This is a genomic window from Roseibium salinum (assembly GCF_026240905.1).
Classification (GTDB): Bacteria; Pseudomonadota; Alphaproteobacteria; order Rhizobiales; family Stappiaceae; genus Roseibium; species Roseibium salinum.
This window is the reverse complement of record NZ_JAPEVI010000003.1, coordinates 2,861,204-3,090,222: the sequence shown is the minus strand read 5'-3', so window position 1 is coordinate 3,090,222 and position 229,019 is coordinate 2,861,204. Positions and strand designations below refer to the sequence as shown.

General features: G+C 62.3%; 206 protein-coding genes, 4 tRNA genes and 7 pseudogenes (2 of these 217 running past the window's edge). 128 read left to right on the top strand and 89 right to left on the bottom strand.

The window, feature by feature from the left end; genetic code table 11:
• The 6 genes from ON753_RS18875 to lpdA all read left to right on the top strand — a co-directional run.
• Nucleotides 1–2,131 carry the 3' portion of a 2-oxoglutarate dehydrogenase E1 component gene (locus ON753_RS18875; protein WP_265964383.1) on the top strand. 857 nt of this gene lie to the left of the window's left edge, so the window shows 2,131 of its 2,988 coding nt (coding positions 858–2,988); its start codon lies beyond the left edge, outside the window; the stop codon is at nucleotides 2,129–2,131.
• A gap of 67 nt (nucleotides 2,132–2,198) precedes the next feature.
• A complete protein-coding gene (odhB, locus tag ON753_RS18870) occupies nucleotides 2,199–3,743 on the top strand; it encodes a 2-oxoglutarate dehydrogenase complex dihydrolipoyllysine-residue succinyltransferase (RefSeq protein WP_265964381.1) in 1,545 nt (514 codons plus the stop codon).
• A 42-nt stretch (nucleotides 3,744–3,785) separates the two neighbouring features.
• Nucleotides 3,786–4,400, top strand: a complete 615-nt coding sequence (locus ON753_RS18865) for a LysE family translocator (protein ID WP_265964379.1) — start codon at nucleotides 3,786–3,788, stop codon at nucleotides 4,398–4,400.
• Between the two features lie 45 nt (nucleotides 4,401–4,445).
• A complete protein-coding gene (locus ON753_RS18860; RefSeq protein ID WP_265964377.1) occupies nucleotides 4,446–5,867 on the top strand; it encodes a caspase family protein in 1,422 nt (473 codons plus the stop codon).
• Nucleotides 5,868–5,881: 14 nt separating this feature from the next.
• Nucleotides 5,882–6,646, top strand: a complete 765-nt coding sequence (locus ON753_RS18855) for an SDR family oxidoreductase (RefSeq protein WP_265964375.1) — start codon at nucleotides 5,882–5,884, stop codon at nucleotides 6,644–6,646.
• Nucleotides 6,647–6,691: 45 nt separating this feature from the next.
• Nucleotides 6,692–8,095, top strand: coding sequence for a dihydrolipoyl dehydrogenase (gene lpdA, locus ON753_RS18850; RefSeq protein WP_265964373.1), 1,404 nt, complete (start codon nucleotides 6,692–6,694; stop codon nucleotides 8,093–8,095).
• Nucleotides 8,096–8,170: 75 nt separating this feature from the next.
• Here lpdA and ON753_RS18845 read toward each other — a convergent pair whose 3' ends face one another.
• The gene (locus ON753_RS18845) at nucleotides 8,171–8,590 is read right to left on the bottom strand and encodes a MerR family transcriptional regulator (RefSeq protein WP_265964371.1); all 420 of its coding nucleotides are present in this window, start codon (nucleotides 8,588–8,590) and stop codon (nucleotides 8,171–8,173) included.
• 87 nt (nucleotides 8,591–8,677) lie between these two features.
• Between ON753_RS18845 and ON753_RS18840 the strand changes: the two genes are divergently transcribed.
• Entirely contained in the window at nucleotides 8,678–9,316 is a 639-nt protein-coding gene (locus ON753_RS18840; protein ID WP_265964369.1) for a cation efflux transmembrane domain-containing protein, read from the top strand.
• 13 nt (nucleotides 9,317–9,329) lie between these two features.
• Here the strand turns inward: ON753_RS18840 and ON753_RS18835 are convergent, their stop codons facing one another.
• From ON753_RS18835 to fsa, 5 genes are all read right to left on the bottom strand, one after another.
• Nucleotides 9,330–10,292: a metallophosphoesterase gene (locus ON753_RS18835; protein ID WP_265964367.1), complete on the bottom strand. Its 963-nt coding sequence runs from the start codon at nucleotides 10,290–10,292 to the stop codon at nucleotides 9,330–9,332.
• Nucleotides 10,293–10,485: 193 nt separating this feature from the next.
• The gene (locus tag ON753_RS18830) at nucleotides 10,486–10,722 is read right to left on the bottom strand and encodes a hypothetical protein (RefSeq protein ID WP_265964365.1); all 237 of its coding nucleotides are present in this window, start codon (nucleotides 10,720–10,722) and stop codon (nucleotides 10,486–10,488) included.
• 118 nt (nucleotides 10,723–10,840) lie between these two features.
• Nucleotides 10,841–11,245, bottom strand: a complete 405-nt coding sequence (locus ON753_RS18825) for a serine/threonine protein kinase (protein WP_265964363.1) — start codon at nucleotides 11,243–11,245, stop codon at nucleotides 10,841–10,843.
• A 123-nt stretch (nucleotides 11,246–11,368) separates the two neighbouring features.
• Complete coding sequence (locus ON753_RS18820) at nucleotides 11,369–12,328, bottom strand: tyrosine recombinase XerC (RefSeq protein WP_265964362.1); 960 nt, start codon at nucleotides 12,326–12,328, stop codon at nucleotides 11,369–11,371.
• Nucleotides 12,329–12,459: 131 nt separating this feature from the next.
• Entirely contained in the window at nucleotides 12,460–13,113 is a 654-nt protein-coding gene (fsa, locus tag ON753_RS18815; protein WP_265964359.1) for a fructose-6-phosphate aldolase, read from the bottom strand.
• A 283-nt stretch (nucleotides 13,114–13,396) separates the two neighbouring features.
• On the opposite strand from fsa, the gene ON753_RS18810 reads away from it, so the two are divergent.
• From ON753_RS18810 to ON753_RS18785, 6 genes and pseudogenes are all read left to right on the top strand, one after another.
• Entirely contained in the window at nucleotides 13,397–15,595 is a 2,199-nt protein-coding gene (locus ON753_RS18810; RefSeq protein WP_265964357.1) for a primosomal protein N', read from the top strand.
• Nucleotides 15,596–15,871: 276 nt separating this feature from the next.
• Nucleotides 15,872–16,458: pseudogene (locus tag ON753_RS18805) on the top strand (F0F1 ATP synthase subunit delta).
• Nucleotides 16,458–17,987: a F0F1 ATP synthase subunit alpha gene (gene atpA, locus ON753_RS18800; protein WP_265964356.1), complete on the top strand. Its 1,530-nt coding sequence runs from the start codon at nucleotides 16,458–16,460 to the stop codon at nucleotides 17,985–17,987. The pseudogene ON753_RS18805 and the gene atpA overlap by 1 nt, the downstream one beginning before the upstream one ends.
• A 33-nt stretch (nucleotides 17,988–18,020) precedes the next feature.
• Nucleotides 18,021–18,905 (top strand): F0F1 ATP synthase subunit gamma, encoded by an 885-nt coding sequence (locus ON753_RS18795; protein WP_265964354.1) that lies wholly within the window; start codon nucleotides 18,021–18,023, stop codon nucleotides 18,903–18,905.
• A gap of 25 nt (nucleotides 18,906–18,930) precedes the next feature.
• Nucleotides 18,931–20,355, top strand: coding sequence for a F0F1 ATP synthase subunit beta (gene atpD / locus ON753_RS18790; protein WP_377047145.1), 1,425 nt, complete (start codon nucleotides 18,931–18,933; stop codon nucleotides 20,353–20,355).
• 96 nt (nucleotides 20,356–20,451) lie between these two features.
• Nucleotides 20,452–20,859 carry a F0F1 ATP synthase subunit epsilon gene (locus ON753_RS18785; RefSeq protein WP_265964351.1) on the top strand — a complete coding sequence of 136 codons (408 nt, stop codon included), beginning with the start codon at nucleotides 20,452–20,454 and terminating at the stop codon, nucleotides 20,857–20,859.
• A 170-nt stretch (nucleotides 20,860–21,029) separates the two neighbouring features.
• Here the strand turns inward: ON753_RS18785 and ON753_RS18780 are convergent, their stop codons facing one another.
• The 7 genes from ON753_RS18780 to ON753_RS18750 all read right to left on the bottom strand — a co-directional run bounded on the left by ON753_RS18780 (nucleotide 21,030) and on the right by ON753_RS18750 (nucleotide 29,554).
• Complete coding sequence (locus ON753_RS18780) at nucleotides 21,030–23,633, bottom strand: sensor domain-containing diguanylate cyclase (RefSeq protein ID WP_265964349.1); 2,604 nt, start codon at nucleotides 23,631–23,633, stop codon at nucleotides 21,030–21,032.
• Between the two features lie 398 nt (nucleotides 23,634–24,031).
• Nucleotides 24,032–24,238, bottom strand: coding sequence for a hypothetical protein (locus ON753_RS18775; RefSeq protein ID WP_265964347.1), 207 nt, complete (start codon nucleotides 24,236–24,238; stop codon nucleotides 24,032–24,034).
• Nucleotides 24,239–24,520: 282 nt separating this feature from the next.
• Entirely contained in the window at nucleotides 24,521–26,137 is a 1,617-nt protein-coding gene (locus ON753_RS18770) for a molybdopterin-binding/glycosyltransferase family 2 protein (protein WP_265964345.1), read from the bottom strand.
• Nucleotides 26,134–26,829 (bottom strand): XdhC family protein, encoded by a 696-nt coding sequence (locus ON753_RS18765; protein WP_265964343.1) that lies wholly within the window; start codon nucleotides 26,827–26,829, stop codon nucleotides 26,134–26,136. Before ON753_RS18765 ends, ON753_RS18770 begins: the two co-directional genes overlap by 4 nt.
• A gap of 3 nt (nucleotides 26,830–26,832) precedes the next feature.
• A complete protein-coding gene (locus tag ON753_RS18760) occupies nucleotides 26,833–27,459 on the bottom strand; it encodes a LysE family translocator (RefSeq protein WP_265964341.1) in 627 nt (208 codons plus the stop codon).
• A gap of 18 nt (nucleotides 27,460–27,477) precedes the next feature.
• A complete protein-coding gene (locus ON753_RS18755; protein WP_265964339.1) occupies nucleotides 27,478–27,813 on the bottom strand; it encodes an XdhC family protein in 336 nt (111 codons plus the stop codon).
• A gap of 130 nt (nucleotides 27,814–27,943) precedes the next feature.
• Complete coding sequence (locus ON753_RS18750; RefSeq protein ID WP_265964337.1) at nucleotides 27,944–29,554, bottom strand: phosphoenolpyruvate carboxykinase; 1,611 nt, start codon at nucleotides 29,552–29,554, stop codon at nucleotides 27,944–27,946.
• Nucleotides 29,555–30,096: 542 nt separating this feature from the next.
• Between ON753_RS18750 and ON753_RS18745 the strand changes: the two genes are divergently transcribed.
• The 17 genes from ON753_RS18745 to ON753_RS18665 all read left to right on the top strand — a co-directional run bounded on the left by ON753_RS18745 (nucleotide 30,097) and on the right by ON753_RS18665 (nucleotide 51,621).
• The gene (locus ON753_RS18745) at nucleotides 30,097–30,795 is read left to right on the top strand and encodes a response regulator transcription factor (RefSeq protein ID WP_265964335.1); all 699 of its coding nucleotides are present in this window, start codon (nucleotides 30,097–30,099) and stop codon (nucleotides 30,793–30,795) included.
• Nucleotides 30,796–30,940: 145 nt separating this feature from the next.
• Nucleotides 30,941–32,749: a sensor histidine kinase gene (locus tag ON753_RS18740; protein ID WP_265964333.1), complete on the top strand. Its 1,809-nt coding sequence runs from the start codon at nucleotides 30,941–30,943 to the stop codon at nucleotides 32,747–32,749.
• On the top strand, nucleotides 32,746–33,213 hold the full coding sequence (locus ON753_RS18735; protein ID WP_265964331.1) for an HPr kinase/phosphorylase: 468 nt from the start codon (nucleotides 32,746–32,748) through the stop codon (nucleotides 33,211–33,213). Before ON753_RS18740 ends, ON753_RS18735 begins: the two co-directional genes overlap by 4 nt.
• Before the next feature lie 135 nt (nucleotides 33,214–33,348).
• Nucleotides 33,349–33,753: a PTS sugar transporter subunit IIA gene (locus ON753_RS18730; RefSeq protein WP_265964329.1), complete on the top strand. Its 405-nt coding sequence runs from the start codon at nucleotides 33,349–33,351 to the stop codon at nucleotides 33,751–33,753.
• A 9-nt stretch (nucleotides 33,754–33,762) separates the two neighbouring features.
• Nucleotides 33,763–34,047: an HPr family phosphocarrier protein gene (locus tag ON753_RS18725; RefSeq protein ID WP_265964327.1), complete on the top strand. Its 285-nt coding sequence runs from the start codon at nucleotides 33,763–33,765 to the stop codon at nucleotides 34,045–34,047.
• Nucleotides 34,048–34,167: 120 nt separating this feature from the next.
• The gene (locus ON753_RS18720) at nucleotides 34,168–35,475 is read left to right on the top strand and encodes an SAM-dependent methyltransferase (protein ID WP_265964325.1); all 1,308 of its coding nucleotides are present in this window, start codon (nucleotides 34,168–34,170) and stop codon (nucleotides 35,473–35,475) included.
• Nucleotides 35,476–35,809: 334 nt separating this feature from the next.
• Nucleotides 35,810–37,198 carry an adenosylhomocysteinase gene (gene ahcY / locus ON753_RS18715; protein WP_265964323.1) on the top strand — a complete coding sequence of 463 codons (1,389 nt, stop codon included), beginning with the start codon at nucleotides 35,810–35,812 and terminating at the stop codon, nucleotides 37,196–37,198.
• A 246-nt stretch (nucleotides 37,199–37,444) separates the two neighbouring features.
• Entirely contained in the window at nucleotides 37,445–39,955 is a 2,511-nt protein-coding gene (locus tag ON753_RS18710) for a PAS domain-containing sensor histidine kinase (RefSeq protein WP_265964321.1), read from the top strand.
• Between the two features lie 11 nt (nucleotides 39,956–39,966).
• The gene (gene tsaE, locus ON753_RS18705) at nucleotides 39,967–41,493 is read left to right on the top strand and encodes a tRNA (adenosine(37)-N6)-threonylcarbamoyltransferase complex ATPase subunit type 1 TsaE (RefSeq protein WP_265964318.1); all 1,527 of its coding nucleotides are present in this window, start codon (nucleotides 39,967–39,969) and stop codon (nucleotides 41,491–41,493) included.
• Nucleotides 41,494–41,538: 45 nt separating this feature from the next.
• Nucleotides 41,539–42,273 carry a nucleotidyltransferase family protein gene (locus ON753_RS18700; protein ID WP_265964317.1) on the top strand — a complete coding sequence of 245 codons (735 nt, stop codon included), beginning with the start codon at nucleotides 41,539–41,541 and terminating at the stop codon, nucleotides 42,271–42,273.
• A gap of 2 nt (nucleotides 42,274–42,275) precedes the next feature.
• Complete coding sequence (gene addB, locus ON753_RS18695; RefSeq protein ID WP_265964316.1) at nucleotides 42,276–45,419, top strand: double-strand break repair protein AddB; 3,144 nt, start codon at nucleotides 42,276–42,278, stop codon at nucleotides 45,417–45,419.
• On the top strand, nucleotides 45,416–48,487 hold the full coding sequence (gene addA, locus ON753_RS18690) for a double-strand break repair helicase AddA (protein ID WP_265964314.1): 3,072 nt from the start codon (nucleotides 45,416–45,418) through the stop codon (nucleotides 48,485–48,487). The genes addB and addA overlap by 4 nt, the downstream gene beginning before the upstream one ends.
• Complete coding sequence (locus ON753_RS18685) at nucleotides 48,385–48,915, top strand: PD-(D/E)XK nuclease family protein (protein WP_265967201.1); 531 nt, start codon at nucleotides 48,385–48,387, stop codon at nucleotides 48,913–48,915. The genes addA and ON753_RS18685 overlap by 103 nt, the downstream gene beginning before the upstream one ends.
• 85 nt (nucleotides 48,916–49,000) lie before the next feature.
• On the top strand, nucleotides 49,001–49,321 hold the full coding sequence (trxA, locus tag ON753_RS18680) for a thioredoxin (protein ID WP_265964312.1): 321 nt from the start codon (nucleotides 49,001–49,003) through the stop codon (nucleotides 49,319–49,321).
• A 145-nt stretch (nucleotides 49,322–49,466) separates the two neighbouring features.
• Nucleotides 49,467–50,096, top strand: a complete 630-nt coding sequence (grpE, locus tag ON753_RS18675; protein WP_265964310.1) for a nucleotide exchange factor GrpE — start codon at nucleotides 49,467–49,469, stop codon at nucleotides 50,094–50,096.
• A gap of 454 nt (nucleotides 50,097–50,550) precedes the next feature.
• Nucleotides 50,551–51,162: a trimeric intracellular cation channel family protein gene (locus tag ON753_RS18670; protein ID WP_265964308.1), complete on the top strand. Its 612-nt coding sequence runs from the start codon at nucleotides 50,551–50,553 to the stop codon at nucleotides 51,160–51,162.
• Between the two features lie 63 nt (nucleotides 51,163–51,225).
• Nucleotides 51,226–51,621: a VOC family protein gene (locus ON753_RS18665; RefSeq protein WP_265964306.1), complete on the top strand. Its 396-nt coding sequence runs from the start codon at nucleotides 51,226–51,228 to the stop codon at nucleotides 51,619–51,621.
• 376 nt (nucleotides 51,622–51,997) lie between these two features.
• On the opposite strand, the gene ON753_RS18660 is transcribed toward ON753_RS18665, so the two are convergent.
• The 5 genes from ON753_RS18660 to ON753_RS18640 all read right to left on the bottom strand — a co-directional run bounded on the left by ON753_RS18660 (nucleotide 51,998) and on the right by ON753_RS18640 (nucleotide 55,752).
• Nucleotides 51,998–52,906, bottom strand: a complete 909-nt coding sequence (locus ON753_RS18660; protein ID WP_265964304.1) for an ornithine cyclodeaminase — start codon at nucleotides 52,904–52,906, stop codon at nucleotides 51,998–52,000.
• Nucleotides 52,907–52,917: 11 nt separating this feature from the next.
• The gene (locus ON753_RS18655) at nucleotides 52,918–53,274 is read right to left on the bottom strand and encodes a lipopolysaccharide assembly protein LapA domain-containing protein (RefSeq protein WP_265964303.1); all 357 of its coding nucleotides are present in this window, start codon (nucleotides 53,272–53,274) and stop codon (nucleotides 52,918–52,920) included.
• A 66-nt stretch (nucleotides 53,275–53,340) separates the two neighbouring features.
• A complete protein-coding gene (gene ihfB / locus ON753_RS18650) occupies nucleotides 53,341–53,640 on the bottom strand; it encodes an integration host factor subunit beta (protein ID WP_265964302.1) in 300 nt (99 codons plus the stop codon).
• A gap of 15 nt (nucleotides 53,641–53,655) precedes the next feature.
• The gene (sppA, locus tag ON753_RS18645) at nucleotides 53,656–54,393 is read right to left on the bottom strand and encodes a signal peptide peptidase SppA (RefSeq protein WP_265964300.1); all 738 of its coding nucleotides are present in this window, start codon (nucleotides 54,391–54,393) and stop codon (nucleotides 53,656–53,658) included.
• A 435-nt stretch (nucleotides 54,394–54,828) separates the two neighbouring features.
• Nucleotides 54,829–55,752: a MurR/RpiR family transcriptional regulator gene (locus tag ON753_RS18640; RefSeq protein WP_265964299.1), complete on the bottom strand. Its 924-nt coding sequence runs from the start codon at nucleotides 55,750–55,752 to the stop codon at nucleotides 54,829–54,831.
• A gap of 175 nt (nucleotides 55,753–55,927) precedes the next feature.
• On the opposite strand from ON753_RS18640, the gene ON753_RS18635 reads away from it, so the two are divergent.
• The 3 genes from ON753_RS18635 to ON753_RS18625 are packed head-to-tail and all read left to right on the top strand — an operon-like array spanning nucleotide 55,928 to nucleotide 58,800.
• Complete coding sequence (locus tag ON753_RS18635; protein WP_265964298.1) at nucleotides 55,928–56,437, top strand: TRAP transporter small permease; 510 nt, start codon at nucleotides 55,928–55,930, stop codon at nucleotides 56,435–56,437.
• On the top strand, nucleotides 56,434–57,717 hold the full coding sequence (locus tag ON753_RS18630; RefSeq protein ID WP_265964296.1) for a TRAP transporter large permease: 1,284 nt from the start codon (nucleotides 56,434–56,436) through the stop codon (nucleotides 57,715–57,717). The genes ON753_RS18635 and ON753_RS18630 overlap by 4 nt, the downstream gene beginning before the upstream one ends.
• 36 nt (nucleotides 57,718–57,753) lie before the next feature.
• Entirely contained in the window at nucleotides 57,754–58,800 is a 1,047-nt protein-coding gene (locus tag ON753_RS18625) for a TRAP transporter substrate-binding protein (RefSeq protein ID WP_265964294.1), read from the top strand.
• Nucleotides 58,801–59,017: 217 nt separating this feature from the next.
• Here the strand turns inward: ON753_RS18625 and ON753_RS18620 are convergent, their stop codons facing one another.
• Entirely contained in the window at nucleotides 59,018–59,446 is a 429-nt protein-coding gene (locus ON753_RS18620; RefSeq protein ID WP_265964292.1) for an FKBP-type peptidyl-prolyl cis-trans isomerase, read from the bottom strand.
• A 267-nt stretch (nucleotides 59,447–59,713) separates the two neighbouring features.
• Between ON753_RS18620 and ON753_RS18615 the strand changes: the two genes are divergently transcribed.
• The 7 genes from ON753_RS18615 (at nucleotide 59,714) to ON753_RS18585 (ending at nucleotide 65,865) form a co-directional block, all read left to right on the top strand.
• On the top strand, nucleotides 59,714–60,475 hold the full coding sequence (locus ON753_RS18615; RefSeq protein ID WP_265964290.1) for a Stf0 family sulfotransferase: 762 nt from the start codon (nucleotides 59,714–59,716) through the stop codon (nucleotides 60,473–60,475).
• A gap of 106 nt (nucleotides 60,476–60,581) precedes the next feature.
• Entirely contained in the window at nucleotides 60,582–60,935 is a 354-nt protein-coding gene (locus ON753_RS18610; RefSeq protein WP_265964289.1) for a nuclear transport factor 2 family protein, read from the top strand.
• Between the two features lie 380 nt (nucleotides 60,936–61,315).
• Entirely contained in the window at nucleotides 61,316–62,143 is an 828-nt protein-coding gene (gene coxB / locus ON753_RS18605; RefSeq protein ID WP_265964286.1) for a cytochrome c oxidase subunit II, read from the top strand.
• A gap of 112 nt (nucleotides 62,144–62,255) precedes the next feature.
• Nucleotides 62,256–64,028, top strand: coding sequence for a cytochrome c oxidase subunit I (locus tag ON753_RS18600; protein ID WP_265964284.1), 1,773 nt, complete (start codon nucleotides 62,256–62,258; stop codon nucleotides 64,026–64,028).
• Nucleotides 64,028–64,738, top strand: coding sequence for a cytochrome c oxidase subunit 3 (locus tag ON753_RS18595; protein ID WP_265964283.1), 711 nt, complete (start codon nucleotides 64,028–64,030; stop codon nucleotides 64,736–64,738). The genes ON753_RS18600 and ON753_RS18595 overlap by 1 nt, the downstream gene beginning before the upstream one ends.
• An 11-nt stretch (nucleotides 64,739–64,749) precedes the next feature.
• Nucleotides 64,750–65,472, top strand: a complete 723-nt coding sequence (locus ON753_RS18590; RefSeq protein WP_265964281.1) for a heme-copper oxidase subunit III family protein — start codon at nucleotides 64,750–64,752, stop codon at nucleotides 65,470–65,472.
• A 9-nt stretch (nucleotides 65,473–65,481) separates the two neighbouring features.
• On the top strand, nucleotides 65,482–65,865 hold the full coding sequence (locus ON753_RS18585; protein ID WP_265964279.1) for a cytochrome C oxidase subunit IV family protein: 384 nt from the start codon (nucleotides 65,482–65,484) through the stop codon (nucleotides 65,863–65,865).
• Nucleotides 65,866–66,332: 467 nt separating this feature from the next.
• Here the strand turns inward: ON753_RS18585 and ON753_RS18580 are convergent, their stop codons facing one another.
• The 4 genes from ON753_RS18580 to aroA form a co-directional block, all read right to left on the bottom strand.
• A complete protein-coding gene (locus ON753_RS18580; protein WP_265964277.1) occupies nucleotides 66,333–67,136 on the bottom strand; it encodes a DUF2189 domain-containing protein in 804 nt (267 codons plus the stop codon).
• A gap of 421 nt (nucleotides 67,137–67,557) precedes the next feature.
• The gene (rpsA, locus tag ON753_RS18575; protein WP_265964275.1) at nucleotides 67,558–69,258 is read right to left on the bottom strand and encodes a 30S ribosomal protein S1; all 1,701 of its coding nucleotides are present in this window, start codon (nucleotides 69,256–69,258) and stop codon (nucleotides 67,558–67,560) included.
• A 274-nt stretch (nucleotides 69,259–69,532) separates the two neighbouring features.
• A complete protein-coding gene (gene cmk / locus ON753_RS18570; protein WP_265964273.1) occupies nucleotides 69,533–70,159 on the bottom strand; it encodes a (d)CMP kinase in 627 nt (208 codons plus the stop codon).
• A complete protein-coding gene (gene aroA / locus ON753_RS18565) occupies nucleotides 70,156–71,511 on the bottom strand; it encodes a 3-phosphoshikimate 1-carboxyvinyltransferase (RefSeq protein ID WP_265964271.1) in 1,356 nt (451 codons plus the stop codon). Before aroA ends, cmk begins: the two co-directional genes overlap by 4 nt.
• A 315-nt stretch (nucleotides 71,512–71,826) precedes the next feature.
• Between aroA and ON753_RS18560 the strand changes: the two genes are divergently transcribed.
• Nucleotides 71,827–72,219, top strand: coding sequence for a TIGR02300 family protein (locus tag ON753_RS18560; RefSeq protein WP_265964269.1), 393 nt, complete (start codon nucleotides 71,827–71,829; stop codon nucleotides 72,217–72,219).
• A 150-nt stretch (nucleotides 72,220–72,369) separates the two neighbouring features.
• Nucleotides 72,370–72,445 (top strand) — tRNA-Ala (locus ON753_RS18555).
• Nucleotides 72,446–72,573: 128 nt separating this feature from the next.
• Here the strand turns inward: ON753_RS18555 and ON753_RS18550 are convergent.
• The 6 genes from ON753_RS18550 to ON753_RS18525 all read right to left on the bottom strand — a co-directional run bounded on the left by ON753_RS18550 (nucleotide 72,574) and on the right by ON753_RS18525 (nucleotide 77,915).
• The gene (locus tag ON753_RS18550; RefSeq protein WP_265964267.1) at nucleotides 72,574–73,992 is read right to left on the bottom strand and encodes a carnitine 3-dehydrogenase; all 1,419 of its coding nucleotides are present in this window, start codon (nucleotides 73,990–73,992) and stop codon (nucleotides 72,574–72,576) included.
• A complete protein-coding gene (gene bcoG, locus ON753_RS18545; protein ID WP_265967200.1) occupies nucleotides 73,989–74,900 on the bottom strand; it encodes a 3-dehydrocarnitine:acetyl-CoA trimethylamine transferase BcoG in 912 nt (303 codons plus the stop codon). The genes ON753_RS18550 and bcoG overlap by 4 nt, the downstream gene beginning before the upstream one ends.
• A gap of 458 nt (nucleotides 74,901–75,358) precedes the next feature.
• Nucleotides 75,359–75,712 (bottom strand): hypothetical protein, encoded by a 354-nt coding sequence (locus tag ON753_RS18540; RefSeq protein WP_265964266.1) that lies wholly within the window; start codon nucleotides 75,710–75,712, stop codon nucleotides 75,359–75,361.
• Nucleotides 75,713–75,756: 44 nt separating this feature from the next.
• The gene (locus ON753_RS18535) at nucleotides 75,757–76,113 is read right to left on the bottom strand and encodes a TadE/TadG family type IV pilus assembly protein (protein WP_265964264.1); all 357 of its coding nucleotides are present in this window, start codon (nucleotides 76,111–76,113) and stop codon (nucleotides 75,757–75,759) included.
• Nucleotides 76,114–76,206: 93 nt separating this feature from the next.
• Nucleotides 76,207–76,614 carry a TadE/TadG family type IV pilus assembly protein gene (locus tag ON753_RS18530; RefSeq protein ID WP_265964263.1) on the bottom strand — a complete coding sequence of 136 codons (408 nt, stop codon included), beginning with the start codon at nucleotides 76,612–76,614 and terminating at the stop codon, nucleotides 76,207–76,209.
• Nucleotides 76,615–76,670: 56 nt separating this feature from the next.
• A complete protein-coding gene (locus ON753_RS18525; protein WP_265964262.1) occupies nucleotides 76,671–77,915 on the bottom strand; it encodes a TadE/TadG family type IV pilus assembly protein in 1,245 nt (414 codons plus the stop codon).
• Between the two features lie 897 nt (nucleotides 77,916–78,812).
• Between ON753_RS18525 and ON753_RS18520 the strand changes: the two genes are divergently transcribed.
• On the top strand, nucleotides 78,813–79,724 hold the full coding sequence (locus ON753_RS18520; protein WP_265964261.1) for a TolB family protein: 912 nt from the start codon (nucleotides 78,813–78,815) through the stop codon (nucleotides 79,722–79,724).
• Between the two features lie 1,021 nt (nucleotides 79,725–80,745).
• On the opposite strand, the gene ON753_RS18515 is transcribed toward ON753_RS18520, so the two are convergent.
• From ON753_RS18515 to ON753_RS18490, 6 genes are all read right to left on the bottom strand, one after another.
• Nucleotides 80,746–81,630, bottom strand: coding sequence for a hypothetical protein (locus ON753_RS18515; protein ID WP_265964259.1), 885 nt, complete (start codon nucleotides 81,628–81,630; stop codon nucleotides 80,746–80,748).
• 169 nt (nucleotides 81,631–81,799) lie between these two features.
• A complete protein-coding gene (locus ON753_RS18510; RefSeq protein ID WP_265964258.1) occupies nucleotides 81,800–82,132 on the bottom strand; it encodes a hypothetical protein in 333 nt (110 codons plus the stop codon).
• Between the two features lie 629 nt (nucleotides 82,133–82,761).
• Nucleotides 82,762–83,124: a hypothetical protein gene (locus tag ON753_RS18505; protein WP_265964257.1), complete on the bottom strand. Its 363-nt coding sequence runs from the start codon at nucleotides 83,122–83,124 to the stop codon at nucleotides 82,762–82,764.
• A 137-nt stretch (nucleotides 83,125–83,261) separates the two neighbouring features.
• Complete coding sequence (locus tag ON753_RS18500; protein ID WP_265964255.1) at nucleotides 83,262–83,921, bottom strand: hypothetical protein; 660 nt, start codon at nucleotides 83,919–83,921, stop codon at nucleotides 83,262–83,264.
• A 2-nt stretch (nucleotides 83,922–83,923) separates the two neighbouring features.
• Nucleotides 83,924–85,324, bottom strand: a complete 1,401-nt coding sequence (locus ON753_RS18495; protein WP_265964253.1) for a selenium-binding protein SBP56-related protein — start codon at nucleotides 85,322–85,324, stop codon at nucleotides 83,924–83,926.
• Nucleotides 85,325–85,497: 173 nt separating this feature from the next.
• Nucleotides 85,498–85,848, bottom strand: coding sequence for a carboxymuconolactone decarboxylase family protein (locus ON753_RS18490; protein WP_265964252.1), 351 nt, complete (start codon nucleotides 85,846–85,848; stop codon nucleotides 85,498–85,500).
• 361 nt (nucleotides 85,849–86,209) lie between these two features.
• On the opposite strand from ON753_RS18490, the gene ON753_RS18485 reads away from it, so the two are divergent.
• The gene (locus ON753_RS18485) at nucleotides 86,210–87,289 is read left to right on the top strand and encodes a sensor histidine kinase (protein WP_265964250.1); all 1,080 of its coding nucleotides are present in this window, start codon (nucleotides 86,210–86,212) and stop codon (nucleotides 87,287–87,289) included.
• 26 nt (nucleotides 87,290–87,315) lie between these two features.
• Here the strand turns inward: ON753_RS18485 and ON753_RS18480 are convergent, their stop codons facing one another.
• From ON753_RS18480 to ON753_RS18470, 3 genes are all read right to left on the bottom strand, one after another.
• Nucleotides 87,316–90,693, bottom strand: a complete 3,378-nt coding sequence (locus ON753_RS18480) for an error-prone DNA polymerase (protein WP_265964248.1) — start codon at nucleotides 90,691–90,693, stop codon at nucleotides 87,316–87,318.
• Nucleotides 90,694–91,551: 858 nt separating this feature from the next.
• Nucleotides 91,552–93,042, bottom strand: coding sequence for a Y-family DNA polymerase (locus ON753_RS18475; RefSeq protein WP_265964247.1), 1,491 nt, complete (start codon nucleotides 93,040–93,042; stop codon nucleotides 91,552–91,554).
• Nucleotides 93,011–93,604: an ImuA family protein gene (locus tag ON753_RS18470; protein ID WP_265964246.1), complete on the bottom strand. Its 594-nt coding sequence runs from the start codon at nucleotides 93,602–93,604 to the stop codon at nucleotides 93,011–93,013. Before ON753_RS18470 ends, ON753_RS18475 begins: the two co-directional genes overlap by 32 nt.
• Before the next feature lie 214 nt (nucleotides 93,605–93,818).
• On the opposite strand from ON753_RS18470, the gene ON753_RS18465 reads away from it, so the two are divergent.
• The 6 genes from ON753_RS18465 to ON753_RS18440 all read left to right on the top strand — a co-directional run bounded on the left by ON753_RS18465 (nucleotide 93,819) and on the right by ON753_RS18440 (nucleotide 101,099).
• Complete coding sequence (locus ON753_RS18465) at nucleotides 93,819–94,505, top strand: hypothetical protein (protein ID WP_265964245.1); 687 nt, start codon at nucleotides 93,819–93,821, stop codon at nucleotides 94,503–94,505.
• A 769-nt stretch (nucleotides 94,506–95,274) separates the two neighbouring features.
• Nucleotides 95,275–96,585, top strand: a complete 1,311-nt coding sequence (locus tag ON753_RS18460; protein WP_265964244.1) for an extracellular solute-binding protein — start codon at nucleotides 95,275–95,277, stop codon at nucleotides 96,583–96,585.
• A gap of 101 nt (nucleotides 96,586–96,686) precedes the next feature.
• Complete coding sequence (locus tag ON753_RS18455; protein ID WP_265964243.1) at nucleotides 96,687–97,568, top strand: ABC transporter permease subunit; 882 nt, start codon at nucleotides 96,687–96,689, stop codon at nucleotides 97,566–97,568.
• A gap of 10 nt (nucleotides 97,569–97,578) precedes the next feature.
• The gene (gene ugpE, locus ON753_RS18450; protein WP_265964241.1) at nucleotides 97,579–98,421 is read left to right on the top strand and encodes a sn-glycerol-3-phosphate ABC transporter permease UgpE; all 843 of its coding nucleotides are present in this window, start codon (nucleotides 97,579–97,581) and stop codon (nucleotides 98,419–98,421) included.
• Between the two features lie 9 nt (nucleotides 98,422–98,430).
• Entirely contained in the window at nucleotides 98,431–99,507 is a 1,077-nt protein-coding gene (locus tag ON753_RS18445) for a sn-glycerol-3-phosphate import ATP-binding protein UgpC (protein ID WP_265964239.1), read from the top strand.
• Between the two features lie 461 nt (nucleotides 99,508–99,968).
• Nucleotides 99,969–101,099 carry a DNA alkylation repair protein gene (locus tag ON753_RS18440; RefSeq protein WP_265964237.1) on the top strand — a complete coding sequence of 377 codons (1,131 nt, stop codon included), beginning with the start codon at nucleotides 99,969–99,971 and terminating at the stop codon, nucleotides 101,097–101,099.
• A 79-nt stretch (nucleotides 101,100–101,178) separates the two neighbouring features.
• Here the strand turns inward: ON753_RS18440 and ON753_RS18435 are convergent, their stop codons facing one another.
• From ON753_RS18435 to ON753_RS18425, 3 genes are all read right to left on the bottom strand, one after another.
• The gene (locus tag ON753_RS18435; protein ID WP_265964236.1) at nucleotides 101,179–102,378 is read right to left on the bottom strand and encodes an MFS transporter; all 1,200 of its coding nucleotides are present in this window, start codon (nucleotides 102,376–102,378) and stop codon (nucleotides 101,179–101,181) included.
• On the bottom strand, nucleotides 102,368–102,727 hold the full coding sequence (locus ON753_RS18430) for an MmcQ/YjbR family DNA-binding protein (RefSeq protein WP_265964234.1): 360 nt from the start codon (nucleotides 102,725–102,727) through the stop codon (nucleotides 102,368–102,370). The genes ON753_RS18435 and ON753_RS18430 overlap by 11 nt, the downstream gene beginning before the upstream one ends.
• Before the next feature lie 168 nt (nucleotides 102,728–102,895).
• A complete protein-coding gene (locus ON753_RS18425; protein WP_265964231.1) occupies nucleotides 102,896–103,321 on the bottom strand; it encodes a hypothetical protein in 426 nt (141 codons plus the stop codon).
• 2 nt (nucleotides 103,322–103,323) lie between these two features.
• Here ON753_RS18425 and ON753_RS18420 point away from each other — a divergent pair, with 2 nt between their 5' ends.
• From ON753_RS18420 to ON753_RS18410, 3 genes are all read left to right on the top strand, one after another.
• Nucleotides 103,324–104,184 carry a LysR family transcriptional regulator gene (locus ON753_RS18420; protein ID WP_265964229.1) on the top strand — a complete coding sequence of 287 codons (861 nt, stop codon included), beginning with the start codon at nucleotides 103,324–103,326 and terminating at the stop codon, nucleotides 104,182–104,184.
• Between the two features lie 184 nt (nucleotides 104,185–104,368).
• A complete protein-coding gene (locus ON753_RS18415; protein ID WP_265964227.1) occupies nucleotides 104,369–104,797 on the top strand; it encodes an Hsp20 family protein in 429 nt (142 codons plus the stop codon).
• Nucleotides 104,798–104,829: 32 nt separating this feature from the next.
• Entirely contained in the window at nucleotides 104,830–105,114 is a 285-nt protein-coding gene (locus ON753_RS18410; RefSeq protein ID WP_265964225.1) for a BQ00720 family protein, read from the top strand.
• Nucleotides 105,115–105,255: 141 nt separating this feature from the next.
• On the opposite strand, the gene ON753_RS18405 is transcribed toward ON753_RS18410, so the two are convergent.
• Nucleotides 105,256–105,798, bottom strand: a complete 543-nt coding sequence (locus tag ON753_RS18405; protein WP_377047175.1) for a TetR/AcrR family transcriptional regulator — start codon at nucleotides 105,796–105,798, stop codon at nucleotides 105,256–105,258.
• Nucleotides 105,799–105,932: 134 nt separating this feature from the next.
• On the opposite strand from ON753_RS18405, the gene ON753_RS18400 reads away from it, so the two are divergent.
• Together ON753_RS18400 and ON753_RS18395 are read left to right on the top strand one after the other, a co-directional pair.
• Nucleotides 105,933–106,481 carry a peroxiredoxin-like family protein gene (locus ON753_RS18400; protein WP_265964222.1) on the top strand — a complete coding sequence of 183 codons (549 nt, stop codon included), beginning with the start codon at nucleotides 105,933–105,935 and terminating at the stop codon, nucleotides 106,479–106,481.
• A gap of 1 nt (nucleotide 106,482) precedes the next feature.
• A complete protein-coding gene (locus ON753_RS18395; RefSeq protein WP_265964221.1) occupies nucleotides 106,483–106,881 on the top strand; it encodes a nuclear transport factor 2 family protein in 399 nt (132 codons plus the stop codon).
• 170 nt (nucleotides 106,882–107,051) lie between these two features.
• On the opposite strand, the gene ON753_RS18390 is transcribed toward ON753_RS18395, so the two are convergent.
• The gene (locus ON753_RS18390; RefSeq protein ID WP_265964220.1) at nucleotides 107,052–107,282 is read right to left on the bottom strand and encodes a hypothetical protein; all 231 of its coding nucleotides are present in this window, start codon (nucleotides 107,280–107,282) and stop codon (nucleotides 107,052–107,054) included.
• A 485-nt stretch (nucleotides 107,283–107,767) separates the two neighbouring features.
• Here ON753_RS18390 and ON753_RS18385 point away from each other — a divergent pair, with 485 nt between their 5' ends.
• Complete coding sequence (locus ON753_RS18385; RefSeq protein ID WP_265964218.1) at nucleotides 107,768–108,127, top strand: hypothetical protein; 360 nt, start codon at nucleotides 107,768–107,770, stop codon at nucleotides 108,125–108,127.
• Between the two features lie 483 nt (nucleotides 108,128–108,610).
• On the opposite strand, the gene ON753_RS18380 is transcribed toward ON753_RS18385, so the two are convergent.
• From ON753_RS18380 to ON753_RS18370, 3 genes are all read right to left on the bottom strand, one after another.
• Nucleotides 108,611–109,099 carry a hypothetical protein gene (locus ON753_RS18380; RefSeq protein ID WP_265964216.1) on the bottom strand — a complete coding sequence of 163 codons (489 nt, stop codon included), beginning with the start codon at nucleotides 109,097–109,099 and terminating at the stop codon, nucleotides 108,611–108,613.
• Between the two features lie 416 nt (nucleotides 109,100–109,515).
• A complete protein-coding gene (locus tag ON753_RS18375; RefSeq protein ID WP_377047176.1) occupies nucleotides 109,516–110,721 on the bottom strand; it encodes an OpgC family protein in 1,206 nt (401 codons plus the stop codon).
• A gap of 97 nt (nucleotides 110,722–110,818) precedes the next feature.
• Nucleotides 110,819–112,204: a tetratricopeptide repeat protein gene (locus tag ON753_RS18370; RefSeq protein WP_265964212.1), complete on the bottom strand. Its 1,386-nt coding sequence runs from the start codon at nucleotides 112,202–112,204 to the stop codon at nucleotides 110,819–110,821.
• Between the two features lie 249 nt (nucleotides 112,205–112,453).
• Here ON753_RS18370 and ON753_RS18365 point away from each other — a divergent pair, with 249 nt between their 5' ends.
• Nucleotides 112,454–113,623, top strand: coding sequence for a YeeE/YedE family protein (locus ON753_RS18365; protein WP_265964210.1), 1,170 nt, complete (start codon nucleotides 112,454–112,456; stop codon nucleotides 113,621–113,623).
• 71 nt (nucleotides 113,624–113,694) lie between these two features.
• Nucleotides 113,695–114,177 (top strand): DUF302 domain-containing protein, encoded by a 483-nt coding sequence (locus ON753_RS18360; protein WP_265964208.1) that lies wholly within the window; start codon nucleotides 113,695–113,697, stop codon nucleotides 114,175–114,177.
• A gap of 310 nt (nucleotides 114,178–114,487) precedes the next feature.
• Here ON753_RS18360 and ON753_RS18355 read toward each other — a convergent pair whose 3' ends face one another.
• Nucleotides 114,488–115,249 carry an SDR family oxidoreductase gene (locus ON753_RS18355; RefSeq protein ID WP_265964207.1) on the bottom strand — a complete coding sequence of 254 codons (762 nt, stop codon included), beginning with the start codon at nucleotides 115,247–115,249 and terminating at the stop codon, nucleotides 114,488–114,490.
• A gap of 253 nt (nucleotides 115,250–115,502) precedes the next feature.
• Between ON753_RS18355 and ON753_RS18350 the strand changes: the two genes are divergently transcribed.
• The 7 genes from ON753_RS18350 to ON753_RS18320 all read left to right on the top strand — a co-directional run bounded on the left by ON753_RS18350 (nucleotide 115,503) and on the right by ON753_RS18320 (nucleotide 123,349).
• Nucleotides 115,503–116,288, top strand: a complete 786-nt coding sequence (locus ON753_RS18350; protein WP_265964205.1) for an ion channel — start codon at nucleotides 115,503–115,505, stop codon at nucleotides 116,286–116,288.
• Between the two features lie 98 nt (nucleotides 116,289–116,386).
• On the top strand, nucleotides 116,387–117,235 hold the full coding sequence (locus ON753_RS18345; RefSeq protein ID WP_265964204.1) for a CE1 family esterase: 849 nt from the start codon (nucleotides 116,387–116,389) through the stop codon (nucleotides 117,233–117,235).
• Nucleotides 117,236–117,361: 126 nt separating this feature from the next.
• On the top strand, nucleotides 117,362–118,642 hold the full coding sequence (locus ON753_RS18340; RefSeq protein ID WP_265964203.1) for a CaiB/BaiF CoA transferase family protein: 1,281 nt from the start codon (nucleotides 117,362–117,364) through the stop codon (nucleotides 118,640–118,642).
• Nucleotides 118,639–120,255, top strand: coding sequence for a thiamine pyrophosphate-binding protein (locus ON753_RS18335; RefSeq protein ID WP_265964201.1), 1,617 nt, complete (start codon nucleotides 118,639–118,641; stop codon nucleotides 120,253–120,255). The genes ON753_RS18340 and ON753_RS18335 overlap by 4 nt, the downstream gene beginning before the upstream one ends.
• Before the next feature lie 87 nt (nucleotides 120,256–120,342).
• The gene (panC, locus tag ON753_RS18330; RefSeq protein ID WP_265964199.1) at nucleotides 120,343–121,191 is read left to right on the top strand and encodes a pantoate--beta-alanine ligase; all 849 of its coding nucleotides are present in this window, start codon (nucleotides 120,343–120,345) and stop codon (nucleotides 121,189–121,191) included.
• Nucleotides 121,192–121,202: 11 nt separating this feature from the next.
• On the top strand, nucleotides 121,203–122,012 hold the full coding sequence (gene panB, locus ON753_RS18325) for a 3-methyl-2-oxobutanoate hydroxymethyltransferase (RefSeq protein WP_265964197.1): 810 nt from the start codon (nucleotides 121,203–121,205) through the stop codon (nucleotides 122,010–122,012).
• 278 nt (nucleotides 122,013–122,290) lie between these two features.
• The gene (locus ON753_RS18320; RefSeq protein ID WP_265964196.1) at nucleotides 122,291–123,349 is read left to right on the top strand and encodes a bifunctional transcriptional activator/DNA repair enzyme AdaA; all 1,059 of its coding nucleotides are present in this window, start codon (nucleotides 122,291–122,293) and stop codon (nucleotides 123,347–123,349) included.
• 150 nt (nucleotides 123,350–123,499) lie between these two features.
• On the opposite strand, the gene ON753_RS18315 is transcribed toward ON753_RS18320, so the two are convergent.
• The 6 genes from ON753_RS18315 to ON753_RS18290 all read right to left on the bottom strand — a co-directional run bounded on the left by ON753_RS18315 (nucleotide 123,500) and on the right by ON753_RS18290 (nucleotide 130,384).
• Complete coding sequence (locus ON753_RS18315; RefSeq protein WP_265964194.1) at nucleotides 123,500–124,354, bottom strand: fumarylacetoacetate hydrolase family protein; 855 nt, start codon at nucleotides 124,352–124,354, stop codon at nucleotides 123,500–123,502.
• Between the two features lie 129 nt (nucleotides 124,355–124,483).
• A complete protein-coding gene (locus tag ON753_RS18310) occupies nucleotides 124,484–125,428 on the bottom strand; it encodes an ABC transporter substrate-binding protein (RefSeq protein WP_265964193.1) in 945 nt (314 codons plus the stop codon).
• A 79-nt stretch (nucleotides 125,429–125,507) separates the two neighbouring features.
• Nucleotides 125,508–126,512, bottom strand: coding sequence for an ABC transporter permease (locus tag ON753_RS18305; protein ID WP_265964192.1), 1,005 nt, complete (start codon nucleotides 126,510–126,512; stop codon nucleotides 125,508–125,510).
• Nucleotides 126,509–128,035 (bottom strand): sugar ABC transporter ATP-binding protein, encoded by a 1,527-nt coding sequence (locus ON753_RS18300; RefSeq protein ID WP_265964190.1) that lies wholly within the window; start codon nucleotides 128,033–128,035, stop codon nucleotides 126,509–126,511. Before ON753_RS18300 ends, ON753_RS18305 begins: the two co-directional genes overlap by 4 nt.
• A 23-nt stretch (nucleotides 128,036–128,058) precedes the next feature.
• Nucleotides 128,059–128,808 (bottom strand): SDR family oxidoreductase, encoded by a 750-nt coding sequence (locus ON753_RS18295; RefSeq protein WP_265964188.1) that lies wholly within the window; start codon nucleotides 128,806–128,808, stop codon nucleotides 128,059–128,061.
• Nucleotides 128,809–128,857: 49 nt separating this feature from the next.
• Complete coding sequence (locus ON753_RS18290) at nucleotides 128,858–130,384, bottom strand: UxaA family hydrolase (protein ID WP_265964186.1); 1,527 nt, start codon at nucleotides 130,382–130,384, stop codon at nucleotides 128,858–128,860.
• A gap of 104 nt (nucleotides 130,385–130,488) precedes the next feature.
• On the opposite strand from ON753_RS18290, the gene ON753_RS18285 reads away from it, so the two are divergent.
• The 4 genes and pseudogenes from ON753_RS18285 (at nucleotide 130,489) to ON753_RS18270 (ending at nucleotide 133,586) form a co-directional block, all read left to right on the top strand.
• On the top strand, nucleotides 130,489–131,202 hold the full coding sequence (locus tag ON753_RS18285) for a GntR family transcriptional regulator (RefSeq protein WP_377047151.1): 714 nt from the start codon (nucleotides 130,489–130,491) through the stop codon (nucleotides 131,200–131,202).
• Nucleotides 131,203–131,264: 62 nt separating this feature from the next.
• Nucleotides 131,265–132,321, top strand: a pseudogene (locus ON753_RS18280) (aldo/keto reductase).
• Nucleotides 132,306–132,737: an RbsD/FucU family protein gene (locus ON753_RS18275; protein WP_265964182.1), complete on the top strand. Its 432-nt coding sequence runs from the start codon at nucleotides 132,306–132,308 to the stop codon at nucleotides 132,735–132,737. The pseudogene ON753_RS18280 and the gene ON753_RS18275 overlap by 16 nt, the downstream one beginning before the upstream one ends.
• A pseudogene (locus tag ON753_RS18270) lies at nucleotides 132,734–133,586 on the top strand (amidohydrolase family protein). The gene ON753_RS18275 and the pseudogene ON753_RS18270 overlap by 4 nt, the downstream one beginning before the upstream one ends.
• A gap of 6 nt (nucleotides 133,587–133,592) precedes the next feature.
• On the opposite strand, the gene ON753_RS18260 reads toward ON753_RS18270, so the two are convergent.
• The 4 genes and pseudogenes from ON753_RS18260 to ON753_RS18245 all read right to left on the bottom strand — a co-directional run bounded on the left by ON753_RS18260 (nucleotide 133,593) and on the right by ON753_RS18245 (nucleotide 136,406).
• Nucleotides 133,593–134,318 (bottom strand): adenylate/guanylate cyclase domain-containing protein, encoded by a 726-nt coding sequence (locus tag ON753_RS18260; RefSeq protein WP_265964178.1) that lies wholly within the window; start codon nucleotides 134,316–134,318, stop codon nucleotides 133,593–133,595.
• A gap of 166 nt (nucleotides 134,319–134,484) precedes the next feature.
• Nucleotides 134,485–135,387, bottom strand: a pseudogene (locus tag ON753_RS26835) (PAS domain S-box protein); the annotation flags it as partial.
• Between the two features lie 321 nt (nucleotides 135,388–135,708).
• The gene (locus ON753_RS18250) at nucleotides 135,709–136,101 is read right to left on the bottom strand and encodes a VOC family protein (RefSeq protein WP_265964176.1); all 393 of its coding nucleotides are present in this window, start codon (nucleotides 136,099–136,101) and stop codon (nucleotides 135,709–135,711) included.
• Nucleotides 136,098–136,406 carry an ArsR/SmtB family transcription factor gene (locus tag ON753_RS18245; RefSeq protein WP_265964174.1) on the bottom strand — a complete coding sequence of 103 codons (309 nt, stop codon included), beginning with the start codon at nucleotides 136,404–136,406 and terminating at the stop codon, nucleotides 136,098–136,100. The genes ON753_RS18250 and ON753_RS18245 overlap by 4 nt, the downstream gene beginning before the upstream one ends.
• Nucleotides 136,407–136,593: 187 nt before the next feature.
• Here ON753_RS18245 and ON753_RS18240 point away from each other — a divergent pair, with 187 nt between their 5' ends.
• Complete coding sequence (locus tag ON753_RS18240) at nucleotides 136,594–138,069, top strand: SLC13 family permease (RefSeq protein ID WP_265967198.1); 1,476 nt, start codon at nucleotides 136,594–136,596, stop codon at nucleotides 138,067–138,069.
• Nucleotides 138,070–138,166: 97 nt separating this feature from the next.
• Here the strand turns inward: ON753_RS18240 and ON753_RS18235 are convergent, their stop codons facing one another.
• Entirely contained in the window at nucleotides 138,167–139,486 is a 1,320-nt protein-coding gene (locus ON753_RS18235; RefSeq protein ID WP_265964172.1) for a reverse transcriptase domain-containing protein, read from the bottom strand.
• An 810-nt stretch (nucleotides 139,487–140,296) separates the two neighbouring features.
• Nucleotides 140,297–140,386, bottom strand: a tRNA-Ser gene (locus ON753_RS18230).
• 439 nt (nucleotides 140,387–140,825) lie between these two features.
• Between ON753_RS18230 and ON753_RS18225 the strand changes: the two genes are divergently transcribed.
• The 19 genes and pseudogenes from ON753_RS18225 to fdhF all read left to right on the top strand — a co-directional run bounded on the left by ON753_RS18225 (nucleotide 140,826) and on the right by fdhF (nucleotide 159,555).
• Entirely contained in the window at nucleotides 140,826–141,434 is a 609-nt protein-coding gene (locus ON753_RS18225; RefSeq protein WP_265967197.1) for a 50S ribosomal protein L21, read from the top strand.
• 52 nt (nucleotides 141,435–141,486) lie between these two features.
• Nucleotides 141,487–141,756: a 50S ribosomal protein L27 gene (gene rpmA, locus ON753_RS18220; RefSeq protein ID WP_265964171.1), complete on the top strand. Its 270-nt coding sequence runs from the start codon at nucleotides 141,487–141,489 to the stop codon at nucleotides 141,754–141,756.
• 138 nt (nucleotides 141,757–141,894) lie between these two features.
• On the top strand, nucleotides 141,895–142,500 hold the full coding sequence (locus ON753_RS18215; protein ID WP_265964170.1) for a GNAT family N-acetyltransferase: 606 nt from the start codon (nucleotides 141,895–141,897) through the stop codon (nucleotides 142,498–142,500).
• On the top strand, nucleotides 142,497–143,066 hold the full coding sequence (locus ON753_RS18210) for a GNAT family N-acetyltransferase (RefSeq protein WP_265964168.1): 570 nt from the start codon (nucleotides 142,497–142,499) through the stop codon (nucleotides 143,064–143,066). Before ON753_RS18215 ends, ON753_RS18210 begins: the two co-directional genes overlap by 4 nt.
• Entirely contained in the window at nucleotides 143,066–143,605 is a 540-nt protein-coding gene (locus ON753_RS18205; RefSeq protein ID WP_265964167.1) for a GNAT family N-acetyltransferase, read from the top strand. The genes ON753_RS18210 and ON753_RS18205 overlap by 1 nt, the downstream gene beginning before the upstream one ends.
• On the top strand, nucleotides 143,605–144,180 hold the full coding sequence (locus ON753_RS18200; RefSeq protein ID WP_265964166.1) for a GNAT family N-acetyltransferase: 576 nt from the start codon (nucleotides 143,605–143,607) through the stop codon (nucleotides 144,178–144,180). Before ON753_RS18205 ends, ON753_RS18200 begins: the two co-directional genes overlap by 1 nt.
• A gap of 10 nt (nucleotides 144,181–144,190) precedes the next feature.
• Nucleotides 144,191–145,237 carry a GTPase ObgE gene (gene obgE / locus ON753_RS18195; protein WP_265964164.1) on the top strand — a complete coding sequence of 349 codons (1,047 nt, stop codon included), beginning with the start codon at nucleotides 144,191–144,193 and terminating at the stop codon, nucleotides 145,235–145,237.
• Nucleotides 145,225–146,385, top strand: coding sequence for a glutamate 5-kinase (gene proB, locus ON753_RS18190; RefSeq protein WP_265964162.1), 1,161 nt, complete (start codon nucleotides 145,225–145,227; stop codon nucleotides 146,383–146,385). Before obgE ends, proB begins: the two co-directional genes overlap by 13 nt.
• Before the next feature lie 50 nt (nucleotides 146,386–146,435).
• On the top strand, nucleotides 146,436–147,716 hold the full coding sequence (locus tag ON753_RS18185; protein ID WP_265964160.1) for a glutamate-5-semialdehyde dehydrogenase: 1,281 nt from the start codon (nucleotides 146,436–146,438) through the stop codon (nucleotides 147,714–147,716).
• Nucleotides 147,713–148,349, top strand: a pseudogene (locus ON753_RS18180) (nicotinate-nucleotide adenylyltransferase). The gene ON753_RS18185 and the pseudogene ON753_RS18180 overlap by 4 nt, the downstream one beginning before the upstream one ends.
• 242 nt (nucleotides 148,350–148,591) lie before the next feature.
• Complete coding sequence (gene rsfS / locus ON753_RS18175; RefSeq protein WP_265964158.1) at nucleotides 148,592–148,975, top strand: ribosome silencing factor; 384 nt, start codon at nucleotides 148,592–148,594, stop codon at nucleotides 148,973–148,975.
• A gap of 74 nt (nucleotides 148,976–149,049) precedes the next feature.
• The gene (rlmH, locus tag ON753_RS18170) at nucleotides 149,050–149,532 is read left to right on the top strand and encodes a 23S rRNA (pseudouridine(1915)-N(3))-methyltransferase RlmH (RefSeq protein ID WP_265964156.1); all 483 of its coding nucleotides are present in this window, start codon (nucleotides 149,050–149,052) and stop codon (nucleotides 149,530–149,532) included.
• A 35-nt stretch (nucleotides 149,533–149,567) separates the two neighbouring features.
• Complete coding sequence (locus ON753_RS18165) at nucleotides 149,568–150,080, top strand: GNAT family N-acetyltransferase (RefSeq protein ID WP_265964154.1); 513 nt, start codon at nucleotides 149,568–149,570, stop codon at nucleotides 150,078–150,080.
• 349 nt (nucleotides 150,081–150,429) lie between these two features.
• Nucleotides 150,430–151,755 (top strand): murein hydrolase activator EnvC family protein, encoded by a 1,326-nt coding sequence (locus ON753_RS18160; protein ID WP_265964152.1) that lies wholly within the window; start codon nucleotides 150,430–150,432, stop codon nucleotides 151,753–151,755.
• Nucleotides 151,752–153,080: a S41 family peptidase gene (locus ON753_RS18155; protein WP_265964150.1), complete on the top strand. Its 1,329-nt coding sequence runs from the start codon at nucleotides 151,752–151,754 to the stop codon at nucleotides 153,078–153,080. The genes ON753_RS18160 and ON753_RS18155 overlap by 4 nt, the downstream gene beginning before the upstream one ends.
• A gap of 109 nt (nucleotides 153,081–153,189) precedes the next feature.
• A complete protein-coding gene (locus tag ON753_RS18150; RefSeq protein WP_265964148.1) occupies nucleotides 153,190–154,335 on the top strand; it encodes a divergent polysaccharide deacetylase family protein in 1,146 nt (381 codons plus the stop codon).
• A 26-nt stretch (nucleotides 154,336–154,361) separates the two neighbouring features.
• Complete coding sequence (locus ON753_RS18145) at nucleotides 154,362–155,021, top strand: RNA pyrophosphohydrolase (protein ID WP_323054751.1); 660 nt, start codon at nucleotides 154,362–154,364, stop codon at nucleotides 155,019–155,021.
• A 92-nt stretch (nucleotides 155,022–155,113) separates the two neighbouring features.
• Nucleotides 155,114–156,790 (top strand): NAD(P)H-dependent oxidoreductase subunit E, encoded by a 1,677-nt coding sequence (locus ON753_RS18140; protein WP_265964146.1) that lies wholly within the window; start codon nucleotides 155,114–155,116, stop codon nucleotides 156,788–156,790.
• Nucleotides 156,787–159,555, top strand: a complete 2,769-nt coding sequence (gene fdhF / locus ON753_RS18135) for a formate dehydrogenase subunit alpha (RefSeq protein WP_265964145.1) — start codon at nucleotides 156,787–156,789, stop codon at nucleotides 159,553–159,555. Before ON753_RS18140 ends, fdhF begins: the two co-directional genes overlap by 4 nt.
• Before the next feature lie 290 nt (nucleotides 159,556–159,845).
• Here the strand turns inward: fdhF and ON753_RS18130 are convergent, their stop codons facing one another.
• The 3 genes and pseudogenes from ON753_RS18130 to ON753_RS18120 all read right to left on the bottom strand — a co-directional run bounded on the left by ON753_RS18130 (nucleotide 159,846) and on the right by ON753_RS18120 (nucleotide 164,109).
• A complete protein-coding gene (locus ON753_RS18130; RefSeq protein WP_265964143.1) occupies nucleotides 159,846–161,954 on the bottom strand; it encodes a hypothetical protein in 2,109 nt (702 codons plus the stop codon).
• A gap of 257 nt (nucleotides 161,955–162,211) precedes the next feature.
• Nucleotides 162,212–163,386, bottom strand: a pseudogene (queG, locus tag ON753_RS18125) (tRNA epoxyqueuosine(34) reductase QueG).
• A gap of 30 nt (nucleotides 163,387–163,416) precedes the next feature.
• On the bottom strand, nucleotides 163,417–164,109 hold the full coding sequence (locus tag ON753_RS18120) for a glutathione S-transferase family protein (protein ID WP_265964141.1): 693 nt from the start codon (nucleotides 164,107–164,109) through the stop codon (nucleotides 163,417–163,419).
• A 218-nt stretch (nucleotides 164,110–164,327) separates the two neighbouring features.
• Between ON753_RS18120 and ON753_RS18115 the strand changes: the two genes are divergently transcribed.
• Entirely contained in the window at nucleotides 164,328–165,131 is an 804-nt protein-coding gene (locus ON753_RS18115) for an undecaprenyl-diphosphate phosphatase (RefSeq protein ID WP_265964140.1), read from the top strand.
• A 273-nt stretch (nucleotides 165,132–165,404) separates the two neighbouring features.
• On the opposite strand, the gene ON753_RS18110 is transcribed toward ON753_RS18115, so the two are convergent.
• Nucleotides 165,405–166,433: a helix-turn-helix transcriptional regulator gene (locus ON753_RS18110; RefSeq protein WP_265964138.1), complete on the bottom strand. Its 1,029-nt coding sequence runs from the start codon at nucleotides 166,431–166,433 to the stop codon at nucleotides 165,405–165,407.
• A gap of 245 nt (nucleotides 166,434–166,678) precedes the next feature.
• Here ON753_RS18110 and ON753_RS18105 point away from each other — a divergent pair, with 245 nt between their 5' ends.
• Complete coding sequence (locus ON753_RS18105) at nucleotides 166,679–166,909, top strand: YjiS-like domain-containing protein (RefSeq protein WP_265964136.1); 231 nt, start codon at nucleotides 166,679–166,681, stop codon at nucleotides 166,907–166,909.
• 32 nt (nucleotides 166,910–166,941) lie between these two features.
• Here the strand turns inward: ON753_RS18105 and ON753_RS18100 are convergent, their stop codons facing one another.
• Together ON753_RS18100 and ON753_RS18095 are read right to left on the bottom strand one after the other, a co-directional pair.
• Nucleotides 166,942–168,204: an MFS transporter gene (locus ON753_RS18100; protein WP_265964135.1), complete on the bottom strand. Its 1,263-nt coding sequence runs from the start codon at nucleotides 168,202–168,204 to the stop codon at nucleotides 166,942–166,944.
• A gap of 162 nt (nucleotides 168,205–168,366) precedes the next feature.
• Nucleotides 168,367–169,341 (bottom strand): complex I NDUFA9 subunit family protein, encoded by a 975-nt coding sequence (locus ON753_RS18095; protein WP_265964133.1) that lies wholly within the window; start codon nucleotides 169,339–169,341, stop codon nucleotides 168,367–168,369.
• 177 nt (nucleotides 169,342–169,518) lie between these two features.
• On the opposite strand from ON753_RS18095, the gene ON753_RS18090 reads away from it, so the two are divergent.
• The 11 genes and pseudogenes from ON753_RS18090 to ptsN all read left to right on the top strand — a co-directional run bounded on the left by ON753_RS18090 (nucleotide 169,519) and on the right by ptsN (nucleotide 178,028).
• Nucleotides 169,519–169,605 (top strand) — tRNA-Leu (locus ON753_RS18090).
• Between the two features lie 111 nt (nucleotides 169,606–169,716).
• The gene (locus ON753_RS18085; protein ID WP_265964131.1) at nucleotides 169,717–170,550 is read left to right on the top strand and encodes an ABC transporter ATP-binding protein; all 834 of its coding nucleotides are present in this window, start codon (nucleotides 169,717–169,719) and stop codon (nucleotides 170,548–170,550) included.
• Nucleotides 170,551–170,673: 123 nt separating this feature from the next.
• Complete coding sequence (locus ON753_RS18080) at nucleotides 170,674–171,270, top strand: NAD(P)H-dependent oxidoreductase (protein ID WP_265964129.1); 597 nt, start codon at nucleotides 170,674–170,676, stop codon at nucleotides 171,268–171,270.
• A gap of 138 nt (nucleotides 171,271–171,408) precedes the next feature.
• Nucleotides 171,409–171,837 (top strand): cytochrome c, encoded by a 429-nt coding sequence (locus ON753_RS18075; RefSeq protein WP_265964128.1) that lies wholly within the window; start codon nucleotides 171,409–171,411, stop codon nucleotides 171,835–171,837.
• A gap of 211 nt (nucleotides 171,838–172,048) precedes the next feature.
• The gene (locus ON753_RS18070; protein WP_265964126.1) at nucleotides 172,049–172,669 is read left to right on the top strand and encodes a ribonuclease D; all 621 of its coding nucleotides are present in this window, start codon (nucleotides 172,049–172,051) and stop codon (nucleotides 172,667–172,669) included.
• Between the two features lie 93 nt (nucleotides 172,670–172,762).
• Complete coding sequence (lptC, locus tag ON753_RS18065; RefSeq protein WP_265964125.1) at nucleotides 172,763–173,422, top strand: LPS export ABC transporter periplasmic protein LptC; 660 nt, start codon at nucleotides 172,763–172,765, stop codon at nucleotides 173,420–173,422.
• The gene (locus tag ON753_RS18060) at nucleotides 173,419–174,000 is read left to right on the top strand and encodes an LptA/OstA family protein (RefSeq protein ID WP_265964124.1); all 582 of its coding nucleotides are present in this window, start codon (nucleotides 173,419–173,421) and stop codon (nucleotides 173,998–174,000) included. Before lptC ends, ON753_RS18060 begins: the two co-directional genes overlap by 4 nt.
• 158 nt (nucleotides 174,001–174,158) lie before the next feature.
• Nucleotides 174,159–174,915, top strand: a pseudogene (gene lptB, locus ON753_RS18055) (LPS export ABC transporter ATP-binding protein).
• 179 nt (nucleotides 174,916–175,094) lie between these two features.
• Entirely contained in the window at nucleotides 175,095–176,615 is a 1,521-nt protein-coding gene (gene rpoN, locus ON753_RS18050) for an RNA polymerase factor sigma-54 (protein ID WP_265964122.1), read from the top strand.
• A 291-nt stretch (nucleotides 176,616–176,906) separates the two neighbouring features.
• Nucleotides 176,907–177,500 carry a ribosome hibernation-promoting factor, HPF/YfiA family gene (gene hpf, locus ON753_RS18045; RefSeq protein ID WP_265964120.1) on the top strand — a complete coding sequence of 198 codons (594 nt, stop codon included), beginning with the start codon at nucleotides 176,907–176,909 and terminating at the stop codon, nucleotides 177,498–177,500.
• 60 nt (nucleotides 177,501–177,560) lie between these two features.
• Entirely contained in the window at nucleotides 177,561–178,028 is a 468-nt protein-coding gene (gene ptsN, locus ON753_RS18040) for a PTS IIA-like nitrogen regulatory protein PtsN (RefSeq protein ID WP_265964118.1), read from the top strand.
• Between the two features lie 247 nt (nucleotides 178,029–178,275).
• Here the strand turns inward: ptsN and mdoH are convergent, their stop codons facing one another.
• Nucleotides 178,276–180,096, bottom strand: a complete 1,821-nt coding sequence (gene mdoH, locus ON753_RS18035) for a glucans biosynthesis glucosyltransferase MdoH (protein WP_265964117.1) — start codon at nucleotides 180,094–180,096, stop codon at nucleotides 178,276–178,278.
• Between the two features lie 116 nt (nucleotides 180,097–180,212).
• On the opposite strand from mdoH, the gene ON753_RS18030 reads away from it, so the two are divergent.
• From ON753_RS18030 to ON753_RS17980, 11 genes are all read left to right on the top strand, one after another.
• The gene (locus tag ON753_RS18030) at nucleotides 180,213–180,917 is read left to right on the top strand and encodes an MDR/zinc-dependent alcohol dehydrogenase-like family protein (RefSeq protein ID WP_265964115.1); all 705 of its coding nucleotides are present in this window, start codon (nucleotides 180,213–180,215) and stop codon (nucleotides 180,915–180,917) included.
• On the top strand, nucleotides 180,914–181,207 hold the full coding sequence (locus ON753_RS18025; protein ID WP_265964113.1) for an MDR/zinc-dependent alcohol dehydrogenase-like family protein: 294 nt from the start codon (nucleotides 180,914–180,916) through the stop codon (nucleotides 181,205–181,207). Before ON753_RS18030 ends, ON753_RS18025 begins: the two co-directional genes overlap by 4 nt.
• Before the next feature lie 42 nt (nucleotides 181,208–181,249).
• Entirely contained in the window at nucleotides 181,250–181,648 is a 399-nt protein-coding gene (locus ON753_RS18020) for a 6-pyruvoyl trahydropterin synthase family protein (protein WP_265964111.1), read from the top strand.
• Between the two features lie 7 nt (nucleotides 181,649–181,655).
• Entirely contained in the window at nucleotides 181,656–182,708 is a 1,053-nt protein-coding gene (locus ON753_RS18015; protein ID WP_265964110.1) for a glycosyltransferase family 4 protein, read from the top strand.
• Entirely contained in the window at nucleotides 182,705–183,499 is a 795-nt protein-coding gene (locus tag ON753_RS18010) for a methyltransferase domain-containing protein (protein ID WP_265964108.1), read from the top strand. The genes ON753_RS18015 and ON753_RS18010 overlap by 4 nt, the downstream gene beginning before the upstream one ends.
• An 89-nt stretch (nucleotides 183,500–183,588) precedes the next feature.
• A complete protein-coding gene (locus ON753_RS18005; RefSeq protein ID WP_265964106.1) occupies nucleotides 183,589–184,119 on the top strand; it encodes a cytochrome b in 531 nt (176 codons plus the stop codon).
• A gap of 245 nt (nucleotides 184,120–184,364) precedes the next feature.
• Nucleotides 184,365–184,613 carry an acyl carrier protein gene (locus ON753_RS18000; protein WP_265964104.1) on the top strand — a complete coding sequence of 83 codons (249 nt, stop codon included), beginning with the start codon at nucleotides 184,365–184,367 and terminating at the stop codon, nucleotides 184,611–184,613.
• A gap of 3 nt (nucleotides 184,614–184,616) precedes the next feature.
• Nucleotides 184,617–185,798, top strand: a complete 1,182-nt coding sequence (locus ON753_RS17995) for an acyl-CoA dehydrogenase family protein (protein WP_265964103.1) — start codon at nucleotides 184,617–184,619, stop codon at nucleotides 185,796–185,798.
• Nucleotides 185,799–185,801: 3 nt separating this feature from the next.
• Complete coding sequence (locus ON753_RS17990; RefSeq protein ID WP_265964102.1) at nucleotides 185,802–186,710, top strand: amino acid--[acyl-carrier-protein] ligase; 909 nt, start codon at nucleotides 185,802–185,804, stop codon at nucleotides 186,708–186,710.
• A 14-nt stretch (nucleotides 186,711–186,724) separates the two neighbouring features.
• On the top strand, nucleotides 186,725–187,747 hold the full coding sequence (locus tag ON753_RS17985) for a DUF1839 family protein (protein WP_265964100.1): 1,023 nt from the start codon (nucleotides 186,725–186,727) through the stop codon (nucleotides 187,745–187,747).
• Nucleotides 187,748–190,207 carry a glycoside hydrolase family 2 protein gene (locus ON753_RS17980; protein ID WP_265964098.1) on the top strand — a complete coding sequence of 820 codons (2,460 nt, stop codon included), beginning with the start codon at nucleotides 187,748–187,750 and terminating at the stop codon, nucleotides 190,205–190,207.
• 13 nt (nucleotides 190,208–190,220) lie between these two features.
• On the opposite strand, the gene ON753_RS17975 is transcribed toward ON753_RS17980, so the two are convergent.
• The 3 genes from ON753_RS17975 to ON753_RS17965 are packed head-to-tail and all read right to left on the bottom strand — an operon-like array spanning nucleotide 190,221 to nucleotide 193,529.
• Nucleotides 190,221–191,987: an alpha/beta hydrolase gene (locus ON753_RS17975; protein WP_265964095.1), complete on the bottom strand. Its 1,767-nt coding sequence runs from the start codon at nucleotides 191,985–191,987 to the stop codon at nucleotides 190,221–190,223.
• Nucleotides 191,988–192,030: 43 nt separating this feature from the next.
• Complete coding sequence (locus tag ON753_RS17970; protein WP_265964093.1) at nucleotides 192,031–192,816, bottom strand: lipid II flippase MurJ; 786 nt, start codon at nucleotides 192,814–192,816, stop codon at nucleotides 192,031–192,033.
• Nucleotides 192,813–193,529, bottom strand: coding sequence for a lipopolysaccharide biosynthesis protein (locus ON753_RS17965; protein WP_265964091.1), 717 nt, complete (start codon nucleotides 193,527–193,529; stop codon nucleotides 192,813–192,815). Before ON753_RS17965 ends, ON753_RS17970 begins: the two co-directional genes overlap by 4 nt.
• Before the next feature lie 246 nt (nucleotides 193,530–193,775).
• On the opposite strand from ON753_RS17965, the gene ON753_RS17960 reads away from it, so the two are divergent.
• Complete coding sequence (locus ON753_RS17960) at nucleotides 193,776–194,687, top strand: ATP-grasp fold amidoligase family protein (RefSeq protein ID WP_265964090.1); 912 nt, start codon at nucleotides 193,776–193,778, stop codon at nucleotides 194,685–194,687.
• Between the two features lie 16 nt (nucleotides 194,688–194,703).
• Nucleotides 194,704–195,858, top strand: a complete 1,155-nt coding sequence (locus ON753_RS17955; protein WP_265964088.1) for a GumK N-terminal domain-containing glycosyltransferase — start codon at nucleotides 194,704–194,706, stop codon at nucleotides 195,856–195,858.
• Here ON753_RS17955 and ON753_RS17950 read toward each other — a convergent pair.
• Nucleotides 195,841–196,839, bottom strand: coding sequence for a glycoside hydrolase family 5 protein (locus tag ON753_RS17950; RefSeq protein ID WP_265967196.1), 999 nt, complete (start codon nucleotides 196,837–196,839; stop codon nucleotides 195,841–195,843). The genes ON753_RS17955 and ON753_RS17950 overlap by 18 nt on opposite strands.
• A 201-nt stretch (nucleotides 196,840–197,040) precedes the next feature.
• Between ON753_RS17950 and ON753_RS17945 the strand changes: the two genes are divergently transcribed.
• Nucleotides 197,041–198,207, top strand: a complete 1,167-nt coding sequence (locus ON753_RS17945) for a glycosyltransferase family 4 protein (protein WP_265964085.1) — start codon at nucleotides 197,041–197,043, stop codon at nucleotides 198,205–198,207.
• Here ON753_RS17945 and ON753_RS17940 read toward each other — a convergent pair.
• Entirely contained in the window at nucleotides 198,183–199,463 is a 1,281-nt protein-coding gene (locus ON753_RS17940; RefSeq protein ID WP_265964083.1) for a UDP-phosphate alpha N-acetylglucosaminyltransferase, read from the bottom strand. The two genes, ON753_RS17945 and ON753_RS17940, sit on opposite strands and share 25 nt — an antisense overlap.
• Complete coding sequence (locus ON753_RS17935) at nucleotides 199,447–201,498, bottom strand: GumC family protein (protein ID WP_265964082.1); 2,052 nt, start codon at nucleotides 201,496–201,498, stop codon at nucleotides 199,447–199,449. Before ON753_RS17935 ends, ON753_RS17940 begins: the two co-directional genes overlap by 17 nt.
• A gap of 290 nt (nucleotides 201,499–201,788) precedes the next feature.
• Between ON753_RS17935 and ON753_RS17930 the strand changes: the two genes are divergently transcribed.
• A complete protein-coding gene (locus ON753_RS17930; RefSeq protein ID WP_265964080.1) occupies nucleotides 201,789–202,577 on the top strand; it encodes a WecB/TagA/CpsF family glycosyltransferase in 789 nt (262 codons plus the stop codon).
• A 13-nt stretch (nucleotides 202,578–202,590) separates the two neighbouring features.
• Here ON753_RS17930 and ON753_RS17925 read toward each other — a convergent pair whose 3' ends face one another.
• Both ON753_RS17925 and ON753_RS17920 read right to left on the bottom strand, forming a co-directional pair.
• The gene (locus ON753_RS17925) at nucleotides 202,591–203,340 is read right to left on the bottom strand and encodes a cobalt-precorrin-6A reductase (protein ID WP_265964078.1); all 750 of its coding nucleotides are present in this window, start codon (nucleotides 203,338–203,340) and stop codon (nucleotides 202,591–202,593) included.
• Nucleotides 203,330–204,424 carry a cobalt-precorrin-5B (C(1))-methyltransferase gene (locus ON753_RS17920; protein WP_265964077.1) on the bottom strand — a complete coding sequence of 365 codons (1,095 nt, stop codon included), beginning with the start codon at nucleotides 204,422–204,424 and terminating at the stop codon, nucleotides 203,330–203,332. Before ON753_RS17920 ends, ON753_RS17925 begins: the two co-directional genes overlap by 11 nt.
• A 110-nt stretch (nucleotides 204,425–204,534) precedes the next feature.
• Between ON753_RS17920 and cobA the strand changes: the two genes are divergently transcribed.
• Complete coding sequence (gene cobA / locus ON753_RS17915; protein ID WP_265964076.1) at nucleotides 204,535–205,401, top strand: uroporphyrinogen-III C-methyltransferase; 867 nt, start codon at nucleotides 204,535–204,537, stop codon at nucleotides 205,399–205,401.
• Nucleotides 205,391–206,713: a cobyrinate a,c-diamide synthase gene (locus tag ON753_RS17910; protein WP_265964075.1), complete on the top strand. Its 1,323-nt coding sequence runs from the start codon at nucleotides 205,391–205,393 to the stop codon at nucleotides 206,711–206,713. Before cobA ends, ON753_RS17910 begins: the two co-directional genes overlap by 11 nt.
• A 36-nt stretch (nucleotides 206,714–206,749) precedes the next feature.
• Here the strand turns inward: ON753_RS17910 and ON753_RS17905 are convergent, their stop codons facing one another.
• From ON753_RS17905 to ON753_RS17865, 9 genes are all read right to left on the bottom strand, one after another.
• Complete coding sequence (locus ON753_RS17905; RefSeq protein ID WP_265964074.1) at nucleotides 206,750–207,379, bottom strand: class I SAM-dependent DNA methyltransferase; 630 nt, start codon at nucleotides 207,377–207,379, stop codon at nucleotides 206,750–206,752.
• Between the two features lie 125 nt (nucleotides 207,380–207,504).
• Nucleotides 207,505–208,281 carry a precorrin-4 C(11)-methyltransferase gene (gene cobM, locus ON753_RS17900; protein ID WP_265964072.1) on the bottom strand — a complete coding sequence of 259 codons (777 nt, stop codon included), beginning with the start codon at nucleotides 208,279–208,281 and terminating at the stop codon, nucleotides 207,505–207,507.
• Nucleotides 208,278–210,206 (bottom strand): precorrin-3B C(17)-methyltransferase, encoded by a 1,929-nt coding sequence (gene cobJ / locus ON753_RS17895; RefSeq protein WP_265964070.1) that lies wholly within the window; start codon nucleotides 210,204–210,206, stop codon nucleotides 208,278–208,280. The genes cobM and cobJ overlap by 4 nt, the downstream gene beginning before the upstream one ends.
• The gene (gene cobI, locus ON753_RS17890) at nucleotides 210,176–210,901 is read right to left on the bottom strand and encodes a precorrin-2 C(20)-methyltransferase (protein WP_265964068.1); all 726 of its coding nucleotides are present in this window, start codon (nucleotides 210,899–210,901) and stop codon (nucleotides 210,176–210,178) included. The genes cobJ and cobI overlap by 31 nt, the downstream gene beginning before the upstream one ends.
• Nucleotides 210,898–212,097, bottom strand: coding sequence for a precorrin-6y C5,15-methyltransferase (decarboxylating) subunit CbiE (gene cbiE, locus ON753_RS17885; RefSeq protein ID WP_265964067.1), 1,200 nt, complete (start codon nucleotides 212,095–212,097; stop codon nucleotides 210,898–210,900). The genes cobI and cbiE overlap by 4 nt, the downstream gene beginning before the upstream one ends.
• A complete protein-coding gene (locus tag ON753_RS17880) occupies nucleotides 212,094–212,342 on the bottom strand; it encodes a hypothetical protein (protein WP_265964065.1) in 249 nt (82 codons plus the stop codon). The genes cbiE and ON753_RS17880 overlap by 4 nt, the downstream gene beginning before the upstream one ends.
• Nucleotides 212,342–212,986 carry a precorrin-8X methylmutase gene (locus ON753_RS17875; protein WP_265967195.1) on the bottom strand — a complete coding sequence of 215 codons (645 nt, stop codon included), beginning with the start codon at nucleotides 212,984–212,986 and terminating at the stop codon, nucleotides 212,342–212,344. Before ON753_RS17875 ends, ON753_RS17880 begins: the two co-directional genes overlap by 1 nt.
• A gap of 21 nt (nucleotides 212,987–213,007) precedes the next feature.
• Nucleotides 213,008–214,126, bottom strand: a complete 1,119-nt coding sequence (locus ON753_RS17870) for a sirohydrochlorin chelatase (RefSeq protein WP_265964063.1) — start codon at nucleotides 214,124–214,126, stop codon at nucleotides 213,008–213,010.
• Nucleotides 214,123–214,365: a DUF6732 family protein gene (locus tag ON753_RS17865; protein ID WP_265964061.1), complete on the bottom strand. Its 243-nt coding sequence runs from the start codon at nucleotides 214,363–214,365 to the stop codon at nucleotides 214,123–214,125. Before ON753_RS17865 ends, ON753_RS17870 begins: the two co-directional genes overlap by 4 nt.
• Before the next feature lie 402 nt (nucleotides 214,366–214,767).
• Between ON753_RS17865 and ON753_RS17860 the strand changes: the two genes are divergently transcribed.
• The gene (locus ON753_RS17860; protein ID WP_265964060.1) at nucleotides 214,768–215,226 is read left to right on the top strand and encodes a glycine cleavage system transcriptional repressor; all 459 of its coding nucleotides are present in this window, start codon (nucleotides 214,768–214,770) and stop codon (nucleotides 215,224–215,226) included.
• Between the two features lie 130 nt (nucleotides 215,227–215,356).
• The gene (locus ON753_RS17855; protein WP_265964058.1) at nucleotides 215,357–215,671 is read left to right on the top strand and encodes a DUF1905 domain-containing protein; all 315 of its coding nucleotides are present in this window, start codon (nucleotides 215,357–215,359) and stop codon (nucleotides 215,669–215,671) included.
• A gap of 3 nt (nucleotides 215,672–215,674) precedes the next feature.
• On the opposite strand, the gene ON753_RS17850 is transcribed toward ON753_RS17855, so the two are convergent.
• On the bottom strand, nucleotides 215,675–216,967 hold the full coding sequence (locus tag ON753_RS17850) for an Hsp70 family protein (RefSeq protein ID WP_265964056.1): 1,293 nt from the start codon (nucleotides 216,965–216,967) through the stop codon (nucleotides 215,675–215,677).
• Nucleotides 216,968–217,305: 338 nt separating this feature from the next.
• On the opposite strand from ON753_RS17850, the gene ON753_RS17845 reads away from it, so the two are divergent.
• A complete protein-coding gene (locus ON753_RS17845) occupies nucleotides 217,306–217,788 on the top strand; it encodes an SMI1/KNR4 family protein (RefSeq protein ID WP_265964054.1) in 483 nt (160 codons plus the stop codon).
• 26 nt (nucleotides 217,789–217,814) lie between these two features.
• Complete coding sequence (locus ON753_RS17840; protein WP_265964052.1) at nucleotides 217,815–218,231, top strand: hypothetical protein; 417 nt, start codon at nucleotides 217,815–217,817, stop codon at nucleotides 218,229–218,231.
• A gap of 42 nt (nucleotides 218,232–218,273) precedes the next feature.
• Here ON753_RS17840 and ON753_RS17835 read toward each other — a convergent pair.
• A tRNA-Ser gene (locus tag ON753_RS17835) sits at nucleotides 218,274–218,363 on the bottom strand.
• A gap of 375 nt (nucleotides 218,364–218,738) precedes the next feature.
• On the opposite strand from ON753_RS17835, the gene ON753_RS17830 reads away from it, so the two are divergent.
• From ON753_RS17830 to pabB, 3 genes are all read left to right on the top strand, one after another.
• Nucleotides 218,739–219,011, top strand: coding sequence for a hypothetical protein (locus tag ON753_RS17830; RefSeq protein WP_265964050.1), 273 nt, complete (start codon nucleotides 218,739–218,741; stop codon nucleotides 219,009–219,011).
• A gap of 145 nt (nucleotides 219,012–219,156) precedes the next feature.
• On the top strand, nucleotides 219,157–219,822 hold the full coding sequence (msrA, locus tag ON753_RS17825; protein WP_265964048.1) for a peptide-methionine (S)-S-oxide reductase MsrA: 666 nt from the start codon (nucleotides 219,157–219,159) through the stop codon (nucleotides 219,820–219,822).
• Between the two features lie 356 nt (nucleotides 219,823–220,178).
• A complete protein-coding gene (gene pabB / locus ON753_RS17820; protein ID WP_265964047.1) occupies nucleotides 220,179–222,032 on the top strand; it encodes an aminodeoxychorismate synthase component I in 1,854 nt (617 codons plus the stop codon).
• 195 nt (nucleotides 222,033–222,227) lie between these two features.
• Here the strand turns inward: pabB and ON753_RS17815 are convergent, their stop codons facing one another.
• Nucleotides 222,228–222,890, bottom strand: a complete 663-nt coding sequence (locus tag ON753_RS17815) for a nucleotidyltransferase family protein (protein WP_265964045.1) — start codon at nucleotides 222,888–222,890, stop codon at nucleotides 222,228–222,230.
• A 194-nt stretch (nucleotides 222,891–223,084) separates the two neighbouring features.
• On the opposite strand from ON753_RS17815, the gene ON753_RS17810 reads away from it, so the two are divergent.
• Nucleotides 223,085–223,417 carry a hypothetical protein gene (locus tag ON753_RS17810; protein WP_265964043.1) on the top strand — a complete coding sequence of 111 codons (333 nt, stop codon included), beginning with the start codon at nucleotides 223,085–223,087 and terminating at the stop codon, nucleotides 223,415–223,417.
• Between the two features lie 139 nt (nucleotides 223,418–223,556).
• Here the strand turns inward: ON753_RS17810 and pheT are convergent, their stop codons facing one another.
• The 3 genes from pheT to pheS are packed head-to-tail and all read right to left on the bottom strand — an operon-like array spanning nucleotide 223,557 to nucleotide 227,796.
• Nucleotides 223,557–225,974 (bottom strand): phenylalanine--tRNA ligase subunit beta, encoded by a 2,418-nt coding sequence (pheT, locus tag ON753_RS17805; protein ID WP_265964041.1) that lies wholly within the window; start codon nucleotides 225,972–225,974, stop codon nucleotides 223,557–223,559.
• A gap of 59 nt (nucleotides 225,975–226,033) precedes the next feature.
• A complete protein-coding gene (locus ON753_RS17800) occupies nucleotides 226,034–226,687 on the bottom strand; it encodes a phenylalanyl-tRNA synthetase subunit alpha (protein ID WP_265964039.1) in 654 nt (217 codons plus the stop codon).
• A 26-nt stretch (nucleotides 226,688–226,713) separates the two neighbouring features.
• Entirely contained in the window at nucleotides 226,714–227,796 is a 1,083-nt protein-coding gene (pheS, locus tag ON753_RS17795; RefSeq protein WP_265964037.1) for a phenylalanine--tRNA ligase subunit alpha, read from the bottom strand.
• A 569-nt stretch (nucleotides 227,797–228,365) separates the two neighbouring features.
• On the opposite strand from pheS, the gene ON753_RS17790 reads away from it, so the two are divergent.
• A protein-coding gene (locus ON753_RS17790) for a YihY/virulence factor BrkB family protein (protein WP_265964035.1) crosses the window boundary here: on the top strand, nucleotides 228,366–229,019 show its 5' portion. 300 nt of this gene lie beyond the right edge of the window; 654 of the gene's 954 nt are visible here — the first part of the coding sequence; it begins with the start codon at nucleotides 228,366–228,368; its stop codon lies off the right edge, out of view.

The window sequence follows — 229,019 nt, the reverse complement described above, 5'->3', positions numbered from 1 at the left end:
CGTTCTCGGCATGGCCCACCGTGGCCGCCTGAACGTCCTGTCCCAGGTCATGGGCAAGCCGCACCGCGCGATATTCCACGAGTTCAAGGGCGGGTCCTACGCGCCGGACGACGTGGAAGGCTCCGGCGACGTGAAATATCACCTGGGCGCCTCTTCCGACCGCGTGTTCGACGGCAACAACGTGCACCTGTCGCTGACCGCAAACCCGTCGCACCTGGAAATCGTCAATCCGGTGGTGCTCGGCAAGGCTCGCGCGAAACAGGATCAGCTCGCGTCCGACGAGAATGGCCGCTTTGTCGAAACCACCGAAATCGACCGCGGCACCGTTCTGCCGCTCCTGCTGCACGGCGATGCGGCCTTTGCCGGCCAGGGCGTCGTTGCCGAGTGTTTCGGTCTTTCGGCGCTGCGCGGCCACCGCACCGGCGGTTCGGTTCATGTCATCATCAACAACCAGATCGGCTTCACGACGAACCCGCGCTTCTCGCGCTCTTCCCCCTATCCGTCCGACATGGCCAAGGTGATCGAAGCGCCGATCTTCCACGTCAACGCGGACGATCCGGAAGCCGTGGTCTTCGCCGCCAAGATCGCGATCGAATACCGTCAGACATTCCACCGCCCGGTGGTCATCGACATTATCTGCTACCGCCGCTTCGGCCATAACGAAGGTGACGAACCGGCGTTCACCCAGCCGATCATGTACCGCAAGATCCGCAAGCATGCGACGACCCTGCAGCTCTACTCCGAGCGGCTGGTCAACGAAGGCGTGGTGAGCCAGGAGGAAGTCGACCAGATGAAGGCCGACTGGCGCAAGCATCTGGACGGAGAGTTCGACACGGGCCAGGCCTTCAAGCCGAACAAGGCGGACTGGCTCGACGGCAAATGGGCCGGCATGAAACGGGCTGCCGACGAAGACGATCCGCGCCGCGGCCAGACCGGTCTTCCGATGGATGAACTCAAACAGCTCGGCCGCGCGCTGACCCATGTGCCGGACGGCTTCAACATTCACCGCACCGTCGCGCGTTTCATGAACCAGCGCGAGCGGATGATTGAAACCGGCGAGGGCGTCGACTGGGCGACGGCGGAAGCCCTCGCCTTCGGCTCCCTGCTTAAAGAGGGGCATCCCGTCCGCCTGTCCGGTCAGGACTGCGAGCGCGGCACGTTCTCCCAGCGCCATTCGGTGCTTTACGATCAGGAGGATGAGAGCCGCTACATCCCGCTGAACAACGTCGATCCGGATCAGCAACGCTTCGAGGTCATCAACTCTATGCTGTCGGAGGAAGCGGTCCTTGGTTTCGAATACGGCTATTCGCTTGCCGAGCCTCGGGCGCTGACCCTGTGGGAGGCCCAGTTCGGCGACTTCGCCAACGGCGCGCAGGTGATCTTCGACCAGTTCATCTCCTCCGGAGAGCGCAAGTGGCTGCGCATGTCGGGTCTCGTCTGCCTTCTGCCGCACGGCTATGAAGGACAGGGGCCGGAACACTCCTCCGCGCGTCTGGAGCGCTTCCTGCAGCTGTGCGCGGAAGACAACATGCAGGTGGCGAACTGCTCCACGCCGGCCAACTACTTCCACATTCTGCGCCGTCAGCTGCGCCGCGACATCCGCAAGCCGCTGATCCTGATGACGCCGAAGTCTCTCCTGCGCCACAAGAGGGCGATTTCGACCCTCAGCGAGCTCGGCCCGGAGTCCAGCTTCCACCGCCTGTTGTGGGACGACTGGGGACCGAACCTGAGCTCGGACGGCAAACTGGTTGCCGACGACAAGATCCGCCGGGTCGTCATGTGTTCGGGCAAGGTCTATTACGATCTCTTCGAGGAGCGCGAGAAGCGCGGCATCGACGACGTCTACATCCTGCGCGTCGAACAGCTCTATCCGTTCCCGAAAAAGGCGCTGATGATGGAGCTCGCCCGCTTCCCGCAGGCCGAAATGGTCTGGTGCCAGGAAGAGCCGAAAAACATGGGCAGCTGGTTCTTCGTCGAGTCCTATATCGAGTGGGTACTGGAGCAGATCGATGCCAAGTGCCGCCGCCCGCGCTACGCCGGGCGTGTCGCCACCGCTTCGACCGCGACGGGCCTGATGTCCGCGCATCTGGCGCAGATGCAGGCCTTTCTCGAAGAGGCTCTGGGAAACTAGTCACAAGGGGGCCTTCGGCCCTCTTTTCAAAAAAACAGGCCGGGCAATTTTTTAAGAGAAGGTGACCATGGCAACCGAAATTCGCGTGCCCACCCTGGGTGAATCCGTTTCTGAAGCAACTATTGCACAGTGGTTCAAAAAACCGGGCGATACCGTCAGTCAGGACGAACCCCTGGTGGAGCTGGAGACCGACAAGGTAACGGTCGAAGTCCCCGCCCCGGTAGCCGGTACGCTGGAGAACATCGTCGTGAAGGAAGGCGACACGGTTGAGGTCGGCGCGCTGCTCGGTCAGATCGCCGAAGGCTCGGGCGCATCCGACGCACCGGCATCCTCCGCCAAGGCCGAAGCCAAGTCCGAAACCAAGGCGGAAACCAAATCGGGGGCGAAAGCCGGCAAAGCCGAACTGGTCGATGTCGTCACGCCGAGCGCCGGTGAATCCGTCACCGAAGCGGAAGTCGGCGAATGGAGCGTCAAGGTCGGCGACATGGTCAAGGCCGACGACACGCTTGTCGAACTGGAAACCGACAAGGCTGCCCAGGAAATCCCGGCGCCGGTCGCCGGCAAGGTCGTCAAGATCGTGGCGGAGACCGGGACCACCGTGGAACCCGGCGTGCTGCTCTGCCAGATCGACCCGTCCGGCGAAGGAGCCGCTGCGGCTTCGGCCGGGAAAGCCGCTCCGGCCGAGAAGGCTGCACCGGCCGCAGCTTCGGGCTCATCCATGCCGCCGGCTCCCTCCGCTGCAAAGATGATGGCGGAGAACAAGCTTTCCGGCGATCAGGTTGCAGGTACCGGCAAACGCGGCCAGGTGCTCAAGGGCGACGTCCTCGACGCGCTTGCCTCCGGTGCGACCGCCGCCGCCTCCGCTCCGACGCCGTCCCAGATCTCACGCGGTCCGGTGGCCGCCGATGACGAGGCCCGCGAAGAGCGCGTGCGCATGACCAAGCTGCGCCAGACGATTGCGCGCCGCCTGAAGGACGCCCAGAACACGGCCGCCATGCTGACCACCTACAACGAGGTGGACATGGGCCCGGTCATGGAGCTGCGCAAGCAGTACAAGGACCTGTTCGAGAAGAAGCATGGCGTCAAGCTCGGCTTCATGGGCTTCTTCACCAAGGCGGTGACCCATGCCCTGAAGGAGATCCCGGCCGTCAACGCCGAGATCGACGGCACCGACATCATCTACAAGAACTTCTGCCACATCGGCGTTGCCGTGGGTACCGACAAGGGCCTCGTGGTCCCGGTGGTCCGCGATGCCGACCAGATGTCCATTGCCGAAATCGAACAGGAAATCGGCAATCTGGGCCGGAAGGCCCGGGACGGCAAACTGGGCATGGCTGATATGTCCGGCGGCACCTTCACCATCTCCAACGGCGGGGTGTATGGTTCGCTCATGTCGTCGCCGATCCTCAACGCACCGCAATCCGGCATCCTGGGCATGCACAAGATCCAGGAGCGCCCGATGGCCGTGAACGGCCAGGTGGTGATCCGTCCGATGATGTATCTGGCGCTGTCTTATGACCACCGGGTCGTCGACGGCAAGGAAGCGGTGACCTTCCTGGTCCGTGTCAAGGAAAGCCTGGAAGACCCGCAGCGTCTGGTCCTGGATCTCTGATCCGGCAGCCGTCACGCCTGTAACGCACGAAGGAGCCGGAGAATGAGCCTGGAATTTCTGATCACCGCGCTGATCGTGGTGCTCGTTCCCGGAACCGGCGTCGTCTACACCGTGGCGGTCGGGCTCGGCAAGGGGCGGCAGGCATCGCTTGCCGCCGCCTGCGGCTGCACGCTCGGGATCATACCGGCCATTCTGGCGTCCGTGATCGGCCTGGCGGCCCTGATGCATACCAGCGCCCTGGTGTTCCAGGCGGTGAAATATGCCGGCGTCGCCTACCTGCTTTACCTGGCCTGGCAGACGCTCAGGGCCAGCGGGCCGATGGACCTGAAGGCCGACAGGAGCGCGCGCAAGAGCTTCGCGGCGATTGCCCGCACCGCCTTCCTGATCAATATCCTCAACCCGAAACTGACCGTGTTCTTCCTCGCCTTCCTGCCGCAATTCGTCAGCCCCGCGGCGGCCAGCCCGACGCTGGACATGCTGATGCTGGGAGGCGTCTTCATGGCGATGACCCTGGCGGTTTTCGTGGTCTACGGCCTGTTCGCCTCGCTGGTGGGCGAAAAGGTCCTGCGCAGTGACCGGGTGATGGTCTGGATGCGCCGGACGGTGGCGGCGGCCTTTGCCGGCTTCGGCTTGAGGCTGGCTCTGGCCGAGCAATAGAGGCCGCGGAGCGGCCGGGTGGAACAGGCAGGAAAGGGAGGAAAAATGAGCAGATTGCTTCGCCGGGTTCTGGCGGTATTTTTCCTCACCTTTTCCGTTTTCTGGCTGACGGCGGCAACCCTTGCGGAGCAGCCGCGCACCGCGCTGGTCATCGGCAACGCCGATTACGATCTCAGCCCGCTTGCCAATTCGGTCAATGACGCGCGTGCGATCGCGCGCGCACTCGAAAAGGCCGGGTTCAACGTCATCCTTCAGACGGATGCAAGCCGCGAGGGCATGGCGGACGGTATCCGCACCTTCGGCGAAAGCCTGAAGGCGAGCGGCGGCGGCGTCGGGCTGTTCTACTATGCCGGCCATGGCGTGCAGATCCACGGCGAGAACTACCTGCTGCCGATCGGCGGCGAGGTGTCGGACGAAGAGACGCTCAAGCGCCAGTCGCTGGCCGTCAGCGAAGCGGTCGATGCTATGACCGCGGCCCACAACGGGCTCAACATCATCGTCCTGGACGCCTGCCGCAACAATCCGATCAGCGGTGCCACCAAGGGCCTTTCCCGCATCGACAGCAATGCCAGCCTGTTCGTGTCCTATTCCACGTCACCGGGCGCGGTGGCGCTGGACGGCGAGGGCTCCAACAGTCCTTACACAAAGCACCTGGCCAGCGCGATCGAGACCCCGTCGCTCAGCCTGGAAGAGACCTTCAAGCGCACGCTGAAGGGGGTATATCAGGAAACGGCGGGCCTGCAGACGCCGTGGATGTCGTCGACCTTTTTCGGCGATTTCACCTTTGTCGAGCGTGGCAGCGGGTTTGCGGAGATGCCGAACAACGAGACGGCCGTAACGGCTCCGATAGGTCAGGCGCTCGCGCAAAGCGTCGACCGGGCCGGCCCCGCGCGCCAGATCTCCGGCATCTATCAGGCAGATGGCCGCAATCCGGATGGCAGCACCTATTCGGGCGTCCTGACGATCACGCCGGAGAACGGCAAGGTGCGCTTCAATTGGTGGATCGGCAAGGATGTCTTCACCGGGGTCGGCGAGTTCGCCGGCCGCATGCTGGTGGTCAACTGGGGTGACAAGAACCCGGTCGTCTATACCTTCGGCGTTGACGGGACTCTCGAGGGCGAATGGGCCGACGGGACGGCAACGGAGACCCTGACGCCCTATGCAAAGGCGGCGCCCCGTGAGCTTGAGCTATCGGAAGGCGATTACCGCGTCGAAGGGTTCAATCCAAACGGCACGACCTACAAGGGCACCGTGAACATTTCCCGCCAGGGCCGGAAATACACGCTTGCCTGGAAAGTCGGCGCCGACAGCTATCGCGGCGTCGGCGAGTTTGCCGGCAACGTGCTGACCGTCGACTGGGGCGATACCACACCGGTCGTCTATGCGTTGACGGAAGACGGCAGCCTGATAGGCCTTTGGGCAGGCGGCCGCGGAGCCGAGCACCTTCACCCCACGAGCAACCGATAGGCACCGAACCGGTCATGGCGAAATCGGACAAGGTCATTTTGGTGACAGGGGGAAGCCGCGGCATCGGCGCTGCGGTGAGCCGCAAGGCGGCGGCGCTCGGCCATGTGGTCGTCGTCAACTATGCCGGCAATGCCGAAGCGGCCGAAGCCGTGGTCAGCGATATCAGATCCGCGGGAGGCAACGCTCTGGCCGTTCAGGCCGATGTTCAGAACGAAGCCGATGTCCTGAACCTGTTCGCGGCGGCGGACGGGCTTGGAACCCTCGCCGGCCTGGTCAACAATGCCGGCGTGGTCGATCACCCGCAGCGGGTGGACGAAATGTCGGCCGCGCGCCTGGCCCGCATGTTCTCCGTCAACGTCATCGGCTCGTTCCTGTGCGCCCGCGAAGCGGTGCGCAGGATGTCGACGCGGCACGGCGGCAAGGGCGGCGCCATCGTCAATCTGGGCTCGGCCGCGTCCAAGCTGGGCGCGCCGAACCAGTATGTCGACTATGCGGCCGCAAAGGGCGCGATCGACTCCATGACGGTCGGCCTCGCCCTGGAAGTCGCCGAGGAGGGTGTCCGCGTCAACGCGGTCCGCCCCGGCATCATCGATACCGAGATCCACGCATCGGGAGGGCTGCCCGACCGGGTGGCCCGGATCCGATCCAAACTGCCGATGAAGCGCGCCGGCACCGCCGACGAGGTGGCCGACGCAATTCTCTGGCTCCTGTCCGACAAGTCCAGCTATACAACCGGAGCGATCCTCGATGTCTCCGGAGGCCGGGCGATCCTACCATGATCCAGTTCGCTGGATGACAATTGAAAGAGGCAAAGGCGACCCAAAATGTCCCAATATGATCTAGTCGTCATCGGAACCGGCCCCGGGGGCTATGTGTGCGCGATCAAGGCCGCACAGCTGGGGTTGAAAACCGCGGTGGTGGAAAAACGCGCGACCCTTGGCGGCACCTGCCTCAATATCGGCTGCATACCCTCCAAGGCCTTGCTGCACGCATCCGAGGTGTTCGAGGAAGCCGGTCACGGCTTAGAAAAACTCGGCATCAAGGTCTCCAAGCCCAAGCTCGATCTGCCGGGCATGATGAAACACAAGAGCGACGTGGTCGACGCCAATGTGAACGGCATCTCCTTCCTGATGAAGAAGAACAAGATCGACGTCCACACCGGCACGGGCAAGATCCTGGAAAAGGGCAAGGTGGAAGTCTCCGATGCCGACGGCAAGAGCTCCATCCTGGAAACGAAGAACATCGTGATTGCCACCGGCTCCGACGTCATGCCGCTGCCGGGCGTCGAGATCGACGAGAAGCAGGTGGTCTCGTCCACCGGCGCGCTGGAGTTGGAAAAGGTACCGGGCAAGCTCGTCGTGGTCGGCGGCGGCGTGATCGGCCTGGAACTCGGCTCGGTCTGGAAACGCCTCGGCTCCGAGGTCACCGTGGTCGAGTTCATGGACAAGATCCTGGGCCCCATGGACGGCGACCTCTCCAAGAACTTCCAGCGCATGCTGAAAAAGCAGGGCGTGGAGATCAAGCTCTCCTCGAAGGTCACCAAGGTCGAGAAGAAGGGCAAGGGTCTTGCCGTCACCGTGGAGCCTGCCAAGGGCGGTGATGCGGACGTGATCGAGGCGGACATCGTCCTGGTCGCCATCGGCCGGCGCCCCTATACCGAAGGTCTCGGCCTCGACGCTGCCGGTATCGCGCTCGATGACCGCGGCCGGGTTCAGATCGATGCCCATTTCAAGACCAATGTCGACGGCGTCTATGCGATCGGCGATGTGGTCGCCGGTCCGATGCTGGCGCACAAGGCCGAGGACGAGGGCGTTGCGGTTGCCGAAATCCTGGCCGGACAGGCCGGCCACGTGAACTACGACGTCATTCCGGGCGTCGTCTACACCCAGCCGGAAGTTGCCTCCGTCGGCAAGACCGAGGAAGAGCTGAAAGACGCCGGGATCGACTACAAGACCGGCAAGTTCGTCTTCGCCGCCAATGGCCGCGCCCGTGCCATGAACCGCCCCGACGGCTTTGCCAAGGTTCTGGCCGATGCCAAGACAGATCAGGTTCTGGGCGTTCACATCGTCGGCTTCGGAGCCGGCGAAATGATCCATGAGGCGGCCGTCCTGATGGAGTTCGGCGGCTCGGCCGAAGACCTCGCCCGCACCTGCCATGCCCACCCGACCATGTCGGAGGCCGTCAAGGAAGCCGCCCTCGGAGCGTTTGCCAAGACGATCCACTCGTAAGACCCGGTCTTGCAAAGCTGAGTGTGCTGATACGCCTGCCCTCTCCTCACATGGGGAGAGGGCAGGCGCCTTTCCCTAATGTTCCTCCCGGCACAGCCGGTGATCCCCGAACGCCTTGAGCACGTTGCACTCGGTCACCGTATGCGGGCCCTTGCAGCTTGCCGCGATCCGCTTCAATTCCGCTTCCAGCTTCTTCAAATGGGCGATGCGCTGGCGCACCGCCTCCAGTTGCTGCACGGCGATCCGGTCGGCCGCTTCGCAGGGCTTGTCCGGATGCTGGCTGAGCTCGATCAGGTCGCGGATGGCTTCCATCGGCAGGCCCAGATCGCGGCAGTGCCTGATGAAGCCGAGCCGGTCCAGGTCGGACTGTCGGTAGCGCCGCTGGTTGCCCTCGGTGCGCAGCGGTGCCTCCAGAAGGCCCTCCTTTTCGTAGTAGCGGATGGTCGGCACCTTCACGCCGGTATGCCGTGACAATTCGCCGATGGAAAAATCCATGAAACGCCTCTTGAAGCTCTAGTCGCTATAGGGATTACATAGGCACTGAAACCGGAATTCAACAGGTCGAGTGACAGGAAACGGAACATGGGTGCGTGCTGCGGACAGTCTGCTGGAAGCTTTGAGGGCGTGTCGAAGGACTATCGCCGCCGTCTGTGGCTGGTCATCGCGCTGAATGCCGGCATGTTCGCCTTTGAAATGGTGGCCGGACACGCTGCCGGCTCGAAGGCCCTTCAGGCGGATGCCCTGGATTTCTTCGGTGACGCCGTCACCTACGGCATCTCCCTCGCGGTAATTGGCTCCGCCTTGAAGACCCGCTCGATTGCCGCCCTGGCAAAGGGCGTCAGCCTGCTGCTGATGGGCATGTGGGTGGCGACCTCGACGCTGTACCAGGTGTTCGTACTCGGCGTGCCGCAGGCGGTGGTGATGGGGTCCGTGGGGTTCCTGGCGCTGGCCGTCAATCTCACCAGCGTTCTGCTGCTGGTGCGCTACAAGGACGGCGACGCCAATGTGCGGTCGGTGTGGCTGTGTTCGCGCAACGACGCCATCGGCAATATCGCAGTGATGCTCGCCGCCCTGGGCGTGTGGGGCACCGCGACGGCCTGGCCGGACCTGATCGTCGCCGGCCTGATGGCGGGACTTTTCGTCAGCTCCGCGGTCCAGATCCTGACCCAGGCGATCCGGGAATACCGGCTGCCCCCGGCCCAGTCCGCGCCCGGAACCTGAGCAATCCGGCGGGTCACGCCGAGGCTGCTTCCGTTCCGCCCAGATGCACCACGGTGATTTCGGGCGGCACGCCGAACCTGACGGGTAGTAGCGAGCACCCGAGGCCGCCCGACACGATCAGGTGCCTCGGTTCCATGGACAGGCCCAGATGCCGGGTGAGCGTCGTTCCCCCGGTGTCGATGATATGTCCATAGGCATTGTACTGGCCGTGCTTGGCCTTGTAGCCCGGCGTGTAGCCGAAGCAGTTGATCTGCCCGCCATGGGTATGGCCGCTCAAGGTCAGGCTGACGCGGGAGGGCACTTGCCCGATGATGTCAGGTTCATGGGCCATCAGCAGGATCGGAGCGTCGTCGCTCACCTGGGCAAGCGTGCCGGGGATATCGTCGAGGCCGCGCCATCCGCGGCGGTTCAACTGTTTGTTGGGGGCCAGCGCCATCTGGTCGTCGAGGCCCGCCAGCCAGAAGGCCTCGCCGTCCTTGTGAATGCGTTTCGCCCGGTTCTGATAGAGCTCGATACCTGCATTGAGGAGTGCCTGGCCGTATTCGGTCGGCCCCGTTCCGGTCAGTTGCGCCTGCCTGTCGTCCCACCAGTCATGGTTTCCAAGGATCGCATGGGTTCCGAGAGGTGCCGACAGCTCCCCGAACAGATCCGCCCAGGCCTGCGGCGGAATGGGGTCGTATTGCCATTTGTGGCTGGCGACGTAATCGCCGAGCATCAGAATGATATCCGGCTTCAGGGCGTTGGTGCGCTCCACGATGAACCGCACCCGGTCGAGACTCATCCACGGATCGCAGACATGCGGATCGGCGATCAGCGCCGCGGTCAGCTTGAGGTCCCGCGGCCAGCGCGGCGGCGTGAGGTGATAGCGCTGAATGCGCAGGCGGAACGGCTCGATGCCGATCGCATAGGCAGGGGCGGAGACGGCAGCCAAAACGGTTGTGCCAAGGCCCTGCAGAAGGCGGCGTCTGGACATCATTCGAAACTGAAACCCGATTCTCGACCGTCAAACAGAGGCAAGAAACTTGCAGCCCCGCTGCGGCCTAAAAAAGGCGCGTTTCAGCATTTTTCGTGCAAGGCGGTCGGGTCGGCAGCCCAGGGAAAGGCTTCCACCGGCAGCCACCCCCACTGCAGGGCAGCGGGTTCAGCTGAAGTGCATGAGAGACACCGGACTATTCGGCAGGTTTTTCGCCCGGTGCCGGCAGAATGATCGTTCCCTTGACCACATCGTCAGTCAAGTCGTTGGTTGCGGTCGATACATCCGTATCGACGTCCGGGACGACGATCGTTTCCGCAACCGACATCTTTTCCTTGGCCTTTGCGCTCTTGTGCAAGGAGCAGGCGTTTGCCGGCAGAATGGCGAATGCCGTGAGGGCGAGAGCGGCAATGGCGGTTTTCAGTAGACGCATGAGAAGCCTCCGTCCGTATCGCTGCGTAGATTTGACACAGCAGGAAATAGGATAGGGCATCGGGGCGGCCCGGCAAGAAAAAAGCCGGTATCCCTGCCGTTCGGAGAACTCCGCGCCGCTATTTCCGCCGCAGGTTATAGGTCTCTTGCGTGCGTGGCTCGGACAAGTCGTTGACGATGTTGATGACCTGCGTGTCGAGCAGTTCGCCGAAGGCTTTCAGGGTGATCTGCTTGCTGCTCAGGAAACCGATCAGAAGCACCTGAACCGCACCGTCGGGTCGCAGCTCGGCCTCCGTCCAGCCCCACTTGCAGTCGCGCGGCACACAGGACGTGAAGGCGCGCACGCGCACGAACACCTGATCGTTCTCGCACCGGCTTTCCACTTCAACGCGGCTGATCTCCTTCGCCTCCGCATCCGGATTGACCCAGACACCGTCCTGCGGGATCGGGCAGTAGATGCGCTCGGCGAGCGAGGGCGCTGCTGAGAGCAGGAAAAGTCCGGCGGCGATGACAAACAGGCGCATTCGCACTCTCCAGATGGATAAAGGACACACACAAGCTGTCCCTGCAGGAAGGCCAGTGCATTCAATTTCATGGGTCCGGACCCTGGCTCATCGGATCCGGTCCCTTCCGGACCGCACGCTATCCTACCTGCGCGGGTGGGCCTTGTCATAGGCGCTCAGCAGGTGCGCGCTGTCGATCTCCGTATAGATTTGCGTGGAGGCGAGGCTCGCGTGGCCGAGCAATTCCTGAATGGTCCTGAGATCGCCGCCACCTGCCAGAAGGTGTGTCGCAAAGGAGTGGCGCAGAGCGTGCGGCGTCGCCGTGTCGGGCAGGCCGAGCGCACCGCGCAGCTTCTCCATGGCCAGCTGGATCATGCGCGGGTTCAGCGGACCGCCGCGCGCGCCCAGGAACAGCGGGCCGCTGGCGCTGATCGCATAGGGGCAGAGTTTGAGATAGGCCTCCACCGCCTCGCAGACGGCGGGCAGGATGGGCACGATACGCTCTTTCCGCCCCTTGCCGATGATGCGCATGGTCCTGGTGCCCTGTTTGGGGGCCATGTTGCCGGTGAGCGACAGCGCCTCCGAAATGCGCAGGCCGCAGCCGTAAAGCAGGGTCAGCACCGCCGCGTTGCGCGCCTCGATCCAGGCCTCGCCCTCCATGCAAAGATCGCCGCTGGTCAGGACGATCGCGTCTTTCGAGGAGACAGGTTTGGGCAGCGAGCGAGCCTGTCGGGGCGGGCGCACCGCGCCGGAGGCGGCGGCATTGACCTCGCCGCGGCGTTCGAGAAAACGCAGGAACGACCGGATGCCGGCGAGCCCGCGGGCCAGGGACCGGCTTTGCACTCCCTGCCGTCGCCGGGTTGCCAGAAAGCCGCGAAAGTCCGCGGGCCGCAGCTCCGCGATATCCTTCACGGACGGCGCGCCGCCAAGGTGGTTGGTCAGAAAACGCAGGAACTGCCTGAGGTCCCGCTCATAGGCAAGCAGTGTCTTGTCCGACAGCCGGCGCTCGTCGGACAGATGGTCGAGCCACTGATCGACGCGCTGATTGAGGTCAGGCCGCGCGATGACGAGAAGGGAATCGTTGTCTGCCGGTTGTGCGCACATGACGCCATTGTGGCCGACAGGTTGTACGGATCGGTTAACGCCCGCGAATTTTCACACGATGAAACTCATGCCCGCCCCGTCCGACTGCAAGCACCGGGCCGTGGAGCCCGGTGCCTTGCCGGATATCAGGCTCAGAGAATGGACTGTCCGGTCCTTGACCAGTCGGCAAGGAAGGCATCGAGGCCCTTGTCCGTCAGCGGGTGCTTGATGAGCCCCTTCAGCGTGGACGGCGGAACCGTCGCGACATCGGCGCCGATGATTGCGCATTCCTTGACATGGTTGGGCGTGCGGATGGATGCGGCAAGGATTTGCGTGTCGAAGCCGTAATTGTCGTAGATCACGCGGATTTCGCGGATCAGATCGAGCCCGTCGAAGTGAATGTCGTCGAGGCGTCCGATGAACGGGGAAATGTAGGTCGCGCCGACCTTCGCGGCCAGAAGGGCCTGATTGGCGGAGAAGCACAGGGTGACGTTGGTCTTGGTGCCTTCCTCCGTCAGCTTCTTGCACGCTTTCAGCCCGTCGAACGTCAGCGGCAGCTTGATAACCACGTTGTTCGCGATCTCGCGCAGCGTATGGGCTTCCTTGATGATGGTGCCGAAATCGGTCGCCGCGACTTCCGCCGAAACGTCGCCTTCCGTGATCGAGCAGATTTCCGCAATCACTTCCTTGAAGTCACGGCCGGACTTGGCGATCAGCGACGGGTTGGTGGTCACACCGTCCAGAAGGCCGGTTGCCTCCAGTTCCTTGATCTCGGCTGTGTCGGCTGTGTCGACGAAGAATTTCATAGGTCTCTAGCTCCGTGTGAGGCGGCCATCGGGCGGCGGACAGTCTGTCCCGCATCCTGGGCAAAACGATTGCATCATGAATTGGTGCCGGGCTCTCTTTACCCTAGGATCATGGCAAGAAGAACCCCTGATTCTCCGGTGGAAGAAAATTTTGTGGTACGTACCTCAAGAACGGCAGGCCTTGAATGCAGGTGCTCGACAGGCAATGACATGCTGCGCGCCGGAAGGCCGTCGATGCGGCGGCGCGGGCCGGCATTCGCGATGGGCGAGGACCTGACGAACAGTGCTGTTTGACGATCCAAATCTCCAGGAAACGATTGCCAGCGTTCTGGTGCCGGTCGCCGTGCCGGGCGCCTATACCTACAAGGTGCCTGCCGGCCAGTCGGTCGTGCCGGGCACGATCGTCAAGGTGCCCCTGGGCCCGCGCGAGGTGATCGGAGCCGTCTGGGACATCGAGCCGGACGCCGCCATCAATCCGAAAAAACTCAAGACCATCTCCCGGGTCTACGACACGACGCCGCCGCTCGATCGGGACCTGCGGCGGTTCGTCGACTGGGTGGCGAACTGGACGCTCGGTGCGCCGGGCATGGTCGTGCGCATGGTGCTGCGCTCCGAAGAGGCCCTGGAGCCCGAGGCCCCGATCGCCGGCGTGCGCCGGATCGAGGGAGCGGCGCCCGACCGGTCGACGCCGGCGCGCCAGCGGGTTCTTGCCACCATGGAGGACGGCTTTGCCTGGACCAGGAGCGGCCTCGCCCATGCGGCCGGTGTGTCGGCCTCGGTGATTGACGGCCTGATTCATCAGAACGTCCTGGAGGTAGTCTCCATGCCGGCGGCGCCGCCTCCGCCGAAACCTCAGATCGACTATGCGACGAAAGCCCTGACGCCGGCCCAGCAGGCGGCCGTCGACGGCCTGATCGAAACCTTCGACAAGACCGGCGGCAGCGTCTGCCTGATTGACGGCGTGACCGGCTCCGGCAAGACGGAAGTCTATTTCGAGGCGATCGCCGAAGCCTTGCGGCGGGAGAAACAGGTTCTGGTCCTGCTGCCGGAAATTGCGCTGACCGAACAGTTCCTGCGCCGCTTTGAACAGCGCTTCGGCGTCTATCCTGCCGAATGGCATTCCGAGATCACGCCGAAGAACCGCGCCCGCGTGTGGCGCGGCGTTGCGTCCGGTGATGTCCGCGTGGTGATCGGCGCCCGCTCCTCGCTGTTCCTGCCGTTCAAGGAACTCGGCCTGATCGTCGTCGACGAGGAGCATGACGCGGCCTTCAAGCAGGACGACCGCGTGCCCTACAGCGCAAGGGACATGGCGGTGGTGCGCGGCCATCTGTCGAAGTTTCCCGTCATTCTGGCTTCCGCAACGCCGTCCGTCGAAAGCCGGGTGAATGCGGAGCTTGGCCGCTATGAGCTGTTCGAACTGCCGGAACGTGCCACCGGTGCCGCCATGCCGGACCTTCACGTCGTCGACATGCGCCTGTCCGGACCGGAGCGGGGACGCTGGCTGGCGCCCCGGCTTGTCCATGCCATCAAGGATACGTTTGCCGCGGGCGATCAGTCGCTGCTGTTCCTGAACAGGCGCGGCTATGCGCCGCTGACGCTCTGCCGGACCTGCGGCCACCGGTTCCAGTGCGCCCATTGCAGCGCCTGGCTGGTGGAGCACCGGTTCCAGAAGAAGCTGGTCTGCCACCACTGCGGCCATTTCGAGAAGATCCCCGATGCCTGCCCCGCCTGCCAGAGCGCCGACAGCCTGGTGGCCTGCGGACCGGGTGTGGAGAGAATCGCCGAGGAGGTCTCCGATCTCTTTCCCCAGGCCCGCACGCTCGTCCTGTCCTCGGACCTGCCCGGCGGCCCGGAACGGCTGAAGCGGGAGATGAAGATCGTCGAGGAGGGCGGCGCCGACATCATCATCGGCACGCAACTGGTGGCCAAGGGCCATAACTTTCCCAAGCTGAAACTGGTCGGCGTCATCGATGCCGACCTGGGCCTGGCCCACGGCGATCCGAGGGCGGCGGAAAAGACCTTTCAACTCCTTGCCCAGGTCACCGGCCGCGCCGGCCGTGTCTCCGGCGGCGGCCAGGGCTTGCTGCAGACCTACAATGCCGACCACCCGGTGATCAGGGCGCTCATGTCCGGTGACAAGCATGCCTTCTACAAGGCGGAGGTCGACGCACGGCGCGTGGCCGGCCTGCCACCCTTCGGCCGACTTGCGGCGGTCATCGTCTCCGGTCCGGACAGGGCTTTTGCCGAAGGTTACGCCCGGGCCCTGGCGCGGGCAGCGCCGAACGATGCCGCGGTGACCCTTCTGGGCCCGGCCGAAGCCGCCCTCGCCATGGTACGGGGCCGCTTCCGCTTCCGCCTGCTGGCCATGGCGCCGCGACAATTCGACCTCCAGTCCTATCTGCGCACCTGGCTCGGCCGGGGGCCGAAGCCGACGAAAGGGCTGCGGGTGCAGGTCGATATCGATCCGCAGCAGTTCCTTTAGGCGGAAAACCCGCCGGGCCGGCCCGGACGGCTAAATTTCCGGCCCTGGTCCGAAGGTTTATGCGTTCCGCGAGGCGTTGATCTTCCACGCTTTTTGACCCGCCCTTCGAAAAAACACCTAGGAATCGTCAAGAACAGTCTTTAGGCGAAGTTGCACACTGGGAAACCCTGTGCTAATTGAGGCGCGGCTTTGGGGGTGCGGTTTAACCGTCATACCTTCTAACCTTGAAATCATTCATCTTTTCAATGCCTTGCGGATGCTGGCCGTTTTGCGGGCATGAAAAAGCCAGAGAGCACGGACCTGGTGACTGACAACGTATCTCTCGTTTCCGGCGTGGCACAGCGTTATGCGTCCGCCCTTCTGGACCTCGCAGAGGGTGAAGGCGTAACAGCCGACGTGGAGCGGGATCTGAAGGCTTTCGACGGCATGCTTGCCGAAAGCGAAGATCTCGTCCGTCTTGTGAAGAGCCCGGCATTCAGTGTTGAAGAGCAGCTCGCAGCGCTCTCGGCACTGCTCGAAAAGGCAGGCATTTCCGGTCTGGCTGCAAATTTTGTGAAGCTGGCAGCCCGCAACCGGCGCCTCTTCGTTCTTCCCGACATGATCAGGGGTTCCACGCGCTGCTTGCGGACAAGCGGGGCGAGGCAACGGCTGAGGTGGTTTCCGCCACCGCGCTGTCCGACGATCATGTCAAGGCCCTGAAGGAGGCGCTTTCCGCTTCCACGGGCAAATCCGTAAACATCGCAGCGAAGGTTGATCCTGCCCTGATCGGTGGCCTGGTGGTCAAGGTCGGCTCCCGCATGATCGACACGTCCCTGCGTACCAAACTCAATTCACTCAAGTTCGCGATGAAAGAGGTCGGCTGATGGATATTCGGGCCGCGGAAATTTCCGCAATCCTCAAGGACCAGATCAAGAGCTTTGGCCAGGAAGCCGAAGTTTCTGAAGTCGGTCAGGTGCTCTCCGTCGGTGACGGTATCGCCCGTGTTTATGGTCTGGACAAGGTCCAGGCCGGTGAAATGGTCGAGTTCCCGGGTGGTATCAAGGGCATGGCCCTGAACCTGGAATCCGACAACGTCGGCGTCGTTATCTTCGGGTCCGACCGCGACATCAAGGAAGGCGACACCGTCAAGCGGACCGGCGCCATCGTGGAAGTTCCGGTCGGCAAGGGCCTGCTCGGCCGCGTCGTCGACCCGCTCGGCAACCCGCTCGACGGCAAGGGCCCGATCGAGGCGACTGAAAAGCGCCGCGTCGACGTGAAGGCGCCGGGCATCCTGCCGCGCAAATCCGTGCACGAGCCGATGTCCACCGGCCTGAAGGCCATCGATGCCCTGATCCCGATCGGCCGCGGCCAGCGCGAGCTCGTCATCGGCGACCGTCAGACGGGCAAGACCGCGATCCTTCTCGACACCTTCCTCAATCAGAAGTCCCTGCACACTTCTGACGACGAAGACATCAAGCTCTACTGCATCTATGTCGCGATCGGTCAGAAGCGTTCCACCGTCGCCCAGTTCGTGAAGACCCTGGAAGACGCCGGCGCCATGGAATATTCCATCGTCGTCGCCGCGACCGCTTCCGACCCGGCTCCGCTGCAGTTCCTGGCACCGTTCGCCGGTTGCGCCATGGGCGAGTACTTCCGCGACAACTCCATGCACGCCGTGATCGGCTATGACGATCTGACCAAGCAGGCCGTTGCCTACCGTCAGATGTCCCTGCTTCTGCGCCGTCCGCCGGGACGTGAAGCTTTCCCGGGTGACGTTTTCTACCTGCACTCCCGCCTGCTGGAACGCGCGGCGAAGCTGAACGAGGATCACGGCAAGGGCTCCCTGACCGCGCTCCCGGTCATCGAGACCCAGGGCAACGACGTGTCGGCCTTCATTCCGACCAACGTGATTTCGATCACCGACGGTCAGATCTTCCTGGAAACCGACCTGTTCTACCAGGGCATCCGCCCGGCGGTGAACGTCGGCCTGTCGGTGTCCCGCGTCGGCTCTTCCGCCCAGATCAAGGCGATGAAGCAGGTTGCCGGCCCGATTAAGGGTGAACTGGCACAGTACCGCGAAATGGCGGCCTTCGCACAGTTCGGCTCCGATCTCGACGCCACCACGCAGCGCCTGCTGAACCGCGGTGCCCGCCTGACCGAACTTCTGAAGCAGCCGCAGTTCTCGCCGCTGAAGACAGAAGAACAGGTCGCGGTCATCTATGCCGGCGTGAACGGCTACCTCGATGCCTTCCCGGTCAACCGCGTGAGGGATTTCGAAGACGGCCTGCTTCTGTTCCTGCGCGGCGAGCACAAGGAACTGCTTGACGCCATTTGGGAGAAGAAGGCACTTGACGACGAGCTGACCGGCAAGCTGAAAGCTGCCATCGATGCATTCGCCAAGAACTTCGCCTGAGACCACACGCCGGGATAAGGAGCAGGGGCGGCCATGCCGAGCCTGAAGGACTTAAGAAACCGCATCGCTTCCGTGAAGGCGACGCAGAAGATCACCAAGGCCATGCAGATGGTGGCCGCGGCGAAGCTGCGTCGTGCCCAGGAAGCTGCGGAGGCCGCACGGCCCTATGCGGAACGCATGGATGCGGTGCTGGCCAACCTCGCGGTGGCCTTCGAGGGGCGCGACGACGCTCCGAAGCTGATGTCCGGCACGGGCAGCGACCAGGTTCATCTCCTGGTCGTCGCAACGGCCGAACGCGGGCTGTGCGGAGGTTTCAACGCCAACATCGCCAAGCTGGCGCGCGAGAAGGCACGCAGCCTGCTCGCGCAAGGCAAGACGGTCAAGATCATCTGCGTCGGCAAGAAGGGCTTCGACGTCCTCAAGCGCGAGCTCGGCCAGTATGTGATCAAGACCATCGATCTGCGCAACGTGAAGACCCTCAGGTTTTCCGATGCGGATGAAATCGGCCGCGAAGTGCTCTCCATGTTCGAAGATGGCGAGTTCGACGTCTGCACGCTGTTTTATTCGACCTTCAAGTCGGTAATCGCGCAGGAGCCGACCACGCAGCAGCTGATCCCGGCTCATTTCGAGACGGATGAGGCGGATGCGGCGGCCGGTACGAGCGCGGTTTACGAATATGAACCGGACGAGGCCGAGATCCTTGCGGATCTGCTGCCGCGTAATGTCTCCGTTCAGATTTTCCGGGCGCTTCTGGAAAACGCCGCGTCCGAGCAGGGTGCCCGTATGTCCGCAATGGACAATGCGACCCGCAACGCCGGCGATATGATCGACAAGCTGACGATCAACTACAACCGCCAGCGCCAGGCTCAGATTACGACGGAACTGATTGAAATTATCTCGGGCGCGGAAGCGCTCTAACGGGATCGATACGAGGATTAGGGATATGGCTGACAAACTGGTCGGACGGGTCACCCAGGTCATCGGCGCCGTTGTCGACGTCAAGTTCGATGACCACCTGCCGTTGATCCTGAACGCTCTTGAACTTGACAACCACGGCACCCGACTGGTGCTCGAGGTCGCACAGCATCTTGGCGAACACACGGTTCGCACCATCGCGATGGACTCCACCGAGGGTCTGGTTCGCGGACAGGAAGTTGTCGACACCGGTTCGCCGATTTCGGTGCCGGTCGGCGATGGAACTCTGGGCCGCATCATGAACGTGATCGGCGAGCCGGTGGATGAAGCCGGTGACATTCCGCACGAAGACCGCCGCGCGATTCACCAGGAAGCTCCGGCTTTCATCGAACAGTCCACCGAAGCTCAGATCCTTGTCACGGGCATCAAGGTCGTCGACCTTCTCGCCCCGTATGCAAAGGGTGGCAAGATCGGCCTGTTCGGCGGCGCCGGCGTGGGCAAGACCGTTCTGATCATGGAACTCATCAACAACGTCGCCAAGGCGCACGGCGGTTACTCCGTGTTCGCAGGCGTCGGCGAGCGCACCCGTGAAGGCAACGACCTTTACTGGGAAATGATCGAATCGGGCGTGAACAAGGAAGGCGGCGGCGAAGGCTCCAAGGCCGCTCTGGTTTACGGCCAGATGAACGAGCCTCCCGGAGCCCGCGCACGTGTTGCCCTGACTGGTCTGACCGTTGCGGAACATTTCCGTGACAAGGGCCAGGACGTTCTGTTCTTCGTCGACAACATCTTCCGCTTCACCCAGGCTGGTTCCGAGGTGTCCGCGCTTCTCGGCCGTATTCCTTCCGCCGTGGGCTACCAGCCGACGCTTGCCACCGACATGGGCGGCATGCAGGAACGCATCACCACCACCAACAAGGGCTCGATCACGTCCGTGCAGGCCGTCTACGTTCCGGCCGACGACTTGACCGACCCGGCACCGGCATCGACCTTCGCCCACCTGGATGCGACCACGGTTCTGAACCGTGCGATCGCCGAAAAGGGCATCTACCCGGCCGTGGACCCGCTGGACTCCACATCCCGCATGCTGGATGCTCGCATCATCGGTGAGGAACACTACGAGACGGCCCGTGCCGTTCAGGTGACGCTGCAGCGCTACAAGGCCCTGCAGGACATCATCGCCATCCTGGGCATGGACGAGCTGTCCGAAGAAGACAAGCTCAGCGTGGCCCGCGCCCGCAAGATCGAGCGCTTCCTCTCCCAGCCGTTCTTCGTGGCCGAGGTCTTCACCGGTTCCCCGGGCAAGCTGGTCCCGCTGGAAGACACCATCAAGGGCTTCAAGGGCCTGGTGGAAGGCGAATATGACCACCTGCCTGAAGCTGCTTTCTACATGGTCGGCTCCATCGAGGAGGCCGTCGAGAAGGCACAGCGTCTGGCCGCGGAAGCCGCTTGAGTCTGAAATGAAACGGACGCCCGCTGCGGGCGTCCGGTTTTCTTCATGTTCGATGGCCCCGCCATCTTGAAAGTAGACTGACAAGGAAGACGCCAAATGGCTGAACTTTTCCAGTTCGAGTTGGTCTCGCCGGAGCGCCAGCTCCTGTCCGCACAGGTTGCCGAAGTCGTTGTACCGGGCACCGACGGCGATTTTGGCGTTCTGAAGAACCACAGCCCGTTCATGTCCACCATCAGGCCGGGCATCCTGAAGGTCCGCGGCGAAAACGGCGCATGGGACGATTATTTCGTCCGCGGCGGCTTTGCCGACGTGGGCTCCGGCGGTCTCTCCGTTCTGGCCGAGCAGGCCATTTCGGTCAAGGAGATCAGCAGGGAGCAGCTTGATCAGGCGATCAAGGACGCGGAAGAAGATGTCGCTGACGCCAAGGACGACGACACGAAGCAGAAGGCGGAAATGACCCTGTCTCAGCTGAAGGAAGTCGCCGACGCATTGAAGGCTGCTTAAGAAGCGGCAACGGCCGAACGGCCCTTTTCCAGGCGCGGTCTGCAAACAGGCCGCGCTTTTTGTTTGGGCGGACAGCCGGCCGGCGGTTCGTCTCGGGCGGCTCCGGCAACAGGATCCGAACGGTTGGGTCCAGCCGGGTCCCGTCACATTTCCAGAATCACTCCCGACGGCTAGCCGTGCACCAGCTTCCTCTTCCTCGCACGGAAGAAACGGTAGTCGTTGCGGCCGCTGTTCTTGACGTCGTAGAGCGCGATGTCCGCCTTCTTGATGACCTCGTTGATCTCCTTGTCATCTTCGCCGATCGAGGCGATGCCGATGCTGGTGCTGATGTGGAGCCGATGGCCAAGGACGTCGAAGGGAGCCCGCAACTTCTGAACGATGCGTTCGGCGACTTCTGCCGCGGAATCGGGACCGGTGTCGCGCAGGACGATGGCGAATTCGTCGCCGCCGAGCCGGGCCACCAGGTCCGACGCCCGCACGCAGTCCCTGAGGCGCTGCGCGACCTGCTTGAGAAGCTCGTCGCCGGCATCGTGGCCGTATGTGTCGTTGACGGGCTTGAAGCGGTCCAGGTCGAGCAGGACAAGATTGCCGCGGCGGCGGTGAACCCGGACGTAGTTCAGGGCTTCGGCGAGTGTGGTGTTGAAGAGCGCGCGATTGGCAAGACCGGTCAGGGCATCGTGATGGGCGGCGTAGCTGATCCTCGCCGCCGCCAATTCGCGTGACGTGATATCCTCGTGGGTTGCGATCCAGCCGCCGCCGGGCATGGGGGCATGGACCGCCAGGATGATCCGCCCATTGGGGTGCGCGAATTTCGAGCTGACGACCTCGCCGGAGGAAAGCCGGATCAGCAGATCCGTCACGTATTCCCTTACGTCACCGGTGAACTCGCCCCGGGACTTTTCCGCCTCCGTGAGTTCGATAAGGCTCACGCCGGTCCGCAGCTCGCCATCGGGCTTGCCGCAGAGATCAACATATTGCTGGTTCCACAGGATCAGCCGGCCGTTCTGGTCGAAGACGCTGACGCCCTGGCGCATATTGGCGAGAACGGCTTCCAGCTCTTCGGAGCGCAGGCGGGCAACACGCTCTTCTTCCGCAAGCTGTTCTTCCATGCGCTTGCGTTCGGTGATGTCGTAGAAGCTGGTGACGATGCCTCCACGAGGGAGAGACGTGCCGCGGATCTCCAGCACCGTTCCTGCCGGGGTCAGACGCTCGTCGACATGCGGGTCCGGCCTGTCGAACAGCGCAATCCTGGATTTGATGATCTCGGCAGGGTCGCCGGGACCGTAGTCGCCGCGATGGGCGAGATAGCTCATGACCTCGACCAGATGGGCTTTCTCGTCGATGAAATGCTGCGGCAGCTGCAGCAGCCGTTGATAGTCGCCGTTGCAGATGGCAAGGCGGCGGTCATCGTCGAAATAGACAAGCCCGCCGGGCAGGTTGTCGAAGATGACCTGAAGCCTGTCCGCCTGAGACTTTGTCGAGGTGATGTCCGTCAGCGAGACCACGACACCGTCGAGCCCGAAATCGGCATTGGTGCCGAAGGCCTTGGCTGTGATGCGCAACCAGACCTGCTGATCGTCTCCCGAACGGGTGAGCTTCGCGACGAGATTGCCGACCTCTTCGGGGGCGGCCGCGGCAAGGGCCAGCGGGCTGCAGGTCGTGAAACATCCTTTCAACTGGCACTGCAATCCGAACTCAAGATCGTCGACCATCCTTCCCTTGAGGTCCTTCGGGGCGCAGCCGAGCAGCGACGCGGCGGCGGGATTGCAGGCTTCGACGCGGCCGGAGCGGTTCAACAGCAGAATACCCTCGCTCACCGCTTCCAGCGTTGCCCGATGCACCGCCTCGGAGTGGCGCACGGCCTGTTCTGATTGCTTGCGGTCCGTTATGTCCTGAATTGCGCCGACGAGGCGAACCGTCCGCCCCTCCTCGCGAACCGGGCGGCCCGCCGACCGGACCCACTTTTCGCACCCTGTTGCGGAAACGAACGGCAGTTCCATGTCCCAGTCCTCTCCGCTCTCGATGGCGCGCCGCACGGCATCGCGAAGGGCCTTGCCTGCATCGTCGGGATAGAACGTGAGGATCAGGTCCGGATCGGGCACGAAATCCGGGCCGACTTCATGGATTTCCCGGGTCTTGCCGGTCCAGGTAACGGTATTCGCCGCGAGGTCGGCATCCCAGCCGCCAACGCCGGACACGATCGCGATTTCCTCCAGCAGATCGCTTTCGCAGGCCGCCTGCCGGTGGTCCTCTTTCGCCCGGACGAGTGCGGATCGTGTTTCCATTTGCGCGCGATGGGACTTGGCCAAGCCTTCCACCACGGTTCCAAGACGCCTGAGCTGCTTCAACTGGTCTTTGCTGGGGGTCAGCGGCGTCGTGCCCATGACGCAAAGGGTTCCAAGCCTGTTCCTGCCGTCGAGCGACAGCGGGCAGCCGGCATAGAAGCGGATATGAGGTGCTCCGGTGACCTGCGGATTGGTCCGGAAGCGCGGGTCCGCGAGCGTGTCCGGAACGACCATCAGGTCGTTGGACATGATGGCATGATGACAAAAGGAAATGTCCCGGGGGGTGCTTTCAAGGTCGAGGCCGTAACGGGCCTTGAACCATTGCTCGTCTTCGCCGACCAGCGAGATCAGGGCGATCGGGCAGTTGAAGAGCGCTGCGACGACCTCGACGACCGCATCATATTCGGGCAGGCGTTCGGACCGCAGGATCTGAAGGGCGTTCAGTGCGTCGAGGCGTTCGATTTCCGCTGGTTCCTGAGCGATCTGCATAGCGCCTGTCTCTCGAAGAGAGCGACCCCCGTAAGTTTGCGAGCACTGCGGCAATTTCGCATGAACATTGGCAAAGAAGAATTAATTCGGAAGAAAATAATTGATCTAGGCGGCAAAATAGGGGAAGTGCCGTTCTGAACTAAGTAATTATAATTATATAGGAAATGTCGAACGGCGATAGCTATCAAAATTACATAGCGTGAGCCGAAGGGGTGCAGATCGAAGGTTGTATTCACCCGGTTTTTGTTTTTCGGCGGGAATATTCAAACTGACCTGCTTAAAGGCAGTGCTCCGGCAAGGTGGCGGTCGGCAATAAAAAACCCGGTCCTGGGGACCGGGTTCAAGTCTCGCGGGAAACCCGCGAAATATCTGCTCTTATGCAAAGCAGTTGTGTTGCTTCAGGCCGCGCGGCGGAACGAAAGGCTCATGTCGCCACTGGATCGGCTGCGGCGGCGCTCTTCCGGCGGGATGTAGACGATTGCGCTGTGTTCCGCGCAATAGGACACTCCGGCTTCAACACGGGTCGAGCACGGGAAGACGTAGTTCCCGGTGTCACCTTCCGCCCATTTGCAGCAGCCCGGACGCGGGAGAGAGAAGTCAGCCATTTGTTCTTTCCTTTATTCTTCTTACAAGCGACAAAAGCGCTCGACCATCCTCGGGAGGGGAGGATCCGAACAGCTTTCGACATAAATCGGATGTAATCGGCGCTCGGGACCATTGTCCAACCCATATGGGTGCCCTTCAGCAAGCGCAGGCATTACATAAGCGCCATGTCACAGAAATGCAATAGATTAGCTGGCAGGCCGGGTCTGCATTTCACGCATATCGGGTTAATGCGATATTATCATGGGACTTTGTTGCCGGAATTTACTTAAAGGATCAATTTGTTAGCTGGAATCTTCCGGCAACGCCGCTCCGGCCGCCAGTAGAGCTTCCGGCGTATCAAGATCCAGTCTTGCGGCCGGACCCATTTCTACTTCCGCTACGAGATCGGGATTTTCCGCAATGATATTCCGGGCACCGACATCACCGCTCAAGGATTTCAGCGCGTCGAAGAATCGGCGGTCCCAAAGTACCGGATTGCCCCGTTTGCCCTGCGCCGTGGCCGTAACGATCAGGCCGGTTTCGCTTTTCCGGTAAGCCTCGATCAGCTGTTTGAGCATCTCGGCATCAATGCGCGGCATGTCGCCGAGCAGGATGATCGCCGCGTCGGTATCCGGTGCCAGCGCATTCATGCCGGTGCGGATCGAACCCGCCATTCCGTTGGCGAAATCCGGGTTGTGAACGCATGCCAGATCGAGCCCGGAAACCGCGGCCCCGACCTTGTCCGCCTGGCTGCCGGTGACCACGACCACCTGGTCGAGCCCCGCTCCGGCCGCCGCTTCTGCGGCATGGCGAACGAGCGGCTTGCCGTCCAGCTGTGTCAGCAGTTTGTTCGGGCCGCCCATGCGCGAGGATGTGCCTGCCGCCAGGATGATCGCCGCGATCTTCGCCTTCTTGCTCTGGCTGCGGCCTTCTCGCGGCTGCGGCCGGGTCTCGATTTCCATCAGCAGACCTCCGACGCCCATGGCGGTGATGTCATCGGGAGTGACATCGAGTCCGGCCAGCAGTCGGTCGAGCACCCAGTCGAAGCCGTTTTCCTTCGGGCTGCGCGCACAGCCCGGAGCGCCGAGCACCGGCAACCCGTTCAGGTCTCCAAGCATCAGGAGATTGCCCGGATCGACCGGCATTCCCAGATGCCGCACCTTCCCTCCCGCAAGATCGAGCGCAGCGGGCAGGACATCGTGCCGGTCAACCACGGCGGAGGCACCGAACAGGATCAGGAAGTCGGCTCCCTCGCGAACCAGCTGTTTCATGGCATCGGCAACGGCGGGTGCCGTGTGCGCGGTCCGGACTTCGCCGATGATGGTGCCGTTGCTCGGGCGCAGCCGCTCCTGAAGAATCCTGTGTGTCTTGTCCATGGTCGCCGGCTTGAGGTGCGGAAGCTCGGTGGCGATGAGGCCGATCCAGTGCGGTTTGAACTCCGCCACACGCACGGCGCCTTGAAGCGCCTGTGCGGCCCGGTCAGCCAGATCGCCGGCGACGGCAAAGGAAATGATCTTGGCAGTGGCGACCATGCGCCCGGCTGCCACCTTGCTGTGGTTGGGCAGCGTCGCAAACGTAATGGACGGATCGACGCGATTGGCCGCCGTCACCGCCGCAGTGTCGACCACCAGCACGCCATTGACATCGGCATGAAGGTTCATCCGGCCCGTAAAGGCCTTGTCGGCGACGAGGCCCGGTCCCTTTGCCGCAAGGGCAAGACGTTCCGCGGCCGCGTCTTCGCCGATGTCGCCGGGCTGAAGACGTGCCACCACGACGTCTTGCACGCCCTCGGCAGCCAGGTTCGCGCAGTCCTCCGCAGAAAGCAGGTGTCCCTTTTTCAACGTCCGGTTCGCCAGCCTGGTTTTATGCGCCAGGATGCAGCCGACGGCTTGCTCGGGCGGACACGGTCCAAACCTCATGCCGCCGGCTCCGGCGGTTTGCGCAGTGCCTTGATGACGGCGCCGAGAACCGCGACGGCAATTTCCTCCGGCGAAGCGGCGCCGATGTCGAGCCCGATCGGAGCGTCGAGCCGTTCGAACAGGGCCGGGTCCAGGCCCGCTTCCCTGAAACGTTCCAGGCGCTTGCCATGGGTCTTGCGGCTGCCGAGGGCGCCGACATAGAAACAGCCGGTGTTCAGCGCCTCCATCAGCGGAAAGTCGTCGATCTTCGGATCGTGCGTTACGGCGGCAACGGCCGTATAGGGATCGAGAGGGGCTTCCTTCAGGACGTCCTCCGGCCATTCCGCCCGCAAGCTGCTGCCCGGAAACCGCTCTTCGCTGGCAAAGGCGGTGCGCGGATCGATCACGGTGACGTCGAGCCCGGCGATTTCCGCCATCGGCACCAGCGCCTGGCTGATATGGACGGCGCCGATGATCACCAGACGGGGGGCCGGCAGGAAGACGGTCAGAAAGGCGTCGCCCTGTTCCGTTTCAACCGTTCCGGACTTTCCGGACCGGAACCGCCTGGCGAATTCTTCCGCCAGCGGGTCGGACGCATGGTCGTCGTCCACGCGGACCAGCCTCTGGCTGCCGTCCGACAGATGGGTCACCAGGATCGCCGCGCGGCGGCGGGCGCGGTCTTCGTTCAGCTCCTTAAGGAGTGGCAGATCCATGGGTCAGGCCTTGTCCGTTGCCAGTTTCAGTCCGAGCGCCGCCAGGAGCGATCCACCCAGCCAGCGGCTCAGGTCCTGGAATCTCGAGCTTCCGGTCAGGCGCCTCTTCACCTCGCTTGCGAAGAGAACCGTAACCACGTCGGCCGAGGTGAACGCGCAATTGACGATCGTCCCAAGGATCAGAAACTGCGCCCAGATCGGCAGGCCGGCTTCGGGACTGACGAATTGCGGCAGGAACGCAATGAAGAAGATCGCGACCTTCGGATTGAGGACTTCGACCAGAACGCTGTCGGCAAAGGCCCGCCGCGCGGATTTCTGCGGCAGATCCGGCACGGGGCCGGCGGCAACCCGTGTGCGGATCATCTGGACGCCGAGATAGATCAGATAGAGACCGCCAACCAGCTTGAGGGCAAAATAGAGCGTCGGCACCACCGTGAAGATCGCCGACAGGCCGAAGGCGGCGGCAAGCACGTGGACGTAACAGCCCAGATGAATGCCCGCGGCGGCCATGAAGCCGGCCTTTCTGCCGCGGGCGATCGTCTGGGCGGCGGTATAAAGCAGCGCGGGGCCGGGCATGTAGGCGAACAGCACCGTTGCGGCAAGAAAGGCGAGAAAGGTTTCACTTGTCATTTCGGCAGTATCCCGGAGTCAGGCGACGGGTTCGACATAAACGCGGATGCGGCCACCGCAGGAAAGGCCCACCCGCCAGGCGGTCTCATCGGCCACGCCGAATTCCAGCGTCGTGGGTTTGCCGGTTTCGATCACCTCGATGGCTTCCGAAACCACGGCCCCTTCGACGCAGCCGCCGGACACCGATCCTTCGAAATTGCCGTCTGAATCGATCACCAGGTGAGAGCCGGTCGGCCGCGGTGCGGAGCCCCAGGTTTCGATGACGGTGGCAAGCGCGACGGAACGGCCTGCGTCGCGCCAGGCCTCCGCCGTTTTCAGAACATCGGGAATGGATGGAGTATCAATAGCCGGCATGAGATCGTCCCTTCAAGGTCGAGCCTTCAATATAGATCTTTCCGGAACCGTGGAAAGGCTTGCCACAAAGAAACGGCACCTGCTTGCGCAGGCGCCGCCGAGGTCAGTGGGACTTCTTGTTCGCGGGCTTTTATTCTGCGGCCAGCCGCAGGGTCGGGGCAGCGCTCAGGACGGCGCTGTCCACGTGAGCTTCGAAGGCTTCGAAATTGCGGGCGAACATCTTCACCAGTTTGGCGGCCTGAACGTCATAGGCGTCCTTGTCGTCCCAGGTTTCCCGCGGGTTCAATATCCTGTCGTCGACGCCTTCGACGCGAAGCGGCACGTCAAAGCCGAAATTCGCATCGGTGCGGAATTCCGCGTCCCTGAGGCTGCCGGAGAGGGCCGCCTGCAGCAGCGTGCGGGTCGCCTTGATCGGCATGCGGTGGCCGGTGCCGTAGGCGCCGCCGGTCCAGCCGGTATTCACCAGCCAGCAGTCCACGTCATGCTTGGCGATCAACTCTTTCAGCAGATTGCCGTATTCGGACGGATGCCGCGGCAGGAAGGGGGCGCCGAAGCAGGTCGAGAAGGTGGCCTGCGGCTCGGTGACACCTTTTTCCGTACCGGCCACCTTCGCGGTGTAGCCGGACAGGAAGTGATACATGGCCTGGGCCGGAGTGAGGCGGGCGATCGGCGGCATGACGCCGAAGGCATCCGCCGTCAGCATGATCACGGTCTTCGGGATCGGCGCGCAACCGGTCGGGCTGGCATTGGAAATGAAATGGATGGGATAGGCGGCGCGGGTGTTTTCGGTCTTCGAGCCGTCGTCGAAGTCCGGGACGCGGTCCTGGTCGAGCACCACATTTTCCAGCACGGTGCCGAAACGCTGCGTGGTGGAGAAAATCTCCGGCTCGGCTTCCGCGGACAGCTTGATGGTCTTTGCATAGCAGCCGCCTTCGAAATTGAAGACGCCGTCTTCGCTCCAGCCATGCTCGTCATCGCCGATCAGCGTGCGGGACGGGTCGGCGGAAAGGGTGGTCTTGCCCGTGCCGGAAAGGCCGAAGAACACCGCCGTGTCCCCCTCCTTGCCGACATTTGCGGAGCAATGCATGGACATCACGCCCTTGGCCGGCAGCAGGTGGTTCAGCATGGTGAAAACGGACTTTTTCATTTCTCCCGCATAGGACGTCCCGCCGATCAGGACGATCTTGCGCGTCAGGTCGCAGGCGATGACCGTTTCCGTGCGGCAGCCGTGGCGCTGCGGATCGGCCCTGAAGCTCGGCAGGTCGATAATGGTCATGTCGGGCGCAAAACCCGCCAGTTCGCGTCGCTCCGGCCGCAGCAGGAGGTTGCGGATGAACAGCGAGTGCCAGGCATATTCCGTATAGACGCGGACCGGCAGACGGTGCGTGGTGTCGGCGCCGCCGTAAAGATCCTGCGCAAACAGGTCCATGCCCTCGGCATGGGCAAGGAAATCCGCAAGCAGCCGGTCGAAATCTGCTTTCGACATCTGCGCATTGTTGTCCCACCAGACCGTGTCCCTGGTCTCGTCGTCAAGGACGACGAATTTGTCCTTCGGCGAGCGGCCGGTGTGAACGCCGGTTTCGGCGACCAGCGCCCCGCCGGCGGCCAGCCGGGCTTCTCCCCGGGAAAGCGCGTATTCGTAAAGGGCAGGTTCGTTCTGGTTCCAATAGAGCGCCTTCAGACCTTTGAAGCCGAAGGTTTCGCAGCCTATGGATGAATTCCTGACACCTACTTCTTGCATCTTCCCGCAGTCCTTGTGGTGGGGCATTGTGATTTCGCGGCCGGAAAAACTTAAGAAAGACTGAATCCGGCCCTGAGGGCTGCGAAGGTAGTGGATTGACCGGAGGGCAGCAAGACTGCCGAAGGTGCTATGTCTTTGTTTAATCGATTAAAACATGCTATTGGACGATGGGCGATTAATTCGGGGGTCGAACTAAAAAACGAAACTTTCGATATGTTCGGCTTGTTGAATGAACCGAAAGAAAGCGCGCCCATTCCGCGTCCGCAAGTGATGGGAGACGGCGATTAAATTCACCTGGACACAAAGCCGCCATAGGGGACACAATGCCGCCATGTGAGGCACAAAGTCGCCATATTGAGCCGGCTACTTGAAATTTGCTCAACCGATTCCCAACATTGCAGCGCGTCGCCTTACGTTCGTTGCCGCGAAGGGCCGTAAATACCGGTTTGCCTTAATTTATGCGCATTTAGCAGGCCAAAGGCTCTATGTTACAATAATGCCGATGCACACCACCGGTGCATTGCCGGAGATGGAAACGAAACATGCCGACAATTGCTCTGGTCGATGACGACCGCAATATTCTGACTTCGGTCTCTATCGCCCTGGAAGCGGAAGGGTATCGCGTCCAGACGTATACGGACGGAACCTCGGCGCTTGACGGGTTGCAGACCGATCCGCCGGAACTGGCGATCTTCGATATCAAGATGCCCCGCATGGACGGCATGGAACTGCTGCGCCGTCTGCGTCAGAACTCCGACATGCCGGTGATCTTCCTCACCTCGAAAGACGATGAGATCGACGAATTGTTCGGACTGAAGATGGGCGCCGACGATTTCATCCGCAAACCCTTCTCCCAGCGTCTTCTGGTCGAGCGCGTCCGGGCGGTTCTCCGGCGGGCGCAGCCCCGCGACGCGTCCACGGCGCGCGAGGATGCGGACAAGCTGCTGGAGCGCGGCCAGCTGGTCATGGATCAGGAGCGTCACACCTGCACCTGGAACAACAAGCCGGTCACGCTGACGGTCACCGAGTTTCTGATCCTGTCCGCCCTGGCGCAGCGCCCCGGCGTGGTCAAGAGCCGTAACGCGCTCATGGACGCGGCCTATGACGATCAGGTCTATGTGGACGACCGGACCATCGACAGCCACATCAAACGCCTCCGGAAAAAGTTCAAGGTCGTTGACGACGACTTCGATATGATCGAAACCCTTTATGGTGTCGGCTACCGGTTCCGCGAGGTCTGAGGAGCCGCAAGGGGTATCGACCACGTTGAGACATCGGAGGAATGCATCCTTGCGAAGGAGCCGGCCACTGAACGCGGCGTTGAGCGGGCCGGGCGATCCTTCTCGCGGCCGCTGCTGGACCCGTTGTCGGCCCGTTGGTGCATGAATGGCAGCTGAAAGCGAGAGTGCGGAACGCGTTGGCGTCTCCGATCCGGAAAGCGGTTCGGAACGCTCCCGGCTGCGCAGGCTTGGCAACAAGCGTCTCCGCCGCCGTCTTCTCAACCAGTTCGGCCGGATTTTCGGCACCTATGTTCTATCGTCCCTGACGCGCCGGATCATCGCGATCAATCTTGTCGGCCTGCTGGCCCTCGTGATCGGCATTCTCTATCTCAATCAGTTCCGGGCCGGCCTGATCGATGCGCGGGTGCAAAGCCTCCTCACCCAGGGCGAGATCATCGCCGGGGCGATTGCCGCCTCCGCGACCGTCGATACCGGAACGATCACCGTGGATCCGGAACGGCTGCTGGAATTGCAGGCCGGCGAGAGCCTGACACCGACCGGGGGAGATCTGGACAGTCTCGACTTCCCGATCAACCCCGAGCGCGTCGGCCCCGTCCTGCGCAGGCTGATTTCGCCGACCAAGACGCGGGCGCGGATCTATGATCCGGAAGGCATTCTAATCCTCGATTCCCGGCACCTTTATTCCAGCGCGCAGATCCTGCGTTTCGACCTGCCGCCTCCCACGGATGTGGAAGAAAGCTTCTGGGAAGTCGTCTGGCAATGGGCCAAGCGCTGGCTTCAGCAGGGCGACCTGCCGCTCTACCAGGAAGTCGGCGGCGGCGACGGCCGGGCCTATCCGGAAGTCGAGGCGGCTCTTGCGGGCTCGCCGGCGAGCGTCACCCGCATTTCGCAGCGGGGCGAACTGATCGTCTCGGTGGCGGTGCCGATCCAGCGGTTTCGGGCCGTGCTCGGGTCGCTGCTCCTGTCGACCCAGGGCGGGGACATTGACGCCATCGTGCGGGCGGAGCGGATCGCCATCATGCGGGTGTTCCTGTTCGCCGCGACGGTCACGATCCTGTTGTCCATCTTCCTGGCCGGCACGATCGCCGGCCCCGTGCGGCGCCTGGCGGCCGCCGCGGACCGGGTCCGCAGGGGATCGAACTCGCGCGAGGAAATCCCGGACTTCTCCGACCGACAGGACGAAATCGGCCACCTGGCAAGGTCATTCCGAGAGATGACCCATGCGCTCTATAACAAGATCGACGCCATCGAACAGTTCGCCGCCGATGTCGCCCATGAGCTGAAGAACCCGCTCACCTCGCTACGCAGCGCGGTCGAAACCCTGCCGCTGGCGAAATCGAAGGAGTCCATGGACCGGCTGATGGAGGTCATCCAGCATGATGTGCGCCGTCTGGACCGCTTGATCAGCGACATTTCCGACGCCTCCCGTCTGGATGCGGAGCTGGCAAGGATCCAGGCCGAGACCATCGATCTGGCCGAGCTGCTGCGCAACATGGCGGGCGCCGCCAACCAGCGGGCCGCCACGGACGAGGCGAGCGTCAAGCTGACCGTTGCCGATGCGCCGGGAACCAAGCCCTATGTGATGCAGGGGCACGATATCCGCCTTGGCCAGGTGATCAGCAACCTGCTCGACAATGCCCGTTCCTTCTCGCCCGCGGGGGGAACGGTGCGGGTCTCCCTGTCCCGCGAGGACCGGATGATCAAGGTGACGGTTGACGACGACGGGCCGGGGATCCGCGCGGAGAACACCGAGCGCATCTTCGAACGCTTCTATACGGACCGTCCCGAGGGCGAGGGCTTCGGCAACAATTCGGGTCTCGGCCTGTCGATTTCAAGACAGATCATCGAGGCCCACGGCGGCTCGATCAAGGCCACCAACCGGCTGAAACCGGACGGCAAGACGGCCGCCGGCGCGCGGTTCACCATCTATCTGCCCGCGGGCAAGGGCAAATGACACGGCAGTCCGTCCACGCCACCTGCGTGGTTGTCGGTACGCACGGCGTGCTGATCCGCGGCGATGCTGGCAGCGGCAAATCCTCACTGGCCGAAACCTTGCTCGAGGCTGCCCGCGCAAAGGGCAATTTTGCGGCCCTCGTTGCCGATGACCGCGTTCTTCTGGATGCGGAGCGGGACCGGGTTCTGGCCCGCGTGCCGGAGACGATCCAGGGGATGATCGAAGTCCGCGGCGTCGGGCTGGAGGAGATCGCATTCGAGCCGGTCGCGTGTGTCGATCTGATCGTGGATCTGAAACCGCCCGAAGCGATCGACCGCTTGCCGGACCCGGCCCTTGCAAGCGATCTTCTGGAAGGAATATCCCTGCCGCTGCTGTCCTGTCCGTCGAACGATCCCGGCACAAGTTTGCGGCAGATCCGCTGGGCTTTCAGGGAACTCTTTCCCGAAACGGCGGATTATATATAAAGGGAAAGCGGATCTTTTTTGCTTGCAACTGAGGAAACGGTTGAAGAGAGTGCATCTGACTGATAAACGCCCGGCTCTTTCCAGGCTCCGACGGGGCCGCGAGCTACTTGCACTCGATCAGCAGGCCGTAGACGTATGATTGGACTTGTACTTGTCACCCACGGACGCCTCGCCGAGGAATTCAAGGCGGCGCTGGAACATGTTGTCGGTCCTCAGGAACAGGTCGAAACGATTTCCATTGGCCCGGACGACGACATGGAGCAGCGGCGCCAGGATATTCTGGCCGCGGTCGAGGCCGCCAATACCGGCCAGGGAGTGGTGCTGTTGACCGACATGTTCGGCGGCACGCCGTCCAACCTGGCGATTTCCGTCATGGACGGCAAGTCGGTGGAAGTGGTGGCCGGCGTCAATCTGCCCATGCTGATCAAGCTGGCGAGTGTCCGCCACGACCGCGATCTGGCGACCGCCGTCGACGAGGCGCGTCAGGCCGGCCAGAAATATATCTCCGTCGCAAGCCAGGTGCTGTCGGGGCAAAATTAAAAAGAAGAGATGAAAACGGACAATCTGCTCGAAAGAGACCTGACAATCGTCAACCGGCGCGGGCTCCATGCCCGGGCATCCGCAAAACTGGTCAAGCTGGTCGAGCGTTTTCGGGCCGATGTTCAAGTGTCCAGGGACGGACAAACCGTCGGCGGCACGTCCATTATGGGGCTGATGATGCTTGCCGCCAGCCCCGGCTGCTGCATCACGGTTCGTGTCAGTGGCGAAGACGCCGAAGAGGCGCTGGCGGCGATTTCCGAACTTGTTGAAACCGGATTCGGTGAAAAGGACTGAGCTTGACGGGGCTTGCCCCGTTTTGACCAATGCTGCAAACAGTCATTCCCCATGACGTCATGATGCTTCAGCTCCCTGCCGGAAATCCGCCCGCATTGTTTATGAATTGCAGGAGAGACCATGGCGCAGATGTCAGCCGACGCCGTTTCCGGGGCGACCAGACAGCTTCTTCAGCACGTTCATGAGGCGCTCGGGCCGGAATTCGCCTTTGAACTTGCCGACGGCACGGTGATCCCTTCCGCCGCTTCGCCGGACGGAATGCGCCTGTTCATCTCCGATGCCGCCCTGCCGCGGCTCCTGCGTGCACCGGGCCTCAGGACCGTCATCGAGCTTTATGCCGCAGGCGACATCGACCCGCGCGGCGGCACGATTTTCGATTTCGCCGACAAGCGACCCAAGGTGAAGGGCAAGGCACTCCTGCGAAAACTGAACAAGCGCCTGCTGCTCGGTTCCGCCTGGAAGCTGCTGCGCGCGCCCCGCGGCTTGGCGCCAGCCGGTGAAGCGCCGGACGCGGCGGCGCCCAATGCCGCTTCGGGCAGTGCCAAGGCGGATATCGCCTTTCACTATGACGTCTCCAACGACTTCTACCGGCACTTTCTCGATCCGGAAATGCTCTACACCTGCGGCTATTTCCGCGACTGGGACAACGACCTGGCAACGGCGCAGCGCGACAAGCTGGAGATGATCTGCCGCAAACTGCGGCTGAAGCCCGGCGACCGGCTGCTTGACATCGGCTGCGGCTGGGGCGGGCTCATCTGTTACGCCGCGCAGCATTACGGCGTGACGGCCGTCGGCGTGACGCTCGCCGAAGAACAGGCCAGGCTCGCCCGCGATCGGATCCGGGAGCGCGGCCTGGAAGGCAAGGTGCAGGTGGAGCTGAAGGACTACCGCGAGCTGGATGGCCAGTTCGACAAGATTTCCTCGATCGGCATGTTCGAGCATGTCGGCATCGACAATCACGACGACTACTACCGGCATGTGCACCGTCTGCTCAAGCCGCGCGGGCTTTACCTGCATCACGCGATCACGCGGAGGGGGAAAAAGGACCTCAGGAAGTTCCGCCGCAAGAAGGCTGAATATCAGACGCTGGTCCGCTACATCTTCCCGGGCGGCGAAGTGGATCACATCGGCTGGACCCTGACCAATCTCGAAGCGCACGGCTTCGAGGTCCACGATGTCGAAGCCTGGCGGGAGCATTATGCCCGCACCACCCGCCTTTGGGCCGAAAACCTCATGGCGGCGAAAGAAGCTGCCATTGCCGAAGTCGGCGAGCGCAAATACAGGCTGTGGCTCGCCTATCTGTGCGGCGTCTCGCTCGGCTTTGATCGCGGCACGATCGGGATCTTCCAGACGGTAACCTCCCGCCGCACCAAAGGCCCCTCCGGAATGCCGCCGTCCCGCGAGGATTTGTACCGTGGAGCGATCTGACTTCGTTTTCGAGAATTGAAGTACTCTTAAATCACATGTTGAGACTGGCCGGCAAGCGCCGGGTGAGGGGACGCATGTCTCGAGGACACCAAGCGCGTGCCCGTCGGTTCCGGGGCTTCGGCTGCTTTCGTCGTTGATATAAAGAATTCTTTATATCTTTATTGCGCCATGTCGCTGGTGGCGTTATAACCCGTCCCAAGGATTTTCGGATGTCGTCCGGAAATCTACAGGCGGCCGCGCACATGCCTTGACAGGCATTGGCTCTTCAAAGAGCGGCGGCCGCGACTTCGAGGCCCGGCACTGGAGCCGGGGCTAAAAAAATCAGGACACTTTCATGACCGACTACATTGTCAAAGACATAGGGCTCGCAGATTGGGGCCGCACCGAGATCGAGATCGCTGAACACGAAATGCCGGGCCTGATGGCCTGCCGCGAGGAATTCGGCGACGCAAAGCCGCTGAAAGGTGCCCGGATCGCCGGGTCGCTGCACATGACCATTCAGACCGCGGTTCTGATCGAGACTCTGGTTGCGCTGGGTGCGGAAGTCCGCTGGGCGTCCTGCAACATCTACTCCACGCAGGACCAGGCCGCTGCGGCGATCGCCGCCGCCGGCATTCCGGTTTTCGCCACCAAGGGTGAAACCCTGGAAGAATACTGGGACTACGCCGACAAGATCTTCGACTTCCCCGAGGGAGCGAACATGATCCTGGATGACGGCGGCGATGCCACGCTCTACATCCTGCTCGGCGCGCGGGTCGAGGCCGGTGAAACCGAACTCATCGCCAACCCGACGTCGGAAGAAGAGGAATGCCTCTTTGCCCAGATCAAGAAGCGCATCGCATCCAGCAAGGGCTGGTTCACCAAGCAGCGCGATCTGATCCAGGGTGTTTCGGAAGAAACCACCACCGGCGTCCTGCGTCTTTACGAGATGCAGAAGAAGGGCCAGCTGCCGTTCCCGGCGATCAACGTCAACGACAGCGTCACCAAGTCCAAGTTCGACAACCGTTACGGCTGCCGTGAATCCCTCGTCGACGGCATCCGCCGCGGCACGGACGTGATGATGTCCGGCAAGGTCGCCGTCGTGTGCGGCTACGGCGATGTCGGCAAGGGCTCTGCCCAGTCGCTGGCCGGTGCCGGCGCCCGCGTGATCGTCACCGAAATCGACCCGATCTGCGCCCTGCAGGCTTCCATGGACGGTTTCGAGGTCAAGACCATCGAACAGACCCTGCCGGAAGGCGACATCTATGTCACCGCGACCGGCAACAAGGACATCATCACCTTCGACCACATGCGTGGCATGAAGGACATGGCGATCGTCTGCAACATCGGCCACTTCGATAACGAGATCCAGGTTGCTGCCCTGAAGAACACAAAGTGCCGCCCGGTCAAGGACCAGGTCGACCTTTACGAGTTCCCGGACGGCAAGCGCATGATCCTGCTCTCGCAGGGCCGTCTCGTGAACCTCGGCAACGCGACCGGTCACCCGAGCTTCGTCATGTCCGCCAGCTTCACCAACCAGGTGCTGGCGCAGATCGAACTCTATTCCAAGGGCGACCAGTACAAGAACGAAGTCTACGTGCTGCCGAAGCACCTGGATGAGAAGGTTGCACGTCTCCATCTGGAGAAACTTGGAGTTACGTTAACCGAGTTGACGGACGGACAATCTCAATATCTGGGGATTAACAAGACCGGTCCGTTCAAGCCGGAACACTACAAATACTGATTCTTCGAAGGCGACACACTATATGTGGTAATCGCCTCGATTCGGTACTGTGAACAAAAAAATGCAGGACCCTTCAATTTGAAGGGTCCTGTTAACTTTTCAGCAACGGACTCTTCTGCGTGATTCTCAAAAAGGTTATGGTTTAAGCGAATCAAAGGCCAGGAGGCGGATGTCTTTGATTTGCTCCCGAAATCTGGGAGCGGCGCCTGCGCAAAGCGGGACGACGCGGCACAAGGGGATCATGACATGCCGAAAGGCAGCAGGGACGGCGCGCGGATACGCGCGACGTGGCGAGAGTGGAGTCTGAGTAAGGTCAAGCTTGGCGGCGCTGCGGCGGCGGGCCTTGGACTGTCTTCCGGTCCGGCTGCTGCCGGCATCGTGTCCGGCACGCTGGCGGCCATCAACCCCGGCACCATGATCCTGTTCGGCGCGCTTGGCGGCATGTGTCTTTTCTCCGTCACCGCCGCGATCGCTCTGGTGCGCCATCGCAGACTCGCCGCCCAGATCACCGGTTCCCTGGAAAAGGAAAAGAGCGACCTGAAATTCCGGGTCGACCGCCTGGAAGCCATGCTCAACACCGACGAGCAGCGCGTGATCGTTTGGACCGGCAACGGCGCCATGCCGCAGATCTGGGGCATCCTTCCGGAAAAGTCGGGCGTACCGCGCCCGCCGGCACAGCTCCTGGCATTCGGCAGCTGGCTGACTGCAAAAGGCGCCGGGGATCTGGAACGGCACCTGGACATGCTGTTTCGCACCGGCGAAGCCTTCACCACCACATTGAAGACCCGCACCGGCACCTATGTCGAGGCGCTCGGCCGCACCACCGGCGGTGCCGTCGTGCTGCGCCTGCGCGACCTGACCGGCGAGAGGCAGATGCAGGCGGAACTTGCCGCGCGCAACGCCAGGATCTCCGGCGAACTCCACATGCTGCACGCACTGCTGAACGCCATGCCCGCGCCGGCCTGGCAGCGGGATGCGGAAGGCAATCTCATCTGGGCGAATGCGGCCTATGCCGAAGCGGTCGACATGCCGGACGCCGCAAGCGCGGTCAAGGACGGTGCGACCTTCCTGGACGCTGCCGCACGCACCGCCATGGCGGTGCAACGCACGGAAGACGGCTGTTTCACCGCCCGCATCCCGATCGTCGCCTCCGGCGAGCGCCGGGTTTTCGAAGTGACGGACGTCAACGCGAATGTCGGCGGAGCCGGCATCGCCGTGGATATCAGCGAACTGGAACGGGCCCAGAAGGAAATGAACCGCGCGGAGGAGTTCCACGGCCGCACGCTCGACCAGCTCGCCGCCGCCGTCGCCATCTTCAGCAGCGACCGCAAGCTGCAGTTCTACAATGCCGCCTTCCGCCAGCTTTGGGATCTCGACCCGGCCTTCCTGGAAGGCCGCCCCGAAGACGGCGCCGTGCTCGATGCCCTGCGCGCCGCGCGCAAGCTGCCCGAGCAGGCCGACTATCGAGTCTGGCGCAACAAGATGCTGGAGAACTACCAGTCCCTGGAGGCGAAGGAAAACTGGTGGCACCTGCCCGATGGCCGCACCTTGCGCGTCATCGCCAACCCGCATCCCCAGGGCGGCGTCACCTATATCTACGAGAACGTCACCGAGCAGCTCGATCTGGAAAGCCGCTACAACGCGCTCACCCGGGTCCAGGGCGAAACCCTCGACAATCTTTCCGAGGCTGTTGCCGTGTTCGGTTCCGATGGCCGCCTGCGGCTCTGGAACCCGGCATTCGGGCGCATCTGGAGCCTGGAGGAAGACCGCCTCTCCGAACTGCCGCACGTGAAGGAAGTGGTCTCCGCCTGTACCCTGAGCGAGGTCGAGAAGCAGGCCTGGGAACAGCTTGCGGGCAGCGTGACCGGCCTTGTCGACAACCGCACGCAAAAGATCAGCCGCCTGGAGCGCCACAATGGCGACGTGCTGGACTATGCCACCGTGCCGCTGCCGGACGGCGGCACGCTGGTCACCTTCGTGGATGTGACCGACAGCGTGAATGTCGAGCGCGCCCTGCTTGAGAAGAACGAGGCGCTTCAGCAGGCCGACCTGATCAAGAACGCCTTCATTCAGCACGTCTCCTACGAGCTGCGCTCACCGCTGACCAACATCATCGGCTTCGCCCAGCTTCTGTCCGACCCGAAATTCGGCGAGCTTTCCGAAAAGCAGGGCGAATACGCCGAATACATCCAGTCGTCCTCCTCGGCTCTTCTGGCCATCATCAACGACATTCTGGACCTTGCGACCCTCGATGCGGGCATCATGGAACTGGATATCGGCGAGGTCGATGTCGCAACCACGGTTTCCGCTGCCGTCGAGGGCCTGAAGGACCGGATCGCCGAAGCCCGGATCAACCTGCGCACCCACGTGCCGGAGAATATCGGCATGATCGTCGCGGACGAAAAGCGTCTGCGCCAGGTTCTGTTCAACCTGATTTCCAACGCGGTCCGCTATTCCGAGGCCGATGGTGTCGTCGATGTGAGCTGCAGCCGCGAGGACGATAGCGTGACCTTCGTCGTGAAGGATCACGGCCACGGCATCCCGGCTGAAATCCTGACCCAGGTCTTCAACCGCTTTGTCGGCCACGACACCGGCTCCCGGCGCCAGGGCGCGGGCCTTGGCCTTGCCATCGTCAAGAGCTTCGTCGAACTGCATGGCGGCACGGTCGACATCCAGTCCGCCGAAGGCAATGGCACCACGGTTACCTGCGTTTTCCCGGCACGGCCCGAACTGGCGGATCAGGCCGCGGCCGAATAGGATGCCGGCTGATGGCAGACCATGACCTGAGGCATTTGCCGTCGCCGTTCCTGACCCTGGACATTCCGGACGAAGCCGGAACGCGTCGGCTCGCCAACGAGCTGGCGGTGGTGCTGAGAGCAGGCGACACCGTCTGCCTGTCCGGCGACCTCGGCGCCGGCAAGTCGACCTTCGCAAGAGCGCTCCTGCGCACCTTTGCCGGCGACCCCGAGCTCGAAGTCCCAAGCCCGACCTTCACCCTTGTCCAGACTTATGCGTTTAGCCGCTTCGACCTCTCCCATTTCGACCTCTACCGTCTGGAAGAGCCTGAAGAGCTCGAGGAACTGGGCCTGGACGACCTTTTGGAAACCGGGGCGGCGCTGATCGAGTGGCCGGAAAAGGCGCAAGACCTGCTGCCGGAAACGGCGCTGTGGATCCAGATCACGCAGCGGTCGGAGGAAACCGGGGAGCGTATCTTCAGCTTCCACTCCGACGCCCCTGGCTGGCAGGGGCGGGTTGCGCAGTCGTTCGAAATCCGGGCCTTCCTGCAAAAGACCGACTTCCGGGACGCCGAACGCCGCTTTCTGGCGGGCGATGCTTCCCTGCGCACATTCGAGACCGTGATTTCCGGCGGCAGGTCTGCCGTGCTGATGCGCTGGCCGTTTCACGACGACGCGGTGCCGCAGGCGGTCCGCGCCTATATGGACAAGGTGCATCTCGCCCGCGACTGCCGGTCGGTGGTTGCCATCGGAACCGAGCTGCGCAAGCGCGGCTTCGGGGCTCCGGAAATCCTCGCCTCCGATCTGGAGAAGGGCCTGATCCTTGCCACCGATCTCGGCAGCGAGACGATCGTCAGGGACGGCAAGCCCGTCCCCGAACGCTACCATGCCGCGATCGGTGTTCTGGCAGCAATGCACGGGCAGACCTGGCCCAAAACCGTCTTGCTGGACAGCGGCGGAAGCTATGAGGTTCCCGACTATTCCACCGAAGCCCTGATTGCGGAAGCCTCGCTGTTTGTGGAGTGGTACGTGCCTCACGTCAGCGGCCGGGCATTGGACGAGGACGCGCGCGCGGGCTTCGAAGCGCTCTGGCGGCAAGTACTGGACGCCATTTCGGGCGCTCAACGGGGTTGGGTGCTGCGTGATTTTCATTCGCCCAACCTGCTGTGGCAGGAAGGGGCGCGCGGGACGGACCGTATCGGCCTGATCGATTTCCAGGATACGGTTTTCGGACCCGTCGCCTACGATGTCGCATCCCTGACACTGGACGCCCGCACGGACATGAGCGAAGATCTGGAAATGGAGCTTCTGGGTGCTTACGTTTCTGCAAGGGAAAGTCAGGCATCGAACTTCGATCGGGCAGAGTTTTCAAAGGCCTATGCCGTCATGGCCGCGCAGCGGATTTCGAAGATCCTCGGGATCTTCGTGCGGCTGGCCAAGCGCGATGGTAAGCCGGCTTACCTTGCCCATCTGCCGCGTCTGGCAGGCTATCTCGAACGGGTGCTTGACAGACCTTCCGTGCCGGATTTGAAAGACTGGTACGCACGCTTTCTGCCCTGAGTTCCGTCGGACCTTCAGGGCCGTAGCCATCATTTGAGAAACAGTATGACAAACACGCGGTTTCGCCCCACCAAAGCCATGATCCTGGCCGCAGGCCTCGGCAAGCGCATGCGCCCGCTAACCGCGACGACGCCCAAGCCGCTGATCGAGGTCAACGGCCAGGCGCTGATCGATCACGGCATGGACCGGCTCGCCGCGGCGGGCGTGAAAACCTGCATTGTCAACGTGCATTACCTGGCCGACCTGGTGGAAGTGCACGTTGGCCGCCGCAAGGACATGGAGATCGTCATCTCCGACGAGCGCGCTCAGCTCCTGGAAACCGGCGGCGGCATCAAGAAGGCGCTGCCGCTCCTGGGGGACGAGCCGTTCTTTCAGCTGAATGCCGATACGTGCTACTGGATCGAGGGCGTGAAGCCGAACCTGGAACACATGATCGAGGCCTGGGACGAAACCCGCATGGATGCGCTGCTGCTGGTGGCCGAAACCGTCAAGTCCGTCGGTTATTCCGGGCGCGGCGATTTTGTCCTCGCCAGGGATGGCTCCCTGACGCGCAGGCCGGAGAAGGGCGTCACGCCCTTCGCCTATGCCGGAGCCGCGATCCTGCATCCGCGCCTGTTCGAAGACGCGCCGGACGGGCCGTTCTCCATGAATATCCTGTTTGACAAGGCGATCGAGGCCGGCCGGCTTTTCGGTGTCCAGATGGAAGGTCTCTGGCTCCATATCGGAACGCCGGATGCCATCAGCGCGGCGGAATATGCCGTGCGTGAGAGTGCTGCCTGAGGATGGATGAGCGAACGCGCCTCTATTCCGTTTCCCCGTCCGTTCCGTTTCTGAAGACGCTCGTCGACACGTTGGTGGACGGCACGCTGATACCCGGGTTCCGTCCCCTGGACGATCCGCTGCAACTCGCCGCCGCCACGCTCTATCTGCCGACCCGCCGGGCGGCGCGCCTGCTGCCGGAGCTCTTCCAGCAGAAGTTCGGCGGCACGCCGGTGCTGCTGCCCGCCATTCGGCCCGTCGGCGACGCGGACGAGGATGCTCAGGGCCTGACCAGCGAAGCCGACATGGAAGCGCTGCCGCCCGCCATGCCGCTGCTTGAACGCCATCTGGCCATGACCCGTCTGGTGAAGGCCTGGAAGGGCATGTTGCGGCGCGAGGCGCTGAGCCTGCGCTCGGACGAGCCCCTCGGCGTGCCCGCGTCGACGGCCGATGCCGCCTGGCTTGCGGGCGACCTGCTCACCCTGATGGACGAGGTCCAGACCGAAGAAGCCGACTGGTCCGAACTTGCCGGCCTCGTTCCGGAAGACCATGCCCGCTACTGGCAGATCACGCTCGACTTCCTGAAGATCGTGCAGGAGGCCTGGCCCGCGCATCTGGCCGAGCTTCGCCAGATGGATCCGAAGGCGCGGCGATCCGCCCTGATCCGCCGGGAAGCACAGCGCCTCGCGCAAGCCCGGGAGACTGGCCCGGTTATCGTCGCCGGGGTGACCGGATCCGTGCCGGCAACGGCGGAACTTCTGAAGGTCGTTGCGGGACTGGAGCAGGGCGTCATCGTGCTGCCGGGCCTCGACCACCACCTGGACGACCGTTCCTGGGCGGCGCTCGGCCAGCGCGGCGCGCACACGGCCGGGCCGCTGTTCCAGCCGCGCGGTGAGGCGACGCTGCCGTCCCATCCCCAGTATTCGCTCAAGCAGCTTCTGGACCGGCTTGGTGTCAGGCGGACGGATGTGCGGGCGCTCGGACCTGCGCCGGAACCTGAACGCGCCTTGCGCGAGGAACTGGTGTCCGAAGCCCTGAGGCCCGCCGACACGTCGGACGGCTGGACCCAATATCTCGCCGCGCGATCCCAGGAGCAGCGAGCCGAAGCTCTGAACAACGTTTCGATCATGACCGCGCGCAACGAGGCGGACGAGGCCCTGGGCGTTGCGATTGCCCTGCGCGAAACGATCGAGCGGGGAGAAACCTCCGCGCTGATATCGCCGGACCGCATGCTGACGCGCCGGGTGGCGGCCGAACTGGCGCGCTGGAACATCCAGGTCGACGACAGTGCCGGCCGGCCGCTGGACCAGACCGCGCCCGCGATCCTTGCCCTGCTGGCCGCGAAACTGGCCCTTGGCGGCTGCGAGCCGATCGACCTGCTGGCGCTCCTGAAACACCCGCTCACCCGGCTGGGCCTGCCGGTCAAGGATATTCGCTCCGCGGCGCGGGCGCTGGAGCGCGGTGTGTTGCGCGGCCCGCGTGCGCGGCCCGGCACCGAGGGCCTGCGGGCGGCCGTGACAGCCAGCCGGGACGATGCCGGCAAGGCCCACACCCCGCGCTGGAAGAAGATCCACGACGGCGACTGGGACGTCATCGCGAATCTCGTCGAGCGCCTTGGCCGCGCACTGGCGCCGCTCGAGGAACTGTCGGCCACCTTCGAGCCCGTCTCCGTCACTGAACTAGCAAGACGCCATGCCGATGTGCTGCAGGCGGTTGCCGTCGATGAGGCCGGCTCCGTCGACGAACTCTTTGCCGGCGAAGCCGGCGATGCGCTGGCGCAGTTCCTGACCGGTCTCCTGGAGGCCGAAGCGAGCGGGCTGGAAATCCCGCCCGGCGAATGGCCTTCGGTTCTCCCGGCTCTCATGTCGGCCCAGGCGGTCCGCCGCCGCCTGCCGGGTGACAAGAGGGTGCAGATCCTCGGTCCCATGGAAGCGCGGCTGCAGTCCTTCGACTTCGTCATCCTGGGCGGGCTGAACGAAGGCGTCTGGCCGCAGCGCACGCGCAACGATCCCTGGCTCAACCGGCCGATGAAGCGCGGTATCGGGCTGGAGCCGCCGGAGCGCCGCCTCGGCGCGTCGGCACATGATTTCGTCCAGGGCATGGGCGCAAGGCGCGTGCTTCTGACCCGCTCGGCCCGCGCCGACGGCGCGCCCACCGTCGCCTCGCGCTGGCTGCAGCGGCTCACCACGCTTGCGGGTCCGGCGATCACCGGCGCGATGGAAGAACGGGGCAAGGCCTATACCGGGCTCGCGGCGCGTCTGGACCGGTCGGACCACCCGGTGCGGCCGGCTGCCCGTCCCAATCCCAGGCCGGCGCTCGCGGCACGGCCGAAATCCCTGTCGATCACCGAAATCGAGCGCCTCATCCGCGATCCTTACGCGATCTTCGCCCGCCATGTCCTGGAATTGCAGCCGGTCGATCCGATCGGCGGCGAACCGGGCGCGGCGGACAAGGGCAACCTCGTTCACGACGCGCTCGCCAGGTTCCTGACCGTCTGGTCCGGCCCGTTCGACGACAGCGCCGTCGCGGCGTTGACGGAGATCGGCGAGGAGCTTTTCGAACCACTGGACGCCTTCCCGGCCATCCGGGCGCTCTGGTGGCCGCGCTTTCAAAGGATTGCCGCGGGCTTTGTGGCCTATGAGGCGGCGCGCGCGAAACGTGTCCGGCAGCGCTTTCTGGAGATCGGCGGCGGGGTTGACCTGAAACTGCCAGGTTTCGACTTCCGCCTGCGCGGCCGTGCCGACCGGATCGATCTTCTGGTCGACGGCGGCCTGTCCGTCATCGACTACAAGACCGGGCAGGTGCCCTCGCACAAGCAGGTGGAAGCCTTGCTGTCACCGCAGCTGCCGCTGGAAGCGGCGATGATCAGGCGCTTCGGCTTCAGGGACGTGCCGGCGGATGCCGGGATTTCCGAGCTGCTCTACCTGCAGCTCAAAGGCGGCACGGACGCGGTGCTGGAAGCAATGCGCAACCCGAAGGAAACGCAGCTGGAGGATCTGGTTGAAGATGCCTGGACACGGCTGGAGCAACTGATCGCCCATTACGGCAAGGAGGAGACCGGTTATCTCTCCCGCGCCCGGGTGATGCGCGAGCGGCAGATGGGTGGCGACTACGATCATCTGGCCCGCACCCAGGAATGGAGCCTTGGCAGCGAGGAGCCGGCATGAGCGGTTTTCAGATCCCGCAGCTGACCCGGGAACGCCAGGACCTCGCCTCCCGCCCGCGCGCCTCCGCCTGGGTGAGCGCCAATGCGGGCTCCGGCAAGACCTTCGTGCTCTCCCGCCGCGTCGTGCGGCTGCTGCTCGACGGAACCGACCCGTCGCGCGTCCTGGCGCTGACCTTCACCAAGGCTGCCGCCGCCGAAATGGCGACCCGCGTCTTCAAGATCCTCGGCACCTGGGTGACCATGGAAGACACGGCGCTGGCGCAGGAGCTTGAGGATATCGAGGGCCGCAGGCCGAACGCCGCGCGCCTGGCCATGGCCCGGCGCCTCTTTGCCCGCGCGCTGGAGACGCCGGGCGGGCTGAAGATCCAGACCATCCACGGCTTCTGCGAGGCGCTGCTGCACCAGTTTCCGCTGGAAGCCAACGTGGCGGGACATTTTTCGGTGCTGGACGACCGCGTCGCCGCCGAGCTGATGGCCGAGGCCCGTGCCGGCGTCCTGCACAGGGCCGAGACGGAACCGGCGAGCGCCTTCGGGAAGGCTCTTGCCTCCGTGATCGACCTGATGAGCGACGGCGGAGCCCAGAAGGCGCTCGACGAACTCATCCAGAACCGCGATGCCTTCCGCCGCTGGACCGTCGATGCAGGCGACCTGGAAACCGCCCTTGCCGAACTGGCCGGACTGCTGGAGGTGGACCCTTCTGCCCGGCTCGCGGACTTCGATGCCCGCTTCAAGGCGGAATGCCCCTTCGACCGGAACACCTGCCTCAGCTATGCGGAAGCGCTGAACACGGGCACCAAGACCGATCAGGCCCGGGCGCAGGACCTGCTCGCGGCGCATGCCCTGCAGGACCCGGCGGCCTTCCGGGAGGCCTGGCAGCAGATTTTTCTCACCTCGAAGCTGGAACCGCGCAAATCGCTGGCGACCAAAAAACTGGCGGAGATGTTCCCGCAGATGGTCGACGCGCTCACGGGCGAACAGGCGCGCTTGCTGGCGCTGCTGGAAGAACGCTGCAAGGTCGCGACCTTTGAGGGCTCCGTGTCCCTTCTGCGGCTCGCCGAGGCGGTCATCCGCCACTACGAGCAGGCAAAGACGGCCAGGGGCTTCCTCGATTTCGAGGACCTTGTGGTCAAGACCGCCACGCTCCTGCAGAAATCCGATGCCGCCCAGTGGGTGCAATACAAGCTCGATCAGGGGCTGGATCACATTCTCGTCGACGAGGCCCAGGACACCAGTCCGCGCCAGTGGGAAGTGGTCCAGGCCCTGGCCTCGGAGTTCTTCGTCGGCGCCGGATCCCACGAGAGGACCCGCACGCTGTTCGCCGTGGGCGACGAGAAGCAGTCGATCTATTCCTTTCAGGGAGCGGTTCCCGCCTATTTCGATGCGATGCGCCGGGCGTTCTCGACGCAGGCGGGCGCGGCAGAGCAGGAGTTCCATTCGGTCAACCTGCAGCTGTCCTTCCGTTCGACGCCGGATGTTCTGGGCGCGGTCGACAAGGTGTTTCACGACGCGAGCGCGCACAAGGGCCTCTCCCAGGAAGTGACGCCACCCGTCCATGAGGCGCTCCGCAAGGATCCGGGGATCGTCGATCTCTGGCCCCTGGAAGCGGAGGCGGACATCGAGGAGCCGGACGACTGGCGCTTGCCCGTCGACCACGTCGGCTCCGGCAGTCCGATGCTGAAACTCGCAAGGCGCATCGCTGCGGAAATCGCCGGCTGGATGCGCGAGGGAACGGCGGAGCCGGGCGATGTGATGGTTCTCGTGCGCAAGCGCGGTCCCTTCGTCGAAGCGCTCAACCGGGAACTCAAGCAGTTCGATATTCCGGCCGCCGGCAGCGACCGGCTTGTGCTCACCGACCACATCGCCGTCCAGGATCTGGCGGCGCTCGGGCACTTTCTGCTGTTGCCGGAAGACGATCTGTCGCTGGCATGCGTGCTCAAGAGCCCGCTCTTTGACCTTACCGATGACGATCTTCTGGAAATCGCGCGCGAAACGCCTGAAAAGGGCCGGCCCGGTACGCTCTGGCAGATGCTGGTCAAGCGTTCCGACGGCTCCGGCAAGTGGCGGGCCGTCCGGGCGAAACTGGAAGACTGGCGCGGCCGTGCCGATTTCGTTCCGCCGTACGAGTTCTATGCCCGGCTGCTCGGTGCCGACGGCGGCCGCCAGGCTTTCCGGGCCCGGCTCGGCGTGGAGGTCGACGACGTCCTCGACGAGTTCCTGGCGCTGACGATCGCCCACGAGCAGGCGGGTACGCCGGGCCTGGAAGGCTTTCTCGCCTGGATGGCGGCCGCCCCGACGGAAATCAAGCGCGAACTCACCAACACCAAGGGCATGGTCAGGATCATGACCGTGCATGGCTCCAAGGGCCTCGAAGCCCGGATCGTCATTCTGGTCGATCCGGGGGCACCGCCGGTCAGCGCGATCCACGACCCGTGTTTCCTGCCGCGCAGGCGCCTGGACAACGATCTTCTGCCGCCCGCCCTTGTCTGGCTGCCGTCAAAGGCCAACCGCATGCCCTGGCACGACGACGCCGTCGAGGCCCTGCGCGAGGCCCAGGAGGAGGAATACCGCCGCCTGCTTTACGTGGCGCTCACCCGGGCCGAGGACCGGCTGATCGTCTGCGGCTGGGAGCCGAAGCGCGGCGCTCACGAGAATTGCTGGTATTCGATGGTCGAACGCGCCCTGAAGCCGGAAGCCCGGGAACTCACCGGCGCGAACGGCGAGGTCGTCGCCTGGCGCTGGCGGCAGAGCCCCGGGCAGGCGATGAGCGGTACCACCGGCAAGGCGGCAGCACCGGAGACGGACGAGGCGCCGCTGCCGTCATGGATCATGGAGCCCGTCAGGCCTTTGCCGAGGAAAAACGCCTGCAGCCCTCGCGGGCCTTCGAGGCGATGGAGGAAAAGGAAGGGGTGGAACCGGTCCCGGCGCTGTCCCGCCTCCGGGCCCGCAAGGAGCCCGCATCCTGGCCTCTGGAACGCGGCCGGCTTATACACCGCCTGCTGGAGCTGCTGCCTGACATTCCGGAAGAGGATCGCCTTGCCGCGGCGGGAAACTATCTGCGTCAGGCGCTGAAACCGGAATTCGAACGCTTCCGCGAGCCGCTGCTGGCCGAAGTCGGCGACATTCTCGGAAACGAGACGTTCAAGCCGCTGTTTTCCGCGCACGCCCGGGCGGAAGTGCCGCTGGTCGGCACGATTCGATCCCATGGCGGCGCCGAGATCGAGATTTCCGGACAGATCGACCGCTTGCTGGTCGAGGAAAACCGGGTCTTGATCGTCGACTACAAGACCAATCTCAACCCGCCCCGAACCGTTGCCGACGTTCCGCTGGAATATCGTGCACAGCTTTGTGTCTACCGGGAAATGCTGAAGCGGATTTATCCGGACAGGGAGATTTCCGCCTGTCTGCTCTGGACGGCGGCGCCCGACCTGATGGAGATCCCCGCCCCGATCCTCAATGAAACCTTCGCCGGCCTGCGACCTGACGGCACAGCAACTTGACGGCGGGCCGATGGCTACCTACGTTCGTGCCAACCGATACGCTTACATCGGGTAGGCGTGATCCACAGAACCACGAGATCTTGCTATGGCTACCACACAAGTCACCGATGCTTCGTTCGAAACCGAAGTCCTGAATTCCGACAGCCCGGTCGTTGTCGACTTCTGGGCGGAATGGTGCGGTCCCTGTAAGATGATCGCCCCGGCGCTGGAAGAAATCTCAGAAGAGCTGAACGGCCAGGTGAAGATCACCAAGCTCAACATCGACGAGAACCAGGACATGGCCATGAAATACGGCGTCCGGTCCATCCCGATGCTCATCTTGTTCAAGAATGGTGAGCCGATGGCAACCCAGGTTGGCGCCGCACCGAAAGGCAAATTGTCCGACTGGATCAAGAGCGCCCTGTAATCGCAGCTTTCTTGCGGCTGTCCCGCCGCTGGCCATATGAGCGCATCCGGCGGACAGGCTTTGGCTTGCCCGCCGATCCTCTTTGAAAAACGGCCTGACCAGTCTTATAAGCATCCGCAAACAGTCTGAGCCGAACGGAACATTCATGAGCGACGAAAACAAAACCACGGAAGAACAGCCGGCAGAAGTAAGCCCGGAAACCGAAGCTGCGGCTGCGCAGTCTGACGCTGCCGAAGACTCTGGAGACGATCCGATCGAAGTTTTGAGAGCCGAAAATGCCGAGTTGCGGGATCGCGCCCTGCGGGCGATGGCCGAGATGGAAAATCTCCGCCGCCGCACCGAAAAGGAAGTCAAGGACGCGCGCCAGTATGCCGTCTCCGGCTTCGCGCGTGACGTCCTGACCGTCTCCGACAACCTGCACCGCGCGCTGGAAGCGCTGCCGGAAGAGGACCGTAGAAATGCCGATGCCGGTGTCGCCGCCTTGATCGAAGGCGTCGAGATGATCGAGCGGGACCTGCTCAATCAGCTTGAAAAGAACGGCGTGCGGAAGCTGAATCCGGAAGGCCAGAAATTCGATCCGAATTTCCACCAGGCCATGTTTGAGGTCCCGAACACGGAAGTGCCGAACAACACGGTCGTCCAGGTGGTCCAGGCCGGTTACGTCATCGGTGACCGCGTCCTGCGCCCCGCCATGGTCGGCGTCTCCAAGGGCGGGCCGAAAGAAGCCGCTCAGCCTCAGTCCGAAGCCGGACAGACGGTCGACAAGAGCGCCTGACCGTTAATCCGCTGACCCTTTTGAAAAGCCGTTCCGGCCAGGCCGGGGCGGCTTTTTGCTGTGTGGCGGAGCCTTGTCCCATGGGGCAAGCTCCCGGCTCTGCGGTCCGGGGCCAGTGGCTACCGGCAATGCGTCACCTCCTGGAGTCTTCCCCGACTTGATCGGGGATCCAATCATTTCCAGAGAAACTGACTTTGAAAGCAGGGGGGTGCTGCACATCCTGTGAACCATGCCAGTCTTCTTGCAAAACCAGACAAGCCAATGGATCCCCGATCGAGCCGGGGATGACCGCCGAGAGGAGGAGCTTGGGGTCAATTCGCTGAAAAGAGTTGAGGACAAGCCGGAGAGAGTCGTGCCCCTCATGCTGATCCCCCGCTTGATGCCATTTCCTTGCGGCAGGCACCGGCGTCGGATAGCTTTCGGGCTCCCGCCCGCAAGACGCCCAGGAGAAACAATGCTGCTTCAGATGCTGGATTATCTGGGGGTTGCGGTCTTTGCCGTTACCGGCGGCATTATCGCCTCCCGCAAGCAGCTGGACTTCATCGCCTTTCTCTTTTTCGCGACCCTGACGGGGATCGGCGGGGGAACCTTGCGGGACCTGCTGCTCGGCGTGCCGGTCTTCTGGGTGGAAAACGAGGCCTATCTGCTGGTCTGCCTGATCGTCAGCATCTTCCTGTGGTTCTTCGCCTATCGGATCGAGCAGTTCAGCAAGCCGCTGCGTTGGGCCGACGCGATCGGGATTTCGGCCTATTCCGTGATGGGCGCCGCAAAGGCCTTGACGGTAGGCGATACGGTGCTCGTCGCGGTTCTCATGGGCGTCTCGACGGCGACCTTCGGCGGTATCCTGAGGGATACGATCGCCCGCGAACCGCCTTCCATCGTCAAGCCGGAGATATACGTCAGCGCCGCCTTCGCCGGGGCCGGCAGTTTTGTGGTGCTGATGCAGCTGGGAGCTCCGCAAACCGTGTCGGCCGCGCTTGCGGCCGCCTTGGCGCTTCTCCTGCGGGGCGGCGCGATCCTGCGCGGCTGGTCCCTGCCCGGCTACCGCGCCAAGGGCAGGCGGTAGCGCATTGTCATGGTTTTGCCGGCCGGGGGTGCTAGGGTGCGCTAAGGACAAGGAGGGCCAGGCATGGTCGAACACGGAATATTCCATTGGAATGAACTGATGACCCGGGACGTGGAGAAAGCCAGAACCTTCTACGGCCAGTCCCTGGGCTGGACCTTCACGGAGATGCCGATGGAGACCGGCACCTACGTCCTCGCAAACCTCGGCGACAAGCCGGTCGGTGGATTGTTTCCGATGACCGGACCCGAATTTGAAGGCGTGCCTGAACACTGGATGTCCTATATCGCCGTTGACGATGTGGACAAGCGCCTGAAACTGGCAAGGGCCCATGGCGGCGAGATCGTGCGCGAGCCCTTCGACGTGCCGGGCATCGGCCGGATTGCAATTCTGAAGGATGCCGGCGGCGCCGTTCAGGGATGGATGACACCGGTGGAAATGACCGATGCATCGGGCCAATAGGCAAGACGCGGGATCGAAACGCCACAGGTTTCAGGCCGCACAAAAAAGCCGGTTCGTGTGAACCGGCTTTCCTTCGCCGAGAACGCGCAAGAAACATAGCTTGGCGCGTTACCGGATCGCGTCCGAATTGAGTAAGAACCCCTGGGAGCTCAGATCTAGTAGACGAGCCCGCACGCGACTGAAACATACACGATCAGTCCGAGCGCGATCGCCGGGAGGCTTGCCGAATAGGCAAGGGTCGTCAGCATATCCTGTTCCTTTGCATACCTGCAGGTGGCTCACAGGACGTCATCACGCGCATGGCTTGCGTGGAATCGCCTCTAAGTTGTCCACTGCTGAGCAGCTATGTAGGTTTCCTTACGCAGAATTCCAGAGTCTACGTTCTCAAAAAAACGTGTGCCGCGAGGGCATAGTCGGCGAGTGCCGACTGGGCGGCGGGCAGAAACAATGTCCGCTGCCCGTAGTAGCGCCGGCCGGCCCTGTTCCCCTGAGCAAGGTCCTTCAGGTCGGCGGCCCACTCCAGCTCCGCCCTGGGGGGAACGGACAGATCGGTTGAAAACAGCCGCGCTTCCTCCAGAAGATCGGTCGGCAGCGTCGCCGCAGGGTCCAGAACGTCAATATGACAGCCGGCCGGCGGATCCAGATAGGTCAGCGCATGATAGGTCCCGCTGCCGCTTTCAGGGCCTGCAATGCAGATGATGTCGGCCCCTTCCTGGGCCTCGTGGATTGCCGCCGTCGTGCCGACATGAACGTTTTTCAGCGACGGCAGGCCGGCGATCCGTTTCTGCGTTTCCGCCGAGGTTCCGGCGAGCAATATGGACGTCAGCTTGCGCACGGCGGTATAGGCAGAAACGAGCCGGGGCAGGCGGGGATCGTCGCCGATCACCAGGAGCCGGGCGGTGTCCTCGCGCGAGAGATAGTTCGCGGCAAGGGCATGCACCCCCGCGGACCGCCAGACATTGAGGCGCATGCCGTCCAGAAGGGCGATCGGCTGGCCGGCCGAACCGGAAAACAGGAGATAGAGACTTGAGGACGGGCCGGGCTGACCGGGAAGGTCGAGGCTGATCGCACAGCCGATATAGCCGCGTGTCACGTCTCTCTGGGCGGCGAAATCCGTCCAGGCCGGCTGAAAGGAAAGCAGACCGGAGAGCTGATCCGGCCTGCCGATTTCAAGATCCGTAAGACGCAGCGTGACGGTGTTGGACCGGAACGCCTTGCGCAACGTTTCAAGCACGTCCCTGTCCTGGAGACAGGCGTCGATCTCATCGCTGGATATGATGCGCATCGATCAGCAGGTCACGCGGCGGAGCGGTTGCCCGGTCCCGTCAGGCCCTTCACGCCGGAATCCGCGCTCGTCATATCCCGCAGCTGGTCGGCCTCCTTGTGCCACTTCGCGGCTTCGCGGCGTTTGACGCGCGCTTCCTTGCGCCAGCGGCCCTGCTTGGCCCAGGCGCCGAGCCCGCCGACGATAATGCCGATGCCAAGGCTGGCAAAGATCACCCAGAACAAGGGAATGTCGGTAATGGTCAGGCGGGGATCCTGAGGGTCGAACGGATTGAGAGACAGCGAGACCCCATGGCGGTTGGCCACCGACAGTGGAACAAGAACCACCGCGATTGCGAGCAAGATCAGATTCCTGATGAAACGGGTCACTGCAGTCTCCCTGGGTCAGAATTCGAGTTTAGACGGGGCCCCGGGGCGAGTGCAAGACGGCTGCGATCAGTCGTCGCCGTGGTCCACACCATCGTTCAGCCGCATCCGCATTTCCTTGCCGGTCTTGAAGAAGGGAACGAACTTCTCGTCCACTTCCACCTTCTGGCCGGTTCGTGGATTGCGGCCGATACGGGCGGGGCGGTTCTTGACCGAGAACGCTCCGAACCCGCGCAGCTCGACACGATCTCCGCGCATGAGAGCCTGGGTGACTTCATCCAGAATGGCGTTGACGATGTTCTCAACGTCCCGCTGGTAAAGATGCGGATTTTGTTCGGCGATATGCTGAACAAGCTCAGATTTGATCATGAAGAGCCCCCTCGCTTACTGATTATTGGCTGCCGCGTCGGAAGCCTGCCAAACAGACACGAGCCCGTCAAGCGTAAGACCTCGTGGAATCAGCCCCTTAGCCTCATCAATAGGATCTAGGATAGCCAATCCGATCCCTTTTCCGAACTCTCGCGAGATGCGCGAGGAGAACGGAAGCTCGTCAAGGCCCTCCGAAATGCGCCACGTCACGACAGGCAGGTCCTTCGCAACGCCCTTCTCGCTTTCCAGCCAGGCAATCGCCTCGTCCTCTCCGCCGATCGCGTCGACCAGCTTCGCGTCAAGCGCCCGTTGGCCGATGAGAATGCGGCCGTCCGAGAGCTCGCGCGCCCTGGCGGGCTCGAGCGCCCGGCGCTCGACGACGAGGCTGACAAACCATTCGTAGGAATCGTTCACCAGCGTCTCCAGCATGGCCCGGACTTCAGGAGTCGTTTCGGAATAGAAATCGGGTTCGGCTTTCAGGGGGGCGCTCTTGACGGCGTTCATTTCGACGCCGACCGTTTCCAGGAGCTTCTGCACATTGCCGAATTGAAACAGGACGCCGATCGAGCCGGTAATCGTGTTGTACCGGGCAACGATATGGTCGGATGCGAGCGCGACCATATAGCCTGCGGACGTGCCGAGCGTGCGGATTTCCGCGACGACCGGCTTCTTTTCCGACAGTTCCCGCAGCGCCCCGTAAAGGGCTTCGCCCCCGGTCGTGCTGCCGCCCGGGGAGTTGATCGAAACCACCACGCCCTTGACCGCATCGGACTCGGCGATCTCTTTCGATCATCTTCAGCGTTTTGCGATCCTCGAAGATAACCCCTTCGATCGGGATCCTGGCGATGTGGGCTGAGCGTTTGGACAGACCGCCGGCATTGGACAGGTAGACGAAGCCGCCGATCAGGGTGGCGGCAAGCACCACGAATGTCGCGACCCGCCAGAAGGTAACCTTGCGCCGAAGGCGTCTGCGATCAACCAAAGCGTCAATATCCACGGACATGGAAGCGGGGCTCCTGAAAAAAGTGATTGAACCACAGACTTGATAGGAGGTCTGCCCGAAATTGCAAACGTCTATGTTAATCTCATTGAAAAAAATGGCGTTTCTGCGGTCGGGCCGCGTGGCGCGCCACGGTGCGCCCGCCCGCGGGGGGCGTCTCCCGGTTGCGATCACAACTTCGTGATAACTCAGTCACCGAGTGGCTGGGGACCGGTTCTGCCGTGAAAGGCGGTGAGCGAGGCCCGGATGCGGCGAAGATTTTCATTGGTCTTTGCCGCCCTTGCCTGGGCGACCGTCATGGCGATCGCGTCCACGATGACGAGATGGGCATAGCGGGACGCGGTCGGCTTGTAGATGTCCGGGTCCTCCGGCAGATCGACCATGATGGCGATTTTCGAGATCTGCGCCAGACGGGAGGCCTTCGGGGCTACGGCAATCGTCGTGGCGCCGTAGCCTCCGGCGATTTCGGCCGCACTGACCACTTCATCGGCCTCGCCGCTGGCCGAAATGCAGAAGAGCACGTCCTCGGGCCCGAGCGTCGCCGCCCTCATCTGCAGGAGATAGCTGTCATTGAGCGCGAGCGAGGGGATGCCGAGGCGGAAAAACCGGTTGGCGGCCTCCTGGGCGACCATGGAGGAGCCGCCGCCGATGCCTGCGGCCAGAAGCTGACGGCTGCCGGAAATTACTTTCACGGCCTGATCTATGGCTTGCGGGTCCACCTGGCTGCGCATCACGTTGGCGCTCGCATAGAGCGCGCCGAGAACCCGGTCGATGGCCGTGTCGCTGGTCACCTGGTCGCTGGCCGCCGGTGCGGAGATGTATTGCAGGCTGACGGCAAGGTTCTGAGCAAGGCGCAGCTTGAACTCCCGGAACCCGTCACATCCCAGCGTCCGGCAGAAGCGGACCACGGTCGGCGTGCTCACGTCGCAGGCCCTCGCCAGTTGCGCGATCGTCATGTCCGAAATCTCCGACAGGTGCTGCTGAACATAGTCGGCGACCTTCTGTTCGCGGGAGGGAAACCGTCCTGTGTGTTCCCGAAGGGCCGAGATCAGGTCGATGGCGGCGTGGCCGCTCGCGCCCTCGCCGGAAGGGGTCTTTATCTTGGCCTGCACATGGTTCTCCCCGGATCACCGCCGTCTTGTAATTGGATTACAGAAAACCATCAATCCAGACGCAAATCCAGCCCATTCGGTCGCAAGAATGTAACTAAAAGACAAAATTGGCTTGACGAAACCGCATATCCCGTCAAAAAATGTAATTAAGGTACATATTGGGACGGGGGAGCAAATGCGGGAACGGGCTGCAAAAGCCAGCGCGGCGCTGAATTTCGGCGTCGAGGCGATCATAGCCATCCTGATGGCGCTGCTGGTGCTGGATGTCTGGCTGGGCGTCGTCGACCGCTATTTCTTTCACTGGCAGTTGCCGTGGCCGGAAATCCTCGCCCGCTACCTGATGATCTGGGCGGCGATGCTCGCGGTGTCCTCCGGCATCGCCCGGCGGGACCACATCGGCCTGACCGCCGCCATCATGCGCATTCCCGCGCCGCTGCGCCGGGCCGTGCTGGTCGTTATCGATCTCTGCACGCTGGCGCTGTTCCTGTATGTCTTCTGGTACGGGCTCGGTTTTGCCGAAAGCGGCGCCACCCGCCAGGCGATGATCTTCGGCGTCAGCCTGCAGCCCTTCCATGCCGCCATTCCCGCTGCCTCTGCACTGGCCTGCGTGCAGACGGTTCTGGTGATGATCCGGGACAGCGGCACGCATCTGGACCTGCCGCCCTTCGCGGAGGCTTCGGTATGATCGTCGCGGCCGTCTTCATCGGGCTTATCCTTCTCGGCATGCCGATCGGCTTTGCGATCGGCGCGGCCGGCGTCGTCGGTCTGATCGACATGGGCGGGGCGCAGTTCCTCGCCGTCGGGCCGAGCCGCATTTTCAACGGCCTCAACATATTCCCGTTCCTAGCGATGCCGTTTTTCATCCTGGCCGGCGAGATCATGAACCACACCGGCATCACCGACCGTCTGGTGAAACTCGCCCAGGTTCTTGTCGGCCATTTGCGGGGCGGCCTGGCGCATACCAACATGCTGGCCTCGGTGTTCTTTGCCGGCCTCACCGGCTCTGCGACGGCCGATGCGGCCGCCTTCGGGCGCACGCTGGTGCCGGCCATGGTCAAGGAAGGCTACCGGCGCGACTATGCCTGCGCGGTCACCGCCGCCGGGTCGATCATCGGCCCGACCATCCCGCCCTCCGGCCTGATGGTGGTCTACGGATCCCTGATGGGCGTGTCCATCGGCGGGCTCTTTGCGGCGGGCATCCTGCCGGGCCTGGTCATCTGTGCCGTGTGCATGGCGGTGATTGCGTTCGGAGCGGCCAGAAACGACCTGCCCAAGGCGGTGCGCCGCGCCAACCTGAAGGAGATCCGGCAGGTCTTCCTTTCCTCGATCACGGCGCTCCTGATGCCGGTCATCATCCTGGGCGGCATTCTCGGGGGCATTGTCACGCCGACGGAAGCGGCCTCGATCGCGGTTGCCTATGCGCTTTTCATCGGCGCCTTCGTCTACCGGACGCTGACACTTTCCGCGCTCTATCGGATGCTCGTGCGCACGGCCCGGATCACCGGCGTGATCTTCGTGATTATTGCCTTTGCCGGCATCCTCGGCTGGTGGATGAGCTTCGAGCGCGTGCCGCAATTGCTCGCCGAAACCATTCTCGGGCTCGCCGACAGCCGCGCCGTGGTGATCGCGATCATCATCTGCCTTCTGCTCGTGGTCGGCATGGTCATGGACATCACCGCCATCCTGATCATCCTCGCGCCGGTCCTCGTGCCGCTCACTGCGCAGGTGGGGCTGGAGCCGATCCATGCCGGGATCGTCTTCGTCCTGGCTCTCAACATCTCGCTGATGACGCCGCCCGTCGGCGCGTGCCTGTTCGTTCTCTCATCGGTGACGGGCGAGAAGCTGGAACGGATTGCGGTGAAGCTGGCGCCGTTCCTGATTGCGGAAGTGGGCGTCCTGTTCGTGTTCGCCTTCTGGGAAGGCGCAGCAATGCTTCTGCCGCGCGCCTTCGGATTTGCTCAATAACAACCAAGCAACCTGACAGAGGAAGAGGAGATAATCATGAAAGCTATCGTAAAGGGACTGGCAGCGGGTCTTGCCGTCGCGCTTATGACGGGCAGCGCGCTGGGCGAGGGCAAGGTCCTGAAATTCGGGCATGACAACAAGACCGACCCGTTCGAAAACCCCGCCCACGCCTGCACGGCGGTGTTCTCGAGCATCGTGGAAGCCGACACCAACGGCGCCGTGGAGGTGGAGGTCTTCGGCTCCAACCAGCTCGGGTCTGCGGCCGAACACGTTCAGCACGTCCGCGACGGCGTCCTGCAGGCGACGCTCACTTCCACTGGCGCCCTGGCCAGCTACTATCCGCGCGTCGACGTCCTGAACCTGCCCTTCGCCTTTGCCGACAATGCGGCGACCTACTCAGTGTTCGACGGAGATTTCGGCAAGGCGCTTGCAGCGGATATCGAAGCGAGCCTTGGCGATGTTGTGGTGCTGGGGTTCCCGGACACGGGCGGGTTCTTCGCAGTGACCAACTCCAAGCACCCGATCGCCTCGCTGGAGGACTTCGACGGCATCCGCATCCGCACGATGACACTGCCCTCCCACCAGACCATCGTCCAGTCGCTCGGCGCGCAGGCCTATCCGCTTTCCTGGGGCGAGGTCTATTCCGGTCTGCAGACCGGCGTGATCGACGGCCAGATGAACCCGGTGCCGATCATCTCCTTCGCGAACTTCGCTGAAGTGCAGAAATACATGACGCTCACCAATCACCTGTTCTCGCCTTACACCTTCATGGTCAACCGCGACTTCTTCGAAGGCCTCACGGAGGCACAGCAGAACACGTTGCGCTATGCGGCTGAATCCTGCGTGGCCGCAAGCCGGGGCCTGTCCCGCATCATCGAAGCGTCCGACCGTGGCCTTCCCGGCCTGGTCGACAAGATGGAGGTCACCGCGCTGACCGGGGAGCAGCGCGCCGCCATGGCGGCCGCGGCCCAGCCGGCCTTCGAGACCCATGTCGCCGAAAATCTCGACGCCAAGGCGAACGAGTTGCTGGCCGCCTTCAAGGCGGAAGTCAGCAAGGCGAATGACAGCGTCTATATGAAGTGACGCCGGACAAGGACGGTGAGGGAGAGCCCCGCAGGCGCTGCGGGGCCGCAAACGAACGTCTGGCCCTAGAAGAAACACCTCATCCTGAACAAGCGCGCAGCGCTCTTCAGGATGAGGGCAAGTATCCGGTTTTCGCCAGGATGCGGCGATCCGGTCAAATAACCTTCTGACGGCTCACAACTACGGGAGGCTCCGCGGAAAACCGGGAGCCTCGCCCTCATTTGATATCGGCGAGCTGGATATCGAAAGTCAGGTCCTTGCCGGCCAGCGGGTGGTTGGCATCCAAAACGACTTCTTCTTCGGAGAAGTCGATGACCCTGACGTTCATCACCTGGCCGTTTTCGGTCTGGGCCTGAAGCTGCAGGCCGACCTCCAGCGGAATGGTCTCGGGAATATGCGTGCGGGGAACGGCCTGCTTGGCTGCCGGATTATGGGGCCCGTAGGCTTCTTCCGCCTCGACAGTGACGGTTTTTTCCTCGCCGACTTTCATTCCCGGAATGGCCTTGTCGAGACCCTCGATGATCTGGCCGGCGCCGACCGTGAATTCCAGCGGTTCGCGCCCTTCCGAACTGTCAAAGACAGACCCGTCGTTCAGGGTACCCTTGTAGTGAAGGCGAACCGTGTCGCCAGTCTTGGCTTCGCTCATGGTGAATATCGCAATTCTGTCTTGTGGTGAGTTTTGAGGCCGCGTGTTTCCGCGGGTGCTCGTCGTGAGACCAAGCCTAAGGATCAGGGGTAAAAAGTAAAGGGTTGGGCGGGAAACTGTGTGAGACCGTTGGAGAGCGGTCCACGACTTTTCTGCCATAGAAGACCCGTGTCCCGTTGACATGATTTCTACAGCCAGTGCGTTCCATTTTATGGGGCCATACGCTAAGTGATGCGACGCCCGCCTCTCGTCTCGAAATACAAGACAATGCCCGCATTCGATTCCTACGTGATCTGCACTTCGCCGCGCAGCGGCAGCACGCTGCTGTGCAAGCTTCTGGCGGCGACCGGCATTGCCGGAAAACCGGGATCCCACTTCCACGAGCCATCCCTGCAAAGCTGGCTGGATCACTTTGATCTGAGTTTCGAGCCGTCTCGCCGAGAACCTGAAATCCTGGCGGATGTCTTTCGGGCGGCAATCGCCAAAGGCAGCGGCAGTACCGGGATCTTCGGGCTGAGACTGCAAAGGCACAGCTTCGAATTCTTCATTCGCAAGCTTGCGGTTCTGCACCCGCACCAGACAAGCGACCGGCAACGGTTCGAAACCGCCTTCGGACGCACCCTGTTCATCCATCTGACCCGGCAGGACAAGGTCGGCCAGGCGGTTTCCTGCGTGAAGGCCGAGCAGACCGGTTTGTGGCACCTGGCGCCCGACGGAACCGAACTGGAACGCCTGGCGCCCCCGCAGGAGCCCGTCTACGATCGCGAAGAACTCAGGGTCTGCTACGACAGGTTCACGGCCTTTGATCAGGAGTGGAGAAGCTGGTTCGAAACCCAGGCAATTGAACCGCTCCGGATCACCTACGAAGCGCTTGCCTCTGATTCTTCGGGCGCGCTGCGCGAAATTCTCGCCCGCCTGGGCGTCAATCCCGCAGCCGCGGACGGCGTTTCACCGGGCGTCGCCAAACTCGCCGACGAGACAAATCGGGACTGGGCGGCGCGCTTCCGTTCGGGCGAGGGCATTGCCTGACGGCTTAAGGAACGCTTCCGTAATGCATTCGAACGCGATCCTTAACAGCGCCTGCCGGGTATCCTAATCTCTCGGGCGGATCGTCACCGTGCAACAAGGATCAGAAATGACGCCGAAGCAAGTCGTGGAAACCTGGGTAGAACGCTTTAATGCGGGCGATGCGGCGGCACTTGCCGAGCTTTACCATGAGGATGCGATCAACCATCAGGTGACGCAGGAGCCCGTTGAGGGCCGCAACGCGATCCAGACGATGTTTGAGCGGGAGTTCGCGAATGCCGAGATGGTCTGCCTCATAGAGGCCGTCCATGAAGCCGGTGATGTTGCGGCTCTTGAATGGCGCGACCCGCTTGGCCTGCGCGGATGCGGTTTCTTCACGGTTCGCGACGGGCACATCAAGTTCCAGCGCGGCTACTGGGACAAGCTCTCGTTCCTTAAGATGCACAATCTGCCGCTGGAGTAACGGCCCGGCTGTATCTGCCATGGCGGCAAAGCGAACAAGCAGGCGTCCTGCACCGCCCGGATTTGCGTGTGTTCCGGGCGGGCTGAGCGCGTGAAAGAGCGGCGGCCGCCGGAGACCATGCAGCCCATGCCTTGTCGGGCGGGTCCCTTCGAATCCCGCGCCGACACACGCTTATCGGGCCCTTGTGTGCAATGCAACCGGAGACCGTTTTTCCCGGCCGGTTGATAATCGGATTATGTAATCATCAGCGTCACTTACAGCGCGGCCGGAGAAAGTTATCAGCTGGTCAGGTGTAAATTCTGACAGGTCTTTGAGCGACTTCCTTGAAATTCGGAAAAGATTCTGCGCTACTATCGATTATTCCCTTGGGGGAGGAGAAAGTGGTTTTCGCTGTTATACTTATCGTGGTTGTCGTGGGCTCGGTGCTGTTCCACCTGCTCAGCCCGTGGTGGATGACGCCCATTGCCTCCAACTGGGGCTTTATCGACGCGACCCTCGGGATCACGTTCTGGATTACCGGGGCGGTCTTTGTCGCGATCTGCCTGTTCATGGCCTATTGCCTCATCCGGTACCGGCACAAGGAAGGCTCGAAGGCGGTGTATGAGCCGGAAAGCAAGCGGCTCGAAATCTGGCTGACAATCGTCACGACGATCGGCGTGGTGGCCTTGCTTACTCCGGGGCTTTATGTCTGGGCCCAGTTCGTCACCGTTCCCGACGACGCGACCGAGGTCGAGGTCGTCGGCCAGCAGTGGCAATGGAGCTATCGCCTTCCGGGCGAGGATGGCCAGCTGGGCAGCGCGGACAACAGCTTGGTAACCTTCGAAAACCCCTTGGGCGTCAATCCGGATGATCCCGCCGGCGCCGACGATGTGGTCGTCGAGGCCGCCGATCTGCACCTCCCGATCGACAGGCCGGTCAAGGTTCTGATGCGGTCGGTCGACGTTCTGCACGATTTCTACGTTCCGGAATTCCGGGCGAAAATGGACCTCATTCCCGGGAGCGTGACCTATTTCTGGATGACACCGACGCGTACGGGCACGTTCGAGGTTCTGTGCGCCGAGCTCTGCGGCACGGGCCACGGGTTCATGCGCGGCATCGTGATGGTCGATACCCAGGAGGATTACGACGCCTGGCTCCAGGAACAGTCGACATTTGCCGAACTGGCGGGCGGCAAGCCGGCCCGGAAGGTTGCCAGTACGCGGCCATGATGATGCGGGTAATGGAATACGGGGAAACGGCGTTGAGGGAGTGAGGCGGCAAGGTCGCCACCTGCCGGCCGGCCTCATGATCTGAAACGGGCGAAGGGAGGAGTTCAAGCAGATGGTCGACTTCACCACTCAGACGGCAGGCAGCGTTCCGCCCGCGGAAGTTGAGGACGTTGAACTGTACCATCCCAAGAGCTGGTGGACGCACTACGTCTTCTCGCAGGATGCGAAGATCATCGCCATTCAGTATTCCGGCACCGCGCTGGCGATCGGCATGGTTGCCCTGGTGCTCTCCTGGCTGATGCGGCTCCAACTCGGTTTCCCGGACACATTCTCCTTCATCACGCCCGAAGCCTATTACCAGTTCATCACCATGCACGGCATGATCATGGTGATCTATCTGCTGACCGCGCTGTTTCTGGGCGGATTCGGCAACTACCTGATCCCGCTGATGATCGGCGCGCGGGACATGGCCTTTCCCTATGTCAACATGCTCAGCTACTGGATCTACCTGCTGGCCGTCATCGTGCTGGCGGCAAGCTTTTTCGTTCCGGGCGGCCCGACCGGTGCCGGCTGGACGCTCTATCCGCCGCAGGCGATCCTCTCCGGCACGCCGGGCGGGCAGGACTGGGGCATCATCATCATGCTGGTGTCGCTGCTCCTGTTCATCGTCGGCTTCACCATGGGCGGGCTCAACTATGCGGTGACCGTGCTGCAATGCCGCGCGCGCGGCATGACGCTGATGCGCATGCCGCTGACGATCTGGGGCATCTTCACCGCCACGGTGATGGCGCTCTTTGCCTTTCCCGCCCTGTTCGTCGCCGGCGTCATGATGCTGTTCGACCGGGTTCTGGGCACCAGCTTCTTCATGCCGACGCTCGTTGAACTGGGAGAGCAGCTCGAATACGGCGGCGGCAGCCCGATCCTGTTCCAGCACCTGTTCTGGTTCTTCGGCCATCCGGAAGTCTATATCGTCGCCCTGCCGGCGTTCGGCATCGTCTCCGATCTCATCAGCACCCATGCGCGCAAGAACATCTTCGGCTACCGCATGATGGTCTGGGCGATCGTCGGCATCGGTGCGCTCAGCTTTGTCGTGTGGGCACACCACATGTATGTGAGCGGCATGAACCCGTGGTTCGGCTTCTTCTTTGCCACCACCACGCTTATCATCGCCGTTCCGACCGCGATCAAGGTCTATAACTGGGTGCTTACTCTCTGGCGCGGAGACATCCACTTCACCGTGCCGATGCTGTTCGCGCTGGCCTTCATCGTCACCTTCCTCAATGGCGGGCTGAGCGGGCTGTTCCTCGGCAACGTGGTTGTCGACGTGCCGCTGTCGGACACGATGTTCGTCGTCGCCCATTTCCACATGGTCATGGGGGTGGCGCCGATCATGGTGATCTTCGGGGCGATCTATCACTGGTATCCGAAGGCGTCGGGCAGGATGCTCAACGAAACGCTGGGGCAGATCCATTTCTGGGTCACCTTCATCGGCGCCTACGCGATCTTCTTCCCGATGCATTATGTCGGCCTCGTGGGCGTGCCGCGGCGCTATCCGGAAATCGGCGACCCCGCCTTCATCACCGCGCCTGTCGACACGCTCAACGCCTTCATCACCGTGGCGGCGCTGATCGTCGGCGCGGCACAGATCCTCTTCCTGTTCAACCTGCTGTGGAGCTGGCGCTTCGGGCGCGATGCCGGCGGCAATCCGTGGCGTGCCACGTCCCTGGAGTGGCATACGCCCACCACGCCGCCGCCGCACGGCAACTGGGGCGACGAACTGCCGGTGGTCTATCGCTGGGCCTATGACTACAGCGTACCGGGCGCCAAGGAGGATTTCATCGCCCAGAACGATCCGTGGCCCGAGCGGCCCGTGGGAGCCGGGTGATGAGTGTCATTCTCGGTTTCCTGCTGATCGTGCTTTGCATCTCCGGTTGGTGGCTGTCGCGCCAGGGCATCATGTCCAAGCCCTGGCTGGAACAGGGCGCCCCGGCCGCAATGGCCGATCCGCAGGGCCAGGGCAGGCGGACCGCCAGGATCGGTCTCGGCGTTTTCCTTGCGGTTATCGGCGCGCTGTTTGCCATGTTCGCCAGCGCCTATTTCGAACGCATGGGGCTGCCGGACTGGCGCTCCTTCCCGCTGCCCCGGCTGCTATGGGTCAACACCGGAATGCTGATCGCCGGCAGCGTGGCCCTGCAATGCGCCCTGGTGGACGCCCGCGGCGGAGCGATGGCACAGGCCCGCCGGGGTCTCGTGGTCGCGGCGCTTTCCGGCCTTGCCTTCCTGGCCGGTCAGCTGTGGGTCTGGCTGCAACTGGTAAGCGGCGGACTGGTCGTTGCCTCCGGTCCCGCCATCACCTTCTTCTATCTGCTGACGGGCCTGCACGGCCTGCACATTCTAGGCGGCCTGGTCGCGCTTGCGAGCAGCATGCCCGGCGCCTGGAGACAGGGTGAAAGCGGCCGCAGCCGGTTCCTGCTGCGGCTGGAACTGTGCACCACGTACTGGCATTTTCTTCTGGGTCTCTGGCTCGTCATCGTCCTTGTGCTGACGGGCTGGGCGGACGAGATCATCGCCACATGCAGCCAACTCCTGAGCTGAAGGAGCGAGACATGAGTGAAGCATCGCATACGGCCATGGGAACGGTTCAGCCCGCAGCGCCGGGTCTGCGCGGCGTTGCGGCCGACTGGTCGTCCGACCAGCGCGCGTTCAAGAACGTCTCGTGGGGAAAGGCCATGATGTGGATCTTTCTCGTCAGCGACACGTTCGTCTTCGGCTGCTTCCTGGTCGCCTATATGACGGCGAGAATGTCGACGGCGGTTCCCTGGCCCAATGCCAGTGAAGTCTTCGCGCTTCATATCGGCGAGACGAACTTTCCGCTTCTGCTGATCGCGATCATGACCTTCGTGCTGATCTCCAGCAGCGGCACCATGGCCATGGCCGTGAATTACGGCTATCGACGCAACCGCAAGATGACCGCGATCCTCCTGCTGGCCACCGCCGTGCTGGGCGCGGCTTTCGTCGGCATGCAGGTCTTCGAATGGTCGAAACTGATCTCCGAAGGCGTGCGGCCATGGGGCAATCCCTGGGGCGCGGCGCAATTCGGCTCGACTTTCTTCATGATCACGGGATTTCACGGCACCCACGTCACGATCGGCGTGATCTTCCTCTTGATCGTGGCGCGCAAGGTCATACGCGGCGACTATGACAACGGCCGCCGGGGCTTTTTCACCAGCCGGCAGGGGCGCTGGGAATGCGTCGAGATCATGGGTCTCTACTGGCACTTCGTCGACCTGGTATGGGTCTTCATCTTTGCATTCTTCTATCTCTGGTAGGGAGGATACATGACACAGGCTGAAATCGAGGCACACCAAGGCCCGAGCCACGGGACGCAGAAGGCTGCCGGAAAGGCCGAGGCCCATCAGCAGCATCCGCTCAAGGTCTACTTCGTCGTATGGGGCTGGCTGTTCGTCCTGAGCGCGGCGTCCTACATGGTCGACTACGCGGGCCTGGAGGGCTATCTCCGCTGGACGCTGATCCTGCTGTTCATGTTTCTGAAAGCCGGCCTGATCGTGGCCGTCTTCATGCATATGGTCTGGGAACGTCTTGCGCTCGCCTACGCCATTCTGCTCCCGCCGCTCGCGGTCGTGGTCTTCATGGTGCTCATGGCGCTCGAATCCGACTACACGTTCCTGACCCGCGTCATGTTTCTGAATTCGGGCGGCTGAATGGGGAGGGGAGGCATCGATGCTCGCCAGAAGAGCGAGCCCGTACCTGTCGGAATATAACCGTGTCATCCCTATCTATGAGAGCGCCGTGCTTGCCAAAGCATATGACAGGTAGTTCTCCGCTCCGCTCACAAGCGTTCTGGAAACGAGTAGGCCCGGGCCTCACTGCGTTCGCCCAGCAGCCGTGCCATCGCCCCGGGCGTCACCCGGACAAGCGCCAGCGCAGATCCGGGGCCTACTCGCTGGTCTGCTCGGAAAAGCGCATGACGGACATGCTGCCGGGCAGTCTTTTCATACTACCGGCACTCTGGAAACGAGTGGGTCCCGGGTCTCACTCCGTTCGCCCGGGATGACCCTGCGCTCCGATAGACAGGGATGACAGTTGCGGCAATGCCGCCGCGCATCTGCTGGAGAAATCGCCGGATGACGCAGCGACCGGGTCGGTAATCACCCGATCGCTGTCGCCTTCACACCGCGGGGGCATCCACTACCTTGCGATAGAGATGCCAGGTCGCGTGCGCCAGTATGGGCAGCACAAGGGCGAGCCCGACCAGGAACGGCAGACTGCCGAGGACCAGCCCCGCGGCGACGATGAACCCCCACAGGAGGATCGGCCCCGGGTTGCGCACGAAGGCCGCGATCGAAGTCTTGATGGCCGGAACGGCGCCGACGTCGCGGTCAAGCAGCAGCGGCAGGGAAATCGCCGAGACCACCAGGGCCGCCAGGGCGAAGAAGAAGCCGACCAGGTTGCCGACGATGATGAGTGTCCAGCCTTTCGTCGTGGTCAGGACGTCCACGAGGAAGGGCAGCAGGGCGTCCGGTGGTGTCGGGCTGTAGATCGTGGCGTAAAGCATCTGCGCCGTGAAGACCCAGGCCAGGAACAGGGCGACCAGTATGCCGCCGACCACGGCGATCGCCGGAACGGCGGGTGAACGCCAGACCTTCAGCGCATGGATCCAGGACGTGTCGAGCCCGGACTCGCGTCTGCGGCTGATTTCGTAAAGGCCCAACGCGGCGAACGGGCCAACCAGCGCAAAGCCGGTTATCAGCGGATAGATCAGTTGCAGGTAGTTCTGGCCGAAAGCCCATTTGAACAGAATGAAGCCGGCAATCGGATAAATCAGACAGAGAAACACGATGTGAGACGGCTTTTCCCAGAAATCGGCAAAGCCGAGCCGCAAGGCATCGAGTACATCCTGGACGTTCACATGCCGGATCCTGAGACCCTCGGCAGTATCGTGAACGTCGGTAAACACATGAAAATGAGCCATAACTGTCCCTCCAACACCAGTCGGACGGGTCGCGGCTCGGGCGCTGCCGCTTGGATCGGCCCGTTTTCATGCGGTCTCGCATGCAAAACGGAAATTTGAATGATCATAAGACGTTAGAGCAGCTTGTCTGCGCTTGCACGAACACAAGCTGCCCGGACGCAAATGTCTCAACGCGAGGCCACGACCTGCAACTTCAGATGATACACCGAAATACCTGATTTGTCGCCTGTTGCGGCAAGCACCGGCTGCAGCGGCTGCGGGCGCCTTTTCTGGGGCCGGGGAGGGACCGATATGTGCATCAGGCGGCTCGTCCTTGAGGCCCGCCGCCCGGGTCATTCCCACGCGCGGGACCTGACGAAAAAAGCCCGGCATCGCTGCCGGGCTTTCTCGTTTTCGGGTCTTCGCAAAGAGCCGGAAAATCCTAGTCGTCGTCGGTCGCCTGCTTCAGGGCCGCACCCAGGATGTCCCCGAGCGATGCGCCGCTGTCGGAAGAACCGTACTGAGCGACGGCTTCCTTCTCTTCGGCGATTTCGAGGGCCTTGATCGACGCGGAGACCTTGCGGGTCTTCTTGTCGAACTGGGTGATGCGGGCATCGAACTTGTCGCCGACGGAGAATCTCTCCGGCTTCTGTTCGTCGCGGTCGCGGGACAGATCCGCACGGCGGACGAAGGCGGTCAGGTCGCTGTCGGCGATCTTCACTTCCAGGCCGCTGTCCTTCACCTCGATGACTTCACAAGTCACGATGGAGTTCTTGCGGATCTCGCCGGCAGCGCCGGATTCCATCGGGTCGCCGCTGAGCTGCTTGATGCCGAGGGAGATACGCTCTTTCTCCACGTCGACGTCCAGAACGACGGCCTTGACCGTGTCGCCCTTCTTGAACTCCTCGATGACCTGCTCGCCCGGACGGTTCCAGTCGAGGTCGGAGAGGTGGACCATGCCGTCCACGTCGCCTTCCAGACCGATGAACAGACCGAACTCGGTCTTGTTCTTGACCTCGCCCTCGACGACGGTGCCGACCGGGAACTGCTCGGCAAACGCATCCCACGGGTTCTGCAGGGTCTGCTTGAGGCCCAGGGAGATGCGGCGCTTGACCGGGTCGACTTCCAGGATCATCACTTCCACTTCCTGAGAGGTGGAAACGATCTTGCCCGGATGGACGTTCTTCTTCGTCCAGGACATTTCGGAAACGTGGATCAGGCCTTCGATGCCCGGCTCCAGTTCCACGAATGCGCCGTAGTCGGTGATGTTGGTCACGCGGCCGGTGAACTTGGCGTCGATCGGGTATTTGGCTTCGATGCCGTCCCACGGATCGGTTTCAAGCTGCTTCATGCCCAGGGAGATGCGGTGCGTCTCCTGGTTGACGCGGATGATCTGCACCTTGACGGTCTGGCCGATGGTGAGAACTTCCGACGGATGGTTGATGCGGCGCCACGCGATGTCGGTGACGTGCAGCAGGCCATCGATGCCGCCGAGGTCGACGAACGCACCGTAGTCGGTGATGTTCTTGACCACACCTTCCACGGTATGACCTTCTTCCAGGCTCTGGACCAGTTCGGAACGCTGCTCCGCGCGGGTTTCTTCCAGAACGACACGGCGGGACACGACGATGTTGCCGCGGCGCTTGTCCATCTTCAGGATCTGGAACGGCTGCGGGGTGTGCATCAGCGGGGTCACGTCGCGAACCGGACGGATGTCGACCTGGGAACGCGGCAGGAAGGCAACGGCGCCGTCCAGATCGACGGTGAAGCCGCCCTTGACCTGGTTGAAGATCTGGCCGGTGACCTTTTCGCCGGCTTCGAACGCGACTTCCAGGCGGACCCAGCTTTCTTCGCGGCGGGCTTTTTCGCGCGACAGAACAGCTTCCCCGAGAGCGTTCTCGACACGCTCCAGGTAAACTTCAACTTCGTCGCCGACCTTCATTTCGCCGTCACGGCCTTTGGCGCCGAATTCCTTCAGCGGCACGCGGCCTTCGACCTTCAGGCCGACGTCGATGACGGCGAGGTCCTTTTCGATGGCGATAACGGTGCCTTTGACAACGGCACCTTCATACAGGTCGTGATCGACGAAAGACTCTTCGAGAAGAGTCGCAAAATCCTCGGTGGAGGGATTGAAATCAGTCATTTATTCTCCTGGCGCCATTTGGCGCGCCGCCGGCGGGTTTGTGTTGCACTCCGGACTGTCCGTTTCCCGGGATCGCGGTTTCCGCAAGATCCTGCCACTCAATGAGCGGGCCGGCGGGGGCGGGAGACGGAAAATCCGGTCTCGTCACAGGCCGCTGAAAATTCAGGCGCCCTGCCGAATATCATTGTCGTTCCAAAGGAACATGCAGCCTGTCGGCCGCCAGAGTTCCGGATGCGCAAACAGGGGCACACCCAGGGTGAGCCCCACGTCCATCTCAAGCATCCCTGGCGCGGGAAACGATTTCCACGGCCGCCTGGAACGCGGTCTCTATATCCATTTCTGTCGTATCAAGCAAGACCGCATCGTCGGCTTGTTTCATCGGAGCCACGGTTCTCTGGCTGTCGCGCTCGTCCCGGCGCATCAGATCCGCCAGTACGGAGGCGTAATTCGCCTCCTGGCCCTTGGACAGCAACTCCTCCGTCCGGCGCCGGGCGCGGGCCTCGGGAGAGGCGGTCACGAACAGTTTCACGCTCGCGTCCGGGCATACGACGGTGCCGATGTCGCGTCCGTCCAGCACGGCGCCGGGAGGCGTTTGGGCGAACCGGCGCTGCAGATTGACCAGCTCTTCCCTGAGGCCGCCGAGAACGGCAACCCTCGACGCCGCTTCGCCGATCTCATGAGCGGCCAGCACGGTCTTGTCCATCTGCGCCAGGTCGAGGTGGCGGGCAACCTCGATGGCGACGGCCTCGTCCCCCAGAGGCAGGCCGTTGGCCAGCAGCGACGCGGCCACCGCGCGATAGGTCAGGCCCGTATCCAGGTGGCGCAGGCCGAAATGATCCGCCAGCCGCCGCGCGAGAGTGCCCTTGCCGGACGCCGCCGGACCGTCGATGGCGATGATCATGCCGCCTCGCTGGCATTTGCCGACAGCTTCGCCCCGAGCCCCTCGAACAGCGCGGTGAAGGAGGGGAAGCTCGTGGCGATCACGGCCCCGTCGTCGACAGTCACCGGCTTGTGGGCGGCCATGCCCAGGACCAGGAAGGACATGGCGATGCGGTGGTCCAGATGCGTGGTCACGGTGCCGCCGCCGATATTGTTGGCGCCGCCCGTAACCGTCAGCGTGTCCTCGGTCTCCACGCAGGGAATGCCGTTGGCCTCCAGGCCGCGGGCAACCGCGGCCAGGCGGTCGGATTCCTTGACGCGCAGTTCTTCAAGACCGGGCATGAACGTGTCGCCTTCGGCAAAGGCCGCGGCAACCGACAGCACCGGGTATTCGTCGATCATCGAAGGCGCGCGCTCCGCCGGCACGGTAATGCCCTTCAGCCGGCTGGCCCTGACGCGCAGGTCGCCGACTTCTTCACCGCCGGCCTGGCGGCGGTTGAGGATCTCGATGTCGCCGCCCATTTCGATCAGCGTCGTGATCAGGCCGGTGCGGTGCTCGTTGAGCAGAACGTTCTCGATGACGACATCGGAGCCGGGCACGATCAGCGCCGCGACGATCGGGAAGCCGGCCGATGACGGATCGCCCGGCACGTCGATGTCCTGGGGCTTCAGCTCCGGCTGGCCGGTCAGCCTGATAACCCGTTCGCCCGCCTCGTTCGCGCTCACGGAAATCTCCGCGCCGAAACCGGCCAGCATCTTTTCCGTATGGTCACGGGTCGGGATCGGTTCGATCACCGTGGTCACGCCCGGCGCATTGAGGCCGGCCAGAAGCACGGCGGATTTGACCTGTGCGGAGGGCATCGGCACGCGGTAGGTGAGCGGCAGGGCCTGTTCCGGGCCGCGGGTGGATGCGGGCAGCCGGTCGCCCTCGCGCGCGATCACATTGGTGCCCATCTCGCGCAGCGGGTTCAGCACCCGGCCCATGGGCCGCTTGGACAGCGACGCATCGCCCACGAAAGTGGCGGAGATATTGTGGCTGCCGAAGATGCCCATGGTCAGGCGCACGCCGGTGCCCGCATTGCCGAAATCGATGACGTGTTCCGGCTCCAGCAGGCTGCCCAGCCCGATGCCGTCAACGGTGTAGGAACCGTCGGCCTGCTTCTCGATGGTGGCGCCGACGGCGCGCATGGCGTCCGCGGTTGCCAGAACGTCTTCCGATTCCAGCAGGCCCTTGACCGTGGTTCGCCCGACGGCCAGCGTGCCGAACATCAGCGACCTGTGGGAAATGGATTTGTCGCCGGGCACGCGGATCGTGCCGGTCAGCGGGCCTGCCTTGTTCGAGGTCAAGGGAGTAGGCGCAGAATCGTGTGACATCTCAATGTCCGCAATTTGGATCAACCTGCTTTTCCACTTGAAAGCGGAAAGCCGATCGAATCAAGAGTTCCAGGCGATCTTTCTGCGTTCCGGGGAACGCGGGATGCTCCGGATCGGTTGTCAAAAGGTGCCACGTCCTATCATGTGGATGCGGCGGCGTCATCCATCCGCGTGCTTGAAATTTAACCTGCAACATGCAGAACAATGGGGTGAACGGAAAATTCGACTGATTTAGCTTTGACAGCCGTCCCGCTTGACGCTATGGGCGGCTGCAGATTCAGTCAGTCAGTGACTTAACGAAGAAGGGTGAGCACAGTGGCAAAACCTGAACTAGGCACAAAGCGGCTGTGCCCGAGCTGCGGCGCCAAATATTACGATCTGAACCGCACTCCGATCACGTGCCCCAAATGCGGCACCGTTTTCGAAGCTGTGATGACCTCGCGCGCGGCCAAGGCGGCCAAGGTCCAGCAGGCACCGGAAGACGACGAAGAAGAAGAGGACACGGCGGCTCCGGAGCTGGTGACCCTGGAAGAGGCGGACGCGGAAGCCGAGGGCGGCGACGACGACGTGCCGGACCTGGCCGAGGCGGAAGTCGATCTCGCCGATGACGACAGCGGCGACGACGACGTTTTCATCGACGATGAAGACGAGGACGAGGATTCCGTTCCGGGCATCCGCGTCGAAATCGACGAAGATCCGGACCGGTAAACCCATGACCGGGCAGGGCTTTTCCCTGCCCGGGCTTATCCACACCTGGCGGAAAAATTCCTTCCACTTTCTGCTTGATCTTGCGAGGCGGTGTGACTATGTTCCGCCTCCATCAGCGCCGGAGACCCAGACCGGCCACATATGGAATTAGGGGCCATAGCTCAGTTGGGAGAGCGCTACAATGGCATTGTAGAGGTCAGGGGTTCGATTCCCCTTGGCTCCACCATCCTCCAAGTTCCTCGAAAAATCTGCGTCCGCCTGCAACCCGCAGGCATGCCGTTCCGCGGCTGACTGTTCGTCAGCGGCGAAGGCAAGCTTCGGGCGCAATGCAGTTGCGGCCCGGTGCCATACCACTCAACCGCGCTGGCCCACATGCCGTCCCGCGCCTTCCGGCACCGGCAGTGCGGCATGTGCTTCGGCGAGGGCGGTCAGTCTTGCGGCGATGGCCGGGGCCGGCGGGCAGCTTCTGCGGGTGGTGAGGTCGACGTGGAAGAGCAGGGTCTCGGCGGTTGCCGCCAGGCTGCCGTCGCCGCCCTTGAGGAAATGGAAGAGGTGCATCTTGCGGCCTTCCGCCTTCAGCACCTGCGTGGTGATGGTCAGGCGCTCACCGGCGTGGAGCTCCTTCAGGTAGCGCAGGTGGTTTTCCACCGTGAAATAGCTCTTGCCGCCGGCGATGTAATCCGCGTCGGCGCCGATCATTTCCATGAACCGGTCGCTCGCCGCCGCGGAGGCCTCCAGGTAGCAGGCCTCGTTCATGTGGCCGTTGTAGTCCGTCCAGCCCTGGGGGATCTGCCGGTCGGCGGTGACGGGCAGGCCGTCCGTTTCCGGCCGGCGCAGCAGCGCTTCGTGCCGGTTGAGGACGCCGCCCGCGCCGCTGCCGCTTTTTTTCAGCGCCCGCAGCATGCCGACGAGATTGTCGTCCCGCAGCCGCTCCAGCACACGCACGGACAGCTGGCCGGATTGCGCGTCCGACTGCCCGGCAACGAGCTCCACCAGCGCGTCGTCGAATTCCGGCACGTTGGTGAGCTTCGTCCAGGGCCATTTCAGCGCCGGTCCGAACTGGGACAGGAAGTGCTTCATGCCGGCTTCGCCGCCGGCGATGCGGTAGGTCTCGAACAGGCCCATCTGCGCCCATCTGAGGCCGAAGCCCATGCGGATGGCCTCGTCGATCTCCTCCGTCGTCGCGATGCCGTCCCTGACCAGCCACAGGCTTTCCCGCCAGACTGCCTCCAGCAGGCGGTCGGCGATATGGGCGTCGATTTCCTTGCGCACGATGAGCGGGAACATGCCGAGCGAGCGCAGGATCCCGGCGGCCCGCTCCGTCTCTTCGCGCGCGCCCACGAGTTCCACCAGCGGCAGCAGATAGACCGGGTTGAACGGATGGGCGACGATCGCGCGTGCCCCGCCCGCATTGAGGTCGGAGGGCTTGAAGCCGGAGGTGGAGGAACCGATGACCGCCTTTTCCGGCGCGAGAGAGGAAAGGCTTGCCAGCACATCGTGTTTCAGCTCCAGCCGCTCCGGCGTGCTTTCCTGGACCCAGCCGGCACCGCGGACGGCCTCCGCAAGGTCGGCGTGAAAGGTCAGGCGGCCTTCGTCCGGCAGCGCCCGGTCGTAGAGCGCGGGCAGGCTGCGCCTGGCATTGGCGATCACTTCGCCGATCCTGCGCTGCGCTTCCGGGTCCGGATCGAAAACCGAGACATCCCAGCCGTTGAGCAGAAACCGTGCGGCCCACCCGCCGCCGATCACGCCGCCGCCGACAATCGCCGCCTTCATTTCGGTGCCCTCTTCGATAGCCCGAGCCGGGCGCGTACATCCTGCGGCCCGATGATCCGGGCGCCCATGCCCTCGATCACCCGCACGGCCTTTTCCACCAGCTGGGCATTGGTCGCCAGAACGCCCTTTTCCAGGAACAGGTTGTCCTCCAGCCCGACACGCACATTGCCGCCCGCCAGCACGGCGGCGGCCGCATAGGGCATCTGGTCCCGGCCGAGGCTGAAGGCGGACCATGTCCAGTCGCGCGGGACGGCGTTGACCATGGCCATGAAGGTGTTGAGGTCGTTCGGCGCGCCCCAGGGCACGCCCATGCACAGCTGCACCAGCGCGGGAGACGCCAGAACGCCCTCGGCGACCAGTTGCTTCGCGAACCACAGGTGGCCGGTGTCGAAGGCCTCGATCTCCGGCCGCACGCCGAGCTCCGTCATCATCGCGCCCATGGCGCGCAGCATGCCGGGCGTGTTGGTCATCACGTAGTCGGCCTCGGCAAAGTTCATCGTGCCACAGTCGAGCGTGCAGATTTCCGGCAGGCACTGGGCGATATGGGCGATACGCTCGCGGGCGCCGATCATGTCGGTGCCGGTTTGATTGACCGGCAGCGGCGCCTCGGTGGAGCCGAAGACGATGTCGCCGCCCATTCCCGCCGTCAGGTTCAGCACCACATCCACATCCGCCGCGCGGATGCGCTCGGTCACCTCTCGGTAGAGGTCGAGCCGGCGGGACGGGGCGCCCGTCTCCGGGTCGCGGACATGGCAATGCACGACGGCCGCCCCCGCCTTGGCCGCGTCGATGGCGCTGCGGGCGATCTCTTCCGGGCTGCGCGGCACATGGGGCGAACGCTCCTGCGTGCCGCCCGCGCCGGTGACGGCGCAGGTGATGAAAACGTCGCGGTTCATGGCAAGCGGCATGGCGGCTGTCCTTCCGGTCACTGGCTTCTTTCGGGAAAGAATGGCGGAAAGCGCAGGGTGGATCTATGCGGTTTTGGAAGAAAATCGTGCAGGATTGGAGAAAAAGGAGTTTAGCGCGGTTGCAGGCTGCTTCTCGTTCCTGAATCTCAGCCGCGGCGTCCCGAACAACGACGGAAAGGGCACGGCACGCCTCCCGCTCCGTGAGTCATCCCGGACCTGATCCGGGATCTATTGGCTTGTCCAGTCTGCAGGACGTCTGGACAGGTCGCCGCACGTGCGGCAAGTGACTGTTTCAAAAGAAAATTCTCTGGAAATGATTGGATCCCCGGTCAAGCCGGGGATGACCCCAGGGGAGGGGTGTCGCTGGGGCCGTCCGGCAAAGCGAGCAGGCCGGACAGGTTTCCCTGCCCGGCCCGGCCGCGCCCCCTGCCTCATGGGGGCCTTCCGAAACAGTGTGCTCAGAGCACGGCCTTCAGCAGCAGCTCGAGAGCGCGTGGCAGAAGGGAGTAGAGCGTGTAGATGAGCGAGCCCCAAAGGACCAGGATCAGCACCAGGTTATTGAAGGTCAGCACCGGTTTTTTGCGCCGCTCATCCTTCAGCCGGTCGCGGTTCCTGCGTTCCTTGCCGAACAGGATGACGAGGAAGTATCCGAACGCACTCAGCCTGACATCGGCCTTGTGCTGGTCGCTGCCCCGCTGCTTGACCACCTCGAAGATCGCCTCCCTTTGGAAGTCGCTCAGACCCTCGGTCGCAGCCGGGTCGATGTCCTTCCAAAAGGCGACGGCTTCTTCTGTTTCTACTCGTTTCAGCATGCTTCCCGCCTCCGTGAGATCGGTTCCATATCAGTAAATTCCTGCTATTTCGTTGCACTGAGTATCGGTGCGATCCTGTCGACATTGATGTTCACTGTCGAAATACTGGAAAACGGCAGGATGAGTTCGAAGGGGAAACCGACGGAGATCTTGATATAGTCGGTCCCGGAGATGTTGGTCGGCGTCGCGACGACGGATAGACTTTCGGTGTTGATGTCGTCGAGATAGGCCTCCATCGCCGTCACGATCTGCTGGGGCGTCGTCTTGGCGTCCAGGTTGATCAGCCTGACGGCCCGGCCGAGCGCGTGGTCCACCTCGTTCCAGGTCTTCAGCGCGCGCCCGAATTCGACGATGCCGAAAATGATCATCAGGAAGACAGGAAGCACCAGCGCCATTTCCACGGCCGCAAGGCCGCTCCTGTCGCGGAAAAAGCCGGGCCGGGCGGGCCTGCGCGCCCGGGCCGCGGGGGATGTGCCGTTCCGGCGCTGCCGGGATCAGCGGATTTGAACATGGGTCTCAGACTCCAGGGTGAAGACCGGCAGCAGGAAGCCTGCATGCGGCTTGCTCGCGCTGATATCGAGGAAAACCGAGGGGGGAACCTTTGCCGAGCACCATGAGGTGCACTGCACCGCCACGCTGCCGCAGGAACAGGTCTTCACCACCGAGACGGTGACCCCCGGCGCGCCGTTGGTGGAAGCGGTGACGAGGTCGGCGATCTGCTGTGCCTCGTTGACGTTGGCCATGGCCGCCTGGGCCCCGCTGCGGGTGCTGTGGTCCAGGTCCATCCGCTCCTTAACGGCAATGCCGACATCCAGCATCAGCAGCAGCCCCAGGATGAGGAACGGTGCCACCAGCGCCATTTCGACTGCGGCCACGCCGCGGTCGTCACGGAAAAATCTCATGTGTTTACCCCAGCCAGCCGGCTTTGCGCCGGATTGCTTCTTGAAACGTCCAGCACTCATTCGACGAGCTGCACCAGTTGCTCGTTCTTGATGTCGTTGAAACCCATTGTCGTGCAGTCGCTGCCGATCCCGGCCGTGCCGGTGATCTCGATCGTGTTGGCGACGATCTGCGTGCAGCCGCCGCCGATCGAGCTCGTTCCGGCAAATTCCACATGGCCGGTGGGCGAGTAGATCGCCCCGTGCAGGTAGGAGGACGAACTGCCGTTCAGGATATGCGTGGCGTTCGCCGCATTCCGGTCGACGAAGATCAGCACGCCCTTGTAGTCGCCGGCTGTCGGCGCGCTCAGGGTGACGTTCGCCGTGCCGGCGACGCTCACCGAGGCGCCGTTGGTCAGGTAGAGCGTCACGCCGCTTCCGGCGACGGTGGCGCTCGATTCGATCGTGAGCGTGCCGCCGTCGACCACATAGACGCCCTCGTTCATGGTCACGGTGCGCTTGATCGACAAGCCGCCGCAATAGCGGCCGGGCGAAATCGTGTAGGTGGCGGACTGCGGCCCGGCGAACACGTTCGTCGGCTCGCACGCGCCGGTCGTCGAGGGCGCCGGTACGCCGGCAAAGGGATCCTCGATCGGGTCGGCATATTCGATCGGCGCCGAGCATTCCGACATGGCGAGCCCGGCGGTCGCCGAAACCTGGCCCACGGAGGAAACGCAGGGCGTGCGCGCCTTGCCGCTGCCCGAAACGGTCACCGCGTCGCCCGCCAGCGAGTTTGCGTGAACGTTGCAGCCCTCCAGCGTCGCGTCGGCCGAGCCGGTGAAGGTGACCGCCCCGGCGGCATTCGGGTCGAGCGACAGGATGCAGGTCGGGAAGCCCTGTTTCAGCCGGGCCACCGCGCGGCCGGAAATCGGCACCGTGCCGTTCAGAAAGATCGATGTCAGCATCCGCGGCAGGTCTTCCTGGACGGTGATCTCCACCGCCTTGGCATCGCCCGCATAGGTGCCGTTCACCGCAGGCCAGCTGGCGGTGATCGTGCCGATCGACGCCCGGTAGCCGGTTTTCACCGCCGCGGCCGTCGCCGCGTCGGCAATCGCCTGCTGGGTCTTGTTGAGCCGCAGTTGCGAGGCACCGGCATAGGCGGCCACGTCGGCCGAGTTCTGCAGCTTGCGCTGCGTGAAATACCAGTAGGTCGCCTCGGCCCCCAGTCCGAAACCGCCGATCACGACCGGCATGACGATCGCCGTCATCGTGGCGATCGTTCCTTTCCGGTCCGCAGCGAAAGCGCGCGAGAGTAGCCGTATCATCGTGTTTCTTGCCTCAAGGTGACTGATTGGTTACGGACCCTAGCAACAAAGTGTTACGACAGATAAAACCGGATATTTAGATTTTTGATTAAAATTAGTTCTGTTTTAGACTTGCATAAGCACCCATATATACAACCTTACCTAGCGGGAGTCTTGGCGGAAATACCGAGTGCGAGCCCTTGGAAATACTAGCCATGATTGCAATTGCGGGTTCTGACGAGCGATTTTCGCGTGTGGGCGCGACTTGCAACTGCGTCAGGTTGAGCCGGAAAACCCTGCTTTCGGCCGGTTTCGGGCCGGATAACCCGGATTTTTATAACCACCGGCCGGTTAACGATTTGCGCCCGCCGGCCCCGTTTGCCGGCAAACCTTCCCACCACCGCCCGCGACACGGGCCGCGCCGTCCTCCCGAACCCTCGCGCCCGCACCATGGCCTCCGCTCATGCCACTGCCTCGCCTCCCCACCGGAGTCATCCCCAACTTGATCGGGGACCCAATCGTTTCCAGAGCGGCGGCGCCCGAAAACCGGTGTCCGCCGCCCGCGACACACCTCGCGACACACTCGTCCTCCCGAACCCCCATGCCTGCGCCACGGCCGACGCCCACGGCCCCCGCTCATGGCACCGCCTCTCCTCCCCACCGGTGTCATCCCCGACTTGATCGGGGACCCACTCATTTCCAGAGCGCCCGCGCCCGAAAACCGGCGTGCGCCACACTCCCGTGTTCAGGGACATGGTTGACGGCCATGCCAGTGCGCCCCGGCGGTGGACGCGAACGCATCACTGCGGGATGCACCGAGCGCGCGCAACTCCACCATGAGACTGTGCAACCGGTCTACGCTCGTGCATCCTGACCCGGAACATCTGGCCCGCAGGCAGCAATCGGGAGACGTCTTTCATGAAGAGCATTGTCGCGGCATTCGATATCGAGACCGGCGAGGAGACCGTCCTTTTCGAAACGGATCGCCACCTGGAAGCGCCGAACTGGACGCCCGACGGGGCGGCGCTGATCGTCAATGGCGGCGGCCGCCTCTACCGGCTGCCGCTGGCAGAACCGGCCCTTGAGGAGATCGACACCGGCTTTGCCGACAGCTGCAACAACGACCACGGCATTTCCCCGGACGGGACGATGCTGGTCATCAGCGATGCGTCGGTGACGCGGGAAAGCTGCATCTATACGCTGCCGCTCGGTGGCGGCACGCCGGAGCGGATCACGCAGGCCATCCCGTCCTACTGGCACGGCTGGTCGCCGGACGGGCAAACGCTGGCCTATGTGGGCCGGAGAACCGGCGCGTTCCAGGTGTTCACTTGCCCGGCCGAAGGCGGCGCGGAAATTCAGCTCACCGAGGACTTCGACCATTGCGACGGCCCGGACTATACGCCGGACGGAAAGTGGATCTGGTTCAACGGCGAGCGCGCCGGCTCCGTCCAGCTCTGGCGCATACGCCCCGACGGCAGCGACCTGCAGCAGATGACGGCGGACGAGCGCGTCAACTGGTTCCCGCACCCGTCGCCCGGATCAACCCGCCTTGAGGCGGAACCGCCTGAAGGCGGAAAAGTTGATCGATCTGAAAGTGACGGAACATCCTGCGTGAACGCAGGATGCTCCGATGGCCGCCACATCGTCTATCTCGCCTATGAAGCCGGCACCAAGGGCCACCCGGCGGAAAAAACCGTCCAGCTCCGCCTTCTCCCCTCCGAAGGCGGCTCCCCGCGCGTGCTCACGAAACTGTTCGGCGGCCAGGGCACCCTCAACGTGCCGTCCTGGGCGCCGGACGGGAAACGGTTTGCGTTTGTGCGGTATGGGTGAGGGGAGAACTTCTGGCGATTCTCGGGCCTCCAGCTACGGCGTCCTAGATTCAAACATTCACAATCCAGATGCCAGATACACTTGTGTTATCAAGGCAGAAGTGCTGCAATTCGAGAGCTATTGTAGCGCGCGATGGGAGGTCATCGATTATGTCTAGATACCCAGAGCAGAGTTGCCGAAATTGTGAATATGCAACCTGGCAATGGTCCGAACGGCGCTATCCCGACGGGTACCATAGAATAATAGTGCAACAAAAAGCTCATTGTACGGCGAGTGCCGCGTTGGCTCCGATGGCCGATAGGTTGACCAGAATTGACGCTCGTAAACCGTATATTGACTGTCCAGCTTGGTCATTTCATGATCATCCAAGTCGAGCGCGACGTTAACAGCTTACTAGCCCGTGAGAAGATCAGTGAATGTACGCGCCCGAATTTCAGAACGCTTAAATTCAATGTTTGGCGGATATCCATCGCAGCCGACGACGCTCACTGGTCCTGGTAGCTGACTATGCATACACACCAGTGTTGCGGTTGTGAATTCTTCGGAAACCACGGCTTCATGATACATGTGACGTTTGACCCGATACATTTCTCCCTTTTGCAACGTCCTTTGCGAGCGGATGTGCGCTACAGCGCGTGTCGCGGTTCTATATAGAACGTTTGCTGTCGATGAAATGTAGCGGTCACCTTCATATCTTACGCTATAAAGCGGCCTTCCTGCCGTCTCAGACGTTATTATATCGTAGTCAATGTTGGTCAGTTCCCCCATTAGAATGCGGCTCTCAACGTGACGGTCGTGTGTGTGAATAAAGGCGGGCATGCCCGTAATTGTCTTGGGTCCTGCCGGCCACAGATGAAATCTCCAATCTTCTGTTTCAGTTTGATGTAATCGGACCACGTAGAATCCGTGAGGGTGAAGTAAGCATTTTGGATTCTGGTCAATAAGCCAACTCTTGATTTGACCAAGGAGAGAAACCACTGGGGTTGTGTGAACATATTCAATCGAAAGGGGTAAAGTAAATTTAGCGGGCATAGGGAGACGGGGACTCGAGTGCTTTAACTGCGTCGTCTTTTAGTTCGGCAATGATAGGGGTAGGGGTATCCTTAAACAAGTCCTCCAGGGTGGCGGGTAAGGAATGTCTGCGTCCCATGTTGGTCGATAAAGCAGCATCTCGGATCCACGTGAATTCAGTCACAAAAGCTGCATGGTTGCGGTGTGACGAGAGATAGCGCGCAGCAATATCTTTAGGGTCTTCGCGAGTAACGAGAATTTCTTGTGAGGAGCCTTCAATTCGGAACGTAGAAAGGCGCGAACTGAGATATAATTCGATGTTGATGAAAGTAGTGTTTTCGTTTGCGGTTTGGATAAGCGCAATAATTGTGGATAAGACTTCTTTCTGAACATATTTTCTGCTCCAAAGTTTGGAGTCAAATGAAGCTGATCGTCGATAGTTAGCATATTTTTCGCAAATCGCGTTGTCTCGGAAATCTAAAAGTATAACTTCAATGTTCACAGGTCGACGCTCTCTTCTTGCTGCTTTTGCTATAAGTGGAAGTATTTCGGATCGGAAATGCCGACCCGTTCGCACATAGATTTTGTAATCGTGAGCGTTATTCGCCATATTTTGCAGCGTCGGGCCAATATCTTGAGGTAGTAGTACCGCCTTCGATTCAGCCGCAGTCGGATCTTCAAAGAAGTAAGAAATAAATAGTGCGGACACAAGTGCAAATACGGCGCTCGCAACTACTGAGATAAGTAGGCTGATGATTAGATTCCATGCGCGGATGTCAGGTAAAAAGTAGTAAATCGCCCAGAGCGTAGCTAACGCAAAGGCAATAATTAGGATCGACAGTAGCAAGAAAGTGCGTCGCTGGTAGCGGGATGCAAAAATAGCTGACAGGGACATGAATCTAATAATCCGTAGAGGTAGGTTTCAGTTGATCGATGAGCATATGCGTAACGCCTGCGTAGATCGAACGTGGTGAAATTTCGCAACAGCCAATTACCGTTTACTTTGCAATGAAATTTCAGGCGTTGTAGAGATTATTCTTAATAGTTCTAAAATGATAGTGGGTTTAGATCTTCTTTATCAAATCCCCAATGCTATTTACATCAGATAACAGGATTAAATTAGTATTGTTGTTTATTTGTTTTTCAGAGTAGGTCTTATTGTTAACCAAATCAAAGAAGTAAAATTTGCGATTACCAAGTGCGGAATTCGCATATGCTGTTCTCATCAAGTGACATGCTACAGCCCCATATTTTTGTGTTAACTGGGGTTTTTGAGTAGGCCATAAAGAGAAAGTGCTTTGATTCCCTGCTTTCAAGTATTCGAATAGAGGGTCTGTTACTACAGAAATTCCTGCTTCTTTGAATTGAATGGCCTTCGGACTATCTACCACTGCCAAGGAAGCTATTGTCCCAAATTTAGCGCGAAATCCGTCATAAGCTTGCCGGTTGTATTTTCGTTCGGCTTCGTTGGTTGGTCTCTTCAGAACCTCAAGCGCTAAATCGCTCTTGCCGTTGCAGTGAAGGCGAACAGCATTCTGGAGGGGTTTTTAGTAGTCGTAGCCGCCACTTCCTGAAAGTCTCTTCTGAAGTTCAGCGATTCTCCCTCCCGTGTCGAGAAGACAGATTTTTATGAAGGTGGTCAGAGAAAACTTAATCATGGTTCACCCAAGAAATAAGCTGCTTATTGTAATTCCGTCAGATCTAAATAAATGATTCTCTCGTCATGATATACTGTCACAAAAGCCTAGTGTTGCAAGTGATTTCTACATTTCTATAGCTGATATGGAGTGCTTCAAAGCTGTCGGAGTGCTTCTGATGCTTCTTGCTCATTTCTCCGTTGTTTTGGAGATACATTTTGATCCTGCGTGTACCAGTCGGTACTCACACCAGATACCCCCTCAGCGTCTCATCTTTGTCATCCAAACCGTTTCCATATTAAACCAACTCTTGGAAATGAACCGCAGGCTGGCCATTCGTGCACGGCAAGGGCGGCGGCCGCCGCTGGCGATCGTGGTCACGGAGTGGGTCAGTGAGGGCGGTGTTGAACCGGTATCATCGCCGTTCCCCGGTGGACGTCCGACGGGCTCAGCGGCGGGTTCTGTACGATTGCCAGGTCACTGACGCGCGGATTGATGTCGTCTTCCTGAGCTTTTACGTCACACGGCCATTCCTGAAGCCCCATGAGCTGCTTTACTTCGTTGAATACGTGGAGCGCGCGTTCATGCCCCGTTGGCGGCGGACGTGAGAAAAAATGCTCGGTCGGGGTGATCAGCGGGACTGGCTTGTTCGGAAAACCGATATGCTCATCCAGCCATGCGGACTGTTGAAGGATCCAGTCCTCCTGATCGTCATCGACGATATTCTTTTTTCGTGAAAATAGCCCGAACACGCTTTCCCCCTCTTGAAGTGCGTCTCGACACGGGCGCACAACGCCAAGCACCTCTTTCTTACATCTGCAATTTCTCAATGAAAATCCCCGTGAGGAATACACCTTCTTCACCTCGATGAGGCATGTTCCGCCACCCCCTACCCAACCACCACCGACCCCACACTCACCACCCCGACCAGCACCAAACTCCCCGCCCACACCACATCCAGATTAAACCAGCTCCTGGAAATGAACCGCAGGCCGAGCCATTCGTGCACGGCGAGGGCGGCGAGGCCGCCGCTGGCGATCATGGCCAGGGTGTGGGCGGCGGAGACGGTGAGGGCGGTGGTGAAGCCGGTTGCCATCAGGATCGACGCGGCCTGGTGGCCGGTGTCCTGCGTGCTGCACAGGCCCAGATAGATGGGCACCAGCATCAGCCCGGCGCCATGGGCGACGGCGACGGCGAAGGACCAGAAGACCAGCCGTGTGGGCGGGATCCGGGCGATGAAACGCGGGTGCCGCCGCCGGACGAGGAGGACGAGGCCGGCGACGGTCACCAGCACTCCGGCGCCGAGGCGGATCGGGCGTTCCCAGTCGACCAGCAGGGTCAGCACGGCAAAGGGCATCAGCACGCCCGCCATGGCCAGGAAATGGCCGATGGCGAGCGGGCCGAGGGCGAGGGCGAGATCCCGGCGCCCCCTGCCCATCAACCCGGCGGAAACGGCCAGCGGCCATCCCATGCCCGGGTTGATGCCATGATAGATGCCGCTTGCAAGGACGGCGGTCCAAAGGCCCGCCGTCGTCCAGCCGGGTTCCAAGGTCAGACGGACGGATAGCAGAAGGAATCCGTCGAGCAGTCACCGCCCTCCAGCCGGATCTGGTGCGAGCGGTAGCCGTCCGGAAATTCCACGAAGAAATCCTTGTCCAGCGCGAAGGACCCGTCCTCGCCGACATCGGCCTTCACCATGGCCGCCGGCACGCCGTCCGGATAGAACTGGTCGTCCCAGGTCGAATAGAGCGAGTTGGTCCAGTAGACGCGCTTGCCGTCGCGGCTGATCTCCACCATCTGCGGGCCGCCCCTGTAGGTGCCGCCGCCCGGATGGCCGGTCCTGCGCGTGATGCCGCCGATATGGATCGAGCCGGCCAGCACCGGGTTCATCGGGTCGCTCACGTCATACTGGCGCATTTCGCCGGTGCCCCAGCAGGAGACGTAGAGGAACCGGTCGTCGAGCGACAGGTCGATATCGGTGATCAGCGGCGGAACCGCCTCGAAGCCCTGCAGCAGGGGCGGCAGGTCGTCCTTGGCGGCGGCCTCCGGCGGGATCGTCGCCGTCTTCTTGCAGTGGAACTTGCCGTCCTCGCGCCACCAGGTCCAGATCGAGCCTTCCAGGTTTGTGGTGTCCACCACGACGCCGACGAAGCCGTATTCCTTCACCGGGTCATGGGCCGGCCGGACCTCGAGGGCCATCTGGTGGTTTTCGCCCAGATCGATCGTCTGGACGTTGCGGCGCTCGCGCAGGTTCCAGAAATGCAGGCGGTGCCCGTATTTGTTCGACAACAGGTCTTCCGGCACGAGGCCGTTCTCGAATTGCGGCGGCAGCGCCCATTCGCTGGACACCATGTAGTCGCGCGGCAGGTTCCACCAGAAATCGTATTGCTTGTCCTGGGAGCCGCGGTCGATTTCATAGCGTCCGATGACCTCGAACGTCTCGCAATCCATGATGAAGATGCCGGGCGCGCCCTCCGTGCCGTCCTTGCCGCCGCCGCCGAGCGTGGAGACGTAGATCCCCTCCGGGCCGCAATGGATGGTGTGCGGCCGGGAATAGCCGGTCTTGGCGAAGACTTCTTCCGGCTCGATGATCTTGTGGATCTTGGCCTCGCTCGGGTGCGGCTTGGTGTCGATTATGTAGATGCGCGACGAGCGTATTCCCGGAACGATGAGATAGCGCCGCTCGAGAAAGGCGTGGCCCGTGAGGGGCGAGAGCGCCGACGAACAGGCATTCCATCCGAAATGATGAAATTCATCGCCCTTGTTCGGCATCATCACCTTGTGCACGATCTTGCCGTAGTCCGCCGACGTGGGATTGACGTCGACGACGCCGACACCGTCGGGCTGCGAGAAATCGGGACTGAGCAGCAACACGTAGGCGAAGGTCTCGACCGGCGCCTGCATGGCCAGTTTCGGTGAGGCATGGAATGTCGGGTCAGGTCTTACAGTCATGGTCTTCCTCCCGTTTTCGCAACGCATCCTGGGTGAGACCGTTGATGAGAGAATTCCTGGGTGCCATCCTGCAGGAAGCGTAACGCCGGCACCATAACACGCAATGGATCCGAACTCATTGCCTGACCTGCATTCCCGTGGCTGCCGGCGTCGCCATCGCCGGAAGCCCCTTCTCAATCGCCTTGCGACAGCCCGTCAAACGCCGCCAGCGCCTCTGCCCCGTAGATCATCGACGGGCCGCCGCCCATGTAGATGGCGACGCCGATCACCTCGAGGACTTCCTCGCGGGTGGCGCCGTATTTGGCAGCGGCGCGGGCATGGTAAGCCAGGCAGCCATCGCAGCGCGCGGTGATGCCGATGGCCAGGGCGATCAGTTCCTTGGTCCTGGAATCCAGCGCGCCCGGCTTGATGGCCGCGCCCGCCAGGGCGCCGAAGGCCTTGGCGACATCCGGCGCGTCCTTGCGCAGGGCGGCCATGCGCTCGTCTGTCTGCCCTACGAATGAATTCCAGTCGGTTATGGCCATTCTGTCTCTCCTGGTTCGCGAATGAGTGTCGCGAGATTATTCAGGCGGCCGGTTCCGGGCGTTGATGTAGCGCAAGGTCGGGACAGGTGCATCTTTCTTTTGGTGTGGTAAATTTGAATTACACGTCAGGTGGACGGCAGGTATCGGCGCGTTTTTCAGGTTCGAAAACCGCAACGAAAACATCAGCGTGCCGGTTACCTGCTCGAATTCGGAGGTCATTTCAGGGCAGGCCCGGAAACGGGATGGGCTTCGGATTGGGGTGACGGGCGCTTCGGATGGGGGTATTGAAAGACAAGGGTCCGGGTCTTCGTCCGGGGGCAGCGATGGCCGGGAATGACTTGAGGACACAACGGGACGGCAGATGGAAACACTGGAAGATTGTCCGGACGCCCGGGCGATAATCAACGATCTCGAAACGCGCGAGGAACTTTGCCGCGCGGTTGCCGAGGAGTCCCCCGCCATGCTGTGGATGGGGGACGAGAACGGCAAATGCGTCTTCCTCAACCAGGCGCTGCGGGATTTCTGGGGCGTCGATCCGGAGGACCTGTCGACATTCGACTGGGGCTCGACCGTCCATCCGGACGATCTGGAAAAGCTTCGCGGCCCCTTCGCAAAGGCGATGGCGGAACAGGTTCCCTTCACCGTCGAGGCGCGCTACCGGCGCGCCGACGGTGTGTACCGGACGCTGCTCACGCAGGCGAGGCCCCGCTTCGATCGCCGGCAAAGGTTCCTGGGCATGTCCGGGGTCAATATCGACATCACCGAAAAGCTGTTCGCCGAGGAGCGCATGCGCATCCTGATGGGCGAGCTCAACCACCGCACCAAGAACATTCTGTCGATCGTCCAGGCGGTGGCGCGCCAGACGGCCCGCCATGTCACGCCCGAGGAGTTCTCGCGCGCTTTCGACGACCGGCTGCGCGGCCTGGCGGCCAACAACGATATCCTGGTTCGCAACGACTGGAAGGGGGTTGCGTTCGACGACCTCGTGCGGGCGCAGCTGGCCTATATCAGGGACCTGATCGGCGTGCGCATCATCCTGGAGGGACCCAGGCTCTGGATACCGGCGTCGGCGGCGCAAACCCTGGGCATGGCGCTGCACGAACTGTCGACGAACAGCCTGAAATACGGCGCCCTGGCCGTCGAGACGGGCCGGGTGGATCTCACCTGGCAGCGCCATCCGGCATCTTCGGCTCCCGGGTTCACGCTCAGTTGGGTGGAAAGCGGGCTGTCCGGCGTCTCGCCGCCGAGCCGGAAGGGCTTCGGACATGTCGTCATCGTCGACATGGTGGCGGCGGCGCTCGATGCGGATGTGGACGTGAAGTTCGATGCCGACGGGTTCAAATGGCTGGTGGCCGCCCGCTCCGACGGCAGCATCGCGCCGCCGGACGGTTTCGGCAGCCAGGCGGACCCGTCCGCCGATCCCTGGCCGTTCCCGGATTAACCCTGTCGGGGCTCCCTGCCTGGGCCTCAATGGAAATCCCGGCTCGGAAACAGCTTCTTCGCCTGCTCGCGGGGATGATGGACGCGCGGGCCCGGTGATTTCGGCCTGAGGTGTTGCGGCATGTCGTCCGCCTTGGGCGCCATCTGGCCGAGGGCGCTGTCGTCCGGATGACCGAGGAGGGTGAGGGTGTGGGAGCAGTCCTCGATATCTTCGGCGATCAGGTGCACGACGATGCCCTCCCGCTCCAGCCGGCCGGTGACCTTTAAAAGCCGCCCGCCGATGACGGCGCCGCGGTGTTTTTCGTACATTTTCCGCCACACGACCACGTTGCTGACGCCGGTCTCGTCCTCCAGCGTCAGGAAGATGACGCCGGAGGCCGTGCCCGGGCGCTGGCGGGTGATGACCAGGCCGCAGACGGTGACGCGCCGGGTCTGCCGGTCCGGCAGGCGGGGGAGCTGGTCATGCGGGGTGAGGCCGGGAATATGCGGGCGCAGCAGTTCCATCGGATGGGCGCGCAGGGTCAGGCGCGTCGAGATATAATCCTCCACCACCTCCTGGCCCAGATGCATTGCCGGCAGGTGAACCTCAGGCTCGAAGACCGCCTCGCCGTCGATCGGATCGTTGAAGAGCGGCAGCGGCTTGGGGCTGCGGATGGTCTTCACCTGCCACAGCGCGGCGCGCCGGCTGAGGCCCATGCCGGCAAAGGCATCGGCTTCGGCCAGCCGCACCAGCGTCGCCGGCGGCACGCCGGTTCTCAGCCACAGGCTTTCCGGGTCCGGATAGCCGTTGCCGCGCGCCGCGCTGATCCAGTCCGCATCCTCCTGGCGCATGCCCTTGACCTGGCGGAAGCCGAGCCTGAGGGCCAGCGCCCCGTCGCTGCGCCGCTCCAGCGTGTTGTCCCAGGAGCTGGCATTGACGCAGATGGGGCGCACCTCCACCCGGTGCTCGCGCACGTCGCGGACGATCTGCGCCGGGGCGTAAAAGCCCATCGGCTGGGAGTTCAGAAGCGCGCAGGCGAACTCGGCCGGGAAGTGGCATTTGAGATAGGCCGAGACATAGGCAAGCATGGCAAAGGCCGCCGCGTGGCTTTCCGGAAAGCCGTATTCGCCGAAGCCCTCGATCTGGCCGAAACAGCTTTCGGCAAACTCCCGCTCATAGCCGCGCTCCAGCATGCCGGCGAGGAACTTGTCCTTGAGCTGGCTGATCGTGCCCATGCGCCGGAAGGTCGCCATGGAGCGGCGCAGCTTGTCGGCCTCCGAGGGGGTGAAGCCGGCGGCGACCACGGCGATCTGCATCGCCTGTTCCTGGAACAGCGGCACGCCGAGGGTCTTGCCCAGCACCTCTTCCAGTTCCCGTGAAGGATAGGTGACCGGTTCCTTGCCCTGCCGGCGGTTGATGTAAGGGTGCACCATGCCGCCCTGGATCGGCCCGGGGCGCACGATCGCCACCTCGATGACCAGGTCGTAGAATTTTCTTGGGCGCATGCGCGGCAGAAAGTTCATCTGCGCGCGGCTTTCCACCTGGAAGACGCCGACCGCATCCGCCTTGCACAGCATGTCATAGGTGGGCTTGTCCTCCTGGGGCACGCTCGGCAGGGTCAGCGCCCTGCCGTGGTGGCTGTCGATCAGCTGGAAGCACTTGCGGATGCAGGTCAGCATGCCGAGGCTGAGAAGATCCACCTTCAGGATGCCGAGCGCGTCGATATCGTCCTTGTCCCATTCGATCACCGTGCGGTTTTCCATCGCCGCATTCTCGATCGGGCAGAGCGCGTCGAGCCGCCCCTGGGTGATCACGAAACCGCCGACATGCTGGCTGAGATGCCTCGGAAAGCCGATGATCTCGCGGATCAGGGCGACGGTCTGGGCCACCCGCGGGCTGGAAAGATCCAACCCCAGCTCCTTCACCCGGGCATCCTCCGGCCCCTTGCCGGAGCTGCCCCAGATCTGCCCGGACAGCGCGGCGGTGACATCCGCATTCAGCCCCATCACCTTGCCCACTTCGCGGATGGCGGCGCGGGTGCGGAAATGGATGACGGTGGCGCACAGCCCGGCCCGCTCGCGGCCGTATTTCTCATAGATATGCTGGATCACCTCTTCCCGGCGTTCATGCTCGAAATCGACATCGATATCGGGCGGTTCGCCCCGGTGCTCGGAGATGAAGCGCTCGGACACCATGGTGATGACATCCGGCCCGACATCAGTGATCCTGAGCGCATAGCAGATGATTGAATTGGCGGCCGAGCCGCGCCCCTGGCACAGGATGCCTTCGCCCCGGGCAAACGTGATGATGTCGTGAACGGTGAGGAAATAGGCGGCGAAGTTGAGCTTGGCGATCAGGGCCAGTTCCTTCTCCGCCATTTTCTGCACCTTCTCCGGCACCCCGTGCGGATAGCGGCTGTCGAGCCCCTCCCGGGTCAGCCGCTCCAGCCGCTCCTGCGGGCCGATGCCGTCCGAGATCTCGTCCGGATATTCGTAAGAGAGTTCGGAGAGATCGAAGCTGCAGCGGGTGGCGATGTCCAGGCTGCGCCTGAGGGCCGCCGGATGGTGGCGGTAGAGCCTTGCCATGTCGTTCGCCGATTTCAGCCGCCGCTCGCCATTGGGAAGCGCGCGGGTGCCGATCGCATCGATGGTGCAGCCTTCGCGGATGCAGGTCAGCACGTCCGCCAGCCGCCGCCGGTCCGCGCGGTGCATCAGAACATCGCCCACCGCCACCATGGGCGCGGCCAGACTGTGGGCGGCCTGCGCGCAGGTGCGGAACCAGGCCTGGTCGGAGCCGTCATAGCGCGGCGCGGCGCCCAGGAACACATGGCCCGGCGCTTCCTGGCGCAGGCGCCGGATATGATCCTTAGCCGCCTCACAAATCCCGTCCCGCGCGCTCAGGACCTGCGGCAGGGCAATCAGGACCAGGCCCTTGCACGCCTCCAGGAGGTCGGCGAATTCCAGCCGGCACGCGCCCTTTTCCGCCCTTCGTTTGCCTTTGGTCAGAAGCCGGCTCAGCCGTTCATAGGCGGCGCGGTCGGTCGGCAGGGCCACCCAGTGGGCGGGACTGTCCGTCAGGCACAGCCGCGCGCCGACGATCAGCCGCGGCAGCTTCAGCCCCTGCGGCCGGGCCAGCGGCGGGCCGCAGGTTGTCTCCCGGGAGGAGGGGTCGGTCTGCGACTGCGAGCGCACGGCAATTCCCTCCTCGGCCGCCATCCGCTTCATCTCCTTCAGCGCCGAATAGGCCCGCACCACGCCGGCCAGCGAATTGCGGTCGGTAATCGCCACCGCCTCCAGCCCCAGCGAGGCCGCCCGCGTCATCAGCTCCTCCGGATGCGAGGCGCCGCGCAGGAACGAGAAATTCGAGGTCACGCACAGCTCCGCATAGCGGGGCGGCTCCTCGTCCGGGCAAAGCGCGGGCGTCATTGCGGACCCCCGCTTGCGCTTGGCAGGGGGGACGCAGGTAGGTGTGCTTTGTTCTTTGATCCTTTTCTTCCTCTTACCTCATCCTGAGGAGGACCTTCAGGTCCGTCTCGAAGGATAGGCGGCATACTCAAGAGCGAGCGGCCCATCCTTCGAGACAGCGCTATGCGCTTCCTCAGGATGAGGTCTTTGGTTCGCTCACCATGCCTGAAAGCCGTTCTCCCGAACGCTGCGGGACCCGGGACCGGTGAGCCGATACCTGTCCGCCCGGCACGCCCTCTCCCCCCTTGCGGGGGAGATGTCTCCGTCAGGAGACAGAGGGGGGTACCGGCCCCTCGGCAAAGACGGCGCTTCCGCAGTCGCGGCGCCGCTTCACCCCCTCTGTCGGCTCTCGCCGACATCTCCCCCGCAAGGGGGAGAGGGAGCCTGCCGGAAGGCTTTTCCCAGAGTGATTTGTCCTGTGACCAGTTGAAACTGAAGGGATCTTCCAATCTCCAGTTCCACGAAATACTGGATCTCGGCCTTGCCGCTGCCGCGTCAAACCGGGATGACAAGCCGGATGGTGCCTGTGCGCTGCCCGTGTTCCCCCGGACGAGTGAAGCAGGACCCGGGATCGGTGAGCCGAAACCTGGCCGCTCGGCACTCCCTCTCCCCCTTGCGGGGGAGATGTCTCCGTCAGGAGACAGAGGGGGGTATCGGCCCCTCGGCAAAGGCGGCGTCTCCGCAGTCGCGGTGCCGCTTCACCCCCTCTGTCAGCTTGCGCTGCCATCTCCCCCGCAAGGGGGAGAGGGGTGTTTGCCGGAAGATTCTCTGATCTTCGAAAACCGCGGGGGAGAGAGGCCGGTTCTCCAGGAAAACCCATCATCCGAACTCTCCTTGCACGAACCAGCGCGGGTTCTGCGGCGTGTGGAACAGCCACAGGCGCTGGCCCTGGCCCGTGCCGACGCGCCAGTAGTCCCTGAGGCCCGTGCCCCAGTTGTCGTCGTTCTCCCACCAGGCCGGGGTGATCCGCTCCGGCCCCTCGGCCTCCACGGTGGTCAGCGAGCGGCCCCGCCAGCGGAACCGGGAAGGGGGCTCGAAGCCGGCGCTGCCGGAAATGTCGATCGGCTCGGGCGGGAACAGCCGGATGGGGCGCGGGCGCTGGTGGGGCCAGGAGGAAACCGGATTGCTGTAGGCGGCCGGCACCAGGCGGAAGCTGCGCTCGGGAATATGGCTGTCGACCGGCTGGAAGCGCAGGATGTTCTCCAGCCCCACCCGGTTGCCGAGCTGGGTGATCAGGTCGTCGATACCGTCCTTTTCCACCCCGCCTTTTTCCCAGCCGTTCCGTTCCCACCCGCTTGCCGGGCTGAGCTGGCGCATGCCGAGGTCTTCGGTCCGGGTGGCTTCCAGGCGCATCATGTCGATGCCGTAGCCGGCATCAACCGAAGCGGCGCCGCGCTCGAACAGGGCCAGGATGCGCTCCGCATCGCGCATCGGTCGGGCAAGCTTCAGCTCCACCGCCTGGCTTTCCTGGTCCACCCGGCGGAAGGTCAGCCGCAGCATGCACGCGCCTTTTTGCGCGGCGTCCAGCTCGGCGCACAGATGCTCGATCAGGCGCCGGGCGCCCGCCATCACATCGTCCAGAAGCCCGATCGGATCCGGCAGGGTCAGGCGCACGGCAAAGCTCGGCGTGTCCTTGAGCGGCGAGATCTGTTCCGGAAGGCTGCCGAGCGCCTGGTCGAGCCGGCGCAGCACGTCCGGCTCGTAGCGCCGGGCGACGGTCGCCCGGGGCAGGTTGTAAAGATCGCAAACGGTAACGATGCCGAGCCGCTCCAGGCTGGTGCAGGTCTGGTCGGGCAGGCGCAGGGCGGCAAGCGGCAGGGGGGTGATCCGGGCCAGGTTCTCGCCCGGGCCGGCGATGCCTTCGGCAAAATGGGAGAGTGCCCAGGCCGTGCCCGGCGTGCCTGCAAGGCCGAGACGGGCGGAAAGTCCCGCCCGGGCAAGCCGCGCGCGCATATCCTCCAGAAGCGGTTCCTCGCCGCCCAGAAGATGGGCCGAGCCGGTAATGTCGAGATAAAGGCCGTCCCGCCCGTCCAGTCCCACCCAGGGGCAATAGCGCGTCGCCCATCTGGCCAGCAGGCGCAGGAACTGCTGGTCGGCTTCCGGGTTCGCCGGCCGGGTCAGCAGCCCGGGGCAGAAGCTGCGGGCATGAACCAGCGACATGCCGCGCTGCAGGCCGAAGCTTTCCGCGTGCGGGCACAGGTCGTGGATCCGCTCCGAATTCCGGTCGAACAGGGTCAGCGCAAAGGGCGCGTCCACGGGATTGGCGCGCAGGGACCGCTCAGCCGCCAGCCTCGGAAACCACAATGACACGATGCGCCGCTGCATCCCAATGCACCACCCATTCCGACAATGTTCCTATTTTGTTCTTTATAAGAGACCACCGCCAGCGAGTCGAGTCGTGGTCATTTTGAGGAGGGCGGTTTTGACGAGGGGGGCCATCGCCGTCCGGGCCGGACGCAACGCCCGTGCAGCGCCAGCGGGTTTCCGCCGCATTGCTTCCCGTTCCTTCCGGAATGATGATCAGGGCCCTCGTGTGCCCGGCTTCCGCCGCCAGCTGCAGGCGCCGGCCCTCCGTCAGGCCGATGGAACCGGTCAGTTCGCCCACCACCATGCCTGCGGCCCTGGAGCGCAGGGCCGTCTCCATGCTGGCCAGCACGTCCAGCTGGCTGTCCGCCCGGGTCACCAGCAGCTTGCCCGGATCGCAATAGGGGGTCAGCCCTTCCGGGTTGATCACCGGCCGCCAGCGCTCCGACACCCACACGACCATCCCCTCCGCCTGCCCGGCAGCAATCGCGGCAAACACCAGCGCCCCTTCGCCGCAGACTTCATGGGCGCGGTTTTGCCTGAGCGGATAGACGGATGAAAACTTCACGGACATGAGGCGCAAGAGTGAGACGGAACACCAGCTACGCTCCGACCCTAACCGATGGTTCCTGAGAGAGGAACCGGCTTTTGCCTGCTCGTGTCCGCAAGGAGAAAAGGAACGGGCAGAAGAGGCCGCGTGTTCCTGCAACCTCCGGCAAAGAGCGATTGCGGGAGCAAGTCCGGATTGCTATACGGCCCGGCGGGGCAATCGGGGGCAATTGATGACAAGCAGCATTCTGGAAAACCGGCGGATCAGGACGATTTCCATCGTTGGCAACGGGCCTGTCTCGCAGGCCGATGCGGCGCATATCGACAAGGCTGATCTCGTGCTGCGTTTCAACGGAGCATCTTCCTGCGGAGCCGCCGGCCAGAGGATCGATGTTCTGATGCTCAACCGGGCACGGGTCTATATGAGCAAGAGGATCAATCCCGTGGCCCTGCACCGTGCGTCCGAGGTCTGGGTGAACGACATCCGGGAAAACGGTCAGGTGGACTGGCTGTTCGAAAGGGAATGCAAGCCGTACTATCTGGGCTTCGGTCCTGTCACCAAAGCGCGCGAGCACCTCAAGAAGTTCGATGCATTCGCTACCAGCAAACCGACGTCGGGCGCTTCCATCATCGCCGAGTTTCTGGACAGGTTTCCATGCGCGGAGATCCATTTGTTCGGCTTCACCCATCAGGGCGCCCAGTCCACCCATGACTGGGATGCGGAACGGCATTGGATCGAACAGCTTTGCGGCGAAGGGCGGATTGCAAAACACCTGACCCCGGGGCCCCGTGCGAAAAGGAGCCTGAAGGGCAAGCTGGAATACGCGCTCCGTTTTCTGGAAAAACGAACCAAACACTATCTGTTCAACAAGATCCTGCATTCCTCCGGAAGCACGAAACGCAGGATCTACGGCAAGTGATCACACGAGCCAGCGCCTAGAGCATTTCTCGACGATCATTTGACCGCGGCGATTTTGCCCTCTGGCTAGGCGATTTGCCCGCCGTGGTGTGCCCCACCACAACGGCGAACCAACGACGCCAGAGGGCAAAATTGCCCGGCCCATTTCACCTTTGTTTTTCAATGCCTCGTGCCTTTCCAGGGTGAGGCAATCCGGTCCATCGGCGTCGTTCCGCCGCTTGCCCGATGCACCGCATCGCGCTGCGCGACGCGCCTAGCCGAGCGAGCCGCATTGTCTCATGAAATGATCCAATATTGTCGAGAAATGCTCTAGATCATTCTTCCGGACGCAGAATGCTGTGAATCTGCGCAAGGTCCGGCCCTCGGGCCATACCCCCCGCTGTTCGGTGACTGGCCAGTTTTGAGTTTCATATGAGCCGGCTAATCCGTGATACGCCGGCTCATCTCCCGGCCGGGCGGAAAACCGGCGGACCTTCTCATTTTTCCGGCAAGCCCGTGCAAATGATTTGTCCGGATAATTCAACATGCTATGCTGCAAAAACACCCGGCGTCGTCTGCGGGGAGGGGGTAATTGCATATTTTCGTGCCTTTCCTCTTGCAGAGCGGGTGGGGCGTCTTTTAATGTTCATATGAACGTCATACAACGTTCATATGAAAACAATACGAAACGCAGGCGTTATCCTTCCGGTGCTGGCAAAGCCATTTCGGCATCGTGAAAATGACCAACTGCTGACCGGGGCGCAAAAGCCCTGCTAGATGGGAGCACGACTATGGCTTATCGTAAGACTGTTGCCAGCCTTGTGGCTGCAACTGCCCTTTTGGGCACATCCTCCGCATCCTATGCGGCGACCGAAATCACCTGGTGGCATGCCATGGGAGGCAAGCTGGGCGAAGTCGTCATCGAAATTTCGAACGGCTATAACGAACATCAGGACGCTTGCCAGATTACGCCTGTGTTCAAGGGCACTTACGAAGAGGCCCTGACCGCCGGCATCGCGGCTTTCCGCGCCGGTGAACAGCCCAACATCCTTCAGGTATTCGACGCGGGCGCAGCGACCATCATCGGTGCCACGGGCGCCGTGATCCCGGCGCAGGATATCCTGGAAGGTGCCGGCGTTGAGTTCAATATCGAAGACTATATCGACGGGGTGCGCTACTTCTACGCCGATTCCGACGGCAAGATGATCGGCATGCCGTTCAACTCCTCCACCCCGATCCTCTACACCAACGAGGAAGCCCTGCAGAAGGCCGGTGTCGAAGCTCCCAAGACCTGGGAAGAGTTCGAGGAAATCGCACCGAAACTGAAGGAAGCCGGCTACGTGCCGCTTGCTCAGTCTCACCTGCCGTGGATCTTCACCGAGAACTTCAAGTCCCGTCATAACCTGCAGTTCGCCACCAACAACAACGGTTACGACGGCGCGGAAGGCACTCAGCTGGTATTCGGCGACCCGATCAAGGACCATTTCAAGGCCGTCAAGGGCTGGCTGGATGAGGGACTGTTCGGCTACTACGGCACCGGCTGGGGCGACAACCAGACCCCGTTCAACGAAGGCAAGATTGCCATGTGGCTCGGGTCTTCCGGCTCCTTCGGCGGCATCGCCGACACTGTCGAATTCCCGTTCTCGGCAACTTACCTGCCTTACTGGGAATCCATTGACGGCGCCGGCACGGCCACGTTCATCGGCGGCGCCGCACTGTTCGCAATGTCCGGCCAGCCGGATGAGGAAAACAAGTGCGTCGGTTCCTTCTTTGAATATCTGACCTCTCCGGAAGTCCAGTACATGTGGCACAAGGAGACCGGTTACGTGCCGATCACCAATGCCGCCTATGAACTGGCCAAGAAGGACGGTCACTACGACCGTACGCCGGCCGCCGAAATCGGCATCAAGCAGCTTACCCTGCCGGGCGGCGAGTGGACCAAGGGCTACCGGATGGGTTTCTACGTCCAGATCCGCGACATCATGAACCGCGAATTCGGGAAGATCTTTTCCGGCGAGACCTCGGTTGACGATGCTTTCGCGACCATCGAGGCAGATGGCAACCAGCTTCTGGAGCGTTTCGCGAAAACCACCGGCAACTGAGCTGGCTTATCCTCATGGGGGCGCACTGCGCCCCCATTCCTTAAGACGCGAGCGGGTTGGACGGTGACCAAGGCGGCCTGCTCTCCCGGTCCGGTGGCGTAATGAAAAAAGTGCAGTTTCAGTCCCGGTGGATGCCGTATCTGCTGCTTCTACCGCAGCTTTCCATCGTGACGATTTTCTTCCTGTGGCCTGCGGCGGAAGCGGTCCGGTCGTCTTTCTATCTGGAAGACCCCTTCGGCTTCAGCTCGACTTTCGTCGGCTTCGACAATTTCATCGATACGCTGACATCCACCGACTATGGCCGGGTGGCGCGGTTCACCGCCCTCTTCACCTTCTTCGTCACCTTTCTGTCGCTCGGCATCGCGCTGCTGCTGGCGGTGAAGGCCGACAAGGTGCTCAGGGGCGCGTCGACCTACAAGACCCTGCTCATGTGGGTCTACGCCGTGGCGCCGCCCGTTGCCGGCCTGATCGGTGTTCTGCTCTTCGATCAGCATGTCGGTCCGATGGTCGACTTCTTCGCCATGTTCGGCTGGCCAATGCAGATCGGCGTGGACGCATTCGACACCAGTTTCGCCATGATCGTGACCGCCGTCTGGAAGCAGATACCGGTCAATTTCATCTTCTTCCTCTCTGGGCTTCAGGGCATTTCCAAGTCGGTTCAGGAAGCCGCCAGCATCGACTGCCGCTCGGGCTTCCGCCGGTTCTGGACGGTCACCTTCCCGCTGCTGGCGCCGACCGGCTTCTTCCTGCTGATCATCAACATCACCTACGCCTTCTTCGACACGTTCGGCATCATCGACGTGATCGTGAAGAACGAGCCGGGGAACAACCCGGTGACACTCGTCTACAAGGTCTATCTGGACGGCTTCCGCGGTAACGACCTCGGCGGTTCCTCCGCCCAGTCCGTTATTCTGATGGCGATGGTGTTCGTCCTGACAATTATCCAGTTCCGCCTGATCGAGCGGCGCGTGCACTACACGTAAGGGGACGGCGATGAAGAAAGTCCATATAACCGACCATGTGATCCTGCTTCTCGGGGTCTTCTTCATGGTAACGCCCGTCGTGCTTGCCTTCCTGACCAGCACGCATGACGCGATCACCATCTACAAGAACGGCATCCAGTTCGTGCCGGGCGACAAGTTCCTGGAGAACTACGAAACCGTCCTGTTCCAGGCAGGCGGTTTCACCAAGAAGGTCAATGGCCTGGTGATGCTGAAGAACTCGATGATCCTTGGCCTGGGCTTTGCGATCGGCAAGATCGTCATTTCCATGCTGGCGGCCTATGCGATCGTCTATTTCCGCTTTCCGATGGCCTCCTTGTGTTTCTGGCTGATTTTCTCCACGCTTTTGCTGCCGCTCGAGGTGCAGATCCTGCCGTCCTACGAAATCGTCCAGTCGCTCGGCATGGTGAACACCTATTCCGGGCTCATCGTCCCGCTGATCGCCTCGGCCACCGGCACGTTCTTCTTCCGGCAGTTCTTCATGTCCGTGCCGGACGAACTTCTGGAGGCGGCGCGGATCGACGGGGCCGGCCCCTGGAAATTCTTCAAGGATATCCTGCTGCCGCTGTCGAAGACGATGATCGCGGCGATCTTCATCATCATGTTCGTCTACGGTTGGAACCAGTATCTCTGGCCGACCCTGATCACCACCGACGAATCCCTGTTCACCCTGGTGCGCGGCATCAAGCAGATCCTGCAGGTCTGGGTCGGTGCGCAGATTCCGGCTTTCAACCAGGCAATGGCGCTGACAATCCTGGCGATCATTCCGCCGGTGCTCGTCGTGGTGATCTTCCAAAGCTGGTTTGTCAAAGGGCTCGTCGAGAGCGACAAGTGAGGACTTTAAATGGCAACGATTAGTCTCGACACGGTCCGGAAGGTCTATGCGGGAAATGTGGAAGCGGTCAAAGGCGTTTCCATCGATATTGCGGACGGTGAGCTCATCGTGCTTGTGGGGCCGTCCGGCTGCGGCAAGTCGACATTGCTGCGGATGATTGCTGGCCTTGAAGACATCACCACCGGCGAGATCAGGATCCGCGACCGTGTGGTCAACAGGATCGACCCCGCGGACCGGGACATCGCCATGGTGTTCCAGAACTATGCGCTCTATCCGCATATGACGGTCTACAACAACCTGGCATACGGGCTCAAAAACCGGGGCATGGACAAGCAGGAGATCGACCGCCGCGTGAAGGAAGCCGCGCGCATCCTGGAAATCGGCGATTACCTCGACCGCAGGCCCCGCGCGCTTTCCGGCGGCCAGCGCCAGCGCGTCGCCATGGGCCGCGCCATTGTGCGCGAGCCGGCCGCCTTCCTGTTCGACGAACCGCTGTCAAATCTCGACGCCAAGCTGCGCGTCCAGATGCGCGTTGAAATCAAGCGCCTGCAGCGCGCCTTGGGCACCACCAGCGTCTACGTCACCCACGACCAGCTGGAGGCCATGACCCTGGCCGACCGGCTCGTTGTTCTGAACGGCGGAAACATCGAGCAGATCGGCGCGCCGATCGACGTCTATGACAACCCATCCTCCACCTTCGTGGCAAGCTTCATCGGCTCTCCGGCCATGAACCTCCTGGACGTCAAGTCGAACGGCAGAGGCCTGGCCCTGGCGAGCGGCAACGGTCTTTCCGGCGCCAACGCCAAGGGCAAGGACAGCTACGTCCTCGGCGTTCGCCCGGAGCACCTGGAAGTGGTCGATGGCCCGGCATCGGGCGACGGCGTCGCCCTGGAGGTCACCGTCGACGTTCTGGAGCCGGTCGGGGCGGAAACCTACATCTATGCGAGTTTTGATGAGGGCGGACCGGAAATCGTCGTGCGGGTCTCCAGCCACGCCGTCCACCATGTCGGCGAAAGACTCCACCTGAGAGCCGCCCCGGACTATGTCCATTTCTTCGACCCCGACACGGGAAAACGGGTCGACTGATATCCGGGCAGGGCCGGCGCCAGACGAGCCGGCCCCATCCGGATGCTCTGCCTCCAACAAGGCAAGCTGCTCCCCCTGCCGCCTAGGGTATGGCCCCATAAAATTGAATGCACTGGTCTCTCTGGAGCGGACCGTATCCAAGGCGCGAAGGCGCAGGAAACCCGGCCGGTTTTCAAGTCTTTGCAACGGAGGAGACGGTCCGCTCCAGAGTGATCCGACGGACGCCAAAACGGCTTCGAGCAGCAGCGTCAAAGCCCTTGGCCGATGCACAAGCATCGACCTGCGGTCTCTTCCTCCCTGCTCATTGCCGTTTTGACGCCAGTGCGTTCAATTTTATGGGGCCATACCCTAGATGACATCTCCTGACACGCTGTGTCAGGAGCGACGACCGCTGGGGCTAGGATGTTCCCGGTCCCTCTGGCACATCAGCCGCAGAACAATTTGCGGATAGAGATTTGCCGATGGAGCCTTTCAAGAACAATTTGTCGCCGGACCTGGTGATCTGTCTTGCGGATCATCTTTCCAGGCATGTCGAGCCCTTCGACAAGGCCTCCTACAAGACTGAGATCCTGGCGCAGCTGGACCATCTGGAACTCAAGGAGCGCGCGAGGCTGATTGCGGATGTGACGGCAAGGCATCTGCCGGGGGACCTTGGCGAGCGCTTTGCCGTCCTGGAAGCCATTCTCCATCCGATGACGGAGGTCGGCTTCGACCGTGGGAGCGACGGCAAGGGCATTCGCGGCTGGGGCATGATGCCGCTCGGCATGATCGTTGCCGATTGCGGTCTGGACGACTTCGAAAGCTCCTTCGCGCTCCTGAAGGAAATGACCAAGCGGGCGACGGCGGAATTCGATGTCCGCCCGTTCCTGGCCCGGGATCAAGAGCGTGCCCTTGCGATCATGGCGCCATGGGTAAACGACCCAAGCGTCCATGTCCGCCGCCTGGTTTCGGAGGGTACGCGGCCGCGCCTGCCCTGGGGCATGCGGCTGAAGCGGTTGATCGAGGACCCGGCGCCCACGCTGCCGCTTCTGGAAGCGCTGAAGGACGATCCGGAAGACTATGTGCGGCGGTCCGTCGCCAATCACCTCAATGATATTGCCAAGGACCATCCGGACCTTGTGGCGGAGATCGCCGCCCGCTGGCTGAAGGGTGCCGACGCCAATCGCGAAAAGCTCGTCCGCCATGCCTGCCGGTCTCTCGTCAAGCATGGCCATGAAGGCACGCTGAAGGCTCTCGGTCTCAATCCTCCGAAGATCGCCGTTCTGGGGCCGGCGGTCGATGTGACGGAGATCCGCTATGGGGATGCCGTCGCCTTCAAGGTGGATCTCACCTCGACCTGCGTGGCGCCGCAGGACCTCGTGCTCGACTACCTCATTCATTTCAGGAAGGCCAACGGCTCCATGGCGCCGAAGGTTTTCAAATGGAAAAAGCTGCGGCTTGCCCCCGGCGAAACGATCTCGCTTTCCCGCGAGCATACCATCCGCCCGATCACGACACGCGTCTACTACGGCGGCACGCAGGCGGTCAGCCTGCGCATCAACGGTCAGGACTACGGCTATTCGGAGTTCCAACTGCGCATGCCGATGGGGTAGTTGTGCGCTGAAGTGTCTGACAACAGGTTTGGCTGGCCCCGGTTGGGCCATCGCACCCGAAATGGTTTGCGGCCGCGGCCTATTGCGGACCGAGCTGATATCGCTTCAACCGCAACATGCCGGCGATTCCGAGGGCCGGGCCGATCGCCATGATCGTGAAGACGCCCGGCCAGCCGACGAAATCGGCCGCGAGAGGCGTCAGTTGCACCGTGAAGAAGGTAAGGGCGAAGCCGAGCGCGGTCTGAAGGCTCATCAGGCTGCCCGCCTGGTCGGGCGGTGCGAAATCGGCGACAAGCGCGGAAAACTGTGCGGAATCCGGCAGGATCGCGGCGCCCCAGATCAGCACGCACAAGATGGTCAGCCAGACGGGGCCGCCGAAGGTCAGCGCCGAGGCGACAGCCGCGCTGGCGCTGACTGCCATGGCCGCAATGGCGATGTTCGCCTTGCCCACCCTGTCGGCCAGAACGCCGGCCGCGATGCACGCGGCACCCCCTGCCGCTATGGCCAGAAACGCTATGAGCCGGGACAGCGATATGGCGGCATCGGACGGCATCTGCGCGGAAAACGAGGCGGCCAGCGCGATGCCGATCCAGGCCCACATGGCGTAGAGTTCCCACATATGACCGAGATAGCCGGCATAGGCATAGCGGATCTTCGGGTTGGTCCAGGCGGTCAGGATCGCGCCGATCCGCATCCGCGGGGCCTTGGCGTGAAACGGTCCGAGAGTGGTGAAAAGGCACAGGACGCCGCCCGCGGCGGCCGCGAGCGAAGCAACGCTCAGGCTCCAGCGCCAGTCCGAACCGCCCAGCAGGGCGAGGAGATGGGGCGCGGCGGAACCGAATGTCAACGCGCCGACAAGCGTCCCGACAAGGAAGCCGCGGTCTTTCTGCCCCCAGCCGACGACGATTTTCATGCCGACCGGATAGACGCCGGCCAGAAGGGCGCCGGTGGCAAAGCGCGCGATGATCGACAGGGCGCCTCCCGGCTCGACGACCAGCAGGCCGGCATTGAAAAGCGCGGCGACGATCGCGCAAGCGGCAAACAGCCGCCGCGGATCGATCCGGTCCGCCAGCCCCAGGATCGCGGAGAGAACGGCCCCGGCGACGAAGCCGATCTGGACGGCGCTGGAAAGAGCGGCCTGGCTGAACGGCGAAATCTCGAACTCGCGCGTAAGATCCGGCAGGATCGCCGCGGACATGAACCAGAGGCTCATCCCGGCGATTTCGGCGAGGACCAGCAGGCACAGCGCGCGCCATTTTCCGGAAAAGTCAGACGGCAAGGCCAAGCTCCGTCCGGACCTTTTTCGGAAGCTTGCCGGCAATGATCCTGTGGGCGGCTTCGATATAGGCCTTCAGGTCGTCGCCTGAAAGCGCGTCCTGGTCTTCAACCTGCACCCATTTGGCGCGTGCGAGATAAGGCGCCGGGATCAGACCCTCCTGCTGGGTCAGCAGCGAATAGGAAATGTCAGAGCATTTGAAGCTGATCTTGGGGCCGTCGCCTTCACCCCACCCCGAACAGATCGCGAAGATCTTGCCGCCCACCTTCCACACGGATGCATTGCCCCACTGAATCACATGTGTCGTGGCAGGCAACTGCTTGCAGAAGGCGTCGAATTCGTCGCGGGTCATGTGAAAACTCTTGGCTCAAAAAGGATTGCGAAGGTGGGACCAGGAGAGTGGCGCGTCGGGCCGGATCGCGCAAGCGCCATCGCACGGGCAAGATCCGGCCCCGCTCTTTTTTGATGCGTGGCCGGATCTTGTCTTCGGAATGTGCGGTTGTGTAATGAAAGCCGGCAATCAGGCGGCGCGATCATGCCGGGTCGCAAGCTGAGCGTCTTCGGCCTGGCATACCTCTTGTTGGCACACCTCTTGGCAGTCCTTTTCGCCCGGCTTTTCACGGCCGCGCAGATTGAAGACCAGCCTCAAAAGCTTCCTGAGCCGGCGCCTGCGCAGCCGGCGGGCAAGCTCGCGGCTCTTTTGCTGCAGCAAGACGTGCTCGGGAACAGGCTCGGGCCAGAATTCCTCGTGATTCGGATAAAGCATCCTGACGGGATCGTCCCAGGCGGGCCGCCCGTCTTTCAAAAGCTTTCTTCGCAAGGGCAACGGATAAGGAACGAGCATACGGAGCTCCTCTTCAAATCTGGTTGTTTCTGGAGGGTGTATGCGGATAATCTCACGGATGAGATCTATCGGCATGTATTCTAACTGAAATCGAGATTTCAAAAATGAAACGAAACCTGGATTGGGAGGATTTGCGGCTGTTCCTTGCCGTCGCCGAGGCAGAGGGGCTGGCCGGCGCGGCCGACAAGACGGGGGTCAGCGCGGCAACGCTCGGGCGGCGCGTCTCCTCCCTGGAAAGAAGCCTCAACGTGCGTCTGGTGGAACGCGAGGCCCGCGGCTACCGCCTGACGGCGGCCGGACGGGACCTGGTCCGGCATCTGGAGGGCATGGACCAGGCCGCAAAGGCCATCGCGGACTGGCGGGAGGGCCGCCCGGTGCGCCGCCGGATCCGCATTTCAGCCGGGGAATGGACAACGCGGCTCCTGATCGACAACATCAGCGGCTTCTGGACCCCGGATTCCGACTGGGAGCCGGAGTTTCTTGCCGATCTGCGCCACCGGGACGTCGCCAGGCGCCAGATCGACATCGGTGTGCGCAACAGCCGGCCCAAACAGGCCTGGCTGGCCGGCCAGAAGGTCGGGACGGTCCAGTATGCCGCCTACCAGGCAAGAGATGTTCCGGCCGGCACGGAACTCGGCTGGATCGGCCTGGTCGAAGACGACGCCCATTCGCTGACCGGCCTCTGGCTGAAGGAAAACCACGGCGACGAGGCGGTGATCACCTTGAACAAGACTTCCCTGTCCCTTTCCCTGGTACGCCAGGGGCAGGTTCGCATGCTGCTGCCGCTTTTTGTCGGCGATGCCTGTCAGGACCTGGTGCGCATAACCGCGCCCATCGACAGCCTGCAAACCGAGAGGTGGCTGGTCATGCATCAGGACGAGCGACACGAGCCGGCGGTCCGCCACGCGGTTTCGGCACTCGCCAAGATGTTGAAACAAAATCCGCTTCTATCTTCTGGTGTGTGAAGAGTTCGCGCTGGCGATGATTTTGACAGGCAGAATAAAGCGTGCGGAAAAGGAAAAAACTCTTGTCCTTGAATCAATTTTAACGAAGCGCCATATTTAATCATGAAAGGGGCCGTAGGTCCCAGTCCGGATGCCTAAGGAGAAAGGGTCCGGGCGCAAGGTCGCTTCAACAAGGACTTTGAGGATGTCACGCATGTCAGCGTTTTCCAGCCCGTTTATGCTCGGGTTCGACGATATCGAACGTGTGCTTGATCGCGTTTCCAAGGCTGCCAATGACGGGTATCCGCCCTATAACATAGAAAGGCTGCCGAGAACGGAAGGCCAGGGCGATATTATCCGGATCACATTGGCTGTCGCCGGGTTTACCAGGGATCAGCTCGATGTCTCCGTGGAGGAGAGCCAGTTGGTGATCCGCGGTCGGCAGGTGGATGACAAATCCCGGCAGTATCTGCATCGGGGCATTGCGGCCCGGCAGTTCCAGCGGGCCTTTGTCTTGGCCGAGGGGATCGAAATCCTCGGAGCCGACCTCAAGGATGGATTGCTGTCCATCGACCTGGCACGTCCTGAACCGGAACGTGTCATAAGAAAAATAGAAATCTCCAGCGGCGAATAGACCCTCGTTGGCTAGCATGTGGAGAAAGACTGATGCACGATACCAAGACCCCGGAATGGACGGACCGCACACGTTTGTCCGAATTCATGTCCGTTGACGAGCTGAGCGAGCTCGGCACGGGCGATATTGCCTACATCAAACAGATCAAGGCGCGCGACCTGAAGGAAATGTTCCCGGATGTGCCGCCCTTGCATGACAACATGACGCTTTACGCGCTGCTGAACGCGGACGGTACGCCGATCCTGCTGGCAGACAGCCGTGAAGCTGCAATTGCCAATGCCTTCGAGGCAGACCTGGAAATGGCATCGCTGCACTGATCAGTAACGCATGCCGGCCTCCAGGCCCTGATAGATCGTGGCCCGCCGAGCTCTGCTCCGCGGGCCACATCTGTTTTTAACGTCAGCAGGGCGCTACCGCGCGGCGAGACGGCGTCGGTGCCGACCTTCCTTCGAACCGGATCAGTGCGCCAGCAGCATGGCGACCCGCTCGGGGATCTGCTCCCGCATGCGATCGCTGGACCAGCCCGCACGGCCGCGAAACATGTAGCCCTGCCGGAGATCGAAGAGCAGGGCGGCCCGTTCCCGCGAGGGGAACGTCGGCGGCAAGGTGCCCTTTTCGATTTCGCGGTCGAAACGAGCGGCCAGTCTCTTCTCCGCCTCGGCGATGACAGCTTCCACGCGTTCCGCGACCCCTTCGACCTGGCCAACGGACGCCACGACGCTTGATGCGATGAAGCAGCCCTTTGCGCCGCTTTCGTGCTCTGTCGCGGAGCGAATAACCTCCGACAGGAAGGCGTGAAGCGCCTTTTCGATGTCTTCTTCGCTTTCCAGGGCGACCAGCGGCGCGCAGGCATCCGCCTCGCAATAATGGTCGATCGTTTTCAGATAGAGGTCGTGCTTGTCGCCGAAGGCGGCATAGAGACTTGGGCCAGTGATCCCCATGGCGCTGGTCAGGTCGCGCATGGATGCGCCGTCATACCCCTTCACCCAGAAGACCGACATCGCCTGCAACAGAGCCTCGTCGTAATCGAAATTCCGGGGCCGGCCTAATTTTTTTGTAACGCTCAATATATATCTCTTGACGCTCTTGGGTTTTTCTCTTTATGTAACGATTATTATATAAGGAATCGCACCAGATGACTAGCAAAAAACTCGCCGCCGGATCGGTGTTTCCGGCGATCAGTCTTCCTGTGCTTGGCGGAGGCCGGCGCGACATATCCCGGCCCCGTGACGGGCTCGACTGGATGCTCGTGGTTGTCTATCGCGGCAAGCACTGTCCGCTCTGCACGACATACCTGCGCGAGCTCAATGCGGCCCTGGCGGATCTGAACGCTCTCGGCGTCGATGTGATCGCCGTATCCGCCGACAGCGAAGCCCGCGCCGCCGCCCAGATGGAAGAGGTATCGCCGAGGTTCGACGTGGCCTGCGGCCTGACGATCCCGCAGATGCAGGAACTGGGCCTCTACATTTCCGACCCGCGCAACGGCATGGACGTTGACGCCCCCTTCGCGGAACCGGGCCTGTTTGTCATCGATGAAACCGGCGCGCTGCAAATCGTCGACATCTCGAACGTCCCGTTTTCACGGCCCAGCCTGGAGTGGATTGCCAAGGGCATCGGCTTCCGGCGCGGGCCGATGAAAGACGCCCCGATCAACGGCACCTATGCCAGAACCCAGAGGAGATAACATGAGCGAAAGAACAGAAGCCGCGCTGCGCGACAGGATCGGCGAATTGATGAAAGCCGGCGTCAGCGCCGACATGGAGAAGCTGGACAGCATCTACCACGACGACATCGTGGTGATGGACCTGAGCATCGACGGACGGTTGATGACTTTGAAAAAGAAGGACTTCATGGCCATGCTGGAGCAAACCTTCCAGGGCAAAAATCCGGACGATCACATGTGGGCCAAGATCCACAGTGTCACCGTTTCCGGCGACCGTGGGCATGTTCTGATTTCGCGGAAGATCCCGGTTGGCGGTCCGAACATGATGATCGACCTGAGCATCGACTTCGTTTTCGAGGACGGGCGCTGGCAGGTCACCCGCGAAGTGAACTTCAGCCGCCCGGACGCGCAAGCCGCTTGACCGGCCGAACGGGGCGGCGCGCTTTTGTTCCGCCCTCGCATTTGATGCCGCGGCCGCCTTTAGGTCACGACGCAGCATCGGTCCGTTCGGGCTCCGAGATGAGCCCGACCGCAGAACCCACAACGTGGATCCGCGGCAAGACGCTCAAACACAGTGGGTGGGGCCATACCTTACGTCGAGAACTTCACGCGCACGCCGCGCTGCCGAAAATAGGCCTGCATCATCTTGCGTCCGGACCGGTTGTTCTGGGCCAGCCTGGCCGGATCGAAAACCGCTTCTTTGGCACCCTCCCGGGCCATTGCCTGCTTGAGGGTCGCGATATGTTCATCGATGTCGGTATTGTCCGATTGGAGCGATGCATAAATGTTGTCGATTGCTTCGGTCACGGTCGGCACGCTCACGCTTTGTACTCCTTCGCCTGTCAGACGAACCGGATACCACAAATCGGCGGATGGACCTATATCAGGGCCGCAAGGTCCCGATCGTCGTCGCTCTGCCTTCAGTCGCGCATGGCCGCCTTCGTTCGCTGGTTTCTGTCTAATCGGCAAAGCAGCCATACGATGCAATCAGATTGAAGAGCTGGAACGGGCGGAGAGCGGTCTTCCGCTGCGGGCACGAATTGAACGGTTGATTTTCCGGAGGCCGACGTACTGATCCTACGAGTCAACCGGAACTTTATGCCATTTCCGGCTAATAGGGCGGCCAGCATTCGGCTGTGATTGCGCAGGCAATTGCACCTCGGTTCCTATCAGGTCCTTTCGGCACCCAAAATAAAATTAAAAATTACTATCAATTATTGCCAATTTAACGTAACGTTATCCAGTCAAAAAATGTAAGTCGTAAATAGATTTACATTCCTCTCATAGAGATATCGGACTATTCAGTGATGGATAATCCTATCTTTATTTACATCATTCGAAAGAATCAGAAGCCAATTGGAGTTAACTCCATGAAACCCTTATTATTAATCACCGGCGTGCTAATACTTGGTGGAGTCACAATAGGCGCCGCGGAAGACAACAGCGAACTCCTGCAGCCATCCTATGTCGGTGGAACTACCGGAGAAGAAGAATACGACACATTCGCATTCAGATCGGGGATTGCATCAGATCTTGATATAAGGTTCGAAAGCGACTGCCCGGGAAAAACCTGCGAGGACATCGTCACAAACGCTGTAAGGCAGGGAGAATACATAGGGGAGGTGTCGGAGAACGACGAGAAGGACACATTCGGCTTTTTAAACTAGGCCCAGTTCCAAATACCGACTCTTGTGTGAAACAATACACGTACGTTGACGCGCAAAACGTTGACCCGTGGTGTTGCACATGAAGAGGGCGTCGCGGGGTGGGACCACACACCCACGACGTTTGGCGACAGGCGGGCTGTCCGTTTAACAGCCTTTTCGGATGGCTCGTCTGACGTTATCTGTTAGCATAGTCCCAGATCCCAAGAGCTGGTTCACCCTCACGGCTACCCCTCTCGACTTTGAAAGCCGCGAACGCCCGGGTTTGCGTCTTGGTCGGACCAAATTGCACCTGCCACCAATCGTCCGCTTTTCACTGCGCATCGCAGCAATTTGACCTTCGGTCGAATGACCAGTTGGGGCCGAGAAGCGACGTCAGCGAAGTCGATCGGATACGGGAGGTCTGCCGCGCCGCCGCATGGCTACTCCGAGCCCGAAGTTGACATTTGTATTGGTGTTGCGATAGGCCGAAAACTACAGAGGAGCCTAGTTTGTTGTTACGCCCAGCACGTCTTCAATCATTTTGGTGGGGCACCGCCAATTGACCATGGTCTGCGCGGCCTTCTGAACTGGCATCGTCCGTAAGGTATCCACTGAGACGACGTTCTGCTCAAACCGAACGAGTCCGGCGACATTGGATGCTGGCAGTTCCCACAACATGTAGCCACAAATCAAGTTGTCCGGTACCTCAGCCCGCCCTGAGAAATCGACCGCAGCCAGTAGGTGTTCTTCTTGGTAATACGTCAGGCCATGTGCGGAATATCGTTGTGTTTTTCCAGCGATGTCAATTATTTCTTGGCGGGCCTGTCGCCAGGAAGTCACCGATGAAATGTTTGCCATTCTATCCGACATAAAGGCCCGTTCCGTCTCAAAATCCTCTTTTACAAGTTGATCAAAAAAAGCCTCGGAAACACGTGCGACCAATTGCGTTGTCTGGTCGCTCGGCTGAATTTGTGCGAGTGCAGTCGTAGCCAACGAGAGTAACCATAGTATGACGAAGAGTATTCTAAGCACGTCTTGAGCTCCATTTGAGGGCAACGAATTTCGACACCCTAAACGGTCAAGTTGTAACTTGGAAGAGTTGCGCATGTTTCAAATCGCGGGCGTCTAATAAACGGCGGCAAGGTCTGCATTGCCGGCATCTGGCGGCCAACCGTCTTCGCAGATGCAATGAATGACGGCTTCGGCGTACTGCGCCGCAGCAGCGTATCAGCGAGTGAATGACCGGTTAGGGCCGAAATCCACGTCGAACCCGATCAATGTAAATGTCGGCTTCGGTAGCTGCGCAGGCCCTCCCGGCCCAAACACGTCATTAGCCAATCGCCCGCGCGCTCAGCCCGTAAAGCTACCCCTGTCGCCGCCATCCCCCGGCGACCTTCTCCGAAAACCCTCTAACCCGCCCGAACCGGTTCCCGCGCCTGCGAAGACGTCCTTGCGTGTGTCTCCGTGCCCCCGCGCGAAGCGGAGCCGGGATGATCGGGCGATCCCCCCGAAGACGTCCTGGGCGGTTTGCGCCAGGGCTGGCTCTTGTACCAGCCGGCTATGTAGGCGACCGCGATCAGTGCCAGGAAACCGCCGAGGTTGGACAGGATTTGCGGGATCCATTCGCCGCGCCCCCACACCATGTCGCGCAGCAGGCCGGCCGCCTGGGCGATCACGAGGCTGGCCATGAAGACGGGAAGCGACTGCTGGCCGACCTTCTGCACCACCCGCACGAACCGGCCCCACAGGGCGCCGTGCCCCAGAAGGTGCTTGCCGTGTTCGCCCGCCGCGATCCAGGCAAGATAGGCGAGCGCGAGGAAGTGGATGTGGCGGAAGAGGCCGAATTCCGTCTTGATCCAGAGCGGCCGGATCGCGTCACGGATGGCCTGGACCCACTCGACATTCGTGTGGACGCGGAAATAGGCGAAGGGCACCGTGACCAGCACGATGAAGGCGCACAGCGCCACCAGCTTCCTGTTGACCGGGGGCGCGGGGATCCAGCCGCGCATGAAGGCAAAGCCGGTGAAGAACAGCATTTGCCAGGCAAAGGGATTGAAGAACCATTCCCGGTCCGACCAGGGCTCGGCCGGCAGGCTGAGCAGATCGAACTGGGCAGCAAACCAAAGGCCGACGGACAGGGCGAGCGCCGACATGACCGAGTACCGGGCAACCAGCATCATCAGCGGGATCAGCGACAGGATCACCACATACATCGGCAGGATGTCGAAATAGTTGGGCACCCATGTCAATGTCAGGATGCCCGGCAGGGCGACTGCGGTATTGTCGTAAAGGTGCAGCAGGTTCAGCGATCCGACATAGTCCTCGGTGAGATTGCAGCACCGGTTCAGGAAGCCGCTTTCCTGCACGATGGCCAGGCCGACGGCAATCACCAGAAACTGGCCGATATGGGCCCAGTAGACCTGCCACATCCGGTGCAGGATCCGCGCCGCGCCCATGGCCCAGCCGTGAACGTCGAAGATCTTGCCGAAGGCGATCGCCGAGGCCATGCCGGAGCAGAAGACGAAGATTTCGGTGGCGTCGGAAAACCCGAACCGGGCAGGGATCCAGAGGGTCCACCAGTTCCAGGGCACATGGGCAACGTAAATGATGAACATGCCGAGGCCGCGGAAGAAGTCGAGCCGCGGATCGCGGGGACGTTTCGCTTGAGAAAGAGCGTTCACTTTAAACTCTGGTCCTGTCCGGGCAGGGGTCTCACACGCGGCCCGCAGCCCTCAGTTTATTGTTTTCCATCACCCGTTGCGCCCGAAGCATTTTATCGCAGATTTCGAGACGCTGTTCGGCAAACCGGTCAAGCGCACCACGCTTGTGCGCGCGGCTTTTAATCAGTTTCTCCGCTTCTGTCGAGAAACCTGCACGCAGGGCCGCATCGATGGTGATCCGCTCGAAGACATCGCGCTGGGCGTGCGAGCCGCCGACCAGGTGAAGATTGTCCCTGCCCGATGTCAGCAGCGAAAAGGCGGAAGCGTAGTTTCCCTTCCGGTACTGTTCCAGGCCAAGGCCGGTCGGCAGCCCGGCCTCCGTGGCAATGCGCCCGTTATCGGTCTCGCTCCGGGCGCGCGTCTTCAGGCCGTCCAGCAGCCTGTCGGCCCCCATGCGGCGGCCGCCGTTCAGGAGCGCCAGCAGATAGTGCAGGTCCGCAAAGACGTTGCAGCCGTCCTCGGCGCGCTTGTCGGAAAGAAGGGCCAGTTCGTCCCAGCGGGGGCCGACATCGACCCCCTCCAGTTCCAGGCGGACCAGCAGCGAGGCGGCATTGGAAATGTCCCGGTAGTCGTCCGTCTTGTCCTTGCGGATATCCGCGTCATAGAGCGCAAGCGCCTTGTCCGCCCGGCCCTGGTCGAGATGCATGAGCGCCAGATGCCACCAGACGTGATAGCCGAAATTGTTGCAGTGGGCCCAGCCGCCCGGATGGTTCTCCAGCCAGCGCGTGCCTTCTTCGGACCGGCCGGTCATGTCGTGGACATGGGCCACCGCATGAAGACCCCAGGCATCGTCGCCGGCAAATTCCAGGCCCCTGCGGCCCGTTGCCTCCGCCAGCCGGTAGTCTCCGGTCTCTTCCAGGGAAAACGCCCGGCAGCCGAGCAGATAGCCATAGGCGGGATGGCTTTCGCCATAAGCGGAGAACACGCGCTCGATCGACTGCCGCATGCCGATGGAATCGCCCAGGACGAAGCGGATGGCATGCACCAGCTTCATCATGAGGGCGTCCTCGGGAACCTTCACCAGCGCCGCGTCCAGAATGTCGGCGGAGCGGGTGGGAAATCCGTCCAGCCAGGCCGCCAAGGCGTTGACGACCGCGGTTTCCCGCTCCGTCAGTGGCGTGTGCCGGGCCGAAGCGCGGGCAAGCCCCAGCGCTTCACGGGCGGCGGCGCACATTTCCGCGCGGCCGAGCAGCAGGCAGAACAATCCGCGCGCCGCGTGGGCGAGCGCGAAATCCGGCGCCAGGCTCAGGCAGGTTTCCAGATGCGCCGGCGTCGATTTCCCGTGCGCGAGAAAGGCCTGCACGCTCGCGTTCCAGGCAGCAAGGGCATCCTTGTCGGAAAGGGTGAGCTCATAGCCAAATTGATCGGTGAGACGCATGACGGGCCTTTATCGTTTCTCGTGCCGGCTCCTCCGAAACGGGGGCCACGGACTATGGCGGCGGCGCGCCGGGCAGGGCGCAGCCTCCGCTAAAAATCGACAGGCGCGCCATGAACTGCAAAACACAAAAAGGTGTTGGCGATGTGTAGACGGGACAAAGCCGGTCTTGTTGTGAAATAGCGGCTGTCGATGCAAGCATGACACCGTCCGCCGTCATCGCGGCGGACCGCAGGCACGGGAGCTCGTTTCATGGCTTTGACCGTCCCCAGGTCACAAGGGGGAATCGCGGCCCTTGCAGGCAGCGCGCTGGTGCTGGTTGCGCTGGCGGCCTATGGCGCGGCCGGACCGCGGCAGGCCGCTGCGGTGCTGATCGGCGGCCTGGCGGGATTGTCGCTCTATCATGCCGCTTTCGGCTTCACGTCGGCCTGGCGGTACATCGTCACGCAAAGGCGCGGTGCCGGGCTGCGCGCTCAGTTCGTTCTCATTCTGCTGACCAGTGCCGTGTCGTTTCCGCTGATCGCCTGGGGACATGTCCTCGGCTGGCCGGCAATAGGCTACGTGTTTCCTTTCGGCATTGCCGCGGCCCTTGGCGCGTTCCTGTTCGGGGTCGGCATGCAGCTCGGCGGCGGCTGCGGCTCCGGCACGCTCTATACCGCCGGGGGCGGTTCCACCCGGATGATGATCACCCTGGCGGCCTTCATTCTCGGGTCCGTGGCGGCAACCGCGCATCTGCACCTGTGGAACCGCCTGCCGAAGCTGCCGCCGGTGTCGCTGATCGGGGAATTCGGCCCGCATGGCGCCTTCCTGCTAACCGCGCTGGTGCTTGGCGCCCTGGCCCTGGCAACGATCCGCATCGAAAGGCGGGCGCATGGCAATGTTGCCCCGCCCGCCCGCACGGTGTCGTTCATGACCGGCCCCTGGTCGCCAATGGCGGGCGCGGTGATGCTGGCGGTGGTGGGGATTGCCACCTTCGTTGTCGTCGGCAGGCCGTGGGGCATCACGTCGGCCTTTGCCCTGTGGGGCGCCAAGGTCTTTCACGTCCTCGGTGTCCCCGTCGATACCTGGCCCTACTGGACCTGGCAGCGCGGAGCCCTGGAAGGCTCCGTGTTCCGGGACACGACGTCGGTGATGGATTTCGGCATCATGCTCGGCGCGATGGGCGCGGCCGCCCTGGCGGGCCGGTTCGTTCCCATCTGGCACCTGGGCTTGCGGGACATTCTCACCGCCGTGGCCGGCGGCCTGCTGATGGGCTATGGCGCGCGCCTTGCCTACGGCTGCAACATCGGCGCCTATCTCGGCGGACTGGTGTCGGGATCCCTGCACGGCTGGCTGTGGCTCGTCTTCGGCTTTCTGGGAAGCCTTGCCGGAACGCGCCTGCGCCTCACGCTTGGGATGGACGGGCGGAACACCGGATCGTGAGCTGATTTCGGCCGCTCAGTCCGTACCCTGGACTGCCGCCGACCTTGAAACCAAACACGGGAGTTTGACCGATGCGCCTGATCGTCTCCGTCTTCTATGTGCTGACACTCTTTTCCTCCGCCTCGCTTGCCGCCGGCAGCCTGTCCGAACGGGAAGGCTGGCAGGTCATGCACACGTCTCTTGCCTACGACAGGCTGGTCGAAGAGCTGCAGGCTGCGGTCAAGGAGGAAGGCATGCTGCTGGTGTCCCAGGCGAGTGCGTCCGCGGGCGCCCGCAGCAGGGGACTGACAATTCCCGGAAACCGCATCATCGGCGTCTACCGGAACGACTATGCGGTGCGCATGCTGGAGGCTTCGGTCGCCGCCGGCATCGAGGCGCCGATCCGCTTCTATGTGACGGAAAATACCGACGGCACCGCGACGCTTTCCTGGAAGACCCCGAGCTTCGTCTTCGAACCCTACATGGAAGAAGGTGGCGTCGCCCTTGTCGAACTTGCCGAGGAGCTGGACCTCGTTTTCCGGTCGATAGCGGAAAAAGCCGTGTCCTCTGAGTAACAGCATGCAGGCATGAGCACCGCCCAAGCACTACCCGGGCAGGCAGCGCGGATTTTGGGGGTTGTTAAATCGCCTTGCCGCCCTCACATTATTTGTGTCGTCAACAACAGAAAGGAGGTGTGCTCATGTCTAGTGAGTATCGGTACGTGGTCCAGGTGTCTGGGCGAAATGGAACGGTGCTGGAGCAGCCTCTTGCGCTGAACGGTTTCGCCGGGATCTGATCCGGGCCTTGGATCACGTCGATCTCATGGGAGGGCCGCAAGTTGCGGCCCTCTTTTGATTCCCGGGGCAGGAACGCACCGGTTATCCGTCAAACGAGGCCGACCGCCTTGCGCACGTCTTCGTCCCTCAGGGAACAATCGACGCCGCGATAGGCATCGCCCGCATCGGTGCACAGCCAGCAGATGGCTTCGCCGACCCATTCCGGCGGGATGTGGACGGACGGGTCCAGCTGGCTCACCGGGTTGATGCCGGAGGACTTGATGTCGACCTGCATCTGCGTTGCGACCGTTCCCGGGCTGAGGCCCACGACGCGCAGGCCCTTGTCGCCGAATTCCTTGTCCGCGCAGCGGGTCAGCGAGAGCGCCGCCGCCTTGGACGCGCAGTAGTGGCTCCATCCTTCCAGCGCGCCGGACGCGGCGCCGGAGCTGATATTGACGATCGTGCCGGATCCCTTTTCCAGCATATGCGGGGCGGCCGCCCGGATGCCGTAGTAGACGCCCTTGGTGTTGATATCGATCACCCTGCTCCAGGCGTCGGGATCGGACACCTCGATGCGGCTGATCGGTTCGATGACACCGGCATTGTTCACCAGGATATCGAGGTCGCCGAACGTGTCGATGGCGGTCTGAACGGCCCGGGTGACGTCGTCGTAGCTGGAGACGTCACAGGGAACGGCCAGGGCCTCGCCGCCTGCCGCCCTGATCTCACCGGCAATCCGCTCGATATCGCCGCCGGACCGGGCGGTCAGGACCACCTTGGCGCCGTACCTGGAAAGGCTCTTGGCGGCCGCTTCGCCAATACCGCGGCTCGCGCCGGTGACCAAGGCGACCTGTTTCGACAAATCAAACATGTAACGTCCCTGTTGTTTTCGGCCCCGGCCATTGTTGATCGGCCGTGAGTTGTTGAATCGTGCCGCATTCATGTGAACGCCGGATGCTCATAACGCGGCGCCGCCCCGGAATAAACCGCTTGTTTGCATCAAACTCATGCGTCATTCGCACGAATGGAGCCGGGAACCCGTTCGCTGCGCGGATTGACTTTCCGGTACTGCTCATGTCGGTTGAATGTCCGCAAGACGCAGATGGAGTGAAGAGGCAGTGTTGATGGCGGCGAAACTACCGGTTCTGCAGCGCTTTTTGCGCAATCTCTATTTCGGCGATTCCATGAACGCGCGCAGGTTCCGGTACGGATTGCTGGCGTTCGACCTTCTGACCATCGCCTATTTCATCGTCTCCTCCGTGTTCCACCCGAAGGAGCCTTACTACTGGCTGGAATATTCGATCGCGGCGGTTCTGGTGCTTGATTACGCAGCCCGGCTGATCGCCGCTATCCGCCCCGTCAGGTACATCTTCAGCTTCACGTCCGCCACCGATCTGATCGTGATCGGCTCCCTGGTCGCACCGGCCTTCGTCGACAACCTGGCCTTCCTGCGCGTCGTGAGGATGCTACGGCTGTTGCGCTCCTATCATCTCCTGAAGGAACTGCGCGAGACATCCGGATGGTTCCGGAAGAATGAGGATGTCCTTCACTCCCTCATCAACCTGATGGTCTTCATCTTCGTGATTACCGCCCTCGTCTTCGTGCTGGAAAACGATCGCAATCCGAACATCAACAACTACCTGGATTCCCTCTACTTCACGGTCACCACGCTGACCACCACCGGTTTCGGTGACATCACCATGACCGACAGCCTCGGCCGCCTGCTCACCGTTGTCATCATGGTCTTCGGCGTCGGGCTGTTCCTGCGTCTGATACAGACGATCTTCCGGCCGACCAAGGTGAACTACACATGTCCGGATTGCGGCCTGAGCCGCCATGATCCGGATGCGGTCCATTGCAAGCATTGCGGCCGGGTGCTGAACATCCCGACGGAAGGCTCGTGGGACTAGCCCATATCCTCGCCGACTTGTGAAGTCTCGCCGGTAGACAATCGCCTGCGAAAAATCATTCATGGCACAACGAAGCCCCTGATCCGGGAGACCGTCCGTTGTCGAAACGCCATCATGCCTTCGCCCGCCTCGCCGCCGTCGCCGGCCTGCTTTTCTCGTCCGCCGGCCTTGCAGCCGAGGACGCGTCCTGCGGCGAGGAGACGCCGTGCGAACTTAAGGACGGCGAATATTTCATCCACCTGCCCGAGACCCGGCAAGGTGAGGAACCGCTTGGCGCGATCCTCTTTCTGCACGGCCATCGCGGCAGGGCCCTGAACGAGATCCGTAACGCAAGCTTCCAGAAGATGGCCGATGAGCTTGGCGTCGCCTTCGTGGCCGTGCAGGGTGTCGACGGCACGTGGTCCTTTCCCACAGCCCCGCGCAACCTCAGGGACGAGCCGGCGTTTTTCGACGAGGTCCTGAGCGACCTGTCCGACCGCTTCGGCATCGACAGGAAGCGGACCATGCTGTCGGGTTTTTCTTCCGGCGGTTTCATGACCTGGTACCTGGCCTGCGAGGATTCGGACCGCTTCGCGGGCTATGCGCCGATCGCCGGGGCGTTCTGGCAACCCTTGCCGGAGGAATGCCCGACCGGGGCGCCTTACCTGTTCCATGTCCACGGAACCTCCGACACCGTCGTGCCGCTTGCCGGCCGCGCCCTTGGCGGCGGCAGATGGCACCAGGGTGATGTGTTCAAGAGCTTCGATGTCTGGCTGCGGCAGTACGGGCTTGGCGAGACGCGACCGCAGAAACTGACCGACGGCGGCCTGGAATGCGAGCGCTGGCGTCCCAAGACCGGCCTTCTGGAACTGTGCCTTCACGACGGCGGCCACGGCGTCCAGGCGAGCTGGATCAAGCGGGCCTGGCAGGAGCTGAGCGAGATGAAGGGCTGGAACGGGAAGACCTGAGAGCCGCCCCGCGCGCACCTGACGCGAATGTGAGACAAGGTGTGTGCTCGCACGTGACCGCCGCAGTTGACGGAGACAGGCACTCTGTGGCCTCTTGCCTCTAAAACATCAGCTTGAAGGTGATGCTTGTCCCAGTCCTCTGCCGCCCCCGGCGCTCTCTCCGGTCTTCTTGTCCTTGACTTGTCGCGTATTCTCGCGGGGCCGACCTGCACGCAGATTCTCGGGGACCTGGGTGCCGAAGTGATCAAGATCGAGCGGCCGGGCCGGGGCGACGACACGCGCGGCTGGGGTCCGCCCTTCCTGAAGGACAGGGCAGGCGAGGAGACCGGCGAAAGCGCCTATTACCTTTCCTCCAACCGCAACAAGGCCTCCGTTGCCGTCGACATGGCAACGCCGGAAGGCCGCAAGCTGATATCGGAGCTTGCGGAAAAGGCCGATATCCTGGTGGAGAACTTCAAGGTCGGCGACCTGAAGCGCCGCGGCCTCGACTACGAGACGCTGAAGGCGTCCAATCCGCGGCTGATCTACTGCTCCATCTCCGGTTTCGGCCAGACGGGGCCCTACGCCCACCGCGCCGGCTATGATTTCGTGATCCAGGGCATGGGCGGCATCATGTCCCTGACCGGCTTTCCGGACGAGGAGGGCGGCACGGAGACCAAATGCGGGACCGGGATCGCCGACGTGATGTGCGGCATGTACGCCACCGTGTCGATCCTGGCGGCGCTCAATCACCGCAACAACACCGGCGAGGGGCAGCATATCGACATCTCGCTGCTCGATGCCCAGGTTTCCTGGCTGATCAACCAGGGCGTCGGCTATCTGACATCCCGCGTAGTCCCGGGCCGGATCGGTAACGGCCATCCGGCCATCGTGCCCTACGAGACCTTCCCGGCCGCCGACAAGTCCTTCACCCTGGCCGTCGGCAACGACGAGCAGTTCCGCAGGTTTTGCGAGATTGCCGGCGCGCCCGAGCTCGCCGCCGATCCGCTCTATGCCAGCAATGCCGACCGGGTGCGCAACCGCAGGAAACTGATACCGCTGCTGCGCCGGCTGACCATCGAGAAAACCGCGGCGGAGTGGCTCGCCCGTCTGGAACAGGCGGGTGTCCCCTCCGGGCCGGTTAACGATCTGGCTGAGGTTTTTGCCGATCCGCAAGTCCTCGAACGCGGCATGCACATCACCCTGCCGCATCCGCTCAGCGGCGAGGTGGACCTGATCGGCTCGCCGATCAACCTGGAAAAATCGCCCGTCGCCTATAAGAACGCGCCGCCACTATTGGGTGCGGACACGCAGGATGTTCTCAGCCGCCATCTCGGCCTGACCGCGGCCGAGCTTGCCGCCCTTGCGGACAAAGGCATTGTGGGGTTTGGGGCCTCGGTTCAGCAGAAGGGGCGGGCGGCCGAATGACCACCGGCGCGGATATCATTGCGGGCAAGCTCCACGCGGCCGGCTGCCGCCACGCCTTCGGCATACCGGGCGGCGAGGTTCTCGCCCTGATGCAGGCTCTCGACCAGGCGGGCATGACCTTCGTGCTGGTCAAACACGAAAACGCCGGCGGCTTCATGGCCGAAGGCGGCTGGCATGCGGACGGGGCGCCCGGCGTGCTGCTGGCAACGCTCGGCCCCGGCGCGGCCAATGCCGTCAACGTCGTCGCCAATGCCTGGCAGGACCGCGTGCCGCTGATCTTCCTGACCGGCTGCGTCGACCAGGCCGAGGCGGAAAGCTACACTCATCAGGTGTTCGATCACCAGCAGCTGCTGCGGCCGATCGTGAAGGCAAGCCTTTCCGCGCGGCTCGGCGCGCTGGACGTGATGATGGACAAGGCGCTTGCCATCGCGCTCGACGGCCAGCCCGGCCCGGTGCATATCGACGTGCCGATCAAGGTGGCCGAGACCGAAACCGGCGAAGCCTGGTCGCGCAACTTCCAGTCCGCCCCCGTCGAAACGGCGCCCATGGCCGGGCAGGATCTTGAGACGGCACTGGATCTGTTTGCCAGGGCCGAGCGCCCGATTGCCATTGCCGGCGTCGATGCGGTCAATCAAAGCGCTTCGGCGGCGATCAGCGATTTCTGCCTGAAATTCCAGGTCCCCCTCATCACCAGCTACAAGGGCAAGGGTCTCCTGGACGAGAACCATGCCCTGGCCCTCGGCGGCGCGGGCCTGTCGCCCAAGGCCGATAACCTGCTCCTGCCCCTGATCAACGAAAGCGACTGCATTCTCCTTCTCGGCTACGACCCCATCGAAATGCGCATCAACTGGCGCAATCCCTGGCCGCAGGACGCGCCGGTCATCGACATCGCCCCGGTTCTGCGCACCCACGGCATGCATAGCGTCGCCTCGGCCTTGCGCAGCGCCGTAGGGCCCGCCCTGGAAATCCTGGGCGACGTCCGCGAGGCGGGAAAACCATCCTGGGCGGAAGGTGAGCCGGCTAAGGTCAAGGCCGAGCTGAAGCGATCCTTTGCGGCCGAGCCGTCCGGCTGGGGGCCGGGAACGATCTTCCATACGCTGCGAAACATCATGCCGGCGGACACGGTGGCGACCGCCGACAGCGGCGCGCACCGGATCCTGGCCAGCCAGATCTGGCGCTGCTCCATGCCCCGCCAGATGCTGCAATCCTCGGCCCTTTGCACCATGGGCTGCGCAGTGCCGCTTGCCATGGGCCACCGGTTGGTCGACGGCCAGTCCCCGGTGATTGCCTTTGTCGGCGATGCGGGCCTGGAAATGTGCCTCGGCGAACTTTCCACGCTGCGCGACCTCAACATCCCGGTCATCATCTGCGTGCTGGTCGACACCAGCCTGGCGCTGATCGAGCTCAAGCAGCGCGGCAGCCAGCGGCCCAACGTCGGCGTGGATTTCGGCGAGACGGATTTTCCCGCCGTCGCCAAAGCCTATGGCGGCCATGGCGTGTGGATCGAGGGTGCGGACAGGTTGACCGCGGAGGCGGAGGACGCGCTGAAACGCGACGGCTTCACCCTGCTTGCCTGCCGGATACCCCGGCGCGCCTATGACGGCGCCTTTTAGCCGACTGGACCTTCCTCTTTCATCTGCTTATGTTGCACCCGCGAAAAGCATGGCCTGGGCAATGAAGAGGCCGCGGGAGGAACACGAATGAAGATCTGCCGGACCAGGGCGGAGATGCGGGAAACCGTACGGGAGTGGAAGCGCGACGGCGTAAGCGTCGGCCTTGTTCCGACAATGGGATACCTTCACGAAGGGCACCTTGGTCTCGTGCGCCTGGTGCGCGAAAAGGCGGAGCGGGTCGTCACCAGCATCTTCGTGAACCCGACCCAGTTCGGCCCCAATGAGGACCTTGCGACCTACCCGCGTGATGAGGCGCGCGACCTGGCGCTGCTCGAAGCCGAGGGCGTCGATGCGGTGTTCGTTCCCAGCGTCGAGGAAATGTACGGTGCGGGCGGCGACACCTATGTCGAGGTTCCCGGCCTCTCCGGTATCCTGCAGGGCGCCCTGCGTCCGGGCCATTTTCGCGGCGTCGCGACCGTCGTCACCAAGCTCTTCAACATCGTCACGCCGGATTTCGCCGTTTTCGGCGAAAAGGACTACCAGCAGATCACGCTGATCCGGCAGATGGTGCGCGACCTGAACATGCCGGTGGAGATCGTGGCGCACCCCACGGTGCGCGAGCCCGACGGCCTGGCCATGTCGTCCCGCAATGTGCGCCTTTCCACCGAACACCGGGCGGAAGCGATCATGCTCAGCCGCTCCCTTGCCAGGGCGGAAGAACTGGCGGCCACCGGTCCGGACATCGCCGATCTGGAAGCCGCGATCCGTGACGTGCTCGCAAAAGGCCCGTCCGCTGAGGTCAAGAGCGTCGATATCCGCGACGCGGAGACGCTGGCCGAACTCTCCGGCCCGCTGGACCGCCCGGCCGTCGTCCTCCTTGCCGTCGGCTTCGGTCCCGTTCTCCTCATCGACCAGCGGGTCATCACTCCCCATTGAAAGGATGCCGCATGAGCACTCAGAAACCCGTCCGCCGCATCACCGCCCCGCAGATCACCCGGCGCAAGGGCGGCGATCCGATTGTCTCGCTCACTTCCTATCATGCCCACACGGCGGCGATCGTCGACAAATACGCCGATTTCATTCTGGTCGGCGACAGTCTCGGCATGGTCATGCACGGCATGGAATCGACCGTCGGCGTGTCGCTCGAACTGATGATCATGCATGGCCGGGCCGTGGTGCGCGGCACGAGCCGGGCGCTTGTCGTCGTCGACATGCCCTTCGGCACCTATGAGGAAAGCCCGTCGGTCGCCTTCCGCAATGCCGCCCGGGTGATGAAGGAAACCCAGTGCGGTGCGGTCAAGCTGGAAGGCGGCGCGCGCATGGCCGAAACCATCCGTTTCCTCTCTGAACGCGGCATCCCGGTGATGGCCCATATCGGCCTGACGCCGCAGTCGGTGAATGTCATGGGCGGCTTCAAGACGCAAGGGCGCGACGAGGAAAGCTGGGCGATCCACGAGGAAGACGCCCGCGCGGTGGCCGAAGCCGGTGCCTTTGCGCTGGTCCTGGAAGGCATGGTCGAACCGCTGGCGGCAAAGATCACCAGACAGATCCCGATCCCGACCATCGGCATCGGTGCCTCCGCGGAGTGCGACGGCCAGATCCTGGTCCTGGAAGACATGCTCGGCCTCAACCCGGCCCCGCCGAAATTCGTCAAGGTCTACGGTAACCTCGGTGGCCAGATCGAGGCGGCGGTGAAGTCCTACGCGGACGAGGTCAAGGGGCGCAGTTTTCCGGGCGAGGAGCAGGTGTATCGGTAGAAAACGGAGCTCGCTGACGCTCGCGCTGATGTCTGGTTCCCGGATCTGCGTTCGGCGTGCGCCTCACTTGTCCAGGATGACGCGCTAACGCGCGGCGTTGCTACACCCTCCTGTCATCCTGGACAAGTGCAGCAAAGCTGCGCGCAGATCCGGGAACCAGACATACTTCGCGTCGAAGACGCGGCAATTTTTCGATCCGGCCGCCGAGCACCAGACGAACCGGAATAAACGCCCGATTTCCGGCTGCATGACGCGCAAAAGCAGCCTAATCTCGGGCCATGCTTATGATCCGTCCGAGTTTCGATACGCTCTATGAAGCGCTTCTGACGCGCGATCCCTCCTATGAGGGCCGCGCCTTTGTCTGTGTTTCGTCAACCGGCATCTTCTGCCGGTTGACCTGTCCGGCCCGCAAGCCCAAGCCGGAAAACTGCACCTTTCACGAGACCGTCGCCGAGTGCATGGCGGCGGGCTTTCGGCCCTGCAAGCGCTGTCGGCCGACAATGCCGGAGGCCAGTGCCGACCCCGTGGTGAAACCCCTGGTCGAGGCATTGGAAAAGCGGCCCGGCCACCGCTGGGGCGAGCCGGATCTCGTCCGCATGGGGCTGGATCCCTCCACCGTCCGGCGCGCCTTCAAGCGTCACTTCGGCATGACCTTTCTGGAAATGGCCCGCCAGAGACGCCTTCAGGAAGGCTTCTCGGCCCTGGCCGACGGCGGCAAGGTCATCGACGCGCAGATCACCGCCGGGTTCGAATCGCCAAGCGCCTTCCGCGAGGCCTTTGCGAAGATCCTCGGCCAGGCACCGGGCGCCTTTTCCTCAAAGCCTCTGCTCTTCGCCGACTGGGTCGCAACGCCGCTCGGACCGATGATCGCGGTCACCGACAGGACACAGCTGCACCTTCTGGAGTTCCTGGACCGCAAGGCGTTCCCGGCCGAGTTCAGGAAACTCCAGACCTATGCCAGGGGCGAGATCGGTTTCGGCCGGACGGATGTGAGCGACCAGATCCAGGCGGAGCTCGACCGGTTTTTCAGCGGCACGGGGGCAAGCTTCGAGACAAAAATCGCCCTGCACGGCACGGCCTTCACCCGCGACGTCTGGCGGGAACTGATTGGAATTCCGGCAGGCGAAATCCGCAGCTATTCGGAGATTGCGCGTTCGCTCGGGCGTCCGCAGGCCGTCCGGGCCGTTGCCCGGGCCAACGGGGCCAACCAGATCGCCCTCGTCATTCCCTGCCACCGGGTGATCGGCGCCGACGGCTCGCTCACCGGCTATGGCGGCGGCCTGTGGCGCAAGCAGCGGCTGATCGAACTGGAACAGGGCTATCGGGCCAAAGGGTAGGTTTTCCGGGCGTCCGGATTTCAGCATATGTCCCGGAAAACGCCCTTCTCGCCCCTTGCGGGGGCGAGGGGCGCCGTGTGAAGGGGGCGAGGTTGCGTCGAACGTTTCGCCCCCAATCATCACCGGACACGGCGAGGGAAATCCGAAGGATTAAGCCCTCACGACCTTCTGCGTCTGACTGCCCAGCCTTTCAATCCCGAGGGCCATGACTTCACCGCCCTTGAGATAGACCGGCGGCTTCTGGCCCATGCCGACGCCCGGGGGCGTGCCGGTGGAGATCACGTCGCCCGGCTGCAGGCTCATGAAGCGGCTGAGATAGGAAATCAGGAACGGCACCCGGTAGACCATCGTTGCGGTCGTACCGTTCTGGTAGCGCTTGCCGTCGACCTCCAGCCACATGGCCAGGTTGTCGAAATCACCGACTTCGTCGGGCGTCACCAGCCACGGACCGAGCGGGCCGAACGTGTCGCAGCCCTTGCCCTTGTCCCAGGTCCCGGACCGCTCGATCTGATATTCGCGCTCGGAGACGTCGTTGACCACGCAAAAGCCGGCCACGTGATCCATGGCGTCGGCTTCCTCGATATAGGCGCCGCCCTTGCCGATCACCACGCCGAGCTCGACCTCCCAGTCGGTCTTGACCGAGCCGCGCGGGATCTTGACATCATCATCGGGACCGACAATCGCCGAGGTCCACTTGTTGAAGATGACAGGCTCGGGCGGAACGTCCAGACCGGATTCGGCCGCGTGGTCCGCGTAGTTGAGGCCGATGCAGATGAATTTGCCGACGGAGCCGACGCAGGGGCCGACGCGCAGGTCCTTTTGCGGCGTGCCATCGACGAGCGGCAGGTCGGAAATGTCGACGGACTTGAGACGCTCGATGCTCTCGGGCAGCAGGGCCTCGCCGGAAATATCCGGGACCACGGAGGAAAGATCCCGCACACGGTTGTCGGCATCCAGGATGCCGGGCTTTTCCTGTCCCGGCGCGCCAAATCTCAGCAATTTCATGAAGGACTGTCCTTGATATGTTCGAGCCCGGTCACGCCAGCAACCGGGCCCTGGTGTTGGGTCTGACCATTGGAACGGCCGACGTCTGCCTTCCCGCGGCGGTGCGCGAAGGCAGGTCGGTCCGGACGATCAGTCGTACAATACAGCGGCGATCTCCGGATCGTCGATGTTCGATTTGTCGTAGTAGTAGAAACCGGTGTCGATGTTGGCCGGGACTTCCTTGCCCTGAGACGCTTCGAGGGCGGCCTTCACGGTTTCGTAGCCGATACCGACGGGGTTCTGGGTGATCGCACCGGCCATCACACCGCTGCGGATCGCGTCTTTCTGGGCCTTGCCGGAATCGTAGCCGATGATGACGATGTCGGACTTGCCCATTTCGGTGACGCCGTTGACGACGCCGAGGGCAGAGCCTTCATTGGCGCCGAAGATGCCCTTGAGGTCCGGATTTGCGGTCACGATCGCCTTGGTCAGCTCGGTCGACTTCAGGTGATCGCCGCCGCCATACTGGACCGTCACCACTTCGATATCCGGATACTTGTCCTTGATCTGGTTGGTGAAGCCCTCGACGCGGTCGATTCCCGTGCGGCTGGTCTGGTCGTGGGCCACTACGGCCACCTGTCCGGAACCGCCGATCAGCTCGGCCATCTTGTCGGCTGCGAGCGCGGCCGCGGCCACGTTGTCGGTGGAAGCAGTGGCGACCGGAATGTCGCTGTCGACGCCGCTGTCGAACGCGATGACCGGAATGCCCTTCTCCTGAGCTTCGCGCAGCAGCGGGATGGCTGCCTGGCTGTCCAGCGCGGCAAAGCCGATGGCGGTCGGGTTCTTGGCAAGGGCGGCAGCCAGCATGTCGATCTGACGGTCGACCATGGTCTCGTTGTCCGGGCCTTCGAAGGTGATCGTGACGCCGAATTCCTCGGCGGCCTTATCTGCGCCGGCCTTCACTGCCTGCCAGAACTGGTGCTGAAAGCCTTTCGATATCAGCGGAATGTAGGTTTCCTGCGCGATGGCAAGATTGCCCGAGAGCATGAGCGCAACGGCGCCGGCAGCTCCGATAAGATGACGTCTGTTCAACATGATTCCTCTCCTTGGGTTATACGTCCGGATGTTTTGGTCCGGTTGGACGGGGTTTGGACTCCTCTTGTTGTTGATGGTGTCAGGCCTTCTTCCTGCGGGCCATGTCCGCATAGACGGCCAGGATGATGATCGCGCCGGTGACCACCGTCTGCCATTCCTGGGCAACGGAGAGCACCCTGAGGCCGTTGGTGAGCACGGCCATGATGAGCGCGCCGATCAAGGTGCCGAGCACGGTGCCCCGGCCGCCGGAAAGCGACGTTCCGCCGATCACCACCGCGGCGATCGCTTCCAGCTCGTAGCCGAGGCCGAGGGCCGGCTGGGCGGAGTTGAGGCGCGAGGCGATCAGGATGCCGGCGATGCCGCAGATGGCACCGGCCAGCGAATAGACGGACATCTTCCAGAAGTCGGTGTTGACGCCGGACAGGCGGACGGCTTCCTCGTTGGAGCCGAGCGCGAAGGTGTACCGGCCGAGAACCGTGCGGCCGAGAATATAGGCAGCGGCCGCGGCGACGAGGAACAGGATCAAGACCCCGTTGGGGATCGGCAGGGCGGGGATCACGTCGCCGATCAGCGAGCCGCGCGAAATCTGGTCGAAGCCCGGCGTGTCGTTGAAATAGATCGGCCGGGTGCCGGAAATCACCAGCGACAGACCTTTGAGGATCAGCATCATGCCGAGCGTGGCGATGAAGGGCGGGATCTTCATCTTGGCGACGAAGGTTCCCGAACACAGGCCGCAGAAGGCGCCGGTCGCGATCGCGGCGAGCACGCCGAGCGGCAGCGGCATGCCGAGATTGGTCAGCACCACGCCGGCGATCACCGCGCAGAATGTCATCAGCGTTCCGACGGAAAGATCGATGCCGCCGGTGATGATCACCAGCGTCGCCGCAACCGCCAGCACCCCGTTGACCGAGGTCGCCTGTAGGATGGCGATCATGTTGGATGTCTGCATGAAATTGGGCGAGGCGATCGAAAAGCCGATCAGCAGCAGCACCAGGCTGGCGAAGGCCAGCAGCTTCTGGTGCGCGCCCGCTTCGATCATCCGGCCGATGAGCGACGGGGTGGACGTGGGATTGACGGCTGTCATTGCTGATATCCTTCCGGCTGCATGACTGGCGCCCGCAGCGTTGCCAGATGCATGATGTCTTCCTGTGTGGTTGCCTCGCCGCCCGGCAGGATGCCCGTCAGCCGGCCCTCGCACATGACGGCGATCCGGTGGCTGAGCCGCATGACCTCCGGAAGTTCGGAGGAAATCACGATCACGGCCCGGCCTTCCTTCGCCAGGTTCTTCAGGAGCTTGTAGATTTCCGCTTTCGCGCCGACATCGATGCCGCGCGTCGGCTCATCAAAGATCAGGATGTCGCAGTCCCGGTAGAGCCACTTGGCGATGACGACCTTCTGCTGGTTGCCGCCGGACAGAAACCGGACCTCCTGCTTGTCGGACGGGGTGCGGATTTCCAGCTTGCCGATATAATCCTGCGCCGTGCGGCGCATGCCGTCTTCGCGCAGGACGCCGAAGCGGCTGGAAAAGCGGTCGAGGCTGGCAAGGGCGATGTTGGTGCGCACGTCCATGCCGGTGGCGAGGCCGAAGTGCTTGCGGTCCTCGGAAAGGTATCCGATGCCCGCCTTTACCGCATCGGACGGCTGGGAGATCGAGCAGGGCTTGCCGTGGACGCGGATCTCGCCGGTATCGCGCGGATCGGCGCCGAAGATCGCACGGGCGACTTCCGTGCGCCCCGCCCCCATCAGGCCGGCGAAGCCGAGGATTTCACCCTTCCTGACGGAAAAGCTGACGTCCCGGATGTCCCGGCCGCGGGACAGGCCGCGCACTTCCAGCACGGTTTCGGCATCTTTGAGGTCCGGGATGGTCACCGGCTCGTTGGTGACCTCCCGGCCGACCATCATGGAAATGATCTTGGAGACCGGCGTTTCCGCCGCGCCGACGGTCCCCACATAGGCGCCGTCGCGCATCACCGTCACCCGGTCGGCGATCTGCTTCAGTTCGTCCATCTTGTGGCTGATGTAGATGACGCCCACGCCGTCGGCCTTCAGCCGGCGGATGATGGTGAACAGTTCGGCGATCTCCGCATCGTTCAGCGCCGCGGTCGGCTCGTCCATGATGAGGATGCGCGAGCGGTAGGACAGCGCCTTGGCGATTTCCACCATCTGCTGCTTGGCGATTGTCAATTCGCCGACGACCGTCTTCGGGTTCAGCGCCAGGTTCATGGAGCGGAAGATTTCGGCCGCCTGGGCGTTCAGCGCGGCTTCGTCCAGCCGGCCGAAGCGCAGGCGCGGCTCGCGGCCGATGAAGATGTTCTGCGCCACCGTCAGGTCGTTCATCAGGCTGAGTTCCTGGTGAATGATGCCGATGCCGAGATCCTGCGCCGCTCTCGGACCGTCAATCTCCACCACCTCGCCGTTGACGACCAGTTCGCCGTCATCCTTGGGATAGATGCCGGAGAGGATCTTCATCAGCGTCGACTTGCCGGCGCCGTTCTCGCCCATGAGCGCATGGACTTCGCCGCCATTCAGCTCGAAGCTGACATTCTTGAGGGCGTGTACGCCGGGGAAGCGCTTTTCGATCCCCGTCATCCGAACCAGATTCTGCATCGCTCAGTCCTCCCAAACCGCGCCTAGATGGTGACGCCGCCGTCAACCAGAAGCGCCTGGCCGGACACGAACCGGCTCTCGTCCGACAGCAGGTAGACGACCATGGGCGTCATGTCGTCGACGGTGGCGAGCCGGCCCATGGGCTGACGGGCGATGAAGTTCTTTTCCGCTTCCACCGGATCCGGGGCCGCCGCGATGCGGCCGCGCAGGGACGGGGTGTCGACGGTTCCCGGGCAGAGCGCGTTGCAGCGGATGCCTTCCTTGACGAAATCCGCGGCAATGCCCTTGGTGAGACCGATGACGGCGGCCTTGGTGGTGCCGTAGAGCGTGCGCATCGGGAAGCCCTTGAGGGAGGATGCCATGGACGACATGTTGAGGATGGACGCCGTCCCGTTCGCCTTCGCCCGCTCGCGCATGCCGGGCAGGAAGGCCTTGCTCATGCGAAACATGGAGGTGATGTTCAGGTCGAAGCTGAACGCCCAGTCGTCTTCGCTGATATCCAGGACGGTGCCATTATGGACGTAGCCCGCGCAGTTGAAGAGCCCGTCGAGAGCCGGCAGCCTGCCGGCAAGCGCTTCGATCTGGGCGCCGTCGCACACATCCAGCTTGTGGATTTCGATGCCCGGACATTCTTCGGGCAGGGTGGCAAGGGTGGCCTCGTTGATATCGACCGCAATGACCCTCGCGCCTTCTCTGGCGCAGGCGATCGCGCTTGCGCGGCCGATGCCCTGACCTGCCGCCGAAATCAATATGGTCTTGTCCTTCAAGCGCACTGAACCCTCCCGAAAACCCGCACGTCTTTTTTGAATACCGTCCGGCGTCTCACATCACCGCGCCGATCTGCCAGGGAACGAATTCGACGCCCCCGAAACCCAGTTCCTCGCTTTTCGACGCCTCGCCCGATGCCACGGCGATGATCTTCTCGAAGATCTCGCGGCCCTTGTCCTCGAGGCTGACATTCTCGGAGATGATGTCGCCGCAGTTGATGTCCATGTCCTCCGACATGCGGCCATACATCTCGCTGTTGGTGGCAAGCTTGATGCAGGGCGTCGGCATGTAGCCGGAGACGGAGCCGCGGCCCGTGGTGAAGACGATGATGTTGGCGCCCGAGGCGATCTGCCCGGTCACCGAGCACGGGTCGAAGCCGGGGCTGTCCATGAAGACGAACCCCTTCTTGTCGATCTGCTCGCCGAACTTGTAGACATCCACCAGCGGCGCCGAACCGCCCTTGGCGGCGGCGCCGAGGGATTTTTCCAGGATGGTGGTGAGGCCGCCCCGTTTGTTGCCGGGGGAGGGGTTGTTGTCCATCTCGCCGCCGTTGCGCGCCGTATAGTCCTCCCACCAGCGGACCCGCTCGATCAGCTTCTCGCCGACATCCACCGAAACCGCCCTGCGGGTCAGAAGATGCTCGGCGCCGTAGATTTCGGACGTTTCCGACAGGATGGTCGTGCCGCCGTGGCGGACCAGCAGGTCGGAGGCGATGCCGAGAGCCGGATTGGCGGTGATGCCCGAATAGCCGTCGGAGCCGCCGCACTGCATGCCGACCATGATTTCGGAAATCGGCACCGGCGTGCGTTCGGCCTTGTTGGCGAGTTCCGCCAGGTCCCTCAGTTCCTTCAGGCCGGCTTCGATGGTCTTGCGGGTGCCGCCGGTCTGCTGGATGGTCATGTAGCGCAGGTCGCCGCCAGGGCGCATCTTGCGATCGCCGACCAGGTCGGCAACCTGCATCACCTCGCAGCCGAGGCCGATCAGCAGGATGGCGGCGAAATTCGGATGCTGGGCATAGCCGGACAGGGTGCGGAACAAGGTGGCATAGCCTTCGTCCTTGCCGGACATGCCGCAGCCCGTGCCATGCACGATCGGCACGATGCCGTCGACATTCGGATAGGCGTCGAGCAGGCCGGATTTCTCCGCCGCCTCGGCGATGAATTTGGCGACCGAGCCCGAACAGTTTACCGATGTCAGGATGCCGATGTAGTTGCGCGTGCCTGCCTTGCCCGTCGGGCGCCGGTAACCGAGAAAGGTCCGCTCCTGCGTGATCTGCTCAAGGGGAATGGAGGCTTGCGCATGCTGGTAGTCGTGGCTGTGATCGCCCATGCCGAGGTTATGGACATGCACGTGCTCGCCGGGACCAATATCGCATTTGGCCTGGCCGATGATCTGGCCGTAGCGGATGACGTTCTCGCCGGCGGCAATGGGCTTGCGCGCAATCTTGTGGCCGCGCTGGACGTTGCCGGGAAGAGGCGCATCCACGAAAGACGCATCGGCGCCGGCTTCAATATCCTCAAGGGCGACGACGACATTGTCGTCTTCGTTGAGAAGGATCGAATTGGCGTGGGTTTTCAGCACGAAGTTTCTCCTCTTCCGGCCAGTGACGGCCCGCCCTCACTTCACGATTAGCTTGACAGGGCAACTGTGTCAACTAACATGTTAGCATTCGAAGCGAGATAATGATGTCCGTGACCGACGAACAAGACATTCACGAATTTGCGCTTCCGGACATCGGCAGGCTGTCCGGTTCCCTGGCGCAGCGCGTCTATGAGGCGCTCAGGATCGCCATTCTCGCCATGGATCTGCCGCCCGGTACCCCGCTCCGCAAACAGGTCATCTGTGAACAGCTCGGTGTTTCCCGCTCGCCTGTGACCGAGGCGATCACCAAGCTCGCCGGGGAGGGGCTGGTGGAGGTGATTCCCCAGTCCGGCTCGCGCGTGACGAAGTTTTCCATGTCCGAAATCCGGGAGGGCGCCTTCCTGCGGGAGGCGATCGAACTGGCGGCGGTGAGCAAGGTGGCCGCGGAGCGCACCGAGGAGCAGCTCGCCGAACTCACCCGAAATCTCCGCCTCCAGGCGCTTTACCTGGAGGATCATGACGAAGTCGGCTTCTACCGGGAAGACGAGCGCATGCACGAGCTCATATTTTCCTTCACCGGCTATCCCAGGCTGAACGCGCTCGCCGCCACCGCCTGGGTGCAGGTCAACCGGGCCCGGCAGTTGCTGCTGCCGATGCGCGGGCGCGCCAATGAGGCCTATGAGGAACACAAGCAGATCGTCGAGGCCATCCGCAACCACGAGCCGGAAAGCGCGCGGCGGGCCATGCAGCAGCACTTGAGCGAACTGGTCACCCGCCTGGAGCCCCTTGCCAGGGACCGCCCCGACCTGTTCGACTGAGCCCCGCCGGCGCAACCACAAGCCCGCAACAAATGCGGCGTCCGCAACCTGAGGAAAGCACCATGAACTCGCTCCAGACGCGCCTGCTGAACGGCAGGACAGCCAGACCGATAGACCTTACGGAGATGGGCTTTGGCGGTGCGCCGCTCGGCAATCTCTACCGCAAGGTGTCCGAGGAGGATGCCCAGGCCGCCCTCCAGGCTGCCTATGACAACGGCATCCGTTATTTCGATACGGCACCGCAATACGGCCTCGGCCGCTCCGAGGAGCGTTTCGCCGCCGCCATCAAGCGCTTCGGCCGCGACACGATCCATCTTTCCACCAAGATCGGCCGCCTGCTTGTCGATTGCGAACCGGACGAGGTGACGCCGGAGGCCTTTGTCGACGTGCCGCAGAAACGGATCGTCTTCGACTACAGCTACGACGGCGTCATGCGCAGCTACGAGGCCAGCCGGCAGCGGCTTCAGGTAGCCAATGCCGATATCCTCTTCGTCCACGACGTCTGCGCCTTCTCGCAAGGGTCTCAGGAAGCCAGCGATGCGCGGGTGCGGGAACTGTTCGACCTTGGCGGCTACCGGGCCCTGACCGAGCTGAAGGAGGCCGGCGAAGTCGCGGCGATCGGCGCGGGCGTCAACGAATGGCAGGTCTGCCAGAAGCTGCTGGGCCTCGCCGATTTCGACTGTTTCCTGCTGGCCGGCCGCTACACGTTGCTGGAGCAGGATCTCGCTGGAGACCTTCCTGCCGCTGTGCGCGGCCCGCGACGTCGGCATCATTCTGGGCGGCCCCTACAATTCCGGCATCCTGGCAACCGGCGCCGTTCCCGGCGCCAAGTACAACTATGCCGATGCGCCGCCGGAAATCCTGGAAAAGGTCCGCAGGATCGAGGAGATCTGCGCGGCCCATTCCGTGCCGCTGATCGCCGCCGCGCTGCAATTCGTGCTCGGCCACCCTTGCGTGAAGACCGTCATCCCGGGCGCAGTGAATGCACGGGAGGTCGAGGCCAATCTCGCCGTTCTGAACACCCCGGTCCCGGCCGCCTTCTGGTCCGATCTCAGCGCCAGCGGCCTTGTCCGCGAAGACGCACCCATGCCGGAGGAACGCTCATGCTCCGCGGCATAAACCCGCTTCTGTCCCCGGACCTGCTGCACGCCCTGCGTGCCATGGGCCATGGCGACGACATCGTCATCGCGGATGCCAACTTCCCCGCCCAAAGCAACGGCCGGCGGGTGCTGCGCCTCGACGGCATCACGGCGACCGCCGCCCTGGAGGCCGTGCTGCAGGTGATGCCGCTCGACACGTTCGTACCCGATCCGGTCCTGACCATGCAGGTGGTCGGCAATCCCTCGGACATCCCGCCGGTGGTCGCCGAATTCCAGAAGATCGTCGACGACGTGGCGGACAATCCGGTGAAAATCGCCAGTCTCGAACGGCACGCCTTCTATGAGCGCGCCCGGGGCGCCTTCCTTGTCGTCCAGACCGGAGAAACGCGGCTTTACGGGAACATTCTCCTCAAGAAAGGGGTTATCGGGTCATGAACGCCCCCTTGCCGCGAATAGATGCGCATCAGCATTTCTGGAAGCTCGAGCGCGGCGACTACGGCTGGCTCACCGAGGATATGGGTCCCCTCTACCGGGACTATCTGCCGGAGGATTTTGCGCCCATTCGCAAGGCCCATGGAATAGCCGGAACGGTGCTCGTCCAGGCCGCGCCGACCGTCGCCGAAACTGAGTTCATGCTCTCGCTCGCCGACCGTCACGACTTCATCAAGGGCGTCGTCGGCTGGGTCGATCTGGAGAAGCAGGACGCCATTGACCAGCTCGCTCGCCTTTCGAAGCACCCCAAGCTTGTCGGGATAAGGCCGATGATCCAGGACATTCCGGACGATGTCTGGATGCTGGCGCCGCGGCTGGTGCCGGCCCTGACGGAACTCGAGAGCTATCCGCTGACCTTCGATGCCCTGACACTGCCGCGCCACCTGAGCCATCTGCTGACGCTGCTGGAACGCCACCCGGGCCTCAAGGTGGTGATCGACCACGCCTCCAAGCCAGAGATTCTGCGCCGGGGAGTTCATCCAATGGGCCCAGGACATCAGCGCCCTGGCACAGCGGACTTCCGCCTGGTGCAAGCTCTCCGGCCTCGTCACCGAAGCGCCTGAGAACTGGACGGCGGACGACCTGAAACCCTATGTCGACCACCTCCTCACCGTCTTCGGCCCCGCCCGGCTCATCTGGGGCAGCGACTGGCCCGTCTGCACCCTGGCCGCCACGTACGAAAAATGGGTCGCCACCACCGAACACCTGCTCGCGGGCCTGAGCGAGGAAGACGCAAGACGCGTGTGGTTCGACAATGCGGTGGAGGCTTACGGGCTGGACGTGGAGGCGTAGGGCCTTCTACGGGGATAGCGTTTTCAGAGCCGCCCTGAGCAGATTCACGGCAGCGGCGCGCTCTTCTTCCGACATTTTGTCCAGGTCGAAATGCAGCGTGAAATTCGAGGAGGCATCTTCTTCTGGAGACACGACCGCTCCGTCGGCCGTTCGCTCGCCGATCATTGCGTAGGTCGCAACGGGATAAGCGATCCCCCGAACCTCTATCTGTCCCCGTTCCTCGCAGTGGAACGCGTCCTTTATCAGAGCGTAGGTCTCGTACGAGATGAGGATTTCGTCGGGCCGGGCCGCGCGTTCAAGCCGCGACGCCAGGTTTACCCCGCCACCGATGATCGTATAATCCATTCGGTTTTCGCTGCCGAAGTTGCCGACAGTGCAGAAACCGGTATTGATGCCCATCCGGCATCTCAAAGGCTGGCCGATGCCTGCATCGCGCCATGTCCACTGCAGTTCGGCCATGCGCCGCTGCATGGCGAGCGCCATGCGCGCGCATTGCAAGGCATCCTGCTTCACGCCCTGGGTGTCCGGATCGCCGAAGAAGATGACCAGTCCGTCGCCGATATACTTGTCGATTGTAGCGCCGTGTTCGAGTGCAATATCGGACATTTCCGACAGATAATGGTTCAGCAACTGTGTCAGTTCTTCGGATTCCAGCCGGTCTGCCGTCTCCGTGAAGCCGACAATATCGGAGAAGAAGATGGTGAGCTTTTTCCGGCGGCTGTTGAGCTTCACTTCCTGCCGGCCGGAAAATATCGATCTCGTAGATCTGCGGGGAGAGGTACTTTGCCAGCTGATTGGAGAGCCGCTCCATGGCTTGCGACTTCTCCGCCAGTTCCAGCTCGCGGTGTTTTATGTCTGTAATGTCCGAATAGATCGCCACCGTGCCGCCGTCGCTGGTGCGGTGTTCACTGACCAGGATCCAGCGCCCGGCGCCACGTTGCTGGATGTGCGGCTCGCTGAGGTCGCGATGGCGCGCGAGCCGCTCGTTTATCCATTCGTCGATCCTGCCGAGTGCTTCCGGTATCCGCCCTCTTGCGGCACCTTCGCGAATGATCGTCTCGAATGTCATACCAGGCGTAATTTCTACACCGACATCCTCATAAAGCAGCGCATGGTACTTGCTGTTGAAGACGATGAGCCGGTCATCACTGTCGAACAGCGAGAAAGCTTCGGGGATTGTTTCAATCGAGTCCGACAGCAGCTGGTGCGCCCGCCTGAGGGCGCGTTCCATCTCGATCTGCTCGGTGACGTCGCGTGCGGTGCCGCGATAACCGGCGAAGGACCCGTTCGCGTCGTAGACCGGCTTGCCATGGATCCTGAGGTGACGGAGTTCTCCAAGGCCTGTCCTTCCCGTATAGGCGAAGTCGCGAAACGGGAGCCGCGCCGAAAGCTTGGTCAAATGGTCTTTCCAGGCCTGGCTATCCACGTCGGTTCCCGCCCACTCGGTTCTGGTCTTGCCGATGACCGCTGCCGGCGGCGTGTGGAAAGTTTCGTAGAATCGCGGCGACAGATAGCTGAACCGCAAATCCGAATCCATTTCCCAGATCCAGTCGCTGGCGCTTTCTGCCACGTCCCGAAAGCGGGCTTCGCTGGACTGAAGCGCACGCTCACGCAGAAGAGCAACGACCCAGTGCTGGACGAGCCGGCAGTATGTGCGAGCAATGTTCAGCGGTGCGGAGACACTGACACAAAACAGTCGGCTGCCATCGAATTCGATCGGCAGCGCCGCGCCCTCCAGAACGCCGGCGGTCTTTGCAGCATCTTCGATCGTCGCCTCATACCGGTTTATTTCCCCGGCCATCATCCTGGCGACGCCGGCGTGAAACATGCCGATCTCGATTTCGCTGCGAAGAGCATATGATTTCGCCGTTCTCGGCGAATATCGAAACGATCGCGTCGATTTCCTCCGAAACCTGATCGCAGATCTGCTGCAACTGGTTCCTGTCCAACAACCCGCACCGCCCCCCTGATGAAGTCCATGTCCTGGACCTGTTGAGACGCACAACGGTCTAATCCGCAACTATACCACCGGTCATTCCCTCATGGCGACAGAACGTTTGGTGGCGCTGCGGGCAGGATGCTCGGACACTGCAAGCCGAAAGACGGCATCCGATCGCGCCTTTTACTCCCCCTTCATCTCGATAATCTGGATCAGGTTCCCGCAGGTGTCATCGAAGACCGCCATGCGGACGGGGCCGGCGTCGACCGGATCCAGGGTGAACCGGACGCCGAGGCCGGACAGCCTTTTATGCTCGGCGTCGAGATCGTCGACCTGGAACGAAGTGGCGGGAATACCGTCTGCGGCGAGGGCGTCCTTGTAGGGTTTCACGGCCGGGTGGCCGCCGGGTTCGAGCAGCAGTTCGGTGCCATTCGGGTCTTCCGACGACACGACGGTCAGCCATCGGGCCTCGCCCGCCGGCACGTCGTGTTTCAGCGTGAAGCCGAGGGTATTCGTATAGAAATCCAGGGCCTTTTGCTGATCGTCCACGAAAACGCTGGTGACGTAAATTCTCATGGTCGTTTTCCTTGCGAAACGTGATTGCCAAGCCAGATGTCCATTGCTTCGTGCAACGGAGCGAGGTCGAGCGAATGGAGTTTCGTCCGGCCGGACCAGGACACATGAACCAGCCCGGCTTTTTCGAGCATGTAGAGATGCTGCGTGATCGCCTGGCGGGACAGGGCCTTGCCGTCCTCGGAAGCCGAGAGCACGCAGATCTGGAACAGCGATTGATCGGGCCGCTCGCGCAGCCGGTCTATGATCCTGCGGCGGGTCGGATCGGCCAGTGCCTTGAAAACCCGGTCGAGCTGTTCATCGTCCATGCTTCAATTATGCAATAGTTTTATTGCATGTCAATCGCACGGACATCTCGCAACGGCCCGTCGCTCCTGGCCATGCCGACCGGTTTGAAACCTCCTAATTGCGGATGATCAAGGCGGCGGCCGGCATATGCCGTCACAATCGCCGCCGATGAGACGCGGGAGAGCGGGAAGGGACGGCTTGAACAGGATGGTGCAGCAGACTTCCGAATCGGCAGCGGGTGCGCGCGCCCGGCGCTTCGGCCTTGTCGGCGGGGCGCTTCTGGCGGTAGCGATGTTGGCGCTGCCGGCGCCCGAAGGCCTGTCGCAGGCCGGGTGGGCAACGGCTGCCGTCGGCATCCTCATGGCCATCTGGTGGATGAGCGAAGCGGTGCCCCTGGCGGCGACCGCGCTCGTGCCGCTGGTGCTGTTTCCGCTGCTCGGCATCGAAAGTTTCGAGGACACTGCCGGCTCCTATGCCAACCCGCTGATCTTCCTGTTTCTCGGCGGCTTCATTCTCGCCAGGGGGCTGGAGCGCTGGCAACTGCACCGCCGCCTGGCCGTGAAAGTGCTCAAGAGAGCCGGCGGCAATCCGCTGGCGATTCTTGCCGGAATAATGGCGATCACCGCTTTCCTGAGCATGTGGGTGAGCAACACCGCGACCGCCATGGTGATGCTGCCCATCGCCCAGTCGGTGGTCGCGTCCCTGATCCAGGCCGACCGGGACGACCGGTACGGCATCGCGCGGAATTTCGCGCCGGCCCTGATGCTGGCCGTTGCCTATTCGGCGACGATCGGCGGCATGGGAACGCTGATCGGAACGCCGCCCAATGCGCTCTTTGCCGGGTTCCTTCAGGAAAGCTACGGCATCACCATCGGCTTTGCTGCCTGGATGCTGGTAGGTGTTCCGGCGGTGCTCGTGCTGCTCCCGGTTACCTTTCTGATCCTAAGCCGGGTTGCCTTCAAGGTACCGTCGACCCTGCCCCCGGTAAGCGAGGCTCCGCAAGGCTCCGACCTTGGCGCGTTGCCGCCCATGATCCGGCAGGAATGGACGGTGGCCGGCGTCATGACCGTCGTCGCCCTTCTCTGGCTGACGCGTCCGCTTCTTGGAGATCTGTTCCCCGGCCTGCCGCTCAGCGATGCCGGCATCGCCATGACCGGCGCTCTTGCCCTGTTCGTGCTGCCGGACGACTGGTCCAGGGGCACGCATCTTCTGGGCTGGGACGACCTGAAGACCCTCAGATGGGATGTGCTGATCCTCTTCGGCGGCGGCCTGGCGCTGGCCGGCGCCATCGGTTCCTCGGGCCTTTCGGACTGGATCGGCACCGCGCTCTCCGTCCTCGCGGTCCTGCCGGCAAGCCTCCTGGTACTCACCGTCATGGTGGTGATCGTCTATCTCGGGGAACTGGCCTCCAACACCGCCATGGCGGCGGTCTTCCTGCCGGTCGCCGCATCGGCCGCCATCGGCATGGGCGCCGGTCCGCTCGAACTGGCCCTGCCGGTCGTGCTCGCCGCCTCGCTGGGGTTCATGCTGCCGGTGGCAACACCGCCCAACGCCATCGTCTACGGCTCCGGCGCGGTGACCTCAAAGGACATGCTGCGGGCGGGCGCCATCCTGGACGTCGTCGCGATCCTGATCACGTTCGCCGTCGCGGCGACGATTGGGCGGTGGGTGTTTCTGGCGTGATGTTGGGGGGGCGGGGCGGGATTGTGTTCCGCCGAAACGCTGCGCTCGCTCAGGATCGGCGGTACCGCCTGCTGCACCATGATCGTACTTTTCTGGATTAAAAGTTAGATGAGGACTGGTTCTGCTCGTCCGGACTTGGGTATTGCTTGGGCCAAGAGAAGGGATTCCAGTCGATATCATTCAATGAGGTAATGCCAAGAAAATCTCGCTTGGCTTCCGGGTTCTTCCTCACGGAAGCAGCGTAGGATTGAAGATACTTGGTAACTTTGGATTCCACGTCCTGATCGAGCGACTGAAACAACTTTTGATCATTGCAGAAGCGATAGTGTTTGGCCCACCCATTCAGGGTGCCCGATACACGGCTCAGAGTAGGGATCATCGCAAATTTGCTGCGGAAGGGTTTGGACGCATCGCGTGAAAACTCATTTTTGGATGCGTCGAGAATATCGAAGATCTTTTGTTTGAGTTTTCCCACCGCCTTTCCGTTGGGTCGGATTAGGCCGTTTACAATTTCGATGCCTAGAAATTCGAATCCAGACTCGAAAGTTTGAACTCCTCCACAAGATTTTTGCGCCGAAAACTCTAGCTGCAAATCGGAAAGCAAGCCTTCGGCTTTTCGGAAGCGCGCATTCGCTGCTCTCTCTGAAGGAGCCAGAATTATTATGTCGTCGATGTAACGGAAGCAGGCGCAGTCACCTTCATTCATAGCCTGATCGAATCCGTGAAGGAGAATGTTTCCTAAGAGCGGTGATAGTGCACTTCCTTGTGCGACACCTAGGTCCTCTCTCGGAAATCGGATAGCATCTGCGCCCAATTGTGCGGAATTTTCCAACTCAACAGCCACGCAGTTATCAAAAAGATTCATGAAATCCAAGGCTTGTATCTCGTTGGAAATAATTCCTCGGACGGTCGATTTGCGAATTTTCGTAAAGAATGCCGAAATGTCAGCGCATCGGACGTAGTTCAAACCGTTCTTCTTGGCGTCGAGAATTTTGGAAATAGCTAAAGGAACAGCAGCGATTCCGTCGTCAGTCTGCTTGGTGATCCCACCGAAACTATAGGGCGTGACGATATAGGGCTTTAACGAGGCCTGCTTCAGAAGTTGATCGAGTACCGCACGCTGAAGAATTCTAGTTTCGATAGGCGCGACGACGATAGGACGGAAATCTCCGCTGGACCCTTTAGGGACCTTCTTTCCGACCGACTTCTCGAATACAAACGAGCCATTCCGAATCTCACGCTGGATTTTGCGGATGGCTTTATCGGCAGTCTTTTGGAATTCAACGATCTCAGTTTTTGTTGTCTCCGACCGAGATTCAATTCCGTTCGCATGGACTTTGTTCCATGCGCGTCGCAGCGCAGGTTGCCGGGTAGTGTCTTCAAAAGCCTTTGAGTAAATGCGCTTTGACGGTGGCATGTGATCTTGTGGGTCCTGTTGGTCGCTATACCCGTCCGACCGCTGCGCTGAACTCTGCCGAGGTACCCTTCGGTCCTATCGGCGCATCACTCGCCAGCACGATTGTACGGACGTCGATGCTGCATCGGAATTCGAGTGCCCAGGACAAGCCTGCCAACACGATCCCTACCGCCAGAGAAATTCTGACGCGATCCCGAAATTCAAGACCCCGCCCGAGGCGTGCCGAGTTGGCACGTTTTTGCATGTCTCAAACATTCTTGCCTTCCTTCCTATCGGTACCCTTTTCGAGGGCGAAGGCAAGGCCGCCCGGCCACGCACCCTGGCCCCGCCCGAAGAATTAAAGCGACCAGCCGCCCAACAGGCCCCACGAAAGGAGAAAGCATCGGCTATAACGGTCATTCTGGACGGATCCTCGCTGAACTCTGCCGAGGTACCCTTCGGTCCTATCGGCGCATCACTCGCCAGCACGATTGTACGGACGTCGATGCTGCATCGGAATTCGAGTGCCCAGGACAAGCCTGCCAACACGATCCCTACCCCAGATTCCAGTCTTTCAAAGGTACTGTTGCTATTCCTACTTGCAACCCCTGCATGGGAGTAAACAACAGGAAAATCCATCAATTTAGGCGAAAATTGTCCAATGACGTCAGTCAGCGAATTCGCTTTGACAGAGCAGCAGATTTGATGGCGCCCGGACAAAGGTGCACTTCAGTCTGGAACTGGATTCTCGTGAGAGTTGGGTCATCCAGCGTTGCGTCTGCGGAAGGCAATAAATCGCAAGTACGTCGCGGCAGGCAGATTTTGGGAAAATGGCGGAGAGAGAGGGATTCGAACCCTCGGAACGCTTGCGCGCTCAACGGTTTTCGAGACCGCCCCGTTCGACCACTCCGGCACCTCTCCGCGGTACTTGCGATAAACGGGTCTCAAGTGGCGCGGAACATAGACAAGCTCCGCGCGCCTCGCAAGCCCGGAAATGAATTCTTCACCACGGGATTTTTCCGGGCGGGCCGATCGCCTTTCCACCCGGGCGGGGAGCGGGAGAAACAGCGCGCGCATGGCAGGAAATGAATCGCAGATCCGCGCGACTTTCCGTTTGACATCGGGGGCAAGCCGACTATATTGCGCGGGCTTGAAAAGGTTCGCTTTTTCGAGAATTGTTTGTCGTTCAAGGCCTGCCGGGCTTTTTAAGCTTCCTGAGCAACCCGACATAAAGACTTGTCAACCGGGCATTAAAGCCTGGAGGGACGGGCGCCTCGGTTCGATCCAAAGCTGCCGGAAGAGAGTGCAAGATAGCACCGCGCCGGTAAGTTCAAAAAACGAAAAGAAGGACGTGCGCGACATGTTCGCAGTGATCAAGACCGGTGGCAAGCAGTATACTGTTGCCGCTGACGACCTCCTGAAGGTCGAAAAACTCGACGCCGAAGCCGGCAGCTCCGTGACTTTCGATGAAGTGCTCATGGTCGGCAACGGTACGGACACCACGGTTGGCGCCCCGCTCGTGGAAGGTGCCAGTGTTGTTGCGGAAGTGGTCGAACAGGGCCGTAACCGCAAGATCATCATTTTCAAGAAGCGCCGGCGTCAGAATTCCCGCCGCCGCAACGGCCATCGTCAGTCCTTCACCCTCCTCAAGGTGACCGATATCCTGACCGGTGGCGCAAAACCGGCCAAGAAGGCTGCGCCGAAAAAGGCAGCGCCGAAGGCCGACGAAGTGAAGGAAGCGGCTCCGGCCGCCGCAGAAGCTTCAGAGGGCGGAGACGACCTGAAGAAGCTGAACGGCCTGGGCCCGGCGATTGCCAAGAAGCTGAATGAAGCCGGCATCACCACCTTTGCGCAGATTGCAGCGATGACTGCAGAAGACGTCGACCGCGTTGAGGAAGAGCTCTCCCTGAAGGGCCGTTTCGAGCGCGACAACTGGGTTGAACAGGCCAAGGAACTGGCCGGCAAGTAAGCCGCCGCTCCAGGACTGTTAGAGAGAATTCGAAGAACGAGGAGTTCTAACGATGGCACATAAAAAGGCAGGCGGCTCATCCCGCAACGGCCGCGACTCAGCCGGCCGCCGTCTCGGCATCAAGAAATACGGTGGCGAAGCCGTGATTCCGGGCAACATCATTGCACGTCAGCGTGGCACACAGTGGCACCCGGGCACAGGCGTGGGCATGGGCAAGGACCATACCATTTTTGCGACCGTGGAAGGCAAGGTAGTGTTCCAGGCGAAAGCCAACAAGCGAACCTACATTAACGTGCTCCCGGTAGCGGAAGCAGCGGAGTAAAGCCGACGTGAAGTTTCGAAACGCCGGCGTCCCGTCAGACCCCGGCAATTCGAGACAGGTCAGCAATCCGGCCAGTCAAAGAAACGAGGGGGAGATGGGGCGCCATCTCCCCCTTGATTTGTTTTGCTGGAGGAAAAGATGGTTGTTGAAAGCGATGGTTTATTAGACGAAAGCAGTTTGGCCGCGGCCCCATTGCCGCAGGAAGCGGTTCGCGTGCGGCTCGACAGGCCGCGAGCGGACGATCTCACCGATCTGGTGTTTCTGGCCAACAACAAGACCGTGGCGGCAAACCTCGCCACCATGCCCTATCCCTTTACCGTGCAGGATGGCCGCGCGCTGATCACCAAGGCCGGGGTCCCGCGTCCCAACTTCGCCCTGTTCGCGATCCGGATGAAAAGCACCGGACGGCTCATCGGCATAGCTCGCTATGCAAATGTGGAACCGGGCGGCCCCGTCCATGTCGGCTACTGGCTGGGCGAACCCTTCTGGGGCCAGGGTCTTGCGACGGAGGCAGTGCATTCGCTGGTCGATCATGCCTTCACCTACAACGATATCCAGGAGCTTCAGGGCTCGTGCAGGGTGACCAATCCCGCCTCGCGCCGGGTTCTGATCAAGTCCGGCTTCCAGTACCGGGATCAGGGAATGATCCGGTCCGTCGGCGCCGGCGGGTCGGTGCCGATCGAGCGCTACACGCTGGAGCGCGCCGTCTGGAAGTCGCTGAAAGGCTGGGGGCAGGGACGATGATGACATTACCGGAGCTGAAGACGCGGCGCCTGATCCTGCGGCCGCTGGAAGCAAACGACGCTGCGGCGATCGCCGATCTCGGCGGCCGTGATTTCCAGATCGTACGCTGGCTTACCGGCGCATCCTGGCCCTATGTGGAGGGGGAGGCGGAAGACTATGTCGACCATCTCATCGCGGCGGATCCCATGAAAACCGAGGCGGTGTATGCGGTGACGCTCGGCGGCGTCTTCATCGGCGTCGTGGCCGTGGAAGCGCCGGGCGACCTCAAGGACCTGCCCGACCTGCCGACGATCGGCTACTGGATCGGCCGGGCCTTCCAGGGCCACGGCTATGCCAGCGAGGCCGTGGACGCGGTGCTGGAGTGGGCGTTCGAGGCCTACGGCACCGGCGCGATCGCCGCCCGCGCCTTTGAGGAAAACACCCGCTCGCGCGCGCTGCTTCGCAAGAAGGGCTTCAAGCCCTACGCCATGACGGAACGCTTCGCCAAGGCGCTCGACCGCAGGGTGACCAACGTGGTGGTCCGGCTCGATCGGTCCGATTTCGAGGCACGCAGGGAGGTGGCGTGATGCTTCCTGAAATCCCGACCGGACGCCTTGTCTTGCGCCCGGTCGTGCCCGACGACCTGCCGGTGGTGACCCGGCTCATCGGGGAATACGACGTTGCAAAAATGCTGTCCCTGGTGCCTCATCCCTATTCCCTGAGCGATGCGAAGGCGTGGTATGGCCTTAATGCCGCCAAGGTCGAAAACGGCGAGCGGGCTTTTGCCATCGACAATGGCGACGGGCTGATCGGCGTCATGTCCGTCGGGCGTCCCGTCGACGAACCGGAATTCGGGTATTGGCTCGGCAAGGACTACTGGGGGCGGGGCTTTGCAACGGAGGCCGGGCGCGCGGCGCTCGGCTGGCTGTTCGAAACCACGCCGGCAACCACCATCATGAGCGGGGCGCTCAATGAGAACCCGGCTTCTCTGAAGGTTTTGAAAAAACTCGGGTTTGGCGACGAAAAACCTTACCTGCTTCCGATCAGGGCGCATGGCGAAAAGCTTCCCGGCACCCGGGTCAGATTGCACCGGGACAGGTTTCTGTCAGCAAGCGGAGCATGGTGATGAGCGATGTTGAAATCAGAACGCAGCGCCTGGCGCTTCGCCGGCCCCGCCCGCAGGACCTGGAGCGCTGCGCTGAATTGCTGGGCGACTACGAAGTTGCCAGGATGCTGTCGCGCGTGCCTTATCCCTATGACATTGAGCTTGGCAGGCGATTTATCACCAGCGCCATGGCAAACTGGTCCGATCCGGTCGGGGCCGAAGAGCTGAGCTTCCATGTCGACCGTGACGGCGAAATGGTTGGCGGCCTCAGCTTCAAAGAGTTGCAGGAGACCCCGAAGATCGGCTATTGGCTGGGGCGGCCCTATTGGGGCAAGGGGTTTATCAGCGAAGCGGCTGGTGCAGCGGTCGCCTGGCTGTTCGGCAACACGGGCCACGAACGGATCGTGTGTGAAGCGATGACGGAAAATCCCGCTTCCCTCAAAGTGGCGGAAAAGCTCGGGTTTCGTGTGATCGGCGAAGTGGGTTGCGCAAGCGTGTCGCGTGGCGGCACGGTGCCCGCCATTCGAACGGAACTGACACGTACGGATTTTCTGAACGGCCTTTCACCTCAAAAAGGCCTGACAGCAGGACAATAAGAGAAGAACAATGAAATTCCTCGATCAGGCCAAGATTTACGTGCGCTCCGGCAACGGCGGGGCGGGCAGTGTGTCGTTCCGGCGGGAAAAATACATCGAATACGGCGGGCCGGACGGCGGCGACGGCGGCCGGGGCGGTGACGTGATCGTCGAATGTGTCGACGGTCTCAACACACTGATCGACTACCGCTACAAGCAGCATTTCAAGGCCGGAACCGGTATTCACGGCATGGGCCGCAACCGGACCGGTGCCCATGGCGATAACGTGGTGCTGAAGGTGCCCGTCGGAACCCAGATCTTCGAGGAAGACAACGAGACGCTGATTGCCGACTTCACCGAGATCGGCCAGCGCGTCGTGCTCCTGAAGGGCGGCAATGGCGGCTTCGGCAACGCGCATTTCAAGTCCTCGGTCAACCAGGCGCCGCGCCGGGCGAACCCGGGCCTTGAAGGCGAGGAGAAATGGATCTGGCTGCGGCTGAAGCTGATCGCCGATGCCGGCCTGGTCGGCCTGCCCAATGCGGGCAAGTCCACCTTCCTGGCAACGGTGTCGGCGGCCAAGCCCAAGATCGCGGACTATCCGTTCACCACCCTTCATCCCAACCTCGGCATTGTCGAGATCGACGGCCGCAGCTTTGCCATCGCCGATATTCCGGGGCTGATCGAAGGTGCGCATGAAGGTACCGGCCTCGGCGACCGGTTCCTCGGCCATGTGGAGCGCACCCGCGTTCTCCTGCATCTGGTCGACGGCTCCGGCCTGGAAGATCCGGGCGAGTCCTACAATGTCGTGCGCAGGGAACTGGAAGCCTATGGCGCCGGCCTCATCGACAAGCCGGAAATCGTGGCGCTGTCCAAATGCGATGCGCTGACGGACGAGCTGATTGCGGAAAAATCGGCCAGTCTGGAAGCAGCCTGCCGCCACAAGCCGTTGATCCTGTCGTCCGCCAGCGGGCTCAATGTCGACCGGGCGCTGCGCATGATCATGCGCGCCATCGACAGGGACAAGGAAGATGCGGCCAACCAGGTGCCTTCGCCCGGTGAGGAGGGATGGCACCCCTGATGTCCGCCTCGTCCTCGTCCCGAAGCCTGAAGGGCTTCAGCCGGATCGTCGTCAAGATCGGGTCGGCCCTGCTGGTGGAGCAGGGAGAGTTGAAACGCGCCTGGCTGGATGCCGTGATCGCCGATATCGTCACGCTGTCGCAGGCCGGGGCCGAGGTGCTGATCGTCTCCTCCGGTTCGATTGCCCTCGGCCGCGGCATTCTCGGCCTGCACAGGGGACCGCTGAAACTGGAGGAGAGCCAGGCGGCCGCGGCCGCCGGGCAGATTGCCCTGGCGCAGGCCTATGCCGATGCCCTGAGCGCCCATGGCAGGAAAGCCGGCCAGATCCTGCTGACCCTGGGCGATACGGAGGAGCGCCGCCGTTATCTCAACGCGCGGGCGACCATCGGCACCCTGTTGAAGCTGGGCGCCGTGCCGATCATCAACGAGAACGATTCCGTTGCCACGTCCGAGATCCGTTATGGCGACAATGACCGCCTGGCCGCAAGGGTGGCGACGATGGCGAGCGCCGACTGCCTTGTGCTGCTCTCCGACATCGACGGCCTCTATACGGCGCCCCCGCAAACCAATCCGGATGCGGTGTTCCTGCCGGAGGTTCCGAGGATCACGCCCGAAATCGAGGCGATGGCCGGAAGCGCCGGCTCGGAGCTTTCCCGTGGCGGCATGAAGACCAAGATCGATGCCGGCAAGATCGCGATGGCCGCCGGCACCTCCATGGTCATCACCTCGGGCAAGGAGCTCAATCCGCTGAAGCGGCTCGACGAAGGGGCAAGGGGCACGTGGTTCCCGGCCCTGGCGACGCCGGCAAGCGCCCGCAAGGCCTGGATCGGCGGCCATCTGGAGCCGCGCGGCGAAATCACGCTGGACGACGGAGCGGTCAAGGCGATGCAGTCCGGCAAGAGCCTGCTGCCCGCCGGGGTGACCTCCATCCGCGGCACGTTTACCCGCGGCGATGCGGTCATCCTGCTCAGCCCGGCAGGACGCATCATCGGCCGTGGCCTGATCGCCTATGACGCCGACGAGGCACAGTTGATCGCCGGGCGCAACAGCCGCGAGATCGAGGCGATCGTCGGCTATCCGGGCCGCGCGGAAATGATCCACCGGGACGATCTGGTCCTGGAGGATGGCTTTTTGAACGGAACGCGCTAAAACGCTGCGGGAACGGCGGCCGACCGGCCGTGAAACGGGAGTTTGTGAGTATGCTGGACGTTGTGGAGGCAAAGACCACCGAGGAGTTGATGGCAGGGATCGGGCAGCGCGCCCGGGCTGCCGGACGGATCCTTGCCACCGCCCCAGCGGAGCAGAAGAACGCGGCGCTCAGCGAGATGGCCCTGGCCGTGCGGGCGGCAACGCCCGAGATCCTGGCCGGAAACAGGCTCGATATCGAGGCCATGAAGGCGGGCGGCCAGACGGCCGCTTTCCTCGACCGCGGCACGCTCGATGAACAGCGGATCGAGGCTATTGCGAAGGCGCTGGAAGACATCAAGGCTCTGGACGATCCGGTCGGCAGCGTCATCGCCGCCTGGAAGCGGCCGAACGGGCTGAAGATCGAACGCGTGCGCACGCCGCTCGGGGTGATCGGCGTCATCTATGAAAGCCGCCCGAACGTGACGGCGGATGCGGGCGCGCTGTGCCTGAAGGCGGGCAATGCGGTGATCCTGCGCGGCGGTTCCGATACGATTCATTCCAACAAGGCGATCCACGCGGCCCTGCAACAGGGGCTCGCCGCCGCGGGCCTGCCGGAAGATGCCATCCAGATCGTGCCGGTCACCGACCGGGCGGCGGTCGGCGCCATGCTGCGCGGCCTTGACGGCAACCTGGATGTGATCGTCCCGCGCGGCGGCCGCAGCCTGGTGGAACGGGTCCAGAGCGAGGCGCGCGTGCCGGTCTTCGCCCACCTGGAAGGCATCGTGCATATCTTCGTCGACAAGGCGGCCGAGCTGGAAAACGCGGTGGATGTGATCGTCAATTCCAAGCTTCGCCGCACGGGCATCTGCGGGGCGCTGGAAACGTTGCTGGTGCATGAAGACGTCGCCCACAGCCATTTGCCGGTCATCGTGAAGGCGTTGCAGGACCGGGGCTGCGAGATCCGCGGCGACGACCGAGTGCGCGACATCTGCGAAAACATCGTGCCGGCCAGCGAGGACGACTGGTCGAGCGAGTATCTCGACAAGATCCTTTCGGTGAAGGTGGTCGAGGACCTGGACGCGGCGATGGACCACATCGCCACCTACGGCTCCAACCACACGGACTGTATCCTGACCGAAGATCAGGCCGCCGCGGACCGTTTCCAGCGGGAAGTCGATTCGGCCATCGTCCTGCACAATGCCTCCACGCAGTTTGCCGATGGCGGCGAATTCGGCATGGGCGCGGAAATCGGCATCGCCACCGGACGCATGCATGCCCGCGGCCCGGTCGGTGTCGAGCAGCTGACCAGCTTCAAGTACAAGGTTCACGGGACGGGCCAGACGCGGCCATGAACCGGCTTGATTCCGGATCAGGGCTTCATGACGACTGGCTGAAACTGCCGCATGCCGAGCCGGGCAACCGTATCGGCATCTTCGGCGGATCCTTCAACCCGCCGCATTCCGGGCACCGGCTCGTCGCCTCCACCGTCCTGAAACGGGCGGGGCTCGATCAGGTGTGGTGGTTCGTCACGCCCGGCAATCCGCTGAAGAGCCATTCGGACCTGGCGCCGCTGGAAACGCGGCTGCGCATGACCGCCAGCATGGCCGATCATCCGCGCATGAAGGTGACCGCCTATGAAGCGGTCCTGGGCACGCCCTATACCGCCAGGACGGTCATGGCGCTGCGCGCCATGCGGCCGCAGCTGCGATCTCGTCTGGGTCATGGGGGCAGATAATCTGGGCAGCTTTCACCGCTGGCAGGACTGGCGCGCAATCGTGCAATCGGTGCCGATCGCCATCGTCGACCGGCCCGGAGCCTCTCTGTCCGTCCTCTCCGCTCCCATGGCAAAAGCCTATGAAAAATACAGGCTTGACGAGCAGGATGCGGCGCTGCTGGCCGACATGGAAGCGCCCGTATGGACCTTCCTTCATACCCCGCTCGACCGGACGTCCTCGACCGAGTTGCGGCAAGGCTCGGGGAAGTAAAACGGCGGTTTCCTTCAGGAACCGGGGGGCAGACCCGAGGCTTGTCTTGAAAATGCCAAGAGGGACGCGATATTATACCTGAGGCCGCGATGTGCGCGGCCTGGGTACGGTCAACGGACCTGTTCCAAAACGGGTGACGTACGAAGTCGAACGTTTCCGTTCGTTATTATGTTGGCGCAGGCCGGTACAAACGGCGAAAGGCACTACACCTGACCATGACCTTTGAAAGTGGGCGGACAAACATGTCCACTCCCCTGCAGGCTTCCGTAAGCGCTGATCTTGCGGCTGACCTTCTCGATACGGTTCTCACCAGTCTCGAAGATTCCAAAGCTGAGGACCTTGTTACTCTCGACATCTCAGGCAAAAGTTCGCTGGCCGATCACATGGTGATCGTCTCCGGCCGCTCGCACCGCCATGTGGGTGCGATCGCGGATCATTTGCTCAAGGATCTGAAATCGGCCGGTGCCGTCAAGGCAACGGTTGAGGGTCTGAGCCTCTGCGACTGGGTGCTGATCGATGCGGGCGATGTGATCGTTCACATTTTCCGTCCGGAAGTGCGCGGCTTCTACAATCTTGAAAAGATGTGGGCGCCCGAAACGGACGAAACACCGCACTATATCGGCTGAGACGGCTGAGGGGACCTGATTGCGGTCCGCCGGCTGTAGGGTAACTCACCGGATCGGGATCCGGCGGAGACTTCATGCGCTTTACGCTATCCTGCATTGGCCGGATCAAGGCCGGTGCGGACAAAGACCTTTTCGACCGTTATCTGGACAGGGCCCGCAAGACCGGCCGTGGCCTCGGCATTACCGCGGTCGCGGTCAATGAAGTGCCGGAAAGCCGCGCCCAGAGGGCACAGGACCGGAAGGACGAAGAGGCGAAGACCCTGCTTCATGCGCTCCAGGCCGGAGCCCGCCTCGTGGTTCTCGACGAGAACGGCAGCAACCTGACCAGCGAGGCCTTCAGCCGGAAGCTTGAAGGCTGGAAGAACGAGGGGGTGCCCGAAGTGGTTTTTGCCATCGGCGGCGCTGATGGTCATGGCCGCAACGTTCTGGAGCGGGCCGACCTGAAGCTGGCCCTCGGCGCGATGACCTGGCCGCATCAGATCGCCCGGATCCTGCTGGCCGAGCAGATCTACCGTGCCCTGACGATCCAGTCCGGCCATCCCTACCATCGCGCCTGAAGAGGCGGAGGCGGAATGAAGAGGAAGGACATCCGGTGATTCCAACCCTGGAAACGGAGCGCCTGGTCCTGCGCCCGATGACGTTTGAGGATTGGCCCGACTACGCCAATGTCATGCAATCCGGGCATGCAAGGTTCATGGGCGGGCCTGTTTCTGTGGAAAAGGCGTGGGGGATGTTCTGCCACGACCTGGCGCTCTGGAGGCTTTTCAACCACGGCGCGCTGATGATCGAGGAGCGCGGCGGCGGGCAGTGTCTCGGCCAGGTCGGCATCAATTACGGGCCGCTCTTTCCCGAACATGAAATCGGCTGGTTCCTTTATCCACAAGCGCAAGGAAAAGGCATTGCCTTTGAAGCGGCAAAGGCGTTTCGTGACTGGGGCTTCAGGGAACGGCGTCTGCCGACGCTGGTCAGCTACGTGGATCCGGACAACCTGCGCTCGCGAAAACTCGCCGAACGGCTCGGCGCAACGCTGGATGCCGCCGCGCCGCGCAACGACCCGCGCGACCTGGTTTACCGGCACGCCGCGCCGCGGATGGACGATCTTTAATGTTCATTCGGGTGAAAAACACGAGTTTGCCCGTATCTCGCCGCATTCGGCGCGTAACGGACGGTACAGAAGAAAACACGGGGTCAGGCGATCACGCGCAGGAGCCGGAAGTTAATCAACCGGTCATCAGGGTAAACGGTTCCTTAACACAGACTGTGTATCGCAGACAGGACAACCCTTGGAGCATTCCGCGTTGATATGCGCGCGCTCCGACATTTTTGAGGCGATCGACTTTGCTGCTTTCACGTGATCTCACGTGAAACCGGGTTGATCTGGGAGCTTGGGCAGGTTGCTAGCGGACCGCATCACACCTGTGGGTTCTGGACTTGAGAAGCGGACGGTTTCGCTCTTGAGCTGCCTTGTTGCTGGCCTGCTTGTGCTGCCGGTGCCGGCCCCGGCCAGCGAAAGCGTGGATGAAATCGCCCGGCAACAGGCCGCCGTCTCGCCTGAGGTGGACGCGGCGCTGGAGCGAAAGAAGCAGCGCGAGTCGGAACTCGCTGCGCTTTCCCGGGACATCGAGGTTTCCACGGACCGCCAGGCGGCGATCGCCCGCGAGATACGGGCGCTGGACCGGGACCGTGAAACGCTGAACGCGAAGATCATCGGCACGTCCGACACGATCAAGGGGCTTGAAACCGAGCTGAATAACACCGAGCGGCGGCTGAGAAGCCTTGGCGAGAATGAAGATGCCGTGCGCCTGTCGCTGCTTGCGCGCCGCGACATACTGGCCGAAGTGCTGGCGGCCCTGCAGAGAATAGGCAAACGTCCGCCGCCGGCTCTGGCCGTACGCCCGAGCGATGCGCTCTCCGCGGTCCGCAGCGCGATTCTCCTAAACGCGGTGATGCCCGAGCTGAAGGTCGAGACCGAAGCTCTGGCGGCCGATCTGGAGGAGCTGGCCCGGCTGAAAACCGTGATTGCGGCGGAAAAAAACCGCCTGCGCGGCGATGCGATGCGATTGGCTGAGGAAAAGTCGCGACTTGAGCTTCTGTTGAGCGCCAAAAGGCAGGAACATCAGAAGTCGGTGAAGGTGCTCGAAGAGGAAAAGCAGCGGTCGGCCCAACTGGCGGAGCAGGCAGGGTCTCTCCAGGAGCTGATCTCCACCCTGGAAGCGGAGATCGAGAGTGCCCGCGAGGCGGCGGAAAAGTCCCGGCAGGCGGCGCTGGACGCGAAACGGAACGCCTCGCGCAGGTTTGATCCGTTTTCCGACCCCGGCAGGCTGGCTCCGGTGATACCATTCCAGGAAGCCAAGGGCCAACTGCCGCTGCCGGTCGCGGGAACCTTGCTGAAGGATTTCGGTGAGGAAGACGATTTCGGCGGCGTGACCGAAGGACAATCTATCGCCACACGGCCGGGGTCTAATGTAGCCTCTCCGGCGGACGGCTGGGTGGTCTACTCGGGGCCGTTCCGTTCGTTCGGACAGCTCTTGATCCTGAATACCGGTGATGGCTACCATGTACTTCTGGCCGGAATGGACAGGATAGATGTAGAGTTGGGGCAATTCGTTCTTACCGGGGAACCGGTTGGTGTCATGGGCGCAACCCAATGGGCGAGCGCTTCGACCTTCGGCCTGGGTTCGACCCAGCCGATACTATATGTTGAATTTCGGAAAGACGGCAGTGCGATCGATCCCACTCCGTGGTGGGTACGCACCGAAGAAGAAAAGGCTCGCGGATGATACGGAAAGCTTCCTTGCTACTGGTCGGCGCCCTGATGGGGGCTGCAGTAGTCACGACAATGTCACAGGTGCCGATCAACGTCTCCGTGGCAGCCAACGCGGCGGCGACGGATACATACCGGCAGCTCAATCTGTTCGGTGACGTTTTCGAACGGGTCCGCTCCGACTATGTTGAAGTCCCCGACGATGCCCAGCTCATCGAAAGTGCCATCAACGGCATGCTGACGTCGCTGGACCCGCATTCAAGCTATATGTCGCCGAAGAGTTTCCGCGACATGCAGGTGCAGACCCGCGGAGAATTCGGCGGCCTCGGGATCGAAGTCACCATGGAGGAAGGCCTGGTAAAGGTCGTCACTCCGATCGACGACACGCCGGCGGCCAAGGCCGGTATCCGTGCGGGTGACTACATCACCGCCATCGATGGCGAACAGGTCCAGGGTCTCACCCTGAACGAGGCCGTCGAAAAGATGCGCGGCCCGGTCAATACCGATATCGTGGTCACCATCCGCCGGGAAGGCACGGTCGATCCGTTCGATGTCACCATCACCCGCGACGTGATCCGCATCCGTGCGGTGCGCTGGCGGGAAGAGGACGATGTCGGCTACATCCGGCTGACCCAGTTCAACGAACAGACCTTCGACGGCCTTCAGGAAGGCATCGAGGAGATGACCGCGAATATCGGCGCGGACAAGCTGAAAGGCTTCGTGATCGATCTGCGGAACAATCCCGGTGGTCTTCTCGACCAGGCGATTGCGGTTTCCGATGCGTTCCTCGATCGCGGGGAGATCGTTTCGACCCGTGGCCGCGAGGCGGATGAAACCCAGCGTTACAATGCCCGTGCAGGCGACCTGACGGCAGGCAAGCCGGTCATCGTGCTTGTGAACGGCGGCTCCGCTTCCGCTTCGGAAATCGTTGCCGGCGCCCTGCAGGATCATCGCCGCGCGACCGTTCTCGGCACGCGGTCCTTCGGCAAGGGTTCGGTGCAGACGATCATTCCGCTCGGCGCCAATGGGGCAATCCGGCTGACGACCGCCCGCTACTACACGCCGTCCGGCACGTCCATTCAGGCAAAGGGTATCCTGCCGGATATCGAGTCCCTGCAGACGCTGCCCGAGGATCTGGTCGGCCGCGCCGAAACCAAGGGTGAGGCCGGCCTGCGCGGTCACCTTGAAGCTGACGGCGAGGAAGAAGGCTCCGGCAGCCAGGCCTACGTGCTGCCGGATCCCAAGGACGACGCCCAGTTGAACCTGGCCCTGGACCTGCTCCGCGGCACTCAGGTGAACAGCGCCTTCCCGCCGGTGCCGGACACGGCCGCCAAAAACTGACACTGACAATGTGCGCTGGTCCGCCAGCGCACATTTTCCGCTTTCGTTCTGCGTATCCCAACAACTGCGAATGTGCCGGTCGCTCACCGGTCTAAAGGGCTCAGGACGTATGTCGAGCAACGATCTCACAGCTCCTCTGGGAATGGGAAAGCGGCGGCTGGTCAAGCTGCCGTTCGGCCTTATCGGTGCCGGTATCTTAAGCGTGATCGCGACCACGACGCTCGTCTGGGTGGCCGTCGTCGATGATCCCCATGGCGGCGAACCCGTTGCGCTGCTGCCGCTGGAAGCAGTGGTCGAAGGCGTGACGTCCCAGGACATCGAGGTTGTGGAAATCCGGCCCGGCCTTGGCGGCGATCTCGGCCCCAGCCTGCGCCCCCAAACGAGCGAAGATCTGCTCGGCCCCCGATATCACATGGTGATGCGCCCGGACGGCCTGGGACCGGATGCGCCCGTGACCAGCCTTTCCGTCAATCCCGACCCGCGGGTGAGCGAACGCGCGGATCTCGGCTTCCTGCCGAAGATAAGCGATGCCGGTGTCCGGCCGCTCGACGCCTATTCCCGGCCGATCCTGCGCGAGTTCACATCCATTCCCAAGGTGGCCGTCATCGTCAGCGGCCTTGGCCTGAGTTCGGCCGGAACCCAGAACGCCATCTCCAACCTGCCGGCCGATGTGACCTTCGCACTGGCTCCCTACGGGGAGGAACTGGACGACTGGATGCGGCAGGCGCGCACCAAGGGCCACGAGCTTCTCTTGCAGCTGCCTCTGGAGCCCTATGATTTCCCGGACAACGACCCGGGGCCGCACACGCTTCTGGTCAGCCTCCGGCCCGACGAAATGGTGAACCGGCTGGCTTTCCTGCTGACCCGCGCCACCAACTATGTCGGCACGATCAACGAGACCGGAGCACGCTTCACCGCGACAAAACCCTCCGTGCAGTTCCTGTTGGAAAAGCTCAAGGAACGGGGGCTGATGTTCGTCGACAACGGCAGCTCCTCGCGCAGCATCGCCGCGGAAGTCGCCGGCGAAATCCGCACGCCCTTCAGCGGCGTGGATGTGGTGCTGGACGAAACGCCCCGGGCGGACAATATTGACGCAAAGCTGTTGCAGCTTGAGAGTATTGCCCGGGCGCGCGGGGTTGCCGTCGCTTCCGGTTCAGCCCTTCCGGTCACTGTACGTCAGCTGGAAAAATGGGTACAAGACCTGGAAGACCGCGGGCTGCAATTGGTGCCGATCAGCGCGACCATCGACAGATAATCGTTGAATTTAAAACAGGTGTGTGCGTGACCAAGCTTGAACTCGGACCGGATTTTCCGGAGCCAGACGAGGGGCTCGCATACCGCCCGTGCGTCGGCGTCATGCTGATCAACATGGAGGGCCGGGTCTGGATCGGCTGCCGGGATGATGGCGCGGGGGTCTCGACTTACGAATATGCCTGGCAAATGCCGCAAGGCGGCATCGATGCCGGCGAAACGCCGGAACACGCCGCCCGGCGAGAGCTTTACGAGGAAACCTCCATCAGGTCGGTGACGCTTCTGGAAGAGGCGCCCGAGTGGTTCGCCTACGATTACCCGGAGGATGTTGTCCGCACGACGCGGAAAGGCAGGTACCGCGGCCAGGCACAGCGTTGGATCGCCTACCGGTTCGACGGTCCGGATGAAGAGATAAATGTCCTGAACCCGCCTCACGGCCACTCGGTCGAATTCTGCGACTGGCGCTGGGAGGATGCGGCCCGGCTTCCGGACCTGATCGTTCCTGTTCAAGCGGCCGGTCTACGAGCGCGTCGTTGCGGCTTTTTCGCACCTGACGGCATAGTCCTCGTCGGTCGCATTCGGCATGTGGTCTCATGTGGCGCGGTCAAAGCGTCAGCATTTGAAGATCCGCTGTCGTTTTTCAACCAGACACGGCCGAACGGCGCCAATAACATCGGCGAAACACAATGATGCTTTTCCGATACGAAAGCACGAATTGACATACGCTGGTGCGCGTTGCCTGACTACGGTAACGCGTATCGGACTATTTGGGAGGAACGCCAATGACTTTCGGCAAGGGGCTTTCACGAAAGCCGTCCCAGCCAAAAGGGCGTCAATTGGAAGATGCGGCCCTGGGCGAAGTCCAGGGGCTCTTGGGCGATGAACCGCGGCGCCGCGATTTGCTGATCGAACATCTGCACAAGATTCAGGACGCGTTCGGATGCCTGGAGGCCCGGCACTTGCGGGCGCTCGCCCACGAGATGCGCCTGTCGCAGGCCGAAGTCTATGAAGTCGCCAGCTTCTACCATCATTTTGACGTCGTGCGCGAAGGCGAGGCAGGGCCGGCGCCCGTGACCGTGCGCGTGTGCGACAGCATCGCCTGTTCCCTGAAAGGCGCCGACGCCCTGGCAGCCGCTCTGCAAAGCGGGGTCGATCCGTCGAAAGTGCGCATTCAGAAAGTCCCCTGCATCGGCCGCTGTGACGGCGCGCCCGCCGTTCAGGTCGGCAAGCATGCGATCGACAATGCAAGCGAAGTGACGGTCCGCTCCGCGCTCTTCGAAGGCGTCGGGGCTGCCGTCATTCCGGACTACACGGGGCTGGACGCCTATCGGAACGGCGGCGGTTACCAGGTGCTGGAGCGTGTGCGCTCCGGAGAACTGGATGCCGCGGCCATTGCGGACAAGGCCCTGGAAGCCGGTCTGCGCGGCCTTGGCGGTGCGGGCTTTCCTACCGGTACCAAGTGGAAGATCGTCAACGATCTGCCGGGACCGAAATACCTGACCATCAACGGCGACGAAGGCGAACCGGGGACGTTCAAGGACCGCTATCATCTGGAGCGCGACCCGCACCGGCTTCTGGAGGGCGCGCTTGTCGCCGCCCATGCGATCTCCGCCGTTCGCATCTATCTCTATATGCGCGATGAATATCCGGCGGTTCTGGAAATCCTGAAAACGGAAATCGAAGCGCTGCGCGCGGCCGGCATTATCACCACGATCGACATCGAGCTGCGCCGGGGCGCCGGCGCCTATATCTGCGGCGAAGAAAGCGCGATGATCGAATCGATCGAGGGCAAACGCGGCCTGCCGCGCCACCGTCCGCCCTTTATCGCCCAGGTCGGCCTCTTCGGACGGCCGACACTGAACCACAATGTCGAGACCCTGTTCTGGATCCGCGACATCGTCGAAAAGGGGCCGGAGTGGTTCGCCGCCAAGGGGCGGCGCGGCCACAAGGGGTTTCGTTCCTTCTCCGTATCCGGCAGGGTAAGGGAACCGGGGGTGAAACTGGCTCCGGCCGGGATCACCATGAATGAGCTTCTGAACGAGTTCTGCGGCGGCATGGAAGAGGGACACAGCTTCAAGGGCTATCTGCCGGGCGGAGCCTCCGGCGGCATCCTGCCGGCCGCCCTTGCGGACGAGCCGCTCGATTTCGGCACGCTCGACAAGCACGGCTGTTTTATCGGCAGCCACGCTATTGTCGTTTTCTCGGACAAGGATGACATTCGCGATGTCGCACTCAACCTGATGCGCTTCTTCAAGCATGAGAGCTGCGGCCAGTGCACGCCTTGCCGGTCCGGCACGGAGAAGATGGAGCATCTTCTGGCACGCGGCGACTGGGATGCGGCGAAGATCGCCGACCTTGATGGCGTCATGCGGACCGCATCGATTTGCGGGCTCGGCCAGGCGGCAAGCAATCCGGTCGCATCGGTCCTGAAATTTTTCCCGGAGGAGTTTGGCAAATGAGCGAGATCAGTTTCTCCCTCGACGGCAAAACCGTAACCGCCCGGGAAGGCGAGACCATCTGGCAGGTGGCAAAGCGCGAAGGCGTCGCCATTCCCCATCTCTGCCACAAGGATGCCCCCGGCTACCGCGCGGACGGCAATTGCCGTGCCTGCATGGTCGACATTGAAGGCGAACGCACACTTGCGGCCTCCTGCATCCGCAAACCCTCCGAAGGCCTCGTGGTGAAGACGGCGAGCGAGCGGGCCGCCAAGGCCCGCGAAATGGTGTTCGAACTGCTGGCCGCCGATCAGCCGAGCCGGGACGCCCATCCGGATCCGGACAGCGATTTCTGGAAATGGTCCGATGCGCTTGGCGTGACCACGAGCCGTTTTGCGCCCGGTGAAAGAACCGCACCGGACATTTCCCATCCGGCAATGGCGGTCAATCTGGACGCCTGCATCGCCTGTAACCTGTGTGAGCGCGCCTGCCGGGAAGTGCAGGTCAATGACGTGATCGGCATGGCCGGCCGCGGTTCGCACACGATCCCGGTGTTCGACATTGCCGATCCGATGGGAGTTTCCACCTGCGTTGCCTGCGGCGAATGCGTTTCCGCCTGCCCGACCGGCGCGTTGATGGAAAAGAGCCTCATGGATGAGGCCGGCCGGACGCGGGAAGTCTTTGCCGAGGAGACGATCGACAGCGTCTGCCCGTTCTGCGGTGTCGGCTGTCTGACCTCGGTTTCCGTGAAGGACGGCAGGATCGTCAAGGTCGACGGCCGCGACGGCCCTGCCAACGAAAACCGTCTCTGCGTCAAGGGCCGCTTCGGCTTCGACTATGTCTCCAGCCCCCAGCGCCTGACCAGACCGCTGATCCGCCGGGACGATGCGCCCAAGCGCGGCGATATCTCCATGGACCTTGGCAATTATCTCGACTACTTCCGGGAAGCGACCTGGGACGAGGCGCTGGACAGGGCCGCGAGCGGGCTGAAGGCGGCCTGCGAGGCCAAGGGCGGTGCGGGTGTCGCCGGTTTCGGCTCGGCGAAAGGGTCCAACGAGGAGGCCTATCTCTTCCAGAAGCTGATCCGCCAGGGATTCCGGAGCAACAATGTCGATCACTGCACGCGGCTCTGCCACGCCTCCTCCGTGGCGGCGCTCATGGAAGGCATCGGTTCCGGTGCGGTGACGGCACCATTCAGTGCGGCGGGCGATGCGGACTGCATGATCGTTATCGGTGCCCGTCCGGCACAAAACCACCCGGTGGCCGCGACCTATTTTAAACAGGCGGCCAAGAAGGGCACCAAGCTGATCGTCATGGACCCGCGCGGCCAGGACCTGATGCGCTATGCGGAACACGGTTTGAAGTTCAAACCGGGCACCGACGTCGCCATGCTCAATGCCATCCTCAACGTGATCATCACCGAAGGGCTCTACGACAGCCAGTATATCGCCGCCCATGTCGACGGCTTCGAGGCGCTCAAGGAGAAGATCCGCGATTTCACGCCGGAGGCCATGGCGCCGGTTTGCGGGATCGACGCCGGAACCCTGCGCGAAGTCGCCCGCCTTTACGCGACCAGCGCAAAATCGATCATCTTCTGGGGCATGGGCGTTTCGCAGCATGTCCACGGCACGGACAATGTCCGCTGCCTGATCGCCCTGGCGCTGGTGACCGGCCATATCGGCCGCCCGGGAACGGGTCTCCATCCCCTGCGCGGCCAGAACAACGTGCAAGGAGCTTCCGACGCCGGTCTCATCCCGATGGTCTTCCCGGACTACCGGTCCGTCGAAAGTCCTGATATCCGCGCCGAATACGAGGACGCCTGGGGCCGGACGCTGGATCCCGTGCGCGGCCTCACGGTCGTCGAGATCATGAACGACATCCTGGCCGGCGGCATCGAGGCCATGTATATCCAGGGCGAAAACCCGGCCATGTCCGACCCGGATCAGGCCCATGCGCGCAAGGCGCTGGCAAGCCTGAAGCATCTGGTCGTTCAGGATATCTTCCTGACCGAAACCGCATGGCACGCGGATGTCATCCTGCCGGCATCCGCGCACGCGGAAAAGCTCGGCACCTACACCAATACCAACCGTCAGGTCCAGATCGGCCGTCCCTGCGTGCCCATGCCGGGCGAAGCCAGGGCTGACTGGGAACTGATGATCGAAATTGCCAACCGGCTGGGGCTGGACTGGTCCTATGACGGCGTTCCGGCGATCTACGAGGAAATGCGCTCGCACATGCCCTCGCTGAACAACATCTCGTGGGAGCGCCTGGAGCGCGAGGGAACGGTTACCTATCCCGCTGATGGCCCCGACGAGCCGGGCAACGAAATCCTGTTCGGCCAGTCCTTCCCGACGGCGGACGGCCGGGCCCGCATCGTCACAACCGATCTGGTCCCGCCGGACGAGTTGCCGGACGAGGACTTTCCGCTGGTGCTCACCACCGGCCGCATGCTGGAACACTGGCACACCGGCGCCATGACCCGCAGGGCCGCGGTTCTCGACGCGATCGAACCGGAACCCGTGGTTTCCATGAACCCGCGCGACATCAAGCTGGCGGGTCTGGAAATCGGCCAGGAGGTGAGGGTCGAAACGAGACGCGGTGCCATCACGCTCACCCTGCGTGCGGACCGGGATGTCTCGACCGGCATGATCTTCATTCCGTTCTGCTTCTTCGAAGCCCCGGCCAACTTCCTCACCAACCCGCAGCTGGATCCGTTCGGCAAAATCCCGGAATTCAAGTTCTGCGCGGCGCGGATCATGCCGTCCGCCCAGAGAGAGGCGGCGCAGTAGGGTCCAACCCCGCCGCTTGGCACTCCTTCTCCCCCTGGGGAGATGTCTCCAAAGGAGACAGAGGGGGTATCAGCCTCTCGGCAAACAAGGCGTCTCCGAATTTGGGCACCGCTTCTCCCCTCTGTCGGCTTTGCCGACATCTCCCCCGCAAGGGGGAGAGGGGAGATTGCCGAAATTCACGCGGCGTGAGACTGGGCAACTTGGCGACTGCGGAAGCTGTGTTGCGACGGCCGAAACACAAAGGGCGGCCCAAGGCCACCCTTTGCTTGTTCTGCTGAAAACAGCCGTCCTCAGTTCGCCTCGATCCTCACGTTGAGAAGATCCGGAAGCGTTTGCGGGGCGGCCATGCTGCCCAGGATCTGGGCCACTGGCACCGGATTGGCCGGTTTCAGGGTCACTCTGAACTCCTTCGGGTCCGCCAGGAATTTCGACGCCGCTTCGCTCACCATCTGCGTGAAGGCCGGGTTGCGGATCGGTGCCGTCGCTTCGGCGGCCTGGGCGACCAGGGCTTCGCGGAACAGGTTTTCCTGAATGCCCTGTTGCTCGGCCACGTGGGCGAGGCCCTTGGATGTCAGGCCGCTGTCCTTGTAGGTGAGAGATGCTTCGACGAACTGGGCGGCGATCGCCGCCATCTGAGCCTGGCCCTCGGGATCTTCGAACAGAGCCTTCGGGATGTTGGCGAAGCGAGCGGAGGCCTCGGCCATGCCAAGCCCCTCGATTTTCACCATCAGACGATCCAGGCGCAGCTCAAGGGTTGCCTCGTCCCAGTAGAGCCTGGTCTCGTCCGACCAGACGACCGTTTCAAGACCGAGCGCATCCAGCAGGGCTTTGATTTCCGCGTCCTCGACGCTGCTCACCGGAACCTCTATGCCGTCGCTCCTGGTGTAGAGGCTGGTCGGTATCGGCGGAACAGTCGTCGAAACGGCGAGTTCGGTCTTGCCGATCCGGGTACGCCCCACCTCCGGCACGTTCACATCCAGGCCCTCGATCTCATAGGCGAAGGACCGCGGCATGAAGGCCCGGGCGATCTCAAGACTATGGTTCTCGGCATAGGTCGGATCGGCCGTCACCGTGCTGATCATTTCGCGCATGGGCGAATACTCGGCAAACTCGATATCGCCGATGGCAGCCCAATCAAGCTTGACCGATCCGCCCTGCGGAAGCTCCGGCGCATCGAGACCGACAATCAGCATCTCGCCGATTCCGTTGGAGCTCAGGCCGGTCAACGCCATTTCCTTGATGGTCAGGCCGATGTTCCCGTCCGGAGTGGGGGTGGGAATATCGACAGAAATTCCGCTGATTCGAGCGTCGCCCACGCCGAAGGAGCGATAGAACTGGAACACGTTGGTGATCAGTTCTTCCGGTGCGGGCACCGTCTGGTTCAACAGCTTGTCGAACATTTCCAGGAAATTGTTGTCGCGCTTGATCACCGTGATGTCGGCGATCGAGGCTTTCTCGACGGCCATGGCGACGGACAGCCCCTCCGCGATATCCTGCGTGGTCTCATAGTCGATCGTGGATCCGGAGCCGACCAGCGTCACTTCCTCGCCGGTTTCCGCAACGTCCGGATCGAACAGGTTGAGTATCGCGGCCGCATTGACGTCGGTGTAGACGGTCTTGCCCTGCCGGGTCGTCTGGCCGAGCATCTGGCCCGACTTCACATCAAGCGTTCGCAGGGTCTGGGAGACGCTGTCGATCGTATATTCCCCGATCAGCCCGTCCACGGCGTTCGCCATCCGATAGCCGTCCATCTGCAGCGTGCCGGACAGCACCAGGGTCTCCTGACCGTCCGCCTCCGCATAGGCTTCCATGGTTGCGCCCGTGCTGTCCACCTTGATTTCGGCAAAGGACATCAGCAGCGACGTCGTGGCGAAGGGCAGCCAGCGGCTGACGGGATGTTCCGGATCCTCGGGTGGGATTTCCGGCATGGTGAAGCTGTAATTCGTCGCCAGGGTGCCGGTCAGCCGGCCTTCCATCTTCAGTCGGCCATCCCCTTCCACAGCGCCGGCGACATCAAACTCCGTATCGTCGGAATAACTCCAGCTGGCGGCCGTGAACTTGCCATTGTCATGCTTGAGGCCGGTGATGGTGATGGCGCCGGCGGAAAGAGACATGGAATAGGTCAGGTCGCGAAGCTTCGAAGGCTCGACCTTGGTCTCCCCGTCGTTGCCGGTCACGTCGGTTTCCTTGGCCGGGAGATCCTCGATCTTGCCGCCGAAGGATAGCGTGCTGTCGCTGATCGTCAGCGTATCGCTGCCCGCGTCATACTCCACCGCGCCGTTTTCAACCTCGAGGCCGAGGTTCTTCAAACCTGCCACATAGGCCTCGAAGGCCGCTTCGCCGGTGTCCTGCGCATAGGCGGAGCCGGAGATCAGAACCAGGGCGGTGCTTAGGGACAAAAACCGGGCCCGCGCCCTGGCTGAACTTGGTCGGGTAACGGATAGGGGCATGGAAAACAATATCTTGGCTCCAAATAGAATGATCAGAATCGACCGGCTTGAACGCGGTCAGATCCGATAAGGTGGCACATCTTTGACCATTGCGTGACTATGAACCAATCTCGCGACAAGGTCGATTGGCCACGCTGAAAATTATGCCGAATTCGCGGCCGCCGGAGCAGGTACGGCAAACCGCGATTGCAGGTCAGCTCGTGCGTTCAATTTAACGGGTCTGTATCCTGAACCACACCGGCCCCGGCGGGCTCCCGCCATTCGGCCCGGACGTCCTCGTCGGTTTCTTCTGCCAGGGCTTGCCCCTGAGGGTCCGCACGGTTTCGTCCGGAGCGAGCTGGCGCAGGGCCCAGACGGCGGTGCCCCGCACCACCGGGTCGGGATCGCGCAGGTGCGGCAGGATGTTTGCGACCAGCTCGGCCTCGCCCGAATTGCCCGCCGCGATCAGCACGTTGCGCAGGAAGCGGTTGCGGCCGGCGCGCTTGACCGGCGAGCCGGAAAAGAGTTTCCGGAACGCGGCGTCATCCAGTTCCAGAAGATCGGCAACCGCCGGCTGCTTCAGATCGTCCCGGGCAATCAGTTTGGCTTCCCGGGCCGCGCTGGCGAACTTGTTCCAGGGGCAGGCTGCAAGACAATCGTCGCAGCCATAGATCCGGTTGCCCATCGCCTTGCGGAATTCGGCCGGGATAGGCCCGGCATGTTCGATCGTCAGGTAGGAGATGCAGCGGCGCGCATCCAGCTGGTAGGGCGCCGGAAAGGCGTTGGTGGGGCAGCTGTCCAGGCAGGCCCGGCAGGAACCGCAATGATCGCGCTCTGCGCCGCTTGGCGGCAGGTCCAGCGTCGTGAAGATCGACCCCAGAAAGAACCAGGAGCCGAGCTCCCGCGAGACGAGGTTGGTGTGTTTGCCCTGCCAGCCGAGGCCGGCCGCCTCGCCGAGCGGCTTTTCCATCACCGGGGCCGTGTCGACGAAGACCTTGACATTCCCGCCGGCGCGGGAAATGAGAAAACCGGCAAGCTCCTTGAGGCGTCCCTTGATGATGTCGTGGTAATCGCGGTGCCGCGCGTAGACGGAAATGCCGCCGCTGGCCGGGTTCTCCAGATGCGCAAGCGGGTGATTCTCCGCGGTGTCGTCCGGGCCGTAATTCATAGCCAGCATGATGACGGATTTCACCTCCGGCCACAGCGCCGCCGGGGAGGCGCGGCGTTCGGCGGTCTCCGCCATCCAGCCCATGGTGCCGTGGAATCCTTTCTCAAGGAACAATTTGAGGCGCTCTTCAGCCAGGGGAATGCCGTCGGCCGGCGCGATCTTCACCGCGTCGAAGCCGAGCTTCGATGCCTTTTCCTCAAAGGCGGCCAGCTGCTTTTTGGTTTTCGTGTCCAAGACAGATTGCAGCGCGGTTGGGCGCAAGCCTCAAAAGTCGAGATCGGTGTAAGTCGGGGCCGGCGGCATGCCCAGCACCTTTTCACCAAGGAGCGGACGCATGCTGGGCCGGGATTTCACCCGTGCATACCAGCTTTTCACGTCTTCTTCATCACCCCACGGCACTTCGCCCAGATAATCGGCGCAGGAAAGGCTGGCGGCAAGGGCGAAATCCGCAAAGGACAACCGGTCCCCGGCAAGCCACCGGCGGGAGGCGACAAGGTAGCCGAAGTATTTCAGATGGTGATGGATATTGGCTCTGGCAACACGCAGCGCGGCCGAGTCCGGTTCGCCGCCGCCCGCCGATTTCGGCATGATCTGCTTGTAGATGCGTTCGCGCACCAGATGCCCGACCACTTCCTGGTCGAACTTGGTCAGGCTCCATTCCACCAGGCGGCGCGTTTCCGCGCGGATATCCGGATGGTCCGGCATCAGGCGCCGGTCGGCCATGGCGTAGCCGCGCGTCTCGTCGAGATACTCCATGATCGGCCCCGGACCGCATATGGCCGGGCCCTCGTTCTCCACGATGACGGGAACCGTTCCGGCCGCGTTCAGCGTCAGCAGCTGCTGCGGCCGCTGCCAGGGTTCGACATGATGTTCTTCAAAGGCCGCGCCGTATTCGCTCAGGATGAGTCTCACGAACCGGGACGACGGCGAGAACGGATGATGGTAGAGCGTGAGCATATAAGGGTTTAGAGCCTGAACTGTGGCAAGACTAGGTCATCGACCCAGGCCGTATGGGAAAACCGCGTTAACGGACAGTTTGCCTTACATATGGTTAGCAAAGGGTTTGACGGGCTGCCCTCGCTCCGTCAAATAGGCGCCGGCCGGGGGTTTCCCGAGCCGCGTGACATACCGGTTCCGGTTGCCCGTCATCAAGCCATTTGGAGACAAGATACACAATGGATGGCCAAACGATTGTTAATGCACTTATTTTGGGAATTGTCGAAGGCCTCACCGAATTCATTCCCGTCTCGTCCACGGGACACATCCTGCTGCTGGGGCATTTTCTGGGCTTTGACAGCACGGGCAAGACGTTCGAGGTTCTGATCCAGCTCGGGGCGATCCTGGCGATTCTCTCCGTCTATTTCGGCAGGCTGTGGCAGCTGGCCGTGGCCCTGCCGAGCGATCCGGCCAGCCGCCGGTTCGTCGCCGGCATCCTGCTCGCCTTCCTGCCCGCGGCGGTGATCGGCGTCCTGCTGCACAGCTTCATCAAGGAAGTCCTCTTCGAGACGCCCACCCTGATCTGCGCCACCCTGTTTCTGGGCGGCATCGTCCTCTTGTGGATCGACCGGCTGCCGCTCGCGCCGCGCTACACCAACGTCATGGACTATCCGCTGTCGCTCTGTCTCAAGATCGGCTTTTTCCAGTGCCTGGCCATGGTGCCCGGCGTCTCCCGCTCCGGCGCGACCATCGCCGGCGCGCTGCTGATGGGCACCGACAAGCGTTCGGCGGCGGAATTCTCCTTCTTCCTGGCCATGCCTACCATGGCCGGCGCCTTTGCCTATGACCTTTACAAGAACCGCAACGTGCTTTCGATGGACGATGCCATGATCATCACGATCGGCTTCGTCGCATCCTTCATCGCCGGCGTGTTCGTGGTCCGGGGGCTTCTGGATTTCGTCTCCCGGCACGGCTTTGCCCCCTTTGCCTGGTGGCGGATCTTCATCGGCCTGGCCGGTTTTGCGGGGCTCTACTTTTTCTAGGGCCGTACCTTAGGGTGCGGACCCATAAATGAGGATGAAATGGTTTGAGGCGGATTGCGCGTCCTCAAGAAGCGGAAGCGCAGGAAATGTGGTTCATTTTCAAGCCTTTCGCGACGTAGAGGAGGCGCAATCCGGTCAAATCCGAAGGACATGAAAATGGCTTCACCGCTTCGTCAGCGCGCTTGACCGGGCACACAGCCCGCTCTGCGCACCCTTCCTAGCGGTGTTTCGCCATTTCTCATGCCATTTCGTCCTCATTTATGGGGCCGCACCCTAGGCTGATCGTTCGAGCTTCGCATTGGCGGCATAAAGCGCCGCCAGGTCGGCAAGCTCGCTTGCCAGTTCCTGCCGCAGGTCCTGCGGGCCGAGCAGTTCCGCCCCGGGCCCGAGCCAGCGCACCAGCGGCAGAATACGCGCCCGGTCGGTGCTCGGGATGCTCACCAGGATCCTGCCGTCTTCGGACGGCGTGAACACCGCGTGGCGGTAGTACCAGTCCGCGCTCAGCTTTTTCGCCTGCCGGGGCGTGATCAGGATCTCGGCGATCTCCTCCTCCTGCTCCCAGCGGCGCATCGCCTGGGAGAGCCAGGCGCCGCCGAGCAGGCTCTGGATCGAAAACGCCTTGTCGGGCCGGAAAAACAGCCCGCTGATTTCCAGGTTCCGCACCCGGTCCGCCCGGTAGACCTTCAACAAGTCCGTATCCACGCAGCGCCCGGCGAGATACCAGAGATCCCGGTCGAACAGGACGCCATAGGGCTCGACATCATGGGCCTTTACCGTCTGGCGGGCGGGGTTCACGTGTTCGAACCGGACCCGCCTGCTGTCCAGGATACCGGCCATGAAGCCGTCCAGGGCCTTTTGCCAGTCTTCCGTCGGTTCCGCCTTGGTGCCGGCATGGAAGATGTCGGGCGGGATCGGCTCAATGCCGACGATCCGCTCGGCGTCCTTCAACAGCCCGTGAACGTTCTTCGGCAGGGAGGCCAGCAGCTTCTTCTCCGCCGAGGTCAGTTCGCCCGCCAGCGGCACGGTTCGGCTGCTGCGCACCAGCGCCATTGCCGCCAGCAGCGCGGCGGTCTCGTTGCGGGAGAGGGCGACGGGCGGCTGAATGTAGCCGCTGGCCAGCCGGTATCCACCCTCCGCGCCCCGTTCAGCATCCACCGGCACGCCGAGCGCGATCAGCCGGTCGATGTCGCGGTAGATCGTCCGCAGGGACACTTCGAAGCGCTCCGCAAGCACTGTCGCGGGAACGAGCCTGCCGCCGGTCAGCAGCAGCAGGATGCCGAGCGCGCGTTCAATCGGGTTCATGAGATGGCCCATCGTGGGTTGTCGGAAAAAAATCTTACTCCGGGAACAGAACGAGATCAAACATGACTCCCAGCTGTCAGGATTGAACTGCCATCTTGAGGTCGTCCCAGGCAACTGGGGCGATGTTCCTCCCAGGACCGGCGCGCGTTCCGGATTGATTACCGGAATGCGGCAAGCCGGCCGTCATCAAAGCAATTGGAGCACCCTGCGTTCGTCCGGACGCGGCATGCTCCCGGAGAAGAGAGATGAGCGTTGAGATCGAAACCATTTTCCGCAGCCGCGCGCGCAATCGCGGCATTGTCCTGTCTGCCCTTCGTCTATGTGCCGCTGCACTTCGCGGATATTTCCGTCGCCGGGCAACTGCCAGGGCTTTGGCTAACCTGAGCGAAGAGGAGCTGAGGGATATTGGCCTGGCGCGCACGGAAACCGGCTATCGGCAGATCCACCGGGACCGATACGGGGCGCATTACTGGTGATGACATCATCGGCCGGCTGACGGGTTCGCTTGTCAGCCGGCTGATTTGCGTGTGAGTACTCTGATATCAGGCCTGTTCCAGGCCAGGAACATCACCAGGAGCGCGATGAGCGCCGCGGCGATTACTCCGTAGAAGGGCAGATTGAGGTCGACACCGATCAGATCGCCGCCGAGAAGGGAAATAATTCCGGCAACCAGTGTAAAAACCGCGATTGTCACCCCCATTACCCAGCCCTGTTCCTCATCGCTGACGGCGGCCGAATATAGTCCGAGAAAGGTCGGGTAGGCGATGCCGAACACGAAGTAGAAGCAGAACACCGGGACGAAGGTCAAAAGAGCGATGGGAGATGCGACAAATGCTGCCGCGGAAACCGCCCAGACCACGAATGTGCCGCCTAGGATCGCCTGCTTGCTGAAGCGCTTTTGCGCGGGCACCACCAGGAAGGTACTGGAAAAGGCAAGGGCGACACCGATCGTCAACATCACCATGCTGCCGCCCAACGTGCCATAGTCGAAGCGGCTGGTGAGGTAATTGTCGACGAAAATGTAGAAGGACATGTTGGCGATGTGGAAGAAGAAGAACACCATCGTCAATCGCAGCACCTTTGGGTATTTCCGGATCTGCCACAGCAATTCGAATATCTCCGCGGGGCGGAATACGAAAGGTTGTCGCTCGGCCGGTCCTTCATCCGGCTCCCTGAACGTGAACAGCACCAAGGCAATGGCAATCGCCACTAGCGCGAAACAGGCGTAGAACGGCAGCTTTACACTGGAGATGCTGCCGAGGAACTGCGGATCCGACAGGAAACCGCCGATGATCGGCCCGCCGACCAGGCCGAAGCTGACACCCGTGATGATGTAGCCCATGTTACGGTTCCGGTCTTCTTCGTCGGCGCTGCCGTCGATCATCGCAGCCTGGGCGATCGGCTGGTTCCCGGCAGTCAGCCCGGTGATTGCCCGGCCCAGGATGAGCAGCGGAAAACTGTTCATGTAGAGCGCGCCGATGGTAAGCGCGTAGCCGCCGAGCGCGCCGAACAGACAAATCAGGATGGCGTTCTTCCGGCCGATCACGTCCGAAAGTTTGGAGATATAGGGAGCGCCCAAGAACCAGCAGATGAAGAACACGCCGATGATCAGACCGTAATCAAAGTGGCGCATGGCATCGGTGGTATCCCTCGGCAGCATTGATGTGCCGGGGTCCATTACCAGCGTATTGATGATCGGAAAGACCAGCCCCTGTCCCAGAAGATCTACAAAAACCACGAACAGCAAAGTGACTTTGGCAATAAATGGCATCAGTTTTTCCCCCTCGACAAAAGAGCGTAGGCAAAGCAAGCCAAAACGGCAACGACCAAGCTGGCTGGGGAGGGGGCTGCCTTCAGGAAATCAGATGCAGAAGTCAAATGCAAAAAAACGGGCCCGCCGGACCCGTTTTCTTCACGCAGCTGCCGGCGGCTTCTAGGCGATGCGGTGCGCGTCGTACTGGCCGCGCACACGGAACCGGTCGAGATAGGTGGGCAGGATGGTTGCGAGCGTTCCCGGTTTGACGCCGATGCCCTCCAGGGTCCGGCCTTCGGAAGTGGCGGCCGCGGAGACGATGTTGTCGGACTTCAGCATTTCCACCTGATCGACCGTGAGCGGCGCGCCCGGCAGAAGCTGCAGCACCCGGGCCATCAGGGAGGCGACCGGAAAGGGTATCGGTATGAGGGCGCGGGAGCGGCGGGTCACCTTCAGCATGTCTTCGAGGCATTCCTTGAAGGTCTTCACTTCCGGACCGCCCAACTCATAGGTCGTGCCCGGCGTCAGTTCGCCATCGACGGCGCGCGCCACGGCTTCGGCGATATCACAGACATAGACCGGCTGGAACTTCGTCTCGCCGCCGCCGATCAGCGGCAGGGCGGGGGTGAGGCGGGCCATGTCGGCAAACTGGTTGAAGAAACTGTCTTCCGGACCGAAGACGATGGACGGACGGAAGATGATGCTTTCCGGCAGCGTTTCCAGAACGCCGGCTTCGCCGGCCGCCTTGGAGCGGGCATAGGCCGAGGGGCTCGCCGCATCCGCGCCGATGGCGGATATGTGCGTGATGCCGGACAGTCCGGCCGTGCGCGCGGCTTCGGCAATGGCCCGCGGGCCGAAGGCCTGGACCGCATCGAAGGTCTGCTTTCCGGATGGCGCCAGGATCCCGACCGCATTCACCACGGCATCGGCGCCCTGCACCGCACGGTCCACCGACCAGCGGTAGCGCAGGTTGGCCTGAACCGCCATGATCTGTCCCACGGCGCCGAGCGGCTGCAGATGGGTCGCCAGATCCGGACGCCGCACCGCGACGCGCACCCGGTAGCCGCGCTTGGCCAGGGCCTGGACGATATGGCGGCCGATAAAACCTGAGCCGCCGAACACCGTGACGAGTTTGCCGTTGAGTTGTGTGGACATCCTGAAATGCCTTCTTTCGCGTCCGGAATATGCGTCCGGTCAAAGGGAATTGCCGGAGTAATTACCAGTGTCTTAGCCCTTTGTGCCCGGTGTGTGAAGGGGCGCGTGTGCATGAGTGAAAAAAGTCGCATTCTATGATTGACAAGGCATCGACCGCCCCTTACAAGCCCCCTCACAGCCCAGGTGGCGGAACTGGTAGACGCGCTAGCTTCAGGTGCTAGTGCCCTAACGGGCGTGGAGGTTCGAGTCCTCTCCTGGGCACCAAATTCCCTCAGAGATATCTCTCCGAGACAACAAAACCGGCCTTCGAGCCGGTTTTGTTGTTTTTGGTCTCCTGTCGCGACACGGGTTCGTAACAGGCCCAAAAATGCAACCATGGCCGAAACGGAATCACTTGCGGCCATGGTCCAGACACGAATGCAGAATGCTCCGGTGCAAAGCCCGGCGATCGTCTCGCTGAAGGGAATCTCCAAGACCTTCGCGAACGGTACGGTCGCGCTCAACAACCTGTCGCTGGATGTCCGGGAGGGCGAATTCGTCTCGCTGCTTGGTCCCTCCGGCTGCGGCAAGTCGACGGCGCTCAGGATCATTGCCGGGCTCATTGAACCGACATCTGGACGGGTCGGCTGGCCGCAGGAGGAGGCGAGCCAGGCGGAGCACGAGCTGGGCTTCGTGTTCCAGGAGCCGACGCTGATGCCCTGGGCAACGGTGTTCTCCAATGTCTGGCTGCCGCTGCGGCTCAAGGGGATCTCGAAGAAATCGGCCCGTGAGCGCGTCATGGAAGCGCTGGAAACGGTCGGTCTCGCGCCGTTTGCCGCAAGCTATCCGCGCGAGCTTTCCGGCGGCATGAAAATGCGCGTCTCCATCGCAAGGGCGCTGGTGACGCGGCCCAGGGTGCTCCTGATGGACGAGCCCTTCGCGGCGCTGGACGAAATCACCAGGTTCAAGCTCAACAACGACCTGCTGCATCTGTGGGAAACCTTCGGCTGGACGGTGATCTTCGTCACCCACTCCGTTTTCGAATCCGTCTATCTCTCGAACCGCATCGTGGTGATGGCCGCGCGGCCCGGGCGGATCGTCAGCGACAGCGCGATCGACGCGCCCTATCCGCGGGGCGACGACTTCCGCACCTCGGCTGTCTATTCGGGCTTCTGCCGCGAGGTTTCCGGGGCCCTCAGGTCGGCGATGGGGGCGGGAGAGCCGCACTGACACCTCTTGGGCGTTGGCTTCGCCACGCCGGCTGGCTCGCAGTGTGGGGCGGGGTTGCTGGAGGTATGGCCGCCGGGTGAAAGTGGAAGCAGCAGACCCAAAGATATTCAAAGGCCAGACCCCATGCGCGTTCTCGTGGTTTTCAGCCATCCTTGCCCGGAGAGTTTCAACGCGGCGATCTGCAAGACCGTCGTGAGCTCCCTGGAGGCGGAAGGCCATGAGGTGAAGCTGACGGATCTTTACACTCAGGGCTTCGGTCCGGTGATGAGCGCGCAGGAGCGGCGGAATTACCACACGCCCCAGGCCAACACGCTGCCGGTCGCCGGTCATCTGGCGGACATCATGTGGTGCCAGGCGGTCATCTTCATCTATCCGACCTGGTGGTTCGGCGTGCCCGCCATGCTGAAGGGCTGGCTGGAGCGGGTCTGGGTGCCCTACGAGACGTTTGACATGCCGACGGCGGACCGGCCCATGCAGCCCAGGATGCAGCATATTTCCCACATGGCGGTGATCACCACCTGCGGCGCCACCTGGTGGCAATCCAAGCTGATCGGCGAACCGGGCCGCAAGACCCTTCTGCGCGGCATCAGGTTCCTGTGCCGGCGCCGCTGCAGGACCATGTATCTGGCGAAGTACAAGATGGACAGTTCCACGCCGGAAAGCCGGGCGGAGTTTCTTGCGCGGGCCGGCAGGAAGGTCGCCGCTCTCATGGCGCGTTAACGGTGCGACCCCATAAATGAGGATGAAGCGATGAATATCGGTACGGCTACCGAACAGAGCGGGCGTCCGGATTGCCCGATCCTCGACAATCTGTCAGGACATCATTGCGGGCATGAGACAGCCAAGGGGTAAGTGGACGTGAACAGCAAGCCGTTTCTGATAATCTCCGCCGGTCTTTCCGTGCTCGTGGCGGGCGTTCTTGTCTGGGGCTTCCTGACGTCTGAGGACGAGCAGCCCGCCAGCGACGGGGCCGCGCTGGTTGCCGTCACCGTGCCGGACCTTTCCTCCAGGGCCCTTGAGGGCCGCGCGCTGTTTCAGGAGAACTGCGCCGCCTGTCACGGGGAAAAGGCCGGTGGCCGCAACGGGATGGGGCCGCCGCTGGTTCACAAGATCTACGAACCGGGTCACCATGCCGACGGCGCTTTCCTCCTGGCTGTCATGCGGGGCGTGCGTGCCCATCACTGGCCGTTCGGCGATATGCCGCCGGTGGAAAATGTGACCGACAAAGACGTCGAAAAAATCGTTGCCTATGTCCGCGAACTCCAGCGGGCGAATGGTATCAACTGACGGCACAGACCACGGGAGGCGGAAAGCGCCCGGCAAGACCTGCCACGAGGCCGTCCGTATCGGAAACAATCCCGCCGGCCGGCCGGCGTGCGAAGTTTGCGCCAATCCGCTTGCCTCATGAGGCGGCATCGTCTACCTGACGGTCAGATTATGCATCAGGGCCGCGGCCTGATGTGATATGTGCATGTCCGGCCTAAGGAGACGACTTAAGATGACCATCCGCTACCACAAAGGCGACCTTCCAGACCTGAAAGCCTATGAAGCGGCGCATGCGGTGGCTGTCGATTCCGAAACCCTGGGCCTCAACCCGCACCGGGACCGCCTGTGCGTCGTCCAGTTGTCGCCCGGCGACGGAACGGCGGATGTGGTGCAGATCGCCCGCGGCCAGGCGGACGCCCCCAATCTGGCGGCTCTCCTGACTGATCCTTCCAAGCCGAAGATATTCCACTTCGCCCGGTTTGATGTTGCGGTGCTCCGCCACTATCTGAATGTTCAGGTGACCCCGGTCTGGTGCACCAAAATTGCTTCAAAGCTGGTTCGCACTTATACCGACCGGCATGGATTGAAAGATATTACGCGTGAACTTCTTGGTGTGGAACTGTCCAAGCAGCAGCAGAGTTCGGACTGGGCGGCGGAGACCCTGTCCGATGCGCAACTGGCCTACGCGGCCTCGGATGTTCTATACCTGCACGCATTGAAGGAAAAACTTGAGTACATGCTCTCTCGCGAAGAGCGGGAGCATATTGCAAAGGCATGTTTTGAATTTCTGCCGGTTCGTGCGGAACTCGACCTCAAAGGGTGGGAAGAGGCGGATATTTTCGCCCACTCGTGAGGCACGGGCCCGGCCTGTCGGCATGGCAGCTGTTCAGGGGCCGTCAAACGCCGATACATGAGTGTTGGCGGGCCCTGGATTTCGGAGAGTGCGTTGAGCGTTGTCAGCGAATATGCGGGAGGCAGGTCTCCCGGTCGGCCGCGATTGAGCCGGGCGCAGCGGGCTGCGCGCCGGCACAGCGTGTTTGTCCGCATTCTCCGCTGGCTGTTTCCCGCCCTCGGCATTCTGATCTGTGCCGGCATGATCGGGCTGATCGTTCTCTTCAACATCTTGAGCGGCTTCGGCGCGTCCAACATGATGCTGACCAGCGAAGGCCTGGTAATGGACCAGCCCGAGCTTTCCGGGCACGATGGCGATCGCTCATACAGGGTGACGGCGCGCCGCGCCATTCAGCGGCTGACCGATCCAAAGATCATCGACCTGGAGACCATCCGCGCGGACATCGTGCTCAGCAAGGATCAGAGTGCTCAAATTGTGGCCGTGAAGGGCATCTATAATAACGGCGCGGAAACGCTCCGCCTTTATGAGGGTATTCAGCTGGAGTGGAGCGAAGGCTATACCGTGGATCTGTCCGAAGTGGAGATCGACCTCAACAGCGGCGCACTGACGACGTCGCAGCCGGTCTCGATCCGTTCGGATCAGGGGCAGGTGAGGGCCGGCAAACTCTCTTATGACCAGAACAAGGGTCTCGTCCGCTTCACGGACGGGATCAAGATGAGGATTAATCCGGCTCGGAAGGACGGTACGCAATGACTTTCTTCAAACGCGCATTGATCGCATCGGTGGCGGTCCTCCTGGCCGGCACCGCGCAGGCGCAGACCTTCTCGGATGCCTTTGCGGGCTTCGGGTCCAATGACGGTGAACCGATCGACATCGAGGCAAGCGAGCTGCGCGTCGAAGACAACAACAGCACGGCGACCTTTATCGGCAACGTGGTGGTCACGCAGGGCGAGACCAGCCTGAAGACGCAGCGGCTGAAGGTCTTTTACGTCGGTTCGGGCGCGCAGCAGGCCGAAAGTGACGTCCAGCAGAAGATCTCCCGTCTGGAGGCCTCCGGCGGCGTGCACATCACCTCCAAGGACCAGACCGCCAAGGGCGACGAAGCCAGCTTCGACATGAACAAGGAGTTCATGGTGATGACGGGCAAGGAAGTCGTCCTCAGCCAGGGCCCGAACGTGGTGGTCGGCAACAAGCTCACCGTCGACCTGAAATCCGGTCAGGCCAACCTGACGGCCGGGCAGGGGCAGGTTGCCGGCGAGACCGGCGGAAGCGGACGGGTGAAAGTCCGGATCCTGCCCAACAGCGTGCAGGAAAAGAACCCCAATCCGTAACTCGTATCTTTTCGGCCCGGTTTATGAGTTTACGGCGTATTTTGCGGATCTGACTCGACAGTATCTGTCACAGATCCTATGTGATCGGCGGCATTGTTTGGATGGACGACATTCCTTTGAAGAGAAACTCTTCGGATTTTAACGGATTGCAGGGACGCATGCCCGAACCGGATCACCAGGAAGAGGATCTGTCGCAGGCGCTTGTCGTCGAAGGCATCGGCAAGACCTACGGCCGCCGTCAGGTGGTGAAATATGTCAGTCTGTCCGTAAAGCCGGGGGAAGCCGTCGGCCTTCTGGGGCCGAACGGCGCCGGCAAGACCACGACCTTCTACATGATCACCGGGCTGATCCGTCCGGACCAGGGCCGGATCCTGTTGAACGGCTTCGACATCACCCGCATGCCGATGTACCGCCGCGCGCGGCTCGGTATCGGCTATCTGCCCCAGGAGGCGTCCATCTTCCGGGGCCTGACGGTCGAGGAGAACATCCGCGCCGTCCTTGAAGTGATCGAACCCAACCGCCGCAGGCGCCGGGAAGATCTCGATCTCGCTGCTGGCTGAATTCGGCCTGACCCACCTGCGCAAGTCGCCGAGCATCGCCCTGTCGGGCGGTGAGCGCCGGCGCGTGGAAATCGCCCGCGCCCTTGCCAGCCGCCCGGCCTTCATGCTGCTCGACGAACCCTTCGCCGGCATCGACCCGATCGCGGTGGGAGACATCCAGGAACTCGTGCGTCACCTGACCCAGCGCGGCATCGGCGTTCTGATCACCGACCACAATGTGCGCGAAACCCTCGGGCTGATCGACCGGGCCTACATTATTGCCTCCGGCGAAGTGCTGACGGAGGGCTTGCCGAACGAAATCGTCACGAATCCCGACGTGCGCCGGCTCTATCTGGGCGAACAATTCACGCTTTGACGGCAAACGGCAGCGGATCCCGGCGATTCAATTTAGCCGGGAAACCCTCCGATTACCCGGCTGACGAGCAAAACCACCCCGGTCAAATGTTTCAATTTGATCGGGATACGCTCTGAGCTATAAATGCGGTCTGCGACAGATAAGCAAGAAGCAGACCAAAACGGGCGACCGGGGAATTAATGGCCATTTCAACCAAGCTGGAGATGCGGCAAAGCCAGTCGCTGATCATGACGCCGCAGCTGATGCAGGCGATCAAGCTGTTGCAAATGTCCAATCTCGATCTCGTGGCCTATGTCGAGGCCGAACTGGAACGCAATCCACTGCTGGAAAAGGGCGATGCAGCCGATGCCGGCCCGGGCGGCGACGAGGAGCCGGAGCCTCGGGAGCCCGCGGGCGACGGGCCGGAAGCGTCCGACTGGATGCAGAACGATCTGGAAACCGGGGCCGAAGCCATCGCATCCCGGATGGATACGGATCTCGGCAACGTCTTTCCCGACGAGCCCGGCGTACCCGCCTCTCCCGATCCGGCCCTGCTCAAGGCCGGCGACAGCTACAAGAATGCCACCAGCAGCAGCACTTCGGAGGATTACAATCTCGAAGCCTTTGTGGCGGAGGAAGCATCGCTCGGAGCCTCGCTCGAAGAGCAGATGCATCTGGCGCTGAGCAGCGAAGCCGACAGGCTGATCGGCGGGCATCTGATCAACTCGCTGGACGAGAACGGTTATCTTTATCTGGATCTGGCGGAAACCGCGGAGCTTCTCGGTGTCGATCTCGCCCGGATCGAGAGCGTGCTCGCCGTGCTGCAGACCTTTGAGCCCGCAGGTGTCTTTGCCCGCAACCTTGCCGAATGTCTCAAACTCCAGCTGATCGACAAGAACCGGTTCGACCCGGCAATGGCGGCGCTGATCGACAACATAGAACTGCTGGCAAGGCGCGAACTGGCCGCCCTGAAGAAGATCTGCGGCGTCGATGACGAGGATCTCGTCGAGATGATCGCTGAAATCCGGGCACTGGATCCCAAGCCCGGCAGCGCGTTCGGCTCCTCGCCGGTCCAGCCGGTCGTCCCGGACGTCTTCGTCCGCCCGGCCAATGACGGCAGCTGGACGGTGGAGCTGAATTCCGACACCCTGCCAAGGGTCCTGGTCAACCAGACCTATTATGCCAGGATCATCAAGACCGCGCGCAACGTGACGGAAAAGGAATACCTCACCGATTCGCTGCAGACAGCCAACTGGCTCGCCAAGAGCCTGGACCAGCGGGCCAGGACGATTCTGAAGGTGTCGACCGAAATCGTCCGCCAGCAGGATGGTTTTCTGAGCTACGGCATCGCGCATCTGCGGCCGCTGAACCTGAGAACCATTGCCGATGCCATCGGCATGCATGAATCCACGGTCAGCCGGGTGACGTCCAACAAATACATGTCGACGCCCCGCGGCATCTTCGAGCTGAAATACTTCTTCTCCTCCGCCATTTCCGGGACGGTGGACGGTGATTCCCATTCCGCGGAATCGGTCCGCCACAAGATCAGGCAGATGATCGAGGCGGAGGATCCCAAAGCGATCCTGTCCGATGACACGATTGTCAAAATTCTCAGGGACGAGGGCGTCGATATCGCGCGCAGGACGGTAGCAAAATACCGTGAAGCCATGAAGATCGGCTCGTCTGTTCAGCGCCGGCGGGAGAAAAACGCCCGGCTTTGACGGCCCGCTCGTCCGTCCAGCTGTGGTAGTGGGACGCAATTTAATATCGATTTCAGGATGTCCACTGGAACAATACGACGGGTTTTGACTTCTGTTCTTTGCAACAGCTACCGGTGTTCATAATCAATTGACTCTTTGCGATAGCGCAATTATAGGACCGCGCTCGTGGCGTAAACAGGGGATGGCGCTTCGGCGTCGACTGGTCCATTCTGTAGGCTTGAAACGTTCCGCGTTTCAGCATCGGCGGTGGAGCCGATGACCCTACGGTCAATAGAAGAAGAAGAGGTCCCCATGGCTTTGCGGATTTCGGGAAAGAATGTCGATGTAGGCGATGCACTGCGCCTCCACGTTACAGACCGAATCGACGATGCCCTGTCGAAGTACTTCACAGGCGGATTCAACGGCCACGTCACGCTCAGCAGGGAGGGCACGGGCTTCAAGTCGGAGTGCAACCTGCACCTGGACACCGGAATCGTGTTACAAGGGTCCGCACAGGATCAGGACCCGCGCGCCAGCTTCGATCTCGCGGCTGAAAAGATCGAAAAACGGTTGCGGCGCTATAAGCGCAAGCTGAAGGACCACTACAGCCACAACGGCGCCAACAGCCGTGAGGCTTTCGAGGCAGCTTCCCATTATGTGCTGGCCTCACCGGAAGAAGACGAGGAAGTGCCGGTGGATTTCAATCCGCTGGTGATCGCCGAGACCTCGGCGAAAGTTAAGACAATGACTGTCGGTATGGCGGTCATGGAGTTGGATCTGACCGAAGCACCTGTTGTCATGTTCAAGAACGCGGCAAATGGCGGTGTCAACGTTGTCTATCGCCGGTCGGATGGCAATATAGGCTGGATAGATCCGGCGTTGGTAGCCACTCAGGCTGCCGAATAATGAGTCGGACAGGGTCGGCTTCCTTGCGGAAGCCGGCTTCTGAAACTTGTAGGCGAACTGATGGATCTTAGTGATCTTCTGGGTAAAGATGCGGTCGTTGCCGGGCTGAAGGCCAAAAGCAAAAAACAGGCAATCCAGGAACTTTCTGCCAAGGCGGCAGAGCTGACCGGTCTTTCTGAACGGGAAATCTTCGACACGCTGCTCCAGCGCGAGCGCCTTGGATCTACCGGTGTCGGCCACGGCATCGCGATTCCCCATGGCAAGCTGACCCGCCTGGACCGCCTTGTCGGCGTATTTGCCAAGTTGGACAAGCCGGTGGAGTTCGATTCCCTCGATGACGAGCCGGTCGATCTGGTGTTCCTGCTGCTGGCGCCCGAAGGCGCCGGCGCCGATCATCTCAAGGCCCTTGCCAGAATCGCCCGCCAGCTCAGGGATGGTTCGGTGACCAAGGGCATCCGGGGATCGTCAGATGCGCGCGAGATCTTCGATCTCCTGACCCAGCCCCTGACCTCGTCCAACGCGGCTTAATCGATTCAAGACCGGCATGGCGAACCGGCCCGGGACGGCCGGAATGCTCAAGGCCGCCCCCTCGGCGATGCACCGGCGCGGAAGCCGGGTCCGGCCCGCGCTGAACCACCTGGAAACGCGCGTATCCGGCCTACCGGGAGCGTCCCGCCCCAATCTTGAATGCTCTGCAATCAGGGTAAAACCAGGGCCATGCCCCAGGTCCGTGTGCGGACCGGGGAGACGCGGCGTCACACTTGGTTTCGGCGTATCACGCCTCGACAGGATTGGCGTCGCCCTGGACGAGACCCTGCGTCGCCGACGAAACGTGCCCGTCGGACAGCGCGGCCAGGCGGAGTTCGCCGAGTTCGGCGGGCGGGGCGGTTTCCTCGGGAATACGCCACAAGGTCGAGCGGATCGCAAGGGTCCCGAGCGTTTTCGTCGAGGTCGCCACGGCGACCATCACCGCCAGCAGCGGGCCGATGGCAACGGGAATAACCGGCCAGACGAGTTCGATCGGCTGCCCGGCAATCCAGGCAAGCCCGGCCAGCCCGAACAGGGTTTGCGGCCAGAGCTTGCGGATGGCGAGCAGGACCGGCAGGCGTGCGACGCCTCTTGCCTGGGCACCCCATCCGGTCGTCTTGCCGAACACGAGCCCGCCCATGAACAGGGTGTGCGCCACCGCCATGATCGGCGCCAGCATCGCGGCATAGACGATCTCCGCGCCGACGCTCATCAGCACACGCACCGGTCCGCCGAAGGCCTTGCGCAGGTCGGACCGCGCCAGAACATCGGCAACCGTTGCCAGCTTGGGCGCAAAGACCATCGTCAGGATCGTGAAGAACAGAACCACTCCCGTATCGGTACGGTACGGCGTATGGTCGCTTGCCATGCCGAGGATGGCGGCGGCGCTCATGAAGCCGATCCAGGCGGGAGATCCCAGGAACATCAGGATAGCCAGCACCAGCTGCGCACGGCTGACGGGCTTGAGACCCGGCAGTGTCAGCAGCCGGCGGTACTGCAGGTTTCCCTGGCACCAGCGCAGGTCCCGGCGGATGAATTCGAGCAGATGGGGCGGGTTGACCTCGTAGCTGCCGGTCTCGAGCGGCAGTACCCGCACCTCGTAACCTGCACGCCGCATCAACACGGCTTCCACCTGGTCGTGGGAGAGGATCGCCCCCGCCAGCGGCCCCTTGCCCGGCATGACCGGCAGTCGGCAGTGTTCCTTGAACGGCTTCAGGCGCAGGATTGCGTTGTGGCCCCAGTAAGGTCCGCAATCTCCCTGCCACCAGGCGCTGCCGATCGTGTAGGAGCGCATGCCGAGCCGCATGCCGAACTGGAAGATCCGCGCAAAGGCGCTGTCGGTCGGCAACCCGACGACAAGGCTCTGCAGGATGCCCAGCTTGGGGTTGGCTTCCATGCGCTTCACCAGGCCGATGATCGCCCCGGCGGACATGTAGCTGTCGGCATCCAGCACCAGGGCATAATCATGCCTGTCGCCCCAGCGGTCACAGAAATCCTCGATATTGCCGGCCTTGTAGCCGGTGTTCTGCGGCCGCCGCCGGCAGACGATCTCCACCTGGCCCTGGAACCGCGCGGCAAGGCGGGCCGCCATCTGCTGTTCCTCGTCGGCGATATCCTCCATGGAGGTATCGCTGAGAACGTAGAGCGTGAAATGATCCGCCTGGCCTGCCCGGATGAGGTGCGAAACCATGGTGCCGAGGTTTGTTTCCAGGCTTTCCGTGTCTTCGTCCCGGGTGCAGGAGAGCAGGGCGGTGGAACTCGTCAGGGGGCTGCGCGCATCGCCCGTCTCAATCGGGCATACCTTCCTGATCGGATCTGCGGCAAACCGCATGACCACAAGCCCGATGACCGCATTCCAGAAGCCGATGATGGTCCAGGGCAGGGTAACCATGAAACACAGCAGGATGAAGACATCGAGCGCCCCATAGCCGCCCGGCGACAGCGTTGCGGCCATCAGCGCGCACAGGCCGGCGAAACTGGTTATCAGCAAGCCGGCGAAGAAGATGCGCCTTGCGGTCATGCGTGCGGATGTCTCGGCGGGTATCGGCATGTCAAAGACCTTGAACATTTTTTTGACTTCCAATCAGGGCCATGATCGCAATAGTGCGCATGTCAGAATGCCCTGACGTATTTGGGTGGCAATGTGATGAACGGGGACGCTACGGCATGAGCACGGACGCGGCAGTGACACGCGACACAGGCAATTCTGAGGCGCTCTGGTATACCGGCGTTGAGGAATGCGCAATCGAATCTGTCGGATGCAGCGCGCCGCAAGCCGGTGAAGTTCTGGTGCGGACGCTGTTCAGCGGTATCAGCCGCGGAACGGAGCGGTTGGTATTCCGTGGCGAAGTCCCTGAGAGCGAGTGGCAACGTATGCGAGCCCCTTTCCAGGCCGGAAACTTTCCCCATCCGGTCAAATATGGTTATGCCAATGTGGGCCGGGTCATCGATGGCGATCCCGACCTCACCGGCCGTATCGTATTCTCGCTCTTTCCCCATCAAAGCGTCTTCACCCTCCCCTCGGCATCCTGCGTTCCCGTTCCCGACGGCGTGCCGGCGCAAAGAGCCGTCCTGGCAGCGAACATGGAAACGGCAATTAGCGCTATATGGGACGGAAAACCATCACCCGGGGATCACATCTGCGTGGTCGGCGGCGGTGTGGTCGGCCTTTTGACGGCATATCTTGGCAGCCGGATTCCAGGCACCAGGGTGACGCTGGTCGACTTGAACGAGCGCCGGGCCGCCCTTGCCGGCGCCCTCGGCCTGGCATTCGCGCTTCCTCCGGATGCACCGGGGGGCAGGATCTCGTCTTCCACACTAGTGCAACGCCGGACGGCCTCGCAACCGCCCTTGCCGCCGCTGGCGACGGCACTTCGGTCATCGAAATGAGCTGGTATGGCACCACCAGGGTTCTGGCGCCCCTGGGGGCGGACTTCCATTCCAGGCGGCTGAAGCTCGTCTCCAGCCAGGTGGGAACCATCGCCGCGGAACGGCAGTCGCGCTGGACATACCGCCGCCGGCTCGAGCTGGCCGTATCCCTGCTGACGGATCCGGCTCTGGACCGGCTGCTCAGTCACCGGGTTTCCTTCCACGACCTGCCGGACCGACTTCCCGATTTGTTGAACCGGTCGTCAGATGTACTGGCCGCGCTCGTCCTGTATGACGGGGCACCAGACTGACCGGCCACCACCTTTCAATCAGAAATTTCAGGACCCCGAGATATGTTTGCTGTTGAAGTCCGTGACCACGTGATGATCGCTCATTCCTTCAAGGGAGAGCTTTTCGGCCCGGCCCAGGCGCTGCACGGTGCGACCTTTGTCATCGATGCTGCCTTTCTGGCCGAAACGCTGGATGAGAACGGCGTGGTGATAGATATCGGCCGCGCCCACGAGGCGTTGAAACAGGTCCTGGAGCCGCTGAACTACAAGAACCTCGACGCCATGCCGGAGTTTGCCGGCGTCAACACGACCACGGAATTCCTGACCAAACACATTCACGATCACCTGGCCCGGAGTGCGCGCGACGACCGCCTGGGCCGGCCGGGATCCGAGCTCAGCGCGATCCGCGTGACCATTTCGGAGTCCCATGTGGCCCGTGCCTGGTATGAAGCCGGGATCTGAGGAGACAATGCAAAGGCTCTGGTTCGCCTATCCGGGCGACATCGATACGCCGACCGGCGGCTACGGTTACGACCGGAATATCGTTGCCGGCCTGCGCGAGCTCGGTTGGCGGGTAGAACTGCTCTCCCTGGGAGAGGGGTTTCCCTTCCCGTCGGCCGCGACACTGGCCGGCGCGCAGCGGAAACTTCTCGCGCTTCCGAAAGGGGCGCTCGTGGTCGTCGACGGCCTGGCCCTGGGCGTGATGCCGGAGGCCGCCGCGGCGATATCGGAGCATCTGACGCTGGTCGCCCTTGTTCATCATCCGCTGTGTCAGGAGAACGGCCTTGCTGAAGACCGGGAAAATGCCTTGTTGGTGAGCGAAACCGAAGCGCTGGCACATGCCCGGCAGGTCATCGTGACCAGCCCGGCGACGGCGCGGCAGGTCAGCGACCTGATCGGCGTCCCGGCGGACAAGATCGCCGTGGTTTTTCCCGGAACGCCGAAGCCCGACGCCTTCGAGCGCCGGCCGTCCGGAACCGCGAGACTGCTTTCGGTCGGCACCGTCGTGCCCCGCAAGGGCTACGACCTGCTGCTGGAGGCGCTTGCCGGGCTGGCGGATCTGGATTGGCACCTGGAAATCGTCGGAGGACTGGAAGCCGATCCTGCCTGCTATCGCGCCCTGTTGCGGCAGGCGCAGGATCTCGATCTTGCCGCGCGGGTCACCTTTCGCGGAGCGGTCAGGCCGGCTGACCTTGCCGGCTTTTACCAACGGGCCGATATCTTCGTGCTCGCCAGCCGCTACGAGGGATACGGGATGGCCTATACCGAAGCCCTGGCCTACGGGTTGCCGGTCATTGGCAGCGGTGGCGGTGCCGTCAGGGAGACCTTGCCGAAGGACGCCGCGATCTATTGCGGAACCGGAAATGTAGATGCGCTTCAGGAGGCATTGAAGCTTGTGATCTGTGACCAGGCCGAACGGGTGCGAATGACCGACGCGGCACGTATTGCCGCCGCAGTTCTTCCCACCTGGCAGGACGCCGCCGCGCAATTTGCCGGAATGTTGCGGGAGGTTGCAGAATGAGCGGGTTCTCATCCCAATGGCTTGCCCTGCGCGAACCGCTCGATCTTGCCGCCAGAAATGGCGATGTGGAGGCCGCTTTCCTGGACCGCCTGCCGGCAGGCCCCGTTCGCATCCTGGACCTCGCCAGCGGCGCGGGGTCGACGCCAGCCGCGCTTGACGACAAGTTTCGCCAGCGGGCCTGCTGGCTGCTGAGCGACCATGATCCGGACTTGCTCGAGGTAGCAGGGCTGCGCTGGCGGGAGGCCGCGCCGGGACGGGTGGCCCTCCGTCAGGTCGACCTTGCAAGTGACCTGGAAACCCTGCCGTTCGCTGATGTGGACGCGGTCACCACGTCAGCTTTCCTGGATCTCGTTTCCGAAGACTTTCTCAGGCGGCTCGCCGGTCAACTGGTGAAGGCCGGAAAGCCGTTTCTGGCGAGCCTGACCTATGACGGCCGGGCAGAATTCAAACCACCGGCTGCATTGGACACTGACCTGTGCAGGGCGCTGAACGACGACCAGAGAACCGACAAGGGCTTCGGGCCGGCCCTTGGGCCGGACGCCGCCGACAGGGCGATTGAGTTGTTTGAAGCAATGGGTTACCGCGTGGTCCGGGGGACATCCGACTGGCGGACAGGTCCGGGTTCGGACGGCTTCCTGCGGGAGTTCCTCAGCGGCTGGGTGCGGGTCGGCCGGCGGGCCGGGCTCGAAGAGGCTGCGCTGGAGGCATGGTGGCAGGACCGCCAGGGGCAAATCGCCGCCCGACGGTTGTCCGTCACGGTCGGCCATATCGATTTCGCGGCTTTCCCGTAAACCCGCTTCAAGGGAACCGGAACGGTCGTATTGAATGAGCCATGGTCGGTATCGAACGCTATGGTGAATTGGCAAGAGGGGGCATTGGAATGGCTGAGAGTGACGCACGCTATGGCCTGACGGCACGCATTATTCACTGGCTGACGGCAATCCTGGTTCTGGCCATGGTGCCTGCCGGACTGACCATGATCCGGATCAGCAGCGGTCCGCTACAGAACCAGCTTTTCGACTTCCACCGATCGGTCGGTGTCGTGCTGATGGTCCTGACGGTCATCCGTCTGGGATACCGTCTCACGCACAAGCCTGCGCCCCTGCCGGCCGAAATGCCGCTTTGGCAGCAATATGCGGCCAAGTCGACCCACGCCTTCCTCTATGGCTTTCTGCTGGTCAATCCGTTCATCGGCTGGGTGGCCACCTCCGCCTATGGAGCGCAGATCTCCGTCTTCGGCCTTTTCACCATGCCCGCGATCGTCGAGAAGAACCGCGAGCTTTCGGAGCAACTGTTCACGGTTCACGAAACTTTGGGACTGCTGTTCACGGCCGCCGTCCTGATGCATATTGGCGCGGCCCTCTATCACGGCATCGTGCGCCGGGACGGCGTGCTGAGCCGGATGATTTGAGATCGCATTTCCATGGGGACAGGCGTCGACCTGGCGACAGCCGGGAAAAGCATTGCATTTGCCTGCAGTTGGTTGCTTGCCAGAAGCATTCATCAAGCATTAACTTAATAAAATTTAATAAATTAGGTTTCGTAATTTTTTACCATACCCCTTAAGCGCAGTTTATTGTTTTTTGTGCTACATGGCGGTCGGAGCGCAATCAGAGGTTCATCTTGAGCCGGTAAAGATAAGTGGCAAGGATCGACATGAAACAGACTATTCGGACCCTCCTGGCGAAACACGGTAACTTGCCGGTTGCTATAGATTCCGTGGGCGACGGAGCAGATCTTTACGATGCAGGCCTGTCTTCCTTTGCATCGGTCCAGGTCATGCTCGCCCTGGAAGAAGAATTCGACATCGAATTTCCGGAGCAATTCCTCAACCGCAAGTCCTTCTCTTCCGTGGAAGCGATCGAAGCGGCTCTGAGCGAAATCCTCAAAGAGCAGGCGGCCTGACCCATGACCGCCGCCAGCAAGATCACCGCTTTGGGCCTGACCGAGCGGGCAAAACGGGCTGCCAAGATAGCGGCCGGGTTTGCCGACAAGGTGGATATCGAAGGCCGGTTTCCTTCCGAGGGCATGGAGGCACTCAAGGCCGAACGCCTGATGGGCATCATGATCCGTCCGGAATTCGGCGGGGAGGGCGTGAACCTGACCGAGATCGCCGATATCTGCGCGATTCTGGGCCAGGCCTGCGCCGCGACGGCCATGACCTACGCCATGCACCAGATCCAGATCGCGAGTCTTGCGGATTACGCGGTCGGAAGCAGCTGGCATGAAGCCTTCCAGAAGCGCATTTGCGACGAGCAGCTTCTGATTGCCTCGGCAACCAGCGAAGCGGGTATCGGCGGCAACCTGCGCAATTCCATCTGCGCGATCGAAGTAGACGGCGAAACCGCCCGCCTGACCAAGGACGCAACTGTGATCTCCTACGGCGCCCATGCCGATGCGATCATGGTCACCTCTCGCCGCCATCCGGATGCCGCGCATTCCGACCAGGTCGCGACGGTCTTCCTGAAGGACCAGTACACGCTCGAGCAGACCAGCGTGTGGGACACGCTGGGCATGCGCGGCACCTGTTCCGACGGCTACATCCTCAAGGCGGAAGCTCCGGGCGAGCAGATCCTGCCGCGGCCCTTCGCGGAAATCGCTGCCCAGTCGATGCTGGCGGTCTCGCACCTTCTGTGGGGAGCGCTCTGGTACGGTATTGCGGCCGATGCGCTCGCCCGGGCGCAGAGCTTCGTCAAGGGCGCGGCGCGCAAATCGCCCGGCCAGATGCCTCCCGGCGCTCTTCGGCTTGCGGAAGCCTCCAGCCTGCTGCAACTGGTCAAGGCCAATGTGGTGGCGGGCCTGAAGCAGTTCGACACCTGCAAGGGCGACAGCGATGCGCTCAACGCCATGAGCTTTTCCGTTGCCATGAACAACGTGAAAATAGGCACGTCGCAGACGATCCTGACCATCATCAACCACTGCATGCTGATCTGCGGGATCGCCGGCTACAAGAACGGCACGCCGTTCAGCCTCGGCCGTCATCTGCGCGATGCCCATTCGGCACAGCTCATGATTTCCAATGACCGGATCCTGGGCAACACGTCGACCATGCTCCTGGTGAACAAGCAAGACACGAGCCTGTTGGGGTAAGTTATGGACGCGCAAATTTCTTTTCTCGATCAGTTGTTTTCCGCACGCGTTCTGCACGAATCCGGTGTTGACGGCATTTATGGCCGCAGCGCGGAATTCGAGGATGTGATTGCCCGCTTTGAAACGCTTGCCCTGTTCTACGGCAAGGACGAGATCTCCGAAGCCATGGTCTTTCCTCCGGGCATGAGCATGCAGGATTTCGAGACCAGCGGTTACATGAAGAGTTTTCCGCAACTGGCCGGCACCGTGCATGCCTTCTGCGGCAACGACCACGACCATATGGGCCTGCTGCAGTGCATGGCCGCGGGCGAGGACTGGTCCAAGGACCAGAAACGGACCCAGGTCGCCCTGACCCCGGCCGCCTGCTATCCACTTTACCCGATCCTGGCAAAACGCGGAGCCCTGCCGGCGGACGGCGCCTATGTGGCGCTGCAGTCCTACTGCTTCCGCCACGAGCCCTCCAGGGACCCGGCCCGGATGCAGATGTTCCGCCAGCGCGAGTATGTACGCGTCGGTTCGGAGGATCAGACGATGGCCTTCCGCGAGCTCTGGAAGGAGCGCGGCCAGGACATGATGAAGCGGCTGCAACTGCCCCACCACGTGGACGTTGCCAATGATCCCTTCTTCGGGCGGGCGGGCAAGATCATGGCCTCCGGCCAGCGGGAACAGGAACTGAAGTTCGAAATGCTGGTGCCGATCACGTCGGAGGAAAAGCCGACCGCCTGCATGAGCTTCAACTATCACATGGACAATTTCGGCAAGGCCTGGGATATCCGCCAGGCGGACGGTTCGCCCGCACACACCGCCTGCGTCGGGTTCGGCCTTGAGCGGCTTGCGCTGGCCCTGTTCCGGCATCACGGTTTGGATACATCCAGATGGCCTGACGGCGTCAGATCAGCCCTTTGGGGATGAAGGGTCAGCACGCCATGAATGAAGCCGTCTTCGACCGCCTCCGCGCGGCGACCTATACCCGCAGCCCGCTCCACGCGCAGGATCGGGACTGGCCGGAAACCAACTGCTATCTGGATGTCTGGATCGAGGTGCTGCCGTCGCTCGGGCTGCCGCCCGAGGCGTGTCTTGCCTATTCCGTCACCCAGGATTTTGAGGGCGACCAGTTCACCTTTTTCAAGGTTCCCCTGGAAGACCTGGAAGCGCTCTACGGACTGAAGGTCACGGAACTGGCCATTTACGATCGCGTCGAGACCCACATCCGCCATCAGATCGACCGCGGCCGCCTGTCGCTGGTCGAGGTGGACAGCTATTTCCTCCCCGATACCCATGGCATCGGATATCACGAGGCACACGGCAAGACGACGATCGCCGTCAACCGGATGGATTTCGAAAACCGCACCATGGAGTACTTCCATGGGCTGGGCCTGCACCGGCTGGAAGGCGATGACTTCGACGGGATCTTCCAACGCGGCGTCCACGAAAAACCGATTGCTTTCCTGCCCTATACCGAGTTCGTGAAGTTTCCGGACGTAAAACCGTCGCCGGAGCACATTCTGGCGGTCTCGGAGGATCTGCTTCGCCGTCATCTGAAACGCCGTCCGGCGGAAAACCCAGTTGCCGCCTTTGCGCGCGTCTTCCCGGCGCAGGTGGAGAAGGTGAGTGAGCGGGATTTCAGCTTTTTCCACCTCTACGCCTTCAACACGCTGCGCCAGTTGGGCGCGAATTTCGAGCTGTTCTCCACCTATCTGGAGTGGCTTGCTGGCCAGGGACGGGACGAACTGACCCCTGCCATTGCCGAAGCGAAGACGATTTCGTCGACCTGCAAGACGGTTCAGTTCAAGCTCGCCCGGGCAGTGATGCGCAAGAAGTTCGAGGGTCTCGGGGACGGCCTGGTCCCGGCCGCCAATGCCTGGGACACCCTGATGCAACTGCTGGACCGCCACTATGGTGACGCGGAAATCCGCCTCGCGTCCGTCGCAAGCGTTGCCGGTGCCTGAATGATCGACCTCACCGCTGCGGACTGGACCCTGGCGCTGAGCGAACCCGGCGCGGTCGAAACACCGGAAGCAGCCGATGGCCTGTCCGGGCGCGTCCCGGCACGGGTTCCGGGAACCGCCGCCGGGGCCCTGGCCGCCGCCGGCCGCTACGACCCGGACAATCCACAGCCGCTGCACGACAAGGACGTCTGGTTCGAGGCGTCGTTCGGCGCCGAGCCGGGCCGTTACCGGCTCGACCTCGAGGGTCTGGCGACGATCGCCGAGGTTTATCTCAACGGCGCGCCCGTGCTGGAAAGCCGGAACATGTTCCGGAAATATAATGTCGAGGTCGAGCTTGCCGCCCATAACCGGCTGCAGATCTGCTTCCGCGCCCTGGAACCGCATCTGAACGCCAAGGGGCCGCGGGCGCGCTGGAAGCCCCAACTGGCGACCTCGCAAGGACTGCGCCTTATCCGGACGACGGTTCTGGGCCACATGCCCGGCTGGTGCCCGGAAATCCATGCGGTCGGCCCCTACCGGCCGATCCGGCTTGAAAAGGCCTCCAGCCCCCGCATGAAGAACAAGCGCATCCTGGCCGACCTGGCTCCGGACGGAAGTGCGACGCTGACCGTTTCCGCAGCGCTGGAGAACATCAGCGCCACGCCGGTGCTGACCTCGGCGGGCGTCTCGGCGGAAATGGCCCGTCAGGACGGCGGGACCTTTGCCGCGACGCTGAGGCCCGGGAACATCACTCCCTGGATGCCGCACACCCATGGGGACCCGGCGCTTTACGACGTCAGGATCAAGGCCGGGGAACACGAGTTCGACCTTGGCAAGACCGGGTTCCGCCGGATTGAGGCGGATCCTGGAGAGGACGGCAAAGGGTTTGGCCTTCAGGTCAACGGCGTGCCGGTTTTCTGCCGCGGCGCCGTGTGGACCAATGCCGATCTGCTCGGCCTTTCCGGGGATCGCGAAACCTATCGGCCCCTGCTGGAAGCGGCCCGCGATGCCGGCATGAACATGCTGCGCATAGGCGGCACGATGCTTTACGAAAGCCGCGCCTTCTTCAAACTCTGCGATGAACTCGGCCTCCTGGTCTGGCAGGACTTCCAGTTCGCCAATTACGACTATCCGGTCAAGGACGAGGGGTTCGTCGAAGAGGTTCGCGCGGAAATCCGCGATCAGCTGACCGACAGCCAGGGCTGCCCCTCGCTTGCAGTCCTGTGCGGCGGCAGCGAGATCTATCAGCAGGGCGCCATGATGGGCCTGCCCGAAGAGCGTTGGAAAGGCCCGCTTTGCGAGGAGATCCTGCCGGAACTGGCGGCACGTTTCCGGCCCGACATCCCGTACGTCCCGAACGCGCCCTGCGGCGGCGTCCTGCCATTTTCGCCGAATGAAGGCGTTGCCCACTATTACGGTGTCGGCGCTTACCTGAGACCGCTGGAGGACGCCCGCCGCGCAAACGTCCGCTTTGCCGCCGAGTGCCTGGCGTTTTCCAATATCCCCGACCAGCGGAGCCTGGACGAGGGACTGGCCGTCAAGCCCGGCCACGACCCGCGTTGGAAAGCCCGCGTTCCGCGGGACCGCGGCGCCGGCTGGGACTTCGAAGACGTCCGCGACCACTATCTGAAAACGCTCTACGGCGTCGATCCGGCCGCGCTGCGCTACGCAGATCCCGACCGGTATCTGGATCTCGGCCGGGCCGTGACCGGCGAGGTCATGGAGCAGACCTTTGCCGAATGGCGGCGCAAGGCTTCGCCCTGCCGGGGCGCGCTTGTCTGGACCTTTCAGGATCTGGCGCTGGGCGCAGGCTGGGGCCTGATCGACGCGCACGGCCGGCCGAAACCGGCCTACTACGCCCTGAAGAGAGCCTTCCGCCCGCTGCAGGTCACCGTGAGCGACGAAGGCACCAACGGCCTAGCCATTCACGTGATCAACGACCTGCCGAACAAAAAGGCCGTCACGCTCACGCTGACTTGCCTGAAGGACGGCCACGTGCCGGTGGTCTCGGGCGAAACCGATCTCGTGCTAGATCCGCACAGCGCCCACGAACTCAACGCCGCCCAACTGATCGGCGCCTTCTTCGACATCACCTACGCCTACCGCTTCGGCCCGCCGTCGCATGATGTGACTGTGGTTCGGCTGGTGGACAAGGAGACGGGGGAGATCTTGGCGGAGGCAACACAATTCGCGAACCCTGCAGATTTCGGGCGTTGTCCCCTGAATGTCGATGCGCGCATTAATGATGCATTGCCAAACGGCGGAATTGAGCTGACGCTTCAGAGTGCACATGTGTTGCGGGGAGTGCATCTGCATTGTGCCGATCATTGCCCGTCCGACAATTGGTTCTCCTTGACACCCGCGGCTGCGAGGGTCGTCACTTTGACCCCTTTACCAAAATCGCAGGTGTCGAAGGCAAACACTCCCGAGGTCGTGATCAGTGCCTTGAATTGCGTCAGCCGGATAACACTCAAGACGTGACGGCGAACACCGGCTAAAGTGCACGGTTCGCCGGAATTTTGCTTCTCCAGTAAGGGTCCTCGGCCACCGCCACCAACCGGTCGATCAAAAACTTCTGGGCAGCTTCGGTTGTTAAATTGTGATCGGCATCTGGAATGACCTTTCTTGTAACGTTCGGAAAGGCCAAAAGACCGGACAGGTCTCCTCCAAAGTACTTTGCCAGTTCGTCCAGGCTGCCGTCATGCTCGCAGTTTAACAGTGCAACGGGAATGTTCCGGGCAGCCATGGCACGGAATTGATTGTGGCAGGCGATCCGGAAACGGCCCATTCTTGTATATCGTCCCAGATATGGCGACGCCTTGCGCGCGAGCCGATCGCGGCCATGATTGACAATATGACTGGCAGCCTTTCTCCAATCCACTTGGCCGCGGAGGAGCCGCTTGAAAGTGGTCAGACTGAGAGCCCGCCGCTTGTATTCCTCCAAGGGCCGGGCCCCGAAATTCAGGGCATCGAAGATGTCCTCCCCCGGATCCCAGATCATCCGAAGCTGATTTATCATCATGACGCCGTCGACGTTTGGATTGCGGGCCGCAGTGTGGAAGGCGACATAGGCGCCACTGCACCTGCCGATTAGATAGGCGGGGCCGGTGAAGCGCTGCTTCACGTAGTCCACAGCGGCCTCTGCATCTTCAAACTGATCGTCTGTATAAAGGACCTGTTCCGCACGCCCCGTCACCGAGGGGCTCTCACCGATGCCTGCCATGTCGAAGCGCAATGACGCAATTCCAAGGTTAGCCAGATGCCGCGCCGCTCGGACATAGATCCGGCCCCATCCAATGTGGTGGCAGTATCCGGTGTTTAGAAAGACCATAACCGGACCTCGTCTGTTGCCAATTGGCTCGCACACGACGCCGAACATTCGGTTGTCCGGACCAAAAAGGACCGGCTCTTCTGTGAAGGACTCGGTGCTCACAACAGGGGTCTCGGCTACAGCCATTGACAGACCTTTTGTCGCGTTCATGTTGCCGGCGCCGAAACGAGAAGATGCGAATTCGCTGATTCTGGACATTACGGCGCGTGGCAGGACCGACGTTGTTGGCGTTGCCAGCAATTTCAGGTAGCCGGTGAACGGCGCGCACTCGATGGGCCAGCCTGCGTTTGCAAGCGTCTCGGCAAAACTCGTTTCCGCGTCGTTGCCTTCCCGATAAACAATCAGGCACTGAGGTTTCGTCTGGAATTGCTCTGGTGAAAGCTTGATCGACTTGAGCGTGGACGAGAGTTGACCCGGCATGGAATAGCCTGTGAAGCCGGTATCGCCCTTCTTATCCTGAAGCGCGAGCCCCAGGTTCTCATCGGAAACAAGCGCCTGGATCTGCAGCTCCCGCATATACCGTCGGCCGCTCGCCGCCGGCGCTCCAAGCACCAGCCCGGCGATATCAGGACGTTTTTCAGCGGCTAGAAAGGCAATGGCAGAGCCAATGCCAACGCCTACGAAAACAATCTGGGTGCATCCCGATAGCTCCTTCAGCCTATCGGCCGCAGCCGATGCTGTCTCGACCCAACCCTGCAGGGTCATTCTGTCTGGCTCGTCCGGCATGTTGATGGTGCCCGGATAGTCAAAACGCAGGACAGGCGCACCCTGATCGGCCAGGTCATGTGCAACCAGTCGCAGGAATTTGCGACTGCACATCTCATCATAGCCCCAGCTGCTGCAAAACACGTAGCCGATATCGCTATTCGCGGGATGATAGAACGCAAAGCCCGTTCCAAAGGAGACGGGCAGGGCGGGCGGATGGTCCATCACTTTATTCCCAATACAAATCAAACTAGGTCGCTGGCTGCATTCACACGCGCCTGACGGCAAGTTGGGAAACTATCCAGATTGCTGGTTTCACCATGGCAGCGGGCAAAATTTTGCGCAGAGTTGTTCGCAAACTATCAACGTCATCGGGCAGCATTGCGCCGGTCAACCGGATTCCCAGAAGATAGATCAGGGCGCCGGCGGCAATAGCACTCAGGAGACCAGGAAGACCTTGAACTTCAACAAGAACGAGCCACGCAACGCCGGCACAGGTGCCGGCAGAAGCAGCCAGTCCAAACAACGAGCGAATACCCGGTACTAGCCCAAGGCGCGTCTGACAGTACCAAAGTGCCCAAGAGAACCCGGCAAATGCAACGATGCTCTTGACCCAGGCGGCTCCGAACCCGCTAAAAGATGGAATGATCGCCAGATTGAGAACCAGCAAAACGGCAGCGGAAACAGCATTCATGATCATGACAGTCTTATCCCGCTCATGTGCCAGCATCATTGAGAGCGGCAACGACACAAGACATTGTGCAAATGCTAGGGCAATCAGAACGGAAGCCGTTGCAACAGCGGGACGGAACTCATCGCCAAAAACCATTGGTAGAATTTCCTGAATCACCGCTGCCCCGCCAAAGGAGACTGGAAAAAGCAGCAAGGCCATCCATCTCAATGCTCGCTGATAGGTATTGCCCATTCTTTCCAATTCGCCGGCTTCGCGTAGGCGCGCAAACCTGGCGGACAGCCCCGCGGTCATGGCAAGGGCAAGCTGGAAGATCAGGCTTGAAAACGTTATCGCCGCAGCGAAGTAGCCGACTTCGGTCAAAGAAAAAAGACTCCAATGAATATGAACTCAACTCGGGTGCGCACCAGCACGGTCAGGGTCGAGGAGATCCAGGAGTTTCTGCTGTATCGGATGATCTGTTTATTGACCGGCGTATCCAGACTTGAGCCATGTTTGAGATGTCTGACAATCGCAAGGCTCTGCGGGACATGACGCGCAAAATGGCCGGCCATTGCGCCCGCCGCGCCGAAGTAGTAGGCACCAACCGCAATGACGGGCAATTGCAACAGGCAGCCGATAACCACTTTCGTGGCCGGACCGACATAGTCACCTCGACCATGATCGGCTGCGATGGCGAGTTGCGAATGGCAATAGGTCACAAAAAGCAAGGACGTGACCAGCCAAAACCCGGTGGAACCGTCCACAGGGTTGTCGCTGTGCCAAAAGGAATATGCCGCGAAGGCGACCGTCAGAAGCAGAACCGGCCATATAAACTTTGGGTAAAGCTGCCGAACAAGATCCTGTTCTGTGTTCTCCTTTCCGTTTCTTTGACCCACATAGCGCAAGACTGTTGCGGGGATGCCTCGGTCGGCAAGGGCATAAGCTGAAAAAACCAGCCACAGTGCGAAGGCCGTCAGACCTGTCCCTTCGGCGCCGAGCAGACGTGCAACCAGTACCGTGCTTCCGAAACCGGCAGCCATCGATGCGATGCCGGAAAACGTGTTGATAATGCTAGCTTGAAAGAGTGACTGCATGCAAAGCCCTTTGATCCAGGCGTGCGAAGTGCCTTCTCGTCGCAGATAACCGCACCTCGTAGCATCAACACATTGGCAAATTCCTAATTCAGACCCGCAAAAGGGATCTCGGGGACGAGGCCAACAGTGTTTCACGCTCAGCGGCATTGCTTGCCGTGCAGCGATTCACGGCTATTAAACACATTTTGAGTTAGGGCTTTGCAGAAGTACAAATCGTAAGAGAAGAATATGGATGGGATAGGGCAATTGAATAAGCGTACAGGCGGCATACTGTCTCGTCTGCGCAACCTGTTCTGGCGTATCATCTCTCCGCTGCCGGACGGTCCGTACCTCTACCTGAAATATACTTCGATTTTTGGCCGCGTTCCCAAGCTGAAACATCCGAGCCGGTTCTCCGAGCTTCAGAATTTACGAAAATTACACGACAGAAATCCCCTTTATCCGGTCCTCGTGGATAAGGACCGGGTGAAAGATTTCATCGGGGAGCGCGTGGGCCCGAAGCATGTCATTCCAACATATTGGGTCGGCACGGATCTGACCACCGTCGACTGGGCGACCGTACCATTGCCGGCAGTGGTCAAACCCACCCATGCGAGCGGGGCAGGGTATTTCTTGAACTCTCAGGAAGATATCGAAGTCCTGATGAAGCGTCGTCCTGAAAAGGAATGGCTGGCACTGGACCATTACAAATTCAACCGGGAATGGGCCTACAAAGATGTGCCACGGCAGATCATCATTGAAAAGATGCTTGGCTGTCCGGGTGAGAGACTCACAGACTACCGCTTCTACTGTTTTGATGGTGAACCGGCTCACATTGAGATAAGGACCCCGAAAAGCGACCGCATGTTTGAGGCAGTATACGCGCCGGACTGGCAACTGTTGGATATCCATATGGATTTCTATCCTCTCCTGCGGGAGCCTTTGCCCCGACCCGCAAGACTGGACAAGATGCTGGAGATTGTCAGGAAAATCGGATCCGGGATACGGTTTGCTCGTATTGATCTGTACGATACGCAAGAAGGCCCGTTTGTTGGCGAGATTACGCTCTACCCCAGTGGGGGATTTGAAACCTTCGTGCCCGACAGCTACGACATCGAGCTCGCCGGCTACTGGTGCGACCGGTCCCCCAATGGTGTTGTCCTCACGACCTCAGGCTGAGACGGAAAGTACCACTATGCAGCTCTTCAAATGGACAGCTCAGCCATTCTTGCCGTCAACGCGAAAGGTGAGCACGCACTTTATCGTAGAGGAATGGGCACGCGCCGGCCATGATGTGCATGTGGCAACAGTGGGACTGAGCCTGCTTTCGAAGCTGAAAGACAAGGGGCTCTATGAGGCTTTGGCCGAAGATCAAAAAAATCGGTTTCTTGAATTGGCGCCGGGGCTGTACGTGTCTGCTTATATCCCTCCGCTACATGCCTTCAGTTCGCGAAACAGACTGCTGAATTTGCTGAATCGTCCGATATTCAAGGTCTATGGGGGACACATCCCGGAGTATCTTCGGGCGTCTCTTGCCGCTGCGGACGCCGTATTTTTTGAACCGGGAACATGCCTCTGTTTCTTTCACGCCGCCCGGCAGATCAATCCACATGCTGCATTTGTCTATATCAAGCGGGACTGGCTGACGACGATCGGGGCAGGCCCCTACCTGCAGGAGCTTGAAAAGGAAATCCTTTCCGAGTTCGATCTGGTCATCACCCCCTCGTCGGTCATCGCGGAAACAACGTCCGGACTGTGCCGCACGCAGATCCTGCCGCAGGGGATCGACAAAGCCGCACTGGACGAGCCTGTCCACTCGCCTTATGCGGCTGGCACAAAGAATGCCGTTTCGATCGGAAACATGCTTTTCGATGAAAATGCCGTTCGCGCAATGGCCGCAGCGAGCCGAGATGTGACCTACCACATTTTCGGGGCGAGGTTTGGCGGAGCGGTGCCGGAAAACGCCGTCCAGCACGGCGAGAAGCCGTTCAAGGAACTGGTCCCGTTCATCAGACACGCAGATTTCGGTGTGGCTCCGTACAAGATGCGCAAGGAAGACGTCTATCTTGCCGAGACCAGCCTGAAGTTTCTGCAATATGCCTATTGCAGACTACCTGTCGTGACGCCTGATCTGATCCCGAACACCCGAGGAAATCTCGTCGGTTACTCGGTTATGGATGAGAAAGACTGGCGTGGGACAATCGCCGCAGCGTTGTCTTTACCGAAGAGTGACGACTACAGCGCCGGTATCTTCGGCTGGGATGAAGTCTCGGCGCGCATTGTCGAATGCCTCCAATCCCTTGCAAAAACAAACAGAACTGCACGGAAGACGTCACCTGAAATTGCATAAGGGTACCTGACCGGCATTCGTGAGATACGGCAACAGGACCCGCATTTGCGGTTTGTCGACAGAACCCACCGGCTGTAGAGACAATGGGTACTTTCCCCACCATTCACCGGCGGCCCACGCCGACCATCCGATCCATATGTCACTGTTCCGGTTCATATATCCGGCCATCTGCATGAGCCCGTTCAGGCACTCGGGAGCGGACGTTCCGCCAAACTCTCCGAGGAACCCCCTGTAATCGTTATTCCGCATCCATTTCGACACATCTTCCAGGGCTGAGAGGGCGTCGTCAACGCGTGGACAGGTCTCGTTCGTGCCGGAAAAGTCCGCATCCATATATTGGTGAAATTCGAACGCGAAATTGTCTGAGGGGTCCGAAATCCGCTGCAGGATCTCCGCGTTGGAGCCTCCTTCCTGAGCTTCGAACCAATGCGACGCACCCGTCCAGATCGTTCCCGGCACAAGTACCAGGTTTTGCGCACCCGCTTCCCTTATGGCGCTCAGGCCGGCCTGAGCCGAGTCAAACCAACTCATTGCAGTGATGCCCGAAGGCTCGTTCATCAATCCGAACACGATCCGATCATTGCCGGCAAACATGGAGGCAAGTCTTTTCCAGAAGTCAGCAAACGCCTCCGGCGAAACGTCGCCGCTCCCGAGTTTCTGATCCCGGTATTTTGCATAGTTGTGAGGATCCAGAATGACGGTAAGGCCGCGGGCATTGGCGCGCGCCACCGTATCTTTCAGCCGTTCGAGTTCCGCTGCATCGAAACCGTCGAACAATCGCGGCTGCAGGCGTTCCCACCGGAAGGGCAGGCGAATTGCCGTCATGTGCCGCGCAGCCGCCCAGTCGAGCGTCTTGTCGGAGGGGTAAATGTATTTCTGGCCATACTCTCCCTGGTAGCCGCCGAATTCGGCTCCAGAGACGTTGACCCCGCGCAAGCATTCCTGCTCCTGCGCGGAAAGCAGCGTTGGCGTGAAAGCCATCGAAGTCACGATGCACAGCGTTTTCACGAAGCGCGCAGACCGTACCTTGCTGAAGAAAAGACGTTTCGAAGGAAGTGGGGTCATCATGAAGCCGGCAGAAGTGGGTACCTTGAGGAAAGCATCGGTCGTAAAGGTCTTGTTGAAAGCCGCAATGGTATCTTTTCGGAAACCGGCACAATCGGAACCCGCTGGGCAGCCTATATGAACTCGATCTTTCAAACCAGTGCCGACGTCACTGAGCATTCGGACTTTTCCAACGTGCACCTCGTTCACGTGGTCCGGCAATATTTTCCGAATGTCGGGGGACTGGAGGACGTCGTTCGCAATCTGGTTTCGGAACAAAAGGGCCGGTTTGCGAGCGTGAAAGTCATAACGCTCGACCGGCTGTTCGCGGACCCCGGCACCATACTTGCCGGGCGTGAAAGAATTGACGGTGTTGCCGTGCACCGGATCCCGTTCCGGGGCAGTTCGCGGTATCCGATCGCGCCGTCCATCGTGAAGGAGATCATGGATGCGGATCTTGTGCACGTTCATGCCGTCGATTTCTTTTTCGACGCGCTGGCGCTGACAAGATGGTGGCACCGCAAGCCGCTCGTTGCGACCACGCACGGAGGTTTCTTTCACACGTCCAGCTTCGCGACGTTGAAAGCGGCCTGGTTCAACACGCTGACCCGTTATTCCGCCAACCGGTATTCGGCATTGGCATGCTGCAGCGACAGCGATTTCAATCTGTTTCAGAAGATTGCGCCGGCGCGCGTCAGCCTTATTGAGAACGGCGTCAATCTCCGCAAGTTTGCCGGCGCTGCGGCAGGCTCGCCACAAAAACATGTGATTACGCTGGGACGGTTTTCATCGAACAAGCGGCTCGACCGCCTGATTGACGTCATGGCAAACCTGATATCCACCGATGCCGACTGGCATCTGCACATCGCCGGTGTGGAATCAGACCTGACGAAACGCGATTTGCTCGAACGTGCGGATGCGGCCGGTCTTGGTGGAAAAGTCTGCGTTCACGTCGGCCTTTCCGATCAGCAGCTAAGGGCGCTGATGACTGAATGCAGTTTGTTCGTGAGCGCTTCCGACTACGAGGGATTTGGTCTCGCGCTGATAGAAGCTCTCAGCGCCGGGCTTGTTCCCGTCGTTCAGGCAAACGATGCCTTCGTTGCGCTGGCGCGGCAAAACCCGCTCATTCGTCTGACGGATTATGCGGACGCGCCAACTAGCGCGGATGCGCTGAGAAGCGCGCTGCAGGATTTGCGGCAGGACCCGGACATCCGGACGCACGCCATCGACAGCGTGCAGCGTTTCGGCTGGAAGCATACCGCGCACCTTTATGATGAACTTTACCGTAAGGCGCTTCTGGATTGACCTGCCGCCGGGTTTACGGCGGAACGCCGGTTTGCTGCCATTGCGTCGGCCGCGCCGGCTGCGATCCAGAAAAGAGCTGCTAACTTGATGGAATAGAAGGAGTTGGAAACGATCATCAGCAGCGAAATGTACGTGATAGCCAGCGCCTTGAATTGCAGTGCCCTCTTGTTCTTGTAGGGTGCAAAAACAAATAACGTCCACAATCCTACAAGGCCGATAAAGCCAATTTGCGCGATGGAATAAGCAAAGCCGTTATCCGCAAGAAACGGCGCATCGGGCCTCACTCCCCAGAACGCTTCCCAGGTAATTTCCTGTAGCAGCAGGCTAGCGTGCAGAATCCGCCCGAGTAAATTATCTTCCCAAAGTAATTGCGCCGTCCACGCACCGTAAATCGCCAGGGCAAAGGCGGTCAGCAATGGCAGGCTCCACCAGATAATTCTGGGAATGATCATGCCGAGCGCCGCAGCGGCAAAAAGGGCAACACAGACGAACATTCCGAACCGGGCATCAGGCAGCACGATGGCGACGAAGGCGGCGACGAATATCAAGGCGCGATGACGCATGCCGGAGCGGAACAGGGCCCACAGACACAGAAAGGCGCCGAAATTGCCCATGGTCACCGGTTCCAGGAACACCGAGGAGGCACGCAGGTCCCCCAGGAAGCCGAAGAAATTCCGGCCGCCGATGCGCGTACTGGAAATGAAAAGATTGGATCCTTCGACGAAATTGTCGTCTGCGGCCAACGTACCGCGTGCGACGTAATAGTCAAAGATGTTCACCAACTGAGCGTAGATATCGAGAAAGAAGAATTCGAAGAAACCGATGGTCAGGACGAGTGTCGTGCTGATCCAGATCAACCGGTCGGCATCTTCGATACGTCTGAATCTCCGGCCGATGAAATAAAACACGATCGGGATAAGAAAATCCCGAATTGCTTTCAGGTCGAGTTCCGGCCTCAAGGCCAGAATAAAGGCCATGTAGCTGAGATACATGGCGACGATGAGGTAAAAGACAGCATTGCGGCTCAGCACGAGCAACATTGCCGTGCTCAGAAGGATCATTTCTCCGAGAATGACGTGGCTTTCCGAGATGCGAAAAGCGTTGGTATTTGCGAAGGCAAGTGCGAGGTTGAACGTCAGCGTGCCAAGGACGACCGCATAGACCGCATTGAGCCAGAGCTTGTATCTGTTCTGATCTTGCGCAGACAGCTCAAGGCGCAGGGTCTGCCTCGTCGTAGGGTTAGAGGACGACAACATTCCCTAGGATCCTGTCCTGCCACGGTTCGAGACATGTGACGGTCCGCTTGAAATCGCTGGAGTTGGTCTTGCCGAGCGCCACGATCAGGATGATGCCGTCGCAATGGCGCAGGAGGACCGGAAGAAGCGGGCTCGTATCGATGTTTCCGGCATCGACCAGCAGATAGTCTTCCTTGACCGAATTGAGATCTCCGCCCGAGGCGTATTTCCTGCGCGGATCAATTTGCTCGACCCGTAGGTATTTGCCGAGCCCTTTTGGCTGATCGGCGTGCATCGTGGGCCGAACCACTTCAACGTCATGCGTGTCTCTTGAGATAACCTTGCTCTGCGTTTCGGGCGTCGAAACTTGTGAACTTGGCTGCGGGATTGTCCGATTTGCGGAGCATCCGCCCCCGGTGGTGTGTGCAAAAAGCACTTCCTCGCCCATATCGTGAAGGTCTTCGGCAACGCTTCGGACAAACTCTGATGTGTCCCCGGTCTGTCCGATGGACAGGACAAGAACATTGGCCGGGCGTTTTTCTATTGAGGACTGGCGGATCGTATAGGCGACGCGGGTCTGTGCGATGTTTCCAATCGCGGGACCGCTTTTCGTCCCATCGCCAAGGCTGTGCGGAAGAAGGGAATTGGCTTTGGTATGCGAATAATTCAGGTTTGCCAGGATTGGGGCGCCGGTCTGCGAAACGAGCAGTCGTTCCGAAAGAACGGGACCCTTCAATATTGTCAGGCCGATGATTGCCGCCGCGGCTGCCACGAACCCGAACAACATTGCAGCAGCGAGAACAACGATCTTTCTCGGGCCGCTTGGTGAGGTCGGTACCGGCGCGGCGGACAGTACGCGCGATGCATTCACGTCCAGGCCGGGCAGTTCCTCCAGTTCGCGCGAGCGCTGGAGAAAGGCCTCGTAGACCGTCCGGCTCGCATCGGCTTCACTTTGCAACTGACGTAGCTCGATAAGCGCCTTGCCTTGCTGACCGTTTTGCGATTGCAGCAGTTTCGACTGTTCCTCCAGCGCCGAGAGCGTCGACTGTGCTTGCTCGTACTGGCTACGCACATTGGCTTTTATTCTTTGAAGTTCGTCTCGGATCTGGCGCTCCGTGTTCGCAAGTTGCGAGCGCAATTCACGCAGCTTCGGGTGATTGGCACCCAAAGTCGTTGCCGCTTCGGCTTCCTGCTGGGACGCTTGGGAATATTGAAGTCTCAAGGCCGAGAGAACGGAACTGGTCACGCTTTGGGGCAGTGTGCCCGCCTCAACATCCGCCAGTGTTAATGAGGCAGTCATTTCGTCGGCAGCCTTGGCGCGTTCGAGTTCCAGGCGCGTTTGCGTGATTTGCGTATTCAGGGCTTCGAATTGCTGGTCGAGAACCAGTCCGCCATTCGTACTGATCAGGCCCTGCTTTGCCTTGTAGGCTTCCACGGCCGCTTCCGCCTCATCCAAACGCGCCCGCAACTGCTGCGCCTGTTTGCCAAGCGTGGATCCAGCCCTCATCAGTGTTTCGGCACGGCTGTTTCGCACCTGGTCGATATATGCGTTTGCCGTCTCGTTGGCGATCGCCGCCGCAAGTTGCGGATCGGGATGGCTGACCCGGATCATGAACACCATGGACCGGTCGAGGCGGAAAACCTGAATGATTTCGCGCAATGTCTGGAGCGTCGCCTCACGTATTTCGCTGGAGGACCGTTTGGCGCCGGACAGGTTTCCGAAAAGCTTCGCCAACAACCCTTGTTGGAAAAAGCCGGGGGCTTCATCCAGATCAAGTCTGTTGGCGACCTCGTTCAGAACCGGTGCTGAATTGATGACATAGGCCTGGCTGTCGAGCTCCATCCCCTGCAACGTTTGATTTGTGCCGGAGCCCGTCGGTTCGTTGGCCAGAACCTGCACACTGTCCGGCTGGACAATAAGTTCCGCGCTCGTCCGGTAAACGGGCGTCTTCAAAACGAGAAACACCAGCGCCAGAACCGTGAAAACGACAGGAACCACCAGCAGCCAGCCGACATGCCGCCGTAAAATTGATGGAATATCCAGAATATCAATCATGCTTCTGTCTTCAATATTGTTCGGCGCGAGCGCTGTTGCGCACGAACTCATCAGTAAACAAACATGATTAACGCATCGCAAATGGCGCCATTGAGCGGCCGACCGACTATCTGTCAAGAAAAGCGGCGCTTGTCCCGTCGATGAATGAAAAAACAGCGCTTCATGGCGAGATTAACCAGTTCTAAACCTGTTTTTGAATGAAAGTGTTTTAATGTTTAGCTTGTTAGAGCTTATTTCCAGAAATGCATGAACAATGCCGGTTCGACGACGCAGCTGGAAGCTCATTTGATATGAACAATATGGAACCGAAATTGTCTAGCCGGATCGATACGGCGGATATCGGCCCCTTCATGATCGCCCGGCTTCGGAGTGAGGAAGTGACCGGCCTCGTCCGCTCCTCGGTCGAAGGGCGGCAGCCGCTGGACATTGCGATCTGTAACGCACACACGATTCTGACAGCGCTGGACAATCCGGACTACGCAGCGATGCTGAAGCAGATGACGCTGTTGAATGACGGCGTCGGTGTCAATCTCGCCGGTCGGTTCCTGGAGGGCAAGAGATTTCCGGAGAACCTCAACGGGACGGATCTCATTCCCCGTATTCTCCAGGATATCGACAGGCCACTGCGCGTCTTCCTGCTCGGCGCCAGGGAGCCACACGTTCTTCGGACCAAAAGGCATATCGAGACGGCCTACCCGGTACATGAGGTGGTCGGGTACCGGAACGGCTATTTCGGGCCGCAGGAGATCTCCCGGATCTGCGCGGATATCAATCATACGCGCCCGGATCTCCTGCTGGTTGCCATGGGCAATCCGCATCAGGAGGCTTTCATCGTGCAGAACCGGGCCAAATTGGACGTTCCTGTCGCCATTGGGGTCGGTGCGCTCTTCGACTTCATGTCCGGTTCCGTCGTCCGCGCACCGAGGATCATGCAGGCCATGGGGCTTGAATGGTTGTTCCGCCTTCTGCAGGAGCCCCGCCGGCTGTACCAGCGTTATGTTATTGGCATTCCGCGATTTTTTCTTGCGCTGTTGAAGCTCAAGTTCCATCGGTCCTCTGCCCGTGCCCGAGCGTCATGAGGTTACAGCGCCTCTAGGGTGCGGACCCTAGCGCCCGGATCACCGCCCGGATATCCGGCACCGTTTCCGTCTCCGCAAGCACCGGCCGTTCGACCATGATCACATCCAGCCCGAGACGGCGTGCTGCGTCGATCTTGGCGTAGGAACTCATTCCGCCGCTGTTCTTGGTGACGACATGGCTGATGCGGTGGGTCTGGAAGAGAGCGATTTCTTCTTCTGCCGAGAGCGGCGGGCGCTTGAGGATGAGCTTCCAGTGCTCCGGAAGCGGTGCCGATGGCGGCTCGATCATTCGGACCAGGCCGAAGATATCCGTCCGGCGACAGAACAGCTGAATGTCCTTGCGGCCGATCGCCAGGAAGGCGCGGGCGCCGGCGGGCAGGCGTGCGGCAGCCTCGGTCGTCGAAGCGACCGGATGCCATCTGTCACCGGGCTCAGACGTCCACTGTGGGCGCTCCAGCCGGATCAGCGGCAGGTCGAGCGCCCGCGCTGCCTCCACCGCATTGCCGCTCATCCGGGCCGCGAAAGGGTGGGTGGCATCGATGATGAGCGAGACCTTATCCCGTCCCGCATAGTCGATCAGTCCCGCCACGCCGCCGAAGCCGCCGACGCGCACCGGCACATCAAGCTCGGGCAGGTCGCGCACGGCGCCGGCAAAGGACACGGTCAGCCGTCTTTCCGGGAAGGCATCGGCCAGCGCCTTTGCCAGCAGGCGTGCTTCCTGGGTTCCGGCAAGCAGCAGGATATGGTGCCGCTCAGCCGCCAAAGCCGCATTCCCCCAGAACCTTGCCCTGCCGGTCGGTGATCAGGATTTCAACATCGACCGGGGCGTCCCGCAGCATCTGACGGACTGCGTCCTTGGTCCGCCGCGCCAGCGGAGCGCTGAGGTCGATGCCCTCGGCAAGCGCACGGTCGAGCACTTCCTTGGCCGTGTTGGCCGACCCGGCGGCTTCGATCAGGTCGTTCGGCGCTCCGGCCTCGCGCAGGAGTTCCTGAAGAAAGGCGAAGTCGACCGAGCTCCGGGCCGAATGAAGATCGAGCGCCCCCTGCGCCAGCTTGGTGAACTTGGCAAATCCTCCGGCGAGCGTCAGCTTCTCGACCGGATGGCTGCGCAGATACTTGAGAAGCCCGCCGGCGAAATCGCCCATGTCCAGCATAGCCGTCTCGTCCAGCTGATAGCGGGCGCGCACCGCATCCTCCGAGGCCGCGCCCGTGGCACCCACCACGTGGGTGAGCCCGATCGCCCGGGCGACATCGACGCCGCGATGGATCGAGGCGATCCAGGACGCGCAGGAGAAGGGCCGCACGATGCCGGTGGTTCCCAGCACCGAAAGCCCGCCGACAATGCCGAGCCTGGAGTTCATGGTCTTTTGCGCCAGTACGGCCCCGCCTTCGATGGAGACCTTGATCTCGACGTCTCCGGACCCACCATACAAGGAGGCCACTTCTTCAATGGCGGTGCGCATCATCTGGCGCGGCACCGGATTGATCGCTGGTTCTCCCGGCGGGATCGGCAGTCCGGGCCGGGTGACCGTGCCCACGCCTTCCCCGGCGCTGAACGTCACTCCGGCCCCCTTCGCCAGCAGGCGGATTGTGGAGGTGATCAGCGCGCCATGGGTGACGTCCGGATCGTCTCCCGCATCCTTGGTGATCGTGGCGAAAGCTTCGGTTTCGCAAAGATTGTGCCCGGTCAGGACAAAGGCGGCCGTGCCGCCCTTCGGCAGCGTTATCTCGACGGGATCGGGAAACGTGCCGGTCAGAAGCGCGGTATAGGCGGCCTTCGCGGCCGCCGTTGCACAGGCTCCCGTCGTCCATCCCCGCCGCAGTTCTTTTGGCTCGTCCTTCGACATGAATCTTCTATAGCGGATGTTTCCCGGCTTTGCGCCAAAATGTCGTAATCCGTTTGTTTCGCATCGGGAATCGCTTGGCGCTGCCCGGCTCTGCGGGTAAACAGGAAACCATGAACGCTACAGAACGCAACAACTCTCTGCCTGACGATCTGCCTGAATTCGAGCCCGGCTGGGTGTGGCTTGCCGGCGCCGGCCCGGGGGATCCGGGCCTGCTGACGCTGCATGCGCTCAATGGCCTCAGGCAGGCGGATGTGGTCGTCTATGACGCGCTTGTGGACCAGAGCATTCTGGACTGGGTGAAGCCCGGCGCGGTCACCGACTATGCGGGCAAGCGCGGCGGCAAGCCGAGCCCGAAGCAGCGCGACATCACGTTGAAGCTCATCGACTATGCCCGCGAGGGCAAACGTGTCCTGCGCCTCAAGGGCGGCGACCCGTTCGTCTTCGGCCGGGGCGGGGAAGAGGCTCTCGGCCTTGTCGAAGCGGGCGTGCCGTTCCGCATCATTCCCGGGATCACGGCCGGCATCGGCGGCCTTGCCTATGCGGGCATCCCGGCAACCCACCGGGACTGCAACCAGGCGGTCACTTTCCTGACCGGCCATGACCAGACAGGCCTGACGCCGGACGCGATCAACTGGGACGGCATCGCCAAGGGCTCGCCGGTCATCGTCATGTACATGGCGATGAAGCATCTGGAAGCCATAGCCGGCAAACTGATTGCCGGTGGACGGTCTGTGGACGAGCCTGTGGGCATCGTGTGCAATGCATCCCTGGCCGGCCAACAGGTGCTGGAGACGACCCTCGGCCGCTGCTTCACGGATGCGCAGGCTGCCGGACTGGAGCCGCCGGCGGTGGTCTGCGTCGGTGAGGTGGTGCGCCTGCGCAGCGGCCTCGACTGGCTCGGCGCGCTCTCGGGCAAGGTACTCAGGCCCGACCCGCTTGGCCTTCGCGCAAGCAAGCGTTCGGCTGATGCCGGATAAGCCGGCACGCGCAGGGGCCAAAGGCGTCCTGATCGCAGCTCCGTCTTCCGGAGCCGGAAAGACGACCCTGACCCTTGCGCTCCTGAGGGCGTTCAGGAACCAGGGTCGCAACGTTGCCTCCGCAAAGTCGGGCCCGGATTACATCGACCCGAAATTCCATGAAGCCGCCAGTGGCATGCCCTGCATCAATCTTGATGCCTGGGCGATGCCGGAAAAGACACTCAAAACTCTGGCGGCAATGCAGGCCGAGGGGCGGGATCTGCTGGTCGTGGAAGGCGCCATGGGTCTTTTCGACGGCGCCGCCAATGGCAGGGGATCGGCGGCCGATCTGGCGGTTGCCCTGGGCCTGCCCGTGGTTCTGGTCGTCGATTGCGCCAAGCAGGCGCAGTCCGTCGCCGCACTGGTGCACGGCTTCCAGTCCTTCAGGCCGGATGTGAAGCTGGCGGGTCTTATCCTCAACCGGGTCGGCAGCGCGCGTCACGAAAAGATGTTGCGCTCGGCGCTGGAACCGCTCGGGACCCGCGTTCTGGGCGCCCTGCCACGCTCGGCAGACCTGACGCTGCCGGAGCGGCATCTGGGGCTCGTCCAGGCGGAGGAGCATGTTGATCTGGAAACCTTCCTGGAGACGGCGTCGTCGCTTTGCGCGCACCACGTCGATCTGGCGGGATTGAGCGGGGCGGCAGGCGGCTTGGCGCCTGCAGACGGTGAACACCCGGCACTGCCAGACCCGCTCGGGCAGAAGATCGCCATTGCCCGGGACGTCGCCTTTGCCTTTGCCTATCCGCACCTGCTCGATTTCTGGCACCGGCAGGGCGCGGAGCTGTCGTTCTTTTCACCGCTTGCGGACGAAGCCCCGGCCCCGGATGCAGACGCCGTCTTTCTGCCGGGCGGTTATCCTGAACTTCATGCCGGGCGTCTTGCCGGCGCCGGGCGGTTCAAGGCCGCAATGGCGACGGCCGCGGAGGACGGAAAGCTGATCTACGGCGAGTGCGGCGGCTACATGACCCTGGGCACCGGACTGATCGACGGGGACGGCACGCGCCACGAAATGCTCGCCCTTCTGCCGCTGGAAACCTCATTCCAGACCCGCAAGCGCCATCTGGGTTACCGGCAGGTGCAGGTCCTTGGGGGTTTACCGTGGCAGGGGCGCCTGGCAGCCCATGAATTCCATTACGCTTCCATTGTTTCGGAAGGGTCAGCGGAGCGGTTGTTTTCCGCGGAAGATGCGGAAGGCAACACGGTGCCGGACATGGGTCTGCGCATCGGCTCGGTGATGGGTTCCTTCGCGCATGTGATTTCACGCCGGAGCTGACCTTCAGTTCGCCATGGTAAATGCGGCTGGTAGGACCTAAGCCGCCTCCAGCACCACGAGCTGACAGGAGACGTCCTCCTTGGTGTGATACGGGCTGTGGGTGATCTCCAGGGTCCGGGTCTTGCCCGACGCCTCCAACTCGTCGATCTTGTCCTTGAAACCATCGGCTTCCCATGCGCTGTCGCGAACGGTCAGGACGATCGGAGCGCCGGGCCTTGCAACGCGGACGAGCTCGTCGATCCCGTCCGGGCCGACATGGCCGTTGGTGAAGACACCCGCGCAGACCACCCCGTCATAGCTGTCGTCGCCGAAGTCGTCTAGCGTGGAAGACATGTCGGCGATCCTAAGGTCGCGGTAGACGCCCTTCTGCCTCGACTGCTCCAGCATGGCCGGAGTGAGGTCGATCCCGTCGATGATCAGTTCGAACCTGCGCTGGACCAGTTCGAGCCCCACAAGTCCTGTCCCGCAACCCGCGTCGAGGATGACGGCCCTGTCGGCCACGCGCCGGCTGAGCGCCTCCGCGGCGACTTCCGGACCGACATAGCCGATGTCGCGCAAGAGATCCTTGTCGTAGCTCTCTGACCAGTCTTCGTAGAATTTGCGGATCGCATCGGGATCGCCGCCGAGGGCGAGGGCCTGTTCCAGCTGCTCGTTCTCTTCGCTCATCATGGTCTCCTTTGCCCGATCAACCCGCATTCAGGTAGGCTCGCCCGAATGCGCAACAGTTGATCGCTTTGCGAAAGGGTAGGGCAGGCGAGGGGCAAGATGCAAATCGCAGAGGATGTTCGGACCTAAACCGCCTTCGCCTTCTTTTTCGGCCGAAGCACGTGCACATGGTCCGCGTCGTAGAGCGCGCTGTCGCGGAAGTTCTCGTCCGGCCGCAGGGCATGGCCGACAAAGACCAGGGCGGTGCGGGTGATCTTGGAGGCGCGGACCTTTTTCGCAATGGTCGAGAGCGTCCCGTGGATGAAGGCCTCGTCCGGCCAGCCGACCCGGTAGGCGACGATCACCGGGCAGTCCGGACCGTAATGGGGCGTGAGCTGGCGCTCGACTTCGCGCAGGTTCCGGATCGACAGGTGGATGGCGAGCGTCGCGCCGCTTCTGCCGAGCGTGTCGAGATCCTCGTTGTTCGGCATTGCCGACGACTGCATCGCCGTGCGGGTGATAATGATCGTCTGGGCGACTTCGGGGATCGTCAGCTCCCGCTTGAGGGCGGCGGCCGCCGCGGCAAAGGCGGGCACGCCGGGGATGACGTCGTAGTCGATCCCGAGCCCGTCGAGCCGGCGCATCTGTTCGGCGGTTGCGCCGTAGATGGACGGGTCGCCGGAATGGACGCGGGCGACATCCTGCCCCTTGTCATGGGCCGCCTTGATCTCGGCAATGATCTCGTCCAGCGTCATGGGCGCCGTGTCGATGACGCGGGCGCCTTCCGGCGCCGCCGCGACCACCTGTTCGGGCACCAGCGAGCCGGCATAAAGGCAGACGGGGCAGGACTGGATGAGTTTCAGGCCGCGAACGGTGATGAGATCCGGGTCTCCGGGTCCGGCGCCGATGAAATGTACGGTCATGCTTTGTCTTCCAGGTTTCGGGTTTCCGGCAGGTCTTGGGCCTGCTGCGGAGCATTGTCCTCAGGAGCGGTTTTGCCTGGCGGCGTGTCCTGAACCGTGTCGGTGCTCCGAGGGGCGTCGATGCGCTTGGCATAGCCGCGCGGCGTATAGACGAAGGGCTTGCCGTCGCCGCGCATCACGGTTCTCGTGGTCGACGAGCCGACCAGGACCGTGGTCAACATGTCGACATCGTCGACGCTGAGCGCTCCGAGCGTCGTCACCCGCAGCGTTTCTTCCGGGCGTCCCAGATTGATGCCCAGGATGACGGGCGTCGCGGCCGAGCGGTGCTTGAGGAGAATTTCTCTTGCCTCGGCCAGCTGCGTGCGGCGGCGTTTGGAAACCGGGTTGTAGAAAGCGACGACGAAGTCGCCTTCCGCCGCCGCTTTCAGGCGCTTTTCGATGGCCTCCCAGGGGGTCAGCAGGTCGGAGAGGGAAATCGTGCAGAAGTCATGGCCGAGCGGTGCGCCGATCCGGGCCGAGCAGGCCTGCAGCGCGGAGATGCCCGGCGCGTTGGTAACGCTGACCCGCTTGGCCGCATCCGAGACGCCGCCATAGGCTTCTTCCCGGTGCAGCAGCTCGTAGACGAGGGCGCCCATCGCGTAGATGCCGGAATCGCCGGACGAGATGAGCGCGACGTTCTTGCCCTTGCCCGCCTCTTCCAGCGCGAAGCGCACCCGGTCCTCTTCCGCGCCGAGCGGGAAATTGTGATGGGTCTTGCCGGTGATGTGGCTGGCCACGATGTCGAGATAGAGCGAGTAGCCGACGACGTCGGTCGCCTCCGCCAGAAGCCTGGTCGCCTCCGGGGTGCGCCAGTCATCCTTGCCCGGACCGATGCCGATGACGGAGAGATGGCCGCGGGCCCGGCCGATCGCTTGCGCATCGATGAATTTGGGCGAGCGGGCAATGGCGCATGTTGCGTTGTCGGTCTTCTGCTTTTCTATCTTCAGCGTGCCGAAGGGGCCGGACGCGGCAAGGGCCGCGCCCTCGCAGACGCCGTGGCAGCCGACCTCGGCAAAAACCACGTTGGACGGGTTTTTCAGCCGCGGCGTCTCCCGCTGCAGCTCTTCGGCGGAGTAGACGCGCAGCGGAACGCCCAGATACGCCGCCAGCGCGTTGACGGCCGCCTCGTCCGCCTTCAGGTCGATGGTGGTAACGCAGGCAACGGCGCCCCTGGCGATCTTGGCCGCTTCGAGATTGCTCTCGACCAGATCGATCAGTTCCTGAGGGGCGCAGCCGCGGGCACAGCCGACGCCCACCGCATATTTCAGCGGATGGTAGACCAGCCGTGTCGGGCCGCCCTCGGCTGGATGTTCCGTCGCCACCAGTGAGAGCGCGGCGTCCGGCTCCTGGAAGAGCCTGGCTTCCTTGAGCCAGTCGGCCATGCCTTCGATTCGCACGGACGCTCCGGACAGTAGCTCTGCCATGACCGGTTTGGCGTCCTGCGGGTTGGCCAGCCGCCAGCCCTTCGGCGGCACGTCGAGGGCGACGCCCAGCTTGGTGTCGCCCGCGGTGGTGATGGCCGCGTGACCGTTGAGTGCCTTGGCAAGCAGCCGCGCCAGTTCATTGGCGCCGCGGTGGCCGCCGAGCAGGGGCACGATGCTGGACCCGTCCTCGGAAACGGCGATCACCGGCGGCTCGTTGCGCTTGTCCGTCAGCACCGGCGCCAGGGCCCGGATCAGAATGCCGCTGGCGCAGAAACCGACGATCGGATGACCGGCCTTGAACAGCAGCTGCAGGTGCTCGATCGTTTCATTGAACTGGGTGTCGGCCGTCGGTACGCGGCCCGCAAGACCGTGGATGCGCGCGGTCGAAAACCGTTGGGCAACATCCTGGGCGGTGTCGAGTCCGGCCTGGTTCAGGACGAATAGGATAGGGGAAGCGTCCACGCTTCTTCTCCCTTGTAGATGAGGATCATGGAAAAATAGGGGGCGGTTTCGGCGTCAAGGTCGGCGAGACGGCGGACCTTCTGTTCGGGCAGGCTGGCGCGCTCCACATAGCCGGCCCTCTCCAGAAGGCCCATGTCGGCGAGCAGCGCCTTCAGGCGGCCGAGATGACGGCCGACCTTCATGATGACGACGGCCTGTGCCGCGTCGATCCTGGCGCGGATCTCGTCATCGGGCAGCGGGCCGGGGATCACGGTCATGACGTCGTTGCGCGAGGTCAGCGGCCGGCGCAGCAGTGCGGCGCAGGCCGTCAGCGAGGTGACCCCGGGCACGACCTCGATCCGGAAGCGGTCCGACAGACGCTCGAACAGATACATGAAGGAGCCGTAGAAGAACGGGTCGCCCTCGCACAGCGTCACGACGTCCTCGCCGCTTTCCAGAACCGCCGCGATCTCGTGCGCCGCCTTGTCGTAGATTTCGCGCGCCGGAAACCGGTCAACGCGCATCGGCACGATGATCGGGATTTCGCGTACGCCGCCGGGCAGCGCGCCGGCGGCGATCGAGCGGGCAAAGCTTTCGCCGGAATCGGGTGCCGGGTAAGCAATGACCCGGGCGGTGGAGATCAGCCGGTGCGCCTTCAGGGTCATCAGCTCCGGATCGCCGGGGCCGAGACCGATGCCGTAGAGAATTCCGCTCATGCTTTGGTCAGGCTCCATTGTGTGACCGGCATCAGCGGCCGCCAGCCGGTGAGACCGCCAATGGCATCCGCCCGGTGTATGGAGAGTTTCTTCAAGGTTCCACCCAATGTCTGGTATGCGGAAAGCAGGATCGCCTCGCTTTCCAGGGTAACGGCATTGGCGACGAGCCGCCCGCCGGGCCCGAGCGCCTGCAGCGCCGTGTCGATGACGCCGGGCGCGGTCAGTCCGCCGCCGATGAAGACGGCATCCGGCTGCGGCATGCCTTGAAGGCCCTCCGGTGCGGCCGCGTCGATCAGCTCAAGATGGGGTACGCCGAGCGCGGCGGCATTTTCCGCCGCAATCTGCCGCCGCTCGGTATGCGGCTCAAGCCCGATCGCCCGTGTGCGGTCTGCCGCGCGCAGCCATTCGATGGCAACCGAACCGCAGCCGGCACCCACATCCCATAACAGCGCGCCCGGACAGGGCCTCAGTTCCGCCAGCGTGACCGCGCGGATGTCCTGCTTGGTCATCTTGCCGTCGTGGCGGAAAGCCTCGTCCGGCAGGCCGGGTGTTCTCGCGCGGAACCGGATACCGGGATCGGCAACAGCTTCCAGGGCCAGCGTGTGGAAGGGGGCGACGTCCTGGCTCCAGTTCTCGGCTGTGCCGGAGACGATCCGCTCCTTTTCGCCGCCAAGGTGTTCCAGGACGGTGATACGGGTACGGCCATAGCCTTCGTCGGCCAGCAGGTCGGCCACCTGGCGCGGCGTATCCGCATTGCTGGTGAGCGTGATGATGCGCGCACCGGGGTAAAGCGCGGCGCGCAGGAGATCCACCGGGCGCCCGTGAACGGAAAGGCATTCGGCATCCTGCAGCGCCCAGCCCATCCGGGCGGCAGTGAGCTGGAAAGCGGAGAGCGACGGAAGGATCGTCATCTCGTCGGCCGAGAAATGCTTCAGGAGCGAGGATCCGATGCCGAACCACATCGGATCGCCGGTGGCCAGCACGGCCACCTTCCTGCCCTTGAGTTTTTCAAGATCCCCAAAGACGGATGAGAACGGGCTGGGCCAGTTTCTCTTTTCCGCCTTCAGCGGGCCCGCCATCTCCAGATGCCGGGTTCCGCCATAGACGATGTCCGCCCGGGCAAGGACATCGCCGCCGCCCGGAGCCAGACGGCCGTCTTCACCGGTTCCGATCAGTGTGAGCCAGGAGGATGTCATTTCTCGTCCAGCGAATAGGGTCTGATTTTCGGTTTGGAGGAGAGCGCCTGCGGCTTGCCGCCGGGCGTCGCGGAAACCTGCCGGCTGCCGCGGGAGCGGTGATGAAGCTCCTCTCCCGGTGCCTCTCCGGTGCCATCGGCGGGCGCCCGCATCTGGCCGCCGGGGCTGGACAGGAAACCCCGAGAGCGCAGGGGCTTGTTGCCGCCGGCCGATTTCAGGCCACTTTTCTTCGGACCGTCCGCCACTAAGCTTCCTCCGGCAGGCCGGCGGCGAGCGCGTTGACCGCAGCCGCCGCCATGGCGGAGCCTCCGCGCCGGCCCTTTACGGCCAGATAGGGAACGCCGAACGGGTTTTCCGCCAGCGCGTCCTTCGATTCGGCCGCACCGACAAAGCCGACGGGAAATCCCAGGACGAGTGCCGGTTTCGGCCCACCCGCCGCAATCATTTCCAAGAGATGGAAGAGCGCGGTCGGCGCATTGCCGATGGCGACGATCGCGCCCTCCAGCCGCTCGCGCCACAGCTCCACCGCAGCGGCCGAACGGGTCGTGCCGAGCCGCTGCGCAAGCGCGGGAACGGAAGGGTCATTGAGGGTGCAGACCACGTCGCACGCCTGCGGCAGGCGTGAGCGGATGATGCCGTGAACCACCATTTCCACGTCGCAGAAGACCGGGGCGCCTTCTTGAAACGCCCCGCGGGCAGCCTCAACCACACCGTCCGACCAGGCAAGGTCCTGCGGCAGATCGGTCATGCCGCAGGCATGGATCAGGCGCACCGCGACCGGATGCAGGGCCTCCGGCAGGCGGGACAGCTCGGCTTCCGAGCGGACAATGGAAAAGGACTGGCGGTAGATCGCCGCCGGGTCCTTCTCGTAGGAATAGCTGAGGGGCATGTCGGTGCTCACGGGCGGTCCTTACCCTTCCCGGATCAGCGACTTCGGTCCGTGCGGGTGATCCGCATGCGGATAGGGATGGTGATGGTGCCCGTCATCATGGGAATGACCATGCCCGTGATCGTGATGATGATCATGATCACCGTGGTGGTGATGCCCATGATCATGGTGGTGCCCGTGATCATGATGGTGATGGCCGCCGGCCTGCACCTGTTTCTCGCAGGCGCCGGTGCAGATTTCGTCGCACAGCCGGCATTCGGCTTCCGCGCCCAGGCCTTCCACGTGGTGGTGATGGCTTTCCTGCGCCTGGCCGACTTCCGCCTCGAAGCCGAGCACCTGCTCGCGGTACTTGCACATCTGGCAGTTCATCAGGTTGGCGCCCTGCAGGATCTCCTGCACGCGGTCGACCATCGTGTCGATGACCTGGGGATGGTCGTTCAGGTAACCGGCCTTGAGGAATTCGATGTCCGGATGCTGCGCGGCGATCTCGTCGGTGGTCGAGTAGATCCGCTGCACCAGAACGCCTGTGAAGAGGAAATACGGGAAGACGATCACCCGCTTGTAGCCCAGCTTTGCAGCGTGCTCCAGGCCCGGGCCGACAAGCGGGAAGGTGACGCCCGAATAGCAGGTTTCCGCCCAGCCGAAGCCGAAGCCTTCCCACAGCATCCGCGTGACCTTGGAAACGTTGGAATTGGCGTCGGGATCGGACGCCCCGCGCCCGACCACCATCAGCAGGGTCTCGTGCAAGGGCACATCGCTGTCCGCGGCGTCGATCGCTTCCTGAATGCGCGCGGCGGCGGCCTTCATCATGCGCGTGTCGACCGCAAGCTCGCGCCCGTAGGAGATTTCCATCTCCGGGTGCATCGCCTGGTACGTGTTGAGCACGGACGGAATGTCGTTCTTGGCATGGCCGGCGGCAAACAGCATGCCCGGCACGGCCAGCACACGGGTGCAGCCCTGTTCCCGCAGGCTGTTCAGCCCGTCATGGATGACCGGATTGGCGAATTCCAGATAGCCGTATTCCACGGGCCAGTCCGGGAAGCGCGCCTTCAGGCCGTCCGCCAGTTGTGCAAACTGCTTGACTGCGCCCTTGTTGCGGCTGCCGTGGCCGCAGATCATCAGACCGAGTTTCTCGCTCATCGGCCGGCCTCTGCGGCCGTCTCTTCGTCGTCCGCACGGGCCTCCGGAGCCTCGTCTTCCTTGTTACGCTTCCTGTCTTTCAGCGCGATGATGCCGGCAACCAGGGCGGAGCCGGCAAGGGCTGCAACGCCGACCCAGTGGGAATGGCCGGCAAGCTCACCCAGATGGCCGCCATGGGCGTAGGCGGATGTGGGCAGGACGGCGGCGGCAAGGCCGGCAAGGATGGTGCGGTGGATCATGTATCTCCCCCATTGGCAGGTGCCGGGTCGGCAGGTGGTGTTGCGGGCGCCAAGGGAGATGAAAGCAAACATGCGCAAAAGCCGGGCAACACCCGTCACTCTTGCAAATGCCTTGGACAGCTCCGGCCTTGGTCCCCTGTTTGGGTCAACCGCATCCGGAATCGCTCTCAGTCCCTTGAAAAGGACGCCGTCAGGTGGGCGCACCTTATGGGAGGCCATCTCATCGATCAAGCGCGAATGCGACACCGGCTGGCCAGAACCGGCATATCAGCTGTTGGGACGGACCATATTCCGGCTGCCTGCTACCGCCAATTTGATGCCTGCGGACAATTTGCGGACTTGTTTTCAACACGCCGCAATTGTCTAGTACTGGCACGTTGATTGAACCACGCGCAGGGCATCATGCAGACTCATCTCGTTTTCACGGTTATTGCCAAGGACCGGCCGGGGCTCGTCGAGCGAATCGCGGAGATCATCGCGGAGTTGGGCGGCAACTGGATCGAAAGCTCGATGGCCCGCCTCGGCGGCGAATTCGCGGGCATCGTGCGCATCGGCATTGCCGGAGAACGGTCGGACGAGCTGATTGCCGAACTCCAGGCGCTTGCGGCCGACGGCATCGACATCACGCTGCGCTCCGACGTCATGGGCCCGCAGGAGCTGGAAGGCGTCTTCGCCCATCTCGATCTTGTGTCCCAGGACCATCCGGGCATCCTGCGCGACATTACCCGCGTCCTGAGCGACCGGGGCGTCAGCATCGAGCATCTTGAAACGGAAGTCGCCCCCGGCTCCATGCAGGGCGAGGCTCTGTTCAAGGCGTCAGCGGACCTGCGCCTTCCCCCGGTCTCGCCCCCGCCGCGCTGAGCGAAGCGCTCCAGGAGACGGCGGGCGACCTGATGGCGGACATCAACCTGGTTGAGTGACGTCCCCGACGGAAAACTGATTTCCGGCCGCCGATGCGGCCCGTTCTTCAACAGACCCTGGATGGCAGGATGTGCTCGACCGACTGGAGTTCCGCGCAGAATTGTGGCTGTCGGCCGGCCCGGGCGGCTGGACCTTCGTGACGCTACCGGCCGGATGCGCCGACCAGATCCGCTTTTATCTCGGCAGCGGCAAGCGCCGGGGCTGGGGCATGATCAGGGTCAGGGCGCGGATCGGCTCAAGCGAATGGGACACGACCATCTGGCCGGACAAGCCGTCCGGATCGTTTCTCCTGCCCGTCAAGGCGGCAGTCCGCAGATCGCAAAAGATCGCGTCCGGCGACAACGCCGAAGTATCTCTCACGCTGCTTGAGGAGCCCGGCTGTTAGCCGTCAGGCCGAGACGGTCCACTCGGCGGCGTCTTCCCGCACCCCGATCAACGCCAGGCCGTTCGCAACCGAGGTCAGTTCGTTGCCGCCGGAAATCCGCTCATGGCCGAACCGGTCGGCAAACTGCCTGCGGACCGCGGGAACGAAGGACGTGCCGCCGGTCATGAACACCCGGTCGATGTCCTTTTCCGCCAGTCCGGCAGACTGCAGCGTCTCGTCCAGCGCGTTGTCCATCTTCTGGAGATCCGGCGCAATCCAGTCTTCAAAATCCCGCCGCGCGACCGCCACCTTGAAATCGGCTCCGAGCGGCGCGAACGCGAGTTCCGCTTCGTCCTGCGAGGACAGACGGGCCTTCGTCTCCGAGACCGACTTATAGAGCGGATAGCCCTGGTCTTCATCGACCAGGTCGATGAAGAGTTCGATCTTCTCCGGTTCCAGGCACCAGCGCAGCAGCTTCTTCAGTTCCTTGAAATCGTCGGAGGTCTTGAAGATGGACAGCATGTGCCAGCGGGCGAAATTGGCAAACAGATTGGGCGGGATTTCCAGCACCTTGCCCATGCTCTTGTACATGGAGCCCTTGCCGAGCTTCGGCAGCACTACATTGTCGATGATGCGATAGTCGAACGTGTCGCCGGCAATGCCGATGCCGCCGCGGCCGAGCGGCGTTGCCGAGAGGTGACCGCCCCGGGTTTCAAAGCGCATCAGGGAATAGTCGGTCGTGCCGCCGCCGAGATCCGCCACCAGAATGGTCGTGTCCTTGTCCAGCGACTGCGCATAGGAAAACGCGGCACCCACCGGCTCCATGACGAAAAGGATGTCCTCGAAGCCGAGCTTTTGAAACGCCGTCCGGTAGCGGGCCATGGCAAGATCGTCATCCGGACTGTACCCGGCGAACGCCACCGGCCGGCCGACGACGAGGCGGACCGACGACGGATCGAACACCGTGCCCGCGTGCTCGAAGGCGCATCGCAGGAAGGCAGCCATCAGGTCTTCGAAACCAAAGCGGACGCCGTAGATCCCGGTTCCCTTGAAGGCGCCGCTCGCCGCAAAACTTTTCAGCGACTGGATGAAACGGACATCGCCGTAACTCTCCAGGAACTGCCGGATCGCCCAGGGGCCTACCTCCGGATGCGGCCGCTTCGCCGGCCCCCGGTCCAGAAAGCTGAGCACCGTGGCAAGCGACGTGAAGGTCTCGTTGCCGTCGGCGAATGAAACGGGTTCGGTGGCGGAAAGGCCGTTTGCCGAGACGGCGACGGTGTTTGACGTCCCGAAATCAAGTCCGATCGTCAGCGGCATGGCGGCAATCCTCGAAAAGGAATACGTGCCAGGACAGCCGGCGACACGGTCATCCTGGCAGGGGAAACGGGCGGGAAATGGAATGGACGTGCGAAATACGCCGGATCACGCGGAAAGGCAAGGGTGATACGGACCGGTTTTCGTCCCGGAGAGGCCGGTTGCAAACGGCGCCGAAACCGGCCTTGGGCCGTGCCGCACCGGCCAACTCAGCCGCGGGCACGTTGCTCCGACGGCGCCGACCCGGCAAACTCACGCTGCGGCTCTGCTTTCCGGGGGGATGAGAAACAGGGCGCGCAGCACAAGGTCGTTCCATTTTCGCATAAGACAGGACACCGCCAATGGCCATCGATCCCAACGATTTCTGGCGAGAAAATCACGACAACAATCCGCCCCTTACGGACACAATGATCGCCGCCGCCGAGCAGCGGCTTGGGGTCCGGCTGCCGGCCGCGTATCTCGCCCTGCTGCGTATCCAGAATGGTGGCTACACCAAGCGATTTGAGTGTCCCATGGCCATGCCCACGAGTTGGGCATCCGACTGTATTCCCCTGTTCGAATTGAGTGGAATCGGCTCTCCCGACGAACCGACCGCCATCCACAACATTTACAATCGTGATTACATGACCCGCGAATGGGGCCTGCCGGAAAGTCAGATCCTGCTGTCGGGCGAGGGGCATTGGTGGATCACGCTCGACTATCGCAGCAGTCCGGATCCGTCCGTGACCTGGATCGACGTCGAAGTCCGTCAGGATGTCGTCGCGGCAAAAACCTTCGCCGATTTCCTCGAACGTCTGAGGCCGGAACGGAATGCGGCGCCATAGCGATAGCAGGGGAAGAGGGACCGCCGATGTTCGCCGAAAAGTATCGCCAGGCATTTGCCGGCCTTGGTCTTGATCTCAAGCCTGAACATGGAATGGATCTGGCGCCGCATGCCGGCATCCTCGACAGGCTCGCCGCGCCCGTGGCGCTCAGGGATTATTATGAAATCTGCGGCCTGCATGAAATCAATCGGTTGCGGAACCGTTTGTTGCCGCCGGAGGCGCTGGCGATAAGAGACGGCCGGCTGGTCTTCCTGGCCGAGGAACAGGAATGCGCCTTCTGGGGTGCCGCGCGCTCGGGGGCCACGGACCCGCAGGTCTGGCAGGGCGTCGCCGTTGTCGCCGACCCGAACCTTCACTGGTTCGACGAAGCGCTCTTGTTGAGTGATTTCATTATCGCCATGTGGAGATGGGAACTTACAGGCGAGGAACCGATCCGGCCCTGAATGGAGCCGAAGCCTGGCGAAGTGTCTCAAATCGCTGAGTTATGGCGGACAGAGAGGGATTCGAACCCTCGATACGGTTGCCCGTATACACGCGTTCCAGGCGTGCGCCTTCAACCACTCGGCCACCTGTCCGTTTCCAAGCGTTGGACCCGCTTGAGTGCCGCGCAATATACTCATGACGCGTTCGAGCGCAAGCGGTAGAACGGGTTTTTTTGGGGTGTATGTAAATTGTGGATTTTTTTGATAAAATCACGATAATTGCCCACGCGGGATGTGGGTATCGAGGGGCGGCCAACGGCCGTCATCACAGCAATGTGTTTCACAGAAAATCTTGTTCGTTATTTTTCGAGTAATTACTTTAAGGAACGATAGTTCCCCAAAAGGCGTTATTGCCGAAAACCAGCGTTTGTTGGTTTTTCTCCTGTAAAATATGACGAGGCCGAAGGCTAGATCATGATTGGCATCATAAAAATCTTTTTTCGTATATTGGGATACGGCTTTCTTGCCGTGGCGATTATTGCCGGCATCTCGGACGCCAGCACGTCCATTGCGCAATCGCAGGTGTTGTTGGCCCCGCTTGGGCAGGTCTGGTTCGATCTGTCGCCGGATACGCTCAATCTTGCCCAGGCGGTCATCCAGCGGCACATTCATCCGGCGCTCTGGGATCCGGCCCTGCAGACCGTGCTGACATGGCCGGTCTGGGCGGTGTTCGCCCCGCTTGGCCTGCTGTTCCTGTGGCTCGGCGCCAGTCGCCGGCGACAGCGCGCGCAATTCGCCTGAACACACCCGAACACCTCTTCGCGAGCTCCCTCTTGGAAAGCCGCGGGCGCTGCGCCACATTAGGGGCCAGGCCGAACAAGCGCACCCGGGTGGCCGCCGTTCCGGATACGCCGGGACAGCCCGGGCACAGGCGGGGAGATTTGCCATGTCGTTCATGACCATGCTGACCAAGAAATTCAAACTGCCGTCCGAGGATGAAGCCCTGCCGGGCCGGGACGCGGCGATCACGCCCACGGAGCCTCATTTCGTCAACGGCCGTTCGCTCACCGGTCCCTATCCGGCGAACACGAAATCGGTCCTGTTCGGCATGGGCTGTTTCTGGGGGGCCGAAAGGTTGTTCTGGCAGTTGCCCGGCGTCCATGTCACCGCCGTCGGCTATGCAGGCGGGCACACGCCCAATCCCACCTATCACGAGACCTGCACGGGGCGCACCGGCCATACGGAGGCCGTGCTGGTGGTCTACGACCCCGACCAAATCGCGTTTGCCGATCTTCTGAAGGTTTTCTGGGAAAGCCACGACCCGACCCAGGGCATGCGCCAGGGCAACGACACCGGCACGCAATACCGCTCGGCGATCTATGTGAGCTCGGCTGAGGATCTGGAGGTGGCGGAACGGTCGAGGGACGCCTATCAGCACGCGCTGAAACAGGCGGGCAAGACGGCTTCGATCACCACCGAAATCCGCCAGCTGGATACCTTCTATTTTGCCGAGGATTATCACCAGCAGTATCTGGCCAAGAACCCGGCCGGCTATTGCGGCATCGGCGGCACGGGCGTTGCCTGTCCCACCGGCCTCGGGCAGAGCGCTTAGGGTATGGCCCGATAGCTTAGCCCGACCGTCCATTGAGCGGCCCACTTCGAACCGGGTCACCGGCCTGCCCGCCGGTGCCCGGTTCTTCGTTTCTGGCGCAGCTTTTGCCCCCTTCCCCTTGACCTCATGTCGCATGGATGTCATGAGCCGCCCAATTCGTGCCATTCAAGCGAGGGGATTCCCGGCACGATCGGGCCGATGCTTCTGCTCGCTCCGCCAACCGGCTCGTCGCAATTGTCGTTGATCATGATCCGTCTGATGGGACCCTGTCTGCGCGCCGCACCGGCGCATTGCACCGCACCGCACAGGCCGCAAACTCGGCCGGTCGGGACGTGGCAACGGCACTCGGTGGCGCCATGACGAAAGGCACCGTCAGCCCTGGAACGGTCCTGCTGCTGGACCTCCTCAAGCAGCGCTCGGCGCTGTTGTTCGAGGCGCCCGGCGAGATCGTCACCTGTTCAAAGCTCGCCGATGTGCCGCACTGTCTGGCTCGGCTGGAGGCCGCGCAGGCGGAGGGCCGCTATGCGGCCGGTTTCCTGGCCTATGAACTCGGCTTTGCCTTCGAGCCGAAGCTCGAAAAGCGCTTTGACGAAACCGGTGAGCCGCTGCTCTGGTTCGGACTTTATGATGAGGCCGAGGAACTGGAGCTGGAAGAGGCGAGGGCTCTGCTTGCGGCAGCTTCAGGCAGCGACAGCGCTTTCGTCACGAAGCCCGCCTTCGACATGGACCGGTCGTCCTACGGCTCGGCTTTCGAACAGGTGCGTGATCATCTGGCCAAAGGCGACATCTACCAGGTCAACCTGACCATGCGGGCGCGGCTGCGGCATCACGGTGCGCCGGAACGCCTGTTCCTGGATCTGATGCGCCGCCAGCCGGTCGAATATGCCGCCTTCATTTCCCTGGAAGACCGGTCGGTCCTGTCGCTGTCGCCGGAACTGTTTGTGGAGCGGCAAGGCAGTCTGCTGCGCACCCGGCCGATGAAAGGCACGGCCCCGCGCGGCCGCTACGCCTCGGAAGACAACCTGATCGCCCGTGACCTGGCCAGCGACCCCAAGCAGCGCTCCGAAAACACCATGATCGTCGACCTGATGCGCAACGATCTTTCGCGCATTGCCGAGACGGGCTCGGTCAGGGTGACGAAGCTCTGCGCGGTCGAGTGCTATCAGAGCGTGCACCAGATGACCTCGACCGTCGAAGCCCGGCTTCCCGCCACGGTCGGCTTTGCCGCGATCATCGAGAACCTGTTCCCCTGCGGCTCCATCACCGGGGCGCCGAAGCTGAGCGCCATGCAGATCGCCGACGACCTGGAAAGCGGACCGCGCGGCGTCTATACCGGCTCCATCGGCTATCTGGCTCCCGGAGGGGACTTCCGTTTCAACGTCGCCATCCGCACGCTGGTGCTGCGCAATGACGGCTCGGGCGAGGCCGGCACGGGCTCAGGCGTCGTGTTCGATTCCGGCGCAGCGCCCGAATATGACGAATGCATCCTGAAGCTGAAATTCATGAGCGAGGAGACGCCGGACTTCGATCTCATCGAGACCATGGCCTTCGACCCGCAAGAGGGCTATCTGCTGCTGGAGCGGCACATGCAGCGCCTGCAGGCCTCGGCCGCCTATTTCGGCTTCCGGTTCGACGCGGCGGCGGTGCGCTCCGCCCTGCAGCTGCGCGCCAAGGGTTTTCATGCCCCGCAGCGCGTGCGCCTGCTCCTGAGTGCGGATGGCGATCTCTCCATCACCATGACGGACCTGCCCCCGGCCGGTCAGCGCGCGGTCTTCAACCTGGCTCTCGCCGACGAGCCGGTGCACACCTCCAACCGCTTTCTCTATCACAAGACCACCAACCGCGCGTTCCTGGACGACACGCGCACGCGCTATCAGGCCGAAACCGGATCCCAGGAGGTCCTGTTCCGGAACGAGCACGGCTTTCTGACCGAAGGCAGCTACATGACGCTGTTCATCAGGAAGGACGGCCGGCTGCTGACCCCGGCGCTGAAGCACGGCTTGCTGCCGGGCACCTTGCGCGCCGGGCTCCTGGAGCGCGGCCTAGCCTTTGAGGCCGACCTGACCCCTGCTGATCTGGACTCCGGTGAGGAAATCTTTGTCGGCAATTCCGTTCGCGGCCTGGTCCGCGCGCGCCTGGTTGCAAGCGATACGCGGCTGGAGGATGCCGGCGATCTCTCGGCAATCGAGGAAAGACGTGAGGCCGGCTAGCAGCGGCATTGCAACAGATCCCCCCTCGGCAGCACCACCCTGAAATGAGTGAATATGCACCCTGCGCCCTCATCCTGAGGAGCCGCGCAAGCGGCGTCTCGAAGGATGCGCCCGAAAGACGCCGCCCGTCCTTCGGGACGGACCTGAAGGCACTCGTCCGGACGAGGGCGTGATCGGGGACAAACTCCTCAAGCCTTACAGCACGTCCGGGCCGCGCTCTTCCGCCCAGTCGACGATCTCCAGTTCCGGCCACAGCGCCTTCATGCGCCTGGCCTTCTCCACGTAGGTTTCCCTGTTCGGCTGCCCGTAATTAGGCACAAGCCGCATGCCAAAAAGATTGGCCAGGCCGAACGGCGCATTGACGACAAGTCTGCCCTGCCGGTCCAGCCGGGCGGCGACCGCATGGGTGCGGGCGGCATAGGTCGTCAAGCTATCCATGGAACAATCCAGCGGCCGATAGGGCCGGCCGAAGCGCTGTTCGTACCACAGGTGGACACGCGCCTGATTGCGCACTTCCAGGAGGCTGGCAAGATCCGGCAGCAGTGCATTGACGCGCGTGATGACCGCATCCTCCGCCTCGTAGGAAAGGTCCGTGCCGGCGAAATAGATGACGTCGAAGTCCTTCATGCCGTGAAAGTGCGGCCGGCCGGTCATCACGTTCCAGACCGTCTGATAGATGCCGCCGGAGACGAGCCAGGCGTCGGGTAGGTCCATGGACCTGATGGCCTCAAGGATCCGCATCACGTGCGGAACCGTCAGGAGGATTTCCTCAAGCCGCGCGATCCGGTCCGTCTCGGAGGCGGCATAAGGGTCGCCAAGCCGGGGGCAGGGGGCGGGCGAGAGCGCATGATCGGTCATGAAACAGCCTTGTGCATGAATGCGTCAGACTATCCGATTCCGGTGACCCGGGAAGTGCAATCGACACGGGCTCCCGCCCCGGTGGTGAAATCACCACAGGCACCGCATGTGTGCCGCCACTCTTGACCGGATGGCAATCGACGCCATTTCCATGTCGAAACACGTCAATCCGCTCGCTCTTGCCGGGGGTCGCCATGAACAGATTTCTCTGGAACTGTGCTCACCGCAAACCGGCCTTCGCCGCTGCTGCGGCAACCGTGCTGATCCTGGCAGCCGTTCTGCCGGCAACAGCGCAATCCCGGCGGCCCGATACCAGGACCATGACCTGCGGCGAGGTCCAGTCATTGATCAACCAGCGCGGTGCGGTGGTCATGAGCACCGGACAGCACACGTTCGACCGTTACGTCGCCAACCGGAATTTCTGCCAGCACGGCGAGGTACTGGAACGCGACTACGTACCGGCCAGGGATAACGACAGGTGCTACGTGCAACGATGTGCGATAGACCTCCAGTTCGAGCGTTTCTAGGGAAGGTGATCGAATTCAATCGAGAAACGCTCCGGATCGGAACACCCTCTGCCGGCGCCTGGCGGGCGTGACATCCGCCAGATAACGACAATTCGCCTGTTTCCGGCCGGCGCTGTCCGCCGACCGGTTCCAGGCCGGTTCAGCCTCTCAAGACACCACCGGTCGATTTTTCGACATTGGCGATGATCTTCCTGGCAACCGCGTCGATTTCCTCGTCGGTCAGGGTCTTCTGGCGCGGCTGGAGGACCACGTCGATGGCGACCGATTTCTGATCCTCCGGAACGCCCTTGCCTTCGTAGATATCGAACAGGTTGACGTCGGTGATCAGGGTCTTCTCCGCCCCGCGTGCTGCCCTCAGCAGCGTTTCCGCGCTCACGTCCTTTCCGACCAGGAAGGCGAAGTCGCGGCGCACCGGCATCAGGTCGCTCACGTTCAACGCGCCCCTGGACCGGCCGCCCTTGCCTTTCGGCTGCGGCAGGGCGTCGAGGTAGACCTCGAACGCGATCAGCGGGCCTTCGATGTCGAGGGCCGCAAGCGTGCGCGGGTGGATCTCGCCAAAGATGGCCAGCGTGTTCTTGGGCCCGAGCTTCAGGCTGCCCGAACGGCCCGGGTGGAAGGTTCCGGGTGCGTCGGCATAGGCCTGCAGCTTGTCGACCGGCGCACCGATGGCCGCAAGGGCCGCTTCCGCGTCGGCCTTGGCGTCGAATGCATCCACATTGCCCGAACTCCCCGACCAGTGACGGCCGGCGCCCTGAGGCTTCGCGGTACCACGGCGCACGCCGGCGGCAACCATCTTCTGGCCTTCGAGCGTGTCGTCTTCGAAGATCTGGCCGATCTCGAACAGGGCGACATCGCCGTACCCGCGGTCGGCATTGCGCTGTGCGGCCAGGAGCAGGCCCGGCAGCAGGCTCGGGCGCATGTCGGACATTTCGCTGGAGATCGGATTTGCGAGCTCCAGCGCCTTGCTTCCGCCGCCGAAGAGTTCAGCCTCGTCCTTGGAGATGAACGACCAGGTGACCGCTTCGTTGAAGCCGCGCACGGCCAGGGCCCGGCGCGCCTTGTTGCGGCGGATCTGGCTCGTGGTGAGGACTTTCCGTCCCACGGTGCCCAGACGCGGCAGCGGCGTGTCGGGAACCCGGTCGAGGCCGAGGATGCGCACGACTTCTTCGACGAGGTCCGCCTTGCCCTCGATGTCCGGACGCCAGCTCGGCGCGGCGACCCTGATGGTGTCGCCCGAACCGGAAATCCAGAAGCCGAGGGATTTCAGCGTGACATTGGCTTCCGCCGGCGTGACATCGACACCCGAAAGGCGTTTGATTTCCGCATAGGGGAAATCGATGATGTTGGTGCTGTCCGGAATCGTGCCGGCCTGGATCGCCTCCGACGGCTCGCCGCCGCACAGGACCAATACCATGCGGGTCGCATATTCGAGGCCCGGCATCATGTAGTTCGGGTCGACACCGCGCTCGAACCGGTAACGGGCATCGGTATTGACGCCCAGCTTGCGCCCGGTGGCGGCAATGTCGTCCTCATCCCAAAGCGCGGATTCGATCAGCACGTTGACGGTCTCTGCGGTGCAGCCGGACGGCTCGCCGCCGAGGATGCCGCCGAGGCTTTCGACGCCGTTTTCGTCGGCGATCACGCAGATGGTCTCGTCGACTTCATAAGTCTTGCCGTTGAGGCCGTCGAGCGTCTCGCCCTTGCGGCCGCGCCGCACGACGAGATCGCCCTTGACCTTGTCCGCGTCGAAGACGTGCAGCGGACGGCCCTGGTCGAAAGTGATGTAGTTGGTGATGTCCACAAGCGTGTTGATGGGCCTGAGGCCGATGGCGACAAGGCGGTCCTGCAGCCATTTCGGCGACGGGCCGTTCTTCACGCCCTTGACCATGCGCAGGCCGAAGGCCTTGCACATCGGTTTGGTGTCGCCGAAGTCCAGCTTGACGGCGACGGGACAGGAATAGCTGCCGCGGATCTGTTCGTGCGAGCGTTCCTTCAGCTTGCCGAGTCCGGCGGCGGCCAGGTCCCGCGCAATGCCGTGGATGCCCGTGCAGTCCGGGCGGTTCGGCGTGAGGCCGATCTCGATCACCGCTTCGTCCAGCCCCGCCCATTCGGCATAGTTCATGCCGACCGGCGCATCCGCGGGCAGGTCGATGATGCCGGCATGCTCGTCGGAGAGCTCCAGCTCGCGCTCCGAACACATCATGCCGAAGCTTTCCACGTCGCGGATCTTGCCGACGGAAAGGGTGACGTCGAGCCCCGGAATATAGTCGCCCGGCTTGCCGAGCACACCGACGAGGCCGGCGCGGGCATTGGGCGCGCCGCAGACGATCTGGAGCGGTTCGCCTTCGCCGCTGTCGACTTTCAAGACCCGCAGGCGGTCCGCATTCGGATGCGGCTCGGCCTCCAGGACCTTCGCGATCCTGAAAGGTTTAAGGCGATCGGCGCGGTTCGTGACTTCCTCAACCTCCAGGCCGATCATCGTCAGGCGCTCGACGATCTCGTCCAGGCCGGCGTCGGTCTCCAGGTGCTCCTTGAGCCAGGAAAGCGTGAATTTCATGAGACTTACTCTTTATCGGTCATGCGGCCGCAAAGCCGCGAATCTGGTCCAATGGCGCGTCAGTTGCTGAACCGGTCCAACTCGGGCAGGACGGTCGCCTGGCTGTAGTTCTGCGCAAACCGGCGGCCGATCTCGGAAAACTCGGCGGTCCAGCCGCGGACGATTTCCGGCGTGATCTGCTGGCCCGTGGCGATCGCCTGTGCCGCTTCCGTTTCGATACGGTCGCGCAGGATGCCGAGCTCGAACTGGGCGGAATACTCGGCCCGGTATTTGCCCAGCCACCCCATGGCGACGATCAGCACCATCACCAGAAGCGCTGCGGAACTGGTCAGCCCCGCCCATTTGGCAGTGCCGCCGATGCGCCGGTCGCTGGCAATCAGCACGATCGAGGCGATCGTCAGGAAGGCGACGATATAGATCGCCTGGAGAAAGCTCTGGTATTTTTCCGCCGAGCTGGCCTCATGGCCCGCCCGCAGCCGGGTGATCCGGTCACGCAGGTAGAGCAGGGCATCGGCCTCGGTGCCGAGCTTGTCGCGGAAGTAGGTGTCGCAGAAGCGCAGGCGCCCGCGGCTCTCGATCTTTTCCGCGCACGCCTCCATGAACGACGTCGGCGTCGGCGCGCGCGACTCCCGGTCCGCGGTCTGGGCGACCGCGGGCATTAGGGCCGCCGCAGACAGGATGACGGCAATAAGTAGACGGATCAGCAGTGACATGGATATTCGCCCCCTGAACTCGGCGGTTAACTGGACAACCCGCCGAACAGCGTCGGCAGATCGAGCGGGCGGAAACCGTAATGCTGGATCCAGCGCACATCGGCATCGAAGAAAGCGCGCAGATCGGGCATGCCGTATTTCAGCATGGCAATCCGGTCGATCCCCATGCCCCAGGCAAAGCCCTGATAGACATCCGGATCGAGACCGCAATTGCGGATGACGTTCGGATGCACCATGCCGCAGCCGAGAATTTCCAGCCAGTCGTCGCCCTGGCCGATCTTGACCTCGCCGCCGGACCGGTCGCACTGGATGTCGACTTCCATGGACGGCTCGGTGAAGGGAAAGAAGCTCGGACGGAAGCGCATCTTGATGTCGTCGACCTCGAAGAACGCCTTGCAGAATTCCCTGAGGATCCATTTCAGATGGCCGAAATGGCTCTCCTTGTCGATGACGAGGCCTTCCACCTGGTGGAACATCGGCGTGTGCGTCTGGTCGCTGTCGCAGCGATAGGTCCGGCCCGGAATGATGACGCGGATCGGCGGTTCCTGCTCGCGCATGGTGCGGATCTGCACCGGCGAGGTATGGGTGCGCAGCAGCAGCCGTTCGCCGTCTTCCTTTTCGTTGAAGAAGAACGTGTCGTGCATCTCGCGCGCCGGGTGACCTTCGGGGAAGTTCAGCGCGGTGAAGTTCAGCTCGTCGGTTTCGATATCCGGGCCTTCGGCGATGGAAAAGCCCATATCCGCGAAGATGGCCGACAATTCGTCGATCACCTGGCTGACCGGATGAATGCGGCCCGTTTCCGCAGGAGACGGGCGCAGCGGCAGGGTGATATCCACTTTTTCGCGGGCAAGGCGGGCTTCCAGCTCGCCTTCTGCCAGAACGTCCTTGCGGGCGGCAATGGCGTCGGTGACCCTGGCCTTCAGGCCGTTGAGGGCCGGGCCCATCACCTGCCGCTCTTCCGGGGTCATCCTGCCGAGCGTCTTCATCTGCTCGGAAATCTTGCCCTTCTTGCCGAGAGCCGCGACCCGGACCTCCTCCAGGGAAGCCTCGGTTTCGGCGCCTTCAATGGCGGCCAGAAGTTCGGATTCAAGTGTATCGAGATTGGACATGCGTGCTCAGGTACCGGTTCGCGCGCGTCGCGCGGCTTGAAATCGAAAGAGAAAGTCGGGGTCTTTTAGCGAATAATTGCGCACATTGCCACGGCCTCAGCCGCATTATTGCGTGAGATCCCGTCGGGAAGGAAAAGCGCCGGAAATAAAGCGCGTTAGCGCCTAAATCGCCCGCAGGCAGGGCCCTGCAATTCAATGAAGCGCACAGCGGCAAAAGGCAGGCACAAGGTGCTCGCCTGGCTTTGGCCCGGACGGCCGATATGGACGCTGCATCTGCTCATGGCCGTCAATTTACCCAAGCGCGGCACGAAGGCAAGCAAAAAGGCGGCAGGATGCTGCGCTGCTCGGAATCGGTTGTGTTTTTCAGAGGAAGGGAATTCGCTGCGCTCATGCTGACATCCGGGATCCAGAAATCATTCGCGTCGAAGACGCGGCCAAATGTGCCGTGAGGCACAACTCCTTTACGGTCCCTGGCCTCGGCCGGGAACCCGACCGGCTTCCGGCCGTTTAAGGTTCAAGCTGGACAAAAGCCCGTCCGGTCGGGCGGGCGCTTTCGTGAAGAGGTTTGAATGGCACGAGGCCGGACGGCAGACAATCCGACCGAAATTCCGTTGGCCGGATGGAAAGACATTCTCTACCGCGTCTGGGACGCGATCGGGACCGATCATATCAGCCTGGTCGCGGCAGGCGTCGCGTTCTACGGATTGCTGGCGATCTTTCCGGCGGTCACCGCGCTGATGGCGATTGCCGGGCTGGTCATCGAGCCGGCCCAGGTGGCCGACCAGCTCGAGTTGCTCGCAACCTTTGTTCCCCAGCAGGCGGCAACCATCATTCTCGATCAGGCCGCCAGCGTGGCAGGCTCGCAGGAAGCGAGCCTCGGCATCGCCTTCATCGTCAGTCTCGGCCTCGCCATCTTCTCGGCGTCCAGGGGTATGGCCAGCCTGATGGAGGGGCTCAACCTTGCATATGACGAATACGAGACCCGCGGACTCATTCTGCGCTTTGCGCTGAACCTGGGGCTGACGGTTCTTCTCGTTCTCGCTCTTCTTCTGGGGGTCATATCGGCCCTGGTGCTGCCGGCAATCTTCAATTTCCTGCAGCTGCCGGCGTGGCTGGCTGGTGTGCTCGCAGTCGGCCGCTGGATCATCATGGCTCTGCTGGCGATCACGGGCCTTTCCCTCGTCTACCGCTTCGGGCCCTGCCGCGCGGATGCAAGATGGACG

Bases quoted from the DNA above. Each gene is read 5' to 3' on its own strand.
- odhB (WP_265964381.1), top strand. From the start codon at position 2,199: ATGGCAACCGAAATTCGCGTGCCCACCCTGGGTGAATCCGTTTCTGAA.
- ON753_RS18865 (WP_265964379.1), top strand. From the start codon at position 3,786: ATGAGCCTGGAATTTCTGATCACCGCGCTGATCGTGGTGCTCGTTCCC.
- ON753_RS18860 (WP_265964377.1), top strand. From the start codon at position 4,446: ATGAGCAGATTGCTTCGCCGGGTTCTGGCGGTATTTTTCCTCACCTTT.
- ON753_RS18855 (WP_265964375.1), top strand. From the start codon at position 5,882: ATGGCGAAATCGGACAAGGTCATTTTGGTGACAGGGGGAAGCCGCGGC.
- lpdA (WP_265964373.1), top strand. From the start codon at position 6,692: ATGTCCCAATATGATCTAGTCGTCATCGGAACCGGCCCCGGGGGCTAT.
- ON753_RS18845 (WP_265964371.1), bottom strand. From the start codon at position 8,590: ATGGATTTTTCCATCGGCGAATTGTCACGGCATACCGGCGTGAAGGTG.
- ON753_RS18840 (WP_265964369.1), top strand. From the start codon at position 8,678: ATGGGTGCGTGCTGCGGACAGTCTGCTGGAAGCTTTGAGGGCGTGTCG.
- ON753_RS18835 (WP_265964367.1), bottom strand. From the start codon at position 10,292: ATGATGTCCAGACGCCGCCTTCTGCAGGGCCTTGGCACAACCGTTTTG.
- ON753_RS18830 (WP_265964365.1), bottom strand. From the start codon at position 10,722: ATGCGTCTACTGAAAACCGCCATTGCCGCTCTCGCCCTCACGGCATTC.
- ON753_RS18825 (WP_265964363.1), bottom strand. From the start codon at position 11,245: ATGCGCCTGTTTGTCATCGCCGCCGGACTTTTCCTGCTCTCAGCAGCG.
- ON753_RS18820 (WP_265964362.1), bottom strand. From the start codon at position 12,328: ATGTGCGCACAACCGGCAGACAACGATTCCCTTCTCGTCATCGCGCGG.
- fsa (WP_265964359.1), bottom strand. From the start codon at position 13,113: ATGAAATTCTTCGTCGACACAGCCGACACAGCCGAGATCAAGGAACTG.
- atpA (WP_265964356.1), top strand. From the start codon at position 16,458: ATGGATATTCGGGCCGCGGAAATTTCCGCAATCCTCAAGGACCAGATC.
- ON753_RS18795 (WP_265964354.1), top strand. From the start codon at position 18,021: ATGCCGAGCCTGAAGGACTTAAGAAACCGCATCGCTTCCGTGAAGGCG.
- atpD (WP_377047145.1), top strand. From the start codon at position 18,931: ATGGCTGACAAACTGGTCGGACGGGTCACCCAGGTCATCGGCGCCGTT.
- ON753_RS18785 (WP_265964351.1), top strand. From the start codon at position 20,452: ATGGCTGAACTTTTCCAGTTCGAGTTGGTCTCGCCGGAGCGCCAGCTC.
- ON753_RS18780 (WP_265964349.1), bottom strand. From the start codon at position 23,633: ATGCAGATCGCTCAGGAACCAGCGGAAATCGAACGCCTCGACGCACTG.
- ON753_RS18775 (WP_265964347.1), bottom strand. From the start codon at position 24,238: ATGGCTGACTTCTCTCTCCCGCGTCCGGGCTGCTGCAAATGGGCGGAA.
- ON753_RS18770 (WP_265964345.1), bottom strand. From the start codon at position 26,137: ATGAGGTTTGGACCGTGTCCGCCCGAGCAAGCCGTCGGCTGCATCCTG.
- ON753_RS18765 (WP_265964343.1), bottom strand. From the start codon at position 26,829: ATGGATCTGCCACTCCTTAAGGAGCTGAACGAAGACCGCGCCCGCCGC.
- ON753_RS18760 (WP_265964341.1), bottom strand. From the start codon at position 27,459: ATGACAAGTGAAACCTTTCTCGCCTTTCTTGCCGCAACGGTGCTGTTC.
- ON753_RS18755 (WP_265964339.1), bottom strand. From the start codon at position 27,813: ATGCCGGCTATTGATACTCCATCCATTCCCGATGTTCTGAAAACGGCG.
- ON753_RS18750 (WP_265964337.1), bottom strand. From the start codon at position 29,554: ATGCAAGAAGTAGGTGTCAGGAATTCATCCATAGGCTGCGAAACCTTC.
- ON753_RS18745 (WP_265964335.1), top strand. From the start codon at position 30,097: ATGCCGACAATTGCTCTGGTCGATGACGACCGCAATATTCTGACTTCG.
- ON753_RS18740 (WP_265964333.1), top strand. From the start codon at position 30,941: ATGGCAGCTGAAAGCGAGAGTGCGGAACGCGTTGGCGTCTCCGATCCG.
- ON753_RS18735 (WP_265964331.1), top strand. From the start codon at position 32,746: ATGACACGGCAGTCCGTCCACGCCACCTGCGTGGTTGTCGGTACGCAC.
- ON753_RS18730 (WP_265964329.1), top strand. From the start codon at position 33,349: ATGATTGGACTTGTACTTGTCACCCACGGACGCCTCGCCGAGGAATTC.
- ON753_RS18725 (WP_265964327.1), top strand. From the start codon at position 33,763: ATGAAAACGGACAATCTGCTCGAAAGAGACCTGACAATCGTCAACCGG.
- ON753_RS18720 (WP_265964325.1), top strand. From the start codon at position 34,168: ATGGCGCAGATGTCAGCCGACGCCGTTTCCGGGGCGACCAGACAGCTT.
- ahcY (WP_265964323.1), top strand. From the start codon at position 35,810: ATGACCGACTACATTGTCAAAGACATAGGGCTCGCAGATTGGGGCCGC.
- ON753_RS18710 (WP_265964321.1), top strand. From the start codon at position 37,445: ATGCCGAAAGGCAGCAGGGACGGCGCGCGGATACGCGCGACGTGGCGA.
- tsaE (WP_265964318.1), top strand. From the start codon at position 39,967: ATGGCAGACCATGACCTGAGGCATTTGCCGTCGCCGTTCCTGACCCTG.
- ON753_RS18700 (WP_265964317.1), top strand. From the start codon at position 41,539: ATGACAAACACGCGGTTTCGCCCCACCAAAGCCATGATCCTGGCCGCA.
- addB (WP_265964316.1), top strand. From the start codon at position 42,276: ATGGATGAGCGAACGCGCCTCTATTCCGTTTCCCCGTCCGTTCCGTTT.
- addA (WP_265964314.1), top strand. From the start codon at position 45,416: ATGAGCGGTTTTCAGATCCCGCAGCTGACCCGGGAACGCCAGGACCTC.
- trxA (WP_265964312.1), top strand. From the start codon at position 49,001: ATGGCTACCACACAAGTCACCGATGCTTCGTTCGAAACCGAAGTCCTG.
- grpE (WP_265964310.1), top strand. From the start codon at position 49,467: ATGAGCGACGAAAACAAAACCACGGAAGAACAGCCGGCAGAAGTAAGC.
- ON753_RS18670 (WP_265964308.1), top strand. From the start codon at position 50,551: ATGCTGCTTCAGATGCTGGATTATCTGGGGGTTGCGGTCTTTGCCGTT.
- ON753_RS18665 (WP_265964306.1), top strand. From the start codon at position 51,226: ATGGTCGAACACGGAATATTCCATTGGAATGAACTGATGACCCGGGAC.
- ON753_RS18660 (WP_265964304.1), bottom strand. From the start codon at position 52,906: ATGCGCATCATATCCAGCGATGAGATCGACGCCTGTCTCCAGGACAGG.
- ihfB (WP_265964302.1), bottom strand. From the start codon at position 53,640: ATGATCAAATCTGAGCTTGTTCAGCATATCGCCGAACAAAATCCGCAT.
- ON753_RS18635 (WP_265964298.1), top strand. From the start codon at position 55,928: ATGCGGGAACGGGCTGCAAAAGCCAGCGCGGCGCTGAATTTCGGCGTC.
- ON753_RS18630 (WP_265964296.1), top strand. From the start codon at position 56,434: ATGATCGTCGCGGCCGTCTTCATCGGGCTTATCCTTCTCGGCATGCCG.
- ON753_RS18625 (WP_265964294.1), top strand. From the start codon at position 57,754: ATGAAAGCTATCGTAAAGGGACTGGCAGCGGGTCTTGCCGTCGCGCTT.
- ON753_RS18620 (WP_265964292.1), bottom strand. From the start codon at position 59,446: ATGAGCGAAGCCAAGACTGGCGACACGGTTCGCCTTCACTACAAGGGT.
- ON753_RS18615 (WP_265964290.1), top strand. From the start codon at position 59,714: ATGCCCGCATTCGATTCCTACGTGATCTGCACTTCGCCGCGCAGCGGC.
- ON753_RS18610 (WP_265964289.1), top strand. From the start codon at position 60,582: ATGACGCCGAAGCAAGTCGTGGAAACCTGGGTAGAACGCTTTAATGCG.
- ON753_RS18600 (WP_265964284.1), top strand. From the start codon at position 62,256: ATGGTCGACTTCACCACTCAGACGGCAGGCAGCGTTCCGCCCGCGGAA.
- ON753_RS18595 (WP_265964283.1), top strand. From the start codon at position 64,028: ATGAGTGTCATTCTCGGTTTCCTGCTGATCGTGCTTTGCATCTCCGGT.
- ON753_RS18590 (WP_265964281.1), top strand. From the start codon at position 64,750: ATGAGTGAAGCATCGCATACGGCCATGGGAACGGTTCAGCCCGCAGCG.
- ON753_RS18585 (WP_265964279.1), top strand. From the start codon at position 65,482: ATGACACAGGCTGAAATCGAGGCACACCAAGGCCCGAGCCACGGGACG.
- ON753_RS18580 (WP_265964277.1), bottom strand. From the start codon at position 67,136: ATGGCTCATTTTCATGTGTTTACCGACGTTCACGATACTGCCGAGGGT.
- rpsA (WP_265964275.1), bottom strand. From the start codon at position 69,258: ATGACTGATTTCAATCCCTCCACCGAGGATTTTGCGACTCTTCTCGAA.
- cmk (WP_265964273.1), bottom strand. From the start codon at position 70,159: ATGATCATCGCCATCGACGGTCCGGCGGCGTCCGGCAAGGGCACTCTC.
- aroA (WP_265964271.1), bottom strand. From the start codon at position 71,511: ATGTCACACGATTCTGCGCCTACTCCCTTGACCTCGAACAAGGCAGGC.
- ON753_RS18550 (WP_265964267.1), bottom strand. From the start codon at position 73,992: ATGAAGGCGGCGATTGTCGGCGGCGGCGTGATCGGCGGCGGGTGGGCC.
- bcoG (WP_265967200.1), bottom strand. From the start codon at position 74,900: ATGCCGCTTGCCATGAACCGCGACGTTTTCATCACCTGCGCCGTCACC.
- ON753_RS18540 (WP_265964266.1), bottom strand. From the start codon at position 75,712: ATGCTGAAACGAGTAGAAACAGAAGAAGCCGTCGCCTTTTGGAAGGAC.
- ON753_RS18530 (WP_265964263.1), bottom strand. From the start codon at position 76,614: ATGAGATTTTTCCGTGACGACCGCGGCGTGGCCGCAGTCGAAATGGCG.
- ON753_RS18525 (WP_265964262.1), bottom strand. From the start codon at position 77,915: ATGATACGGCTACTCTCGCGCGCTTTCGCTGCGGACCGGAAAGGAACG.
- ON753_RS18520 (WP_265964261.1), top strand. From the start codon at position 78,813: ATGAAGAGCATTGTCGCGGCATTCGATATCGAGACCGGCGAGGAGACC.
- ON753_RS18515 (WP_265964259.1), bottom strand. From the start codon at position 81,630: ATGTCCCTGTCAGCTATTTTTGCATCCCGCTACCAGCGACGCACTTTC.
- ON753_RS18495 (WP_265964253.1), bottom strand. From the start codon at position 85,324: ATGACTGTAAGACCTGACCCGACATTCCATGCCTCACCGAAACTGGCC.
- ON753_RS18490 (WP_265964252.1), bottom strand. From the start codon at position 85,848: ATGGCCATAACCGACTGGAATTCATTCGTAGGGCAGACAGACGAGCGC.
- ON753_RS18485 (WP_265964250.1), top strand. From the start codon at position 86,210: ATGGAAACACTGGAAGATTGTCCGGACGCCCGGGCGATAATCAACGAT.
- ON753_RS18480 (WP_265964248.1), bottom strand. From the start codon at position 90,693: ATGACGCCCGCGCTTTGCCCGGACGAGGAGCCGCCCCGCTATGCGGAG.
- ON753_RS18465 (WP_265964245.1), top strand. From the start codon at position 93,819: ATGACAAGCAGCATTCTGGAAAACCGGCGGATCAGGACGATTTCCATC.
- ON753_RS18460 (WP_265964244.1), top strand. From the start codon at position 95,275: ATGGCTTATCGTAAGACTGTTGCCAGCCTTGTGGCTGCAACTGCCCTT.
- ON753_RS18455 (WP_265964243.1), top strand. From the start codon at position 96,687: ATGAAAAAAGTGCAGTTTCAGTCCCGGTGGATGCCGTATCTGCTGCTT.
- ugpE (WP_265964241.1), top strand. From the start codon at position 97,579: ATGAAGAAAGTCCATATAACCGACCATGTGATCCTGCTTCTCGGGGTC.
- ON753_RS18445 (WP_265964239.1), top strand. From the start codon at position 98,431: ATGGCAACGATTAGTCTCGACACGGTCCGGAAGGTCTATGCGGGAAAT.
- ON753_RS18440 (WP_265964237.1), top strand. From the start codon at position 99,969: ATGGAGCCTTTCAAGAACAATTTGTCGCCGGACCTGGTGATCTGTCTT.
- ON753_RS18430 (WP_265964234.1), bottom strand. From the start codon at position 102,727: ATGACCCGCGACGAATTCGACGCCTTCTGCAAGCAGTTGCCTGCCACG.
- ON753_RS18420 (WP_265964229.1), top strand. From the start codon at position 103,324: ATGAAACGAAACCTGGATTGGGAGGATTTGCGGCTGTTCCTTGCCGTC.
- ON753_RS18415 (WP_265964227.1), top strand. From the start codon at position 104,369: ATGTCACGCATGTCAGCGTTTTCCAGCCCGTTTATGCTCGGGTTCGAC.
- ON753_RS18410 (WP_265964225.1), top strand. From the start codon at position 104,830: ATGCACGATACCAAGACCCCGGAATGGACGGACCGCACACGTTTGTCC.
- ON753_RS18405 (WP_377047175.1), bottom strand. From the start codon at position 105,798: ATGTCGGTCTTCTGGGTGAAGGGGTATGACGGCGCATCCATGCGCGAC.
- ON753_RS18400 (WP_265964222.1), top strand. From the start codon at position 105,933: ATGACTAGCAAAAAACTCGCCGCCGGATCGGTGTTTCCGGCGATCAGT.
- ON753_RS18395 (WP_265964221.1), top strand. From the start codon at position 106,483: ATGAGCGAAAGAACAGAAGCCGCGCTGCGCGACAGGATCGGCGAATTG.
- ON753_RS18385 (WP_265964218.1), top strand. From the start codon at position 107,768: ATGGATAATCCTATCTTTATTTACATCATTCGAAAGAATCAGAAGCCA.
- ON753_RS18375 (WP_377047176.1), bottom strand. From the start codon at position 110,721: ATGTTCATCATTTACGTTGCCCATGTGCCCTGGAACTGGTGGACCCTC.
- ON753_RS18370 (WP_265964212.1), bottom strand. From the start codon at position 112,204: ATGCGTCTCACCGATCAATTTGGCTATGAGCTCACCCTTTCCGACAAG.
- ON753_RS18365 (WP_265964210.1), top strand. From the start codon at position 112,454: ATGGCTTTGACCGTCCCCAGGTCACAAGGGGGAATCGCGGCCCTTGCA.
- ON753_RS18360 (WP_265964208.1), top strand. From the start codon at position 113,695: ATGCGCCTGATCGTCTCCGTCTTCTATGTGCTGACACTCTTTTCCTCC.
- ON753_RS18355 (WP_265964207.1), bottom strand. From the start codon at position 115,249: ATGTTTGATTTGTCGAAACAGGTCGCCTTGGTCACCGGCGCGAGCCGC.
- ON753_RS18350 (WP_265964205.1), top strand. From the start codon at position 115,503: ATGGCGGCGAAACTACCGGTTCTGCAGCGCTTTTTGCGCAATCTCTAT.
- ON753_RS18335 (WP_265964201.1), top strand. From the start codon at position 118,639: ATGACCACCGGCGCGGATATCATTGCGGGCAAGCTCCACGCGGCCGGC.
- panC (WP_265964199.1), top strand. From the start codon at position 120,343: ATGAAGATCTGCCGGACCAGGGCGGAGATGCGGGAAACCGTACGGGAG.
- panB (WP_265964197.1), top strand. From the start codon at position 121,203: ATGAGCACTCAGAAACCCGTCCGCCGCATCACCGCCCCGCAGATCACC.
- ON753_RS18320 (WP_265964196.1), top strand. From the start codon at position 122,291: ATGCTTATGATCCGTCCGAGTTTCGATACGCTCTATGAAGCGCTTCTG.
- ON753_RS18315 (WP_265964194.1), bottom strand. From the start codon at position 124,354: ATGAAATTGCTGAGATTTGGCGCGCCGGGACAGGAAAAGCCCGGCATC.
- ON753_RS18310 (WP_265964193.1), bottom strand. From the start codon at position 125,428: ATGTTGAACAGACGTCATCTTATCGGAGCTGCCGGCGCCGTTGCGCTC.
- ON753_RS18305 (WP_265964192.1), bottom strand. From the start codon at position 126,512: ATGACAGCCGTCAATCCCACGTCCACCCCGTCGCTCATCGGCCGGATG.
- ON753_RS18300 (WP_265964190.1), bottom strand. From the start codon at position 128,035: ATGCAGAATCTGGTTCGGATGACGGGGATCGAAAAGCGCTTCCCCGGC.
- ON753_RS18285 (WP_377047151.1), top strand. From the start codon at position 130,489: ATGTCCGTGACCGACGAACAAGACATTCACGAATTTGCGCTTCCGGAC.
- ON753_RS18275 (WP_265964182.1), top strand. From the start codon at position 132,306: ATGCTCCGCGGCATAAACCCGCTTCTGTCCCCGGACCTGCTGCACGCC.
- ON753_RS18250 (WP_265964176.1), bottom strand. From the start codon at position 136,101: ATGAGAATTTACGTCACCAGCGTTTTCGTGGACGATCAGCAAAAGGCC.
- ON753_RS18245 (WP_265964174.1), bottom strand. From the start codon at position 136,406: ATGGACGATGAACAGCTCGACCGGGTTTTCAAGGCACTGGCCGATCCG.
- ON753_RS18240 (WP_265967198.1), top strand. From the start codon at position 136,594: ATGGTGCAGCAGACTTCCGAATCGGCAGCGGGTGCGCGCGCCCGGCGC.
- ON753_RS18235 (WP_265964172.1), bottom strand. From the start codon at position 139,486: ATGCCACCGTCAAAGCGCATTTACTCAAAGGCTTTTGAAGACACTACC.
- ON753_RS18225 (WP_265967197.1), top strand. From the start codon at position 140,826: ATGTTCGCAGTGATCAAGACCGGTGGCAAGCAGTATACTGTTGCCGCT.
- rpmA (WP_265964171.1), top strand. From the start codon at position 141,487: ATGGCACATAAAAAGGCAGGCGGCTCATCCCGCAACGGCCGCGACTCA.
- ON753_RS18215 (WP_265964170.1), top strand. From the start codon at position 141,895: ATGGTTGTTGAAAGCGATGGTTTATTAGACGAAAGCAGTTTGGCCGCG.
- ON753_RS18210 (WP_265964168.1), top strand. From the start codon at position 142,497: ATGATGACATTACCGGAGCTGAAGACGCGGCGCCTGATCCTGCGGCCG.
- ON753_RS18205 (WP_265964167.1), top strand. From the start codon at position 143,066: ATGCTTCCTGAAATCCCGACCGGACGCCTTGTCTTGCGCCCGGTCGTG.
- ON753_RS18200 (WP_265964166.1), top strand. From the start codon at position 143,605: ATGAGCGATGTTGAAATCAGAACGCAGCGCCTGGCGCTTCGCCGGCCC.
- obgE (WP_265964164.1), top strand. From the start codon at position 144,191: ATGAAATTCCTCGATCAGGCCAAGATTTACGTGCGCTCCGGCAACGGC.
- proB (WP_265964162.1), top strand. From the start codon at position 145,225: ATGGCACCCCTGATGTCCGCCTCGTCCTCGTCCCGAAGCCTGAAGGGC.
- ON753_RS18185 (WP_265964160.1), top strand. From the start codon at position 146,436: ATGCTGGACGTTGTGGAGGCAAAGACCACCGAGGAGTTGATGGCAGGG.
- rsfS (WP_265964158.1), top strand. From the start codon at position 148,592: ATGTCCACTCCCCTGCAGGCTTCCGTAAGCGCTGATCTTGCGGCTGAC.
- rlmH (WP_265964156.1), top strand. From the start codon at position 149,050: ATGCGCTTTACGCTATCCTGCATTGGCCGGATCAAGGCCGGTGCGGAC.
- ON753_RS18155 (WP_265964150.1), top strand. From the start codon at position 151,752: ATGATACGGAAAGCTTCCTTGCTACTGGTCGGCGCCCTGATGGGGGCT.
- ON753_RS18150 (WP_265964148.1), top strand. From the start codon at position 153,190: ATGTCGAGCAACGATCTCACAGCTCCTCTGGGAATGGGAAAGCGGCGG.
- ON753_RS18140 (WP_265964146.1), top strand. From the start codon at position 155,114: ATGACTTTCGGCAAGGGGCTTTCACGAAAGCCGTCCCAGCCAAAAGGG.
- fdhF (WP_265964145.1), top strand. From the start codon at position 156,787: ATGAGCGAGATCAGTTTCTCCCTCGACGGCAAAACCGTAACCGCCCGG.
- ON753_RS18120 (WP_265964141.1), bottom strand. From the start codon at position 164,109: ATGCTCACGCTCTACCATCATCCGTTCTCGCCGTCGTCCCGGTTCGTG.
- ON753_RS18115 (WP_265964140.1), top strand. From the start codon at position 164,328: ATGGATGGCCAAACGATTGTTAATGCACTTATTTTGGGAATTGTCGAA.
- ON753_RS18110 (WP_265964138.1), bottom strand. From the start codon at position 166,433: ATGAACCCGATTGAACGCGCGCTCGGCATCCTGCTGCTGCTGACCGGC.
- ON753_RS18105 (WP_265964136.1), top strand. From the start codon at position 166,679: ATGAGCGTTGAGATCGAAACCATTTTCCGCAGCCGCGCGCGCAATCGC.
- ON753_RS18100 (WP_265964135.1), bottom strand. From the start codon at position 168,204: ATGCCATTTATTGCCAAAGTCACTTTGCTGTTCGTGGTTTTTGTAGAT.
- ON753_RS18095 (WP_265964133.1), bottom strand. From the start codon at position 169,341: ATGTCCACACAACTCAACGGCAAACTCGTCACGGTGTTCGGCGGCTCA.
- ON753_RS18085 (WP_265964131.1), top strand. From the start codon at position 169,717: ATGGCCGAAACGGAATCACTTGCGGCCATGGTCCAGACACGAATGCAG.
- ON753_RS18080 (WP_265964129.1), top strand. From the start codon at position 170,674: ATGCGCGTTCTCGTGGTTTTCAGCCATCCTTGCCCGGAGAGTTTCAAC.
- ON753_RS18070 (WP_265964126.1), top strand. From the start codon at position 172,049: ATGACCATCCGCTACCACAAAGGCGACCTTCCAGACCTGAAAGCCTAT.
- ON753_RS18060 (WP_265964124.1), top strand. From the start codon at position 173,419: ATGACTTTCTTCAAACGCGCATTGATCGCATCGGTGGCGGTCCTCCTG.
- rpoN (WP_265964122.1), top strand. From the start codon at position 175,095: ATGGCCATTTCAACCAAGCTGGAGATGCGGCAAAGCCAGTCGCTGATC.
- hpf (WP_265964120.1), top strand. From the start codon at position 176,907: ATGGCTTTGCGGATTTCGGGAAAGAATGTCGATGTAGGCGATGCACTG.
- ptsN (WP_265964118.1), top strand. From the start codon at position 177,561: ATGGATCTTAGTGATCTTCTGGGTAAAGATGCGGTCGTTGCCGGGCTG.
- mdoH (WP_265964117.1), bottom strand. From the start codon at position 180,096: ATGTTCAAGGTCTTTGACATGCCGATACCCGCCGAGACATCCGCACGC.
- ON753_RS18025 (WP_265964113.1), top strand. From the start codon at position 180,914: ATGAGCTGGTATGGCACCACCAGGGTTCTGGCGCCCCTGGGGGCGGAC.
- ON753_RS18020 (WP_265964111.1), top strand. From the start codon at position 181,250: ATGTTTGCTGTTGAAGTCCGTGACCACGTGATGATCGCTCATTCCTTC.
- ON753_RS18015 (WP_265964110.1), top strand. From the start codon at position 181,656: ATGCAAAGGCTCTGGTTCGCCTATCCGGGCGACATCGATACGCCGACC.
- ON753_RS18010 (WP_265964108.1), top strand. From the start codon at position 182,705: ATGAGCGGGTTCTCATCCCAATGGCTTGCCCTGCGCGAACCGCTCGAT.
- ON753_RS18005 (WP_265964106.1), top strand. From the start codon at position 183,589: ATGGCTGAGAGTGACGCACGCTATGGCCTGACGGCACGCATTATTCAC.
- ON753_RS18000 (WP_265964104.1), top strand. From the start codon at position 184,365: ATGAAACAGACTATTCGGACCCTCCTGGCGAAACACGGTAACTTGCCG.
- ON753_RS17995 (WP_265964103.1), top strand. From the start codon at position 184,617: ATGACCGCCGCCAGCAAGATCACCGCTTTGGGCCTGACCGAGCGGGCA.
- ON753_RS17990 (WP_265964102.1), top strand. From the start codon at position 185,802: ATGGACGCGCAAATTTCTTTTCTCGATCAGTTGTTTTCCGCACGCGTT.
- ON753_RS17985 (WP_265964100.1), top strand. From the start codon at position 186,725: ATGAATGAAGCCGTCTTCGACCGCCTCCGCGCGGCGACCTATACCCGC.
- ON753_RS17980 (WP_265964098.1), top strand. From the start codon at position 187,748: ATGATCGACCTCACCGCTGCGGACTGGACCCTGGCGCTGAGCGAACCC.
- ON753_RS17975 (WP_265964095.1), bottom strand. From the start codon at position 191,987: ATGGACCATCCGCCCGCCCTGCCCGTCTCCTTTGGAACGGGCTTTGCG.
- ON753_RS17965 (WP_265964091.1), bottom strand. From the start codon at position 193,529: ATGCAGTCACTCTTTCAAGCTAGCATTATCAACACGTTTTCCGGCATC.
- ON753_RS17955 (WP_265964088.1), top strand. From the start codon at position 194,704: ATGCAGCTCTTCAAATGGACAGCTCAGCCATTCTTGCCGTCAACGCGA.
- ON753_RS17950 (WP_265967196.1), bottom strand. From the start codon at position 196,839: ATGGCTTTCACGCCAACGCTGCTTTCCGCGCAGGAGCAGGAATGCTTG.
- ON753_RS17945 (WP_265964085.1), top strand. From the start codon at position 197,041: ATGAACTCGATCTTTCAAACCAGTGCCGACGTCACTGAGCATTCGGAC.
- ON753_RS17940 (WP_265964083.1), bottom strand. From the start codon at position 199,463: ATGTTGTCGTCCTCTAACCCTACGACGAGGCAGACCCTGCGCCTTGAG.
- ON753_RS17935 (WP_265964082.1), bottom strand. From the start codon at position 201,498: ATGATTGATATTCTGGATATTCCATCAATTTTACGGCGGCATGTCGGC.
- ON753_RS17930 (WP_265964080.1), top strand. From the start codon at position 201,789: ATGAACAATATGGAACCGAAATTGTCTAGCCGGATCGATACGGCGGAT.
- ON753_RS17920 (WP_265964077.1), bottom strand. From the start codon at position 204,424: ATGTCGAAGGACGAGCCAAAAGAACTGCGGCGGGGATGGACGACGGGA.
- cobA (WP_265964076.1), top strand. From the start codon at position 204,535: ATGAACGCTACAGAACGCAACAACTCTCTGCCTGACGATCTGCCTGAA.
- ON753_RS17910 (WP_265964075.1), top strand. From the start codon at position 205,391: ATGCCGGATAAGCCGGCACGCGCAGGGGCCAAAGGCGTCCTGATCGCA.
- ON753_RS17905 (WP_265964074.1), bottom strand. From the start codon at position 207,379: ATGAGCGAAGAGAACGAGCAGCTGGAACAGGCCCTCGCCCTCGGCGGC.
- cobM (WP_265964072.1), bottom strand. From the start codon at position 208,281: ATGACCGTACATTTCATCGGCGCCGGACCCGGAGACCCGGATCTCATC.
- cobI (WP_265964068.1), bottom strand. From the start codon at position 210,901: ATGAGCGGAATTCTCTACGGCATCGGTCTCGGCCCCGGCGATCCGGAG.
- cbiE (WP_265964067.1), bottom strand. From the start codon at position 212,097: ATGACATCCTCCTGGCTCACACTGATCGGAACCGGTGAAGACGGCCGT.
- ON753_RS17875 (WP_265967195.1), bottom strand. From the start codon at position 212,986: ATGCCCCTCAGCTATTCCTACGAGAAGGACCCGGCGGCGATCTACCGC.
- ON753_RS17870 (WP_265964063.1), bottom strand. From the start codon at position 214,126: ATGAGCGAGAAACTCGGTCTGATGATCTGCGGCCACGGCAGCCGCAAC.
- ON753_RS17865 (WP_265964061.1), bottom strand. From the start codon at position 214,365: ATGATCCACCGCACCATCCTTGCCGGCCTTGCCGCCGCCGTCCTGCCC.
- ON753_RS17860 (WP_265964060.1), top strand. From the start codon at position 214,768: ATGCAGACTCATCTCGTTTTCACGGTTATTGCCAAGGACCGGCCGGGG.
- ON753_RS17850 (WP_265964056.1), bottom strand. From the start codon at position 216,967: ATGCCGCTGACGATCGGACTTGATTTCGGGACGTCAAACACCGTCGCC.
- ON753_RS17845 (WP_265964054.1), top strand. From the start codon at position 217,306: ATGGCCATCGATCCCAACGATTTCTGGCGAGAAAATCACGACAACAAT.
- ON753_RS17840 (WP_265964052.1), top strand. From the start codon at position 217,815: ATGTTCGCCGAAAAGTATCGCCAGGCATTTGCCGGCCTTGGTCTTGAT.
- msrA (WP_265964048.1), top strand. From the start codon at position 219,157: ATGTCGTTCATGACCATGCTGACCAAGAAATTCAAACTGCCGTCCGAG.
- pabB (WP_265964047.1), top strand. From the start codon at position 220,179: ATGACGAAAGGCACCGTCAGCCCTGGAACGGTCCTGCTGCTGGACCTC.
- ON753_RS17815 (WP_265964045.1), bottom strand. From the start codon at position 222,890: ATGACCGATCATGCGCTCTCGCCCGCCCCCTGCCCCCGGCTTGGCGAC.
- ON753_RS17810 (WP_265964043.1), top strand. From the start codon at position 223,085: ATGAACAGATTTCTCTGGAACTGTGCTCACCGCAAACCGGCCTTCGCC.
- pheT (WP_265964041.1), bottom strand. From the start codon at position 225,974: ATGAAATTCACGCTTTCCTGGCTCAAGGAGCACCTGGAGACCGACGCC.
- ON753_RS17800 (WP_265964039.1), bottom strand. From the start codon at position 226,687: ATGTCACTGCTGATCCGTCTACTTATTGCCGTCATCCTGTCTGCGGCG.
- pheS (WP_265964037.1), bottom strand. From the start codon at position 227,796: ATGTCCAATCTCGATACACTTGAATCCGAACTTCTGGCCGCCATTGAA.